219 protein-coding genes, 6 tRNA genes and 1 other RNA gene (2 of these 226 cut by a window edge) are annotated in these 227,805 nt (G+C 58.2%); 128 read left to right on the top strand and 98 right to left on the bottom strand.

The annotated features are described in order from the left end of the window. The 5 genes from GRI41_RS02655 to pyrE form a co-directional block, all read right to left on the bottom strand. Positions 1 to 926: the 5' portion of an AI-2E family transporter gene (locus tag GRI41_RS02655; RefSeq protein ID WP_160603173.1), read on the bottom strand. The gene continues 166 nt to the left of window position 1, outside the view; only the first 926 of its 1,092 coding nucleotides appear in the window; it begins with the start codon at positions 924 to 926; its stop codon lies beyond the left edge, outside the window. After that, positions 923 to 1,789, bottom strand: coding sequence for a signal peptidase I (lepB, locus tag GRI41_RS02660; RefSeq protein WP_328600502.1), 867 nt, complete (start codon positions 1,787 to 1,789; stop codon positions 923 to 925). The genes GRI41_RS02655 and lepB overlap by 4 nt, the downstream gene beginning before the upstream one ends. A gap of 37 nt (positions 1,790 to 1,826) precedes the next feature. Continuing rightward, a complete protein-coding gene (gene acpS / locus GRI41_RS02665) occupies positions 1,827 to 2,228 on the bottom strand; it encodes a holo-ACP synthase (protein ID WP_160603175.1) in 402 nt (133 codons plus the stop codon). Positions 2,229 to 2,470: 242 nt separating this feature from the next. Next, complete coding sequence (locus tag GRI41_RS02670) at positions 2,471 to 3,211, bottom strand: pyridoxine 5'-phosphate synthase (protein WP_160603177.1); 741 nt, start codon at positions 3,209 to 3,211, stop codon at positions 2,471 to 2,473. Next, positions 3,211 to 3,789 carry an orotate phosphoribosyltransferase gene (pyrE, locus tag GRI41_RS02675; RefSeq protein WP_160603179.1) on the bottom strand — a complete coding sequence of 193 codons (579 nt, stop codon included), beginning with the start codon at positions 3,787 to 3,789 and terminating at the stop codon, positions 3,211 to 3,213. Before pyrE ends, GRI41_RS02670 begins: the two co-directional genes overlap by 1 nt. A 195-nt stretch (positions 3,790 to 3,984) precedes the next feature. On the opposite strand from pyrE, the gene coxB reads away from it, so the two are divergent. The 8 genes from coxB (at position 3,985) to GRI41_RS02710 (ending at position 10,426) form a co-directional block, all read left to right on the top strand. Then, complete coding sequence (coxB, locus tag GRI41_RS02680; protein WP_160603181.1) at positions 3,985 to 5,010, top strand: cytochrome c oxidase subunit II; 1,026 nt, start codon at positions 3,985 to 3,987, stop codon at positions 5,008 to 5,010. Positions 5,011 to 5,047: 37 nt separating this feature from the next. Next, positions 5,048 to 6,742 carry a cytochrome c oxidase subunit I gene (gene ctaD, locus GRI41_RS02685; RefSeq protein WP_160603183.1) on the top strand — a complete coding sequence of 565 codons (1,695 nt, stop codon included), beginning with the start codon at positions 5,048 to 5,050 and terminating at the stop codon, positions 6,740 to 6,742. Positions 6,743 to 6,852: 110 nt separating this feature from the next. After that, the gene (locus GRI41_RS02690; RefSeq protein ID WP_160603185.1) at positions 6,853 to 7,779 is read left to right on the top strand and encodes a heme o synthase; all 927 of its coding nucleotides are present in this window, start codon (positions 6,853 to 6,855) and stop codon (positions 7,777 to 7,779) included. Beyond that, positions 7,776 to 7,907: a hypothetical protein gene (locus tag GRI41_RS14370; protein ID WP_268893199.1), complete on the top strand. Its 132-nt coding sequence runs from the start codon at positions 7,776 to 7,778 to the stop codon at positions 7,905 to 7,907. Before GRI41_RS02690 ends, GRI41_RS14370 begins: the two co-directional genes overlap by 4 nt. 2 nt (positions 7,908 to 7,909) lie before the next feature. Next, entirely contained in the window at positions 7,910 to 8,494 is a 585-nt protein-coding gene (locus GRI41_RS02695) for a cytochrome c oxidase assembly protein (protein WP_160603187.1), read from the top strand. A gap of 80 nt (positions 8,495 to 8,574) precedes the next feature. Then, positions 8,575 to 9,462 carry a cytochrome c oxidase subunit 3 gene (locus tag GRI41_RS02700; RefSeq protein WP_160603189.1) on the top strand — a complete coding sequence of 296 codons (888 nt, stop codon included), beginning with the start codon at positions 8,575 to 8,577 and terminating at the stop codon, positions 9,460 to 9,462. 11 nt (positions 9,463 to 9,473) lie between these two features. After that, positions 9,474 to 9,857 carry a DUF983 domain-containing protein gene (locus GRI41_RS02705; RefSeq protein WP_160603191.1) on the top strand — a complete coding sequence of 128 codons (384 nt, stop codon included), beginning with the start codon at positions 9,474 to 9,476 and terminating at the stop codon, positions 9,855 to 9,857. Then, complete coding sequence (locus tag GRI41_RS02710; protein ID WP_160603193.1) at positions 9,854 to 10,426, top strand: SURF1 family cytochrome oxidase biogenesis protein; 573 nt, start codon at positions 9,854 to 9,856, stop codon at positions 10,424 to 10,426. Before GRI41_RS02705 ends, GRI41_RS02710 begins: the two co-directional genes overlap by 4 nt. A 2-nt stretch (positions 10,427 to 10,428) precedes the next feature. On the opposite strand, the gene GRI41_RS02715 is transcribed toward GRI41_RS02710, so the two are convergent. Beyond that, positions 10,429 to 10,923, bottom strand: a complete 495-nt coding sequence (locus tag GRI41_RS02715) for an SRPBCC domain-containing protein (RefSeq protein ID WP_160603195.1) — start codon at positions 10,921 to 10,923, stop codon at positions 10,429 to 10,431. 49 nt (positions 10,924 to 10,972) lie between these two features. Between GRI41_RS02715 and GRI41_RS02720 the strand changes: the two genes are divergently transcribed. The 9 genes from GRI41_RS02720 (at position 10,973) to GRI41_RS02760 (ending at position 16,566) form a co-directional block, all read left to right on the top strand. Then, a complete protein-coding gene (locus tag GRI41_RS02720; RefSeq protein ID WP_160603197.1) occupies positions 10,973 to 11,323 on the top strand; it encodes an ArsR/SmtB family transcription factor in 351 nt (116 codons plus the stop codon). Between the two features lie 48 nt (positions 11,324 to 11,371). Continuing rightward, positions 11,372 to 12,784, top strand: a complete 1,413-nt coding sequence (thrC, locus tag GRI41_RS02725; RefSeq protein ID WP_160603199.1) for a threonine synthase — start codon at positions 11,372 to 11,374, stop codon at positions 12,782 to 12,784. Continuing rightward, positions 12,784 to 13,674 carry a class I SAM-dependent methyltransferase gene (locus tag GRI41_RS02730; RefSeq protein WP_160603201.1) on the top strand — a complete coding sequence of 297 codons (891 nt, stop codon included), beginning with the start codon at positions 12,784 to 12,786 and terminating at the stop codon, positions 13,672 to 13,674. The genes thrC and GRI41_RS02730 overlap by 1 nt, the downstream gene beginning before the upstream one ends. A gap of 8 nt (positions 13,675 to 13,682) precedes the next feature. Beyond that, positions 13,683 to 14,054: a dihydroneopterin aldolase gene (locus GRI41_RS02735; protein WP_160603203.1), complete on the top strand. Its 372-nt coding sequence runs from the start codon at positions 13,683 to 13,685 to the stop codon at positions 14,052 to 14,054. Between the two features lie 5 nt (positions 14,055 to 14,059). Next, positions 14,060 to 14,377 carry a Rossmann fold domain-containing protein gene (locus GRI41_RS02740; protein ID WP_160603205.1) on the top strand — a complete coding sequence of 106 codons (318 nt, stop codon included), beginning with the start codon at positions 14,060 to 14,062 and terminating at the stop codon, positions 14,375 to 14,377. Next, complete coding sequence (gene moaA, locus GRI41_RS02745) at positions 14,370 to 15,374, top strand: GTP 3',8-cyclase MoaA (RefSeq protein ID WP_160603207.1); 1,005 nt, start codon at positions 14,370 to 14,372, stop codon at positions 15,372 to 15,374. The genes GRI41_RS02740 and moaA overlap by 8 nt, the downstream gene beginning before the upstream one ends. Before the next feature lies 1 nt (position 15,375). Continuing rightward, positions 15,376 to 15,618 (top strand): MoaD/ThiS family protein, encoded by a 243-nt coding sequence (locus GRI41_RS02750; RefSeq protein WP_160603209.1) that lies wholly within the window; start codon positions 15,376 to 15,378, stop codon positions 15,616 to 15,618. Between the two features lie 3 nt (positions 15,619 to 15,621). Further along, a complete protein-coding gene (locus GRI41_RS02755; RefSeq protein WP_160603211.1) occupies positions 15,622 to 16,065 on the top strand; it encodes a molybdenum cofactor biosynthesis protein MoaE in 444 nt (147 codons plus the stop codon). Positions 16,066 to 16,143: 78 nt separating this feature from the next. Next, positions 16,144 to 16,566 (top strand): hypothetical protein, encoded by a 423-nt coding sequence (locus GRI41_RS02760; RefSeq protein WP_160603213.1) that lies wholly within the window; start codon positions 16,144 to 16,146, stop codon positions 16,564 to 16,566. On the opposite strand, the gene GRI41_RS02765 is transcribed toward GRI41_RS02760, so the two are convergent. Then, positions 16,567 to 17,208, bottom strand: a complete 642-nt coding sequence (locus GRI41_RS02765; RefSeq protein ID WP_235901033.1) for a Crp/Fnr family transcriptional regulator — start codon at positions 17,206 to 17,208, stop codon at positions 16,567 to 16,569. 50 nt (positions 17,209 to 17,258) lie between these two features. Further along, on the bottom strand, positions 17,259 to 17,762 hold the full coding sequence (locus tag GRI41_RS02770) for a hypothetical protein (protein WP_160603217.1): 504 nt from the start codon (positions 17,760 to 17,762) through the stop codon (positions 17,259 to 17,261). A 226-nt stretch (positions 17,763 to 17,988) separates the two neighbouring features. Here GRI41_RS02770 and rplU point away from each other — a divergent pair, with 226 nt between their 5' ends. The 3 genes from rplU to GRI41_RS02785 all read left to right on the top strand — a co-directional run bounded on the left by rplU (position 17,989) and on the right by GRI41_RS02785 (position 19,520). After that, the gene (gene rplU, locus GRI41_RS02775) at positions 17,989 to 18,474 is read left to right on the top strand and encodes a 50S ribosomal protein L21 (RefSeq protein WP_160603219.1); all 486 of its coding nucleotides are present in this window, start codon (positions 17,989 to 17,991) and stop codon (positions 18,472 to 18,474) included. A 36-nt stretch (positions 18,475 to 18,510) separates the two neighbouring features. After that, positions 18,511 to 18,780 carry a 50S ribosomal protein L27 gene (rpmA, locus tag GRI41_RS02780; protein ID WP_160603221.1) on the top strand — a complete coding sequence of 90 codons (270 nt, stop codon included), beginning with the start codon at positions 18,511 to 18,513 and terminating at the stop codon, positions 18,778 to 18,780. A 212-nt stretch (positions 18,781 to 18,992) separates the two neighbouring features. Continuing rightward, positions 18,993 to 19,520, top strand: a complete 528-nt coding sequence (locus GRI41_RS02785) for a GNAT family N-acetyltransferase (protein ID WP_160603223.1) — start codon at positions 18,993 to 18,995, stop codon at positions 19,518 to 19,520. A 47-nt stretch (positions 19,521 to 19,567) separates the two neighbouring features. Here GRI41_RS02785 and GRI41_RS02790 read toward each other — a convergent pair whose 3' ends face one another. Continuing rightward, positions 19,568 to 20,446 (bottom strand): metal-dependent hydrolase, encoded by an 879-nt coding sequence (locus GRI41_RS02790; RefSeq protein WP_328600503.1) that lies wholly within the window; start codon positions 20,444 to 20,446, stop codon positions 19,568 to 19,570. Positions 20,447 to 20,626: 180 nt separating this feature from the next. On the opposite strand from GRI41_RS02790, the gene GRI41_RS02795 reads away from it, so the two are divergent. Both GRI41_RS02795 and GRI41_RS02800 read left to right on the top strand, forming a co-directional pair. After that, a complete protein-coding gene (locus GRI41_RS02795) occupies positions 20,627 to 21,343 on the top strand; it encodes a thermonuclease family protein (protein WP_160603227.1) in 717 nt (238 codons plus the stop codon). A 152-nt stretch (positions 21,344 to 21,495) separates the two neighbouring features. Further along, the gene (locus GRI41_RS02800) at positions 21,496 to 22,104 is read left to right on the top strand and encodes a TetR/AcrR family transcriptional regulator (RefSeq protein WP_160603229.1); all 609 of its coding nucleotides are present in this window, start codon (positions 21,496 to 21,498) and stop codon (positions 22,102 to 22,104) included. A gap of 40 nt (positions 22,105 to 22,144) precedes the next feature. Here GRI41_RS02800 and ygfZ read toward each other — a convergent pair whose 3' ends face one another. Further along, on the bottom strand, positions 22,145 to 22,876 hold the full coding sequence (gene ygfZ, locus GRI41_RS02805) for a CAF17-like 4Fe-4S cluster assembly/insertion protein YgfZ (protein WP_160603231.1): 732 nt from the start codon (positions 22,874 to 22,876) through the stop codon (positions 22,145 to 22,147). Positions 22,877 to 23,097: 221 nt separating this feature from the next. On the opposite strand from ygfZ, the gene pyrC reads away from it, so the two are divergent. Continuing rightward, positions 23,098 to 24,129, top strand: a complete 1,032-nt coding sequence (gene pyrC, locus GRI41_RS02810; RefSeq protein ID WP_160603233.1) for a dihydroorotase — start codon at positions 23,098 to 23,100, stop codon at positions 24,127 to 24,129. Between the two features lie 4 nt (positions 24,130 to 24,133). Here the strand turns inward: pyrC and rarD are convergent, their stop codons facing one another. Further along, positions 24,134 to 25,042 (bottom strand): EamA family transporter RarD, encoded by a 909-nt coding sequence (rarD, locus tag GRI41_RS02815; protein WP_160603235.1) that lies wholly within the window; start codon positions 25,040 to 25,042, stop codon positions 24,134 to 24,136. A 189-nt stretch (positions 25,043 to 25,231) separates the two neighbouring features. Here rarD and GRI41_RS02820 point away from each other — a divergent pair, with 189 nt between their 5' ends. Both GRI41_RS02820 and GRI41_RS02825 read left to right on the top strand, forming a co-directional pair. Further along, positions 25,232 to 25,696 (top strand): glycine zipper 2TM domain-containing protein, encoded by a 465-nt coding sequence (locus GRI41_RS02820; RefSeq protein ID WP_160603237.1) that lies wholly within the window; start codon positions 25,232 to 25,234, stop codon positions 25,694 to 25,696. Between the two features lie 256 nt (positions 25,697 to 25,952). Beyond that, positions 25,953 to 26,669: a hypothetical protein gene (locus GRI41_RS02825; RefSeq protein ID WP_160603239.1), complete on the top strand. Its 717-nt coding sequence runs from the start codon at positions 25,953 to 25,955 to the stop codon at positions 26,667 to 26,669. Position 26,670: 1 nt separating this feature from the next. Here the strand turns inward: GRI41_RS02825 and astD are convergent, their stop codons facing one another. Continuing rightward, a complete protein-coding gene (astD, locus tag GRI41_RS02830; protein WP_160603241.1) occupies positions 26,671 to 28,086 on the bottom strand; it encodes a succinylglutamate-semialdehyde dehydrogenase in 1,416 nt (471 codons plus the stop codon). Positions 28,087 to 28,270: 184 nt separating this feature from the next. Continuing rightward, positions 28,271 to 29,671 (bottom strand): protein adenylyltransferase SelO family protein, encoded by a 1,401-nt coding sequence (locus tag GRI41_RS02835; protein WP_160603243.1) that lies wholly within the window; start codon positions 29,669 to 29,671, stop codon positions 28,271 to 28,273. A 73-nt stretch (positions 29,672 to 29,744) separates the two neighbouring features. Between GRI41_RS02835 and GRI41_RS02840 the strand changes: the two genes are divergently transcribed. The 5 genes from GRI41_RS02840 to GRI41_RS02860 all read left to right on the top strand — a co-directional run bounded on the left by GRI41_RS02840 (position 29,745) and on the right by GRI41_RS02860 (position 35,574). Next, a complete protein-coding gene (locus GRI41_RS02840) occupies positions 29,745 to 30,617 on the top strand; it encodes an alpha/beta fold hydrolase (protein ID WP_160603245.1) in 873 nt (290 codons plus the stop codon). Continuing rightward, entirely contained in the window at positions 30,614 to 31,777 is a 1,164-nt protein-coding gene (locus GRI41_RS02845) for a glycosyltransferase (RefSeq protein WP_160603247.1), read from the top strand. Before GRI41_RS02840 ends, GRI41_RS02845 begins: the two co-directional genes overlap by 4 nt. Before the next feature lie 137 nt (positions 31,778 to 31,914). Continuing rightward, entirely contained in the window at positions 31,915 to 32,706 is a 792-nt protein-coding gene (locus tag GRI41_RS02850) for a tetratricopeptide repeat protein (RefSeq protein WP_160603249.1), read from the top strand. Positions 32,707 to 32,754: 48 nt separating this feature from the next. Next, entirely contained in the window at positions 32,755 to 34,104 is a 1,350-nt protein-coding gene (locus tag GRI41_RS02855) for an outer membrane protein assembly factor BamB family protein (RefSeq protein ID WP_160603251.1), read from the top strand. A gap of 96 nt (positions 34,105 to 34,200) precedes the next feature. Next, complete coding sequence (locus tag GRI41_RS02860; protein WP_160603253.1) at positions 34,201 to 35,574, top strand: methyltransferase family protein; 1,374 nt, start codon at positions 34,201 to 34,203, stop codon at positions 35,572 to 35,574. Here the strand turns inward: GRI41_RS02860 and GRI41_RS02865 are convergent, their stop codons facing one another. The 3 genes from GRI41_RS02865 to GRI41_RS02875 are packed head-to-tail and all read right to left on the bottom strand — an operon-like array spanning position 35,575 to position 38,082. Beyond that, a complete protein-coding gene (locus GRI41_RS02865) occupies positions 35,575 to 35,874 on the bottom strand; it encodes a putative quinol monooxygenase (RefSeq protein WP_160603255.1) in 300 nt (99 codons plus the stop codon). It abuts the gene before it with no gap. Positions 35,875 to 35,901: 27 nt separating this feature from the next. Further along, entirely contained in the window at positions 35,902 to 37,272 is a 1,371-nt protein-coding gene (locus GRI41_RS02870; RefSeq protein ID WP_160603257.1) for a glutamate--cysteine ligase, read from the bottom strand. A gap of 45 nt (positions 37,273 to 37,317) precedes the next feature. Continuing rightward, positions 37,318 to 38,082 (bottom strand): 16S rRNA (uracil(1498)-N(3))-methyltransferase, encoded by a 765-nt coding sequence (locus GRI41_RS02875; RefSeq protein ID WP_160603259.1) that lies wholly within the window; start codon positions 38,080 to 38,082, stop codon positions 37,318 to 37,320. Positions 38,083 to 38,120: 38 nt separating this feature from the next. Between GRI41_RS02875 and ubiA the strand changes: the two genes are divergently transcribed. Continuing rightward, positions 38,121 to 39,041: a 4-hydroxybenzoate octaprenyltransferase gene (ubiA, locus tag GRI41_RS02880; protein WP_160603261.1), complete on the top strand. Its 921-nt coding sequence runs from the start codon at positions 38,121 to 38,123 to the stop codon at positions 39,039 to 39,041. Between the two features lie 32 nt (positions 39,042 to 39,073). Here the strand turns inward: ubiA and GRI41_RS02885 are convergent, their stop codons facing one another. Beyond that, a complete protein-coding gene (locus tag GRI41_RS02885) occupies positions 39,074 to 39,475 on the bottom strand; it encodes a VOC family protein (RefSeq protein ID WP_160603263.1) in 402 nt (133 codons plus the stop codon). A 128-nt stretch (positions 39,476 to 39,603) separates the two neighbouring features. Between GRI41_RS02885 and soxR the strand changes: the two genes are divergently transcribed. Next, entirely contained in the window at positions 39,604 to 40,056 is a 453-nt protein-coding gene (soxR, locus tag GRI41_RS02890; RefSeq protein ID WP_202388641.1) for a redox-sensitive transcriptional activator SoxR, read from the top strand. On the opposite strand, the gene GRI41_RS02895 is transcribed toward soxR, so the two are convergent. Together GRI41_RS02895 and GRI41_RS02900 are read right to left on the bottom strand one after the other, a co-directional pair. Beyond that, positions 40,053 to 40,583 carry a SixA phosphatase family protein gene (locus tag GRI41_RS02895; RefSeq protein ID WP_160603267.1) on the bottom strand — a complete coding sequence of 177 codons (531 nt, stop codon included), beginning with the start codon at positions 40,581 to 40,583 and terminating at the stop codon, positions 40,053 to 40,055. The genes soxR and GRI41_RS02895 overlap by 4 nt on opposite strands. A gap of 13 nt (positions 40,584 to 40,596) precedes the next feature. Beyond that, complete coding sequence (locus GRI41_RS02900; protein WP_160603269.1) at positions 40,597 to 43,371, bottom strand: ATP-dependent DNA helicase; 2,775 nt, start codon at positions 43,369 to 43,371, stop codon at positions 40,597 to 40,599. 119 nt (positions 43,372 to 43,490) lie between these two features. Between GRI41_RS02900 and GRI41_RS02905 the strand changes: the two genes are divergently transcribed. The 3 genes from GRI41_RS02905 (at position 43,491) to GRI41_RS02915 (ending at position 47,035) form a co-directional block, all read left to right on the top strand. Next, positions 43,491 to 43,895, top strand: coding sequence for a nuclear transport factor 2 family protein (locus GRI41_RS02905; RefSeq protein ID WP_160603271.1), 405 nt, complete (start codon positions 43,491 to 43,493; stop codon positions 43,893 to 43,895). Positions 43,896 to 44,183: 288 nt separating this feature from the next. Beyond that, positions 44,184 to 45,296: a hypothetical protein gene (locus tag GRI41_RS02910; protein WP_160603273.1), complete on the top strand. Its 1,113-nt coding sequence runs from the start codon at positions 44,184 to 44,186 to the stop codon at positions 45,294 to 45,296. A gap of 125 nt (positions 45,297 to 45,421) precedes the next feature. Then, entirely contained in the window at positions 45,422 to 47,035 is a 1,614-nt protein-coding gene (locus GRI41_RS02915) for a lysine--tRNA ligase (protein ID WP_160603275.1), read from the top strand. Here the strand turns inward: GRI41_RS02915 and GRI41_RS02920 are convergent. The 6 genes from GRI41_RS02920 to ettA form a co-directional block, all read right to left on the bottom strand. Then, positions 47,007 to 47,717 carry a prolyl hydroxylase family protein gene (locus GRI41_RS02920; RefSeq protein WP_160603276.1) on the bottom strand — a complete coding sequence of 237 codons (711 nt, stop codon included), beginning with the start codon at positions 47,715 to 47,717 and terminating at the stop codon, positions 47,007 to 47,009. The two genes, GRI41_RS02915 and GRI41_RS02920, sit on opposite strands and share 29 nt — an antisense overlap. Before the next feature lie 172 nt (positions 47,718 to 47,889). Continuing rightward, a complete protein-coding gene (locus tag GRI41_RS02925; protein ID WP_235901034.1) occupies positions 47,890 to 48,855 on the bottom strand; it encodes an RcnB family protein in 966 nt (321 codons plus the stop codon). 163 nt (positions 48,856 to 49,018) lie between these two features. Next, on the bottom strand, positions 49,019 to 49,447 hold the full coding sequence (locus tag GRI41_RS02930; RefSeq protein WP_160603278.1) for a response regulator: 429 nt from the start codon (positions 49,445 to 49,447) through the stop codon (positions 49,019 to 49,021). Between the two features lie 113 nt (positions 49,448 to 49,560). Continuing rightward, positions 49,561 to 49,836 (bottom strand): hypothetical protein, encoded by a 276-nt coding sequence (locus tag GRI41_RS02935; RefSeq protein WP_202388642.1) that lies wholly within the window; start codon positions 49,834 to 49,836, stop codon positions 49,561 to 49,563. Positions 49,837 to 50,156: 320 nt separating this feature from the next. Further along, positions 50,157 to 50,702: a DUF2846 domain-containing protein gene (locus tag GRI41_RS02940; protein WP_160603280.1), complete on the bottom strand. Its 546-nt coding sequence runs from the start codon at positions 50,700 to 50,702 to the stop codon at positions 50,157 to 50,159. 213 nt (positions 50,703 to 50,915) lie between these two features. Continuing rightward, a complete protein-coding gene (gene ettA, locus GRI41_RS02945; protein WP_160603282.1) occupies positions 50,916 to 52,592 on the bottom strand; it encodes an energy-dependent translational throttle protein EttA in 1,677 nt (558 codons plus the stop codon). Positions 52,593 to 52,807: 215 nt separating this feature from the next. On the opposite strand from ettA, the gene GRI41_RS02950 reads away from it, so the two are divergent. Then, on the top strand, positions 52,808 to 53,272 hold the full coding sequence (locus tag GRI41_RS02950; protein WP_160603284.1) for a D-Ala-D-Ala carboxypeptidase family metallohydrolase: 465 nt from the start codon (positions 52,808 to 52,810) through the stop codon (positions 53,270 to 53,272). A 58-nt stretch (positions 53,273 to 53,330) separates the two neighbouring features. Next, positions 53,331 to 54,713, top strand: a complete 1,383-nt coding sequence (locus GRI41_RS02955) for a M28 family peptidase (protein WP_160603286.1) — start codon at positions 53,331 to 53,333, stop codon at positions 54,711 to 54,713. A gap of 75 nt (positions 54,714 to 54,788) precedes the next feature. Here GRI41_RS02955 and GRI41_RS02960 read toward each other — a convergent pair whose 3' ends face one another. After that, on the bottom strand, positions 54,789 to 55,343 hold the full coding sequence (locus tag GRI41_RS02960) for a hypothetical protein (RefSeq protein WP_160603288.1): 555 nt from the start codon (positions 55,341 to 55,343) through the stop codon (positions 54,789 to 54,791). A gap of 105 nt (positions 55,344 to 55,448) precedes the next feature. Then, positions 55,449 to 56,291 carry a class II aldolase/adducin family protein gene (locus GRI41_RS02965; protein WP_160603290.1) on the bottom strand — a complete coding sequence of 281 codons (843 nt, stop codon included), beginning with the start codon at positions 56,289 to 56,291 and terminating at the stop codon, positions 55,449 to 55,451. A gap of 251 nt (positions 56,292 to 56,542) precedes the next feature. Here GRI41_RS02965 and GRI41_RS02970 point away from each other — a divergent pair, with 251 nt between their 5' ends. From GRI41_RS02970 to GRI41_RS02980, 3 genes are read left to right on the top strand one after another with little or no spacing between them, the layout of a single operon-like run. Continuing rightward, complete coding sequence (locus GRI41_RS02970) at positions 56,543 to 57,199, top strand: ImuA family protein (RefSeq protein WP_160603292.1); 657 nt, start codon at positions 56,543 to 56,545, stop codon at positions 57,197 to 57,199. Further along, complete coding sequence (locus GRI41_RS02975; RefSeq protein WP_202388643.1) at positions 57,108 to 58,667, top strand: Y-family DNA polymerase; 1,560 nt, start codon at positions 57,108 to 57,110, stop codon at positions 58,665 to 58,667. The genes GRI41_RS02970 and GRI41_RS02975 overlap by 92 nt, the downstream gene beginning before the upstream one ends. After that, positions 58,660 to 62,010, top strand: a complete 3,351-nt coding sequence (locus GRI41_RS02980) for an error-prone DNA polymerase (protein WP_160603294.1) — start codon at positions 58,660 to 58,662, stop codon at positions 62,008 to 62,010. The genes GRI41_RS02975 and GRI41_RS02980 overlap by 8 nt, the downstream gene beginning before the upstream one ends. A gap of 32 nt (positions 62,011 to 62,042) precedes the next feature. Here the strand turns inward: GRI41_RS02980 and GRI41_RS02985 are convergent. The 4 genes from GRI41_RS02985 to GRI41_RS03000 all read right to left on the bottom strand — a co-directional run bounded on the left by GRI41_RS02985 (position 62,043) and on the right by GRI41_RS03000 (position 65,123). Then, positions 62,043 to 62,119 (bottom strand) — tRNA-Pro (locus tag GRI41_RS02985). Between the two features lie 53 nt (positions 62,120 to 62,172). Next, positions 62,173 to 62,246, bottom strand: a tRNA-Ile gene (locus GRI41_RS02990). A 106-nt stretch (positions 62,247 to 62,352) separates the two neighbouring features. Continuing rightward, positions 62,353 to 63,342 (bottom strand): polysaccharide deacetylase family protein, encoded by a 990-nt coding sequence (locus GRI41_RS02995; protein WP_160603296.1) that lies wholly within the window; start codon positions 63,340 to 63,342, stop codon positions 62,353 to 62,355. Positions 63,343 to 63,395: 53 nt separating this feature from the next. Continuing rightward, positions 63,396 to 65,123, bottom strand: a complete 1,728-nt coding sequence (locus GRI41_RS03000; RefSeq protein ID WP_160603298.1) for a sensor histidine kinase — start codon at positions 65,121 to 65,123, stop codon at positions 63,396 to 63,398. Between the two features lie 238 nt (positions 65,124 to 65,361). Here GRI41_RS03000 and GRI41_RS03005 point away from each other — a divergent pair, with 238 nt between their 5' ends. Together GRI41_RS03005 and GRI41_RS03010 are read left to right on the top strand one after the other, a co-directional pair. After that, positions 65,362 to 65,826, top strand: coding sequence for an Lrp/AsnC family transcriptional regulator (locus tag GRI41_RS03005; protein WP_160603300.1), 465 nt, complete (start codon positions 65,362 to 65,364; stop codon positions 65,824 to 65,826). Positions 65,827 to 65,930: 104 nt separating this feature from the next. Next, the gene (locus GRI41_RS03010) at positions 65,931 to 66,380 is read left to right on the top strand and encodes a hypothetical protein (RefSeq protein ID WP_160603302.1); all 450 of its coding nucleotides are present in this window, start codon (positions 65,931 to 65,933) and stop codon (positions 66,378 to 66,380) included. Between the two features lie 25 nt (positions 66,381 to 66,405). Here the strand turns inward: GRI41_RS03010 and accC are convergent, their stop codons facing one another. The 3 genes from accC to aroQ all read right to left on the bottom strand — a co-directional run bounded on the left by accC (position 66,406) and on the right by aroQ (position 68,787). Next, entirely contained in the window at positions 66,406 to 67,755 is a 1,350-nt protein-coding gene (gene accC, locus GRI41_RS03015) for an acetyl-CoA carboxylase biotin carboxylase subunit (RefSeq protein ID WP_160603304.1), read from the bottom strand. Continuing rightward, on the bottom strand, positions 67,755 to 68,252 hold the full coding sequence (gene accB / locus GRI41_RS03020) for an acetyl-CoA carboxylase biotin carboxyl carrier protein (RefSeq protein WP_235901036.1): 498 nt from the start codon (positions 68,250 to 68,252) through the stop codon (positions 67,755 to 67,757). The genes accC and accB overlap by 1 nt, the downstream gene beginning before the upstream one ends. A 100-nt stretch (positions 68,253 to 68,352) precedes the next feature. Then, a complete protein-coding gene (gene aroQ, locus GRI41_RS03025) occupies positions 68,353 to 68,787 on the bottom strand; it encodes a type II 3-dehydroquinate dehydratase (RefSeq protein WP_160603306.1) in 435 nt (144 codons plus the stop codon). 159 nt (positions 68,788 to 68,946) lie between these two features. On the opposite strand from aroQ, the gene GRI41_RS03030 reads away from it, so the two are divergent. Both GRI41_RS03030 and GRI41_RS03035 read left to right on the top strand, forming a co-directional pair. After that, positions 68,947 to 70,173, top strand: coding sequence for a hypothetical protein (locus GRI41_RS03030; RefSeq protein ID WP_160603308.1), 1,227 nt, complete (start codon positions 68,947 to 68,949; stop codon positions 70,171 to 70,173). A 183-nt stretch (positions 70,174 to 70,356) separates the two neighbouring features. Further along, complete coding sequence (locus GRI41_RS03035) at positions 70,357 to 72,258, top strand: putative bifunctional diguanylate cyclase/phosphodiesterase (RefSeq protein WP_160603310.1); 1,902 nt, start codon at positions 70,357 to 70,359, stop codon at positions 72,256 to 72,258. Positions 72,259 to 72,307: 49 nt separating this feature from the next. On the opposite strand, the gene GRI41_RS03040 is transcribed toward GRI41_RS03035, so the two are convergent. The 4 genes from GRI41_RS03040 to GRI41_RS03055 form a co-directional block, all read right to left on the bottom strand. Then, the gene (locus GRI41_RS03040; RefSeq protein ID WP_160603312.1) at positions 72,308 to 72,721 is read right to left on the bottom strand and encodes a holin family protein; all 414 of its coding nucleotides are present in this window, start codon (positions 72,719 to 72,721) and stop codon (positions 72,308 to 72,310) included. A 104-nt stretch (positions 72,722 to 72,825) separates the two neighbouring features. Beyond that, a complete protein-coding gene (locus GRI41_RS03045) occupies positions 72,826 to 73,431 on the bottom strand; it encodes an SOS response-associated peptidase (RefSeq protein ID WP_160603313.1) in 606 nt (201 codons plus the stop codon). Positions 73,432 to 73,448: 17 nt separating this feature from the next. Beyond that, entirely contained in the window at positions 73,449 to 74,327 is an 879-nt protein-coding gene (locus GRI41_RS03050; RefSeq protein WP_160603314.1) for an HpcH/HpaI aldolase/citrate lyase family protein, read from the bottom strand. Between the two features lie 97 nt (positions 74,328 to 74,424). Beyond that, positions 74,425 to 74,501, bottom strand: a tRNA-Pro gene (locus GRI41_RS03055). Positions 74,502 to 74,708: 207 nt separating this feature from the next. Here GRI41_RS03055 and yajC point away from each other — a divergent pair. The 3 genes from yajC to secF are packed head-to-tail and all read left to right on the top strand — an operon-like array spanning position 74,709 to position 77,669. Continuing rightward, entirely contained in the window at positions 74,709 to 75,032 is a 324-nt protein-coding gene (yajC, locus tag GRI41_RS03060) for a preprotein translocase subunit YajC (protein WP_160603315.1), read from the top strand. Positions 75,033 to 75,074: 42 nt separating this feature from the next. Next, entirely contained in the window at positions 75,075 to 76,673 is a 1,599-nt protein-coding gene (gene secD, locus GRI41_RS03065; protein ID WP_160603316.1) for a protein translocase subunit SecD, read from the top strand. A 15-nt stretch (positions 76,674 to 76,688) separates the two neighbouring features. Continuing rightward, positions 76,689 to 77,669: a protein translocase subunit SecF gene (gene secF, locus GRI41_RS03070; RefSeq protein WP_160603317.1), complete on the top strand. Its 981-nt coding sequence runs from the start codon at positions 76,689 to 76,691 to the stop codon at positions 77,667 to 77,669. Positions 77,670 to 77,693: 24 nt separating this feature from the next. On the opposite strand, the gene GRI41_RS03075 is transcribed toward secF, so the two are convergent. Further along, positions 77,694 to 78,884, bottom strand: a complete 1,191-nt coding sequence (locus GRI41_RS03075) for a glycosyltransferase (protein ID WP_160603318.1) — start codon at positions 78,882 to 78,884, stop codon at positions 77,694 to 77,696. After that, positions 78,881 to 79,453, bottom strand: coding sequence for a helix-turn-helix domain-containing protein (locus GRI41_RS03080; RefSeq protein ID WP_160603319.1), 573 nt, complete (start codon positions 79,451 to 79,453; stop codon positions 78,881 to 78,883). Before GRI41_RS03080 ends, GRI41_RS03075 begins: the two co-directional genes overlap by 4 nt. Before the next feature lie 99 nt (positions 79,454 to 79,552). Here GRI41_RS03080 and GRI41_RS03085 point away from each other — a divergent pair, with 99 nt between their 5' ends. Together GRI41_RS03085 and GRI41_RS03090 are read left to right on the top strand one after the other, a co-directional pair. Beyond that, a complete protein-coding gene (locus tag GRI41_RS03085; RefSeq protein ID WP_160603320.1) occupies positions 79,553 to 80,029 on the top strand; it encodes a DUF6456 domain-containing protein in 477 nt (158 codons plus the stop codon). A gap of 73 nt (positions 80,030 to 80,102) precedes the next feature. After that, positions 80,103 to 80,627 carry an SRPBCC family protein gene (locus GRI41_RS03090; protein ID WP_160603321.1) on the top strand — a complete coding sequence of 175 codons (525 nt, stop codon included), beginning with the start codon at positions 80,103 to 80,105 and terminating at the stop codon, positions 80,625 to 80,627. On the opposite strand, the gene GRI41_RS03095 is transcribed toward GRI41_RS03090, so the two are convergent. From GRI41_RS03095 to GRI41_RS03105, 3 genes are all read right to left on the bottom strand, one after another. Further along, positions 80,624 to 81,196: a uracil-DNA glycosylase family protein gene (locus tag GRI41_RS03095; protein ID WP_160603322.1), complete on the bottom strand. Its 573-nt coding sequence runs from the start codon at positions 81,194 to 81,196 to the stop codon at positions 80,624 to 80,626. The two genes, GRI41_RS03090 and GRI41_RS03095, sit on opposite strands and share 4 nt — an antisense overlap. Then, positions 81,193 to 83,004, bottom strand: coding sequence for an ABC-F family ATP-binding cassette domain-containing protein (locus tag GRI41_RS03100; RefSeq protein ID WP_160603323.1), 1,812 nt, complete (start codon positions 83,002 to 83,004; stop codon positions 81,193 to 81,195). The genes GRI41_RS03095 and GRI41_RS03100 overlap by 4 nt, the downstream gene beginning before the upstream one ends. 67 nt (positions 83,005 to 83,071) lie before the next feature. Continuing rightward, a complete protein-coding gene (locus GRI41_RS03105) occupies positions 83,072 to 84,634 on the bottom strand; it encodes an amidohydrolase family protein (protein ID WP_160603324.1) in 1,563 nt (520 codons plus the stop codon). Positions 84,635 to 84,749: 115 nt separating this feature from the next. On the opposite strand from GRI41_RS03105, the gene GRI41_RS03110 reads away from it, so the two are divergent. The 5 genes from GRI41_RS03110 (at position 84,750) to GRI41_RS03130 (ending at position 88,871) form a co-directional block, all read left to right on the top strand. Next, a complete protein-coding gene (locus GRI41_RS03110) occupies positions 84,750 to 85,463 on the top strand; it encodes an SIMPL domain-containing protein (protein ID WP_160603325.1) in 714 nt (237 codons plus the stop codon). A gap of 77 nt (positions 85,464 to 85,540) precedes the next feature. Next, on the top strand, positions 85,541 to 85,846 hold the full coding sequence (locus tag GRI41_RS03115) for a PepSY domain-containing protein (RefSeq protein ID WP_160603326.1): 306 nt from the start codon (positions 85,541 to 85,543) through the stop codon (positions 85,844 to 85,846). Positions 85,847 to 85,950: 104 nt separating this feature from the next. Next, positions 85,951 to 86,631, top strand: coding sequence for a response regulator transcription factor (locus GRI41_RS03120; protein ID WP_160603327.1), 681 nt, complete (start codon positions 85,951 to 85,953; stop codon positions 86,629 to 86,631). Between the two features lie 46 nt (positions 86,632 to 86,677). Next, positions 86,678 to 88,060: a sensor histidine kinase gene (locus tag GRI41_RS03125; protein WP_235901134.1), complete on the top strand. Its 1,383-nt coding sequence runs from the start codon at positions 86,678 to 86,680 to the stop codon at positions 88,058 to 88,060. Positions 88,061 to 88,118: 58 nt separating this feature from the next. After that, positions 88,119 to 88,871 carry a peptidase gene (locus tag GRI41_RS03130; protein WP_160603328.1) on the top strand — a complete coding sequence of 251 codons (753 nt, stop codon included), beginning with the start codon at positions 88,119 to 88,121 and terminating at the stop codon, positions 88,869 to 88,871. 8 nt (positions 88,872 to 88,879) lie between these two features. Here GRI41_RS03130 and GRI41_RS03135 read toward each other — a convergent pair whose 3' ends face one another. Next, on the bottom strand, positions 88,880 to 89,185 hold the full coding sequence (locus tag GRI41_RS03135; protein ID WP_160603329.1) for a chorismate mutase: 306 nt from the start codon (positions 89,183 to 89,185) through the stop codon (positions 88,880 to 88,882). Between the two features lie 87 nt (positions 89,186 to 89,272). Here GRI41_RS03135 and GRI41_RS03140 point away from each other — a divergent pair, with 87 nt between their 5' ends. From GRI41_RS03140 to GRI41_RS03150, 3 genes are read left to right on the top strand one after another with little or no spacing between them, the layout of a single operon-like run. Beyond that, complete coding sequence (locus GRI41_RS03140) at positions 89,273 to 90,283, top strand: polyprenyl synthetase family protein (RefSeq protein WP_160603330.1); 1,011 nt, start codon at positions 89,273 to 89,275, stop codon at positions 90,281 to 90,283. Positions 90,284 to 90,323: 40 nt separating this feature from the next. Then, positions 90,324 to 92,753 carry an ATP-dependent helicase HrpB gene (gene hrpB / locus GRI41_RS03145; protein ID WP_160603331.1) on the top strand — a complete coding sequence of 810 codons (2,430 nt, stop codon included), beginning with the start codon at positions 90,324 to 90,326 and terminating at the stop codon, positions 92,751 to 92,753. Between the two features lie 14 nt (positions 92,754 to 92,767). Further along, positions 92,768 to 93,046, top strand: coding sequence for an ETC complex I subunit (locus GRI41_RS03150; RefSeq protein ID WP_160603332.1), 279 nt, complete (start codon positions 92,768 to 92,770; stop codon positions 93,044 to 93,046). 3 nt (positions 93,047 to 93,049) lie between these two features. Here the strand turns inward: GRI41_RS03150 and GRI41_RS03155 are convergent, their stop codons facing one another. After that, on the bottom strand, positions 93,050 to 93,691 hold the full coding sequence (locus tag GRI41_RS03155; protein WP_160603333.1) for a hypothetical protein: 642 nt from the start codon (positions 93,689 to 93,691) through the stop codon (positions 93,050 to 93,052). Between the two features lie 174 nt (positions 93,692 to 93,865). On the opposite strand from GRI41_RS03155, the gene ffs reads away from it, so the two are divergent. Further along, positions 93,866 to 93,960: signal recognition particle sRNA small type (gene ffs / locus GRI41_RS03160), an RNA gene on the top strand. A gap of 1 nt (position 93,961) precedes the next feature. On the opposite strand, the gene GRI41_RS03165 is transcribed toward ffs, so the two are convergent. Beyond that, complete coding sequence (locus GRI41_RS03165) at positions 93,962 to 94,303, bottom strand: hypothetical protein (RefSeq protein ID WP_160603334.1); 342 nt, start codon at positions 94,301 to 94,303, stop codon at positions 93,962 to 93,964. A gap of 171 nt (positions 94,304 to 94,474) precedes the next feature. Here GRI41_RS03165 and GRI41_RS03170 point away from each other — a divergent pair, with 171 nt between their 5' ends. The 7 genes from GRI41_RS03170 (at position 94,475) to GRI41_RS03200 (ending at position 101,569) form a co-directional block, all read left to right on the top strand. Next, positions 94,475 to 96,280, top strand: a complete 1,806-nt coding sequence (locus GRI41_RS03170) for a DNA polymerase III subunit gamma/tau (RefSeq protein WP_160603335.1) — start codon at positions 94,475 to 94,477, stop codon at positions 96,278 to 96,280. Further along, positions 96,277 to 96,618: a YbaB/EbfC family nucleoid-associated protein gene (locus GRI41_RS03175; protein WP_160603336.1), complete on the top strand. Its 342-nt coding sequence runs from the start codon at positions 96,277 to 96,279 to the stop codon at positions 96,616 to 96,618. Before GRI41_RS03170 ends, GRI41_RS03175 begins: the two co-directional genes overlap by 4 nt. A gap of 94 nt (positions 96,619 to 96,712) precedes the next feature. After that, positions 96,713 to 97,285, top strand: a complete 573-nt coding sequence (locus tag GRI41_RS03180; RefSeq protein WP_160603337.1) for a Csu type fimbrial protein — start codon at positions 96,713 to 96,715, stop codon at positions 97,283 to 97,285. Positions 97,286 to 97,434: 149 nt separating this feature from the next. After that, positions 97,435 to 97,911 carry a Csu type fimbrial protein gene (locus tag GRI41_RS03185; RefSeq protein ID WP_160603338.1) on the top strand — a complete coding sequence of 159 codons (477 nt, stop codon included), beginning with the start codon at positions 97,435 to 97,437 and terminating at the stop codon, positions 97,909 to 97,911. 140 nt (positions 97,912 to 98,051) lie between these two features. Further along, positions 98,052 to 98,546: a Csu type fimbrial protein gene (locus tag GRI41_RS03190; protein ID WP_160603339.1), complete on the top strand. Its 495-nt coding sequence runs from the start codon at positions 98,052 to 98,054 to the stop codon at positions 98,544 to 98,546. A 128-nt stretch (positions 98,547 to 98,674) separates the two neighbouring features. Next, positions 98,675 to 101,065 carry an endopeptidase La gene (gene lon / locus GRI41_RS03195; RefSeq protein ID WP_160603340.1) on the top strand — a complete coding sequence of 797 codons (2,391 nt, stop codon included), beginning with the start codon at positions 98,675 to 98,677 and terminating at the stop codon, positions 101,063 to 101,065. A gap of 231 nt (positions 101,066 to 101,296) precedes the next feature. After that, on the top strand, positions 101,297 to 101,569 hold the full coding sequence (locus tag GRI41_RS03200; RefSeq protein ID WP_160603341.1) for an HU family DNA-binding protein: 273 nt from the start codon (positions 101,297 to 101,299) through the stop codon (positions 101,567 to 101,569). A gap of 114 nt (positions 101,570 to 101,683) precedes the next feature. Here GRI41_RS03200 and GRI41_RS03205 read toward each other — a convergent pair whose 3' ends face one another. Together GRI41_RS03205 and rlmB are read right to left on the bottom strand one after the other, a co-directional pair. Next, the gene (locus tag GRI41_RS03205) at positions 101,684 to 102,739 is read right to left on the bottom strand and encodes a hypothetical protein (protein WP_160603342.1); all 1,056 of its coding nucleotides are present in this window, start codon (positions 102,737 to 102,739) and stop codon (positions 101,684 to 101,686) included. Between the two features lie 21 nt (positions 102,740 to 102,760). Next, positions 102,761 to 103,555, bottom strand: coding sequence for a 23S rRNA (guanosine(2251)-2'-O)-methyltransferase RlmB (gene rlmB, locus GRI41_RS03210; RefSeq protein WP_160603343.1), 795 nt, complete (start codon positions 103,553 to 103,555; stop codon positions 102,761 to 102,763). A gap of 176 nt (positions 103,556 to 103,731) precedes the next feature. Between rlmB and GRI41_RS03215 the strand changes: the two genes are divergently transcribed. The 5 genes from GRI41_RS03215 to GRI41_RS03235 all read left to right on the top strand — a co-directional run bounded on the left by GRI41_RS03215 (position 103,732) and on the right by GRI41_RS03235 (position 109,634). Further along, positions 103,732 to 103,817: transfer RNA gene (locus tag GRI41_RS03215), tRNA-Tyr, on the top strand. A gap of 348 nt (positions 103,818 to 104,165) precedes the next feature. After that, positions 104,166 to 106,715, top strand: coding sequence for a TonB-dependent receptor (locus GRI41_RS03220; RefSeq protein ID WP_160603344.1), 2,550 nt, complete (start codon positions 104,166 to 104,168; stop codon positions 106,713 to 106,715). Positions 106,716 to 106,826: 111 nt separating this feature from the next. Then, complete coding sequence (locus GRI41_RS03225; RefSeq protein ID WP_160603345.1) at positions 106,827 to 107,957, top strand: beta-ketoacyl-ACP synthase III; 1,131 nt, start codon at positions 106,827 to 106,829, stop codon at positions 107,955 to 107,957. 118 nt (positions 107,958 to 108,075) lie between these two features. After that, positions 108,076 to 108,828, top strand: a complete 753-nt coding sequence (locus tag GRI41_RS03230; RefSeq protein WP_160603346.1) for a phosphatidylserine decarboxylase — start codon at positions 108,076 to 108,078, stop codon at positions 108,826 to 108,828. Beyond that, positions 108,825 to 109,634, top strand: a complete 810-nt coding sequence (locus GRI41_RS03235; protein WP_160603347.1) for a CDP-alcohol phosphatidyltransferase family protein — start codon at positions 108,825 to 108,827, stop codon at positions 109,632 to 109,634. The genes GRI41_RS03230 and GRI41_RS03235 overlap by 4 nt, the downstream gene beginning before the upstream one ends. On the opposite strand, the gene GRI41_RS03240 is transcribed toward GRI41_RS03235, so the two are convergent. Beyond that, positions 109,606 to 109,938: a hypothetical protein gene (locus tag GRI41_RS03240; protein ID WP_160603348.1), complete on the bottom strand. Its 333-nt coding sequence runs from the start codon at positions 109,936 to 109,938 to the stop codon at positions 109,606 to 109,608. The two genes, GRI41_RS03235 and GRI41_RS03240, sit on opposite strands and share 29 nt — an antisense overlap. 261 nt (positions 109,939 to 110,199) lie before the next feature. On the opposite strand from GRI41_RS03240, the gene rpsB reads away from it, so the two are divergent. After that, complete coding sequence (gene rpsB, locus GRI41_RS03245; protein ID WP_160603349.1) at positions 110,200 to 110,943, top strand: 30S ribosomal protein S2; 744 nt, start codon at positions 110,200 to 110,202, stop codon at positions 110,941 to 110,943. A gap of 125 nt (positions 110,944 to 111,068) precedes the next feature. After that, complete coding sequence (gene tsf / locus GRI41_RS03250; RefSeq protein ID WP_160603350.1) at positions 111,069 to 111,995, top strand: translation elongation factor Ts; 927 nt, start codon at positions 111,069 to 111,071, stop codon at positions 111,993 to 111,995. Positions 111,996 to 112,373: 378 nt separating this feature from the next. On the opposite strand, the gene GRI41_RS03255 is transcribed toward tsf, so the two are convergent. Then, on the bottom strand, positions 112,374 to 113,198 hold the full coding sequence (locus tag GRI41_RS03255; RefSeq protein WP_235901037.1) for a metallophosphoesterase: 825 nt from the start codon (positions 113,196 to 113,198) through the stop codon (positions 112,374 to 112,376). A 114-nt stretch (positions 113,199 to 113,312) separates the two neighbouring features. Between GRI41_RS03255 and pyrH the strand changes: the two genes are divergently transcribed. The 10 genes from pyrH (at position 113,313) to rpmE (ending at position 123,146) form a co-directional block, all read left to right on the top strand. After that, positions 113,313 to 114,041 (top strand): UMP kinase, encoded by a 729-nt coding sequence (pyrH, locus tag GRI41_RS03260; protein WP_160603351.1) that lies wholly within the window; start codon positions 113,313 to 113,315, stop codon positions 114,039 to 114,041. Positions 114,042 to 114,058: 17 nt separating this feature from the next. Next, positions 114,059 to 114,616 (top strand): ribosome recycling factor, encoded by a 558-nt coding sequence (gene frr / locus GRI41_RS03265; RefSeq protein WP_160603352.1) that lies wholly within the window; start codon positions 114,059 to 114,061, stop codon positions 114,614 to 114,616. A 136-nt stretch (positions 114,617 to 114,752) separates the two neighbouring features. After that, the gene (gene uppS, locus GRI41_RS03270; protein ID WP_160603353.1) at positions 114,753 to 115,436 is read left to right on the top strand and encodes a polyprenyl diphosphate synthase; all 684 of its coding nucleotides are present in this window, start codon (positions 114,753 to 114,755) and stop codon (positions 115,434 to 115,436) included. After that, complete coding sequence (locus GRI41_RS03275; protein ID WP_235901038.1) at positions 115,423 to 116,130, top strand: phosphatidate cytidylyltransferase; 708 nt, start codon at positions 115,423 to 115,425, stop codon at positions 116,128 to 116,130. Before uppS ends, GRI41_RS03275 begins: the two co-directional genes overlap by 14 nt. A gap of 1 nt (position 116,131) precedes the next feature. Next, positions 116,132 to 117,283 (top strand): 1-deoxy-D-xylulose-5-phosphate reductoisomerase, encoded by a 1,152-nt coding sequence (gene dxr, locus GRI41_RS03280; RefSeq protein ID WP_160603354.1) that lies wholly within the window; start codon positions 116,132 to 116,134, stop codon positions 117,281 to 117,283. Between the two features lies 1 nt (position 117,284). Next, a complete protein-coding gene (gene rseP, locus GRI41_RS03285; RefSeq protein WP_328600504.1) occupies positions 117,285 to 118,415 on the top strand; it encodes an RIP metalloprotease RseP in 1,131 nt (376 codons plus the stop codon). Positions 118,416 to 118,588: 173 nt separating this feature from the next. Continuing rightward, on the top strand, positions 118,589 to 121,270 hold the full coding sequence (gene bamA / locus GRI41_RS03290; protein ID WP_160603355.1) for an outer membrane protein assembly factor BamA: 2,682 nt from the start codon (positions 118,589 to 118,591) through the stop codon (positions 121,268 to 121,270). Beyond that, a complete protein-coding gene (locus GRI41_RS03295) occupies positions 121,270 to 121,977 on the top strand; it encodes an OmpH family outer membrane protein (RefSeq protein WP_160603356.1) in 708 nt (235 codons plus the stop codon). The genes bamA and GRI41_RS03295 overlap by 1 nt, the downstream gene beginning before the upstream one ends. 24 nt (positions 121,978 to 122,001) lie before the next feature. After that, the gene (gene fabZ / locus GRI41_RS03300; protein ID WP_160603357.1) at positions 122,002 to 122,481 is read left to right on the top strand and encodes a 3-hydroxyacyl-ACP dehydratase FabZ; all 480 of its coding nucleotides are present in this window, start codon (positions 122,002 to 122,004) and stop codon (positions 122,479 to 122,481) included. A gap of 437 nt (positions 122,482 to 122,918) precedes the next feature. Next, positions 122,919 to 123,146 carry a 50S ribosomal protein L31 gene (gene rpmE / locus GRI41_RS03305; protein ID WP_160603358.1) on the top strand — a complete coding sequence of 76 codons (228 nt, stop codon included), beginning with the start codon at positions 122,919 to 122,921 and terminating at the stop codon, positions 123,144 to 123,146. Between the two features lie 51 nt (positions 123,147 to 123,197). Here the strand turns inward: rpmE and GRI41_RS03310 are convergent, their stop codons facing one another. Continuing rightward, positions 123,198 to 123,740 carry an MOSC domain-containing protein gene (locus tag GRI41_RS03310; protein ID WP_407985506.1) on the bottom strand — a complete coding sequence of 181 codons (543 nt, stop codon included), beginning with the start codon at positions 123,738 to 123,740 and terminating at the stop codon, positions 123,198 to 123,200. Beyond that, positions 123,737 to 124,369: a prolyl hydroxylase family protein gene (locus GRI41_RS03315; RefSeq protein ID WP_160603359.1), complete on the bottom strand. Its 633-nt coding sequence runs from the start codon at positions 124,367 to 124,369 to the stop codon at positions 123,737 to 123,739. Before GRI41_RS03315 ends, GRI41_RS03310 begins: the two co-directional genes overlap by 4 nt. A gap of 207 nt (positions 124,370 to 124,576) precedes the next feature. Here GRI41_RS03315 and GRI41_RS03320 point away from each other — a divergent pair. From GRI41_RS03320 to GRI41_RS03360, 10 genes are all read left to right on the top strand, one after another. Then, positions 124,577 to 124,653 (top strand) — tRNA-His (locus GRI41_RS03320). Between the two features lie 82 nt (positions 124,654 to 124,735). After that, positions 124,736 to 125,800 carry a Leu/Phe/Val dehydrogenase gene (locus GRI41_RS03325; RefSeq protein WP_160603360.1) on the top strand — a complete coding sequence of 355 codons (1,065 nt, stop codon included), beginning with the start codon at positions 124,736 to 124,738 and terminating at the stop codon, positions 125,798 to 125,800. A gap of 53 nt (positions 125,801 to 125,853) precedes the next feature. Further along, positions 125,854 to 126,576, top strand: coding sequence for a heme ABC transporter permease CcmC (gene ccmC / locus GRI41_RS03330; protein ID WP_160603361.1), 723 nt, complete (start codon positions 125,854 to 125,856; stop codon positions 126,574 to 126,576). Further along, entirely contained in the window at positions 126,576 to 126,716 is a 141-nt protein-coding gene (locus GRI41_RS14220) for a hypothetical protein (protein ID WP_202388644.1), read from the top strand. The genes ccmC and GRI41_RS14220 overlap by 1 nt, the downstream gene beginning before the upstream one ends. Continuing rightward, a complete protein-coding gene (gene ccmE, locus GRI41_RS03335; protein ID WP_160603362.1) occupies positions 126,713 to 127,180 on the top strand; it encodes a cytochrome c maturation protein CcmE in 468 nt (155 codons plus the stop codon). Before GRI41_RS14220 ends, ccmE begins: the two co-directional genes overlap by 4 nt. Beyond that, a complete protein-coding gene (locus GRI41_RS03340) occupies positions 127,177 to 129,123 on the top strand; it encodes a heme lyase CcmF/NrfE family subunit (RefSeq protein ID WP_160603363.1) in 1,947 nt (648 codons plus the stop codon). Before ccmE ends, GRI41_RS03340 begins: the two co-directional genes overlap by 4 nt. Then, positions 129,120 to 129,650, top strand: a complete 531-nt coding sequence (locus tag GRI41_RS03345; protein ID WP_160603364.1) for a DsbE family thiol:disulfide interchange protein — start codon at positions 129,120 to 129,122, stop codon at positions 129,648 to 129,650. The genes GRI41_RS03340 and GRI41_RS03345 overlap by 4 nt, the downstream gene beginning before the upstream one ends. A 101-nt stretch (positions 129,651 to 129,751) precedes the next feature. After that, on the top strand, positions 129,752 to 130,144 hold the full coding sequence (locus tag GRI41_RS03350) for a cytochrome c-type biogenesis protein (RefSeq protein WP_235901135.1): 393 nt from the start codon (positions 129,752 to 129,754) through the stop codon (positions 130,142 to 130,144). Then, positions 130,141 to 130,791, top strand: coding sequence for a tetratricopeptide repeat protein (locus tag GRI41_RS03355; protein ID WP_160603366.1), 651 nt, complete (start codon positions 130,141 to 130,143; stop codon positions 130,789 to 130,791). Before GRI41_RS03350 ends, GRI41_RS03355 begins: the two co-directional genes overlap by 4 nt. A gap of 117 nt (positions 130,792 to 130,908) precedes the next feature. Next, positions 130,909 to 132,834: a potassium transporter Kup gene (locus GRI41_RS03360; RefSeq protein WP_160603367.1), complete on the top strand. Its 1,926-nt coding sequence runs from the start codon at positions 130,909 to 130,911 to the stop codon at positions 132,832 to 132,834. A gap of 95 nt (positions 132,835 to 132,929) precedes the next feature. Here GRI41_RS03360 and GRI41_RS03365 read toward each other — a convergent pair whose 3' ends face one another. The 5 genes from GRI41_RS03365 to GRI41_RS03385 all read right to left on the bottom strand — a co-directional run bounded on the left by GRI41_RS03365 (position 132,930) and on the right by GRI41_RS03385 (position 138,268). Next, positions 132,930 to 133,586 carry an inner membrane-spanning protein YciB gene (locus GRI41_RS03365; RefSeq protein WP_160603368.1) on the bottom strand — a complete coding sequence of 219 codons (657 nt, stop codon included), beginning with the start codon at positions 133,584 to 133,586 and terminating at the stop codon, positions 132,930 to 132,932. Then, positions 133,586 to 134,509: a signal recognition particle-docking protein FtsY gene (gene ftsY, locus GRI41_RS03370; protein WP_160603369.1), complete on the bottom strand. Its 924-nt coding sequence runs from the start codon at positions 134,507 to 134,509 to the stop codon at positions 133,586 to 133,588. Before ftsY ends, GRI41_RS03365 begins: the two co-directional genes overlap by 1 nt. Further along, entirely contained in the window at positions 134,506 to 135,690 is a 1,185-nt protein-coding gene (locus tag GRI41_RS03375; RefSeq protein WP_160603370.1) for a MiaB/RimO family radical SAM methylthiotransferase, read from the bottom strand. The genes ftsY and GRI41_RS03375 overlap by 4 nt, the downstream gene beginning before the upstream one ends. Then, entirely contained in the window at positions 135,687 to 136,493 is an 807-nt protein-coding gene (gene dapF / locus GRI41_RS03380) for a diaminopimelate epimerase (RefSeq protein WP_160603371.1), read from the bottom strand. The genes GRI41_RS03375 and dapF overlap by 4 nt, the downstream gene beginning before the upstream one ends. A 104-nt stretch (positions 136,494 to 136,597) precedes the next feature. Continuing rightward, complete coding sequence (locus GRI41_RS03385; protein ID WP_160603372.1) at positions 136,598 to 138,268, bottom strand: putative bifunctional diguanylate cyclase/phosphodiesterase; 1,671 nt, start codon at positions 138,266 to 138,268, stop codon at positions 136,598 to 136,600. A 170-nt stretch (positions 138,269 to 138,438) separates the two neighbouring features. Here GRI41_RS03385 and GRI41_RS03390 point away from each other — a divergent pair, with 170 nt between their 5' ends. Beyond that, positions 138,439 to 138,849, top strand: coding sequence for an EVE domain-containing protein (locus GRI41_RS03390; protein WP_160603373.1), 411 nt, complete (start codon positions 138,439 to 138,441; stop codon positions 138,847 to 138,849). 118 nt (positions 138,850 to 138,967) lie between these two features. Continuing rightward, a complete protein-coding gene (locus GRI41_RS03395; RefSeq protein ID WP_160603374.1) occupies positions 138,968 to 139,159 on the top strand; it encodes a hypothetical protein in 192 nt (63 codons plus the stop codon). A gap of 9 nt (positions 139,160 to 139,168) precedes the next feature. Here the strand turns inward: GRI41_RS03395 and GRI41_RS03400 are convergent, their stop codons facing one another. Beyond that, positions 139,169 to 140,500: an MFS transporter gene (locus GRI41_RS03400; RefSeq protein WP_160603375.1), complete on the bottom strand. Its 1,332-nt coding sequence runs from the start codon at positions 140,498 to 140,500 to the stop codon at positions 139,169 to 139,171. 143 nt (positions 140,501 to 140,643) lie between these two features. On the opposite strand from GRI41_RS03400, the gene pgsA reads away from it, so the two are divergent. After that, complete coding sequence (gene pgsA, locus GRI41_RS03405) at positions 140,644 to 141,252, top strand: CDP-diacylglycerol--glycerol-3-phosphate 3-phosphatidyltransferase (RefSeq protein WP_160603376.1); 609 nt, start codon at positions 140,644 to 140,646, stop codon at positions 141,250 to 141,252. A 13-nt stretch (positions 141,253 to 141,265) separates the two neighbouring features. On the opposite strand, the gene GRI41_RS03410 is transcribed toward pgsA, so the two are convergent. The 4 genes from GRI41_RS03410 to GRI41_RS03425 form a co-directional block, all read right to left on the bottom strand. Then, complete coding sequence (locus GRI41_RS03410) at positions 141,266 to 141,628, bottom strand: PilZ domain-containing protein (RefSeq protein ID WP_160603377.1); 363 nt, start codon at positions 141,626 to 141,628, stop codon at positions 141,266 to 141,268. Positions 141,629 to 141,738: 110 nt separating this feature from the next. Further along, entirely contained in the window at positions 141,739 to 142,635 is an 897-nt protein-coding gene (locus GRI41_RS03415; RefSeq protein WP_160603378.1) for a hydrogen peroxide-inducible genes activator, read from the bottom strand. After that, positions 142,635 to 143,864, bottom strand: a complete 1,230-nt coding sequence (rnd, locus tag GRI41_RS03420) for a ribonuclease D (protein WP_160603379.1) — start codon at positions 143,862 to 143,864, stop codon at positions 142,635 to 142,637. Before rnd ends, GRI41_RS03415 begins: the two co-directional genes overlap by 1 nt. A 165-nt stretch (positions 143,865 to 144,029) precedes the next feature. Then, positions 144,030 to 144,473, bottom strand: coding sequence for a hypothetical protein (locus GRI41_RS03425; protein ID WP_160603380.1), 444 nt, complete (start codon positions 144,471 to 144,473; stop codon positions 144,030 to 144,032). Positions 144,474 to 144,642: 169 nt separating this feature from the next. Between GRI41_RS03425 and aspS the strand changes: the two genes are divergently transcribed. The 8 genes from aspS (at position 144,643) to GRI41_RS03465 (ending at position 152,673) form a co-directional block, all read left to right on the top strand. Next, positions 144,643 to 146,436: an aspartate--tRNA ligase gene (gene aspS, locus GRI41_RS03430; protein ID WP_160604599.1), complete on the top strand. Its 1,794-nt coding sequence runs from the start codon at positions 144,643 to 144,645 to the stop codon at positions 146,434 to 146,436. Positions 146,437 to 146,571: 135 nt separating this feature from the next. Then, positions 146,572 to 147,450, top strand: coding sequence for a tetratricopeptide repeat protein (locus GRI41_RS03435; RefSeq protein ID WP_160603381.1), 879 nt, complete (start codon positions 146,572 to 146,574; stop codon positions 147,448 to 147,450). Between the two features lie 88 nt (positions 147,451 to 147,538). Continuing rightward, positions 147,539 to 147,775, top strand: coding sequence for an acyl carrier protein (locus tag GRI41_RS03440; RefSeq protein WP_160603382.1), 237 nt, complete (start codon positions 147,539 to 147,541; stop codon positions 147,773 to 147,775). A 143-nt stretch (positions 147,776 to 147,918) separates the two neighbouring features. Next, positions 147,919 to 149,178: a beta-ketoacyl-ACP synthase II gene (gene fabF / locus GRI41_RS03445; protein WP_160603383.1), complete on the top strand. Its 1,260-nt coding sequence runs from the start codon at positions 147,919 to 147,921 to the stop codon at positions 149,176 to 149,178. Positions 149,179 to 149,180: 2 nt separating this feature from the next. Further along, positions 149,181 to 150,152 (top strand): endolytic transglycosylase MltG, encoded by a 972-nt coding sequence (gene mltG, locus GRI41_RS03450; protein WP_160603384.1) that lies wholly within the window; start codon positions 149,181 to 149,183, stop codon positions 150,150 to 150,152. 51 nt (positions 150,153 to 150,203) lie between these two features. Further along, positions 150,204 to 150,671 (top strand): 2'-5' RNA ligase family protein, encoded by a 468-nt coding sequence (locus GRI41_RS03455; RefSeq protein ID WP_328600538.1) that lies wholly within the window; start codon positions 150,204 to 150,206, stop codon positions 150,669 to 150,671. 114 nt (positions 150,672 to 150,785) lie between these two features. Beyond that, positions 150,786 to 150,862 (top strand) — tRNA-Met (locus GRI41_RS03460). A 191-nt stretch (positions 150,863 to 151,053) separates the two neighbouring features. Continuing rightward, a complete protein-coding gene (locus GRI41_RS03465) occupies positions 151,054 to 152,673 on the top strand; it encodes a carboxylesterase/lipase family protein (RefSeq protein WP_235901039.1) in 1,620 nt (539 codons plus the stop codon). Positions 152,674 to 152,695: 22 nt separating this feature from the next. Here GRI41_RS03465 and GRI41_RS03470 read toward each other — a convergent pair whose 3' ends face one another. The 5 genes from GRI41_RS03470 to GRI41_RS03490 are packed head-to-tail and all read right to left on the bottom strand — an operon-like array spanning position 152,696 to position 156,556. Continuing rightward, positions 152,696 to 153,082, bottom strand: coding sequence for a VOC family protein (locus GRI41_RS03470; protein WP_160603385.1), 387 nt, complete (start codon positions 153,080 to 153,082; stop codon positions 152,696 to 152,698). 8 nt (positions 153,083 to 153,090) lie between these two features. Then, on the bottom strand, positions 153,091 to 153,903 hold the full coding sequence (locus tag GRI41_RS03475) for an SDR family NAD(P)-dependent oxidoreductase (protein ID WP_160603386.1): 813 nt from the start codon (positions 153,901 to 153,903) through the stop codon (positions 153,091 to 153,093). Beyond that, complete coding sequence (locus tag GRI41_RS03480) at positions 153,900 to 154,664, bottom strand: SDR family NAD(P)-dependent oxidoreductase (protein ID WP_160603387.1); 765 nt, start codon at positions 154,662 to 154,664, stop codon at positions 153,900 to 153,902. The genes GRI41_RS03475 and GRI41_RS03480 overlap by 4 nt, the downstream gene beginning before the upstream one ends. A 21-nt stretch (positions 154,665 to 154,685) precedes the next feature. Next, positions 154,686 to 155,726, bottom strand: a complete 1,041-nt coding sequence (locus GRI41_RS03485; RefSeq protein WP_407985507.1) for a phosphotransferase family protein — start codon at positions 155,724 to 155,726, stop codon at positions 154,686 to 154,688. Next, positions 155,723 to 156,556, bottom strand: a complete 834-nt coding sequence (locus GRI41_RS03490; RefSeq protein ID WP_328600539.1) for an acyl-CoA thioesterase — start codon at positions 156,554 to 156,556, stop codon at positions 155,723 to 155,725. The genes GRI41_RS03485 and GRI41_RS03490 overlap by 4 nt, the downstream gene beginning before the upstream one ends. Positions 156,557 to 156,828: 272 nt before the next feature. On the opposite strand from GRI41_RS03490, the gene GRI41_RS03495 reads away from it, so the two are divergent. After that, positions 156,829 to 158,007, top strand: a complete 1,179-nt coding sequence (locus GRI41_RS03495; protein WP_328600505.1) for an amidohydrolase family protein — start codon at positions 156,829 to 156,831, stop codon at positions 158,005 to 158,007. Between the two features lie 112 nt (positions 158,008 to 158,119). Then, on the top strand, positions 158,120 to 158,710 hold the full coding sequence (locus GRI41_RS03500; RefSeq protein ID WP_160603388.1) for a TetR/AcrR family transcriptional regulator: 591 nt from the start codon (positions 158,120 to 158,122) through the stop codon (positions 158,708 to 158,710). Here GRI41_RS03500 and GRI41_RS03505 read toward each other — a convergent pair. After that, positions 158,707 to 159,549, bottom strand: a complete 843-nt coding sequence (locus GRI41_RS03505) for a TetR/AcrR family transcriptional regulator (RefSeq protein ID WP_160603389.1) — start codon at positions 159,547 to 159,549, stop codon at positions 158,707 to 158,709. The genes GRI41_RS03500 and GRI41_RS03505 overlap by 4 nt on opposite strands. A gap of 159 nt (positions 159,550 to 159,708) precedes the next feature. Between GRI41_RS03505 and GRI41_RS03510 the strand changes: the two genes are divergently transcribed. The 3 genes from GRI41_RS03510 (at position 159,709) to GRI41_RS03520 (ending at position 165,852) form a co-directional block, all read left to right on the top strand. After that, the gene (locus tag GRI41_RS03510; RefSeq protein ID WP_235901041.1) at positions 159,709 to 161,109 is read left to right on the top strand and encodes a carboxylesterase/lipase family protein; all 1,401 of its coding nucleotides are present in this window, start codon (positions 159,709 to 159,711) and stop codon (positions 161,107 to 161,109) included. A gap of 46 nt (positions 161,110 to 161,155) precedes the next feature. After that, complete coding sequence (locus tag GRI41_RS03515; protein ID WP_160603390.1) at positions 161,156 to 164,125, top strand: TonB-dependent receptor domain-containing protein; 2,970 nt, start codon at positions 161,156 to 161,158, stop codon at positions 164,123 to 164,125. A 191-nt stretch (positions 164,126 to 164,316) separates the two neighbouring features. Continuing rightward, positions 164,317 to 165,852: a carboxylesterase/lipase family protein gene (locus GRI41_RS03520; RefSeq protein ID WP_328600506.1), complete on the top strand. Its 1,536-nt coding sequence runs from the start codon at positions 164,317 to 164,319 to the stop codon at positions 165,850 to 165,852. Positions 165,853 to 165,954: 102 nt separating this feature from the next. Here the strand turns inward: GRI41_RS03520 and GRI41_RS03525 are convergent, their stop codons facing one another. From GRI41_RS03525 to GRI41_RS03540, 4 genes are all read right to left on the bottom strand, one after another. After that, positions 165,955 to 168,960 carry a TonB-dependent receptor domain-containing protein gene (locus GRI41_RS03525; RefSeq protein WP_160603392.1) on the bottom strand — a complete coding sequence of 1,002 codons (3,006 nt, stop codon included), beginning with the start codon at positions 168,958 to 168,960 and terminating at the stop codon, positions 165,955 to 165,957. Positions 168,961 to 169,292: 332 nt separating this feature from the next. Continuing rightward, positions 169,293 to 170,585 (bottom strand): spinster family MFS transporter, encoded by a 1,293-nt coding sequence (locus GRI41_RS03530; RefSeq protein ID WP_160603393.1) that lies wholly within the window; start codon positions 170,583 to 170,585, stop codon positions 169,293 to 169,295. 64 nt (positions 170,586 to 170,649) lie between these two features. Continuing rightward, entirely contained in the window at positions 170,650 to 172,686 is a 2,037-nt protein-coding gene (locus tag GRI41_RS03535) for a 3-hydroxyacyl-CoA dehydrogenase NAD-binding domain-containing protein (protein ID WP_160603394.1), read from the bottom strand. A 15-nt stretch (positions 172,687 to 172,701) separates the two neighbouring features. Beyond that, positions 172,702 to 173,934: a serine hydrolase domain-containing protein gene (locus GRI41_RS03540; protein ID WP_160603395.1), complete on the bottom strand. Its 1,233-nt coding sequence runs from the start codon at positions 173,932 to 173,934 to the stop codon at positions 172,702 to 172,704. A 197-nt stretch (positions 173,935 to 174,131) separates the two neighbouring features. On the opposite strand from GRI41_RS03540, the gene GRI41_RS03545 reads away from it, so the two are divergent. The 3 genes from GRI41_RS03545 to GRI41_RS03555 all read left to right on the top strand — a co-directional run bounded on the left by GRI41_RS03545 (position 174,132) and on the right by GRI41_RS03555 (position 178,362). Further along, the gene (locus GRI41_RS03545) at positions 174,132 to 175,310 is read left to right on the top strand and encodes an acetyl-CoA C-acyltransferase (RefSeq protein WP_160603396.1); all 1,179 of its coding nucleotides are present in this window, start codon (positions 174,132 to 174,134) and stop codon (positions 175,308 to 175,310) included. Continuing rightward, positions 175,310 to 177,061: a class I adenylate-forming enzyme family protein gene (locus GRI41_RS03550; RefSeq protein ID WP_160603397.1), complete on the top strand. Its 1,752-nt coding sequence runs from the start codon at positions 175,310 to 175,312 to the stop codon at positions 177,059 to 177,061. The genes GRI41_RS03545 and GRI41_RS03550 overlap by 1 nt, the downstream gene beginning before the upstream one ends. A gap of 68 nt (positions 177,062 to 177,129) precedes the next feature. After that, entirely contained in the window at positions 177,130 to 178,362 is a 1,233-nt protein-coding gene (locus GRI41_RS03555) for a TetR/AcrR family transcriptional regulator (RefSeq protein WP_160603398.1), read from the top strand. Positions 178,363 to 178,367: 5 nt separating this feature from the next. On the opposite strand, the gene GRI41_RS03560 is transcribed toward GRI41_RS03555, so the two are convergent. From GRI41_RS03560 to GRI41_RS03600, 9 genes are all read right to left on the bottom strand, one after another. Continuing rightward, the gene (locus GRI41_RS03560) at positions 178,368 to 179,675 is read right to left on the bottom strand and encodes an MFS transporter (protein ID WP_160603399.1); all 1,308 of its coding nucleotides are present in this window, start codon (positions 179,673 to 179,675) and stop codon (positions 178,368 to 178,370) included. A gap of 4 nt (positions 179,676 to 179,679) precedes the next feature. Next, the gene (locus tag GRI41_RS03565; protein WP_160603400.1) at positions 179,680 to 180,750 is read right to left on the bottom strand and encodes an acyl-CoA dehydrogenase family protein; all 1,071 of its coding nucleotides are present in this window, start codon (positions 180,748 to 180,750) and stop codon (positions 179,680 to 179,682) included. Between the two features lie 19 nt (positions 180,751 to 180,769). Further along, the gene (locus GRI41_RS03570; protein ID WP_160603401.1) at positions 180,770 to 181,981 is read right to left on the bottom strand and encodes an acyl-CoA dehydrogenase family protein; all 1,212 of its coding nucleotides are present in this window, start codon (positions 181,979 to 181,981) and stop codon (positions 180,770 to 180,772) included. A gap of 24 nt (positions 181,982 to 182,005) precedes the next feature. Next, positions 182,006 to 183,502, bottom strand: a complete 1,497-nt coding sequence (locus GRI41_RS03575; RefSeq protein ID WP_160603402.1) for an MFS transporter — start codon at positions 183,500 to 183,502, stop codon at positions 182,006 to 182,008. A gap of 7 nt (positions 183,503 to 183,509) precedes the next feature. Continuing rightward, positions 183,510 to 184,970 (bottom strand): MFS transporter, encoded by a 1,461-nt coding sequence (locus GRI41_RS03580; protein ID WP_160603403.1) that lies wholly within the window; start codon positions 184,968 to 184,970, stop codon positions 183,510 to 183,512. Positions 184,971 to 184,990: 20 nt separating this feature from the next. Further along, complete coding sequence (locus GRI41_RS03585; protein WP_235901042.1) at positions 184,991 to 186,325, bottom strand: acyl-CoA dehydrogenase family protein; 1,335 nt, start codon at positions 186,323 to 186,325, stop codon at positions 184,991 to 184,993. 209 nt (positions 186,326 to 186,534) lie between these two features. Continuing rightward, positions 186,535 to 187,866, bottom strand: a complete 1,332-nt coding sequence (locus tag GRI41_RS03590) for a DUF1552 domain-containing protein (RefSeq protein WP_160603404.1) — start codon at positions 187,864 to 187,866, stop codon at positions 186,535 to 186,537. Then, positions 187,863 to 189,572, bottom strand: coding sequence for a DUF1588 domain-containing protein (locus tag GRI41_RS03595; RefSeq protein ID WP_160603405.1), 1,710 nt, complete (start codon positions 189,570 to 189,572; stop codon positions 187,863 to 187,865). The genes GRI41_RS03590 and GRI41_RS03595 overlap by 4 nt, the downstream gene beginning before the upstream one ends. Further along, positions 189,572 to 190,786 (bottom strand): hypothetical protein, encoded by a 1,215-nt coding sequence (locus GRI41_RS03600; RefSeq protein ID WP_160603406.1) that lies wholly within the window; start codon positions 190,784 to 190,786, stop codon positions 189,572 to 189,574. The genes GRI41_RS03595 and GRI41_RS03600 overlap by 1 nt, the downstream gene beginning before the upstream one ends. 128 nt (positions 190,787 to 190,914) lie before the next feature. Here GRI41_RS03600 and GRI41_RS03605 point away from each other — a divergent pair, with 128 nt between their 5' ends. Together GRI41_RS03605 and GRI41_RS03610 are read left to right on the top strand one after the other, a co-directional pair. Beyond that, on the top strand, positions 190,915 to 191,496 hold the full coding sequence (locus GRI41_RS03605) for a TetR/AcrR family transcriptional regulator (protein ID WP_160603407.1): 582 nt from the start codon (positions 190,915 to 190,917) through the stop codon (positions 191,494 to 191,496). Further along, positions 191,493 to 192,782, top strand: coding sequence for a cytochrome c (locus tag GRI41_RS03610; protein WP_160603408.1), 1,290 nt, complete (start codon positions 191,493 to 191,495; stop codon positions 192,780 to 192,782). Before GRI41_RS03605 ends, GRI41_RS03610 begins: the two co-directional genes overlap by 4 nt. Before the next feature lie 16 nt (positions 192,783 to 192,798). Here GRI41_RS03610 and GRI41_RS03615 read toward each other — a convergent pair whose 3' ends face one another. From GRI41_RS03615 to GRI41_RS03625, 3 genes are read right to left on the bottom strand one after another with little or no spacing between them, the layout of a single operon-like run. Further along, positions 192,799 to 193,590, bottom strand: a complete 792-nt coding sequence (locus GRI41_RS03615) for an SDR family NAD(P)-dependent oxidoreductase (RefSeq protein WP_160603409.1) — start codon at positions 193,588 to 193,590, stop codon at positions 192,799 to 192,801. Positions 193,591 to 193,613: 23 nt separating this feature from the next. Continuing rightward, entirely contained in the window at positions 193,614 to 194,771 is a 1,158-nt protein-coding gene (locus GRI41_RS03620; RefSeq protein WP_160603410.1) for a hypothetical protein, read from the bottom strand. Next, positions 194,768 to 195,328, bottom strand: coding sequence for a UGSC family (seleno)protein (locus tag GRI41_RS03625; protein WP_160603411.1), 561 nt, complete (start codon positions 195,326 to 195,328; stop codon positions 194,768 to 194,770). The genes GRI41_RS03620 and GRI41_RS03625 overlap by 4 nt, the downstream gene beginning before the upstream one ends. Positions 195,329 to 195,443: 115 nt before the next feature. On the opposite strand from GRI41_RS03625, the gene GRI41_RS03630 reads away from it, so the two are divergent. The 5 genes from GRI41_RS03630 (at position 195,444) to GRI41_RS03650 (ending at position 201,969) form a co-directional block, all read left to right on the top strand. Then, positions 195,444 to 196,322, top strand: a complete 879-nt coding sequence (locus tag GRI41_RS03630) for a LysR family transcriptional regulator (RefSeq protein WP_160603412.1) — start codon at positions 195,444 to 195,446, stop codon at positions 196,320 to 196,322. A gap of 196 nt (positions 196,323 to 196,518) precedes the next feature. Next, complete coding sequence (locus GRI41_RS03635) at positions 196,519 to 198,606, top strand: PKD domain-containing protein (protein WP_202388646.1); 2,088 nt, start codon at positions 196,519 to 196,521, stop codon at positions 198,604 to 198,606. A 15-nt stretch (positions 198,607 to 198,621) separates the two neighbouring features. Next, positions 198,622 to 200,316, top strand: coding sequence for a thiamine pyrophosphate-binding protein (locus GRI41_RS03640; protein WP_160603413.1), 1,695 nt, complete (start codon positions 198,622 to 198,624; stop codon positions 200,314 to 200,316). Positions 200,317 to 200,341: 25 nt separating this feature from the next. After that, positions 200,342 to 201,187, top strand: a complete 846-nt coding sequence (locus GRI41_RS03645; RefSeq protein ID WP_160603414.1) for an SDR family NAD(P)-dependent oxidoreductase — start codon at positions 200,342 to 200,344, stop codon at positions 201,185 to 201,187. After that, a complete protein-coding gene (locus GRI41_RS03650) occupies positions 201,184 to 201,969 on the top strand; it encodes a hypothetical protein (RefSeq protein ID WP_160603415.1) in 786 nt (261 codons plus the stop codon). The genes GRI41_RS03645 and GRI41_RS03650 overlap by 4 nt, the downstream gene beginning before the upstream one ends. 29 nt (positions 201,970 to 201,998) lie before the next feature. On the opposite strand, the gene GRI41_RS03655 is transcribed toward GRI41_RS03650, so the two are convergent. From GRI41_RS03655 to GRI41_RS03695, 9 genes are all read right to left on the bottom strand, one after another. Then, complete coding sequence (locus GRI41_RS03655) at positions 201,999 to 203,240, bottom strand: MFS transporter (protein ID WP_160603416.1); 1,242 nt, start codon at positions 203,238 to 203,240, stop codon at positions 201,999 to 202,001. Between the two features lie 33 nt (positions 203,241 to 203,273). Continuing rightward, the gene (locus GRI41_RS03660) at positions 203,274 to 203,840 is read right to left on the bottom strand and encodes a nuclear transport factor 2 family protein (RefSeq protein WP_160603417.1); all 567 of its coding nucleotides are present in this window, start codon (positions 203,838 to 203,840) and stop codon (positions 203,274 to 203,276) included. Then, entirely contained in the window at positions 203,830 to 204,726 is an 897-nt protein-coding gene (locus tag GRI41_RS03665) for an SDR family NAD(P)-dependent oxidoreductase (protein WP_160603418.1), read from the bottom strand. The genes GRI41_RS03660 and GRI41_RS03665 overlap by 11 nt, the downstream gene beginning before the upstream one ends. Then, positions 204,723 to 205,253 carry a nuclear transport factor 2 family protein gene (locus GRI41_RS03670; RefSeq protein ID WP_160603419.1) on the bottom strand — a complete coding sequence of 177 codons (531 nt, stop codon included), beginning with the start codon at positions 205,251 to 205,253 and terminating at the stop codon, positions 204,723 to 204,725. The genes GRI41_RS03665 and GRI41_RS03670 overlap by 4 nt, the downstream gene beginning before the upstream one ends. A 1-nt stretch (position 205,254) precedes the next feature. Next, complete coding sequence (locus GRI41_RS03675) at positions 205,255 to 206,040, bottom strand: enoyl-CoA hydratase/isomerase family protein (RefSeq protein WP_328600507.1); 786 nt, start codon at positions 206,038 to 206,040, stop codon at positions 205,255 to 205,257. Between the two features lie 22 nt (positions 206,041 to 206,062). Then, on the bottom strand, positions 206,063 to 206,851 hold the full coding sequence (locus tag GRI41_RS03680) for an SDR family oxidoreductase (RefSeq protein ID WP_160603421.1): 789 nt from the start codon (positions 206,849 to 206,851) through the stop codon (positions 206,063 to 206,065). A gap of 61 nt (positions 206,852 to 206,912) precedes the next feature. Further along, positions 206,913 to 208,622 (bottom strand): FAD-binding protein, encoded by a 1,710-nt coding sequence (locus GRI41_RS03685; RefSeq protein WP_160603422.1) that lies wholly within the window; start codon positions 208,620 to 208,622, stop codon positions 206,913 to 206,915. A gap of 18 nt (positions 208,623 to 208,640) precedes the next feature. Beyond that, on the bottom strand, positions 208,641 to 210,131 hold the full coding sequence (locus GRI41_RS03690; protein ID WP_160603423.1) for a class I adenylate-forming enzyme family protein: 1,491 nt from the start codon (positions 210,129 to 210,131) through the stop codon (positions 208,641 to 208,643). Next, on the bottom strand, positions 210,128 to 211,783 hold the full coding sequence (locus GRI41_RS03695; RefSeq protein ID WP_160603424.1) for an aromatic ring-hydroxylating oxygenase subunit alpha: 1,656 nt from the start codon (positions 211,781 to 211,783) through the stop codon (positions 210,128 to 210,130). Before GRI41_RS03695 ends, GRI41_RS03690 begins: the two co-directional genes overlap by 4 nt. 290 nt (positions 211,784 to 212,073) lie before the next feature. On the opposite strand from GRI41_RS03695, the gene GRI41_RS03700 reads away from it, so the two are divergent. From GRI41_RS03700 to GRI41_RS03710, 3 genes are read left to right on the top strand one after another with little or no spacing between them, the layout of a single operon-like run. Beyond that, entirely contained in the window at positions 212,074 to 213,342 is a 1,269-nt protein-coding gene (locus GRI41_RS03700; RefSeq protein WP_160603425.1) for a hypothetical protein, read from the top strand. A gap of 17 nt (positions 213,343 to 213,359) precedes the next feature. After that, on the top strand, positions 213,360 to 213,704 hold the full coding sequence (locus GRI41_RS03705; RefSeq protein WP_160603426.1) for a nuclear transport factor 2 family protein: 345 nt from the start codon (positions 213,360 to 213,362) through the stop codon (positions 213,702 to 213,704). Then, a complete protein-coding gene (locus GRI41_RS03710) occupies positions 213,701 to 214,465 on the top strand; it encodes a class II aldolase/adducin family protein (protein WP_268893188.1) in 765 nt (254 codons plus the stop codon). The genes GRI41_RS03705 and GRI41_RS03710 overlap by 4 nt, the downstream gene beginning before the upstream one ends. 11 nt (positions 214,466 to 214,476) lie before the next feature. Here the strand turns inward: GRI41_RS03710 and GRI41_RS03715 are convergent, their stop codons facing one another. Continuing rightward, positions 214,477 to 215,394: an NAD(P)-binding domain-containing protein gene (locus GRI41_RS03715; protein WP_268893176.1), complete on the bottom strand. Its 918-nt coding sequence runs from the start codon at positions 215,392 to 215,394 to the stop codon at positions 214,477 to 214,479. Between the two features lie 54 nt (positions 215,395 to 215,448). Further along, positions 215,449 to 217,368, bottom strand: coding sequence for a DUF3604 domain-containing protein (locus GRI41_RS03720; RefSeq protein ID WP_202388647.1), 1,920 nt, complete (start codon positions 217,366 to 217,368; stop codon positions 215,449 to 215,451). Positions 217,369 to 217,485: 117 nt separating this feature from the next. Here GRI41_RS03720 and GRI41_RS03725 point away from each other — a divergent pair, with 117 nt between their 5' ends. The 3 genes from GRI41_RS03725 to GRI41_RS03735 are packed head-to-tail and all read left to right on the top strand — an operon-like array spanning position 217,486 to position 221,073. Then, the gene (locus GRI41_RS03725) at positions 217,486 to 218,670 is read left to right on the top strand and encodes an acyl-CoA dehydrogenase family protein (protein WP_235901043.1); all 1,185 of its coding nucleotides are present in this window, start codon (positions 217,486 to 217,488) and stop codon (positions 218,668 to 218,670) included. Beyond that, entirely contained in the window at positions 218,670 to 219,587 is a 918-nt protein-coding gene (locus tag GRI41_RS03730) for an acyl-CoA dehydrogenase family protein (RefSeq protein WP_160603429.1), read from the top strand. Before GRI41_RS03725 ends, GRI41_RS03730 begins: the two co-directional genes overlap by 1 nt. A 43-nt stretch (positions 219,588 to 219,630) precedes the next feature. Continuing rightward, on the top strand, positions 219,631 to 221,073 hold the full coding sequence (locus tag GRI41_RS03735; RefSeq protein WP_160604610.1) for an NAD-dependent succinate-semialdehyde dehydrogenase: 1,443 nt from the start codon (positions 219,631 to 219,633) through the stop codon (positions 221,071 to 221,073). A gap of 18 nt (positions 221,074 to 221,091) precedes the next feature. On the opposite strand, the gene GRI41_RS03740 is transcribed toward GRI41_RS03735, so the two are convergent. Together GRI41_RS03740 and GRI41_RS03745 are read right to left on the bottom strand one after the other, a co-directional pair. Next, entirely contained in the window at positions 221,092 to 222,369 is a 1,278-nt protein-coding gene (locus GRI41_RS03740) for an MFS transporter (RefSeq protein ID WP_235901044.1), read from the bottom strand. Continuing rightward, positions 222,356 to 223,489, bottom strand: a complete 1,134-nt coding sequence (locus GRI41_RS03745) for a CaiB/BaiF CoA transferase family protein (RefSeq protein ID WP_268893177.1) — start codon at positions 223,487 to 223,489, stop codon at positions 222,356 to 222,358. The genes GRI41_RS03740 and GRI41_RS03745 overlap by 14 nt, the downstream gene beginning before the upstream one ends. 166 nt (positions 223,490 to 223,655) lie before the next feature. Between GRI41_RS03745 and GRI41_RS03750 the strand changes: the two genes are divergently transcribed. The 4 genes from GRI41_RS03750 (at position 223,656) to GRI41_RS03765 (ending at position 227,763) form a co-directional block, all read left to right on the top strand. After that, complete coding sequence (locus tag GRI41_RS03750) at positions 223,656 to 224,822, top strand: acyl-CoA dehydrogenase family protein (RefSeq protein WP_160603430.1); 1,167 nt, start codon at positions 223,656 to 223,658, stop codon at positions 224,820 to 224,822. A 14-nt stretch (positions 224,823 to 224,836) separates the two neighbouring features. Then, on the top strand, positions 224,837 to 225,721 hold the full coding sequence (locus tag GRI41_RS03755; RefSeq protein ID WP_160603431.1) for an HpcH/HpaI aldolase/citrate lyase family protein: 885 nt from the start codon (positions 224,837 to 224,839) through the stop codon (positions 225,719 to 225,721). 68 nt (positions 225,722 to 225,789) lie between these two features. After that, the gene (locus GRI41_RS03760; RefSeq protein ID WP_160604613.1) at positions 225,790 to 226,992 is read left to right on the top strand and encodes an acetyl-CoA hydrolase/transferase family protein; all 1,203 of its coding nucleotides are present in this window, start codon (positions 225,790 to 225,792) and stop codon (positions 226,990 to 226,992) included. Between the two features lie 3 nt (positions 226,993 to 226,995). Continuing rightward, a complete protein-coding gene (locus GRI41_RS03765; protein ID WP_160603432.1) occupies positions 226,996 to 227,763 on the top strand; it encodes an enoyl-CoA hydratase/isomerase family protein in 768 nt (255 codons plus the stop codon). A 25-nt stretch (positions 227,764 to 227,788) separates the two neighbouring features. On the opposite strand, the gene GRI41_RS03770 is transcribed toward GRI41_RS03765, so the two are convergent. Further along, a protein-coding gene (locus GRI41_RS03770) for an SDR family NAD(P)-dependent oxidoreductase (protein ID WP_160603433.1) crosses the window boundary here: on the bottom strand, positions 227,789 to 227,805 show its 3' end. Its footprint extends 898 nt past the window's final position; only the last 17 of its 915 coding nucleotides appear in the window; the start codon falls outside the window, past its right edge; it ends in the stop codon at positions 227,789 to 227,791.

Here is a 227,805-nt window from a genome sequence, read left to right on the forward strand (position 1 = left end):
GGCGCGAGATCGACGGTTTTCTTGGCGATCATGGGAATGAGAACATAGCCGTCAAAGGTCTGCACAAGGAAATAGACGAAAATTGTGTAGAGCCCCATGTCGGTTCCGCCGGAGAAGCCGACCAGCACCATCAGCACCCCGGCCAGAAGCGCCCCGAGATTGGGAATGAAGGCCAGCAAGCCGGTGATAATGCCCAGCAGCGCAGCCATGGGCACACCGTACCATGCGAGCAGCGCCCAGGTGAAAACCCCTTCGAAAACCATGCCGATCACACGCCCAGCCATCAGGCGGCGCATGGTCTTGCCCATTTGCGATGCGGTTTCGAAGAAGTCGGCCCGCCGGTGTGCGGGGAGCATCCAGGCCACGCCGCGTTCGTAAATCCGTGGTTCAAAAGCGAGATAAATGCCGATGATCGTGATCAGGACAATCGTGGTGAACCCGCCAAGGATCCCCCCGATCGCGCGCGTCACCGTACCCACGCCGGACATCACATTGGTCGCAACGTCCTGAAAATCGGGTGCGTCGACTTTAAACCCCTGATCGCTGACCCATTCGATCGCCAGCGCGGCCTGCTGCTGGACAATCGCGGGCAATTGCGCGGCCTCTCGTGAAATTTGTGATCCGGCAAAGGCGACGAGCCAATAGAGAAACGCCAATGCGCTCAGCAGCACGATGATCACGCGCCAGGTGCGCGGGATAGGCAGCACGCTGCCGAGCAGACGTGCCCCGCCGTCGATCAGCGAAGCCGCCACCAGAGCACCGAAGACAATCAGCAGCGGCTGCGCGATGTAAATCGCTAGCATCGCCGTGCCGATCACCGCCGTCCAGACGAAAGCTTTCTTGGCTTCAAGGCGCAGCGCAGGGTCCGCAATGCGCGACGGACTGGTCCCGATCGGTTCGTTCAGCGAATCCTTCTTGTCGCTCACTCGGCTTCTGCTCCATCTGCAACCGGAGGACGCAGAGTGGTCCAAGCGCGTTTGCTACGCAAGGATGACCACCAGCTCGCCGGGTTCCACTTGGTGCTGCCGTCGAGCGAAAATGTAATAAATTCAGCGCGGCCGCCCACATTTTCCAGCGGAACCGGGCCGCCAAGGCCTTGCTCGCCAATTGATGCCCTGCTGTCCGCCGAATGGTCGCGATTGTCGCCCATCATGAACACGTGGCCTTCGGGCACGGTGATCTCGGCAAAATTATCAAGCGGCTGGTTTCGCTTGTCATCGATAATCAGATAGCTTGCCCCGTTGGGAAGCGTTTCGCGCATGGTGGGCACTTCAAACACTTCGCGACCATCGGGAAGTTTGGTGCGGTATTGTTCGAAATACCAGAGACAGTGGGTGCCGTCGCACAATTGTTCCGGATCAATCGGCAGTGCCATATTGGGCTCAACCTGTTGCGGGACGGGGGTGCCGTTGAGGATAATCTGACCGTTGACCACGGCAATCGTATCGCCGGGAAGCGCGACCACGCGTTTGATGTAATCGGTGCCCGCATTCGGCGGAACGGCGATAACAATGTCGCCATATTCGGGCGTATCGGCCCAGACCCGTGTTTTGCCGCGCGGCAAGATGTGAAAGGATGCCGATACCCACGACCAACCATAGGGGTATTTGCTGACCACCAAACGGTCACCGACCATCAGGTTCGGCAACATAGATGTGCTGGGGATATAAAAAGGTTTGGCGACAAGGCTGTGAAACGCCAGCACGGCGAGCAGCATCAATCCCAGCCCGCGTATTTCGCTGAGCCAGTTGATCTTTTCCTTGTCGTCTTTGGATTCTGTGTCTGTCACGCTGTTTCGTTGTTTTAAAAGTGGGGGACCGCCGCGATTATCTGGGCACGGCCTCGATAATCACGAAGGCCTGCGCCCATGGATGATCGTCAGTGAGGGTAAGATGAATAACCGCCTCATGGCCGTCTGGCGTCAATTCGGCAAGCCGCGCGGCCGCTCCATTGGTAAGCGCGAGCGTGGGCGCGCCCGATTTCGCATTCACCACGCCGATATCCTTCATATAGACGCCGCGGTAGAATCCGGTGCCGACCGCCTTGGAGAAGGCCTCCTTGGCGGCAAAGCGCTTCGCGTATGTGCCAGCGCGGGTGAAAGGACGCTTAGCGGCCTTGGCACGCTCGATCTCGGTAAAGCTGCGCTTTTCGAACCGTTCGCCATGACGGTCGAGAACGCCCTGAATGCGTTCGATATTGCAAAGGTCCGATCCGAGGCCGATGATCATAAAAAACTACTCCTCATCGACTGCGTCCGACAACAGACCAACTAGCCACTGCTTGAACAAATAGATGGCCATTGCGGTAGCGAAAAACCCACCTAGAAATTTCAGCACGGAGACCATCTCACCTCTGTTCCAACCGGAGGTTGAGAGGTGGAGACCGACTAATAGCAAAAAGAAAAACGAAAATAGAATTAGAAGAACATTTAAGCACCCTGAAAATCGGTCAAAGGATTCCCGACTTCCAATCACCGCGCTTCATCCATCAGTTCGCGCATCTTGCGCACGGCGTTTTCTAGCCCGACAAAAATCGCCTCGCCCATCAGATAATGCCCGATATTGAGTTCGGCCAATTGCGGGATCGCGGCAATCGGTTGGACATTCTCGTATGTCAGCCCATGCCCGGCATGCGGTTCGATTCCGTTTTTCGCAGCCAGCGCGGCCATATCGGAAATGCGTTTGAGTTCGGATGCCATCAGGTCGCGGTCACCGTCGAGATGCGCGTGGGCATATTCGCCGGTATGGAATTCGACCACCGGCGCGCCGAGCCGCAGCGCCGCGTCGAGCTGCCGCTCTTCCGCTTCAATAAACAGGCTGACCCGGATCCCGGCATCGGTCAGCCGGGCGACGATGGGCGCGATCCGGTTGTGCTGGCCCGCAGCATCCAGCCCGCCTTCAGTGGTCCGCTCTTCGCGTTTTTCGGGCACGATGCATGCCGCATGCGGTTTGTGGCGCAGCGCAATTTCGAGCATTTCGTCGGTCGCGGCCATTTCCAGATTGAGCGGAAGGTTGGTCGCATCCTGGATACGCTTCAGATCATCGTCGCGAATATGCCGCCGGTCTTCGCGCAAATGCGCAGTGATTCCGTCGCCGCCGACCGCAGCGACAATCTCTGCCGCGCGCACGGGATCGGGATGATCGCCGCCGCGCGCATTGCGGATTGTCGCGACGTGATCAATATTGACGCCGAGGCGCAGCGGGGTTGGCATTATTTCCGGCTTCCTGGCTTGGTCACAGGAATCGCGGCCAGTTCTGCAGGTACTTCATCGTCGGCATAAGTGGGGAAGGTGATCTCGACCAAGGCATGATAGGGTACGTCAAAACTGGCTTCGCCGCCGGTCCGGTTGACGACAGAGACCAGCGCAAGCACCTCTCCGCCTGCTTCTTCCACAGCTTTCATCGCTTCTTTTGAAGAAAGGCCAGTGGTGACGACATCTTCCACAACGATCACCTTTGCGCCCGGTTCGATGGCGAATCCGCGGCGCAGGCCAAAGGTGCCCTCCGGACGTTCGAGGAACATCGCGTCTTTGCTCAGCGCGCGGCCCATTTCATGGCCGATAATAATGCCGCCCATCGCTGGCGAAATTACCACGTCCACCGCCTCGCGAATGGCGCGTGGGAGCTTGGCGGCAAGCGCCGATGCGAGTCGGCCAGCGCGCATCGGGTCCATCAACACCCGCGCACATTGCAAATAATGGCCACTATGGCGGCCGGAAGAGAGCATAAAGTGGCCTTCGAGCAACGCTTCGCTGGCTCTGAATTCGGAGAGAACTTCGTCTTCTGTCATGGTGATTTAACGGTAATCCTGCGGTTGGTTGCCGGTTTGACAACATGGCTTGCGTATTTTTCTCCTAGAAGCGCTTGAGACAGCGGGCAAGCATGCGTATAGGCGCGGCTGAATGGTCCCCATATCTGCTGGATAGGGGGATGGGCGGGGCGGCATCTTGCGGCTCTGTGCAATTAAGACAGAAAGCGGAGACGCATGAATTTCGGTGACTGGCCCAAGGCGGCTCTTCGGATTGTAACAACTCTGTGGGCGGCAGCCCTGCTGGCTCTCGCCCCGCAAGTGGCGCTGGCTCAGGATGAAGCTGCTGACGCGCCCGTTGCTGCAGCAGAAACGACGGAAACTGAAGCGGCAGAGGCTCCGGCTTACACCCCGCTTGGCCCCGAACATATCAAAGGTGTTCCCGAAGCGGGCGGCATCGATTTCCAGCCGCAATATACCGATGACGGTCAGTTCGCCTATAAGATGCACACCTATCTGCTGGTGCCGGTAATCACCGTTATCAGCCTGTTTGTTCTTGCGCTGCTTCTGTGGGTCGTTGTCCGTTATCGCCGGAAAGCGAATCCCGAACCGTCGAAAACCACGCACAACACTTTCATCGAAGTTGTCTGGACGCTGGTTCCGGTCCTGATTCTGGTGGGAATTGCAATTCCGTCGATCACACTGCTGGCGCGCCAGTTCGAAACCGCACCTGAAGATGCGGTAACGATCAAGGCGACCGGTTATCAGTGGTACTGGGGTTACAGCTATCCGGATTACGGCGAATTCGAAGTGATTTCGAACATGCTTTCCGATGAAGATGCAGACGCCAATGGCGAACCTCGCAATCTGGCGGTGGATAACCGGATGGTTGTTCCGGCAAATACACCGATCCGTTTGCAGACGACATCGGCAGACGTGATTCACGCATTTGCTGTTCCCTCTCTGTGGTTCAAGATTGACGCTGTGCCCGGCCGCCTGAACGAGCGTCTGCTGACGATCAACGAGCCAGGCATTTATTACGGCCAATGTTCCGAACTTTGCGGCATCAAGCACGGCTTTATGCCAATCGCCGTAGAGGCCCTTCCGCGCGAACAGTTTGAAGCGTGGATTGTCTCGAAAGGCGGGACCATTGGCGGGGCCGACGCGGCCGCTGAAGACGCGCAATCGGCTGCAGACGCCGCTGCTGCAGGCGATGCTGCTGGTGCGGTGGAAGCCGAAACCGCAGAAGCCGCTGCTGAATAAGCCCGAACGAATTTCAAAGAAGGTTTAGAGAAACACCATGGCAGACACAGCCGCAACCAACCCCGGTCACGATGACCATGCTGATCACAAGCCCGGATTCTTCGCGCGTTGGTTCATGTCGACCAACCACAAGGATATCGGCACACTCTATCTGATCTTCGCCATTATGGCGGGTGTCATTGGTGGTGTGATTTCCGGCGTAATGCGGATGGAGCTTGCGGCTCCGGGTATTCAATATCTGGGTTGGTGGGTCGATATGCTCGGCGGTGAAGCCAGCCTCGATGCCAATCTGCATATGTGGAACGTTTTCATCACTGCCCACGGCCTGATCATGGTTTTCTTCATGGTTATGCCGGCGATGATTGGCGGTTTTGGTAACTGGTTCGTGCCGCTGATGATCGGTGCACCCGATATGGCGTTCCCGCGGATGAACAACATCTCGTTCTGGCTCACCGTGGCCGGTTTCCTGAGCCTGATGTTCTCGATGTTTGTGCCGGGCGGTCCTTCGGGCCTTGGTGCCGGCGTGGGTTGGACGGTCTATGCGCCGCTTTCGACCGGATATTCGCCGGGGCCAGCGGTCGATTTCGCGATCTTCTCGCTTCACTTGGCCGGCGCAGGTTCGATCCTGGGTGCGACCAACTTCATCACCACCATTTTCAACATGCGCGCGCCGGGTATGACCCTGCACAAAATGCCGCTGTTTGTCTGGTCGGTTTTGGTCACTGCGTTCCTGCTGTTGCTCGCGCTTCCTGTGCTTGCCGCGGCGATCACCATGCTGCTGACCGATCGCAACTTTGAAACGACATTCTTCAACCCAGCCGGTGGCGGTGATCCGGTGCTGTATCAGCACTTGTTCTGGTTCTTCGGCCACCCAGAAGTTTACATCATGATCCTGCCCGGCTTCGGCATGATCAGCCAGATCGTGGCGACCTTCAGCCGCAAGCCGGTGTTCGGTTACCTCGGCATGGCCTATGCGATGGTCGCGATTGGTGTGGTCGGCTTCGTCGTCTGGGCACACCACATGTACACCGTGGGTATGGACGTGAATACGAAGATGTATTTCACGGCGGCCACGATGGTCATCGCGGTTCCGACCGGCGTGAAAATCTTCAGCTGGATCGCAACCATGTGGGGCGGTTCGCTTGAATTCAAATCGCCGCTCGTATGGTCGCTGGGCTTCATCTTCCTGTTCACCGTTGGCGGTGTAACCGGTGTGGTGCTGGCCAATGGCGGCGTCGACGACAATCTGCACGACACATATTATGTGGTCGCTCACTTCCACTACGTATTGTCGATGGGTGCGGTGTTCTCGCTCTTCGCGGGCTTCTATTACTGGTTCCCGAAAATGAGCGGCCGGATGCACAGCGAATTTCTGGCGCACCTGCATTTCTGGGTGTTCTTCATCGGCGTGAACATCATCTTCTTCCCGCAGCACTTCCTGGGCATCCAGGGCATGCCGCGCCGTATCCCGGATTATAACCCTGCGTTCGAGTACTGGAACCACATCTCCTCGATCGGATATATGGTGATGGCGATCTCGATTGTGATCTTCTTCGTCAATCTGATCTACTCGTTCACGGTGGGCAAGAAGGCCGCTGACAATCCATGGGGCGAAGGCGCGACCACGCTCGAATGGACATTGTCCTCGCCTCCGCCTTACCACCAGTTCGAAACACTGCCGGTGATCGAAGATCATCACGATTATCACGATCACCGTCCTGCAAGCGCATAAGCGCTGAAGGCTTCCGGCAGCGGAAGCGCGACTATCACGATGGGGAGGGGCGTATCGGAAACGGTGCGCCCTCCCTTTATGAGGAACGACCGCGACAGCGCATTGAGCCGATGACCGTATCGACCACCTCTTCGGGGCAGACCCTACCGGCGGACTGGCGCGACTTTTTTGCGCTGACCAAGCCGCGAGTGATGACCTTGGTGATTTTCACCGGGCTGTGCGGCCTGCTGGCGGCCCCCGGATCGATCCATCCGGTGATCGGATTTACCGCGATTTTCTGCATCGCGATTGGTGCGGGCGGGGCGGCCGCGCTCAACCAATGGTGGGAAGCGGATCTCGACGCAGGGATGAAGCGCACAGCCGCACGCCCGCTGCCAGCCGGAAGGCTCGTGCGCGAGGATGCACGCAATTTCGGCATTTTGCTCTCGGCGGCATCGGTCGGTGTGATGGGGCTCGGCGTGGGGTGGCTCGCGGCCGGAATCCTGGCTGTTTCAATTGTCTATTACGCGGTTGTCTACACAATCTGGCTCAAACCGCGCACGCCGCAGAACATCGTAATTGGCGGCGGGGCCGGGGCATTTCCGCCGATGATCGGGTGGATTGCCGTGACCGGTGACATCACCGCGATGCCGGTGCTTCTGTTCGCGATTATCTTCTTCTGGACACCGCCGCATTTCTGGGCGCTGGCGCTGTTTGTGCAGAGTGACTATGCCAAGGTCGGCATCCCGATGATGCCGGTGGTAAAAGGCGAAGCCTCCACTCGCAGACAGATACTCGCTTACTCGATCCTGCTGCTCCCGCTGGCTGCCGCGCCTTGGTTCATCGGCGGAACCGCAGCGATTTACGGAATTTCCGCATTGGTGCTTTCCGCGCTATTCCTCGCGCTGTCGCTGCCGGTCGCGTTTCGCCGGTCGCAGCCTGATGACACGATGAAGCCGGAAAAACGGCTCTTCGCCTTTAGTATCGTCTATCTCTTCGCGCTGTTCGCAGCGCTCGTTGCAGACCGTGTCGCTTTCTATCAAGGATGGATATCATGACCCTGACTCCCGAAGAACAAGCCGAAATCCAGCGCCGTCAAAAGAGCCGCAATCTGGCTGTTGGCGGGGTGCTGCTGTTTTTTGTCGTTCTGTTTTACGCGATCACGATTGTTCGCATGGGTGATTGACGATGACCGGCATCGCGCTTGAGCAGAAAAATCTGAAGACCGGCCTGTTCGCTTTTGCGGGCGCGCTTGCCATGCTCGGCATGGGCTATGCAGCGGTGCCGCTATATGATCTGTTCTGCCGGGTGACCGGGTTTGGCGGAACCACCCAGCAAGCGACCGAAGCGGACGCCGATCTGGCCGAACGGATGGCCCTGTCGGCAGGCGGAAAGTCCATTTCCATTCGCTTCGACGCGTCGATCGCACGCGACGTGCCGTGGACATTCACACCCGAAAGATCGACCGAAACCGTGCAGATCGGGCAGCGCGATTTGGCATTCTATATCGCCCGTAACGACAGCAAAGTCCCGATCACCGGCACCGCGACTTTCAATGTGGAACCCGAACAGGCAGGCATCTATTTCAACAAGATCCAGTGTTTCTGTTTCACCGAACAAACGCTTCAACCAGGTGAGGAAGTGCGCATGCCGGTGCTGTTCTATGTCGATCCCGCGATCATGCAGGACGAGAACACCAAGGATATTGAACAGATCACCCTGAGCTACACCTTCCACAAATCAGAGAATAGCGCGGAGAAACCCGCTTCGTAACACTGGACCTTGGGTGCATGGGCGACTAAGGGCAGTGACTAGATTTCAGACTAACCAGTTCCGACAGGACGAGAATTTTCATGGCTGGCACTAAGAACCACGATTACCACATTCTGGAACCCGATATTTGGCCGCTGATCGGCGCCTTTGCAGCGCTGACGTTTACCAGCGGTATGGTGCTCTACATGCACGAAATGGCCAATGCGCATCTTGTGCTGGGCCTTGGCATTGCGGGCCTGATCGCAACCTTCTTTAGCTGGTTCGCCAATATCGTTCGTGAAGCTGAGGGCGGCGATCATACGCCTGTCGTGCAGCTGCATATGCGCTACGGAATGATCCTGTTTATCGCTTCCGAAGTGATGTTCTTTGTCGGCTGGTTCTGGAGCTGGTTCGACTTTTCGCTGTTCCCGCAACCGATCCAGCTGGTCGAACAGACCGCAGCGGACGGGACCGTTTCGACCGTCACCCAAAGCCTGTTTGGTCAGGAAGGTGCGGCGGCGATTACGCAGTGGCCGCCAAAAGGCCTCGAAGTTCTCAACGCGTTCGACCTTCCGCTGCTCAACACGCTGATCCTGCTGTGTTCGGGTACCACGGTTACCTGGGCGCACCACTCGCTGATTCACGGTGATCGCGATGGCCTGAAAAAAGGCCTTTGGGCGACGATCCTGCTGGGCCTCGTGTTCACTGCTGTTCAGGCATATGAATACAGCCACGCATCCTTCGGCTTTGGCGGAAACACCTATAGCTCGGCCTTCTACATGGCGACCGGTTTCCACGGCTTCCACGTATTGATTGGCACGATCTTCCTGATTGTTTGCCTGTTCCGTACTTACAAAGGACACTTCACCCCGCGCCAGCACTTCGGCTTCGAAGCTGCGGCATGGTATTGGCACTTTGTCGACGTGGTGTGGTTGTTCCTGTTCGTTGCCGTTTACGTCTGGGGCGGCTGGGGCGCCGAGATCCACTAACGGGCGGAATAATGACCGGGGAAACTCCCAACAGCAAAGGGCAGCCTTCCATAGGACGGGCTGCCCTTTTCGGTTTGTGTCCGCGCTGCGGAGAGCCGACCCTGTTTGACGGGATTGCACAATTCGCCCCCAAATGCGGATCGTGCGATCTCAACTATTCCGCTTTCAATGTGGGGGACGGGCCGGCCGGGTTCCTGACATTGATAATCGGCGCGGTGGTTGTCGGCCTTGCGCTTTGGCTGGAAGTCAAAGTCGCCCCGCCGTTCTGGGTTCACGCGGTCATCTGGATTCCGGTGGTGGTTGGTTTGGTCTTCTATGGCTTACGCGCGGCCAAGGCGGCGCTGCTTTATGCCGAGTTCAACAGCGAAGCGGGCGAATCGAGGAACAAGCAATGAGCCTGCGCTCCATCCCTTTGATCCCGACCATTCTTGTTGTGGCTTGCGCCGCGATCATGGTTGCGCTGGGTTTCTGGCAACTCGGACGGGCAGACGAGAAAGAGCTGCTGCTCGCGCGGTACAAAGGCGTGCCGGAGAATGCGGAACCAATTGCCTACCCGGAAAATGACGAGGCGCTGGAGCAGGGATTGTATCGCCCGACTTCGGCCAATTGCACCGAGGTTGTTGGCACACGATCAACTGCGGGCACCAACCGCGTGGGTGCGAAGGGCTGGGCGCATATTGCGCAGTGCCAGCTCGATAGCGGGTTCGAGGCGGATATTGCCCTGGGCTGGTCGCGCAATCCCGATGCACCGGAATGGAGCGGCGGAGAAGTCACCGGCACGCTTGCGCCAGGCGGAAAAATCGTCGCCTCCCCGCCGCTGGCCGATCTCGGTCCGTTGGCAAAACCCGATCCGGAAGATCTGCCCAACAATCACATGGCCTATGCGGTGCAATGGTTCCTGTTCGCGCTAACTGCGTTGGTTATCTATGGCCTGGCGCTGAGATACCGGTCGCGAAAAGAATAGGCTCAGGCCTTGTACATCCCCTCGCGCAAATTGATGCCGTGCTCGATCCACGCTTTCATACAGCAGAGCATTTGCGACCAGCCCTGGCAATTGCCGTAGGAACCGCGCCGCGCGGCATCGCTGTCGCGCCAGCCTTCTTCTGCAATCTCTACCATCGTCCCGCCTTCCACTGATTTGAAAGTCATCGTTACGGTGGTGTTGTAATCAGCTTCCGCACCGGAATCATGATCCTCTGCGCCATCGACATTGGGCGGGTCGCTTTCATAGGCGGGCCATTGCAGGACGATCCGTTCGTTTTCGACGACCTCGATAATCTCGACATCGAACGCGCCGGGATAGTCGTGGAATTCCCATTGCATGGTAGCGCCCGTTTCCATTTTGCCTTGCGCGCCGCCGGTAGTGAAATATCCGGACAGCTGATCCGGATCGACAACCGCCTTGAACACTTCGTCTACCGGGCGGGAGATGCGCGTCGCCACTCTGAACTTGATTTCCATTGGTCGCTCCTGGCTTGATTCTCGCGATAATATGTTATAAAAATATAACATGTCAAACGAGGATCAAATCGATCTAATTTTCAAAGCGCTTGCCAATCCGGTGAGGCGGGCGATCTGTGACGAGCTGAAATTGCGGCCTCTCACCACCAAACAAATTTGCATGGGTTTTCCCGATCTGGATCGGACAACGGTGATGCAGCATTTGAAAGTACTGGAAAGCGCCGGATTGTTGATCCCCGTGCGCAAGGGGAGGGAGCGTTTCAACTATCTGGACGCCATGCCGATAGAACGGATTCACCAACGCTGGATCGGTCCGCATGCGGCCGCTGCGACCTCTGCACTGGCGCGCCTGAAGCGCGACTTGGAAGAGGGGGCAAAGGATAAGCTTAGCGCGAGTTAGTTGCGCTCGCTTGCCCTGCTTGTTGTGCGGCGCTAACCGCACCCTACGATGCAGTATATCTCAACTCGCGGAAGCGCTCCTGCGCTCGATTTCGAAGGCGTAACACTGGCCGGGCTTGCCAGCGATGGCGGGCTGTATGTTCCGCAAGAATGGCCGCGCTTTACCGAGGCGGAAATTGCCGGGCTCGCGGGCCTTCTCTATCCCGAACTCGCCGCGCGGATCATGACGCCTTTTGTCGGCAGCGCGCTATCGGCCGACGAACTGCGCGAATTATGCACCGCCGCCTATGGCCGATTTGCGCATGACGCGGTCACCCCGCTGAAGCAGTTTGATGAACAGCAATGGCTGCTGGAACTGTTTCACGGCCCGACACTCGCATTCAAGGATGTCGCTTTGCAATTGCTTGGGCGGCTGTTCGAAACCTTCCTCTCGCGAAGGGAAGCGCATCTCACGATTGTCGGCGCGACCAGCGGAGACACGGGCTCTGCAGCGATTGACGCGGTGGCCGGGCGCGACAAGATCGATATCTTTATGCTCCACCCCAAAGGCCGGGTGAGCGATGTGCAGCGCCGCCAGATGACGACGGTGCTTGCTCCCAACGTTCACAACATCGCGATCGACGGCAGTTTTGACGATGCGCAGGCATCGGTAAAACGGATGTTCAATGATCCGGCGATGGCATCGTCCAAAGGCGGGCGCTTCCGTATTGGCGCGGTCAATTCGATCAATTGGGCGCGGCTGATGGCCCAGGTCGTCTATTATTTCGCCGCTGCCCTGCAATTGGGCGCCCCGCATCGCAAAGTCGCATTTTCGGTTCCGACGGGCAATTTCGGCGATGTATTTGCAGGCTATGTCGCGGCCCGGATGGGTCTGCCGATCGAGCGATTGATCGTGGCAACCAATGTGAATGATATCCTCCACCGCGCGCTTGCGAACGGGGATTATTCGGCGGGTACGGTGACGCCGACCGCTGCTCCGTCGATGGATATCCAGGTCAGTTCCAATTTTGAACGTTTGCTGTTCGATTGCGGCGGACGCGATGGCGCGACCATGGCCAAGCAGATGCACGGGTTCGAAACGACCAAGGCCATGCAGCTAACCAATGCGCAGCGCGAAGGCGCAGCCGGATTGTTCACCAGCGCCCGTGCCGATGCCGATGACATGGCCCGTGCGATGCGCTGGGCGAGCGAAGCGGCGGGCGATATTATCGATCCGCATACCGCGATCGGGCTTCACGCCGCGCGCCAATCGGGCATCGCCGCCGATATTCCCGTTGTCACTTTGGCGACCGCGCATCCCGCAAAATTTCCCGACGCAGTCGAGCGGGCGACCGGCACCCGCCCGAGCCTGCCGCCACGCGTCGGTGACCTGTTTGCCCGCGAAGAACGGTTTGACGAATTGTCCGGCGATTACGATGCGCTTGCCGCTTATGTCGCAGAGCGGGCCACCGAGTCGGACTGATGGCGGAACTACGCGAAGCGCCGCTGTTGCTTCCCGGATCGTCGTGGGACGATTACGGGCTGGTCGATAGCGGCGACGGACGCAAGCTGGAACGGTATGGGGATTACCGTTTCATCCGCCCCGAACCGCAGGCCATGTGGCAACCGCGCCATGGCAATTGGGATTCGCATGGCGAATTCGTGCCGGGATCCGATGAAGATGGCGGCGGGCGCTGGCAATTCGACAAGCCGGTCCCGCGCGAAGGCTGGCCGCTCACATGGCGCGATGTCGGTTTCACCGCGCAATGCACGCCATTCCGGCATTTGGGCTTCTTCCCCGACATGGCGCCGGTATGGGATTGGATGCTTGAGCAGTTGGACGGGAAATCCGATGCAGAGACGCTCAACCTGTTCGGCTATACCGGGGTGGGATCGCTCGCATTGTCGGGGACGGGACGGGTCACCCATGTCGATGCTTCGAAGAAATCGGTCGCCCAAGCTCGGGAGAACGCCGCGCTTGCCGGGCTGGAGGATCGCCCGGTCCGCTGGCTGGTCGATGACGCAGCAAAATTCACCGCACGCGAAGTACGCCGCGGACGCCGCTATGACGGTATCATCCTGGATCCGCCCAAGTTTGGCCGCGGCCCTAAGGGGGAAACCTGGCGTATCGAACAGGGATTGCCCGATCTGGTTTCCGATTGCCGCGAACTGCTCGATCAAGACAGCAGGTTTCTGTTCCTCACGGTCTATGCAGTGCGCATGTCTAGCCTCGCTCTGGCCGGGCTGCTCGCAGAAATGTTTGGCGACATGCCCGGTTTGATCGAACATGGCGATCTGGCGGTACGCGAGGAAGGCGAAGCAGGGCGCTTGCTGCCCACGGCAATCTTCGCGCGTTGGTCCAATCGGAGTTAAAGACACTTATGGCCGATTCGCTGATCCTTGAAGTTGCCGATCTGGAGCATGATGTCCTGACCGGCATTTACTCGGAAGAAACGGGCAAACCGCAGCCGCTGCGCATTACCATCCAGGCGAAGCTCAAAGTCGCTGATCGTTATGATCCGGATACGCCGCTGGAAGCCAGCAAGAACTATATGGACCTCAAATTCGCGGCGACCGAAGCATTGCCCGAAGGCGTTCATTTCAAACTGATCGAAGCGCTGGCAGATCACATTTGCGAAACGCTGCTGGTGCAGGATGACCGGATCGAAGCGGTGACGGTAAAGATCGTCAAACTGGCTATCGCCGAAGCCAATGAGAAAATCGGCATCACCTTGACTCGCGAGCGGCGCTGACAGCCATGCAAGCGGTTTTGGCGATCGACACTTTGCCAGACACGGCGCTGGAAGCCGCCGCCGGATTTACCGCACAACACCTTCCCGCCATTCGCGAGCATTTGGGGCGGGGGGAGGATTTGGTCGTGGTGCTGCCACAAGCCGGCTATGACCACGCGGATTGGCGGCGCGCGGCGGTGCGCGATCTGGCGCGGGCATATGCACCGGTCCGGGTGAATTTCATCACTGCGGCGGCGCAAAACGCCGTCGATGCCTCGGTCGAATATCTCGCCGAGGCCCCCGGCGTGACCGGTCAATATCTGCCCCTGAACGCCGATGGATAATCCCGCGCCACTGGTTGACGGTTTTAACCGGCGCGTTTCCTACCTCCGGCTGTCGGTCACCGATCGCTGCGATTTGCGCTGCACCTATTGCATGCCCGAACGGATGACATTTCTGCCCCGCGCTGAAATTCTGACGCTCGAAGAACTTTACGGTCTGGCGCGCGGGTTTATGGAGCGCGGGATCACCAAAATCCGCCTGACCGGCGGTGAGCCTCTGGTTCGGCGCGATGTGATCTCATTTGTGAAGACGCTGGGCCGGCATGTCGGGAGCGAGCTCGACGAATTGACGCTAACCACCAATGCGACGCAGCTTGCCCAGCATGCGCAGGCGATTGCCGATGCAGGCGTGAAGCGCATCAATATCTCGCTCGACACGCTTGATCCCGAAACATTCCAGCGCCTTACCCGCCGCGCCGCATTGCCCATGGTTCTGGCCGGAATCGACGCGGCGCAGAAGGCGGGCTTGCGCGTAAAGCTCAATTGCGTTGCGCTCAAAGGGATCAATGATCGCGAAATCCCGCATATGATTGCCTGGGCGCACAAGCGCGGCTGCGAGCTCACCTTGATCGAGACCATGCCGCTTGGCGAAGTAGATCAGGACCGCGCCGATCACTATCTGCCGCTGCCTGCAGTTATGGATGATCTGGACGAACGCTGGACGCTGGTGCCATCAACGCACACGACCGGCGGCCCGGCGCGATATTTCGATATTGCGGAAACCGGCGGGCGGCTTGGTATGATTACTCCGCTAACCAACAATTTCTGCGCCGGCTGCAACCGGGTGCGCGTAACTGCCACGGGTCAGCTTTATCCCTGTCTCGGCGGGGGCGAATGTGTTGATTTGCGCAGGGCGATGCGATCGGGTGATCCGCAGGGCAATCTCGCCGCCGCGCTGGACACTGCGATGCGGATCAAGCCCGAACGCCATCATTTCCGCATAGAAGAGGCCGGGGCAAAGCCTGCCCAGCCGCGCCACATGTCGATGACAGGGGGGTGAAATGACCGCGCGTATTCTATTCCTGGGCCCGTTGGCTGACCTGGCAGGGGCCGCTGAAATGCAGGCGCAAACCCCGCTCGATTGGGCTGGCCTGCTCTCGCTGGTCAACGCAGAAACAAAGGCCGAATTGCAAAATGAACGCATCAATGTCGCTTGCGGTGGCAAGGTTTTGGCGGTGAAATCCGAACTGATGGCGCAAGACGGTGACGAGGTCGCCTTGCTCCCGCCGGTAAGCGGTGGCTGATTAATGCGCGATATCCGCCTGCTGACCAATCCGTTTGTACCCGGCATGCTGATTGGTCCATTCGCCAATGCCAACCCCGGACTGGGCGGAATTTGCACTTTTGTAGGCGAAGTGCGCGGGGAGGGCGGCGTCGAGGCGCTGGAGCTGACCCATTACGAGCCGCTGACGCTACCCGGAATGGAAGAACTGGCGGACACGGCCTGCGCGCGCTTCGGTTTGATGGGGCTGCTGATGGTCCACCGGATAGGCAAACTGCGTTGCGGAGAACCGATCGTCTGTGTGTCTGCTGCGGCCAAACACCGGCGCGGGGCTATCGACGCGGTCGATTTTTGCATGGATCACCTCAAGAGCGCGGCATGGTTCTGGAAGCGCGAAAAGCGGGCTGACGGGTGGCACTGGATCGAGCCGCGCGATCAGGACCACGCCGATTTGGCGCGGTGGAAATAATTTTCGCAAATTTGATCGAGATCAAAGCGCAAAGCGGGCTTCGGGTTCAAACATGTCTCCAACACCAAGGAGACTGTCATGTCCAAGCATATTTCCCGCCAGATCATTGCCGAACGCGCAATCGTAAAAACCGGATTGGAAACCGTTCCGGAAGCTGACCGCAGCTTCAATTTGCCAACCGGCCTCTACATCACAACCGCTGGCCTGTATTTCGCGTTTCTGGCGATCATGGCCGTGGGGTTCTCGTCTCCCGGGCTGATTGTTCCGATGGGGATCTTCGTGATCTTCCTGACCGCATTCTTTGGCCTTGCAGCGCTGTTCGTAAAAATTGACCCGGCTGCAAAATCGAAAATCATCCGCTGGAGCCAGCTGCGTTCGCAGGGAATCGATACTTACACCGGGCGCCTCTCGATGAAGGACACAATCATCCAGATGCTGATCCTTCCGGTGCTGATCGTAATGTGGGGGCTGGCGGTCACATTAATCGCTGCGCTGGTCTGATCAGGGGAGCAGATCACTCGCAAGCTGCAGCCGCGCGGGGTCGACCAGTTCGATCCCGCGCGTTCCTCTTTTTGCAATTAAACCGCCGCGTTCGAGCTTGGTCAGCTGGCGGCTGACCGTTTCGATCGTCAGGCCGAGCAGATTGGCAATCTCTCCGCGCGACAGCGGCAGATCGAACACGGTTGCCGGATGGCATGGGGAATCGCTCGCCGCTTGCGCCAGGGACAGGATCAGCGCGGTGACTTTCTCAGACGCGCTGTTCTTTCCGGTCAAAGCGAGCAGCGCCCGCGATGCGTGAAGATCTTCCTGCGCGCGCCGGAACAGCGCCTGAGTGAGAGCAGGATGGCGATCGAGCGCCCGCTCCATTGCCGATCGCGCGAAGACGCACAGATCGCAATCGGACAGGGCGACCACATCATAATCGGCAAAGGGGCGGAAAAGCTCTCCGATAAAACCGGCGGGGTGGATGAGCGCCAGAATCCGCTCTGTCCCGTCATGATCGGTGGATGTCACTTTCATCGCGCCGGACAGCAAAGTCGCACAGGCAGCGTCGCTGTCCCCTGCGCGGAAGAGCGTTTCGCCTTTTGAGAGCTGCACGCTGCGACCGGCGGCAGCGAGCGTGGAGCGTTCTTCTTCAGACAAGACTGCGCAAGCCGCCCGATCGCGCACCGGGCACGTGGCGCAGGCCAGGCTCATCGCCCGAAATTGCCCCGCAATTCGGCCAGCACCCGATCCTCTTCGCGGACATAACCGATCACTTCGTCTCGGGCTGCGGCGACCGCTTGCCGTTGTTCGAAAGCGAGTGTGGCATCGACATAAAGCAGGTCGAGATCGCCCAACGCCACAGCGGTTACGCTGCGCAGTGAATCGAGATCGGCCATCGCAACCTGCGCGGCGGCCCAGGAATCGCTGGTCACCGCAGCACCCACACCCGATGCCACCGTGCGGCGCGCACGAGGTGCGGCGGCCATAAAGGCGCGGTGGCTATTTGCTGATTCGGCGCGAATCTGATCAAGTTGCCCCGCGATTTCCGCGCGAAGCGGCGCCGGTTCAAGCGGTTCGGGCGCTTCGAAGAATCCACTGACCCGTTCGGCATCACGAATCGCGAGCGAGGGATAGGTTTTTCCCGAGGAAGCGCAGCCAGCGAGTATGGTGCAGCTGAGCAGGACCGATAGAGTGAGCGTGCCGTTTCGCATTGCGCCCCCTTTAGCACGGAGGAATAGGCTTGCCAGCCCGAAGCGCGAAGTTGCGGCGAACCGCTAAGCGCAGATTGGCAAAAAACCCGGCGCAAAACGTTGACTTGCGCAGGTCATTCGCTTATCGGCTCCCTTCTTTCCGGCGAACTGCCTTTCCGGCGGTTCATTGGGTGCGCCGTTTTTACGATGAAAGCGGCACTACAGATAAATTGAAAGTGATACGACCATGTTCGCAGTAGTGCGCACTGGCGGCAAACAATACCGGGTTGCTGCTGGAGACAAGATCGCCGTTGAAAAGCTGGCTGGCGAAGCCGGTGACACCGTAACTCTGGGCGACGTTTTGCTCGCCGGTGAAGGCGATTCGATCGCCGACGCTTCGAAAGTGTCGGTTTCGGCTGAAATCATCGCGCAAGCGAAGAGCCAGAAGGTCGTTGTCTTCAAGAAGCGCCGTCGCCATAATTACCGCCGCAAGGCAGGCCACCGTCAGCAGATGACTCTGCTGCGGATCACCGATGTTGGCTCTGGCGCGAAGAAGGCATCGGCCAAAAAAGCTGACGAGCCGAAGAAAGCTGCTCCAAAGAAGGAAGCTGCAAAAAAGGCACCAGCCAAAAAAGCAGCTCCGAAGAAAGAAGCCGCTGCCAAGAAAGCACCAGCTAAGAAAGCCGCCCCTAAAAAGGCAGCTGCCAAGAAGAAACCAGCCGCTAAGAAATAAGCGCGGTCAGATCAGATTTTCGAAGAGTAAGAGACAATGGCACATAAAAAAGCAGGCGGTTCAACCAACAACGGTCGCGACTCAGCAGGTCGGCGCCTTGGTGTGAAGAAATTCGGCAGCCAGGAAGTGATTCCGGGCAACATTATCGTGCGCCAGCGCGGCACCAAGTTCTATCCTGGTGCCAATGTCGGCATGGGCAAGGACCACACTCTATTCGCCCTTCAAGGCGGCCGAGTGCGCTTCCACGGCGGCAAACAGGGACGCAAATATGTGTCCGTGGATATGGTAGCCGAAGCCGCAGAATAACCGGATGATTCATTGACGGGATCATCCACACAGGATGGTCCGTCGAGCAATCGGCAAACTCCAGAGGGAGATCGGCCCATCCTTTAAATAGGGGGCCGGTCTCCCTCTTGTCGTTTCTCCCTCTGGAACCAGCGAAAAGTGATTTCGCTGCAACGGGACTGTCATGCGCGCGGCCTAAGCGGCCCAGCGTGGGGCTTTGAGGAGAATACGTCATGTTCCATCGCACACAAAGGCTGTTCCTGCGGCCTGCCTGGCCAGAAGACTGGGAAGCGATCTATCGCGGCATTTGCGACGAAGGCGTGGTGCGCAATCTGGCGCGAGCGCCATGGCCCTATGAGCCCGAGCATGCGCGCGACTGGGCAAAACGGCCGCTTGATCCCTCCAGCCCGACATGGCTTATCACTTTGGCTGATAGTGGCGAGCTGGTGGGCTGCATCGGCATCGACCCGCATGATGGCGAGGTTGAAGTCGGCTATTGGATAGCGCGCGCGCATTGGGCGAAGGGTTTCGCCACCGAAGCCGGGCAAGCGGTGCTGGAAATCGCGCGAATGATGGGACATGCGCGGCTTGTGGCGAGCCACTATGTCGACAATCCTGCATCGGGCCGGGTGCTTAGAAAGCTGGGCTTCCTGCCGACGGGCAAGACCGAAAACCGCATGTCGATGGGGCGCGGCGAAAAGGTCCAGGCAACCGCCTATGTGCTCAATCTGGACACTACAGAATCATTGCGGGCGGCCTGACAGGGCCGCCCGCTTTGGTTTCGGATGATGCCGAGCCTTATTCGGCCCTATTCGGCGGGCATCAGAGCGTCGCTGAATTCGCCTTCATAGATCTTGATCAATTCGCGATCATCGTGGTCCCACGGGTGGAAACCCGGTTTGAAGTAAGCGAGCCATGCTGGGAAAATCCGGCGCACAACCCCGGGTGATACGGTCAGATATTTGAACAGACCCCAATGCGCTTTCCAGCCGGTGATCCCGTCTTGCGCCAACAGGTTGATCGAATCGACCCAGCGGTTCTTGAAGAAGCGGCCGGTAACCGAAACCATCACCAGGCTGCGCACTTTCCAGGCCTTCCAGCCGGACCAATCCTTGGTCGCGTGCTTCCACGTGTCATAGGCCACGCCCTTATGCTCGATCTCTTCGACCGCATGCCAGCGCCACATATCGCGCACTTCGGGATCGGCATTTTCGAAATGCTTGGGGTTGGCGAGGAATTCATGCGCCATCATCGCGGTGTAATGTTCCAGCGCCATCGTCACCGCCAGATTGGCAATTGCCGGACGGTCCTTGGTCAGCAGCAGCATCTCTTCCACGCGCTTGTCGATCGCCTTGATATCGTAACCGGCATTTTCGGCAAGCTTGTTGAACGCAATATGCTCGCGCGTGTGGTTGATTTCCTGCTTCACGAAGGCGCGGATTTCTGCGGCCAGCTTGGCATCGGCGCCGTCACGATGGGCTTTGACGGCTTCGATGAAGAAGGCTTCGCCGCGCGGGAAAGTGGCCGACAGCGCATTGTGCCATGCGGTTCCGAATGCATCACCCGCCCACCAGCGGTTGGGCTTGTTCTCACGGTTAAAGCGTTCGTCGCGAACGACAATGTCCAGATCCGAAGGGGTGGGGTTGGACGTCCGGGAATCAAGATCGATTTTTGCAGGCGCGTTCACGAAAAGCTCCATCTACTTACTAACATCAGTGTCAGTAAGCGTTACTTACATTGATGTCAATAGGCTTTGGGCATGCGAATGGCAGGTGCTGCGCTGCCTGTTGCTGCCAACACCGGACCGCCTCGCACACTGATTGGTAAGGATTTGCGCCCACAACGAAAGCCAGTGGTGGGAGCGTGCATGAAACAGTTTCTAGGATTGATGGCTTTCCTGGCCGCCATGTTCGGGGCGCCGCAAATGCTGGCTGCCCAGGTCGTTTCCGGCAAGGCTACCGTGATCGACGGCGATACTCTCGACCTGACGGGAACGCGCGTCCGCCTGATGGGGATTGACGCGCCAGAAGCCGGGCAGACTTGCAAACGAGAGGATGCCGAATGGCAATGCGGAAAAGAAGCCACCGACTTCCTGAAGTTAATTCTCCAGAACAATGAAGTCGAGTGCCGGACTACCGGAAGGGACACCTATGCCCGATTGCTCGCCTTTTGCTCTAGTGGCGGGCATGATCTGGGTTTGGGCCTTGTCGGGGCGGGACTGGCTGTTGTGTCGAACGACGGGCCCGAAGAATACAAGCTGGCACAGGAAATCAGGATTACCCACAAGATAGGCATCTGGGGTTCCGAATTTCAGACACCAGCGGAATGGCGGGCAAGCCATCCCGAGCTGTTCAAACCCGCGCAAGAGCAGCAAAAACCGCAACAGGCGAAAAGACAGCGTCCAACGCCAGAGCGGGTTTACCGGAACGAATTTGGCTGCGCTATCAAGGGAAACCGGAATCGCCGTGGCCAGTGGATCTATCACCTGCCGGGCCGGCCATATTACGATCAAACCCGCCCCGAAGAACTGTTCTGCACCGAATCGCAAGCACGCCGCGCCGGTTACCGCAGGTCGAAAGCCTAGCTCGAGCCTGGGCTGTCTAACAAACGAGATGGCCTGACAGGGCTTCGAAATTCTCGCGGATGACGTGCAGCCTGACTTGTCGGGCGCATTCCCCCGTTCTAGGTCATTGCTAGCTGCCGGTTTCAGGCAGAATCAACCAGGCACAGGTGTCAATGGCAACGCGCAAAAGACTGAGTCCCGAAGAATCGCGAAGCACTGCTTTGGATGCGGCCAGGGCGCTGCTGATCGAAACCGGGCCGCAATCGGTCACGTTGAAAGCGGTTTCGGCGCGCGTGGGGCGCACGCATGCCAATCTGCTGCATCATTTCGGTTCGGCTTCGGGGCTGCAACGGGCGCTCGCTGCGCATCTGGCACAGACCGTGTGCGAGACGATCAAGGATGCGGTCCGGGCGAGCAGGGCAGGGCTGGGCAGCCCGCGTGAAGTGGTTGATCTGGCGTTTGACGCGTTTGACAAGGAAGGCGCTGGCGGCCTTGCCAGCTGGATGCTGCTGACCGGCAACGAAGATGCGCTGGACCCGATTATCGAGACTATTCACGAACTGGTCGATGAAATCGCGCCCGAAGAGGCAGAGGACCACCGCGGCGTGATGGCGATGCATGAAAACACGCTGACTTTGGTGCTGCTGGCATTGGGTGATGCGCTGATGGGCAAGGCGCTGTCGCGCGCGCTCAATCTGCCCGAAAGCGCTGCGCGCGATCGCGCAGAGGCACTGCTGACCGATTCAATCGCGTCGATCGCTCCAGAGCAATGCTGCGATTGAGCATGCCGGGTTTGGCGCCAAGTCGCTCAAACTGACGAGATCACTTGGATATGGTTCCCATCCAATCGGGAACAAGCTCTGCCGGAATATCCGCCACGCGCAGATGATCGACTGCCAATCCCAGCTCCGGATAGGCAGCCTTCTGCCGCTTTTCCTCGGATTGTTCGAGCGGGACCACGACCAGCCGCCGGTTGACCTTCTGCCGCCAATTCATCCGCGCGGTGTTTTCCTGACCGATATAGCATCCCTTGTCGAAGCTGACGCCGTTGAGTTCGACCGCATTGGTTTCCAGCCAGAGAATGTCGGCCAGCTCTGCGCTGCCTTCGGGCACGCCCAGCGCCAGACGGTGCGCGCGCCATTCACTGTCAGCCGCATCATCGGCTTCACCAGCCGGGCCGATCCAACGTTGGCCCAATTCGGCAAGGCGCGGATCGGGCGTTCCGCCAACCCCCAGCTTGGGCTGCCAATAGACGGCCGCCCCATCATCGCGCGCGATCTCTATCTTTCTGCGCAACCGGTAAAGCGATAGCCGTTTGACCAAGGCATCAGCTTGCTCGGCCTCGCAATCGAGAAGCAATTCGCCGTCATCGCCCCTCCACACCAAAAAATCGAACATCGCCTTGCCCTGCGCGCTGAGCAGCGCGGCATAGGCCGGCAGTTCTCCGGCAATATCGTTGGTGACGAGGCCCTGGAGGAAATCGGCCACATTCTCCGCTTCGTCCTGCGGAGTAAGGCGGATGATGGCGCGATCAAAAAGGCGGGTGTTGGGCATGGAGTGAAAGTGGCCATTTGCCCGGGTAAATCAAGAGCAGGGCGGCAGTCGGGCCTGTCCTACTCTGCGCAGATATGCCAAGGGTCGGCTCATGAGCGAACCACAATCCCGACCGAACGCGCTGCCGATGCAGAGTGAGCCCGGCATGTTGGGAATGGGCCGTTTTCTCAATCAGGACTGTGGTCCATGTGGTCCATGTCTCAAGGAAACTTGCTAGAAACATGAACGAAATCACCATCCGCCGCCCCGATGACTGGCACCTGCACTTCCGCGATGGCGACATTATGCGCGGCGTTGTTCCCTACACAGCGCGGCAATTTGCAAGGGCGATTGTGATGCCCAACCTGTCACCGCCAGTAACCGATGTTGCGGGCGCAGCGGCCTATCGGGAACGGATTCTCGCGGCATTGCCTGCCGGTTCGGACTTTACCCCGCTGATGACCTGTTACCTCACCGATGAAAGCGACGCAGACGAGATCGCGCGCGGGTTTGAGCAAGGCGTATTTACCGCGGCGAAACTCTATCCCGCCAACGCCACCACCAATTCAGCACATGGTGTCAGCGACATTCTCAAACTCACCTCCGTGCTGGAACGGATGCAGCAAGTCGGCATGCCGCTGCTGATCCATGGCGAAGTGACCGATCACGATGTCGACATTTTCGACCGGGAGAAAGTGTTTATTGAGCGCACCATGCGCAAGCTTGTGGAAGACTATCCCGGTCTGAAAATCGTGTTTGAACATATCACCACCGCGGATGCCGCCACTTTCGTCCGCGATGCCGGGCCGAATGTTGCGGCCACGGTGACCCCGCAGCATTTGCACATCAATCGCAACGCGATGCTGGTTGGCGGGATTAGGCCGCATGCTTATTGCCTGCCTGTTGCCAAGCGCGAGACGCACCGGTTGGCGCTCCGCAAAGCGGTTACATCAGGATCGCGGAAGTTCTTCCTCGGCACCGACAGCGCACCGCACGCCAAAGAAGCCAAGGAAACCGATTGCGGCTGCGCGGGAATCTTCAATGCGCCTTACGCGCTGGAAAGCTATCTGGCGGTATTTGAAGAGGAGGGCGCGCTCGACAAATTCGAAGCATTTGCAGCCGAGAACGGCCCCGATTTCTACGGCCTGCCGCGCAATGAAGGGACCATCACTTTGCGCAAATCGGGCGCAGACGTGCCCGCGACTTTGGATGCCAACGGGACGACGATCGTTCCGTTCCATGCTGGCGAAACGCTCGGCTGGACTTTGGATTAGGCTGTCAGATTTTGGCTGGAACGGGCTTTTTCCGGCGTGACCACAAATCCCAGACAAACAGCGCCAGCGCGATCCAGATCAAGATGAAACAGGCGAGCTGGACCGGCTTGAGCTCTTCCTTGAACACGAACAGGCCCAACAGAAACACCAGCGTCGGGGCGAGGAACTGGATGAAGCCAAGCGAGGAATAGTCCATTCGCCTCGCGGCCACCGCAAACAGCAGCAAAGGAACCGCAGTAACCACGCCGCCCAGCATGATATAGACGCTGAGCGTCACATCTTTGGTAAAAGCAGATCCCTGCGGCAATCCGGCATAGTAAAACGCGATTGCGGCAGCGGGCAGCAGGAGAATGGTCGATTCAATCGTCAAGCCGGACAGCGAACCCACCGCGACCTGCTTGCGTAGTAAGCCATAGGTGCCGAAACTGATGGCCAGCGTCAGGCTGATCCACAATGTGGTCACCGCGCCCGCCGCCAGAGTGGCGACACCCGATGCCGCAAAGCCCACCGCGATCCATTGGCGGCGGCTCAGCTTCTCTCCCAACAGCAGCGTGCCAAGCAAAACATTGAACAGAGGATTGATGTAATATCCCAGACTGCCGGCATAGACATATCCGTTCTGGATCGCCCAGATATAGGCGAGCCAGTTGACCGCGATCAGCATCGAGGAAGCGAGCAAAGTGAGCATGGTCTTCCGGCAGCGCAAGGCTGCGGCCACTTCGCCAAATTGCTTTCGGAAGGCCACGATGATGAGACATAGCGGCAGCGTCCAGATGATCCGCCAGCCAACGAATTCAAACGGCGGGACCGAATTGACCAGAATCAGATAGAGCGGAAGCAGCCCCCACATTGTGTAGGCAGCCACGGCGGCGGGAAGGCCGGATGGCGTTGGTTTGGGGTCCTGATCGCTCATGGATGGCCCATAGAGTCCGTAGATCGGGCTCGCAAGCAACGTTTCATCCGCTGCAAAGGCTCGGTTCGTCGGGAATTTGCTATTCTGACGCACGCGTTGCACGCCGTTCATAAAAAGCGCCATATTTATGAACTCAGCGGACGAATCGACTCCTCCCTTCGCCCGTTCAATTACGTGAAGGAAAGAACTATGACGCTGAAAACATTCAAAACCGCCGCAATTGCAATTGCTGTCCCCTGCCTTGCAATTGCCACTCCCGGCACCGCAGCTTCTGCTGCCGAATTCGCCGCTCCTGCGGCCCCGGCACCGCAATTTGCGACATTCCAGACCGAAACGGTTGCCGCACATAAACGCGGGCGTGGCCATAACCGTAAACACGCCCGTGGTCATTATGGTGACCAGCACCGCGGTGACTATGGCTATCGCGGAGAGGCTGTCCGTCGTGACACGCGGATCTGGCGCGGCCGCGACGGGCGCTATTACTGCCGCAAGGAAGACGGGACCACCGGTTTGCTGATTGGCGCAGCAGTTGGCGGCTTGGTCGGCAACGAGCTTGCCGGAAACGGTGACCGCACGCTGGGCACAATCCTGGGCGTAGCTGGCGGTGCAATTCTGGGCCGCGCGATTGATCGCAGCAATTCGCGCTGCCGCTAAACTTCCATTTCTACGCTTCAGCTGTTCCCACCGGCAGCTGCAGCGCGGTTCAGCGAGCCGTGTAGGGCGCCTGGCACTCCTCTTCGAGAGTCAGGCGCCCATTCTGTGCCCGTCAAGTTTCCCTAATAGGGACACCCAGAATTTTAACTCTGTTACGCAATTTTTCGTTAACTCTAACAGGCGAGAGCCGATCCGATAGTTTGGGCGCACCTGCCGGGTTTATGGCAGTATGCCCGGTATTATTCGGAGGTCCGCAATGCCAAATCGTTTTTGTCTGACTACGGCTCTCGTGCCTCTATTGGCGATTGCTGCATGTAGTGACGGAGCCAATGACGGGCAGGGCGGAGAGCCGGACCCGGCGACCGAGCAAGCTCTCAACGACCAGATTATGGTCGATCCCGATCTGGCCAACCAGAACGAGGGCAACGCCGCGCTCACTGGCGGAACGGATCAATCGATTCCTCCCGAAAATATGACTCCAGCGGCGATCCAGGACGCGCGCGATCAGGCTTTTGCTCTGGTTGGCGGTAGTGACGGATTGAAAGACCTGCCCGAGGCGCAAAACGTGGAAGGGAACCGGACAGAGGCAGAAATGCTCACCGCCACAACCCGCGCTGCGGCTTTTGCGGGCAATACAAACTGTGTTGAAAACGCCAAATATTCAGCGTCTTGGGCGGCAAACCTTCCAACGGTTTTCCCAGTCTATCCGCGCGGTAGCACCAAGGAAGCCGCCGGTACCAACATGGGCGGGTGTTCTCTTAGGACAGTGACGTTCCTGTCACCGGTCCCGCTTGAGGAGGTACTGGCGTTCTATTTCAGCCGGGCCACCACGGCCGGATATTCGACGCAGCATGTGGTTCAGGATGGGGACAACGTCCTCAGCGGAACCAAGGGCAAGGCATCCTATGTCATTTACGGGCGCCAGCTTCCCTCGGGCCTCACCGAAGTGGATCTCATCACTTCGGGGCACTAAATCAGCTTTGCGACAAGCCGACACCGATCGTCGCTCTCGGCTGGTCCATTTCGGTACTGGCAACCGGATAGGCACAGTAATCTGCCGCGTAATAGGCCGCAGGGCGATGATTGCCCGACAGACCCAGGCCTCCGAATGGTGCCTTTGACGATGCGCCGTTGGTCGGGCGGTTCCAATTGACAATGCCCGCACGGACATTCGCCCAGAAACGATTGTAATCTTGCGGGCTCCCGCCGATCAGCGATGCCGACAGGCCGAAGCGCGTGCGGTTTGCCTCTGCAATCGCGGCGTCAAAATCATTGACCTTGATGACTTGCAGCAATGGCCCGAACAATTCGACATCGGGCCGGTCTGCCATTGCGGTGGTGTCAATAATCGCCGGTGACAGGAATGGCAGATCATCATTGGGCCGCGTCATGTGGCGAATGGCCTTTCCGCCATTGGACAGGAAATAGAGGAAACTCTCGACCAGCTGGTCGGCCGCGGCATTGTCGATAACCGGCCCCATAAAGGGCGCCGGATCGGCAAAGGGTTCGCCCACAATGATCCGGCTGACAAGCGATTTAAGCTCGTCCATGATCGGATCATACATACTGTCTTTGATGATCAACCGGCGCGCCGCCGTGCATCGCTGGCCCGCAGAGGTGAAGGCAGATTGCACGATCAGGGCTGCGGCATCGGTGATTTTCGGCGTGTCGATGACCACGATGGGGTTGTTGCCGCCCATTTCCAGTGCGACGATCTTGCCCGGGTTGTTCGCCAGCTTCTTATTAATGGCGATGCCTGCCTGCGCCGATCCGGTGAACAAAACGCCATCAATCCCGCGATGCGCGACCAGTTCTTTCCCCTCTTCGGGGCCGCCAACAAAGAACTGCGCGACAGCCGCTGATATGCCGGCCTTGTTGAAGCATTCCATCAACAATTGACCAACCGCTGGCGTTTTCTCGCTCGGTTTGAAAATCACGACATTGCCGGCAATCAGCGCGGGAACAATGTGCCCGTTGGGCAAATGCGCAGGGAAATTATAGGGGCCGAGCACAACCATCACGCCATGCGGCTTGTGCCGGACCGCTGATGTTCCCTGCAACGCGCTGTCGAGCTTCTTCTGCCCGGTGCGTTCTGCATAGGCGTTGACCGAGATATCGACCTTGTTGATCACCGCCTCAACTTCGGTCCGGGCTTCCCACAAGGGCTTGCCGGTTTCCTTGGCGATAAGCTCTGCCATCGGGTCGGAAACCTTGCGAACTTCGTTGGCAAAGCGGCGGCAAAGCTCGATTCGGGTGGCCAATGGCTGCGCAGCCCATGCCGGCCAGGCACGCCGCGCGCGGTCAACCGCTTCGTCCACATTTCCGGCTTTACCCCGCCAAAGCTCTTCGCCCGTGGCGGGTTGGAAAGAAATGATCTCTGTCTGCGACACGCGGATATAACTTTCGTCTGTGGATTCGGGACAGCATCCCAAATCGAGCTGGATAGGCGAACCTGGTGAACTGCGGCTTTTAGCTTCTGGTGCCCCAAGGTCAATTTAATGCCGGTTGGTTAGCGATTGGTAGATAAAAGTCCAATTTCAAACGGAAAGCGCGATCATAGGACAGGGCTCTCAATTACGGGCGATGACCCAGCGGTTCGGGCGGTTCACCATATGCCTCGGCGACGATCCGCAGCATTGCGATCTTGTCCTGCAGCGGTTGCCAGTCGTCGCGCTGATCAATCGCGGACCACAGCGTTTCAACCTCGTCGATCAGCATCGATTGCGGCGATCCCTCGTGCCAATAGGGATGGTCGCTTTGCATCGCTGCATATCCTTGCAGAGCATCCGCCAATTCGCCTTCAGCGCCGCGGCCGCCGCGATGCTTGTAGAAAAACGCATCGGGCTGTTCGCCGCTTTCGCGCATCGTCTTCTCGCAGATGGCGACCAGCTGTGCATCGCGGTCTTCGCTCATTTGCCCGACGCCCAGCCGCCAGCACCACCGACGGGCAATCGCCTTCATATAGAGCGGGCCGAAGCGCTCCATTGCTGCAATCAGCGGCGGCGCATCGGCAAGCAGGCGCAATGCAACTGCCAACTGGCCGCAATTCCAATGCAGCGCTTCCGGCTGGCGGCCAAAGGCATAGAGGCCATTGTGATCGAAATAGGCGGCGGTGAAGCCAGGGTCCCATTTGGGCAGCCAGCGCCACGGGCCATAATCGAAACTCTCGCCCGAAATGTTCATATTGTCGGTATTGAGCACACCATGAACAAATCCCGCGACCATCCAACTGGCCGCGAGATCGGCCAACCGTTCGACGACCTGGTGCATCAGTTGCACAGCCGGCTCATCGCGGCCCGGGGCGTCGTCCGGTGGCGGCGGGCCGGGGAAATGTTCCAGACAATAGGCAACAAGCTGTGCCATATGCTCCGGTTCTTCGATTGCGAGAAGCCGCTGGAACGTTCCGATCCTGATATGCCCATGGCTCAATCTGACCATGACCGATGATCGGGTGGGGGATGGTTCGTCACCTCGGGTCAGCGCTTCGCCGGTTTCGACAATCGAAAAGGTCTTTGACGTGTTAACGCCCAGCGCCTCGAGAAATTCTGTCGCAAGTATTTCGCGGACGCCGCCCTTCAGCGTGAGCCGTCCGTCTCCTGCGCGGCTGTAAGGCGTCTGGCCGGAGCCTTTGGTCCCAAGGTCGAGCAATCGCCCATCGGACCCGCGCATTTGCGCAAACAGGAAACCCCGTCCGTCGCCGATCTCCGGATTGTACTGCCGGAACTGGTGGCCATGATATCGCAGCGCGAGCGGCTGCGGGAGATTGTCTTTCAACGGCTTGAAACGTCCGAAATGGCCAATCCATTCGGCATCGCTCAAGCCGGCCAAACCAATGGTGGCCGCATGCCTGTTATTGCGGAAACGTATTTGCGTTTCGGGAAAGTCAGCCGCTGAGACGGGATCGCCAAGCCAGTCCTTCAATCCATCTATGGCTGTGTCCGGGCGATAGTTCGCATCTTGCGGTTCTGCCGTCATCGCGCGATAGTGGGGCGGCGCGCTTCGCTTCGCAAGGCGTAACGGATCAGCTTTGGGGAATAACCGCAAAACTATGGAAAAAGCGTATGTTGACCGCTTCTGGAATAGTCCGGACGGCCTAAAGCTTCATTTTCGGGATTATCCCGCGCGCGATACCGAGGGAGAAGGCCGCATTCCCGTGCTGTGTATGCATGGGCTTACCCGCAACGCGCGCGATTTTGCGGCACTGGCAGAACATATTTCCGCTTCGCGCCGCGTCATCGTTCCGGAAATGCGCGGGCGAGGCGACAGCGAATATGCAAGGGATTCGGCGACTTACAATCCGGTTACCTATGTCGGAGATGTTCTGGCCTTGCTCGCGCAGGAAGAGATTTCCCGGTTTGCCGCCATCGGCACGTCTTTGGGCGGGCTGATGACGATGCTCATGGCGGCGACCGATGAAAGCAAAATCGCCGCGGTCGTGCTCAACGATGTCGGGCCGGTTGTTGATCCGGAAGGGATCGAACGAATCCGCGAATATGTCGGGCAAGGGCGCAGCTATCCCTCATGGATGCACGCGGCCCGCGCATTGCAGGATCTTCACGCGTCCTCCTTCCCCAAATTTACCGTCGATGATTGGCTCAACATGGCCAAAAGCGGGATGGTGGTTCAGCAGAACGGGCGGATCGGGTTTGATTATGACATGACCATCGCCGAACCGTTCCAGCAAGATGAAGGCGCTGCACCGCCCGATTTGTGGCCCGCTTTTGAGGCTTTGGCGGGCCGGCCGATGTTGATTGTGCGCGGTGCGATGTCAGACCTTTTGACGAGTGAAACGCTTGCCGAAATGCAAAAGCGCATCCCGCAAGCACAATCGGTTACGATAGCCGATATCGGGCACGCGCCAACGCTGGACGAGCTGGAGGCAGTTGCAGCAATTGATCAATTGCTGGCGCAGGTGCCATGACCAGAAATGCGGGCGCCAAGAAGCAGACGCGGCCACGGATTCTCCATCTTCACTCAACCTTTGCAGCCGGCGGGAAAGAAATTCGCTGCGCGCAATTGATCAACGCATTCGGGAACAAGGTCGAACACGAAATCGTCTCGGCTGTACCAGAAAGCATGGAAGCTCGGGCGCTGATTTCCGGCAAACTTCCAGTAACTTATCCCGATGACTTTCCGTCGCTTCAAGGAAAGCCACTGCCGCCGCGCTTGCTGCGGATTGCCAAAGCGATGAAGCCCTATGATCTGGTTCTGACTTACAATTGGGGGGCGATGGATGCGGTGATGGCGCATACGTTGTTCGGCGATGCATTGAAGCTGCCGCCGCTGATCCACCATGAGGATGGCTTTAACGAGGACGAACAAGAAAAGCTCAAAGCCAAGCGCAACTGGTTTCGCCGGCTGGCTCTGGGCAAAACTTCTGCCTTGGTGGTTCCGTCTGAACAGCTTGAGGAAATCGCGCTCGAGGTGTGGTACCAGCCGATGACCCGGGTGAAGCGGATTTCCAACGGGATCGAAACGCGGGCCTTTGCCAAGAAACCCAAACCCGATGCATTGACCGGACTGGTCAAGCAGGCAGGAGAAAAATGGGTCGGAACGCTGGCCGGCATGCGCGAGGTCAAGAATTTACCAAGATTGGTGCGCGCATTTGCCGGCCTTCCCGATGACTGGCGCCTGGTGATCGTCGGAGAAGGACCTGAACGCCAAGCGATCGAGCAAGAAGCAATCCGGCTTGGGATCAGCGATCGGGTCCATTTGCCCGGCTTCGCCGCCAATCCCGCGCGCTATGTCGGGCTGTTCGACATATTTGCGCTGTCTTCTGATACCGAACAATTCCCGATCTCCGTAGTCGAAGCGATGGCTGCGGGTTTGCCGGTGGCATCGACCAAGGTCGGCGACGTTGCGGAAATGGTCAGCGAGGCAAACGTGCGCTTCATCACTGACAAGGCGAACGCTGCTGAGTTGGCCAGTGCGTTGCAGGCGCTGGCGGAAGATCCGGCGCTGCGGAAATCGGTGGGCGAAGCAAACCGTGTCAAAGCGCTGGAAGAGTATGATCAGAAAGTCATGATCGACAGCTATCGGCGGCTCTACAGCTCGGCCATGGGGCAGGTGATTGCGCGATAGGGCGTGAATGCGGGGGAAACCCGCTTCACCTTCGGTTCACGCTGCGGGGGACACAGATCAATCTTGAATTGCATCGCCGCGCCCATCGGCTAAAGACGGCGAAACCTTAACAGTTAAGCAGATTGGATGCGCCACAAGTGGCCCTGACACCTTCAAACACACCAGAAAATTCCACCGACAAGCGCAAGGAACGCGCTGCTGCACAGGAAGACGTCCTGCTGCGCGAAGTCGACGAAGCGGTCCGTCAGGACGAGCTTTCCAGCTCCCTGGACAAATACGGCAAGCCGTTGCTGGCAATTGTGGTTCTTGGGCTGGCGGCTTTTGCTGCCTACCTGTTCATTTGGGTGCCGAGCCGCGAAGGTCCGCGCGAAGCACAGTCTGAAACGCTTGTCAGTGCTTTGGACCAGATCGAGGCGGGCAATATCCAGACCGGCTCTGCAACTCTGGATGGTTTGGCCGCAGAGGGTGAAGGCGGCGCCAAAACCGCCGCCATGATGCTGCAAGCCGGGATCGCCCAGCAACAGGGCAAGGCTGAAGAAGCGGCAAAGATTTTTGCGGCGGTGGCTGCTGATGAAGATGCGCCGCAGGCCTATCGCGATCTGGCGGTTATCCGCGAAATCACCGCCACTTTCGACACGCGCAAGCCGGAAGATATCGTCGCCCGGCTCAAGCCTTTGGCGGTTCCCGAAAATGCTTTTTATGGCAGCGCGGGCGAATTGCTCGCCATCGCCTATCTCGAACAAGGCAAGCGGCAAGAAGCCGGTGATCTGCTGGCGGCAATTTCCAAATCTGATGATGTTCCCGACAGTTTGCGTTCGCGGGCAAGGCAGATGGCCGGGCAGCTCGGCGTCGACGCCATCGAAGATGTTGACGAGGTGCTAGAGGAAAGCAGAATTGAATCTGCGCCCGGCGCGCCTCCAGCCCAGTGATTTTTGTCCAATAGACCCGACCGCAGCGACAAGCAGGATTTCGACCCTATGACCCGTAAATATCTTTCAAATATCGGCCGTATCGCTGCCGGAGCCGTGCTGCTTGGTAGCATTGCCGCCTGTAGCGGGGGCCTGTTCGGCGGCGGCGATTCCAAGACGACGCCGACATTGGGCGAGCGCAAGCCCGTTCTTTCACAGATCGAACGCGGCGCGACGGTCGATACCTCGCTATCCGGTGTTTCGGTGGTCCTTCCCCCTCCGGTAGCCAATACCGAATGGGCGCAAGCGGGCGGGAATGCCGCCAAGTCGAACGGCCACGTTGCGCTTGCCGAAAACCCGACGCAGGTCTGGACCGCGCAAATAGCCGGCTCGACCAACCGGCGGCGGCTGGCCGCATCGCCCGTAGTTGGCGGCGGAATGTTGATCGCTGTCGATACAGACGGCGTGGTTCATGCGTTTGATAGCCAGTCTGGCGCACGTCGCTGGCGGCACCAGATGCAAGTGGATGGCGATTTGCAGGGCTCTGCCTTTGGCGGGGGCGCAAGCTATGCCGCGGGTACGGTCTATGCCACCAACGGTATTGGCGAAGTTGCCGCTCTTGATGCGCAGACCGGTGCCGAAAAGTGGAAAGTGCAACCTGCAGGTCCGCTTCGCGGAGCACCGACAATCGCGTTTAATTCCGCCTATGTGATGACGCAGGATAACCAGATTTTTGCGCTGAGCATCACCGACGGTTCGATCCTGTGGCAGGAATCCGGGTCGAGCACTCAGGCTGGCGTGTTCGGGGTCGCCGCACCATCGGCGGGCCAAGGTTCGATTATCGCCGGCTACAGCTCGGGCGAATTGGCCGCATACCGTTATGAAAATGGCCGGACCTTGTGGGCGGATGCGCTTGCACGGACTTCGATTTCGACAAAAGTGGGCGCGCTGACCGATATCGATGCGGATCCGATCATCGACAATGGGCGCGTTTATGCGCTGGGCCAGGGCGGCCGGATGGCGGCTTACGAGCTGGTTACCGGGCAGCGTATCTGGGAAATCCGCGTGGCCGGAATCTCGACACCGGCGATCGCCGGTGAATGGATCTTTGCCCTGACCGATGACGCCCGCTTGCTCGCAATTGCGCGCGCCACCGGCAAAATCCGCTGGATCAGCCAATTGGCGCGTTTCGAGGATGAAGAGGACAAAGAGGGCCCGATCTTCTGGACTGGCCCGGTTCTGGCTGGAAACAGCCTGTGGGCCGCCAGCACCGATGGCCAGATTTATCGCATGAGCACGGGTGAGGGCTCTGCCGCTCTCTATCGTGATTTGAAAACGCCAGTATCGCTTGCGCCGATTGTGGCCAATTCGACGCTGTATGTGCTCGATGACAGCGGACGCATCCACGCTTATCGCTAAGGCCGACGTTAAGAAGTCCTGACAATCTGCTCCACCTCGGTACGCCTCGTCCAAGCGTTACGCGGGTCTTAACCCTTTCGCGCTATGCGGGCGGGAATGGATACGCACCACAATAATTCCGCGCCAGCGCGCGGGGCATCACTGCCAAAAAGCGACGTCTCTGCGGCAGTCGGCTTTGTTGGCCTGTTCGGGCTGTTTGCGTGGATCTTGTTCTGCCGCAATTATGGCGTGATTGCAGAGACTTTCGGCCTGTCCGGCCCAAGGGAGCCGATGTCGGGCCCCTATGCCGCATTGGCGGCATTGCTGTTCACAAGCGTGCCGATGGTGCTGTGGTCGGTCTGTGTCGACAAGGTTCATCGCCGGGCCTCAACCGGGATTGATTGGGACAATCCGCGCAAATCATCCGAAGTGCGAAGTGTCACGTTGACCAAGTTGACCGGCTTGTGGGCGACCTGGGTAATCATCGGCTTCTTCTATTGCGTCGCGCGGTGGTATTGGTCGGGCCAATATCTGTTTGCGATGCAGGTTATCGGCGCTGCGGCAATTCCGATGTTCATTCTATCGGTGCCCTATGTCCGGTGGCTGGATCGGGTGATGATCAATCCGCGCGATCATGCGTGGCATTTCGGCGCGATGCTGCTGGGCCGCGAGGCCTATGACCCCGAAGAGGTCAAGAAGCACTGGCGGGCGTGGATCATCAAGGGATTCTTCGGCGCATTCATGATTTCGATCCTCCCCGGCGGATTCGCCGCCGTGGTGACGGCGGACCTGACCGACATCATGAATGATCCGGTGCGTTTCGGCATTCTGATGATCGAACTGCTATTCGTGGTCGATGTGCAGATCGGGACGGTCGGCTATCTGGTCACCATGCGCCCACTCGACGCGCAAATCCGCAGCGGGAACCCGTTCCTGTCCGGCTGGCTTGCCGCGATGATCTGTTATCCGCCGCTGGTCTTTGCCTTCATGGGCGCCGACGGGATGATCGCTTATGAGGTCAACACGGCGGGATGGAGCCACTGGTTCGCCGGAAATGGCGTGGCGCTATATGCTTGGGCCTTCTGGCTTATATTCCTGACCGGAATTTACGCTTGGGCGACGATTGCATTCGGCATTCGCTTTTCCAATCTGACCTATCGCGGCGTTTTGACCAATGGTCCCTACCGCTTCACCCGGCATCCGGCCTATCTGTCAAAAAACCTGTTCTGGTGGTGCGCGACAATGCCATTCCTGGTGACCAGCCATTCGATGGTCGACGTTGTCCGCAACACGTTCTTCCTCGGCGTGGTCAGCGCGATTTACTATTGGCGCGCGAAGACCGAAGAGAAGCACTTGCTGCAGGAAGATCCGAAATACCGCGAGTATCACGCATGGATGGAAGAGAACGGGCTGCTCACCCGTCCACTATCGATTCTCAAGCGGCGACTGCGCCCGCGCGGACCGGTGCTGCATGCCGAACCGGCTGAATGATTAAAGTGGCGCGCTGCCGCTTACTTCATACATTGTCACTTCGCGCTCGGATATGTCGAGCGTCGCGGCGACGGCCATAAATTCGACCATATGTGCGGATTGGAAATGCGAGGAGAGCCGTTCTTTGTCATCCCATACCTCGCTGATGCGGATGACGCCGGGCTCGGTTAGATCTTCCGCGAAGTTGTATTCAATGCAGCCTTCTTCTGCGCGCGTGGCCTTGACAGTTTTGACGAGCGCTTCGCGGGCTCCATCGATCTGATCCACTGGCAGCTTTATTTTGCCGATAACGGTGATCATTGCGTTTCTCCCGCAGAAAGTTGCTGACTAGAAGCTGTATTTATAGACGCGTTTTATATCTCCGTTCCATTCGCCGTGAAATTTGTCGAGCAGGCGCTGTGCCGGGACTTTGCCGCTGGCGACAATCTCGTCGAGCGTTTCGAGGAAACCGGTTTCATTATCACCGCCGGTGTTTAGGCGGGCACGCGCAGACAGGCCACCACGCGCAATTGCGAGCACTTCTTTGCCGAGGTCCTGTAACGTCCCTCCGCCGGGGATGGCAGCGTCGAGGCCGAGCTTGGGAACGGTGTTCCGTAGCTCTTCACGCTCTTCCATCGTCCAGTGCTTGACCAAGTCCCAAGAGGCATCAAGCGCCGATTGGTCATACAGCAATCCCACCCAGAATGCGGGCAAGGCGCAAATCCGGCTCCACGGACCGCCATCCGCGCCGCGCATTTCGAGGAAGCTTTTCAACCGGACTTCTGGAAAGGCGGTGGAAAGGTGATCCCACCAATCGCCCTCGCGCGGTTTCTCACCGGGCAGAACGGCGAGCTCGCCTTTCAGGAAATCGCGGAAACTGTGCCCCGCAGCATCAATATATTTGCCATCGCGGAAGACGAAATACATCGGCACATCGAGCATGTAATCGACATAGCGTTCATAGCCGAAATCATCATCGAACACGAAAGGCAGCATGCCCGTGCGATGCGGGTCCGTGTCCGACCAGATATGGCTGCGATAGGAGAGGAAGCCATTGGGCTTGCCCTCGGTAAAAGGTGAATTCGCAAACAACGCTGTGGCAAGCGGTTGCAGCGCCAGGCTGGTGCGGAACTTCTTCGCCATATCCTGCTCTGACGAATAGTCGAGATTGACCTGGATGGTGCAGGTCCGCAGCATCATGTCGAGCCCGAGATTGCCGACTGTCGGCATATGCCGCAGCATAATTCCGTACCGCCCCTTGGGCATGATCGGCAGCTCTTCACGGGTCTTGTCAGGCCACATGCCAAGGCCCAGAAAACCGACGCCGCATTTTTCGCCGATGGCCTTTACCTGCTCCAAATGGCGGCCGGTTTCGGCGCAGGTTTCATGCAGGTTTTCCAGCGGCGCGCCGGAAAGTTCGAGCTGTCCCGCAGGCTCAAGGCTCACCGTGCCATCGGGGCCGCCCATCGCGATGACTTTGCCGTTTTCCTCTATCGGCTGCCAACCGAATTCGCGCAAAGCGAGCAGCAGGTCCTGAATGCCGCAGGGTTCCTCATGGGAAGGCGCGCGGAAATCTGCGGTTTTGTAGACCAGCTTTTCATGCTCGGTCCCGATCCGCCATTCATTCTTCGGCTTCTCGCCAGCTTGCATTGGTGCAACCAGCTGATCCCGGCTCTCAATCACCGGATCCTGCTTGGCTGAAGTGTCGCGCGTGCTCATGTCAGTTGCAATAGGCAACTGAAGGTCGCCTGACCAGAAAAATCATCAAGCATTGCTTTCCCCTTTGCGCCAGTCACCGGCGATACCCATCCACAACGAAACCGCCGCAATCGCCGCTGTTTCTCCGCGTAATATTCGCGGACCAAGGCTGATTGGTTTCACTTTGGGATGCGCCAACAATATTTTTCTCTCAGAATCGTCGAAACCGCCTTCGGGCCCGGTGAGCAGGCCCACAGGACCGGCTGTGTTCGCAAACACTTCGGCTGCATCTTGCCCGCCCATCTCGTCGGCGAAAAACAAAGTCCGGTCGCTCGGCCAATCGGCGATCTTGGCAGCGAATTTCTGGACATCGCACAGTTCGGGCAGGGCGGTGCGTGCGCATTGTTCGGCCGCCTCGATAATATTGGCCTGTGCCCGCGCTGGATTGAGCTTGTCCGCGACACAGCGATTGGTCACAATCGGCGCGATCCGCCGGACACCCAGCTCGGTGGCTTTCTCCAATACTAGATCGAAACGGTCTTTCTTCAGCAGAGCAGGGCAAAGCCAAAAATCGGGAACTTCCTCCCGATCGCGCAAATGATCGACGACTCGAAGCGCAACAGAGCGCTTGCCCGCTTCTTCGACGCGAGTGGACCATTCACCCGTCTGATTATCGCATAGAATCACCGCATAGCCGGCCGACACGCGCATCACTCTGGACAGATAGTGCGCTTGGCTGCCTTCCAGCGCTATCTGCGCTTCGGCTTCGATGCGCGTGTCGACAAACAATCGTGGTGCGCTGCGTGGAGGCCAGGCGGGGGTTGCGGGCATGGCTTTTCACTAGGCTGCACAAGCGGTAGGAGGCAAGCATGTCTGACCAGATCGTCCCCGATAGCGAGCGAAACAGCATCTCGGGCGGCTTTGTTGCGCGTCTGCCGCAATTGCCGCGCGATTTGGCCATGCTTGCCCGCTTTGATCGCCCGATTGGCTGGTGGCTGCTGTTTTGGCCCTGCGCATGGGGGCTGTGGCTTGCGGGGCAAGGTTTCCAATGGGCTTTGCTCGGTTGGTTTCTACTGGGTAGCATTGCGATGCGCGGGGCGGGATGCGTTTATAACGACATTGTTGATGCGGATCTCGACAAGCAGGTTGCACGCACCGCGGTTCGCCCGGTCGCCAGCGGGCGGATCAGCAAGAAGACCGCCTGGTTGTGGCTGGTTGCACTGAGCCTGGCAGGGTTGCACGTTCTGTTGCAGCTGCGTTGGCAGGCGAAGTTGATCGCGCTTGGCAGCCTGGCAATGGTGGCTGCTTATCCCTTCATGAAGCGGATCACATGGTGGCCGCAGGCCTGGTTAGGGCTGGTATTCACATGGGGTTTGCTGGTCGGCTGGTTCACCATTCGGTCGGACAATCTCGACGCACTTGCTGCACTATATGCGGGATCGGTGCTGTGGGTGATCGGGTACGACACGATCTATGCCTTGCAGGACCGCGAAGACGATGCGTTGGTCGGTATCCGATCCAGCGCGCTGCGGCTTGGCGAAAGCGTGAAGAGCGGCGTCGCAATATTTTATGGCGGTGCGATCGCATTGTGGGCGGCGGGTTTCTGGTTGCTCAGGGGCGATTGGGTTGCTTTGCTTACGCTGATCCCGGTCGCCGCCCACCTGCTCTGGCAGGTTACGACGCTGGACGCTGACGATCCCGCCAATCCTTTGGAGCGGTTTCGATCAAACCGCTGGGCGGGCGCGTTGATGGCTGCGGCGTGCTTTGTCGTTGGGAATGCCGGGGCCTAGCCGTTGCAAAAATAGGACGGCGGAGAAGTGGCTCATTCATAACTCACCACCTCGAATTCGATTCCGTCCCAGTCGAAAAAGTAGAAAGAGCGCGGGCCGGGATCGTAATCGCTGTCGCTGAACGGCTCGAGTCGGGCATCGAGCACAATGCCGCGTGCCTTGGCCAGATCATCGACCTGTAGCCCGACATGATTGAGCGGCGCGCTCTTTGCAAATTTGCCCTTGCTCAATGCCGCTTTGATGTCGTCATTGGTGTAAATCGCAAGATAGCCGGTCTCGCTTCCGACATGGATTGTGTATCCGTTGTTCATCGCCGCGCCTTCCCAGCGAATATGCCATCCGCAAAGCTGTTGGAGGAATGCGGCGCTACGCTGCGGATCGCTGACCGATATGTTCACATGTTCTATTGCGGCGATGCCTTTGGGGGATGCCATGGCGATTTTCTTTCATTGCCAATTGCGCGATTCGCGGCTGCACCTGGCGCCCGCGAATCAAGATGCTGACAATTCTGCAACCTCAAGCTAGGTTGAGGTCAAGGAAGGTTTTGCTGAGAGAAATCCATATGGCTAGATCGCTGACCGCAAAAGATTTTCTGCCGATTGGCGAATTGGCCCGGCGTACCGGATTGTCGGTTTCTGCCATACGATTCTACGAAGAGAAGGGGCTTGTGCAGTCGATCCGCACCGCTGGAAACCAGCGCCGGTTCCTCCGGTCGGACCTGCGTCGTCTCAGCTTTATCCTGATTGCGCAAAAGCTGGGCCTTGCTCTGTCGGAAATTGAGGAGGAACTGGCCAAACTGCCGCAAGGCCGCAATCCGACCGCGCGCGACTGGGGTAAGATAAGCACTTCGATCAGGAAGCAACTGGACGCGAAAATCGCTTTGTTGGAACGAACGCGCAGCCGGCTGGACGGATGTATCGGCTGTGGCTGCCTGAGCCTCAAGAAGTGCCAGCTTTACAACAAGAATGATGTTGCCGGTGAAGAGGGAGCGGGCCCCCGGCACGTATTGCGCTAGGCGGTTTCTGGCCCCAGCTGCGGATCAAGATCGCGCGGCCGCATGAAATGCACCAGTTTCCCGCAATCCTTTTTCAGATCAGCCCAATCGTCGATGTCGAGTTCAAACACGGCGAACGTCGCGGTTGGATATTTGGTGGCAGCGTCATCAAACATTGCATTTTCCGCTGATGGCGGGACCAGCGCATAAACCAGTTCCTGCAGGCCGGGATTGTGACCTGCGAGCAGTATGCTGTCTGCATCGCCGCCATATTCGTGCACCACTTCGAGGATGGTATCGACGCTGGCGAGATAGAGGCGTTTGTCAAATTGAGGATTTGCTTCGGGCAGGGCGGCTTCCACCGTGCGCTGTACGCGCTCGGCTGAGCTGGCAAGGACCATATCCCAAGCGATCCCGTGATCCACGATATGCCGACCGATCAGTTTCGCGCCCTTGCGCCCACGGTCATTCAGACCGCGATCAAAATCACGCGTGCCGATATCATCCCAATCGGATTTGGCGTGGCGGAGGAGGCCCAGAGTTTTCAAGAAAATCTCGTCTTCAAAACGGAATGCTATCCTCGTCCAGGGTGATTTCGGGCTCTGGCGGTGTTGCCTGCTTACCCGAGACACCTTCTGCCACGCGTTGTAAAGCTTCATCAAGTGTCAATCGTATGACAGGGGTGCCGCGCGGGAATGCACTGAGCAGGCGGCTGGGAAATGCGGCTGACAGGACCACGAAGTGTCCCTTGTCATCCTTGCTACGGATCAGCCGGCCGAAAGCCTGAGCCAGCCGCGCACGGATCATCCGGTCATCATAGGCGCCGCCGCCGCCTGCTGCCTCGTTAGCCGCCGCGCGGCGCGCGCGATGCAGGATGCTGGGTTTGGGCCATGGAACGCCTTCCATTACCACGCAGCGCAGCGACTCGCCGGGCACATCCACCCCGTCGCGCAAGGCATCGGTTCCAAGCAGCGACGCGCGCGGGTCATCGCGGAATATATCGACTAGGGTGCCTGTATCGATCGGATCGACATGCTGGGCAAATAGCGGCAATCCCCCGCGCGCCAGCCGGTCGGCTATCCGCCCGTGCACCGCGCGCAACCGTTTGATCGCGGTGAACAGGCCCAGCACTCCGCCGCCCGCGGCCTCGATCATCCGCGCATATCCGCCCGCCAGCGCCGGCAAATCGCCGCGTTTGATGTCGGTCACGATCAGCACTTCGGCATTGTTGCTGTAATCGAATGGGCTTTCGGCGGAGGAGAGTTGCGGCTCGACTTCTATGTGCGGTGCTCCGCTGGCAGCCACGGCGCTGTCCCAGTCATCGCCATTGGCACCGCGGTCGGTAAGCGTTGCAGAGGTCAGCATCACGCCATGCGAAGGCTCCAGAACCACTTTGGCAAAGGGCTTCATCGGGTCCAGCCACCGGCGATGGATACCGATATCAAACTCGCGCGCCTCGCTGCGTTCGACGGACAGCCAGTCGACAAATTCGGGATCGCCCGGGCCGCCCATCCGGTCCAGCAGCGATTCCCACGCCGCCAGCATATCGATCCGCCATGCCATTGAATGCCGCGCGCCTTCAATCCGCGCGCGGCCTTGGCCGTCGAGCCAATCCGGCGCGTCCTCGATAATTGCCTCGAGCCGGACTGCGAGTTTGACCAGCGGATGACGAATGGCGGCGAGCGCGCTTTGCGCTTCTCCGGCTAGCTCAACAAAATTGCCGGGGAGCTGCGCCGCCTCGGTCTCGATCCCGTAACCCGCCTCTTGTCCGCCGCTTTCATCGCGTGCGTAAGTCAGCGCACGCACTGCCGCGAGCAGGCTTTCCACGGGGCCCCACGGTTCGTTGTCATTCAGCCGCTGCACCCAGCCATCGGAGGGTAGTGCCTGCGCCGCCTCTACGGCCTCTTCCACGGCTTTCTCGCCCGCATCATCATAACTTGCGACATCGGCAAGACGCGCAGCCAGGCCGCGTCGCCGCCCCTTGGATTTGCGCTCCGGCCCGATGATCCAGCGGCGCAGTTCGATCGTCTCTTGCCCGGTTAGCGCGGCGGCAAATGTGGAGTCGGCGGCCTGCATCACGTGATGGCCTTCGTCAAAAATGATGCGCGATGGGCGCTGCGCATGATCGCGGCCTCTGGCTGCGTTGACCATCACCAAGGCATGGTTGGCGATCACCAGATCGGCTTGCGCAGAGGCACGCGTTGATCGTTCAATAAAGCACTTCCGGTAATGCGGGCAGCCAGCATAAACGCATTCGCCGCGCTGGTCGGTGAGGGCGGTGATCCCCCTTTTGCGAAACAGCGTGCCGAGCCAGCCGGGCAAATCCCCGCCGATCATATCGCCGTCACGCGTAAAGCTCGCCCAGCGTGCGACCAGTTGCGCAAGGATGGCCGGACGTCCGCCAAATCCGCCTTGCAGCGCGTCTTCAAGGTTGAGCAGGCAAAGGTAGTTTTCCCGTCCCTTGCGCACCACGACTGGCTGTGAACCATCGGCGCGCTTCTCCGGCCAGGCGCGGCGGCTTTCGGAGCGCAACTGGCGCTGCAGGTTCTTGGTAAAGGTTGAGACCCACACCGTTCCCCTTGCACCACTTGCCCAAAGCGAAGCGGGCGCGAGATAGCCCAATGTCTTGCCGATGCCGGTTCCGGCCTGCGCCAACAGCACATGCGGCTGATCCTGTTTGCCGCGCGGTGCGAAAACCTTGCCCGCCGCTTTCGCATAGTCGCGCTGGCCTTGCCGCCGCTCAGCGTCATCTCCGGTCAGATGATCGAGCTGCGCCTCAATCGCGCTTGAAGAAATTTCGATCTGTGCCGGCTGCGGCCGTTCCGCAACGTCTTCCCATTCTGGTAGCTTGGCGAACAGCCACCGTTCGGTGCGGTCGGGCTTGCGGATATGCGGCGCAAGAATCTGTGCCCATGGCCAGCGCAACTTGGTCAGCGATTGCAGGCTCGACCAAGCGCCATCGCGCTGCGCCCAATCCTCCGCTTCGCATTGTTCGAGAATAGCCCCGGCCGCCAATTGCAGCATGGCCGGAACGGCGTCATCGCTCTCTGGCTCTGCCAGCCCCAAGGCATCGGCCAGCCCCTTGGGCGTAGGCACACAGAACCGCGCGGGATAGACGAAAGCAAACAATTCCAGCAGATCCAGTCCGGAAAGATCTGGATAGCCCAAACGTGTTGCTATCAAGGGCGCATTGAGCATCAAGGCAGGCGTATCCGCCGCCGCCATGATCGCTTCCCCCTTGGAGAGTCCGCGCGTGTTGCCATTGGCATCGCGCAACCAGGTGCCGGCGTGCGAAGCGTGGAGCGCAGTTAGGGGGAGCGGCTGGGGCACCGCCATGCGTTAAAACGGATGCGGAACGCGGGGCAAGCGAAAGGCCAAAAAAGCTGGCGATTTGTGAGAAAACAAATTGTTAATCGCCAGAGGCTAGCATTGAAGACTGAATTTTGGAGGGATCAATGGATATTGCCCGGAAACTCGCATTGATGTTTGCTGCAGGCGTTTGCGCGGCAGCGCCCGCGATTGCCCAGCAAAATGCGTCGGCGGTCGTGGTGCAGGCGCATGTCGATGCCTATCGGGCGGGGGACATAGGCGCGTTCATGGATACGTTCGCCGACAACGCCGTCCTCACCTATGATGGCCAGCGCTTTGTTGGAAAAGCGCAAATCCGCCACGCATATTCCATGAACTTCCAACCCGGCGCGCCGAGCATTTACATCGCAGCCAGCGAAATGCGCGAAGGCCGTTTGGTCTTGTCCGAAGGCTATATATTGGCTGACGGGACCGATATTTGCTGCTCGCTGTCTTACTTTACGGTCAAGAACGGCAAGATCACGCGAATTGATACCTATTCGCCAAGTTAGCGGCGGCCCCGTTCGCGATCCTCATTCCGATCAAAGATTGGCCGCGAAATCGGAAAGAAAAGTGCTTTTGCGCCCCTCGGTTCACCGCAGCGGCAAACCGCATTGTCCGAAAATTGGATGGCAATAAGTTAAATAACTCAATGCTTTAACCCTTTTCTGTATGCCAGCTTAAGGGAACGTCTTTGTGTTTTCGCTGGTTGGTTTAGCACTATGACGAAAACACATTCTCTCGCTCATTGTGCCCCGCTTGCGATTGCAGCGAGCCTGGCGCTTGGTTCAACCCCGCTGATGGCTCAGGCGCAGCCCGAGGCTGCTCCGCCAGCCCCGGTTTCGCCGACACCGCCAGTCGCGCCTGCTCCCACCGAGCCGGTGATTTTGCAGTCTCCGCTGATCGGCAATCAACCTGCCACCACAGCTGACGCTCAACCAGCGCCGCAAACGCCGCGAGCGATCAGCGTTCCGATAGTCCAGTCAGTTCCCGCGCCAGCCGTTGAGGAAGCGGTTGCGGAACCAGCCGCTGAACCTACTGCGGTGGCTTCACCTGCTCCGGCACCAAGAGCGGCTGCAGCCCCGGCCCGTGTACGAGCTACCAGCCGTGAAACTGTGGCTCCTGCTTCCGTGGCACCTGCAGCAGACATCGAGCCGGTCGCAATGGGCGACAACAGTTCCGTGGCAATGACATCGGCTGACACCGCAACAGAGATGCAAGCGGTTCCAGCGCCGGTGGAGTTTGCTCCGCCAGCCGAGCCGATTGCAGCTGGCGATAGTCAGAACAACACTCTGATCGCGGCGGCGGTTGCCGGATTGATCCCGCTCGCCTTGGTCGTGTTCCTCTTCATGTGGATCCGCAGCGGTTCACGCGTCATCCGTGACGAAAAGATCGAAAAGAGGACGATGCTTGAAAAGTCTGCTCCGCCTAAGCCCCAGATGGCCCCTGCGGAACCCGTTGCCCTTGCCGCGACCACAGCAGCGGTAACGCCCAAAGCAACGCCAGCGCCAGCGGCGCCGGTTATCGAGCAAACAGTGGTGTTTCCCGATGACGACGTGAAAGATCATCAACCCGCTGCGCCCGCGGCCTATTCGCAAAGCGCGGACTATACCGAAGCGGCGGACGGGTTGGACGTACTCCCATCGGCAGGTGCAGCTGTCGCTCTTCCGAAGGATGCCCCTGAGGACTTCGATGAGCGCAGCGATCTACTGATGAAGATGATCGACGCCAAGCCTGACCGGGCCAACCCGTTCCGTTCGCCCAGGGCACGTCTGCGCCGGGCGCGTCTGATCCTCCAGTCGCTTGGCCGGAGCTTCAAGGCCGCGGCTCCGAGCATCGATTTGAGCCAGTATCCGAACAACTGGCCAGAGCTCAGCCGTCTGTACCGCAAGAACCAATATTCGCCGGCCTAGCGGGTCGCTATGGCTGACCGAAGGGTGGGGCGGCGCGCCGAGTGCCGTCCCATTTTCGTGCGTTCGAATTCAGGCAATGCCGTTCGCACTTGCAACAATGGCGCAAAACCGCAAAAGGCAGCGCCATGACTGACAGCACTTTGATCGAGACGGCGCGCAGCTCCAAGGCATGGCCTTTTCAAGAGGCACAGCGCCTGCTGAAGCGGTATCCTGACGGTATCAAGCCCGATGGATCACCGGTTTTGTTCGAGACCGGGTATGGCCCCTCTGGCCTGCCGCATATCGGCACTTTCCAGGAGGTGTTGCGCACTACCTTTGTGCGCCGCGCATTCGAAGCGATGACAGGCGGCGCGCCGACACGGCTGGTGGCCTTCAGCGACGATATGGACGGGCTGCGCAAGGTGCCGGACAACCTGCCGAACCAGGCAATGCTAACAGAGAATCTCAACAAGCCGCTCAGCCGCATTCCCGATCCGTTTGAGAAGTACGAAAGTTTCGCCGCGCACAACAACGCGATGCTGCGCGAATTTCTTGATCGCTTCGGCTTCGAGTATGAATTTGTCGCGGCTTCTGATCGCTACAACACCGGTGCGTTTGACGATGCGCTGGTCAATGTCTTGCGCAACAATCAGGCAATCCTCGACATTATGCTGCCGACATTGCGTGCCGAACGTGCAGCAACATATTCCCCGATCATGCCGATTTCGCCAACCACCGGCGCGGTACTACAGGTACCGGTAGAAGTCGTGGACGCCGATGCCGGTTTGATCCGCTTCACCGATGAAGATGGATCGGTGGTCGAACAATCCGCACTTGGCGGCCAATCGAAACTGCAATGGAAAGTTGATTTCGCCATGCGCTGGGTGGCGCAGGGTGTCGATTATGAAATGTATGGCAAGGATCTGACCGACACCGGGATCCAATCGGGCAAAATCGCCAAAGTTCTTGGCGGTCGCAAGCCGGACGGTCTGATCTACGAGCTGTTCCTCGACGAGAATGGAGAGAAGATTTCCAAATCGAAAGGTAACGGGCTGACCATCGAACAGTGGCTCGAATACGGGACCGAAGAAAGCCTCGGCTTCTATATCTTTCCCAATCCGAAAAGTGCCAAGCAATTGCATGTCGGCGTGATCCCGCGCGCAGTCGATGATTATTGGCAATTCCGCGAGCGTTTGGCCGAGCAGCCGCTCGACAAGCAGTTGGGCAATCCGGTGTGGCATTTGCTGCGCGCAAACGAGGCGCATGACGGGCCCGATGCGCCGGGGGCGGGCGACACAGTGCCGGTGACCTTCGGGCTGATGCTGAACCTTGCCAGCGTGCTGGGGACAGAAGCGACCGCCGAAAATGTTGCCGAATATCTCGACAACTACATTGGCGAGCCGGCTGATAGTCCGGAACTCGACCGGATGATCGATGCAGCCGTGGCATATACGCGCGATTTCATCGTGCCAACGCTCAACAAGCGTGCGCCGGCGGAGAACGAAGCGGCTGCGCTGCGTGCTTTGGATGAAGAGCTGGCTGCAGCTCCGGCGGATATTTCGGCAGAGGATTTGCAGACCAAAGTCTATGAGATCGGCAAACAGGAAACATACGGTTTCGAAAATCTGCGGGACTGGTTCAAGGCGCTCTACCAGACGCTATTGGGTAGCGATCAGGGGCCCCGCATGGGCAGTTTCTTCGCGCTATACGGCGTTGAAAATTCCCGCAAACTTATCGCCGACGCGCTCGATCGAACTTAGCTGCTGCCTTGTGGTTTAGTTTGCGCGTCCGGTACCATTTGGTCAGGACATATTTGACGCCAGCTTCCACTGGCGTGCCCGCGTGCATCATATCTTCGTTCAGTGTTCCATCGCGATTGGCATTGTTCCATAGCAGCAAAACGCCGGGCTGCGGGAATATTTTGAGGTCCAGATTCACGAAATGCGTTGCGCCGCCTTTCTGGACCGGATTGAGGAAAGTCATCGCGGTCCAACTGCGCTGTCCGCCGCGTTTGCGCTCGATCTTCCAATATTCCTGATCGGGATAGAAGAAGTCGTTATGCGGCTTGAACTGTTGGCCAACATGATAACGTTGGCCTTGGATCGCCTCGCCGGTTTCTGCTTTTAGACCGACCAGATCGTCCATTCTTTTTGAAAGCTCCGCGATAAACGGATCGTGGGGATTGAGATTGCCCGAGAAGGATGTGCGGAAGCCGGTGGAATAATCCTGGTCAAACAGCTCGCTTGGCTGCGCGATTACGTCGACCATCCCAAGCAGTTTCTGGCATTCGGCGCCCGAGAGGAAATGGCTAACCGCGTACATTTCGGCCTTGCCGCCGGTATCAATTGCCTCGGCCTTCGGATTGGCATCGAGCCGTTTGCGAACCGCGTCGCCGACTCGTTTCAGGGCGTCTTTATCGGGGGAAATCGGAGTTTTAGCCATGACGGGTTTCTAGCATTCAATTCCCGCGCTTCAAGGCGCTGGCTTGCTGCGACAAGTCAAAAGGTGCGCACGGCCTGCAAAGAACAACCCCCGCCAGCCCAAGCTGACGGGGGTATTCTTAGCCGAGCTTTCTGATCAGGCCCATGGGGCCCGACAGAATTACGGCGCTGGCTTACCAGAAGAAGTCGTAGATCACGTCGACAGTCTCTCCGGTGTAGATGTTCACCAAGAGCACGTCGTCATAATAGCGGACCCAGCGATAGGGGCCGTAGACTTCGGGCAAGCGGTAGGTCCAAGGATCGTTGATCCAGTATCGATTGCTGTAGAACAGGCTATCGAGGTAGAACCCGATGCTGATCCGGCGGTAATTATATCCGCGATAGGGTGAGTAATACCGGCCCAGCGAGTACAACCTGCGGTTAGACCGGCGGTAATTGTACCAGTTGTAGCGGTTGTTCTGGCGCCATTGGTTGCGGTTCCACCTGCGATAATCGCGGCGCGCTTCACGGCGGTCCCGACGGACGTCGCGGCGGGCATTGCGATACCCGTTGCGGTACCCATCACGCCGCGCATCACGATAAGTGCGGTTGCGGTCTACGCGGCGCTCCTGACGCCTGTCGGCCCGGCGATCTTGCCGGCGATCAACACGCCGATCAACACGGCGTTCCGTCCGGCGTTCGACGCGGCGGTCCTGACGACGATCAACGCGGCGATCCACACGGCGATCCACACGGCGCTCGGCGCGTTCGCGCGCTTGTGCTGGTGCAATTGCGGGGCCGCGAGCGCTCCGATCCTGGCGGCGGTCTACGCGGCGCTCTGTCCGTCGTTCCTGACGGCGCTCTGCACGTTGGTCAGGCGCGGCTCGCCTCTGTTCGCGAACTTCGCGTTGCGGGGTGCTGCGTGCACCGCGGCGATCAGCGTTGCGTTGGCGCGGCCGATCGGCTGCACGGCGGCCTCTGTTCTCACGCGCCTGATTGCGGTCCCCGCGATTTTGCAACGCCTGGTTGCCATCGCGGTCGCTGCGGTCTGCGCCTTGCGCTTGGGGTACCTCGACCGCCTTCGCGGGAAGAGCGATCAACGCCATCGCCATCGCAAGGGCCGATGCGCTTCCAGCACTCATCAGTTGTTTCATAGTCATACGGCTCTCCATAATAGATGCCGCGCCCACCTGCGGCCCTGTTGATGAATCGCCTTCTAGTTCAGCTTGGATGACCGAAAACTGAACAAAATGTAAAGGTGTTTGTTAATGTTGGCGGTTGCTTAGGTGAACGCCTTGGGGCGATCCCATTCAACCAAGCGCATCACACTGCGCCGATATTGCCCAATTTGGCGACCAGGCTTTCCTCGCAGAAAGGCTTGGTCACGAATTCATTGGCACCGGCCTGAACCGCCTGATGTACATCGACAGCCTGCGAATGGGTGGTGCAGAACACAACTTTGGGCTGCTGCCCGCCATTGAGCTGGCGAAGTTCGGTGAGGAATTCGATCCCCGTCATCACCGGCATGTCCCAATCGAGGATGATCAGATCGGGCATCGCGATTTTGCACTTCGCCAAGGCTTCTTCGCCATTCTCGGCCTCGTCGGTCAGGTAACCGCGCGGTTCGACGATCTTGCGCGTCACTTTGCGGATCATCCGTGAATCGTCGACGATCAGGCAATTTCGTGCGGGCGCTCGCTCGGCCACCAGATGCGGCACCGCGGCATCGGGACCCCTGCGGCCATAGCGCATAGGAGCGGCGGGAGCGGGGGTTTCCTGCGCGGGCGCTACAGCTGGCTCGGCAGCAGGAGCGGGCGCGGACGCTGCGTCTTGCTCTTTCTGCTCGGGCAGGTTCTGGCGTTTGATCAGATTGTGAATGGGACAACCTCCCCCTGGCCGGCCTGCCGTTTGGCGGCTGGCTGCGGAGCTTGCGCTTCGTCCTCGGTCTTGGTCACGTGGAGATACGGGACCCAGACATCGCCATATTCGGCCTTTTGATACCACAGGTCGAGGATGTCGTATGATGCCCAGAACCCGTTCGCATCTTTCAGCCGGACCCCTTCGCCAATCCGCGGAACGACGGAGAATTTGATTCTCTCCTGCGTTTGGGTGGTTTCGTTCTGAATCTCGACATCAATCACTGCGCGCGTCCTTTGACTTCGAACAAGTTTTTACATGCGATTGCTTGATGAATCGAAAACAAAACCTTGTGACGAAATTAACCATAAGCGCGATTCCCGGCGGCTTTCTGGGCGTTGCTGCGCGCCAAATCCGCTTGGCCTGCTGCCGCGCCCGGGGGAGACATGGACCACATGGACCACAGTCCAATGGGGAAATAATCGGCAGGCCCGCAGCGGCTGTCTTGCAGCGCACAGCACGCGTTTGACCGCGCGCAGGGAAGGTCGCGAAGAAAGCCATTCACACGCAATAGCGTGGCCCGGCGATGTAGGAAAATTGCGCGTTAGGCCGCGCTTTTCCACTCGACCATTTTCAGATTGCGGAACATCCCCTGTGCCTCGCGCGCGCCGCGAATTTCGGTGAAATCGGGGGTCCCCTGAACCATCCCCATATTGAGCTTCATATCGAACAAGATCACTTCGCCAGCCCCAAGGCTGAATGTGTGGCTTTCCGATTTTGACCCGCTGGACATTTTTGCGGTCACTTCATGCTGGCCCGGATCGACTTCGGCCATCAGGAAATATTTGCTGCGGATCTGGCTGTTCAGATCACCATTGACGGTGATGTTCATACCCTGCTGCCCGCCGACAAAGCCGTTGCGCATAATGTAAATCCGCGCCTTGCCCGCTGCGGGTGTCATCGCCTTGGCATCGGCAGTGACCTCCGCATCCGCCAGCGCGCCGCTCTGGTTACGCAACAGGATCACGGCGACAAAGATCACCACGGGTATGATCAACAGCATTCCCAGCATCGGCGACTGCATACCGATGATCAGCCCCCCGATTGCGGCAATGCCGAAAATCGCGATGTTCATGGGGGTCATCTTCATGGGCCGGAGTCCTTTGAAGGGCGGTGTTTCCGGAACTGTAACGTGTGGCTCTGCTTGTGCCAAATGCAACCACTCACCGTCATTCCCGCGAAAGCGGGAATCCAGAGCAACCAGTCACCAAGCCACCCTAGATTGTCCTTTGGACAGCTTCGCTTCCCCGCTATCGCGGGAATGACGGGATTGAAACAACAAACAACGAGGGAAGCAAAAGGCTTACCTAGTCAGCTTCTTGTACGCCAACCGTGTAGGCCGATCCGCCGCATCGCCAAGCCTGCGCCGCTTGTCTTCCTCATACGCCTCAAAGTTACCCTCAAACCACTCAACGTGGCTATCGCCTTCAAACGCCAGAATATGCGTTGCCAGGCGGTCGAGGAAGAAGCGGTCGTGCGAGATTACCACGGCGCAGCCTGCGAAGTTCTCAATCGCGTCTTCCAAAGCGCGCAATGTCTCGACGTCGAGGTCGTTGGTCGGTTCGTCGAGCAGCAGCACGTTGCCGCCTTGTTTGAGCATTTTTGCCATATGCACGCGGTTGCGTTCACCGCCCGACAGTTTGCCGACGACTTTCTGCTGGTCCGCGCCTTTGAAGTTGAACGCGCCCACGTAAGCACGCGTGCTCATGTCGTGGCCGTTGACTTTCATATAGTCGAGCTCGTCGCTGACTTCCTGCCACACATTGTTTTTCGGGTTCAGATCGTCGCGGCTTTGATCGACATAGCCCAGATGCACGGTTTCACCGATGTCGATGGTGCCGCTGTCGGGCTGTTCCTGACCGGTTATGATCTTGAACAAGGTCGATTTACCCGCGCCGTTGGGGCCGATCACGCCGACAATGCCGCCCGGGGGCAGCATGAAGGACAGGTCTTCGAACAGCAGCTTGTCGCCATAGGCTTTGGAAATGCCCTTGGCCTCGATCACTTTGCTGCCGAGGCGTTCGGGAACCTGGATAACAATCTGGGCCTTGCCCGGTTTGCGGTCCTGCTGGGCTTCCTGCAATTGTTCGAATTTGCGGATACGCGCTTTTGATTTGGTCTGGCGGCCCTTGGTTCCCTGACGGATCCATTCGAGCTCTTCATTGAGTGCTTTCTGGCGGCCAGCGTCTTCGCGATCTTCCTGCGCCAGACGCTTGGCTTTCTTCTCCAGATAGGTCGAGTAATTGCCTTCATAAGGATAGTAAGATCCGCGATCGAGCTCCAGAATCCACTCCACCACATTGTCGAGGAAGTAGCGATCGTGCGTGATCATAAGAACAGCGCCGGCATATTCCTTGAGGTGGTTTTCCAGCCATTCGACGCTTTCGGCATCGAGGTGGTTGGTCGGCTCGTCCAGCAACAGGATCGAAGGTTTCTGGATCAGCAAGCGGGTTAGCGCGATCCGGCGGCGCTCACCGCCCGAAAGATTGGCAACCGAGGCATCCGATGGCGGGCAACGCAGCGCTTCCATCGCGATTTCCAGCTGGTTGTCGAGCGTCCACCCGTCAACCGCGTCGATCTCTTCTTGCAAAGTGCCCATTTCGGCCATCAGATCGTCAAAATCATCACGGTCAGGATCACCCATCAGGCCGGTGATTTCGTTGAAACGGTCAACCTTGTCGGCAATATTGCGCGCGCCATCCTTGACGTTTTCGAGCACGGTTTTGCTCTCGTCCAGCTCGGGCTCCTGCGCCAGATAGCCAACGGTAATATTCTCGCCCGCCCAGGCCTCGCCGGTAATATCGGTATCGATCCCGGCCATGATCTTGATCAGGGTGGATTTACCCGCGCCGTTGGGGCCGACAATGCCGATTTTCGCGCCTTGATAGAATTGCAAATTGATGTTCGACAGAACCGGCTTTTTTGCACCGGGGAATGTCTTGGTCATGTTCTTCATGACATATGCGTATTGCGCGGCCATTTGGCGTGTCCTTCGAAGGTAGTATCTGATGTGAATGAGTTGGTGGTGCAGATAGGGGGTGATCGCCTGCGGGGCAAGTGAATCGAAAAGCCGTGCCTCAGGTCACAGCCATTGCCGCGCGGCAATGTTAAGCAAACCAATTAGTCGGGAACGTGCAAGAAAAATCTACGGCGACTATTTACAAGATTGAATAGAAGTCCACAATGCACCGAAGAATGGAGGGTTTGGTGACACAATTATCAGAAAATTTTAGCCTAGCCGAAATGGTCAGATCGCAAACGGCCAGTCGAAAGGGCATCCGCAACCGGCCCGGGGTCAATCAAACGGCGGCGCTCAAGCTCCTTTGCGAAAAAGTACTTCAGCCTGTTCGCGACCATTTCGGCAGGCCGGTGAATATCAGCAGCGGATACCGTTCTCCCAAGCTCAACCGCGCGATAGGTGGATCGGGCTCGAGCCAGCATTGTCTGGGCGAAGCCGCCGATTTCACCGTATCGGGCGTGAGCAATCTTGAAGTCTGCCAATGGATGGAAAAGAAGCTCAATTATGACCAGCTGATCTATGAATATGGCGAAGCGGGCTGGGTCCATTGCAGTTACAGCGCCACCCGCATGCGCAATATGGAATTGTCCGCCGTGCGGCGCAGCGGGCGGACCGTATATCTCAAAGGTCTGCGCGCTTAATAGGCTTTGCATGCGGCTTTGCTGGACTTAGCGGCCGCGCGCCGATAGCAGCAGCGGCATGACAAAATTTGCCAAACCCCTCGCTCTGGCGCTTGCTGCAAGCGCGCTTTCCTATCCCGCAATGGCCCAACAGGCCGGCTCGGTCCCGCTGGCTGATATGGCTGATGGCGCACTCGATCAGGACAAGATCGCGTGGGATTTCGTAGAGGGGATCACCACCGAAGTCGGCCCGCGGCAGGCAGGGACCGAAGCGGAAGCGCGCGGCCGTGCGTGGGCGGTCAAATGGCTCAAAGATCAGGGTTTCCAGAATGTCGCTGACGAGCCCTTTATGATGGATACCTGGGTTCCGGGCGATCTGCACAAGGCCGAAATCATCAGCCCGTTTCCGCAGCCTTTGGTGGTGCAGCCATTGGGCGGTAGCGCCTCTACCGGACCGGGCGGTATCGAAGCGGAAGTGGTCTATTTCGAAAATGTTGGTGATCTGGCCGCTGCGCCCGAGGGCAGCCTTGCGGGCAAGATCGCCTATATCAGCCATTCGATGACGCCAACGCAGGACGGTTCGCAATATGGTTTTGCGGGCCCGGCGCGCTGGGTTGGCGCAAGCATCGCCAAGAGCAAGGGCGCCGCCGCGACCGTGATCAAATCGGTCGGGACGGACAATCACCGCACCCCGCATGTCGGCGGCACGCAGGTGGTTGACGGCATGATTCCCGCCGGCGCCTTGTCGATCCCCGATGCACTCAATCTGGAACGGATGTTCGCCCGCGCGGGTGACCGCCCGATCACAATGAAACTGGTGCTAACCCCGCAAAAGCTCGGCATGACGCAAAGCGGCAATGTGGTGGGCGAAATTGTCGGGCGCGATCCGTCGTTGCCCCCGGTTTTGCTGGCTTGCCACCTCGACAGCTGGTGGAACGCACCGGGCGCTTTTGATGACGGGGCTGGCTGCGGCATTGCCGCGGCAGCTGCGCTACACGTGTCGCATACCGGCCAGCCGCTGCGCACCATCCGCGTGCTGATGGCGGGGGCAGAGGAAGTCGGCCTGCACGGCAGCGTCGCCTATTCCAAAGCGCATATCGATGAACCGATTGGCGTGGCTTTCGAAAGCGATTTCGGTGCCGACCGGATCTGGCGTTTCGAAAGCAATTTTGGAACGAGCAATCCCGATCTGCATGCGCTTCTCGCAAAATCGGTGGCGCGCTTTGGAGTGGCAAATTCCACTATCGTTGCGTCGGGCGGGGCGGATATCAATATCGCCCGCGACCAGAAAACCGCGATCATCGATCTACAACAGGATGGCTCGCGCTATTTCGATCTGCACCACACGCCTGACGATACGCTCGACAAGATCGATCCGGTGCAGTTGCGCCAGAATGTCGCTGTGTGGACGCAGGTGACCGGCATCCTCGCGAATTACGAAGGTTCGATCAAAGGCGAGTAAGCCTTCGACAGCGCTTGCCGCCGGCGCAAATCTGCCTGCTCGCTGCCCGCTCATCCGCAGGCAGCGAGCGCGCAATCAGATTACAAATGCAAGCAATGCAAAGGTTGCCGTGCCGAGCGCGGCGGCACCGATGGTCTTCTTGCGATATGCCGGAGCGAGCAGCCCAACGAGCAAACCGCCAAGAATGATGAAGAGCAAAGCCACCGCAGCAATCGTTTGGTAGATTTTGAACTTTTCCGGGCCGTGGCCCATATGCAGTTCCATCATCCGGTATTGCAGGCTCGGTTCGTGCAGCGTTGCACTCCACACGCCTTCTTCCTCTTCAAGCACGACGAAGTCGGTTGATGTCGGGCGCGTGGTGATGCTGCCCGGGCGCATCCGAAGATATTCGAAATCGGTTGGCAGATCATTGGCGGTCAGCACTTCGCGCACGGTGTCTTCGATCGTGTCGCTTTCCGCGTCAATCGTGATGCCTTCGGGCACGGTCAGCGCGGTCTCGACAGTTTCGCCCTTCGTACCGGAAAGGTAGTTGAAGCCTGTGATCGCCACCAAAATGAACATTGGCGCGAGGAACGACGCGAACAGCAAGTGCGCGAGGATCAGCAGATTGCGGGTTTTCGGTTTTACCATGAGTCAGTTCTATTCCAGTTTATGTTTCGGGCCGGTCTCTACCGGCGGAATCTGATATTGCAAGGCGTTTGCATTAAGGCTCAGGCTCCAGCGGCCCTCCAGCCATTAATAGTCATGCCCCGGATTGGTGCGCGCCAATTTGCGCATCAGGCCGGGCCAGACCAGATTGTCGCCCATACCCTTGGTGAAGGCGGGCAGGCCCTGCTGGTAAACGCGGTGGCCCATTTCTTCGCTTTCCTCATGCAGTTTGTCGGCGCTGCCAACCGATTGCGCGAGGATCTGCGTTTTGCAGGCGTTTTCGAGGAAATACATGCGCAGGAATGCGATGGCGCAGTTTTCGCCGACCGTCAGCGTGCCGTGATTGCGCAGGATCAGCAGGCTCTTGTCACCCATATCGGCGATCAGCCGCTCGCGCTCGTCCAGATCCAGCGCGATACCTTCATAATCGTGATAGGCGACATCATCATGCACCTGCATCGAGAATTGGGTGTAACGGCGCAGCCCCTCTTTCTGGACCGATACGGCAATACCGTATGGCGTGTGCACGTGAATCACGCAGCCGGCGTCTTCGCGCGCGCTATGCACCGCGCTGTGGATCGTAAATCCGGCGGGGTTTGTCATATAGGGCGTGTCTTGCTTGATATTCCCGTCGAGATCGATCTTGACCAGCGATGACGCGGTCATTTCGTCGAACATCACACCATAGGGATTGATCAGAAAGCGCTCTTCGCCGTCTTCGTCGGGCAGGCGGGCGGAGATATGGGTGAACACCAGATCGGTCCATGCGTGCATTGCGCACAGGCGATAGGTCGCGGCCAGATCGCAGCGGATCGCCCATTCGATATCGGAGACTTTGCCTTTCAGCGGCTCGACACTGCTGGGGTCGGGAATGTTGAAGCCGGGTTGGGCATGCAGCGCGGTTCCGGCGTCTTTGGTGACAGCATCCATGGGTGTTTCTCCTCTTTCGCGCGATGGCGCGATTCATTGGTTCTGATTCTTTTCGGCAACCATCATGCCAGATTTGGCGGCGAATGGAACTGCGTGCGGGTATTTTGGCAGGGCGGGCAGAATGCGCCCTGGCGGATTGGCCGTTGACTCTTCCGGCCCATGCTTCCTAATAAGAACATAAGCAGAACAAACTTACGGATGTGCGAGTCTTGGAGCCCGATGTTTCGCCAGTATCAAATGACAATTCCCCGGTGGATGATCGGCGAGCGGATTCGACTCCGCTGGCGGCGAAACCGCAGCTGGTCGAATTGTTTTCCGACTTTCGCGATGCCGGGGTGGCAGGCTTTGCTCTGGCGCAGGTTCCGCGCGGCGGGCGTATCCTGTGGGTGCAGGAACGGATGGCCGCGCTCGAAACGGGTAGGCCGTTCGGGCAGGGTTTCGGGCGTTTCGGCGGCGATCCGGAGCAATTGGTGCTCGCCTGTTCGCGCAATACGGGTGACCTCTTGTGGACGATGGAGGAAGGGCTGAGATGCACCTCTATTGCGGCCATTATCGGGGAAGTGTGGGGCGATCCCAAAGCGCTCGACTTTACCGCGACAAAGCGGCTGGCGATGCGCGCCGAGCGGCAGGGCGTGCATGTCTTCCTGATCCGTTTTCAGGGGCATCCCAACCTTTCCGCCGCACGGCAGCGATGGAATATCAGCTCGCTCCCTTCCGCGCCGCATCCCTACGATGGCAAAGCCCCCGGCATACCGCGCTGGCGGGCAGAGCTGTTCCGCGCACGCGGCGCGAAGCCGGGCATCTGGCAGGCCGAATATGACCGCGCGGCGCATCGTCTCGATCTGGTTCCCCTACTTTCCCATCCAGCGATGGCGGAGGAGGCAGCTCCGCAAGTACAAACAGGCTGAGCCTGCTGACCAGACACCGATGGTGCTGGCGCGCGAGGCGACGCATGGGCGCGTGGTCCATGATTGCAACGCCGCGGCTGTGGCAGCGGGCATCAGCAGAGGCAGCCGGATCACCGATATGCGCGCGATCCTGCCCGATCTGCGCGTGGAAGATGCCGCATGCGCCGCCGATGCGGCGGACCTTGCGATGCTGTCTTTCTGGGTGCGCCGTTGGTGCCCCTGGGCGCAAAGCGACGGCGCGGACGGTCTCTTGCTCGATTGTACCGGATCGGATCATCTGCATGGCGGCGAGGAAGCGATGCTGCGCGAGATGACGCGCGCCTTTGCGGCGATGGGGCTGACCGCAAGGCTGGCGATTGCCCCGACAATCGGCACCGCGTGGGCGCTGGCGCGGCATGGCGGGCACAAGCGCTTTATCTGCGAAGAAGCGGATGCGGCGCGTCATCTGGCACCTTTGCCGGTTCCCGCGCTGCGGCTTGACGGGGCAACGGTGCTGCTTCTCAAACGGTTGGGGCTGAAGAGCATCGGTGCGCTGATGGATGTTCCGCGAGAGGCGCTGATCCGCCGTTTCCGCCGTATCGAGGCGCCTTCTGCCAATCCGGTGCTGCGGCTCGATCAGGCTCTCGGGCGGCACAAGGAATTGCTCGTTTCCGAAGACATCGCTCCGCCGCTGCGCGCGCTGCGCAAACTGGCCGAACCGATCGGGCATCTCGATGGCCTGTCGCAGATATTGCGCGATCTGGCGGTTGATCTCTGCGCGTTGCTGGAGCGTGAGGGGCGCGGTGCGCGGGGGCTGGTTTTCACAGCCTACCGTGTCGATGGCGGGGTTTTGCAATGCGATGTGCGCACGGGCCGCGCCAATCGCGATCCGGCGCATCTGACCGCTCTGTTCGACGGGAAGCTTGACCGGTTTGATCCCGGTTTCGGGATCGAAGCCGCCGCGCTTGAGGCCGTCGACAGCGAAGTTTTGGCTGCGGCGCAGGACGACCTGACGGGTAAGACGCGCGATGATATGGCCTTTACGGGCCTGATCGACCGGCTGGTCGCGCGGCTGGGCATCGGCGCGGTGCTGAAGCCCGTGCGGCAAGGCAGCCATATCCCCGAACGCGGCGAATTATGGGCGCCGGCCGCTATCGAAAATGCGGGCAGCCTCTCTGCGGTGCAGCGCCGCACCACAACGCCGCTGCGGATGCTGCAGCGCCCCGAAGAAGCCGAAGTCATTCACGCGGTACCCGATGGCCCGCCCGCGCGTTTTCGCTGGCGCTACAAACTTCACGATGTCGCACGGAGCCAGGGACCGGAGCGGATCGCGCCCGAATGGTGGCGCGAAAATTCGCGCGCGCGGCTGCGCGATTATTACCATGTCGAAGACAGCGAAGGCCGCCGTTTCTGGCTTTACCGGGAAGGGCTGATGGATGACGGGAGAGGGGGCAACCCGCAATGGTTCGTCCACGGGCTTGATGCCTGATCCCTCGCTGACGCCTGACAGACCGACGATCATTGATGACGGGACTCGCCGCCGCCATCCGCCATCACCCTATGTCGAACTGGGGCTGGCCAGCTGTTATTCGTTTCTGCGCGGAGTGTCGGACGCGGTCGATTATGCGCAGAGCGCCTATGCGTTCGGCTATGATGCGTTGGGCATTGCTGACCGTAACAGCATGGCGGGGGTGGTGCGCCATTGGAGCGAGCTGCGCAATGTGCATCAACGCCCACTGACAGGGTGCCGTCTGGTCACGCTGGCAACCGGCGATCAACCGTCGCGCGAATTTCTGGCCTATCCCAAAACACGCGGTGCCTATGGCCGCCTCACGGCGATGCTGTCTGCGGCCAAAATGCGCACTGTCGACGGGGAGTGGCAGGCAAAGGGCGAATGTGACCTGACGCTGGAAATGATTGCGGACCATCTGGGCGGTTTTGATTCAGGAGTGGTACTGATCGCGCTGCCGCCGGCTAATCTGGATGCATTTGCTGCCGATTTGCCAGAGCTTGTGCGGATGTTGCCGAAAATGTCGCATCTCGCGGCAAGCTGGCTCTATCGCGGGGAAGAACGCGCACGGATCAACCGGCTCGATCTGCTGGCACGCCAACATGGTCTCAAGCTCGTTGCGACCAATGATGTGCTTTACCACGCGCCCGAGGCACGCCCCTTGGCCGATGTTATGGCCTGTATCCGCGAGGGGTGTCTGGTGCACGAAGCGGGCGCGCTGCTCGAACAGAATGCCGAGCGGCATTTGAAAACGCCCGGGGAGATGATCCGCCTGTTCGGTGACTGGCCGCATGCGATTTCCGAAACGCGCGCCATTGCCGACAGTATCGACTTTGATCTTGAAGAGCTGCGCTATGAATATCCGCGCGAAACGGTGCCCGAGGGAAAGTCCCCGCAAGCCTATCTGACGACGCTGGCTTGGGAAGGCGCGGACAGGCGTTATCCGGATGGCGTGCCGGAGAAAGTCTCCCGGCTTATCGAGCGCGAGCTTGAACTGATCGAGAAGCTCGACATTGCGCGCTATTTCCTGACCATCAAGGACATTGTCGATTATGCGCGCGGCGTCGATCCGCCGATCCTGTGCCAGGGGCGCGGTTCTGCGGCAAACAGCGTGGTGTGCTATTGCCTCGGCATTACCGCGGTCGATCCGGTGCAGGTCGAATTGCTGTTTGAACGTTTCATTTCCGAAGAACGCAAGGAACCGCCCGATATCGACGTCGATTTCGAGCATGAACGGCGCGAAGAGGTGATCCAGCATATTTACGAGAAATACGGCCGCGAAAGAGCGGGGCTGTGCGCCACTGTGGTCCATTATCGCCCGCGTTCGGCGATCCGCGAAGTGGGCAAGGTGATGGGATTGTCCGAAGATGTGACCAGCGCCATGGCCAAAACCGTCTGGGGCAGTTGGGGCTCCGAAGTGGATGAGGCGCGCGTGCAGGAACAAGCAGGCCTCGATCTCGCCGATCCGCATCTGCGCCGCACGATTGCATTGGCCGACCAGCTTATCGGAAAGCCGCGCCACTTGTCGCAGCATGTGGGCGGTTTCATTCTGACAGAGCGGCCGCTGACCGAAACTGTGCCGATCGGCAATGGCGCGATGGCGGACCGCAGCTTCATCGAATGGGACAAGGACGACATAGACGCGCTGGGCATTCTCAAAGTCGATGTGCTGGCGCTGGGCATGCTCACCTGCATCCGCAAATGCTTCGATCTGATAGAGGCGCATTGCGGCGAAAAGCACACGCTGGCGAGCGTGGAGCAGGAAGATCCCGCGGTCTACGCTATGCTGCAGAAGGGAGATTCTCTGGGCGTTTTCCAGGTCGAAAGCCGCGCGCAGATGAACATGCTCCCGCGGCTGAAGCCCAGGACATTTTATGATCTGGTCATCCAGGTTGCGATTGTGCGCCCGGGGCCGATCCAGGGGGATATGGTTCACCCCTATCTCAAACGGCGCAAGGGCAGGGAAGTGGCGGTCTATCCTTCGCCCGGCGCAGAGCATGGCCACCCCGATGAATTGAAGGACATCCTGATACGCACATTGGGCGTCCCGATCTTTCAGGAACAGGCGATGAAAATCGCCATGGTTGCGGCAAAATTCTCTCCGGTGGAGGCCAATCAGCTGCGCAAGGCGATGGCCACTTTCCGGTCGCGCGGAATGGTCTCGGCGCATAAGGAAAAGATGGTCGGGCGGATGATCCAGCGCGGCTATGATCCCGAATTTGCCGCGCGCTGTTTCAGCCAGATCGAAGGGTTTGGCGAATACGGCTTTCCCGAAAGCCACGCGGCCAGCTTTGCGCATCTTGTCTATGTTTCGAGCTGGATCAAACATTACCATCCGGCGGTGTTTGCCGCCGGTCTGCTCAATTCGCAGCCGATGGGGTTCTACGCCCCTGCGCAAATCGTCCGCGATGCGCGCGAGCACGGCGTTACGGTGCTGGCCCCCGATGTGAATTTCAGCGATTGGGATAGCACCGTCGAATGGCAGACCATCGACGGCAAACGGCAATTGATAGTGCGTTTGGGGCTGCGGCAAATCGATGGTCTGGCAAAGCTGGACGGGGCCAAGCTGCTTGATGCGCGCGGCGAACCCTATGGCGATGTCGAGGAATTGCGCACGCGCGCGAAGCTGGGCATGCGCCCGATCCAGTTACTGGCCGCGGCTGATGCTTTCCGTTCGATAGGCAAGGATCGCCGCGCGGCGCTGTGGGATTCGCGCGCGCTCAAAAATGCACCCGATCTGCCGCTTTTCACCTTTGCCGACACAAGAGACGAAGGGGCGGATATTCCCACTCTGCTGCCCGCCATGCCGCTCAGCGAGCATGTGGTTGCCGATTATCAAACAACGCGCCTCTCGCTCAAAGGCCATCCGCTATCGTTTCTGCGCAAGGATTACAGGCAGCGCGGCTTCACCCGGGCGATTGACCTTCGCCGCTGCAAGTTCGGGCAGCGTGTGTCTGTTTCGGGCGTTGTCCTGATCCGCCAGCGGCCCGGCAGCGCCAAAGGGGTGGTGTTTATCACGCTGGAAGATGAAACCGGGGTGATCAATCTGGTGGTATGGCCCGATGCGATGGAGGCCAATCGCAAAGTGATTATGGGCGCGCGGCTGATGTCGGTGACAGGAACAGTGCAAATGGATGAAGACGTGATCCATGTCGTCGCAAAACAGATGTCCGACGATACTGCGCGTCTATCCGATCTGTCCGATGATCTGCTCAAACCCGATGTGGCGCGGGCGGACCATGTGGTGAACCCGCTGCCATCCAACACCGGCCGCCACCCGCGCAATGTGCAGGTGATCCCGAAGTCACGGGATTTCCATTAGCGGGCGGAATGTATTGGACATTTGAAATATGATGGTCGGGGAGACAGGATTTGAACCTGCGACCCCCTGTACCCAAAACAGGTGCGCTACCAGGCTGCGCCACTCCCCGACGATCATATTTGCCGCCATCCGGCAAAGGACTTTGGCCGCGTTGGCATCCGGTGGGCCCGGAGGGACTCGAACCCCCGACCTAGCCGTTATGAGCGGCCAGCTCTAACCAACTGAGCTACAGGCCCTTAGGGATGCCCAAAGCAATACTGACTCGCGATTGCGAGACAGCGGCAAGCGCCTAGCTGCGGTGAGGGCGTGTTGCAAGCGGCAGTTTGCAGCAAATGCGAATTTTTATCCGATTTCGACCGATTGCATGATCTCTTTCACGCTTGTCGGCCGCACTCCGCGCATGTCGAGATAGGTATATATCCGCCGCCACCAATCATACAGATCGTCCAGATCATCCTCTGTATGCACGTAAGGCGTGTAGCCGGGGGCGAGAGACGGGCTGTGGAATGATAGCACCAGCAGGGGCAATTTGTCATCCACCGCAATATCGATCCCGCGCAGCGCCTCTTCGGCAGAAACGCCTTCGGGTGTCAGCGAAATCCGCTCCAGCATGCCCAGCTTGGATGCCAGGCCCAGCAATTTGGGAATGCGCGCAAATGCCGGGTACAGCATGCGCCCCTGCTTGCGCAGCATGCCCCAGTAAACGGTGGTCAGCGGCAGTTCGAGCAGCCTGCGTTCGGCGTCGATCCAATAGGGCTCAAGCGGATGCTTGCTGTAATCGGGCCCGCCGCCGGTGCTGTAATCGAAATTTGCGCGCACCGAACTGTCGATAGCCATGCCCGCCTGCTTCAGAATCCGGCTGGTCGATGGGCCCAGACCATAGCGCCCCGCACGGTATATCTGCGGGGCCACGCCGAAATTTTTCTCTATCTCGTCGCGCAGATTGAGGAACTTTTTCTCCTCCAGATCGGACGGCAGATTTCCTGCAAAGCTGTTATGCGTGTTGACCGTTTCTTCAAACGGAGGGTTCACCCAAGGGTGCAGTTGAACCCCCACTTCGGCTTTCCCCTGCGCCAGCGGTTCGCGCAATATCTCCATTGCCAATGGCGAGGTGGCGATGGGCCAGTCGATCAAATAGACCGGACTAACGCCGATCCCTTCGCAGAATTCCTGAAATTTGCGCAATCTGGGAACATGGTCGAGCCCGTGATTGCTGGCACTGAACGGGCCGGTCCAATCGAATTCTTCCTCGGTATCGACAGTGAGCAGGGATCGCTGACCAAAGCTTGGCGAAAATTGCGCTGCCGAACGCGCTGGCGGCGGTTCGATCATCGACCGTTCCAAGTGATTCCGCTCCCCTGCTGTGCACGCGGCGGTCTGTGTCGTTAGGCCGCGCTTCCTGATTTGGACTGGCTAGGTTCGGCCTCCGCCCCGGTCAATAGCGGCAGTGTCAGCAGCAACCAATCATCCACACGTGTCAGGTCGCCGCCTGCCGCGCGCGCCTCTGCCCGGGCCAGCCTAAGCGTGAATCCCGCGCCGAACATTCCCGCGCTGATTACGCTGGCAGACGGTTTGGCAGAAGCTGCAAACAAATCCGCTTCGGCGGCGAGCGAGGCAGGCAATTCGCTACACAGCCGCAGCGCCCCGCCATGCGGGGCAAGTTCGATAGTTATCTGTTCGCCCGCACCCGTTGCCCCGGCCAGACTGGCCAAGATACGCCAAGCCACCGCTTCTGCATCGGATTGCGCCAAGGCCACCTTGGCATCGCCATCAACGCCCAGCGTGAATGATGCGGTGCGCGGGGCGAGGACATTCTGCAATTGTCCGACCTGCTGTTCTACAATCGCGGCGAAATCGCATTGCCCGGGGTCGATATCGAGTGTGCCGGTTTCCAGCTTTGCCAGCCGGTCGAGTTCATCGAACCCGGCCAGCATCCGCGCGCTATCGCCTGCAATACCCGCGGCAAGCGCGCGATATTCATGCGGGGTCGGCCCGAAAAGTTGTTGCTGGATAACTTCGGAAAATCCCTGAATGGCGTTTACCGGCGTTCGCAGCTCATGCAGCAATTGCCGCAGGCGATCGGCTTCCTCGTTGCCGTTTTGCCGCGCTTCATCCTCGACGGCCCGCGGATTTCTGCGCAGCATGCCCGCATAGCCATAAAATCGCCCGTCGGGACGGGTGAATCGCGGCTGCGCGTCGATGATCCATTCGCCCGCAATCAACGGCCCGCCTTGGAGCGCGATTCTGGCAGTGCTGATCGGCTGGCGGAAACGCAAAGAGGTGCCGACAACGCTGCGATCGAGCATGGTACCGACCACCATCGGGGCAACCGCCCGGTCGGACCAGTTGATCCGGCCCTGTGCATCGGTGGTGAAAGCAAATCCGGTCAGCTCTGCCGGTGCTGCATCCGCGCTTTCACCCAGAGGGAGGCGCGGCGCGTCGGGCGATTCGCGCGGATCGCTGCGCGCTTTCTGGAAAGCCTCGATCCGCTTGACCAGCGCGCCGATGGCGGTGTCTTCGTCTCCGGCAGCTGGCTCGGGATCCAGACCATCATTGGCCGGCTCGGGAAGCCGCTTTTCGGTCTTCTCCGGGGCTGGGGGCGTGTCCGGCGTCGTGGTTTGACCCGATCCGTTGACGTTGGGGCGGGGCTCGGACTGGTCCGGTTCGGGAAGGCCGCGGTCCTGAATGCCCAGCCGGTCGAGCAAATCGACCGTTCCCCTGGGCAAGTTGCGTCGTAGCCGCAGGAAACCTCTGGCGCGAACGGGCAATCGCGGGATCAGCGCGGCCCAGTCATCCTCGCTCAGATCGGCGCGTGCCAAAGCAGCTGCGGCGACATCGGGCTCGTCCTCGGCCAGATGCGCGGCCAGCTCTGCGCTGCGGAACCGCAATGCGGGATCCTGGATCATCGCCACGCGATCGGCTTTGGGAATCGCTTCTCCCAGCGCGCCCAGGCGCAGCCATGCCGCCGCCAGCAGGCTTTCATCGCGTTCCCCTTCGCGCGGACGCGGCTTGCTGCCGAGCAGGTCGAGCAATTGCCGGAATTGGGTGCGCGCCGCACGGTCGCCCGCTGCGCGGTGGCGCAACACAGTGGAAAGGCGATCGTCAAAATGCATAGCGTTGGTTCAGTTCTCCGGCGGCGCAGGCGTGCGCGTGTGGGGCCGCAGAAACACTGTCAGCCAGCTTCGGGTCTAGACGATTCAATTCGCCAAGAAACAGGCGTGCGGGCGAACGTTGCAAAGCGGGACAATTGCTGTCAGAAACAATAATGTTAGTCGCGCACGCACTGCAACGCGGTATTCGTTACTTGTCCGCGCATATTTGCAAGTGTGAAGAACAATAGGGGCATCATTAATGGCCAATCTCGACGAAATTGACCGGCGCTTGCTTGCAGAATTGCAGAATGAAGGGCGGGTGACCAACGTGGATTTGGCGCAGCGAGTCGGTTTGACCGCACCCCCATGTCTGCGCCGCGTCCGCGCCTTGGAGGAAGAAGGCGTCATTCGCGGTTATCATGCAGAGCTTGACGCATCACGGCTCGGCTTCGCTATCACCGTTTTTGCGATGGTCAGCCTGAAAAGCCAGGCCGAAAGCGCGCTGCGCGAATTTGAAGATCATATGAATGACCTCCCCGAAGTGCGCGAGGTGCATATGCTCAATGGCGAGATTGATTTTATCCTGAAAATCGTAAGCAAGGATTTGCAGAGTTTTCAGGAATTCCTGACCAGCAAACTCACCCCCGCACCCAATGTGGACAGCGTGAAGACTTCGCTGACAATCCGGACGGCGAAGCACGAGCCGGGTGTGCCGTTGGAGTGAGCGGCCTAAGCGCTACTTCCGTATTCTTTGCGATTGTGCTCGCAGCAATCGCTCACCCTGTTTCCGCTTGCTCAATCGCACCGCCACCACCGCCGCCTCCACAATTGGAGTCAGAATCTGACGCAGAATATGCGGCGCGAGCGGAAGAATTTCGTCGCGATCAGGTGGCCGAGGAGCAAGCCCAGTATTTTGAGTTCCGTATCAACCGCGAGGATCGACTTTGGGCGACTTCAGAGCGTGTGTTCATTGCGCGGATGGTCAACACGAATAAGGATAAAGTCAGGGCTCGCGGGAGTTTTAAGATAACCGTGACGCTGCAGCCAACGCAGTGGCTTAAAGGTGAGGGGCCGAACACTCGATTCAAGCTGAAGCCTATCGACTACAATAGCTGTAACTATCCTGGGAACGGAGCCGCAATTCGTGGCGATATTGGCGAGTTGTTTCTCATCTTTGCCGACCCCGGCAGACTCGGCACACGGAGGGTGAAATACACCTTGCGACTAGAGGACGTTGTCAGTGACCAGAGCAAATCTGCGCTTGGGAAGCCGGACTAAAAATTTTTCTATAGAGCGTAGCCGCTCAACCCTCCCGCTTCGCCAGCCACTCTTCCAGCCATTTGATGCTGTAATCGCCGTTTAGGATATCGTCCTGCCGGATCAGTTCCTGATGCAGCGGGACCGAGTGTTTGACGCCTTCGATCACCATTTCTTCCAGCGCGCGGCGCAGGCGCATTATGCAGCCTTCGCGGTTGCGGCCATAGACGATCAGCTTGGCGATCATGCTGTCATAATGCGGCGGGATTTTATAGCCGGCATAGAGCCCGCTATCGACGCGGACATGCATGCCGCCCGCCGCGTGGTAGGATGTGACTTCGCCGGGTGAGGGCGCGAAAGTGAAGGGATCCTCCGCATTGATGCGGCATTCGATGGCGTGGCCGTTGAACTCGATCTCTTCCTGCTTGACCGACAGAGGCTTGCCATCGGCGATGCGGATCTGCTCGCGCACCAGATCGACGCCGGTGATCATTTCGGTCACCGGATGTTCAACCTGCAGGCGCGTATTCATCTCGATGAAGTAGAATTCGCCATCTTCCCACAGGAATTCGATCGTACCTGCGCCGCGATAGCCCATATCGGCCATCGCATTGGCGCAAATCTCACCCATACGGTTACGTTCTTTGTCTGAAAGAACCGGAGAGGGCGCCTCTTCGAAGACTTTCTGGTGGCGGCGCTGCAGCGAGCAATCGCGCTCTCCCAGATGGATAGCGTTGCCCTTGCCATCGCCGAACACCTGGAATTCGATATGGCGCGGATCGCCCAGATATTTCTCGAGATAGACGGTGGCGTCGCCGAATGCTGCTTTCGCTTCGTTGCCGGCGGCCTGCATCAGCGGTTCAAGCTGGTCCTCGCTTTCGCAAACTTTCATCCCGCGTCCGCCGCCGCCTGATGCGGCTTTGATGATTACCGGATAGCCTATGTCCTTGGCGATTTTCTTCGCTTCGTCGACATCGCTGATCGCGCCATCCGACCCGGGAACCAAGGGCAGGCCGAGTTCGCCCGCGGTACGCTTTGCCTCGACCTTGTCGCCCATCGTGCCGATATGTTCGGGCTTGGGGCCGATCCACGCGATATCGTGAGCCTCGACGATTTCGGCGAATTGCTGGTTCTCCGAAAGAAAACCGTAACCGGGATGCACCGCGTCGCATTGTGCGATTTCGGCTGCGGAAATAATCGCGGCGGTGTTGAGATAGCTGTCAGTCGCGGATGGCGGGCCAATACAGACCGCATGATCGGCAAGGCGCACATGCATCGCATCGGCATCCGCAGTCGAATGGACCGCCACCGTTTCAATACCCATTTCGTGCGCTGCGCGATGGATCCGCAGCGCGATTTCGCCGCGATTGGCAATCAGAATCCGGGAAATACCCATTAGCCGATTACTACCAATGGCTGGTCAAATTCGACCGGCTGGGCGTTTTCGACCAAAATGGCCTTGATGGTACCGGCTTTGTCTGCGGCGATCGGGTTCATCACTTTCATCGCTTCCACGATCAGCAATGTGTCGCCCTGGCTGACGGTGTCGCCAACTTTCACAAATGGTGCAGCGCCCGGTTCGGCGGAAAGATAGACCGTGCCGACCATCGGCGATTTCATCGCATCCGCCGTGTCTTCGGCTGGCGCGGCCTGTTCGGCAGCAGGGGCGGGAGCAGCAGCCGGCGCTGCAGGTGCCGGAGCGGCTGCAAAAGGCGCGGGTGCAACTGCCGCCACAACCCCGCCGCCGCGCGATACGCGGACTTTGCGTTCGCCGTCTTCCACTTCGATTTCGGTAAGCCCGGTTTCACCGAGCATTTCCGCCAGTTCGCGAACCAGCTTGGTATCCACAATCATGCCGGTCTTTTTCCCGGCAGTGCCCTTAGTCGCGGCCATATATGCCTCATATTGGAGTGATGCAGTATTGATTTATGCCTCTCGCCTATTCGCCATAATGCGTGAGGGCAAGCGTTGATTGCGCGCAAAATGGCCCGTGCTAAAGCCCCACCGCAGCGTCCAGCGCAACAACATATCCTTTTGCTCCAAGGCCTTGCACGGTCTTTTTCGCAGCCATTGCGACATAGGAGTGATGGCGAAATTCCTCGCGCTTGCCGGGGTCGGATATATGCACTTCGACCACCGGCGTGGTGATTGATCGGATCGCATCGAGCAGCGCAATCGAGGTGTGCGTGTAAGCCCCGGCATTGAGCAAAACCGCTTTCGCGCCCTCTGCCTGCGCTTCATGCAGCCAATCGACCAGATGCCCTTCGTGGTTGCTTTGCCGCATATCGATAGTCAGGCCCAATTCGCGCCCGCGATCTTCCAGCATGCCTGCAATATCATCGAGCGTTTCGGAGCCGTAGATCTCTGGCTCGCGCAGGCCAAGCAGATTGAGGTTGGGGCCATTGAGGACGTAAACGGTGTTGCTCATTCCACGCGCAGTAGCGATTTCGCTTTGGCAACGAAACCCGGCTTTGCCGCTTTGGCTCAGATATTCGCCATTGACGCCATGGCCCTGCGTCCAGGCCCAAATCCGCCAGCACAGACAAAGGCCCGAAAATTTGCTACTTTGAGGTCGAGGGAGAGTTTCATGCATGCCGACCAAAAATTTTTCGCAGCCGCGCTGGGTGCGGTGATTGCCGCTTGCCCGGCAATTGTTCTGTCCCAACCAACCGCACCGCCCGATCAGCCAGAGTCGCCTGACAGGGCCGCACAACGCGCGGCCGAGCTCGATTTCGTCAGACAGGCCAGCAAGCAATGGCAAGAACAGCAACCTTACGGCAAACTGGGAAAGGGTGACCCTTCCTTTCGTGCCCGCCGGGATGCCTACGAGAATGTGTTCAAGAAATTACACGAGGAGCGGGATGCCTATCTGGCCGAATTTGCAAACACCCGCGACGAGAAGACGAAGATGCGGCTGATAAAGCAGGCTTATGAAATCGCCCATGGCCTCAACAATACAATCAAGCCCGATATGATCAAACCTGACGGGACGGTCGTTTTTGGGAGTAAGTACGACGACTGGGATCCGGCCAGTGAAGTGACAAGCGGGCTCAAGCTCCTGAATGAGGAAATGACGCGTGAACTGGACGAATTGTTCAAGCTGATCAATGCGAACAAGCAGGCCGAGACAAGAGAAGCGCTAGACCGTGTTCGTCGGACCATGGCCAAGCTGAAGAGCCTCGATGCCAAACAGGCATTCACGGAAAAATACCTGTTCGGGAACGCCATGTTTATTGGCGACACGCGTTTCTACGCAGAGCAAATCAAATCGGCGCGGGATCGGAACAACAAGCTGCTCGATCTCTATGAAGACTACGAAAAGGCTTACGACAGAAAATGGCCCACAGACCCCCAGCCTGAAGAAAAGAACAATGGCACTTCGGCGTCCACCACAGACATATCGAACAGCGCATATCCCGGTCAGGCTGAAAAGTTCGCTTGGCTGCTTGGGACATGGGATTCCTACAGTCCGTGGGGTGATCAGACGCGTCCGACGGGTGGAACTCTCGTCTTTACGATTGGCACTGGCGGGAAAGTAGAAGGCCGGATCGGCAAGCTGAACGAACGGCAAAAAGAGCTGGGCTATTCTTCCGGCATGCTGGTCTATCGCGGCTTTTACGATGTCAGAAGCTATGGGTCTGACGGGACCACGCGCTTTGAATCATTCGATGGAGAATTTCTGCAGATTCACAATGAAAGTAGCGAATGGCGAGCGGAATCGATCGGGGTTCGCCAGAATGGCATCCTCTACCAGTCGCCTCCGGCCTATTCGCATTTGGGCGGGCCCTTCCGGAAGGCCGAAATCACAATCTAGATGCTGTGCGAGGCGCCTGTTGCTGGTAGGCACCAACTGTAGTGCGCTTGCAATTTACACCATTTTACAAAATTTTAGAAAGAGGCGTTAATAATTCTCCTCCAATGGGGCCGAAATATAAATTGGCCAAGACGAATTGGCGCGGGGAGAATTGTTGGATTGATGCGCCTCAACCTACCACAATTGAGTCGAAGCGACAGCACCGTCGTGACTTTGGCTTACCAGCCCATCATCATCGGTTACTTTGTAATTGTTGCGGCATATTACATGGTGATGACGCCGCTGCACCTATCCGTGCGCAGCGGTTCGTCACTGTTGCTGCTTGCTTCATTGTCTTTGCTTACCGCCATTGCATCTATCGCAGCATGGAAACTGGCCAGCAAGAAGCTCTCGATCGTCCAGTTTGAACTCCTTGTTGGGTCGATCAACCTGCTGATTATAAGCAATATTCTGGCAGCTCTATACGTTGACTATGATCAATCGAAGCTGGTGTATTTCATCATTATCGTGATGGTCTTCGCGCTGGCCAGCGCGAGCACCCGGCAAGCACTGTTTTCCATACTCGTCGCGTTGGCTTGCCTCTCCGTCCAGGTGGCGGTTTCTGATCCATCGGCCACCAAGATCTATGCGTTTGTCGGCTTCGCTGCTTCAATCGGTTCGGTGGCCATTGCCTATTATCTGCGCCGGGCCATCTGGCTTGCGCTGGACGCCAGCAACGAAGCTGAGGCAGCGCGCGAATATGCCGAGGACCGACTCGCCAAGGCGGTAGAAATCAACGAGACCATGCGTCTGCAATCGATGACGGATGATCTTACAGGCTTGCCCAACCGCAGGGGATTCTTCGCCAAACTGGTCGAAGGCAAATTGCTGGCCAGCCAGTCAGAACCGGTGCAGTTGATGCTGCTCGATCTGGACGGGTTCAAGGCGGTGAATGACAGCTATGGGCACAATATGGGCGATGAGCTGCTCAGATGCGTTTCGCGGCGTCTTGAAGAACACTGCCTCGACGATGGCTATGTCAGCCGTATCGGAGGCGACGAATTCAGCATTCTCCATTTTGGCGGCGATGACAGCAAAAGCCTGAAGGATTGGTGCGAAGCACTGCTCTCGCTGATCGCAGAGACCTATCTGATCGAAGATCGGCTAATCCAGATCAGCGGTTCGATCGGTTGCTGCGAAGTGGTCGCCGACGAAACGGACAACGAGTTGCTACAGAAAGCCGATTTCGCGCTTATCCACGCCAAGAAGAGCGGCAAGAACCGGCACGTTATTTTTGATGGCGAACATGCCGAAAGGGCGGAGCGGCATTTTCGCATCGAACGCGCTTTGCGCACGGCCGATTTTGACAAAGAAATCGATATTGTTTTCCAACCTCAATTCGATCTGGTCAGGCAAACCTATGTCGGGGCAGAAGCGCTGGCGCGTTGGTCCAACCCGCTGGTTGGCGAGATCGGTCCGGGGCAATTTATCAAGATTGCAGAGGAAACCGGTCTGATAGCGAATATCACCACAACCGTTCTGAAAAAGACGATCGAGGCAAGGAGGAAAGTGGATGTTGGTTTTCCGGTTTCGGTAAATCTGTCCGCCTATGATCTGAATTCCAATCAGACGACCAACGAAATTCTCGACTGTCTTGATCAGGGAAATGTCGCGCCAGAACATATCGAATTTGAGATTACCGAGACGGCCATGATGGCCGATGCCGATCGGGCAACTGCCAATCTCAATCGATTGGTCGACCGGGGACATTCGATTGCGCTCGACGACTTTGGTACGGGCTACTCCAACTTCAACTATTTGCGGACACTGCCGATCCACAAGCTGAAGGTGGATCGATCCTTCCTGGAAAACCAGGCGGATCCCATGACAGAGCGGGTCCTGCGCTCGCTCGTTGGCATGGTCAGAACGCTAGATGTGCCCTGTCTGATCGAAGGAGTGGAAGACCAGCTCGATCTAGTCCTGGCCCAGCGCGCGGGGATCAATCTGGTACAGGGGTTCTTGTTCGGTCGCCCGATGAGTATCGAAGCTCTACAAGCTGAAATAGTGCGGATGGAATCGTTCGAATCCCGAGCGAAAAGCGCCTAGCCATACCTAGCGCGGCGAATGCGGACCGCTCGCCGGTGTCAGCTGCCTGTTACCGGTCAACGCCTTTCACTTTGCCCCATTGGCGGGCGGCGGTGTAGCCGAGATAGCCTGTGCCAAACAAAGCGTAGAGCGAGTCGGGAAGGCCGGAGAGATAGGCGTTCATTCCAGCGCCGATGTCTTTTGCTGCGGAAGGATTGAAAGCCGCGAGTACGCCCATGGGCAGCGCCCACAGCAGCAGCACATACATCACATAAAGAAAGCTGGGGCGGGCGCGGCTGGTCCACGGGTCCTGCGAATTGGCTTCGGCGACAATCGCGGAAAGGCGCGCTTCGATTGACTGCAATTCCTGCGTGCCTTCAAGCTTGAGCAATTCCAGCTTCGCCTTCGCGCGGGCTTCCTTGTCCGGAATGATCTTGTCAATGATCGAGGTGATCGGGCCGATAAGCGAGTCAAGAATTGGCATGGTGCGCTCCGTGCAAGGGTGAGTCGCAACATGGCTAACCAAATTGGTTCATGTAGGAAAATTAATTTGCCAGTTTAGCGAGGGGAGCGCCGATACAGCGGGCTTCACTGGCGGCGGAACCATGGCTCTGGCGTGCGATCAATTGCCAACGCGCCCGCGAAGGGTTGGCATAGCGCCAACGCCTGTTCCGGCGGACCTTCCTGCCAAGTCGTGTAATTATCGGGATCGAGCAGCACCGGCATCCTGCTATGGACCTGCGCGGCATCGCCTGCTGCCTCGGTCATGACCATCGAATAGCAATCGCCCCATTCATCGCTGGCGCGCCAGATGCCGGCAACGGCAAACAATTCGGTATCGGGCAGGCTCAGCCATGTGCGTGTCATGCTGCCTTTCTGCCCTTCGGCCTCGCACCATGCGGATAAGGGGATTAAGCAGCGGCGCTCGGTAAAGCTTTGCCGCCACATATAACTGTCCAGCTTGTCGGTCCGCGCATTGTTGACCGGTTTGGGTTTGAGCGGTTTGCCCGTTTTCTTGCTTTTCAGCGTAAGCGGGAAACCCCAGACCATTGTCTGCAACCGCCCCTCGGCAATGACCGCCCCGGGATAGCCAGGATAGACCTCGTCGCGCATATTGGCCCCGGGGCTGAAGTCGGCATTGAACAGCCGCGCTACTTCTGACGCCGAATTGCTCATTTTATAGAGGTTGCACATTGTGCCGGGGCCTTTCGCTATTCGGCGCTGGCGAGCAAAGCGCGCGCGAGTTCCAGATGCGGCCGGTCCAGCATCGCGCCGTTCAGACCCACCGTTCCGGCCCCCGGATTGGCATCAAATGCGGCAATAATGGCGCGCGCTTCGCTCAGTTCTTCCGCGCTGGGCGTGAACGCTTCGTTGATAATCGGGACTTGCGCCGGGTGGATGGCCAGCATGCCGCGATAACCCTGGCTGCGCACCATCAGCGCCCGTTCGCGCAATCCGTCGAGATCGCGGAAATCGGACTGGATGGTTTCGATCGGCGCCACGCTAGCCGCCGCTGCCCCTAGGAGACACAGGCTGCGCGCCAGTTCGAATGTCGGCATATAAGCGCCGTTGGGCTGGAACTGAATGCGGGCGCCAAGTGCAGAGGACAAATCCTCTGCGCCCCAGCTCATCGCCACCAGACGCGGAGCGCCCGCGTAATCGCCGGTGTGGAACATCGCCTTGGCCGTTTCGGTTACCAATGCGGCCACTTTGGTGGAACCGGCCGCGATGCCGTTTTTCGCCTCATGCTCGGTCAGCATTTGGTCGAGCGTTTCTACGTCTCCACGCCCTTCGGCTTTGGGAAGGAGCAATCCGCCCGGCCTTGCGGGCATGATCGCAGCGAGATCGGCTGCGGTTTCGCCGCCCGACAGCGGATTGACGCGAACCCACAAACGTTCGCGGTCTTCGCGGCTGGAGAGAAAACCGGCTACCAGCTCGCGCGCTGCCCCCTTGTTTTCGGGCATCACCGAATCTTCGAGATCGAGCAGCACGATATCGGCGTCGCCGTCTGCGGCCTTGCCCATTTTCTTTTCGCTATCGCCGGGAGCAAATAGCCAGGATCGGGCCTTGAACGGGGCAGGGGTGGGCATTGCGAAACTCTCCTATCCGCGCGGGATTAGGATGCACGCAGGCCGTTCGCAATGGCCATGCTTCCTCAATTTGGGAGATTTTGGGTGTTTGAGCCACTGGTCGGGACGATAGGATTCGAACCTACGACCCCTACACCCCCAGTGTAGTGCGCTACCGGACTGCGCTACGTCCCGATCAGTGGAGGGGGGCCTATAAAGGCGGGGGTGATGTATGGCAACCACACTTGTGCCCCCATGGGTGCGAATTCGGCATGTTCGCGCGTTGCTCTGCCCTTGCAATGCTGCTAGCCGCTCCCACTTACTGCCGGGGACAGGGAGATACGGATTGTATCGGCCTCAAGTCCATACGGTTTCGGACTTTATTGAAGGTACATATTCGCGATGCTCGATTTTCTTTCCGCAGCGGCAGGCGCCAGTTCAGCACCGGGTTGGATCGAGTTCCTCCCGCTGGTTGGTATGGGCCTGATATTCTGGTTCCTGATCATCCGCCCGCAAATGAAGCGGCAGAAAGAGCATCAGGAAAAAATCGCTTCGATCAAGAAGAATGACAAAGTCGTGACCGCTGGCGGCCTGATCGGTAAAGTCGTCAAAGTCGATGACGACTATGCCGAAATCGAAATCGCCCAAGGCGTGCGCGTGAAAGCGGTCAAGGCCACCATCGGCGATATTGTCCCCAAGGCTGGCAACGCAGCGGCGAACGATTGATCTGGCGCTGAAGCGGACTGATACAGAAACAAGGCCCCGATAATGCTTGAATTTCCACTTTGGCGAAAGATTTGGCTCTGGGCCCTGACGCTGTTTGCGGTGCTGGCCGCGCTGCCCACCATTTTGTCGTCGGCCAATGTTCAATGGCCCGAAAGCCTGCCCGATCCGATGGTCAATCTCGGGCTCGACCTCGCAGGCGGTAGCCATATTCTTCTCGAAGCCGATCCAGCGCAAGTTGCCGAAACCCGGCTCGAAAACATGGAAGAGTCGGTCCGTTCTGCAATGAACAACGCGCAGCCGGCCATCCGGTTTGGCGATATGTCGACGCGCGACGGACAGTTGGCCTGGATGGTCGATAGCCCTGCCGATGTTGACCGTACGCGTGAAGAGATTCTGCCTTTGGTCAATGGCACCGGACTGGTTCAGGAATGGTCGTTGCAAGTGGTCGATGAAACCCGCTTTGTCTTGCGGCAAAGCGATGAAGGTGCGGAGCAAGCCGTTACCAACGCAATGGACAGCGCCACCGAAGTCGTCCGCAAGCGTATTGACGCATTGGGCACGCGCGAGCCGACTATTATCCGTCAAGGTGACACCCGGATCGTTGTCCAGGTACCTGGCCTGCAGGATGCCGATCAGCTCAAGGCGTTGCTCGGCCAGACCGCCAAGCTCGAATTCAAGCTGGTTGATCTGCAAGCCTTGCCTGCCAATGTCGCGGCGGGCGTTGCCCCTCCCGGAAGCCAGATTTTCCCCTTCGCCGAAGGGACCAATGAAGAGGGACAATTCCTCGCGGTCAAACGTCTGGGTGGCATCAAGGGTGACAATCTGACCGATGCCCGCCAATCGGTTGATCCGCAAACCAACGAGCCGGTTGTATCGATCCAGTTCGATCCCGAAGGCGGGCGGAGGTTTGCGACGCTGACCGAGCAGAACGTCAACAAGCCGTTCGCGATCATTCTCGATGGCAAAGTGCTGTCCGCGCCCAACATCAACGAGCCTATTCGTGGCGGCGCGGCGCAGATTTCGGGCAGCTTTACCGCTGACAGCGCAAACCAGTTGGCGATTTCGTTGCGCTCGGGCGCTTTGCCGGTCGATTTGACCGTGGTCGAAGAACGCTCGGTTGGCCCCGAACTGGGCGCAGAATCGATCCGTCTCGGCATGATCGCGATGTTGATCGGTTCTTTTGCAGTGATTGCCCTGATGGTCGCCAGCTATGGCCGTTTCGGCGTCTATGCCACCGCCGCGCTGGCCATAAACGTGCTGATGCTGCTGGGCATCATGGCCGTGCTCAATACTACGCTGACTTTGCCGGGTATCGCAGGCTTTGTCCTGACAGTGGGTGCGGCGGTTGACGCAAACGTGCTGATTAACGAACGAATACGCGAAGAACGAAAGCGAGGGCGACGTGTCATCGCGGCGGTCGAAAATGGCTACAAAGAAGCCAGCCGCGCGATCTATGACGCCAACATCACCAACTTCATTGCTGGTGTGTTGCTGTTCCTGTTCGGCTCCGGTCCGGTCCGCGGCTTTGCCGTGGTGCTGATTATCGGTCTGTTCACCAGCGTGTTCACCGCCGTTACCCTGACCCGCATGTGGGTTGCCGGCTGGCTGCGCAAAGCGCGCCCGCAAGACCTGAACGTTTAAGGGAGGAGACACACAATGCGACTTTTAAAACTCGTCCCTGATGATACCAACATCAAGTTCCTCAAATGGCGCATGCCCTTCTATGTGGTCAGCGTGTTGCTGATGATCGCCAGTTGGGGCCTGGTCCTGACGCAGGGCCTCAATTACGGCGTCGATTTTGCCGGCGGACAGGAAATTCGCGCGACTTTTGTCGGTGAAGAAACCGCCCCTGTTGTCGAATTGCGCGATACCGTGTCCGCGCTGGACGAAGTTGAAGATCCGGTGATCCAGCGTTTCGGTGATCCGAACCAGGTTTCGATCCGTGTGAAATTGCCGCCCGAAGCGGAAGGCGTTCCCGAATTTGCCGACAAGATGACGGTGGCGATCACCGACGCAATCAAGGCCGAACATCCCGATGTGCGGATTGACGGGGTCGATTCGGTATCGGGCAAAGTGTCGGGCGAGTTCCGCGAGAAAGCGGTCTATGCCCTGCTTGCGGCGATGCTGGCGATTGCGCTGTATATCTGGATCCGGTTTGAATGGCAGTTCGGCGTTGGTGCCTTGTTTGCGCTGGCGCATGACGTGTCGCTGACGTTGGGGTTCTTCGCGCTGTTCCAGCTCGAATTCAGCTTGCAAATCATTGCCGCCATTCTGGCGATTATCGGCTATTCGCTCAACGATACGATCGTGGTATATGACCGTATTCGAGAGAACTTGAAGAAATACCGCAAAATGCCGCTGCCCGAATTGCTCGATCTGTCGGTGAACGAGACATTGGCGCGGACGGTGATGACATCGTTGACGCTGCTCGTCGCGCTGGTCCCGCTGCTATTGTTCGGTCCGCCAAGCCTGTTCGGGCTGGTCGCGGCGATCACTCTGGGCCTGTTCGTGGGTACATACAGCTCGGTCTACATGGCTGCGCCGATCCTGATCTGGCTCGGTGTCAATTCGAACAGCTTCGTTCCCGAAGAAACAGTGGCCGACAAGCAGGAAAAACTGGCGCGCGGCGAAATGTAATCGCCGCGCATTTCTGCGCAGCAGTCAGGCTGTGATCAGCCGGTCGTAATATGCGGCTAGTTCTGCGGCATTGTTGGCCCAGCTAAACCGGCTTGCCACGGCCGCTACCGCTTGCTTGTCGGGCGGATTGCCAATCAGTGCCCGCATCGCGGCTGCGACAGCTTCAACCGTGCGTTCGGTGATAAAGCCCGCATCGGGGCCGGTCACCAATTCGCGAGCGCCGCCAGCGTCCGAAATGACAATAGGCGTCCCGCAGGCAAGCGCTTCCACCCAAGCATTGGCCAAGCCTTCGCTGGCGGAAGGCAGGACCATCGCGTTGGACGCAGACAATATCACCGGCAGCAAATCATGATCGACAGAGCCGAGAAAATGCACGCGGTCGGTCACGCGCAGGTCGTTTGCCAGATTCCGCAGGTGCCTCTCGTCCGGGCCGGTGCCAACCAGCAGCAGCCGGGCATCCGGCATGCTCGCCAATGCACCAATGGCAAGGTCTTGCCCCTTGCGCTCTATCAGCCCGCCGACCGACACGAAAAGCGGCTTTCCCTCGTGCAAATCGATCCCCAGCGTTTTGCCGAGATGGAGCCGCAAGCCGGTGTGATCGAGCGGGCGGAAGCGGTCGCGGTCAAGCCCGGTATAGTGCACGGTGATCTTGCTGTAGGGCATGCCGATATCGGCCATGTCGCGGGCCAGGGCTTGCGAAACTGCCAGCAAGCCAGTCGCCCTTTCTGCGGCTTCCAGCATCTGTTCACGCGCGAAGCCTCTGGTGCCCCAAAAGGATATGTCCGACCCGCGCGCCTTGATAGAGCACGGTAAGCCCAGCTCCCCGGCGATCCAGGCTGCCGCGGGACCATCGGGATAGAAGAATTGGGCATCGACAAGGTCAAACGGATTTTCCGCATGAAGTTGCTGCACCAGCGGCAGGATTTTGCGCGCGATAACGCTGGAATTGATGCGCGCGCCCACATTCGGGATCAGCGTGAATTTTGGCCGAAAAACGCAAACGCCATTTTCCTCTCCGTCAACAGCTGCTGCGGCCAAGGGTTTGTATTTGCCGAAAGCGATGGGGGGCACGCCAATCGGATTCACGACGGTGACATCCCAGTCGCCCCGTTTCGCCAGCGCTTCCAACTGGCGCGCGACAAATGTGCCAAAGCGCGGCGTATGCGCGTTGGGAAAGAGCGTGGCTATGGAAAGGACGCGTTTAGTGCGGGTCATAGCGGGCGGACCAGCATTTCCGCGACGGCGATCCATGCAGGCGCATCGACCACTTGTTGCTTCTGTCCCATGCCCGGCGGCAAGACACCGACCAATGTTCCCTGCCGGTCGATCAACCGCCCAAAGGCAAAGCGTCCGCCCGCGCGGGGGACCAGAACATCGCGATTGATCGCGCTTGCCGCATCATCTGGATCAAGTTTGCGCATCCACAATTGATCGCCCGCCCTGTATTCGCCCGCACTCGCATCTATCGCCAGCACCATCAATGGATCGCCGCCGCCGAGTTCGGTCGGAGCGATTGCTTCGGCGGGAGAGGACAAAGCCAGCGCGCCTTGCGGTGTCAGAGTGGCAACAATTCTGGGCTTTTCGTTCTGATCGGAACGAACCAGTGCCTCCGGATCGATGTCCAGTGCCCATGCAATCCGGTCCATCCATTTAATCGAGAGATTGCGCATTCCGGTTTCCAAACGCCCGATGGTCTGCGCGGTGGTGGGCGGATCGCACGCTTCGGCAAGCTGGGCCAGCGTCCATCCTTTAGCTTTGCGGATATCGCGGATACGGTTGATCACCAGATGCTCTCTCCGAGAGTTTCGAACCAAATAGGTTTTCACTTTCCTACAAGTAGTCCGTTTTGGCAAGAGGCGATTCGCTACAAAAGGGAGAATGCGATGCGCCGCCAGCTTATCGAATGCGAATTGACCAGCGAGGGTCCGAAACGGTCCGGGAAAACCCGCGCCAAGCGCCGCAGCGCAACGGTCAATCTGGCCGAATCTCCGCTGTCTTGGCTCCATTCGCGCGGCCATCTTGATGACAGGCTGTTCGATGCGGGGGAGAAATTGCGCGCCGACTACGAACGGGCGCAGCTGGGCGCGAATGTGACGATGCGGTGGGATGTGGTTCGGATCAGGGGGCAGGGCGGCGATGGCGGCTTGTCACCTACGGAGAGACAAATTGCGGCGAAAGCGCGGTTTGACGGGGCGATTGCCGAAGCTGGAAATGGATTGGCGGACATATTGTGGCGCGTGGTTTGCGGCTGCGAACCGCTTCCCGATGCAGAAAAAGCACTGTCATGGCCCGCCAGAAGCGGAAAGCTCGTGCTGAAACTTGCGCTCGACCGTGTCGCCGATTTCTATCGGATCAACTGAGATAGGCGCGTTTTACCATTCTCTAATCCAGCCCTGATAGATGGCCCGAACCAGTTATTGCGGAGCTGCATAAATGTTTGGACTGTTCAAAAAGAAACCAGCGCCCGAGGGGCCAGTAGAATTGGAAGCAAAATTCGATGTTGCATGTTCGGCCGAAGATTTCTTCGGATTGATTGATTTTGCCAGTCCGCGAAATGCAAAGGTCGAGTTGGGCCACACTATCGAGCAGGTCGGCAGCGACCAATTCGTGCTGGTGATGAGCTTTCTTCCCGATCTCGACTTCAAACTGACCGTAGAAGAATGCGTGCCACATCAACGCTACGCCTATCTCTCGCCGATGCCCGAGGGTGTCGGAGAGCTGCTGTGGACGCGCGAGAGTTTTGAGATCGAAGCAACCGGCGAGAACAGCTGCACGATAAAGGCGCGAACGGAGGGCGAATTTGCTCCGGGGCTGACGATGGATGAATACCAGTCCGAAGTCGCGATGCTGACACACGCGTGCCAGAACGCCTTTGCCAAACTCAAAATTCACGCGGAAGGCGGCGTCGGGGAAGTGCTCGCATATGAGCAACTGCAGGCTGCCGATCTAGCGGCTTAGTTAAAGCACTTCCAGACCTGCAATCTCAGCGCAGGCAGAACGTCTTTCTCGAACCACGGGTTCTTGCCCATCCAGATTCTGCTGCGCCATGCGGGGTGGGGCAGCGGCATGGCGGCAGGCAGGAAGTCTTCAAACTGCCGGACGCGCTCGGTCAGCGACATCTTGCGCGTATCTGGCAGGTAATAGGCCTGCGCATAGCTTCCCACGAGCAAAGTCAGGCGATCTTCGGGCAGAGCGGCAAGCACGCGATCATGCCACATTGGCGCGCATTCTTTGCGTGGCGGCTTGTCTCCGCCGCTGGCTTTGCCGGGATAGCAGAAACCCATCGGCACCAACGCTACACGGGCCGGATCGTAGAACTGCTCTTTGCTCAAACCGGTCCATTCGCGCAGCCGGTCTCCGCTGTCATCGTCCCACGGAATTCCGCTGGCATGTACTTTGGAGCCGGGGGCCTGTCCGATGATGAGAAGCCGCGCGGTGGAGGAAAACTGCACAACCGGGCGCACGCCATCGGTCAACTGCCCGGCGCAAACCGTGCAGGCAGCAATTTCGCGGTGAAGCGGGGTCATCCCTCGACGCGCTCGGCCAGTTCAAGCCAGCGTTCTTCTGCCGCATCTTTTTCCGCACGGGCGTTTTCGACACCTTTGCTGATATCGGCAAATTTCTGCGGGTCGGTTGTGTAGAGATCGGGATCGGACAGGATCGCTTCGCCTTTGCCGATGGCGGCCTCCAGCTCTTCGATGCGGGCCGGAAGCAATTCGTAATCGCGCTGTTCCTTATAGCCGAGCTTTGCCTTTTTCGGTGCGGGCGGAGATGCGGCTGCTGCTTTGGTTTGCGGCGCTTTGGAGGATTTGGTTTTGACCGGCGCGTTGCGCTTTGCCCGCTTCTTTTCCCAATCCTCGTAACCACCTGCCACAATGTCGACAAAACCGCTGCCATCGAGGCCCAGCGTCAGCGTCACCGTGCGGTCAAGAAAATCGCGATCGTGGCTGACAATCAAGACCGTGCCTTCGTAATCGGCAATCACTTCCTGCAGCAGATCGAGCGTTTCCAGATCGAGGTCGTTGGTCGGTTCGTCGAGCACGAGCAGGTTCGACTTGCGGGCAAATTCGCGCGCCAGCAGCAGGCGTGACCGTTCGCCGCCCGACATGGTCGCAACCTTGGTATCGACCAAGCCGGGATCGAACAGAAACTCCTTCAGATATCCCTGCACATGTTTGCGTGTCCCGCGAACATCGATCCAGTCGCTGCCCTCTGCAATAACATCGCGGACGGTCTTTTCTGGTGTGAGCAGCGCGCGTTGCTGGTCGATCATCACGCCGTTCAGCGTTTTCGCGACGGTGACCGTGCCTTCATCGGGTTCCAGCTCGCCCGTCAGCAATTTCAGAAGCGTTGTCTTTCCGGCCCCATTTGAACCGACAACACCGATCCGGTCGCCGCGTTGGATACGGAGCGAAAAATCGCGGATGATTTTGCGGTCGGCAAATGATTTGTGGACTTTCTCCGCAACGATGACCGACTTGCTCTTGTTCTCTTCATCAGCCGCCAGGCCAAGCTTCGCAGAGCCTTTGGGATCGATCATTGCCGCGCGCCTCGCGCGCATTTCCCACAATTTCTCGAGCCGGCCCTGGTTGCGTTTGCGCCGCGCGGTTACGCCGCGTTCGAGCCAGCGGGCTTCCATTTTCAACTTTGTGTCGAGCCGGTGCGCGTCGCGTGCTTCCTCTGCATAGACTTGTTCTTCCCAAGCCTCATAGCCGCCGAAGCCCACTTCCTTGCGGCGCAAGATCCCGCGATCGAGCCAGATCGTCGCATTGGTCAGCCGCTTCAGGAAAGTCCGGTCGTGACTGATGACGATGAAAGCACCCTTGTAACTTTCCAACCAGCCTTCCAGCCAGTCGATTGCCGCCAGATCGAGATGATTGGTCGGCTCGTCCATCAGCAACAGGTCAGGGTCCTGTGCCAAGGCCCGCGCGATCGCCGCGCGCCGCATTTCGCCGCCGCTCGCGCCTTTGGCGGCGGTGGTCATATCGATGCCAAGCTGTCCGGCAATCGCCTCAACTTCATAGGCTTCCGGGGGGTGCTCACCCGATAGAGCGAAATCCATCAGCGTTTCGAAGCCGGTGAAGTCGGGTTCCTGTTCCAGCACAACAATCCGCGTTCCGGGCTTGACCTTGCGCGTCCCGCGATCGGCCTCGACCTGGTCATTGATCATCCGGAACAGCGTAGTTTTCCCGGCCCCGTTTCTGCCAATCAGCGCGAGGCGATCGCGCGGGCCGACATGCAGATGAAGCCCATCCGTTTCGGGCGCGCCAAACAGCCACCGCCCGCCTTGTTGCAGGCCGAGACCTTCCCAGCTGAGGATTGGTGGCTGTGCCATAGGACGCGGCAGGTAGGCGCTAGCGCCCATGCTCGCAAGCCAAATCCCCGTGTCAGAGGGACGGGCGTTAGTCCGAACCAGTCCGTTTCTTTGCCGCGACCATTTGCTCGATATCTGCGAGCAATTGATGCGCGTCGTACACAATGCCGTCTTTGATCGTCCAGCGCACGCCGCCGACACGTTCGCGAACATTGGTTTCGCGGTTCAGCCGGACATGGCCGGTGCCATACAGCGTCTTGAAATTGGCGAGCGGATTTTCCGGAACGATGACCAGATCGGCAAGCTTGCCCACTTTGATCGTGCCGAAGGGGGCGGGGGTTCCTTTGGCATCGTAAATCTCATCCGCACCGTTCATTGTCGCGGCTTGGATCACCTCGAGCGGGGCAAAGCCTGCTTCCTGCAACATCTCAAATTCGCCAATATAGGCGAAGCCCCACGTCTGATAGATATAACCGGGGTCCGAGCCGACGGTGACGCGGCCGCCCTTGTTCTTGAACTCGTTGGTCAGCCGCATCCAAGGCGTATAAAATTTCCGCCATGCGACTTCATCGGCGGTGGACCAGTCATGATAATAGCTGCCGTGATTGGTCAGGCTCGGTTCGTAGAAATTCATCAGCGAGGGGAGCGTATACTTGTTGTGCCAATCGGCATTGCGTTCGCGCATCACGTCGCGGCTGGCGGAATAGATGTTGAATGTCGGGCTCAGCGTGACACCGCTTTCAACCAGATAATCGACATAGGCGTCCCATTCCTCGCTGCCTGGCTCGACGATCTGGTCGGCAAGCCGCGCGACCCATGCAAACCGCGATTGTTCGTCCAGATAATTGTAGTCCTCTGGATATTTTACCAGCGCGCCATCGCCCAGCAGCGATTCCATATGGCCGTAGAAATGGGTTACCCCGTCCAGCCCCAGTTCGACGGCATTGCGGGCATTGACCTGCGCAACACCGCGCTGGCCGAGATGGGCAACCGTGCCAAGACCCTGCGCATCGGCTTCATCGAGAGCTGCCTTCAGCACATCGGGTGACGCATTGTTAAAGAATTTGACCCCGTGGAATCCTGCACCCTTGGCCCAGCGCACCCATGCGCGCGCTTCTGCAGGCGTGGTGGGGTAAGCTTGTCCGTTGCCAGTGCCGAACACGCCATAGGGGAACAGGCGCGGGGCGACGATGGTATTGCTGGCGCTGCGCTGTTCATCGGAAAGCGCGCCGGGGCCAAAATGCAGCGGAACGCCGCGAACGCTGGTCACGCCATGCGCGAGCCAAAGTTTGTAGCCGTAAGAAGGTTGGGGCGCTTTGGACGGGTCGCCATTATGGCCGTGCACATCGACAAAGCCGGGCAAGATATACATTCCCTGCGCGTCGATCACACGTGTCGCGGCGTTGATGACCTCTTGCGAGGCGCCGCCGCGCGCAATCGCGCTGATCCGGTTGCCGTTGACCACAATGTCGACCGGGCCTTCTGGCGGAGCGCCCGTTCCGTCGATCATCGTAGCGCCGCGAATAACCAGAGTGGCAAAGGGCCCACCGCCTTCATCGGCCCCGCGGGAAGGGACCGGTTCCATCGCCGCCTGCGCGCTGGCAGCCGTTGCGGTGATAGTCAGAAGTGCGGCCAGAATTATTCGGAACATCGCGTCTCGCTCCTCATTGAGTAGCAAAGGGTTAGCCGCACCGATGCGAAGTGTGAAGTGGTTCACAGCGGTGAAAGCCTGGCATCCCTAAAACCGCCTTTAAAGGAGAATTTCTATGCTACGTTTTGCCATTCCGCTTTTGGCTGCCACCGCCATCGCGACCCCGCTCGCAGCGACAGAAGTACAGATTCAGTCTTCCGGCCCGGTGATTGAACTGACAATCAACGAACAGGTGAAAGCAGCGCCAGACATCGCCAATGTCAGCGCCGGTGTAACTTCCGATGCGAAAACTGCGGTGGAAGCAATGCAAATCAACGCCCGCGAAATGACGTCGGTAATCAACCGCATAAAGGCGCTGGGGATCGATGAAGAAGATATCCAGACAACCGGTGTAAACCTCAGCGCGCGTTATGATTATGACCGCACGAACCAGCGGCAGGTGTTCAGAGGGTATTCGGTGTCGAACCGGGTCAGCGTAAAACTGCGCGAAGTTGCGCGCACAGGGCCGGTGCTTGATGCCTTGGTGGCAGCGGGCGCGACCGATATTAGCGGGCCGAGCTTTTTGATCGATGATGATACGGCTGCCAAAGCGCAGGCCCGCGAAGCAGCAATGCAAACAGCGCGCGAGCGGGCGATGGAATATGCCGGTTGGGCCGGATATTCTGGCATTCGCTTGCTGGCGGTGAGCGAAACAGTCCAATCGAGCAGGCCAATGCTGATGGAAGCGCGGGTAGAGATGGCCGCAGAGCCGGCGGTATCGACCCCAATCCAGCCAGGAATGGTTTCAACTGGTGTGTCGGTCACGGTCAAATACGAGATGACAAATTAGAGTTTGTTCATTTTAACGGGCCGTAACCTGTCCATTCAGACCTTGTTCAATGCTTTCGGCTTAGGCACATAGCCACGATGAAACAGATTCTTGCCTCTACTCTCGCTGCGGCGCTGTTTGCCACTGGCATGGCTTCGGTGCCTGCCCATGCGCAATCGCGCACCGATCAGGAAGAAGCGCGCAAGGAAATGCGTGCGGGCAATGTGCTGTCGCTGCGCGAAATCGAACGGCGCGTTTTGCCGTCGATGCGCTGCGGCGAATATCTGGGGCCGGCATACGATTCGACCGCAATGGCCTATCGTCTGAAATTCATTTGCAATGGCAGGGTTCTGTTCGTTGACGTCGATGCGCGAACCGGACGGATTCTGCGGCGCAGCCGGTAAGGAATGAAGCTGGCGAGTTGACGCATTTGCCACAAAAGACCACTTAGCAAGAACACATGGCCGCGTGGTCAGATAAAGAGCAAAGTTCAGGGGACCCAAGCTTTATGCGCATCCTAATTGTCGAGGACGAACCCACACTCGGCCAGCAACTCAAATCGACACTCGAGCAAACCGGCTATGCGGTCGATCTTTCGACCGATGGTGAAGATGGTCACTTCCTTGGGTCGACCGAGGATTATGACGCGGTTATTCTCGATCTCGGCCTGCCCGAAATCGATGGCCTGACCGTGCTGGGCATGTGGCGCAAGGAAGGGCGCAAATTTCCCGTTCTGGTTCTGACCGCGCGCGATAGCTGGTCTGACAAAGTCGCCGGGCTTGATGCCGGTGCCGATGATTATCTGGCCAAACCGTTCCAGACCGAAGAACTGATCGCGCGCCTTCGGGCATTGATTCGCCGTGCGTCGGGCAACACCTCTTCGGAACTGACCGCTGGCGAAGTACGGCTGGATACGCGCTCTGGCCGCGTCACCTTGAAAGGCGAGCCGGTCAAACTGACTGCGCAGGAATACAAGCTGCTCAGCTATCTGATGCATCACAAAGGCAAGGTTGTTAGCCGGACCGAACTGATCGAACATATTTATGATCAGGATTTCGATCGCGATTCAAACACCATCGAAGTGTTTGTGACGCGTATCCGCAAGAAGCTGGGTGCCGAAGTGATCACCACGATCCGCGGCCTGGGCTACAGCCTCGACGATCCAGACGAAACGCCGCGAGCTTCCTAACATGAGCGCGTCCGAAACCGCAGAAGCGGAGAATGGGCGCGCGCAAATGGTGAAAGGCGGCGCGATATCGACGCTGCAAACGGGCAGCCTGTCCCAGCGGATGATGGTGATCGCGGCGGGCTGGATTCTGGTGTTGCTGCTGGCGGGCGGATTTGCGCTCGACCGTGTGCTTACCGATCTGGTCGAAGACAATCTGGACGAGCAGCTCGATTATTTGCTCACCGGAATGGTCGCTTCGGCAGAGGTTGGTCCAGATGGTGAGGTAAACACCTATCGCCCGCTTGGCGATCAGCGTTTTCTTGAACCGAATAGTGGCCTTTATTGGCAGATCAGCGGCGCGGGGCATGAGGACTGGCCTTCGCGCAGCCTTTGGGACCGGACTCTCAAGGTCAATCCGGAGCATATCGACAACGAAGTCCATTATTACGACAGCGACCAGTTCCCTACCGAGCGCCTGCGGATCGCTGAACGCACCCTGACTTTGCCAGACAGCGATACACGCTGGACATTCATCGTCGCCTCTGCGCGTGAGGATCTTGACGCACAGATTGGCCGCATTCGCGCCATTCTGGTGTGGTCCTTTGCGGTGCTCGGCCTCGGCCTGTTTGTGATGGCCGCTCTGCAGACATTTTACGGCCTGCGACCGTTGCGGCGCGTGCGCATGGCGATCCAGCGTATCCGGACAACGGGATCGAACCGGGTGACCGATCCACTGCCGCTGGAAGTCCAACCACTGGTGGAAGAGCTCAACCTGCTGCTCGAACATTCGGAGAAACAATCCGATGAAGCGCGCACCCATGCGGGTAATCTGGCGCATGCGCTTAAGACGCCGCTTACAGTTCTGATCAACGCCGCAACTGCGCGCGATCCGGGGCTTTCCAAACTGGTCCACCGCGAAACGCGGGTGATGCAGCGGCAAGTGGAACACCATCTCGCCAGAGCGCGGGCTATTGGACGCAAAGCGGCGGGGCTGAGCAGGGCAAAAGTGTGGCCGAGCGCCGAAGCCGTTTTGCGGGCCGTTACTCGCCTTTACGAAAGCACACGCTTCGACCTTGCCGGCAATCGCAACGCCGAACTTGCGATTGAACGCCAGGATCTTGACGAAATACTCGGCAATCTGATCGAGAATGCCGCAAAATATGGCGGGGGCAGTGTGTTCGTAACGATCGACGCCGAACAGCGGCCCAATCTGTGCACGATCTGGGTCGAAGATGACGGCATGGGCATTCCCGAAGAAAAGCGCGACGAGATATTTGATCGCGGTGCGCGGCTGGACACCGGAAAACCCGGGACCGGTCTGGGTCTGGCGATCGTCCGCGATGTGGCGGAAATCTATGGCGGTGATGTCGAGCTGGGCGAAAGCGAAGATCTGGGCGGCTTGCTGGTCAAATTGAGCTTGCCCCGCGCTGGGACATCGCCCGCAAATTAAGCCACGGTTCAATTTCGTTCAGATAAATCGCGAATCAGATTAACCAGGGGCAAGTGCAATGCGTGTTTCAGCTAAACAGATTTCGAGGTTGGTGATCGTGACCGGGGCTGCGGCGTCGCTTGGCGGCTGTTCGGCGTTTATGGGGTACGGGGCCGATGCGGGTTATTACGATCCCTATTACGACACTTATTATGATCAGCCTTACTATGGCGGCTATTTCGGCTGGTTCGAAGACTATTACTATCCCGGCGTAGGCTACATTGTTTACGACCGCCGGGGGAACCGCCACCAGTGGAACCAGCGCCAGCGCCGCTATTGGGAAGGCCGCCGCCGCGGACGCAGCCATCGCGAAAATTGGTCAGGCTATGAACGCGGTGACGATGGCACTTACCGTGACCGTCGCCGCGAGCGTAGAGATGGCGATGGCCGCCGTGGTCGGCGCGCAGATCGGGGCCAGAACGGCTCGGGCGATACCGGCGACCGGCGCGGTTTCGGGCTGAGCCCCGATCCCGATGTGCGCGGCGGTACAACAGATCGCAGGGCTCGCGATGGCACGCGTGGTGGCCGCCGCGGGGCTGTGGCACCCACAGGCAGATCGCCAGGAAATGGCTCTGCTTCGACCGGCGGGACGCGGCAGCCAGCAACAACTTCGCGGCCTGCGCCTACACCGCCACCTGTCGCACGCCCGGCGCGGGCTACTCCGCCGCCTGCTGCTGCCACGCCATCATCGCCACCGCCTCCGCGCGTTTCGCGCCCCGCTCGCCCCAGCAATCCGGGCCGTACAGCGGAGCCGCGCCGACAGGACGATTGATCGCGCGGTTACTGCTCGCGCGCTTTTTCGTGGTGGCGGATGACTTCCTTGATGATGAAGCGGAGAAATTTCTCCGAGAATTCCGGATCGAGCTGCGCCTCTTCAGCCAGTTTCCTTAGGCGCGCGATCTGGCGCGCCTCGCGATCTGGATCGGCCGGAGGCAACGTGACCTTGGCCTTATATTCGCCAACCGCCTGAGTGATCTGGAATCGTTCAGCCAGCATGTGAATCAGCGCTGCGTCGATATTGTCGATGCTGCGCCGGAATTTGGCGAGTTGCGGATCGGTGTCGCGATTTTCGTCAGAGTTGCTCATCGCGCACCGTCTATCACGCAATTTGCACGCTTTCCAAGCCGCTTCTCGCTTGCATTGGGCAGTCTCCACGGCCATGTGCGCATCATTATGTCTGCCGAGGTAGTTCCCCTTCCGCGCAAGCGCCCGACGCTTGATCCGATGCTGGCCCTGACCGCGCCCGGAATGAATTCGGTTAATGCGGTTATTCTTGACCGGATGCAGAGTGAAATTCCGTTGATCCCTGCGCTTGCCGGTCATCTCATTTCAGGCGGCGGAAAGCGGCTCCGTCCGATGCTGACTTTGGCTGGCGCAGAATTGGTCGGATATACCGGCAACAGGCATCACAAACTCGCCGCTGCGGTCGAATTTATCCATACCGCGACGCTGCTTCATGATGATGTGGTGGACGGGTCCGATCTGCGTCGGGGCAAAGCCGCAGCCAATATAATTTTCGGCAATCCTGCGACCGTACTGGTCGGCGATTATCTCTTCAGCCGCGCTTTCGAACTGATGACCGAAGATGGCAGCTTGAAAGTGCTGAAAATCCTGTCAGGTGCCAGCGCGATCATTGCAGAGGGCGAAGTCGATCAGCTGACCGCGCAGCGGCAGATCGAAACCAGCGAAGAACGCTATTTGAACATTATCGGGGCGAAGACAGCTGCTCTGTTTGCCGCTGCCAGCCGAATTTCGGCTGTTGTGGCCGAATGTGACGATGCGCAAGAGCGTGCTTTGGATGAATATGGCCGCAACCTGGGCGTGGCGTTCCAATTGGTTGACGATGCCATCGATTATGATTCCGAAGCGGCGGAAATGGGCAAGGATCAGGGCGACGATTTTCGCGAAGGCAAAATGACCTTGCCGGTTATCCTCGCTTATTCGCGCGGGACCGAAGCCGAACGCAAGTTCTGGAAAGCGGCAATATCGGGCACCCAATCGGACGATGCGGCTTTGCAAGAAGCGATCGCGCTGATTGCAAAATATGATGGGGTTGAAACCACGCGCGAACGTGCGCAGCATTTTGCCCATCGGGCGATCGACGCCATTTCTATCTTCCCCGACAGCACGGCGCGTCAGGCAATGGCCGAAGCGGCGCATTTTGCCGTCGCCAGGGGCTATTGAAGGCCTCGTTACGCAGCGGATTATGGGTTAGGGAAGGCTTGTGAACGAGCTTCCCATCCATGCAGTTCTGCCCGATCTGATAAGCGCGCTGCGCGAGCAGACCGGCGCTGTCCTGATTGCGCCACCGGGCGCGGGCAAGACCACTGCCGTTGCACCTGTATTGCTCGACCAGCCATGGTGCACGGGGCAGATAATCCTTCTCAGCCCCCGCCGCGTTGCAGCGCGCGCCGCGGCGGAGCGTATGGCGGACATGATGGGGGAGAAAGCCGGGGACACGGTCGGTTATCTCACGCGCATGGACAGCAGGCAGTCCGCCAAAACCCGCATTCTGGTGATGACCGAAGCGATATTCGTAAACCGGATTATCGAGGATGCCGAATTGAGCGGTGTAAGCGCGGTTCTGTTCGACGAAGCGCATGAACGGCATCTCGACAGCGAACTTGGCCTTGCGCTGGCGCTCGAAAGCCGTGCGATTCTGCGCGAAGATCTGCGCATCTGCATCATGTCCGCGACCATCGATGGCGAACGTTTTGCCGGATTGATCGGCGACAATGCGCCCGTGGTGGAAAGCGAAGGCAAAGCCTTTCCCTTGCGGATCGAATGGCTAGGTGCGCGCGCCGGACAGCGCATCGAGGACCAGATGGCCAGCGCGATCCTGACCGCGTGGAAGCAGGAAGAGGGCGACATCCTGGCCTTTCTACCCGGCGTCAGAGAGATTGAACGGGTGCATGAACGGCTTTCCGCAAAACTCGCAGGCACGCCAATCCTGCCGCTGCACGGGCAAGTGGATCCGGCCGGACAACGCGCCGCAATTCGCCGCAATCCCGACGGTTTGCGGCGTATCGTGCTGGCAACAGCAATTGCGGAAACCTCGCTCACGCTCAACGGCGTCAGCGTTGTGGTCGATAGCGGATTGGCGCGCCGGGCGGAGTTTGATCGCGCTGCGGGGACCACGCATCTTGTCACGATGCGCGCAAGCCAGGCGGCAGCGGCGCAAAGGGCCGGGCGCGCGGCGCGGCTGGGGCCCGGCATTGCATACAGATTGTGGGAAGAGGCCGGCCATCCGGGAAGGCCCAAATTTGACCCGCCGGAAATCGAAACCGCCGACCTTGCCCCATTGGTACTCTCGCTGGCCAAATGGGGCACGCCCGATCCGGCAACGCTTTGCTGGCTCGACACGCCGCCAGCAGCATCGATCGCATCCGCGCGCGACCGGCTGCAGAAACTTGGCGCGTTAGAGGATAGCGGTTCAATCAGCCCTTGGGGCAACCAGATTGCATCCTTGCCGATGGACCCGGTTTCTGCGGCAACCGTGCTGTTCGGTGCGGAGGTGAGCCAAGCCCTTCCTGCCGCCAAGCTTGCTTTGCTGTTGCAAGAGCGCGGGCTGGGCGGACGCGGGGAAGACTTGATACAGCGTCTGGCGCGATGGGACACGGACCGTTCGCCGCGCGCCAAGTCTGCGCGGAAGCTGGCCGAAGGGTGGTCGCGGCGCGCAGAGCGGCTGATTTCAGGTGCTGACTCTGATCCGATCAACCCAGCTCTTTTTCTGGCATTTGCCAAACCCGACAATGTTGCCCGGCGCCGCGATGGTTCGGGTGAAAACTGGATATCGGCTGGCGGGCGCGGATATTTTCTTGACCCAGCATCGCCGTTGGCCAGTGCCGAGTGGCTCATTATCGGTGATGCCCAAGGCCATGCCAAAGGCGCCAGAATTACAGCTGCGGCGCGGCTTGAGCCGGAGGATGTGGAAACATCGCTCCAATATCTGATCAAGCGCCAATCGACGCTGGAATGGAACGAGAAAGACGCACGCGTCGAAGCGCGGCAATTGCGCAAGATGGGTGCAATTACGATGGCGAGCGGACCCGATCCGTCACCCGATCCCGTGGCGGTGCAGACTTTGCTGATGGACACAGCGTTGAAACGGCTGGATGAATTGCTGCCCGCATCACTGGTCGCGCGGGCGAAGTTCGCGGGCATAGCATCGCTGGCCTTGGATCAGCTTCAAGCGTCAGCAGAGTTTTGGCTCGCTCCCTTGCTGGAGGGGCGACGCGATCTCAATATCTCTCCCGGCAAGCTGGCCGATGCTATTCTGGCGCAGCTGGATTGGAACGAGCGCCAGCAATTGGACAGGCTCGCGCCCCGTGAATTTCAGACCCCCGCCGGTACATCGCATCCAATCGATTATTCGGGGGAGGGTGCCCCTTCGGTCGATGTAAGAGTGCAGGCCCTGTTTGGCCTCGACCAGCATCCGCGGATCGGTTCTTCGCCTTTGCTGCTCAATCTTACCAGCCCCGCCGGGCGTCCGATTCAGGCAACGCGCGATCTTCCGGGTTTTTGGCGCGGCAGTTGGATGGACGTGTGCAAAGACATGAAGGGGCGCTATCCAAAGCATCGCTGGCCCGAACAGCCCTGGCTGGAAAAGCCCAGCCTAAAAACAAAGAACGCCTTTTCACGCGAGGAAAGCTGAACTAAGAGGCCGCCATGGCTGCACGTATCTATCAACGCCCGCAAAGCGCGATGCAATCGGGGAAGGCCCGGACCGACGAATGGGTTCTGGAGTTCGAACAGACCGAAGCTCGCAAAGCTGACCCGCTTATGGGTTGGACCGGCAGCGCGGACACGCAGGCGCAGGTGCAACTGAGCTTTGCGGACAAGGAATCGGCCAAAGCCTATGCCGACAAATACGGGATAGCGGCCCGCATTTATGCCACGCCGCCCAAGTCGCTTAAGATTCAGGCTTACGCCGACAATTTTCGGTAGTCGCTATTCGCTAATCGACAGGTCACCCGCTTCGTAGGCGGACCGGCAATCTGTCGCATCATGCAGAACATCTGCATCGAGCAACGGCGTTTCTGTCATTCCGGGGCCAAAAAAGCGCTTGTCGTCGCATTCGCCGTCATTCGCCCATTCGCTCTCGTCATCGCCCCAATCGATTGATGCCGCATCGGGGCGGGGGGTGTCGGTGCGTAGCTTGAGGTTGCCCGCTTCGAAAGCTGTCCGGCAGTCGGTCGCATCATGGCCTAAATCGGTTTCCAACAGGCGTGTCGCAGTCATACCGGCCCCTGCAAAGCGCCGGTCGTCGCATTCGCCGTCATTCGCCCATTCGCTTTCATCATCGCCCCAATCGATCGCTGATGAATCGATGCCCGGCTTGTCTCCGCGCAGCGAAAGCTTGCCGTCTTCATAGGCTGTCCGGCAGTCAGTGGCGTCACGACCGACATCGGTTTCCAGCAAAGTTGTTTCGGTCATGCCGGGGCCAACAAAGCGCTTGTCATCGCACTCGCCATCATTTGCCCACGCGCTGCTGTCGTCGCCGAAATCGATATCCTGAGAAAGCGCGGGGCGCGGAACAGCCAAGGATAGTGCAGCCAATCCCATTATGAGTGAGTTGTTCGCGATGCGCATTGCGGCCCCCTTTGATTCATGTCGCCAGCTTGGCTCTATCAGCTTTCCGGCAAATCGCCACCAAACGTAGGATGGCGAAGTCAAACCTGCCATGAACGGTGGGGCCCGGCATAAACTTCGGAATGCTGGCGGGAAATCATCTTGATTCTTGCCCGCCGCTTCCCCATATGCGCGCCGGGAGTCGGGTGGACGTTTGCGTTCGCCAACCTGGTCAGGTCCGGAAGGAAGCAGCCACAACGATTTGCGGCGGGTCGCCCGGCTCCTTTTCCACTATTTCAGGCTAAGCTCGCCCTTTTCATAGGCGGTGCGGCAATCGGTCGCATCGGATTTGATGTCTTCGTCAAGCAGCGGGGTGGAAGTCATCCCTTCGCCTACGAAGCGGGGATCATCGCATTCGCCATCATTGGCCCAATCGCCCCCATCGGTGCCGAAGTCGATTTCGCTGATGTCTTTCCGGGCGGTCTGCGCGGCGCCGGTTACGGGGGCTGAAGAATCGGGCGCCTGCGATTCACTCGATGCAGGCTCGCTCGCTGTTTCGGGAGAACACGCGCTTACCGACAAGGCGGCAAGCGCCGCTACGATTGCTTTTTGGACATTATTACGCGGTATCATCTCTTCTCCCCTCATTGATCGCATCGGGATAGGCTGGATGCCCGTCAATTGAAAGGGTGGCCGCATTCGCGCGCGCGTTCGGGCCAGCCGATGGACTGGCGGTGTTTTCCACTTCATTTGTTGCCCGGCAAGGCATGACAAGATGGTATTGAACGCCTAACCTGCCAGCACATGATCGATTCACCGGACAATCCAGAAACCGTTCCTTGGGACACGGATGAAAGCAGCGACAAGGAAGAGGCGCAGCCTACTGCCGCTGAGCTGGAGGATGCCGGGCAATCTGCAATGTTTGGCGATGCGCCTTCTGTCGAACCGGAAGAAAAGGCTAAGCCCGAACCAGGCAAGACTCAGGAACCGGCCCCATCAGATCAACCCTATCGCGTTCTCGCGCGGAAATACCGCCCGCAAACATTCTCTGAACTTATCGGACAGGAACCGATGGTTCAGACGCTGGCCAATGCAATCGCGCGCGACCGGCTGGCCCATGCATTCTTGATGACGGGCGTGCGCGGGGTGGGCAAAACATCAACCGCGCGCCTGATCGCCAAAGCGCTCAACTGCGTCGGGCCTGACGGAGAGGGCGGCCCCACTATTGACCCTTGCGGCCAATGCGAACCGTGTACGGCAATCGCCGAGGGGCGGCATATCGATGTAATCGAAATGGACGCCGCTTCGCATACCGGTGTCGACGACGTGCGCGAGATTATCGAGGCCGTGCGTTATGCGGCGGTTAGTGCGCGCTACAAGATCTATATTATCGACGAAGTTCACATGCTGTCGCGCAATGCCTTCAACGCGTTGCTCAAAACGCTGGAAGAACCGCCCGCTCATGTGAAATTCCTGTTTGCAACGACAGAGGTAGATAAGCTGCCGGTCACCGTGCTCAGCCGGACCCAGCGTTTCGATCTACGCCGCATCCCCGCCGCATTGCTGCAATCGCATTTCGGCAAGATCTGCGGTCTGGAAAATGTCGAGGCTGAAGACGAAGCGCTGGCGATGATAGCAGGTGCCGCTGAAGGTTCTGTGCGCGATGGTCTTTCCATTCTCGATCAGGCGATTGCCCATGCCGATCTTGGCGGGGAAGGGCAGGTCACTGCGGCGCGGGTCCAGGATATGCTCGGGCTTTCTGATAAAAGCGCGCAGCGAAAACTGCTGGGGCATCTGCTTGCAGGCGATGCCAAAGCGATGCTGGCCGCGATGGATGAACAATATGCGCTGGGCGTTGAACCGCTTGCGTTGATGCGCGGCCAGATGGATTTGGTCCACCGGATTACCGTGGCGCAGGTGAGCGGTGGAGAAGCTGATGCACCGACCAGTGAAGAACGCGATGCGCTTAAAGATTGGGCCGAGCGTTTGTCACCGGGGCAGCTTCACCGCCTTTGGCAATTGCTGCTCAAAGGGCATGACGAAGTCCGGCAAGCGCCCGATCCGCTGGTATCGGCGCAAATGGCCATGCTCAGAGCGCTTCATGCGAATGACTTCCCCGATCCGGGCAAGCTGGCAAAGAAGCTGGAACATTTGGCTGAAACCGGCGGCGCCGCGCCAGCAAATTCCGGAGCAGGCGAAGCCGCGCAGGGCCCCTCGGCTGATCTGGACTGGAAACAGGTGGTCGACAGCGTACAGGCCAATGGAAACCACCTCGCGGCCAGCATTATGATGATGCAAGTCCGGGTCGTGTCGCTCGAAGAAGGGTCCTTGCGGTTTTCTCGCGACAGCCGGTTCCAGGATGATATCGCCCCGCAATTGCGCGACGCGCTGATGGGCGCGACCGGACGGCGCTGGGTGGTGGAGGAATGTCAGGAAGAGGGGGAGCCGACCCTGCTTGAACGCGAAGAAGCCGCGCAGCAGCATGCGATGGACGAACTTCGCAAGCACCCCCTGGTAGAAGCAACATTTGCAGCCTTTCCCGATGCGGAAATGGTCGAAGAAGATACGGCTCGCCCCCGGGGCCGGAACAATTGGAGTAAGCGCGCATGAAATCGATGGAAGAAATGATCCAGGCTGCCCAAAAGGCTGCGGAAACCATCCAGACCCAAATGAACGACGTTCAGGCCAAACTCGATGCGATCGAGGTGGTCGGTGAAGCAGGCGGCGGTCTGGTCAAAGTGAAATGTTCCGCCAAGGGGCGGGTGCTGGGCGTGGCCATTGATGACAGCCTGATGAAGCCTGAAGAAAAGCACATGGTTGAAGATCTGGTGACCGCAGCGTTTAACGATGCGCGGGCCAAGGCTGACCGCGTTTCGGAAAAGGAAATGAAGGAAATACAGGGTGGAATGGGTCTTCCCCCCGGATTTGAATTTCCCGGCATGGGCTAAAAGCGGCGTTAAGGGTTGCTGGCAGTGTGTCCCAGAACCGTTCGGGGCGAAGGTCACGCGTGCGGCTGCGAACCTTCCTGCTAATCCGATGTGCATGGAAAATGCGCGCCTTAACCAAATTTTCACGCAACGCAGCGATAGCCATCGGCGGCTAGGAGGTCATCTGTTGAAAGGACGCATTATGCGCCCCTATCTCCCTGCCTGTTTCATATTGGCATTTTCGATTTTCTCTGTTCCGGCACTGGCCGAGAGCCGTTCTGCAACAATGCCGGTTTCTGCGGTGATACAGAATAACTGCATCGTCGCGGCGACTCCCATGGCCTTTACCGGCAAGACGGTTAACTCTCCCACTGCTGTCGATGGTTCGGCTCAAATCAACGTCACATGCACCGCGCCGACCGCTTTCAGTGTTGAAATGGACCGCGGAAGCAATGCCGCCGGCGAACAACGCCGGATGGTGAGTGCCGACGGATCCTATTTGGACTACACTATCTACTCCGACGCCTCGCGATCGAAAGAGTGGGGTACAAGTTCGGCAGCTGTTGCAGATGAGATGCAGGCGGCGACGAGCAAAAGTTACACCGCCTACGGTCGGATAAATACGGTAGATCTTGCAACGCCATCGGGTGTTTATCAGGACACAATCACGGTAACCGTCAATTTCTAGGCGAAAATCGATGGAGAATGCCCGGTTTGGTTAAGGAATTCGCCAATCGGTTAACCTGATCCTGTTACCTTATCGCAGTTCATGCGCTGCTATGGCGTAGGATGAACTGTAATTCGGGGCATTTTTTGAACTTTCGCAAAACATTAGGCATGCTGGGCTTTGCGGCCGGAGCGTTGATATCGAGCCCGGCTCTGGCCCAGGCAACCGATACAACTTTGCCTGTGTCCGGCGAAGTGGTGGATCGGTGCAATGTAACCGCGACACCCATGCACTTTCTCGTCGCCAATCCGGGCGCCAACACAAATGTAGACAGCACTGCAACCGTTCAAGTTCAGTGTACCAGTGTGACGCTTTTCTTCCTCGTTACCATGGACAATGGCGAAAATGCCTTGGGAACACAGCGACGTATGGTCGGTGCTGTTTCCGGCGACTATCTTGAGTATGATATCTACAAGAACGCCGCGCGGACTCAGCGTTGGGGACAGGGGTTTTTCGGCGGACAAGTCGGTTTCGTGTTGGTCGCCGGAAGCGCGAATTTTACGGCCTATGGCCGCATTCCCACGGTCAGCTCCTTCAATGCGGCTGATAGTTACAGCGACACCGTCGTAGTAACGGTACAATTCTGAAGCGAAGCGCCGGTAGTCCGTTCTACCACCGCAGCTGCGCGGTCCAGTGCAACATGGTTAATCATTTGATACCGTGTGGTTAACGCGAAATAAGGGATAAATCCCTAGCACGATCTCAAAGGAAACTTGGGGTCGCAATCTTGTATATTCGTACGGCATTCTGCGCGCTGGTGCTTCCGGTTGCGGCGTTTGGATCGGGCTCTGCATTCGCGCAACAAGCATCCGATATCGCCATGCCTGTTTCCGGAGAAGTGCGGTCCCGCTGCGATATCGTTGCCACACCGATGCGGTTCCAGATCGCCAATGTCGGCGCCAACAGCAGTTCTGACGCAACTGCGACCATCCATCTCCGATGTACCCAGCGCACGTTCTTCACCGTCACTATTGATTACGGCCAGAATGCCAACGGCACGCAGCGACGGATGATCAGCGGCGATGGCGATTTGCTGGCTTACGATGTTTACCGCAATGCGGCGCGAACCCGGCCATGGGGCCTGGGCAATCGCGGGGTTCGTTTCTATGCTTCGGGCGCTGCAGAGGGGACGTTCAACGTTTATGGCAGGATCCCGAATGTCAGCACGTTCAACGCAGCTGGCAGCTACCGCGATACTCTGACAGTTCAAATCGAGTTCTGAGCACGCCGCGATCGGGCTTCCACAGCTTCTTCAAATCCGGCGTTGCAGCATCGCCCTACGCTTCCCATATCATCCCTGTACAGAGTAGCGCTGACTGTTTCAGACGCACCCGGTTTACGGATATTGATATGAGCAATTTTCCCCTTCTTCCCTTGCGCGACATTGTTGTGTTCCCCGGAATGGTTGTTCCGCTGTTTGTCGGGCGCGACAAGTCGGTTGCAGCGCTTGAAGTCGCGATGGAAGGCAGCAAGGACATATTCCTGCTGGCCCAACTCGATCCGGCTTGCGATGATCCGCAAACCGATGACCTATACGATGTCGGCGTTGTCGCGCAGGTGCTGCAGCTCTTGAAGCTGCCCGATGGCACTGTGCGCGTATTGGTAGAAGGCACCTCGCGCGCAAAGCTCAATGAACTGCGCGAAGTGGGCGAGCATGTGGTCGCCGATGTTGATCTGCAGGAACCGGTGACGGCGTCTGGCAGCGAAGTGACTGCAATGATGCGCACGGTCACCGAACAGTTCGGTGAATATGCCAAGCTGAACAAGAAGCTGGGCGAAGATGCCGGCAACGATATCGGCGAAATCGACGATGCAGGCGCTTTGTCTGACGCTATCGCTGCTGCGATCAACACAAAGGTTTCCGACAAGCAGGCGCTGCTGACCGAGGGTGATCCCTTGCGCCGGTTGGAAATGGTTCTGTCCTTTATGGAGGGCGAGCTTTCTGTCCTGCAGGTAGAACGCAAGATCCGCGGGCGGGTTAAGCGCCAGATGGAAAAGACCCAGCGCGAATATTATCTCAACGAACAGATGAAGGCGATCCAGAGCGAGCTTGGCGGCGAAGCAGAGGAAGCCAACGAACTGGCCGAACTTGCCGAGAAGATTGAGAAGCTCAAACTCTCCAAAGAAGCCAAGACCAAAGCCAATAGCGAGCTCAAAAAGCTCAAAGGCATGCAGCCGATGAGCGCCGAGGCGACCGTGGTTCGCAACTATCTCGACATTCTGTTGGGTTTGCCTTGGGGCAAGAAAAGCAAGCTCAAGAAGGATCTCGGTAAAGCGCAGGAAATCCTCGATGCGGACCATTACGCGCTTGAAAAGGTCAAGGACCGGATCATCGAATATCTCGCGGTGCAGGCCCGCACCAACAAGCTGAAAGGCCCGATCCTGTGCCTTGTTGGCCCTCCGGGCGTCGGTAAGACCAGCCTCGGCAAGAGCATCGCGCGTGCAACCGGCCGGGAATTTGTCCGGCAATCGCTGGGCGGTGTACGCGATGAAGCGGAAATTCGCGGTCACCGGCGAACATATATTGGCTCCCTGCCGGGCAAGATCGTGACAAACCTAAAAAAGGCTGGCACGAGCAATCCGCTGTTCTTGCTCGACGAGATTGACAAGCTGGGTCAGGATTTCCGCGGAGATCCGGCATCGGCTTTGCTCGAGGTGCTGGACCCCGAACAGAACAACAAGTTCCAGGACCATTATCTCGAGCTCGATCTCGACCTTTCGGACATCATGTTTGTCACCACGGCGAACACGCTCAATCTGCCGCAACCATTGCTCGACCGAATGGAGATCATTCGCCTCGAAGGTTACACCGAGGATGAAAAGGTCGAGATTGCCCAGCGCCATTTGATCACCAAACAAATCGATGCGCATGGTTTGAAAGACGGTGAGTTCGAGCTGACCGAAGCCGGCCTTCGCGATCTCATCCGGTTCTACACGCGCGAAGCTGGTGTCCGGACGCTGGAGCGCGAGATTGCCCGTTTGGCGCGCAAGAGCCTGCGCAAGATTCTCGAAGGCGAAGTTACCAGCGTTGTCGTGACCCCCGACAATCTGGGAGACTTTGCGGGTGTGCGCAAATTCAAGCACGGCATGTCTGATGAGGAGGCGCAAGTCGGCGCCGTTACCGGACTGGCCTGGACCGAAGTCGGCGGCGAATTGCTGACGATCGAGAGCGTGACCACACCCGGCAAAGGTGAAGTCAAAACCACCGGCAAGCTGGGCGAAGTGATGAACGAGTCCATCTCTGCCGCCTTCAGTTTTGTGAAAGCGAGGGCGCCCGCTTACGGCATCAAGCCATCGATCTTCCAGCGCAAGAATATCCATATCCACTTGCCCGAAGGCGCGGTGCCCAAAGATGGTCCGAGCGCCGGAATCGGGATGGTCACGTCAATCGTTTCGACGCTGTCAGGCATCGCGGTTCGTCCCGATGTTGCGATGACCGGCGAAGTGACTTTGCGCGGACGGGTCTTGCCGATTGGCGGTTTGAAAGAGAAATTGCTGGCGGCGCTGCGGGGCGGAATCAAAACGGTTCTGATCCCGGAAGACAATGTCAAAGACCTCACCGAAATTCCGGAAAACGTCAAAGAGGGGCTGGAGATTATTCCGGTCGGGCATGTCGATCAGGTTCTCGAAACGGCGCTGGTTGCTGAACTGACACCTATCGAATGGACAGAGGCAGATGATCTGGCGAGCCAGCCAGCCGCTGCTGCATCAGGCGAAACCGTTTCCCGTACCGCGCATTAAATTGTGCAGCGCAGCGACTCGGGGCTTGGCCTTTTGGCCAGCCCCGGCGCAAAGCGGGGCGATCGCTTGTTGGACCTTCGATTTGCCGCAAATAATCCGCTTTTGAATGGATTCTCGGCAATCTGGTGCGGATTGCCTTTGACAGCAGCACCAAAAATCCCTTCTATCCCCGCCATTCGCGAAGACGATTCATGATCTTCGCCGCACCAGACTTTTTGGGGGTTTCACAGAATGAACAAGCACGAACTGATCAATGCAGTTTCCGATGTTAGCGGTCTTTCGAAAAGCGACGCAGCAAGCGCGGTCGAAGGCGTTTTCGACACTATCGTAAAGGCGCTTTCAAACGGCGACGAAGTTCGCATGGTCGGTTTTGGTACGTTTTCTGTAGCAAAGCGTAAGGCATCCACCGGCCGCAATCCGCGTACCGGAGAACCAATGACAATCAAGGCTTCTAACCAGCCCAAGTTCAAAGCGGGCAAAGGCTTGAAAGACGCGGTCAACTGATCGCTGACCCGAAGCGGGTTTGAACCGACCCGATAGAAAAAGCCCCGCTTGCTTTCACCGCAAGCGGGGCTTTTCTGTGTCTGGAGAAATTTTCCGGTCTGGTACTTGAGCAGACTATTGCGCCAGCTTGATCAGGGCAGAGGGCGGGGCACGGTCGATGCTCCCACTGTTGATCTGCCAAACCAATGCTCGGCCGCTCGCCGTGTCGCGATACCCTTCGTCGGTATTGTTCGCCAAGATTTCGCCATCGGTGGTAATGGTGAAAGTGCCATTGGTGGTTTTGAAGATTTCCGCGAGATCAGGATCGCGCGAATTGCGGCTTCGTTCCAGACCGGCAATCATAAGCCAGCTCATCGAGCCACCGCCAGCGCCGCCCGGATTGGTGCCCGCACCGAAACCTGGCGCATCGACCCGCACGGTTTTTGCGTCGCGCCGATAGACATAGAGGAAGGGTTGGCCCGCGCTCATGCCTTCCATCGTCGGAAAGGTGAAATCATGATCGATCCGACTGGCGATCGAAAAATCAACTTTGAACAACCCTTCGCCAAGATACTCGACGCTGTTCCAGCCATGCTGGCGTTCCAGCCGTTCGGCGATTAGCTGGCCGGCATCAGGATCATTGGGGTCGATCCCGCCGAATACGGCCTGCATCTGTTTGGCTTCGCGGCTCCTGCGTTCGCGGCTGCGGGCCTGCCGCTCTTCAAACTGCTTACGCCTTTCGGCCAGTTCCTCTTCGCTACACTCGCGGGCGGCACTTGCCGAAACGGGGCGGGTGGGAACCAAGACGACCGGCGGTGGCGGAGAAGAATCCTTTGCTTCCTCCGCAGCTACTTCGACCGCGACTTCAGCTGCTTCTTCGGCAGGGCTTTCCTCCATGGCTTCGGCAACAGCTTCCGCTGCCGGATCGGCAGTCGTCGGCTCGTCGCCCCAGCAGGTTTGCGAATCCGGATTCCAAACTGAAGTGCTGTTGCCACCTCTGGACATCTCCATCAGCTGCGTCATGCCGAGAAGCCGGATCTCGCCATCATAGGAGTAGGTGAAAGACCCGTCGGACCGCAGATCAAGCTTGGCGTCAAACTTGCCGGGAATCATGAAGCAGCTTGTCAGCAGTAGAGAGCCCAATGCTGCCATGAAAGCGGCGGCTGTGCGCCGGGTGAGCGGGAGGTTCATAGGGCTTCCTTCGTTCAGGACTTAACTGCTGCGCGTGGCGATAGCATAGAGCGCGATAGCTGTCGCATTGGAGACATTCAGGCTTTCGATAGAGCTGCTGATCGGCAATTTGGCCAATGCATCGCAATGGCCCGCAATATTGTGGCGCATGCCATCGCCTTCTGCCCCCATCACCAGCGCAACCGGCGTATCGGGCATCGCCTCTGCCAATGTTGCGTCCGCTTCGCCCGCCATGCCGATCCGCCAATATCCGGCCTCTGCAATCTGTTCTAGCGCGCGCGCCAGATTGACGACGCGAACCCACGCGACCGTTTCCAGCGCGCCCGAAGCGGATTTGGCAACCACGCCCGATTCTGGCGGAGCATGCCGGTCCTGTGTGACAATCGCTGCTGCGTCAAATGCGGCGGCGGATCTCAAAATTGCGCCGACATTGTGCGGGTCGGTAACCTGGTCGAGCACGACAACGGGTCTGCCATCGGCAATCACCAACACGTCTTCCAGATGGACATCTTCCAACGGCGCGCATTCGAGGACCAGCCCTTGATGCGGCGTATCTTTGGTTACGAGGCGCGCCAAATCGGGTGCCTGTGCGTATTCCACCGGAAAGTTATCGGGCAATTCGCCATCGAGCGAATCTATCCCCTCGCGGGTTGCCCACAATTTGTGATGCTTGCGTTCGGGATTTTTCAGCGCGGCCTCGACCGCGTGCTTGCCCCAGAAGCGCACTTGTCCGCTGCTGGCACGCCCGCTGCCGCGTCCGCCCTGCATCCGGCCAGCACGGCCTCTCAATGCGCGTTTTCCGCCGCCTTTGGCCATTATACTTCCCTAAACAGATAACCGGATTGCTCGCCGGATTATAATTGATTTCGGCGCCATGCCAGCAGGCCCATTGACAGGCAAGCGCAGCTTCGCCATTGGGGCGCCTCTCGGCAGGTAACGCATGCGATTGCGACAACCAGCACGGCGGGAATTCTCGCCCAAGGCAAGCCAGTGGACAGGTGGCCGAGTGGTTAAAGGCAGCAGACTGTAAATCTGCCCGCGCAAGCGTACATAGGTTCGAATCCTATCCTGTCCACCACTTGCCCTAAGCCTTTCCAATAGTGCGGTATTGCCATAGTCGGCAAAGACGAACATGAAGAGAATTTGCGCAAGCTCGCGTCTGCCGGTGGTGACTAACCGCTGAAACGGTCCGCCACTTTTCCAGATTCCTTGTGCCGCTCTGACGGTTTGCTCCACGATGCCGTCTCGCCACACTGATGCAAATTGGCCACTAGGTTGCAATGTTGCGCAAAGAATTGGCGGGATTGCGTTGTATGTCGCAACTCGGTCGTGCAATTATCTGAAATTACATTGAGCGTCGGCTCAGTGTGACAGAATTTTACGTGAAAAGTGCCCAAAATAGGGTGCGCTATAAAAAGGGAATGGGATGAGAAAAGCTCTTCTGAGTTCGACGGCGTTCGTGATGGCAATGGGCATGGCAGGAACCGCCCAAGCACAGGAAAACACGGACGACACTGAAGTAAATGATGATGATATCATCATCGTGACCGCAACCCGCCGGGCACAGGATGTTCAAGACATTCCTATTGCTGTTACCGCGGTCAGCCCGGTCCAGCTTGAACGCCAGGGCGTGGTCAACGTTCAGGAAATCACCCAGGTCTCACCAAGTTTTTCGACTTCGAACGCCCAGACTTCATCCGGCTCGGTCGTGCTGCGTATCCGCGGTGTCGGTACAACATCGAACAATGTCGGCTTTGAAAGCGCTGTCGGTATCTTCATCGACGGTGCATACCAATCGCGCCCCGGTGTCGCTCTTTCCGAATTTGTCGATGTAGAGCGTGTCGAGGTTCTTCGCGGCCCGCAAGGTACTTTGTTCGGCCGGAACACATCTGCTGGCGCGCTGAACATCACCAACAAGCGACCCGATCTTTCCGAATTTGGCGGTTTCGTCAACGGCACCTATGGCAACCGCGATCTGTTCAGCGTTCAAGGCGCAGTAAACGTCCCACTTGTTCAGGACACCGTTGCGATGCGCCTGACTGGCGCTTATCGCCAGCGTGACGGCTTTGTTAAAGTCATCGATGCTGCAGGCAATCGTTTGGGTGAAACCAACGGTGCAGATCAGTATCTGATCCGCGGCCAGATTGGCTGGGAAACCGACAGCGGCATCAAGGGCCGCGTGATCGCTGATTATGCTCAGAGCGATGCACCATTTGGTGCTGCGGTCGAAGTGCTGCAGTCACCGGTTGAAACGGCTGGTCTGTTCGGCCTGGTTGGCTTGGGCGCGACCGGCGGCATGGCTGTACCGGGCACCACAACGAACCGCTTCGATCAGTCTGCTGCAGAAGCGTCGGTCGACAATCTGACGTCGACCGCCAATTTCGTACCGAGCACCCATTCGGATCAATGGGGTCTGACAGGTGAAATCGAGATTCCGATCGGTGACAGTGCAGACCTGATCTATATCGGGTCCTACCGTGAATATAGCTCGGAAGAATCTTACGATTCAGACTTCTCCGGCATTGACGTGTTCAATGTCCTTCCGGGTGGCGGCACCGACATTGAGACAATGACTCACGAGCTTCGCGTTCAGGGCGAAGCTTTCGATGGCGCTCTGGATTGGTTGATCGGTGGTTATTATTCGACCGAAGACATTAATCAGCAGGTCAATTTCGGGCTTGGCGAAGATTATGGTGAACTGATCGGTGCACTGTTCTTCGCACCAACTGGCGGCGCCTTTGGTGCGAACCCGCTGACCTTCCTAACGGACAGCAACTTCTTCCCGAACTCGCCGCTGAACGTTCCAGGCGGGATTGATCCTGCGGGGACGCTGAACACCAATCTGTATACTCAGAACAGCAAAAGCTGGTCGATCTTTACGCACAACACCTTCAACATCACCGACAGGTTCAGTGCGACGATTGGTCTTCGCTATTCGGATGAAACCAAGGACGGTTCTTTCGCGCAGGGCGCAAATAACAATGCGCTGTGTCCGGCCATTTTGGGGACAATCGCTGCGGGCAACGTTCCTGCACCGCTGATCAACAATGTGTTCGGTACAGGTTGTTTTGCCTTTACCGCGCCAGCCGATCTTCCGGCGGCAGCAGTATTCCCGCTGCCACGATCTTTCAGCGATACGTTTGACGATAACGAGCTGATCTACACCGGTAAGCTTAGCTATGCATTTGCCGCTCCGGTAAATATCTATGCAAGCTTCACCCACGGTTACAAATCAGGTGGTTTCAACCTCGATTCAACTGGTGCAGCCGGTGGTGCGGACCCGCGCTTCCTGTCTGAAACGGTGGATGCCTATGAAATCGGTGTGAAAGCCAAGCTGATCGACAATGCTGTAACATTGAATGTTGCTGCCTTCCGCGAGGAATTCCAGAACTTCCAGGTTCTCGAATTCACCGGTGCTCAGTTCACCACATTCAACGTTCCAAAAGCGAATTCGACCGGCCTTGAGATCGAGACTGTCATTCGTCCTAGCGACAACCTGACCGTCAATGGCGGCGTGACTTACACCAAGGCACGCTATCCGCTCGATTGTGCTGGTACGCAAACTGCCCCGAACGTTCTGGCGCTATGCGGCAACTCGCTGACCAACGCGCCAGAAATTGTGGCGATTATGGGCGCATCTTACGAGAAGGATCTGGGCAATTACCTTGATTTCTTCATCAACGGGCAAATCCGTTTCGAAGATGATCGTCGCACGTCGACACAGGCGTTTGATCCATCGGATCTTACCAACCCAGTGCTTGTTCCTTTCGATATTCAGGACAGCAATACCAAGATCAACCTTCGCGCCGGTATCGGTGCGCAGGATGATAGCTGGGCGATCGAGGTCTTCGGCACCAACATCACCAACCAGGTCACACGCGGTGTTACATTCAACACCGTGCTGCGGTCCGGTTCGCGTTCGGCCTTCCCGCAAGAGCCACGCAGCTATGGTGTGACGCTTCGCACCAAATTCTAATCGACTTGCTCGACGAATACCGGAAGGGCCGCTTGCATCGCGCAGGCGGCCCTTTCATTTTGTGTATGTTGAATCTTGCCGCAATGCGCGCCGAAGTTTAGTCAGGCGGGCATGAATGCATCCAATCACCCCGTAATCTCTTCCACCGGGCTGTTCACGCCTGCGGAGAGTATTTCCAACGAAGAGCTGGTCAAAAGCTTCAACGCCTATGTCGCCAAATTCAATGCCGATAACGCTGCCGCAATCGAATCCGGCGAAGTAGAGCGTCTGGAGCCAAGTTCGGTCGAATTTATCGAAAAGGCCAGCGGCATTAAAGCGCGCCATGTTATGGCCAAGGCGCCTGTGCTCGACATTGAAACCATGGCCCCGCGCTGGCCCGAACGCAGCAATGAAGAGCTGTCCATGATGGCGGAAATTGGCGTTGCGGCGGCAAAGCAGGCGCTCGATCGTGCAGGGCGCGATGTAAAGGATGTCGATGCGGTATTGTGCGCGGCCTCCAATATGGAGCGCGGCTATCCCGCTATGGCGATTGAAATCCAGCAAGCGCTGGGTATCGATGGTTTCGGCTTCGATATGAATGTCGCGTGTTCCTCTGCAACATTCGGTATCCAAACCGCCGCAGACTATGTCCGCGCGGGCAATGCGCGATCGGTCCTTGTGGTCAGCCCGGAAATAACCAGCGGACATCTGAATTGGCGCGACCGCGACAGCCATTTCATCTTTGGCGATGTTGCCACCGCGGTTCTGGTCGAGGATGTATCGATCGCCCCCGCAGAACATTGGGACATTCTGGGCACAAAGCTCAAAACCGTATTCTCCAACAATATCCGCAACAATTTCGGATTCCTCAACCGCGCCAGCCCCGAAGGAGTAGGTGCGGCGGACAAGCTGTTTGTGCAGGAAGGGCGCAAGGTCTTCAAAGAGGTTGTACCGATGGTCGCCCAGATGATCGTGGACGAAGCCAAGCGGATCGAAATTGATCCCACGAAATTGCGGCGGATGTGGCTGCATCAGGCCAATACCGGAATGAACCGGCTGATCGCGCATAAGGTCTTGGGGCACGAGGCGAACGAAGATGAAAGCCCGACGGTGCTTGATACCTATGGCAACACGTCGAGCGCCGGTTCGATCATAGCATTTCACCGGCACAGCGAAGATTTGAAGCCGGGCGATACTGGCCTGATCTGCAGTTTCGGGGCGGGCTATTCCGCCGGAACCGTGTTTGTCAGGAAAGTCGCCTGAGAGGTTTGCCCCTTACATCGTTGAAAATGCTCGCCTTCATTTGCGTTGGTTAACAGGTGGTGCGGCGAATGGCTTGGGGTCTCTTGTTCCCTCCACGCCAAAACACTAGGTGTTTGTGATGGCAGGTGAGATTTTCGACAACAAAGGCAGCGGGGAAGCTGACTGGCAATGGCCGTCAATCCATCCTGAAGGTAGAAAGTTTGGCGTGATCGCTGCTGGCATCGCGCTGGTCACGATATTCCTGCTTGATCTTGAGCTGATAGGTTGGCCGCTTCTGGCTTTCGCAGGCGGGATTTTTGCGTTCTTCCGCGATCCGGACAGAGTCGTACCGCAAGATCCCCATGCGATCATTGCACCTGCAGATGGCATGGTTTCGCTCATTTCTGTCGTCGAACCGCCTGCCGAGCTGGTTGGCGATGACGGCAGCGGCCAGATCGGTCTGCCTCCAGGTCCAGTCACCCGGATTTCGATTTTTTTGAGCGTGTTTGACGTTCATATCAACCGCACACCGATCGGCGGCACAGTCAAACGCCTCATCTATATGCCCGGCAAATTCATGAGCGCGGAACTTGATAAGGCGAGCGAGGAGAATGAGCGGCAGCACATTCTGGTCGAGCGAAGCGATGGCGTGATGATCGGGTTTACGCAAATCGCCGGAATGATAGCGCGCCGGATTATTCCGTTCGTAAAGCCGGGCGATATGATTGCCGCGGGGCAGAGGGTCGGCCTGATCCGTTTCGGAAGCCGCGTTGATGTCTATTTGCCCGCTGGAACCGAACCGAAAGTTCTGCTTGGCCAAAAGACTGTCGCTGGGGAAACGATTTTGGCAGAGTTGGGCGATCAAAAGCTGCTCGAAGGTATTTCACAATGAGCAATGAACCCCCGCGCGTCGGCCCCAAATCGGCTGAAGATGAACCTCTGCAAACCACTCGTGTGAAGAGGGGGATCGCCCTTCGCTCCGTAGTGCCCAACGCAATTACTGCGGCGGCGCTGTGTTCGGGCCTCACAGGCATAAAATTCGCGATCGCAGGCAATTGGTCATTGGCCGTATTTGCAATTATTCTCGCCGGAGTGCTTGATGGGATCGATGGGCGTGTCGCGCGATTGCTCAAGGGGCAATCGCGCTTCGGTGCGGAACTCGACAGTCTGGCAGATTCGCTGTCCTTCGGCATGGCGCCGGCAATCATTTTCTATCTCTGGACGTTGCAGGACCTTCCGCGACTTGGCTGGTTCGCCGCATTGGCATTCGCAATCTGTTGTGCGCTACGTCTGGCGCGTTTCAATGCGCAGATCGATACGGACGATCAACCGCACAAGTCGGCCGGTTTCCTGACCGGCATTCCTGCGCCGGTGGGGGCGGGGCTGGCCTTTCTTCCATTCTATCTGTGGATGGCGACCGGGCTGGAGGAGTTTCGTTTGCCCTGGGCAAATGCGGCATGGATGGTGGTTATTGCGTTTCTTATGATTTCCAACATCGCCACGTTAAGCTGGAGATCGCTCAAACCGCGCCGCCAATTCCGCCTGGCATTTATCGCGTTTATCGGCTTGCTCTTCGCAGCGATGCTGGTTGAACCCTGGTGGACAATCGCTGTGATCTCTGTCGGCTATCTCGCGCTGATGCCGCTCGGCCTGTTCCGGTATGGCCGCGTTAAGCGGCAACGGGCAGCGGAGCTATAGGGAAGGCCTGCACCGCAACCTGCTTCTTCGCTTCCACCGGAAAAGCAACAATTCTTGGCTTCGGTGCGGCTGGCACTGCCTTTTCATCAGCACGGTCAAGCTGTGTCGCTGCGCTTAGGCGCCTGAACGCACGGGCCCCGCGCAGGATGCTATCGCCAAGCGATATAGCAACCGCGATGACCGCAATGACGAACAGGGCAACCAGCGAGAACGTGATCATTGTACTTACCTCATCTTTTACACAGGGCCTTGTGGGTATCCTGTGGATAAATTGACTACGATTGGAGAACGGCTTTGGTTCCATTCTTAATCCGTCGACCTATGATGTTCACGATATGTTCCGAAATGTCAAGAGCCAATTTACCTCGGTGGAGGCTTGAAATGTAATTTCTGGCTGGATTTTACGCTTTTACCTCGTTAGAGGGCCGCATCCGCAAACAGGGCGGTCGAATCACGACCTTTCTGGAATGCGGAAATTCACATGGAAAGCACACATACCGGTGCTGGCGAGGGATCTCCTCAACAGTTCCAGTTTTCCAGAGGTATAACCGGAAGGAATTCTACTATGGCGGCACCTACCGTCACAATGCAGCAATTGATCGAGGCCGGCGCGCATTTCGGCCACCAGACTCACCGTTGGAACCCACGCATGAAGCCGTATATTTTCGGCGCGCGCAATGGTGTTCACATCATCGACCTGTCGCAGACTGTTCCGCTTTTCGCCCGCGCGCTGGACTTTGTTGAGTCCACTGTGCGCAGTGGCGGCAAGGTTCTGTTCGTTGGCACCAAGCGCCAGGCGCAAGAGCCTATCGCAGAGGCCGCAAAACGTTCGGGCCAGCATTTCGTCAACCACCGTTGGCTGGGCGGCATGCTGACCAATTGGAAAACCATCAGCCAGTCGATCAAGCGCCTCAAGACGCTTGAAGAGCAGCTGTCGGGTGAAACTTCGGGTCTGACCAAGAAAGAGGTTCTCCAACTGACACGCGAGCGTGACAAGCTGGAACTCTCGCTTGGCGGTATCCGCGACATGAACGGCATCCCCGATGTCATGTTCGTGATCGATGCCAACAAGGAAGATCTGGCGATCAAGGAAGCCAACGTATTGGGCATTCCGGTTGTCGGCATTCTCGATACCAATGTCGATCCTTCGGGCATCGCATTCCCGGTTCCTGCCAATGACGACGCAAGCCGCGCGGTACGCATGTATTGCGACGCGATTGCCGAAGCGGCGATCTCGGGCCGCGGCGGTGCGGTTGCAGACTCGGGCGCCGACGTTGGTGCGATGGCTGAGCCTCCGGTCGAAGCCTAAGCCGAAGATCACCCTATCAGCGTCACATTCTTGTAATTGACGCGAACTAGCGCGCCGGAGGCCCCGAATTCGGGCCGGTCCCCAAAGAGCGGGTCCGGCAGCGCATATTTTGAAAGGACAAAGCAATGGCTGGAATTTCAGTCGCTGACGTAAAAACCCTGCGTGAGAAAACCGGCGCAGGCATGATGGACGCCAAAAAGGCGCTGACCGAAGCTGGCGGCGATATCGAAGCTGCGGTTGACGCTCTGCGCGCCAAAGGCCTCGCCACCGCACAGAAGAAATCGAGCCGCACCGCTGCGGAAGGCCTCGTCGGCGTTGCCGTCGAAGGCACAAAAGGCGTTGCCGTCGAAGTAAACTCGGAAACAGACTTCGTTGCAAAGAACGACCAGTTCCAGGACTTCGTGCGCAGCACCACATCGGTTGCATTGGGCGTGGATGGTGACGATGTCGAAGCGCTGAAAGCAGCGGCTTACCCATCGGGCGGTACCGTGGGCGACAAGCTGACCGACAATATCGCCACCATTGGTGAAAACCAGCAGGTTCGCCGGATGAAGACCGTTTCGGTCGCAAACGGCGTTGTCGTTCCTTACGTCCATAATGCTGCGGCTGACGGCCTCGGCAAAATCGGCGTGTTGGTTGCTCTCGAAAGCGAAGCAGGCGCAGACGTTCTCGAGCCTCTGGGCAAGCAGCTAGCGATGCACATCGCGGCGGCATTCCCGCAGGCACTCGACGCTGACGGTCTCGATGCTGACATGCTCGATCGCGAACGCGCGATTGCTGCGGAAAAAGCAGCCGAAAGCGGCAAGCCTGAGAACGTGCAGGAAAAAATGGTCGAAGGCGCGGTGAAGAAATTCGCCAAAGAAAACGCGCTTCTCAGCCAGCTATTCGTGATGGACAACAAAACCCCGGTGGCTGACGTTGTTGCCAAAGCTGGCAAAGACGCCGGTTCGGAAATCGTCCTGAAAGACTATGTCCGCTTCCAGCTCGGTGAAGGCATCGAGAAGGAAGAAAGCGACTTCGCAGCAGAGGTTGCTGCGGCTGTGGGCGGGTAAGACGCCTATTTCCCCTACCTTGAGGGAGGGGCTAGGGGTGGGTGTTCGACGTAAAATACAAGCGCCGTACACCCCCACCCAACCTCCCCCTCAAGGGGGAGGAGAACTAGGCAAATTAAACGGTCAGGGTTACACTGTAACTCTGGCCGTTTTTTTATGTGCGTGATTTTCAAAAGTATTTTGCGAAAATCAGGGTGACACTTTTTCCATTCGAAAATTTTGATGACTTGCGACGCAGATTTTCGCGGAGGTTGTTGACGCGGTGCGTAATGAGCTGAGCGTGCTCTGACGAGCATACCTGCCATCGTGTTGGATTCGGTTTTCAAGGAGCCAGACGCGAAGTTAGCAAGCTTGTGGCGTGTAGGAAAATCAAGGCTTCTACCGGCCAACCTCTATCACCCAAATCTCCGGCTTTGAAAACAGCCGCACAGGCAACAGGCTCGTCCCCAATCCCGCGCCGACAATCACGCTGTTGCCGTTTTCATCCACTCGCCCGCAGGCATAGCGTTCGCCATGGTCGGACATGGTTGCGGGTGCGCCGCCCCATGGGTAGCGGATTTGGCCGCAATGGGTGTGGCCTGCGAGCATAAGGCCGAAATTCGCGGGCATATCGGGGAAGGGGTCGGGGCTGTGGCTCAGGATAATGCGCCCGCCAGAGAGTGGCTCCATCGCAGCCAGCGTTGCCGGCAAATCGGCCCGGCCGGTATAGTCATCGTCAATTCCGCCAACCACCAGTGGGCCGAATTGTGCGGCCTCGTTCTCCAGCACGCGGAAGCCGGCATTCTCCAGCCCGGCACGAATTGCCTCCATATCGAACCAGTGATCGTGGTTCCCCGGCACGGCGATTTTGATGATGCTGCCATCCAGCCCCTTCAGCGGCGCGGTTGCTTCCGCCGCCGTGTAAATATGCGTGGCGCTGCGTTTCTCGCTCACCAGATCACCGGCGATCATCACATAATCGGGTGCCAGCGCATTGATCTGCTCGACGATACCTTCAAACCGGCTGGGCGGCATATCCGGACCGGCAACATGCACGTCAGAAATCAGCGCCATGGTGACCGGCGCCGCATCCACCGGATAGCCTGCCAGTGACACTTCGGTTCGCTGGACAATCGGCGTCGCCATCGTGTCGCTATAGGCTTTCGCGCCCAAAGCGGCGGCAAGCGCAAACAGAGCCAGCGCGATCCAATATCTCTTTCTCAAAAGCCGGTTTCCATTGGTTGCGCGTATCCCTTTATTTGCAATGGCCCTTTGCGCGTTTTGGCGCGTGCGTATAAGGAGCGTTGCAACCTCAATTCATTCGGATTCTTCTGAGCTATGCCCGATCCTGCGCCCACACCCAAATACAACCGCGTTCTTCTGAAACTCTCGGGCGAGGTGTTGATGGGGGATCAGGATTACGGGATTGATCCCGAATATGTCGCGCGGCTGGCAGAGGAGGTGAAAGCGGCCAAGGATACCGGGCTTGAGATTTGCCTGGTTATCGGCGGCGGCAATATCTTTCGCGGGGTCGCGGGCGCGGCGCGCGGGCTGGACCGGACCACCGGCGATTATATGGGCATGCTCGCCACGGTGATGAATGCGCTGGCGATGCAGAATGCGCTGGAGCAAGCGGGCGTGCCCACGCGGGTGCAATCGGCCATTCCTATGTCTTCGGTGTGCGAGCCTTACATTCGCCGCCGTGCAGAGCGGCATCTGGAGAAGGGCCGGATCGTGATTTTCGCGGCGGGCACGGGCAATCCGTTCTTCACCACCGATACCGGCGCGGCCTTGCGCGCGGCAGAGATGAACTGCGATGCGCTGCTCAAAGGGACCAGCGTCGATGGCGTTTATGACAGCGATCCGAAGCAGAACGCCGATGCCAAGCGCTTCGATGAAATCAGCTATAGCCGCGTGCTCAATGACAATTTGAAAGTGATGGACGCCACCGCGGTGGCGCTGTGCCGTGAAAACAGCATTCCCATTGTGGTCTTCTCGATTAGAGAGAAGGGCAATGTGGTCAAAGTGCTCGACGGCACGGCGGTCCAGACCACTGTAAAAGCTTAAGGGAGAGGAAGCCCAAAATGGCAAAATACGACAAATCAGACATCGAGCGCCGGATGAAAGGCGCGGTGGAATCGCTCAAGGGCGATCTTGCCGGTCTGCGCACGGGCCGCGCCAATGTGACGCTGCTCGATCCGGTGGTGTGCGACGTCTATGGCGCGATGATGCCGCTCAACCAGGTGGCCACCGTGTCTGCGCCCGAACCGCGCATGCTGACCGTGCAGGTATGGGATAAATCGAACATGGCTGCGGTGGAGAAGGGCATTGCCCACGCAAACCTTGGCCTCAACCCGATGATCGACGGGCAGACTTTGCGTCTGCCAATGCCCGATCTGACCGAAGAACGCCGCCGGGAATTGGCCAAGCTGGCGGGCAAATATGCCGAGAACGGCAAAATCGCGATCCGCAATGTCCGCCGAGACGGGATGGAAGCGCTCAAAGACGACGAGAAGAAGAAAGAAATCTCCGAGGATGAGCGCAAGCGGCACGAGGAAGATGTGCAGAAGCTGACCGATCAATTCGTCGGCGAATGCGACACCATGGCCGAGGCCAAAGAAAAAGAAATTATGACGCAGTGAGGAAACTCCTCACACCGCTCTCTTCTTCCGCTCACCCTGAGCCAGTGGCGCTGCTCGCCGTCTTCGACTCCGAAGGGGTGCACTTACTTGAAGAAAGGGCAGGGCTTCGACAGGCTCAGCCCGATCGGTATTTTTAATGTCTAGCCAGCCCAACACCGCCAAACACGTTGCCATTATCATGGATGGCAATGGCCGCTGGGCGAAGCGCAAGCATTTGCCTCGCGCGATGGGGCACCGGCAGGGTGTCGAGGCCGTGCGCAAGCTGGTGCGCAGTGTCGAGCCGATGGGGATCGATTGCCTGACGCTCTATGCGTTTTCTTCGGAAAACTGGAAACGGCCCGAAGATGAAGTCGGCGATCTGATGAATCTGCTGCGCAAATTCATCAAATCCGATCTGCCCGAATTCATCGCCAATGACGTGCGGCTGAAAATCATCGGCGATTGGAAGGGGTTGGCGCCCGACATTGTCGCGCAGCTTGAAGATGCGTTGGAACAGACTTCCAAAGGCTCGCGCATTCTCGCGGTGGCGCTCAATTATGGTTCGCAGGATGAAATCGTCCGCGCTGCGCGGCGCGCTGCCGATGAAGGCGAAGTAACCGCCGATGCCATCGAACGCCATCTCGACACCGCCGATCTGCCGCCGCTCGACCTGCTGATCCGCACCAGCGGAGAGGTGCGTTTGTCGAACTTCCTGTTGTGGCAATGTGCCTACGCCGAAATGGCCTTTGTCGATGTTCTGTGGCCCGATTTCACACCGGAGCATTTGCAGCAAGCGCTAGACGAATTCGCCGACCGGGAGAGACGCTTTGGCGGACGGTGAGGCGACGAAGAAGCCCAAGTCCGACCTGCCGGTGAGGGTGGCGTCGGCGCTTGTGATGCTGGCGATTGCGCTGACGGCGTTGTGGATGGGCGGACGTGTACTCGATGCGTTTCTGGCGCTGGTCGTGCTGGTGACATTCGCGGAATATTGCGCGTTGATTTTCAAGATCACGCAAAAGCCGCTCAATCGCCTTCTCGCGGTGATATTTGGCGTCGGCTATATCGGCTATGCCGGTTACGCGCTGATCGCAGCAGACTCGTATTACCTCATCGCCGCGCTTGGTGCGGTGATTTTCACCGATGTCTTTGCCTATTTCTTCGGCCGCGGGATTGGCGGCCCGAAGATCGCACCCAGAATTTCCCCTTCGAAAACATGGGCAGGGCTGGTCGGCGGGATAATCGGCGCGGCGCTGTGGCTGGGCGCATGGGTTTCGACGTTTCATTACACCAGCGGTTACACGAGTTGGGCGGACTTCTGGGAGGCGACATCCGAAGACTCGCTTGGCGCGGCGGCCATCGGCATCATCCTGGCGGTTGCCGCACAATCGGGCGATTTCTTCGAAAGCTGGCTCAAACGCAAAGCCGGGGTGAAAGACAGTTCGAACCTGATCCCCGGACATGGCGGCGTTTTCGACCGCGTGGACGGGGTGATCCCCGTTGCCTTTATCGTCGGCTTGCTTTCGGGTGTCGCCTGATATGCGCAGCATCTCCATCCTCGGCGCAACTGGCTCTGTGGGCGCATCAACCCTCGACCTGATCCGGCGGGATCGGGATAAGTGGCGGGTGGTTGCGCTCACGGCGAATTGTAGCGCGGTGGATCTGGCAAAGCTGGCCATAGAATTTGATGCGGAGGTTGCAGTGGTGGGCGATGATGCCTGCCTCGGTGATCTGCGTGAGGCTCTTGCGGGCACCTCCATCAAGTCGGCTGGCGGCAAGCAGGCCTTGTGCGATGCAGCCGCACGCCCGGTCGATATCACCGTCGCGGCGATTGTCGGCTGTGCAGGGTTGGGGCCAGTCATGGCCGCGATAGAGCAGGGCGGGACCATCGCACTTGCGAATAAGGAAGCGCTGGTCTCGGCTGGCGATGTGATGACCGCTGCGGTCGCCAAACATGGCGCGACCCTGCTGCCCGTCGATTCCGAGCACAATGCGATTTTCCAGTGCTTGGCTGGCAACGACATTGCCGAGGTGAGCTGGATCACTCTGACCGCCAGCGGCGGGCCGTTCCGCGAATGGTCGCAGGCGCAGCTGGAGGCAGCGGCGCCCGAACAGGCCGTCGCGCACCCCAATTGGGATATGGGCGCGAAGATCAGCGTCGATTCAGCGACGATGATGAACAAGGGCCTCGAATTTATCGAGGCGCATCATCTGTTTCCGGTCGGGCTGGACCGTCTGCGCATCGTGGTTCACCCGCAAAGCGTCATTCATTCGATGGTCGAATATCGCGACGGATCTACGCTCGCGCAGCTGGGCCCGTCGGATATGAAAGTGCCGATTGCGTCCTGCCTTGCCTGGCCTAAGCGGATGGAAACCGGCTGCAAGCCGCTGGATTTGCCCGCGATTGGCGAACTGACCTTCTTTGCGCCCGATGAAACCCGCTTTCCCGCGACCAAGCTGGCGCGCGAGGCGGTGCATGTGGGCGGTGCGGCCCCGGCTACTCTCAACGCTGCAAACGAAGTCGCAGTCGCCGCGTTTCTGGACGGTCAGATCGGGTTCACACGGATTGCGGCAATAGTGGCAGAAACGCTCAATCACGATATAGAGCCTGCGCCGCGCACATTGGATGATGTGCTTGCGGTTGATCGCGCCGCTCGCATCCGTGCGAGTGAATTGTTGGAGAACGCCTGAAGTGCTCGAATCTGTACCCATCTGGATGTGGATCGTCGGTTTTTTGCTCGTGCTCGGGCCGCTTATTACGATTCATGAGCTGGGCCACTATCTGGTTGGCCGCTGGTTCGGGGTGAAGGCAGAAGCGTTTTCGGTCGGCTTCGGCAAGGAATTGTGGGGCCGCACCGACAAACATGGGACGCGCTGGAAAATCGCCGCGCTGCCGGTTGGCGGCTATGTCCAGTTCAAAGGCGATATGAACCCGGCGAGCATTCCCGATGCAGAATCGCTGGAAGAACTTGCGCCGGAGGAAAAAGCCGGAAATTTCCATCACGCAGCCCTGTGGAAGCGCGCGCTGATCGTGTTTGCTGGGCCGGCCACCAACATACTGGTCGCGCTGGCGATCTTCATCGGCTTCAACATGATTTACGGCAAAGTCCTGCCCGCTGATCCGGAGCAGGAGAATGTCATCGGAGCCTTTGCCGAAGCGTCCTCTGCGCGCGAAGCGGGTATGCAGCTTGGCGACAAGATCATCGCGGTTAATGACGAAAAGCTGGAAGATTTCATGGATCTCCAGCGCAATATCTCGCTTTACCCGAACCAGACCGTCTCGATCACCTATTCGCGCGACGGTGTGGTTTCGACCATCCCGGTGAAGATCGGCAGCTTCCAGGAAAAGGACCAGTTCGGGAACGAATCGACAGTCGGGCGGATCGGCGTTTCAGCGGCGGCCCCCGAACGGGTTTTCGAACCGGTCGGGCTGGGCGAGGCTATCTCGCTTTCGGTTACCCAAAGCGTCGAGATTTTTGAAATGATCGTCACCGGACTGAAGCAGGTAATCGTCGGTGACCGCTCCGTTCGTGAGATGGGCAGTTTCATCAAAATCGCCAAATATTCGGGCGAGCAGCTCAGCCTCGGGGCGCCCGAATTCAGCTTTTTCATCGCATTGATCTCAATTAACTTGGCATTCATTAACCTGCTGCCAATCCCCGCGCTCGATGGCGGACATTTGGCATTCTATGCGGTTGAGGCGGTTCGGCGGAAGCCGGCCGGCCCGGTTGCAACCGAATGGGCATATCGGACGGGCGTGGCATTCGTATTGGTGCTGATGATATTTTTCACGATCAATGATGTCGTGGACCTGGCGATTTAGAGCGTTTTGCTCTGATCGGGACGAATACGCAGGGGAGTGGGTTTCGACACCGCTTGATCGGGGGCACAGCATCGGGCAGAGGGCGCGTAAGCGTGTCCTGGCCCTGCGGATCAGGCGGCGCCGAAGCATAATTTTTAATGGACGGGATACCCGTGTCTATGAATGGACGGAAAATGAGCGGCGACACAGAGATTAGAAACGGTCGCCGACTTGCGCTGGCTTTGCTGGGCGGAACGATGCTGGCGGGGATGCCTGCTGTGGCAATTGCACAGGACGAAAGCGGGCAGGCTGCGGATCAGCCCACACCGGCCCCTGCGCCGCAACCGGATACTATCCAGTCGATCGCCGTCACCGGCGCGCAGCGCCTCGAGCCGCAAACGATCCTCAGCTATATCCAGATGCGCCCCGGCCAGGAATATTCGCAGGCTGCGGCTGACCAGGCTTTGAAAGAGCTCTACGCGACCGAATTGTTCGCCACCGCCAGCATCCGCAACAATGGCGGCAATGTGATTATCGATCTGGTCGAAAACCCGGTCATCAACCGCATCATTCTGGAAGGCAACAAGCGCCTGAAGAATGACAAGATCGTGCCCGAGATCAAGCTGGCACCGCGGCAGATTTTCACCCGCTCCAAAGTGCGCGCGGACACCGCGCGTATTCTTGAACTTTACAAGCGGCAAGGCCGTTTCGCGGCGACGGTAGAGCCGAAGATTGTCGAGCTGAGCCAGAACCGCGTCGATGTGGTTTACGAGATTTCGGAAGGCCCCAAATCGAAGGTCCGCCAGATCAACATTATCGGCAATGAAGTGTTTTCCGACGGCGATCTGCGCGGTGAAATGGTCACCAAGCAATCGCGCTTCACGACCTTCTTCAGTTCCAACACCAGCTACGATCCCGACCGGCTGGCGTTTGACCAGCAGAAGCTGCGCCAGTTCTATCTGACCGAAGGCTACGCCGATTTCCGCGTTGTTTCGGCAGTGGCTGAACTTACGCCTGACAAAGAAGACTTCATCATCACCTATGTGGTGGAAGAGGGCGAGCGCTACAAATTCGGCGAAGTCAGCGTGGACAGCCAGATTCGCGATTTTGACAGCGATGCGATGAGCCAGAGCCTGCCCATGAAAGGCGGCGATTGGTACGATGCAAAAGCGGTTGAGGACACGGTTGAGCAGCTGACCGAACTGGCGGGCCGCTTTGGCTATGCATTTGCCGATGTTCGCCCGCAATTCAGGCGCAGCAAAGAAGATCTCACCATGAGCATCACCTTTGTCCTGAACGAAGCGCCGCGCGTCTATGTCGAGCGGGTCGATGTAAACGGCAACACCTTGACGCAAGACAAGGTTCTCCGCCGCGAATTTCGTGTGTCCGAAGGCGATGCGTTTAACTCGATTGGCGTGAAGCGTTCCACCAACCGGATCAAATCGCTGGGATTCTTCCAGGAGAATTTCGAAATCGAACAGGTCGATGGCAGCGCGCCCGACCGGATCGTTCTGGAAGCCAATGTCGAAGAAAACCCGACGGGTGAACTCCAGCTTTCGGCTGGTTTCTCTTCGATCGAGAGCTTTATTCTGGCGGCTTCGATCCGTCAGCGTAACTTCCGCGGTCGCGGCCAGACCGTTGGCGCCAGCGTCAACTATTCGCGCTTCTCGCGTTCTTTTAATCTGAGCTTCACCGAACCTTACGTGTTCGACCGGAATATCTCGACCGGGATCGATATTTACCGGCGCGATTTCAACAGCTTCAACTTCCGCGGCGGTGATCGCAACACGACCTTTGAACAGGCCACCACAGGTGCCTCTATCAGGGTTGGCGTTCCGCTGTCCGAATATATGTCGCTGGTCGGTAGCTATACCTTCAACTACGATGATATCTCTCTGGACGAGAACCAGTTCTTTGCCGATTTTGACGGTGACGGGGTGCGAACATGCGAACCGCTGCTCGCCGGCCGGTTCCTGTGTGATGCGATTGGTAAGCGGACAAGTTCAATCCTCGGCGCAACATTGGCGTTCGACAATCTCGACAGCCGTTTCCGCCCGACACGCGGCGAGAGCATTTCGCTTACGACCGAATTTGCCGGGCTGGGCGGGACAGAGCGTTATATCCGGCTTCGCAGCAGAGGTGCAAAATACTGGCCTGTGCTGGGGAACTTCATCTTCTCCGTTCAGGCCGAAGGCGGCTTTATCAAAGGTCTGAAGGACCGCGGGCCGGGCGTCGATGATGTCCGTTTGAACGACCGCTTCTTCCTGGGTGAACCGCAGTTCCGCGGGTTTGACATTCGCGGTGTCGGACCGCGCATCATCCGTACCCCTCTGGTCGATGACGATGCGGATCCATTGACGCCGCGTGTGCCGACCACCAACGAAGATCTGATCTCTGACGATGCGATCGGCGGCACCGGCTATTATCTGGGCCGCGCAGAGCTCGAGATTCCATTGGGCACTGGCGCACGCGAACTGGGTCTGCGGCCTTCGGTCTTCCTCGATGTGGGCGCATTGTTTGGTGTGGACACGCCGAATTTGCAGAACTTCCCCAACGGGGTGCAAGCGCGTGATGCGGACAGCAATTTGCTGTTCATCGAGAATGTCGATGACGGCAATGGCGGCGTAACGCCAACGCAGACAACCAATCCGATTGCGGCAGATTTGGTGACACCCAATACGCCGCTCATTCTGCCCAACAGCTTTATTTCCGAGACTTTCCTTGGTGACTCCGTAAGCCCGCGTGTTTCGATCGGGATCGGGGTGAACTGGAATTCGCCATTCGGGCCATTCCGGATCGATTTCGCCCATGTGTTGCGCAAGCAACCGGGCGACGACACCAAGAAATTCACGTTCAATGTAGGAACACAATTCTAATGAAGACTTTTCTCAAAACGCTCGCGGCGGCATCGCTCGCGACTGCCGCAATGTCAGCTGCACCCGCCACTGCGCAAGTCTCTGGCAAGATTGCTGTAATCAGCCCGACCGAAGTCGTGCTCAGCACCACTGCGCTGCAGAATGCGTACCAGCAGATCAACACCACTTACGCGACCCAGCGCACCACGCTTGCCGAGCGCACCCAGCAGTACCAAACGCTGTTGCAACAGCTCGACACGAACGGCGACGGTCAGCTTGACGAAGCCGAACAGCGGGCAGCATCGCAAAATGCCGCGCAGGTTCAGCAGGCGCAGCAGTTGGAGCAGGAAATTGCACAGCTGAGCAACCAGATCGAACGCGTGCGCATTTACGCGGTCGAGCAGGTTTTGACGCAGTACAATCCCGCGTTGCAGCAGGTCATCCAGCAACAACAGGTGCAGGTTGTTCTGAACCCCAATTCGGTCACCTATGCAGCACCAGACGCCAATATCGGCGATGAAGTTACCGCTATTATCAATACCACGCTTCCTGTTGCCAGCATCACTCCGCCACAGGATTGGCGTCCGCTGCGGGCATCGGTTGCGATGTTCCAGAACGTTCAGGAAGCTTTGCTGGCCGTGGCTCAGCAGCAGGCCGTTGCTGCGGCTGCGCAGCAACAGCAGCAACCAGCGCAACCCACGCAACCACCGGCGCCGACTGGCCGTTAATTCAGCAACCTTGGGGACGGGGCAATGAGTAGTGAATCAGGCGCCAAAGAGAATGATGGCGCCGCATATGACATCCAAAAAATACTCAAGGCCCTGCCTCACCGGTACCCGCTGCTTTTGGTGGACCGCGTCAAGTCGCTGGAATTAGGCGAGAAAATTCATGCGGTGAAGGCGGTGTCCTTCAACGAAGAGTTTTTTCAAGGCCATTTTCCGGGCGCACCGATCATGCCCGGCGTGCTCCAGATCGAGGCGATGGCGCAAGCCGCCGCGATCCTTGGCATAGAGACGCTGGAGCTGGCAGGAACCGGCAAGCTGGTGTTCTTTATGGGCATAGAGAACGCCAAATTCCGTTCGCCGGTAACGCCGGGCTGCCTGCTCGATATGCATGTCGAATTCGTCCAGAAACGCAGCCGCGTCTATAAGTTCAAAGGCGTGGCCAGCGTGGAAGGCAAAGTGACTTGCCAGGTCGAATTCACCGCGATGATCGCCGATCCGCCTAGCTGATTTGTTTTAGACCCTCAGTCGCCGGGCGGAACGCATCCGCGTTCCTTGGCTGTCCTCGCTAACGCTCGGGCGGGCCGCTTGGCCCTTTGGCTGCCGCGACCAAGGTCCAGACCAAATGTCGATGGCTTGGAATGTTCCGTATTGCGCTGATCCGGTCAGCGACTAGCTGACCGCAAGGCCGGAGTCGAAGCCGAAGGCCCAGACGGCCAAAGGCCACCTGTACGGCCGCCCGAGCTTATGCAAGGTAGCCAAGCTGGCCGGATGGCCAGCGCCCGGCGACTGAGGGACCAAACAAACAACTCTTCGGCGCTTGAGGCAAAACAAAGAATCCAGCGAGGTTGGTCTTGCTTTCCGAAGCAAGACCAACTAAGCGGCGCGCTTTCCGAACAACAGCGCGTCCGGTCGGAACCGGGCACAAGCTATAAAGGACATATGCCATGAAGGCCGAAGGACATCCCGATTACCACATGATCACGGTCAAAATGACCGATGGTACTGAGTTTCAGACGCGCTCTACCTGGGGCAGCGAAGGCGACACTCTGTCGCTTGAAATCGACCCGACAAGCCACCCCGCATGGACCGGTGGCCGTCAGCAAGTTCAAGAAGGCGGCCGCGTGGCCAAATTCAACCAGCGTTTCGGCGGTCTTTCGCTCAAGAAGAAATAAGCCTCGCAGGCATAAAAATAGAGAAGGGCGGTCCCGCGGGGCCGCCCTTTTCTATACGCGCTCCAATGGAATATGCCCGCGGCCTGTTGCTTCGACGCAAATGGCGTCGCCAGCGCGAATGACTCCATCGGCAACTACCACGCTCATTATCCCTGCTTTACGGATCAGTCCTTCAGGCGATTTCTCGACCATCTCGCCAAGCAGCCCGGTACGGAAATTCTCGATCTGCTTGCAAGGATTCCGAAGGCCGGTAACGCGCAGCACTGCGCTCTCACCGATATGCAGCAATGTATCGCGCGATAGGCCGAGCAGGTCGATCCCGCGCGTGGTAATATTCTCGCCTAGATCGCCGGATGCGATGTCATATCCCTTGCCGCGCAGCTCGTCGAACAATTCTGTGTGGATCAAATGAATTTGGCGCAGATTGGGCTGCATTGGATCGACCGCAACGCGCGAGAGGTGTTGCACTGTTTCGCCCGCGTGAGCGTCGCCCTCAACGCCAAGCCCAGCGCGGATGGTGATTTCCTCGACAACCTCTTTGGAAAAGCGATGCGTTCCATCTTTGGCGACTGCGATGACAGATGGCGCGATCACCCCCATTCCCTCTCGCGGTACCATTTGGTCAGGACATATTTCAGCCCCTTGCGCACTTTCATCCCGTGATGGAGCGTGTTGGGATTGACGCGGCCATCTGCCCGCCTGTTGTTCCAGCACAAAAGCTTGCCGGTTTCGGGCTTGAAAATCTTGTTGATCGCCTTGAAGCGCGTGCCGCCGCCAGCCTCGACCGGGTTGAGATAGACCATGAAAGTCCATGTCCGTTGGCCCGAAATGGTGCAATATCGGGCATAATCCTCGCCATCTGGCGCGAAATAATCGGTGTGCGGTTTGAACTCCTGCCCCACATCATAACGCTGGCCCTGCAACGGCTCGCCAAATTTGGGGTCGATGCCTGACAGGCCTTCGAGCAACGCCTCCATCTCCACCACGCAGGCAACTTCCGGCGCCAGATCGCAGGTTTCGCTGGTGCGGAAATATTGGTCGCCATTGTCGTCGGCAATGGTCGAAGGGCGGCGTTCTGCATCAATCCGCGCGATCAGCCGCTGGCACAGATCAGGGGGAACGAATCCGCGAAGCTGGTATATTTCGGCCTTTGGCGAGGGGACGCGTTGCACCCCGCTGCGCGATAGCAGCTTTTCCGCCCAAGATTCGCCCGTCCGATCCATCAAAAACAATGAACACCAGCGGGCAAGACTTCGCAAGGTGTGAAATAATCTTGCGTAAGAGCCGGGTTTTGACAGTTTTCGCTTCCCAAACTGCCAAACCTATGCAATTGGCTCGCGCCCGGTTCGGAAGCGGCTTGACCGCGCGGCGTGTGGGGCTAACAGGCCCGTCAGCACGGCTTTCTTTCGAAGAAGCGGGCTGGATATGTGGCGATCGTAGCTCAGTTGGTTAGAGCGCCGGTTTGTGGTACCGGAGGTCGGGGATTCGAGCTCCCTCGGTCGCCCCATTATCTTCCCGAAATTGCCGTCGAAACAACGCGCCCGATTCTGCGGCGCGGTAGCGTTCCCTAATGAGGCGGGGCTTTGACGATGACGGCGTTCTGGACCGAACCGGATTTTGACGATCACGAGCTTGTGCAGCTTGTCCATGACCGCGCATCGGGCCTGACCGCGATTATCGCGTTGCATTCCACGCATCTTGGCCCCGGCGCGGGCGGCACCCGTTTCTGGCACTATCCCGAACCGAAGGACGCGATCCGTGATGTTCTGCGCCTCAGCCGCGGGATGAGCTACAAGAACGCGATGGCCGGTCTGCCTATGGGCGGCGGCAAGGCGGTGATTCTGGCGGACAAGGATCCCAGCAAGACCCCCGAAATTCTCTCTGCCTTTGGCGATGCGGTTGATGCGCTGGATGGACGATATGTCACAGCCGAAGATGTCGGCATCAGCGAAGCGGATATGGTTGCGGTGTCACAGCGCACCCGGTTTGTCTCCGGCTTGCCCGTTTCGGGCGAAGATGCCGCAGGCGGCGATCCTGGCCCGTTTACCGCGATGGGTATCTATCACGGGATCAAGGCGGCCGTGCAGCACAAGCTGGGCAAGGATTCGGTCGAAAATGTGCATGTCGCGATTCAAGGAATTGGCAGCGTGGGCGGCGGCGTTGCGCGCCTGCTGGCGCATGACGGTGCAAAACTGACGCTGTCCGACATCAATGAAGATCGCGCCAAAGCGCTGGCGAGCGAGCTTGACGGTGAATTTGCCGCGCCCGACGCGATTATGGGCGTGCAGTGCGATGTGTTCAGCCCCAACGCGCTGGGCGCGATTCTGGATGATGAAGGCATTGCGCGGCTTGATGCGCCGATTGTCGCAGGCGGCGCGAACAACCAGCTTGCGCGGCAGGGGCACGGGCAGATGCTTGCCGATCGCGGCATTCTTTACGCGCCTGATTATGTGATCAATGCCGGCGGGATCATCAGCGTGGCGATGGAATATCTGTGCAAGAAAGACGGCACTCCCTGCGACATCAACGAGGTGCGCAAGCGGATCGCGCAGATCCCCGGCAGGCTCGAAGAAATCTGGCAGGAAAGCGACAGCTCCGGCGTGTCATCCGATGCCGTGGCGGACCGGATGGCGCAGAAGCTGATCGGTCGATAGCGCTTTCACTTGCGAGCAAGGTGACGGCCTGCCAAAGCTGAGGCTCAATTCTTATGCACGGCTTTGCGAATCCCAAACGTTTTCTGTCGCTGGCAAAGTGGCTGACTCCGCTCCTGATGGTGAGCGGGGGCATCCTCGCTTGCATCGCGGTGATCTGGGGCTTTTTCTATCTCCCTCCTGACAGGTTGATGGGCGATACCGTGCGGATCCTGATCATTCATGTGCCATCGGCATGGTTGGGCATGGGCGGCTGGACCGCGATTGCCATTTCCAGCCTCGTTTTCCTTGTCTGGCGGCATCCGCTTGCGAGTATCGCGGCAAGGGCCGCTGCGCTTCCCGGCGCGGTGTTCACCGCAATCTGTCTTGTAACCGGATCGCTCTGGGCGCGGCCAACATGGGGCACTTGGTGGGTGTGGGACGGGCGCGTAACCTCGATGCTGGTCCTGCTGTTCCTGTATTTCGGCTATATCGCGCTGGCCCAGGCAATTGACCGCGAAGGCGGTTCCAGCCGCATCACCGCGATTTTCGGACTGGTCGGGGCGATCAATATCCCGATCATCAATCGTTCGGTCGTATGGTGGCAATCGCTGCATCAGCCCCCCAGCATCACGATTGGCAAAAGCGCGATCGACAGCACCTTTCTGGTTCCGATGCTGATTTCCGTGCTGGGCTTCTCGCTGATTTTTGCAGGCGTTGTACTGGCGCGGATGCGCGCGCTGCTGGCCGATATGCAAACCGAGGCACGGCTGCGGCGCAAAGCGATGGAGAACGGGTGATGCGCGAAGGTCTCGATCAGATGGATTTCGTGATCGCAACCTATGCGATTGGCATTGTCGCGACGCTGGCGCTGGTCATTTGGAGTGTGATGGCCATGCGGCGCGCGGAAAAACGCCGCGAGCAGGCGAGACGCAAATGAGCGCGCTGAAACCCAAGCATCAGCGGTTGGTATTGTTGGCTATCGCGCTGGTCGCCATTATCGGGGCAGGGCTGCTCGCATCGTATGCGCTGCGCAACGAGGCGAGCTATTTCTACACTGCAGACCAGATCGCCGCCAATCCGCCCAAGCCGGGCGAGCTGATCCGGCTGGGCGGAATGGTTCAGGAAGGCTCGCTCTCCACGCTGGAAGACGGTGTGACCGTGGCTTTCACCGTGACCGATATGAAAAGCGCGACGGTGCCGGTTCGCTATACCGGCATTTTGCCCGATCTGTTTGTCGAAGGGTCGGGCGTAGTAGCCGACGGACGGATGGATGAAGGCGGCACTTTCATTGCCGAACAATTGCTTGCCAAGCATGACGAGAATTACGTCCCGCGCGAATTGCAGGATATGCAGCAGCATTCGGCCGACGAGACGCTCAAAACGCTGGAAACCTCCCAATGATTGCCGAACTCGGCCTGACCGCCTTGTGGCTGGCGGCTGCTTTATCGGTCTTGCAACTGGTGGCGGGCGCGCTGGCGCTGCGCGACGAAGGCGGGGAACTGGCAAAGCTGGTGCGCCCGGCGGCGATTTTGCAGGGCTTGTTGGCGGGTTTCGCCTTTTTGATGCTGCTTTATCTGTTTGCGGTCACCGATCTGTCGGTCAAGCTGGTCGAAACCAATTCGCATTCGGCCAAGCCGATGGTTTTCAAGCTGGCCGGGGCATGGGGCAATCATGAAGGCTCGATGCTGCTGTGGATCACGGTGATGGCGCTGGCGGGTGGTCTGATCGCGCTGGCGGAACGGCGTTTGCCCGAAAAAACGATGCTGGCAACGCTTGCGGCGCAGGCTTTTGTCGGGCTGGGTTTCTATGCATTTCTGCTGCTGAGCTCGAACCCGTTTGAGCGCCTGCCCATGCCCGCGCTGGAGGGCAGAGGCCTCAATCCCTTGCTGCAGGATATCGGCCTCGCATTCCACCCGCCGACTTTGTATTTCGGCTATGTCGGCCTTTCTGTCGCTTTCAGCTTTGCCGTCGGCGCGCTGGTAACGCGGCAGGTCAATCCCGTTTTCGCCCGCGCCATGCGGCCGTGGGTGCTGGGCGCGTGGATATTCCTGACGCTGGGGATCACGGCAGGCAGCTATTGGGCCTATTACGAGCTCGGCTGGGGCGGTTGGTGGTTCTGGGACCCGGTCGAAAATGCATCGCTTATGCCGTGGCTTGCCGCGACCGCTTTGCTCCATTCGGTCGGCGTTCTCGCCGCACGCGATGCATTGCGGACATGGACGATCATGCTCGGCGTGGTGGCATTTTCGATGTCGATGCTCGGCACGTTCCTTGTCCGGTCGGGCATTTTGACCAGCGTGCACGCTTTCGCCGTCGATCCGGAGCGCGGGACATTTATCCTGTTCTTGCTGGTGCTCTATATCGGCGGTGCATTGCTGTTGTTCGGGCTGCGCGCGGCCACAGTGGCGGAAGGCGAGCGTTTCCGCGTGACCAGCCGCGAGGGCGCCCTGGTAATCAACAATGTGATGCTCAGCGCGATCCTCGGGATTGTCCTGCTCGGCACGCTCTATCCGCTGCTGACCGAAGCGTTCGACGTGCGTGTCTCTGTCGGCCCTCCCTATTTCAATCCGGTGGGCGCGATTTTTACGATTCCGATGCTGCTGGTGATGTGCGTTGGCCCGCTGCTGCGCTGGCGCGGCGATAGTCTGGGCCGGATCAAGAATTCGCTGGCGATTGTCGCGGCGATCATGCTTGCGGTGCTGGCGCTGGTCGTGGTTCTGGGCTCTTACGGGATTTTGCCGGTGCTGGGGCTGAGCATTGCAATCGGGCTTGCGATCGCCAGCTTCCTGCCGCTCAGGGGCCGCAATCTGCTCCGCGTTCCGATTGCGACATGGGGCATGGTGGTCGCGCATTTCGGCCTGGCAGTGGCGCTGTTCGGAATGGCGAGCGAAACCGCCTTCTCCGAAGAAAAACTGGCCGCGGTGCCGGTTGGCGAAAGCGCGCAAGTCGGGCCGTGGACGGTGACGCTGGAAAATGTAGAGCCTGTGGCCGGACCCAACTGGACCGCGATCCAGGGGCGTTTTGCAGCGCGTTATGACGGCGGCGATGCGGTTATCCTGACCCCGCAAGCGCGCAATTTCTGGGCGCCGCCGCAAGAAACCACCGAAAGCACGCTGGCAACGCGGTGGAATGGCCAGCTTTACGCGGTGATCGGCAATCAGGCACCCGATGGCCGGTGGCAATTGCGGCTTTGGTGGAAACCCTTTGTGACTTTCATCTGGTATGGCGGGATATTGGTTGCGCTGGGCGGATTGCTGGCGCTGATTGGTAGGCTGAAGAGTGATTTGAAGCGCCGCTATGTCAAATCGCGTCTGGCCGATCGCGCTGCGGAGGTGGCCGCATGAACAAAGCATGGCTCTGGATCCCGCTTGGGCTATTCTTCGGATTTGCCGGATTGGCGGCCTATCAGCTGACCCAGCCGAAGGACGAATTCATCGCAAGTACCATGATCGGCAAGCCGGTGCCCGAATTCGATCTTCCCCCGGCGCATGCCGATCGGCCCGGATTGACGATTTCTGACCTGAAAGACGGCAAGCCGAAACTTCTCAATATCTGGGCGAGCTGGTGCCTTCCCTGCATTGCCGAGGCCGAGCATCTCGACAGGTTGAAGCGCGAGGGGGCTGATATTGTCGGCGTTGCAATCCGCGACCGTCCTGAAGATGTCGCGCGCTTCCTTGCGCAGCACGGCAATCCCTATTCCAAAATCGGCAAGGACGATCTGTCCAATTTGCAATTGAGCATAGGTTCGTCAGGCGTGCCGGAGACTTTCGTGGTCAATGGCGACGGTATCATTGTCTACCAGCATATCGGCGATGTCCGCGCGGAACATGTGCCGATGTTGCTGGAAAAACTGGCGGAGGCAGGAGGATGAACGGCCAAGCATATACAACCTCCCGTCATTCCCGCGAAAGCGGGAATCCAGTGTGGCGTATTGCTAGATCGCTCTGGATTCCCGCTTTCGCGGGAATGACGATGCTGGCCATCATGATTCTCGTTCCTGAACCACTGTCAGCCCAGCAATCGCTCCCCCCGGCACCGCTGGCTTACGAGCAGCTCGAAGATCCGGCGCAGGAACAGGCCGCGCAGGAGCTGATGGAGACGCTGCGCTGCCTCAAATGCCAAAGCCAGTCGATTGCCGATAGCGATGCGCCGATGGCGGGCGATATGCGCCATCAGGTGCGCAGCCGCATTGCTGCGGGCGAAGACCCGGAGGCGATCCGCGCGTGGCTGGTCGAACGCTATGGCGATTATGTCAGCTACGCCCCATCGGTTAGCGAAACCACCTGGCCGCTATTTGCGGTTCCCTTGCTGCTGATGTTGGTTGCCGGCGCGTTGATCTGGCGGCGCCTGAGGAAATCCGCATGAGCTGGCTGCCGATACTGATCCTCGCGCTAGCGGCGTTCGTGATTGCCGCATGGCTGCTGCACCTGCCCAAATCGGGCTGGGCGCTGTTTGGCGCGGCGCTGGTGTTCGGTCTTGCCGGCTATGCGCTGCAAGGATCGCCGGGATATGCGGGGGCTCCGACCGAAAACGCGCCGGTCGCGAGCGCCAATAGCGAAGCCATTGTCGAAGCGCGGCGTGATTTCTTCGGGCGTGACCGTGTTCCATCGCGCTGGGTGACGGTGGCCGACGGGTTCGCGCGCAACGGCCAGTTCGAGGATTCGGCCAATATGCTTCGCAATGCGGTTGACGAAAATCCCGATGATATCGAGGCATGGGTCGCGCTGGGCAATGCGCTGATCGAACACGCCAATGGATCGCTCACCCCCGCCGCGCTCTATGCCTTTGCCGAGGCGGAGAAAGTGCAGCCAGGCCATCCTGCACCGGCCTATTTCCTTGGCGTTGGGCTGCTGCGTTCGGGCAAACCGATGGAAACCCGCGCAATTTGGGCGGAATTGCTTGAAAATGCGCCAGAGGGGGCCGAATGGGCAGCGCCGTTGCAAGACCGCCTGACGCGGCTGGACGAGCTTCTGGCGCAAATGGGCGGGCCTGTTCCTGTGGTGGAACAGTGATCATCATGCGTGTTGCCCCTTACATTGGTTGCTGCTAGTTGCCGCCGCCTTTCGAGTGGTGATTGATTGCGCGCCAATTAGGGACGATCCTTAAGCGCAAGCGGGATACCGAATTTCATGGCAAAAGCCTCAACACATACCGTTCAGCCGCCTCCGGGCTCGCAGACTGGCCATAGCGCCTCGAAAGCGGCGCTCGCGGTGGGTGCTATCGGCATTGTGTTCGGCGATATCGGCACCAGTCCGCTTTATGCCTTCCGCGAAACTTTTGTTGGGCCGCACCCGCTTGCGCTGGATGCAGCGCATGTGCTGGGCGTGGTCAGCCTGATCTTCTGGTCAATGACGCTGGTCGTGGCGATCCAATATGTCACGATCCTGATGCGCGCGGACAATAAGGGGCAGGGCGGCTCGCTCGCGCTGGTTGCGCTTATTTCGCGCCATATCGGCCGGTCAAAATATGGCTGGATGGCAGTGCTTCTGGGCGTGTTTGCGACTTCGCTGTTTTACGGCGACAGCATGATTACGCCCGCAATTTCGGTGCTGTCCGCAGTTGAAGGCCTGACCGTGGTCGATCACCGGCTTGATAGATTCGTTATTCCGATTGCGCTGGTCCTGCTGATCTTCCTGTTTGTCCTGCAGAAGCGGGGCACTGCAAAGGTCGGCGCGCTGTTTGCGCCGGTGATGATCGTCTATTTCACCGTGATTGCCAGCATGGGCGCATGGCAGATTTTCCAGACCCCTGAAGTCCTGTGGGCGCTCAACCCCTATTACGCGGTGAATTTCTTCTTTCTCGACGGTTTTACCGCCTTTCTAGCGCTGGGATCGGTGGTGCTGGCGGTAACCGGTTCCGAGGCGCTTTATTCGGATATGGGGCATTTCGGGCGCGGTCCGATGCGTCTTTCGTGGTTCGGCTTTGTAATGCCATGCCTGCTGCTCAACTATTTCGGGCAGGGCGCGATGATTATCGGATTGCCCACCGATCAGGCGGCAGAGGCGATCCAGAGCCCGTTCTTTTTCCTCGCAAGCGAACAATGGCGTCTGCCGCTGGTGTTCCTCGCCACATTCGCCACTTTCATTGCCAGTCAGGCGGTGATTTCGGGTGCATTCTCGATCACCCATCAGGCGATGCAAATGGGCTATATTCCGCGCCTGTCGATCCGCCACACCAGCGAAACCGAAGGCGGCCAGATTTACATTCCGGTGGTCAACTGGGCGCTGATGATCGCGGTGATCATTCTGGTGCTGACGTTCCAGAACAGCTCCAACCTCGCGAGCGCATATGGCATCGCGGTAACCGGCGCGGTTACGATTGATACGCTGCTGATGGCGGTATTGCTGGTCGGGGTGTGGAAATGGAAATGGTGGTACGCCGCGCCGGTGGTGCTGCTGTTCCTGATCGTTGACGGGGCCTATTTCGCCGCGAACCTTGCCAAGGTACCCGATGGCGGCTGGTTCCCATTGGTGGTCGGCCTTGTCGCTTTCACCTTACTCACCACCTGGGCGCGCGGCCGCAAGCTGATGCGCGAACGGATGAGCGAAGTCTCGCTGCCGATGGAAATCTTCGCCAAATCGGCCAAGAACAGCGCAACCCGCGTTCCCGGAACCGCGATCTTCATGGCATCGGCCAAGGGCGGGGTTCCCTCTGCGCTGCTGCACAATATCAAGCACAACAAGGTGCTGCATGAGCGGGTGGTGATCCTGACCATCGAGATCGCCGAAATACCCTATGTCGATCCCAATGCGCGCTGCGAATATCACGATTTGGGCGACGGCTTCTTCCGCGCCGTGCTGCATTACGGCTTTATGGAAGAAACCAATGTGCCCGAAGGTCTGAAGAACATGGCCGTGTGCGGCGGCGAATTCGATATGATGCAGACCAGCTTCTTCCTGTCGCGGCAAACGCTGCTGCCGTCAGAGAAACCGGGGATGCCGATCTGGCGCGAGAAGATTTTTGCGTGGATGCTGCGCAATTCGGCGACTGCGATGGAATTCTTCCGTCTGCCGACCAACCGGGTTGTTGAGCTGGGCAGTCAGGTACGGATTTGATTAGCACGTCACCCCAGCGGAAGCTGGGGTCTCGGGTCTCCAGGTCGTACTTCGCTGCTTGAGATCCCAGCCTTCGCTGGGATGACGCGTTATGGCTATGCCGTTGGCGGCTCGTCCTTGATCACATCATCCTCCTCACCGACATTCAATCCGTGCTTCAACAGCATCGGAATTTGGCTGAATGTGAAGAGGAAGGTCAGCGGCATAAACACCCAGAATTTCGCCCAGAGCCAGCTTTCGAAACTTAGCTGCGCGCGCAGCACTTCATTGAGCGCGGCGAGGGCAAAGAAGAAGAACCCCCAATTGCGCGAAAGTTTGAGCCAGCCTTCGTTGCTCAGCCCTTCAAACGCGGCCTCTAGCAGCACTTTGAGCAGCGCTTTGCCTTTCCACCAATAGCCGATCAGCAAAGCGGCGCCGAATACCGAATAGATGATCGTCGGCTTCAACTGGACAAACACAGGATCGCCGAAAAAAATCGTCAGCGCGCCGAAGCCAACGATCAGGGCTGTCGAGAACATCAGCATCGGCGAAACTTTGCCCAGCCGGAATTTCGAGAACAGCAGCGCCGTGACCGCTGCAATCATAAAGGCTGCTGTGCCATAGATAATGGCGATAATCTCTCCGCCCGGAGAGGTCTCTTCGGGTGAGTAATATTTGTACACCGCGAGGAACACCAGCAACGGGCCATAATCGACCAGCACATTGAGCCAGCCGGACGAGCTGGGCTTAACCGGCGGTTTTTCGTCAGCCATCAGGCCACTCCTGCAATCACTTTGGCAACCAGATCGGGATCGAAAGGCCGCAAATCGTCTATCTTCTCACCCACGCCAATCGCGTGGATTGGCAAACCATATTGCTCGGCCGCGGCGACCAGAACGCCGCCGCGCGCGGTGCCATCGAGCTTGGTCATAATCAGGCCGGTAACGCCGGCGACTTCCTTGAATACGTCAATCTGGGCAAGCGCGTTTTGCCCGTTGGTCGCATCGAGCACGAGAACCACATCATGCGGCGCTTCGGGGTTGAGGCGGCCAAGCACTTTGCGAATTTTGGCAAGCTCATCCATCAATTCGCGCTTGTTCTGCAGGCGGCCCGCAGTATCGACCACCAAAGCGTCGATACCCTGTTCGGTTGCGGCTTTAACCCCATCAAACACGATGCTGGCCGGATCGCCGCCTTCTGGCCCGCGAATGATCGGCACGTCTATCCGCTCCGCCCAAGTCGCCAGCTGCCTGATCGCCGCGGCGCGAAACGTGTCGCCAGCGGCCAGCATGACACCGTAATCATCTTCCTGAAACCAATGCGCCAGCTTTGCGATTGTGGTGGTTTTGCCGCTGCCATTCACCCCGATCACCAACAAAACTTGCGGGCGGGGGAAAGCGGTGATTTCAATGGGAACAGCAACCGGGCGCAGGATCTCGGCAATCTCTTCCGCCACGGCTTCTTTCAGTTCGGTCTCGGTGATGTTGAGGCCGAATTTCTTCTCCGCCAGTTTGGCGCGAATGCGCGCAGCGGCAGACGGACCGAGATCCGACATGATCAGCGCGTCTTCGACATTGTCGAGCGTCGAGTCATCGAGCTTGGCAGTACCAACCACCTCGGTAAGATTGGTCGAAAGCCGCTCTGACGTTTTGCGGAACCCGCCAAACAGACGGTCTTTCCAGCTCATCTCGCTCATTGCAGCAAGCCCTTATCCAAAGCGGTTGGCGTGATGGTGAGAATGGTCCCCGGCGCAGTGCCTTGGGGAACCGCCACTCTCGCGAAATTGGGCGCATAGCCGGTTCCGTCGCGCTCTGCGAGGACCGTCAGCGGCTTACCCACTTGAGTTTCCAGCCATGCGTCGCGCCGCGCGGCAACATCGCTGCGAAGCTCAGCCGCGCGGTGCTTTATCACGCTACGGTCAAGCTGCGGCATGCGCGCCGCGGGCGTGTTGGGGCGGGGCGAATAGGGGAAGATATGGCCGTGGACGATATCGAGCTCTTTGATGATGGAACGGTTCTGGGCATGCATAGCCTCGTCTTCGGTCGGGAAACCGGCGATAAGGTCAGCCCCGATCGCGATGTTCGGCCGGCGCGCTTTCAATCGCTCGACCAGGGCCACTGCATCGTGCCGCAAATGGCGGCGCTTCATGCGTTTCAGCATCATATCGTGCCCATGCTGCAGCGAGAGATGGAGATGCGGCATCAGCCGCTGTTCCTGCGCAAACAGATCCTCCAGCAGTGGATCGATCTCTATCCCGTCGAGCGAAGACATGCGCAAACGGCGTAGCTGCGGAAAATTGTCGAGCACGGCCTGCACCATGGTGCCCATCGCAGGTGTGTCGGGCAGATCATGGCCCCAGGATGTGACATCGACGCCGGTCAGCACCACTTCGGGGGCGCCTTGCTGCAGATGTGTTTCGACCTGCGCCAGCACTTGCGCGACTGTCATCGACCGGCTTTTTCCGCGCCCCTGCGGGATCACGCAGAAAGTGCAGGCATGGTCGCAGCCATTTTGTACGGTGACGAAAGCGCGCGTCCGGCTGGGAACAGCAGGCGCGGTGTCGACCGGCACATTCCACGCACGCGGATCGAGCTTGGCGGTGTTGGCGATTAACCCATCGACTTCGGGCATGTTGCCGATTTGCTCGCGCTCGATATCGGCTGCGCAACCGGTTACCAGCAATCGCGCATCGGGGCGTGCCTTGCGCGCCTTGCGGATGGCTTGCCGCGTCTGCCGCACCGCTTCCATCGTTACCGCGCAGCTGTTGATCACCACGATGTCATCGTCACCGCCCAGCATCGCCTTGATCTGCTCGCTCTCCGATATGTTGAGGCGGCAACCAAGCGATATCACTTCGGCGTTTGCGGAACGGGTCATGCGTAGTCTGCCCATTCAAATGATCCGCGAAACGCCTCTGTCGCGGGGCCTTCCATCACAATCGTGCTACCTTCGGACCATTCGATCGTCAGCGCGCCGCCGGGCAAATTGACCGTCACAGGAGACGTCACCAGACCGCGTTTCAGCGCCGCAACAGCGGTGGCGCATGCGCCGGTGCCGCAGGCGCGGGTCAAACCTGCGCCGCGTTCCCACACGCGCAGATTGATGGCGCCATCGCGCACATCCGCAACATTGACATTGATCCGTTCGGGAAACAGCGGATCATGCTCGATTTCAGGGCCAAGCCGGTCGAGCGGCACTGCTTCGCAATCGGGCACGAAGAAAACCACATGCGGATTGCCGACATTGACCGCGGACGGATTGGCCAGCATTTCCCAGGAAACTGGCATCGCAGCGGTATCCATCGCATAGTCGAGCGGGATCGCGTCCCATTCGAAAGCTGGCTCGCCCATATCCACCCGCGCACCGCTATTGGTGGGCGACAAGGTAATAATACCGCCATCGGTTTCCACGCAGGCGCGTTCACCGTGCATCAAAGCCACCGCACGCGAAGCGTTGCCGCATGCTTCGACTTCGCTGCCATCGGAATTGAATATGCGCATGCGGAAATCAGCTGCATCGGATGTCTCGAGCAAGATCAACTGATCGCAGCCAATTCCCGTGCGCCGGTTGGCCAGCGCCGCGGCGGTTTGCTCGCTCAAATCGGGCAGTTGGGCCTCGCGCGCATCGAGAATGATAAAATCATTGCCGAGGCCGTGCATCTTGATGAAGGGAACACGCATCACCCAGCGCATTTATGCATCGCCGGGGCCAACGTCCAGTGGCGGTGTGGTATCTTGGGGTTTCGCGGCGGGCCGTTATGCCGGATCAGGCAGCGACAAAGACCTTACGCTCTGCTGCGCTTGCTTGTCTCTTCCGACTCTTCATGCGCGGTTTTTCCGGTATCTTCCTGCGCCGCTTCCGCCGGTACCACCAGCAAGCCTTTCGCCCGCAAACGCCTGCGCACGGCCTCTGAATCTTCGGGACGGCCATAATGGTATCCCTGACCCTTCATCGAGCCTTTGCCGCGCAAAGCTTCGAGTATTTTCGTGTCTTCGATCCCTTCGGCGGTGATGGGCATTTCAAGGCCATCGCCCAGCGAAATGATGGCATTGACGATCTTCTCGCTGGCGTTTTTCTCATTGAGCTCGCCAACGAAGCTGCGATCGATCTTCAGCCTGTCAAACGGCAAGGAACGCAATTGGGCGAGGCTGGCATAGCCGGTTCCGAAATCGTCCAGGCTGATATGCACGCCCTGGTTCTTCAGACTGGTGATCATCGAGCGCACCACGCCGATATTCTCGTGGATGCAGCTTTCGGTAATCTCGATTTCCAGCCGGCTTGGCGGGAAGCTGTGTTTGACCAGCAGTTTGAGCAATTTCTGCGAGAACCACGGGTCGCGAAGCTGGACCGGCGAGATATTGACCGACAATGACAGCTTGGGATCCCATTCCTTCGCGTCGACAAAGGCTTGCTCGATAAGCTGTTCGGACAGTGTTGCGATCAGCCCGATTTCTTCGGCAACCGGGATGAAAACGGTCGGATTGACTAGCCCCAGCTCGGGCGAATTCCACCGCGCGAGCATTTCGAAACCAACGATTTCGCCAGTGTCGATGTCCACCTGCTGTTCGTAATAGGGGACAAATTCACCCTTTGTGACGCCGCGGCGAATACCCGATTCCAGTTCGTTGCGGAAACGCAGTTCATTTTCCATCGAGGCTTCGAACCAGAAATACCGGTTCTTCCCTCGGCCTTTGGCGTGGTACATCGCAATGTCACCGCGGTGCATCAATTCTTCGCCGCCAAGCGTTTCCTTGTGCTTGGGCATGTCCTGCGCCGTAGTGGTGATCCCCACCGACATGGTGATTTCAATGGTGACGCCGTCGATTTCCTGCGGCTTTGCAACGCGCGAGATGAGCCGCGCGGCGAGTTGGTCCACGGTGTCGGGGGCGGCGTTATCAAACGAAAAAACGCAGGCAAATTCGTCACCGCCCAGTCGCGCGACAAGCCCGTCTTTGGGCATTACTTCGCGCATCCGGTCAGCAACATTCACCAACACCTGATCGCCGACCTTGTGCCCGTTGAGATCGTTGATCTGTTTGAAATTGTCGAGGTCAACCATCAGAAACGCCACGGCGCTGCGATCTGCGGAATTATCGGCGATCAGCGTGTTTGTGGCGGGCATGATGCTGCGCCGGTTAAGGCATCCGGTCAGCGGATCTGTTTCCGCCAGTGCCTGCGCCGTCTTCTCGGCTTGGCGGCGCTGCTCGATCTCGACGATCAATTCGCGGTACCGGCGCATACCGAAGATGATCAGCGCGATGTTGAGAAGCAGTGCGTTAATGATCAGATTGTTTGGTCCCTCGGCGCCGGACATCCAATTGCGGACAATTTGCGGTAAAACCGAACCGCCGGTTCCGATGAACATGAGGATGGCCGCAACCGCGATACCCAGCGCGACAACGTCACGCTCGATGCGTTGTTTCGCCTTGGTGATATGCGCGTTGTTGCTTGCCATAAGTGCACCAACCGGTGACGAACCGGAACTTCCCCTGTTTCGAGAGGATCACCGCTATGGCGGAGCTTGTTAAATAAGCCGTTAATTACACTTCTAAGCCAAGTGGCGCTTGCGCGGCTGGCGCGCTAGGGAACGGGCGGCTCACACCCAAGATATACCGGAGTTTCGCAATGGCCCGATATTGGCTGATGAAATCAGAACCCAACGTCTATGGCTGGGACGATCTGGTTGCAGAGGAGGAGGGCACGTGGGACGGGGTGCGCAATCACCGCGCCAAGAACAATCTCGCCGCCATGGAAGTTGGCGATCAGGTCTTCTTCTACCACTCGAATATCGGGCTGGAGATTGTCGGCATTGCGCAAGTGAGCGTTGCCGGAATTACCGATCCAACCGATCCGACCGGCAAATGGGCGGCGGTCAAAGTGGTTCCGAAGCAGAAACTCCCAAAGACTGTCACGCTCAAGCAGATCAAGGCCGATCCTGCGCTGTCGGAAACGGAACTGGTCAAGCTGATGCGCCTGTCGGTGAGCGAAGTGCGCCCTGCCGAATGGGATCATATCCTTAAAATGGCGGGGCTTTAGCGCCCGAACGGTTTCGCCGGTTAAGCGCGATGAATAACCGGAATGCTTAATGTCCCATCGTGCGACGGTCGCCAATCGGGCCGCGCGCGATGGTTAGCAATGCGTTAACAGCGGCGTCATGAGAAGGTCGCTTGTTCTTACAGATGAAACCGCTGGGCATCCATTCCTGGCTTCGCTTCCACCACATATCCGGTCGGGTGAACCAGCCGCCGCTGCCCGCCCGAAACTGCGACTGACGCGCGATGACATTCGCGGGTTTTTTGCGGCCTATATCGGCTGCTTTGTCGCGGCTTCGATCTTTATCAGCTGAAGCGCTGCTTCAGATCTCCATTTCGATTGGCGCGTCCGCTGCGTCCTGCTCTGCTTTGTAGAGCCGCTGCCCGAGCCAGGCGGACACCAGACACATTGCCGCGCTGAGCAATAGCTGCTCGGGTATCGACAGGCCGATCACATTGAGAAGCATTGCTGCGAGCGAACCGACCACCATTGCCCCCGAATTGACGATATTGTTGGCGGCGATTGTCCGCGCAGCCTGTTCGGGGGCCACGCGCGTCGTCAGGAAGGCGTAAAGCGGGACCACAAACATGCCCCCGGCCACGGCGATGCCCAGCAAACACAGCAGCAGGAATGTCGCCATCGGCCATGCCAGAAATTCGGCAACGCCAAGCAATTCGGTCGGCTGGTCGGCGGCCCACAGACGGGTCACGAAATAAAACGCGACAACGAACAGCCCCATTACGATCACCGAAACCGGCGCGTATTTTGCCGAAACCTTGCCTTTGAGCAGTTTGTTGATCGACACCGAACCAATCGCCACACCGATCGAGAAAGTCACCAGAAACAGGCTGGCGACGGCAGGTTCGGCCATGATGACATTCTTGGCCAGCGGAACAAACTGGATGAACAGCACCGCGCCAATAGTCCAGAAGAAGCTGATCGCCAGAATGGCATAGAATACCTCGCGGTTGTGCATCGTTTCGCTGATCAAGTTTTTCGAAGCGCGGATCAAATGCCAGTCCAGCTTGCTTTCGGCATTGCCCAGCGGCGGCGCGTCGGGGACCTGCCGGCTGACGAAATAACCGATAATGGCGGTGATGATGATGCCGGCAGCGGCATATTTAACATCGATCCACCCCGCCAGAATCGTGCCCGCTAGGATAGCGATATAAGTGCCCGCTTCGACCAGCCCGGTACCGGCCAGAACTTCATCCTTCTTCAGATGCTGCGGCAAAATTGCGTATTTGATCGGGCCAAGAAAGGTCGATTGTACACCCGTCAGAAACAGGGCCAGCATCAGTAAGGGGATCGCCACTTCGTTCACCGCGATGCCATTCCAGGCGAGATAAAGCCCCGCAGCGCCGATCAGCATCAGGATTATTTCGCAGGCCTTCACCGTGCGGATTATCGCGGCCTTGTCGCGCATATCGGCCAATTGTCCGGCCAGTGCCGACAAAACAAAGAACGGTAGAATGAAAAGGCCCGATGCGACCGCGCTAAAAATGCCTTCGGTGCTGGGCGAATTATACACCTGATACACGACGAACAGGACCATCGCGTTCTTGTAGAGATTGTCGTTGAAAGCATTGAACAATTGGGTGACGAACAAGGGGAGGAAACGCCTGCGGTGCAGAAGATGCGTCGTTGTTGTCATGAGTCCCCATCCCAAACTGCCCGGCGAAAAACCGGTTGCGGTTCAGGCTCTACCCGATTGAAAGCGTTGAACAAGGGGCAACAGGGGTGAACAAGGGCAATGAGAGCCTTTTGCCTCTCGCCAAGCTCGGCTAAGGCGGGGATATGTTGAGCTTGCCCAATATCCTGACCTTGTCGCGGATTGTCGCGGTGCCCTTGCTGGTGGCGCTGTTGTGGTGGCCTGACTGGCGGCTTGGCTATGGCCTTGCCTGGCTACTCTATGCGCTGATGGCCATTACCGACTATTTCGACGGCTATATTGCACGTGCAAGCGGCGCAGTGTCCAAACTGGGCAGCTTCCTCGATCCGATTGCCGACAAGATCATGGTTGCCGCGGTGATTCTGGTATTGACCGCACAGGGCTATTTGCGCGGTCCCTATGTTGGTGATTTGCACGTGATCGCCGGCTTGATCATTCTGATCAGGGAATTTGCGGTTTCCGGCCTGCGCGAATTTCTTGCGGAGGTAAAAGTGTCCGTGCCGGTTACCAAGCTGGCCAAGTGGAAAACCACCTTGCAGCTGCTTTCTCTGGGTGCGTTGATCTTTGGCGGTGCGGTCCACGGGCCCCCGCCGGTATTGCTGGAAGATGCAGCGCGGCCCTTGTCTGAACAATGGATACATTTGGTCGGCCTCGGCAGCCTGTGGGGCGCAGCGATTTTGACGCTGATTACCGGTTGGGATTATTTGCGCGTCGGCCTCAAGCATATGGATTGAGGCAAGGCAGATCTTATTCGATCATGCCCGCTGCAACCGGGCGGATATCCACCAGCGGAATACCAAAGCGATCGCGAGGGTCATTGCGATCAAAATCTTCCTCGTCGCTATATCCGAAATGCTCGACCATTTTCTGGTGCAGCGGCAGATCGAATTTGATCCCGGTATTCTTGCCCAAACGCCAGACGATACGGCCAGGGATGGTTGTTTTACCGGTTAGCGACAGTTCCACTTCCGCGCCTTCTTCGGCCGCGTCATCGCTGGTTTCGATCATGCAGCCGCCGCACGACAAGTTATAAAGCGATACGATGAGGTCTTTGCCGCCTATCCGGCATTCGATTTCCTGATCGGTTCTGAATCGGTTGTACGAACGCATAACCTGGCCCCTTTTTGTCCTAGCCGGATATACGTAGCGCGAAATTTACAAATAAAACGTGAATTGACGGGCGGGGCTTCCTCGGCGCGAACGCCATTGCGCAATTGTGTTTACCCGGTCCGCAGTTCTTCCGATAGCAACCGGAATTCTTCCTCGCGCGGCGAATTCTTGCGCCAGACGAGGGCGATTTCGCGGCTCGGATTGGTCGCTTTCAGCGGGCGGGCAATGACTTCGGTATCGTGCAAAATTCCCGCATCGATGGCCATTTGCGGAAGCATCGTCACACCCAATTCGTTGTCGACCATCTGCACCAGCGTGTGCAGGCTGGTTCCGATCATTGTTGCGCTGGAACTTAGCTCCGGGCGGTTGCACGCAGCCAAGGCGTGTTCTTTCAGGCAGTGACCGTCTTCGAGCAGCAACAACTGCCCTTCATCGATCATCGATGGCGGAATGCTCTCGGGCAGATCGCTCGGCTTGTCGCGCGGGAAAGCGACATAGAGCTTGTCGTCCGCAATATGTTCAAAATCCACTTCGCCGGTCGCAAAGGGAAGGGCCAGCAACACGCAATCCGCGCGCCCGTGATGCAATGACTCGATGGCGTCGGCGCTGGTTTCCTCGCGCAGATACAGTTTCAGGGCAGGGCGCTCTTTGCGCAAACGCGGCAATATGCGCGGGAGGAAGAAAGGCGCGATCGTGGGGATGACGCTCATCCGCAATTCGCCCGATAGCGGCTTGCCCGATGCTTGGACCAGAGCACTCAGTTCTTCGGCCTCGCGCAGCAGGCGATGCGCTTTGTCGACCACCGAATTGCCCAGCGGGGTGAATCTGACCACGCGGCGGCTGCGTTCGACCAATGTCACGCCGAGCAGCGTCTCAAGCTCGCGTATCCCGGCGGACAGCGTTGATTGCGACACAAAGCTGGCCTCGGCCGCGCGGCCGAAATGGCCATGCTCATGCAGCGCAACCAGATACTGCAGCTGCTTGATGGTGGGCAGATAGGTGCTCACTATTCTGCTGCGGCTGCCTGATCGTCTGCAGCGCCATTCGCCGCGTCCATCATACCGGCGTGCATATCGTCAATATGGCTCATCACCAGCTTGCCGTCTTTGACAGCAAATCCGGTTTTGCCTTCGACCAGTTCAAGAGCGTCTTTTCCGAACACTTCATAACGCCAGCCTTTGAGGATCGGCAGATCACGGACACCTGCGGCGAGCGCTTCCATCTCGTTTGATTTGGTCAATAGCCGGCTTGCCACGTCAAGCTCGCGGGCCCTGATCTTGAGCAACAGCTTGAGCAGATCGGCCACCAGCGCGCCTTCTTTGCCAAGCGGGGCGCCGCGCTTGTTTTTCGATGGCATTTCCTCGGCGGGCAGCGGTTCTGCGTCTTCCAGAACTTTCATCATCCGCTTGCCGATGTCATTTTCGCGCCAGGCATTGGACAGGCCGCGGACCTTGGCGAGATCGGACTGCTTCTTGGGCGGGTGCGATGCGATATCGGCCAATGTCTCGTCACGCATGATGCGGCCGCGCGGAATATCCTTGTGCTGCGCTTCGCCCTCACGCCACGCCGCCAGCGCTTTCAACCGCCCGAGAACCTGCGGATTGCGGCCCTGCGAACGGATGCGTTTCCACGACTGCCCGGGATCATTGCGATAATTTTCGGGGTCGGCGAGTTTCTCCATCTCCGCATTGAGCCATCCGCCGCGGCCGGTCTTGATCAGCTTCTTGAGCATTTTGGGGAAAATCTCGGACAGATATGTCACATCGCCGATGGCATATTCGATCTGCCGGTCTGTCAGCGGGCGCCGGCTCCAATCGGTGAAGCGTGCGCCCTTATCGACTGTCGTGCCGAGCCAGCTTTCGACCAGATTGGCATATCCGATCTGTTCGCTCTGGCTGATCGCCATCATCGCGATTTGCGTGTCGAAAATCGGATGCGGGGTTTTGCCGGTGAGGTTGTAGATAATCTCCACATCCTGCCCGCCCGCGTGGAAGATCTTGAGCACATCTTCATTATCGGTGAGCAATTCGAGCAGGCTGGAAAGGTCGATCCCATCGGCCAGCGGGTCAATCGCGGCGGCTTCTTTATCATTGGCGATTTGTACCAGGCACAGTTCGGGCCAATAGGTGTTCTCGCGCATAAATTCCGTGTCGACCGTGACGAATTCGGATTGGGCAAGGCGTGCGACCAGCGCATCGAGCGCTTCGGTCGTCGTAATCAGATCATGTATTTTCATCGTTTCTTTCAGTCAGTCAGTCGGGCGGAGTGCCGCCTCTCGCGCGTCCTGTTACGCTGCGCGCGAGTTGCAATAGCGAGAAAGAATGAACGATTGTAGACTCATGTTTACGCTACCCACATGTCAGATGCATGCGGGCAACACCGGCCAAAACGAGCGGCGCGGTCAGCCTTCGGTCGCGGCGCGGCACTGGTCAAGTTGCCGTGCGGCTTTGAGCGCCATTGCCTCGAAACCTTCATTGTCGAGAGTCTGCTCATATTCCGCTTCGACTTCACCGGCGATGACCTGCAATTCGTCATAATCCATATCAAGTGCGTCTTTCAGTTCGTCGGCGCGATTATCGTACCATTGCTTGACCTTGCTTGCTGAATCAGAGTTAGCGCGCATCTCTTCTTGCTCCACCGGATCGGATGCGGTTTCGGCGAGAGTATCGTAAACCTTGGCCGAACGATCCGCCGCGACCCAGCATGTGGCGGTTTCGCGCAATTGGGCCAACGGATCAGGCGTCGAAAGCGCCTCTTCGGGTTCTTCGGTGACAGTTCCCGAATCGTTGCACGCCGAAATGGTCAGGCTGGCGCTGATCGCCAGAAGAAGTGTCGATGGTCGCATGGGCTTACCTTCCGTTTGATGGGCCACGCATGCTTCAGCGCCAATCGAGGGTAAAACGGATCATTGATGGCAAAAGGGATGACGAAGCCTCCGCAAGTCGCTAGTGGACCCACGACCGGAGCGTTCGAGCGCTCTCCTCCATTATTCTGAGATACACTGAACCATGACCTTGCACGCCTATCGCACCCACAATTGTGCCGCCTTGACCAAGGCAAATGTCGGTGAAACCGTTCGTCTTTCGGGCTGGGTCCACCGCAAACGCGACCATGGCGGCGTTCTGTTCGTCGATTTGCGCGACCATTACGGCCTGACGCAGATTGTCGCGGACGAAGATTCGCCTGCTTTGCCAATTCTGGACGGGCTGCGTGTCGAGAGCGTGGTCACCATTGATGGTGAAGTGAAGGCGCGCGCTGGCGAAACGGTGAACGCCAATCTGCCAACCGGTGAGATCGAAGTTTTTGCGCGCGGCGTCGAAGTGCAATCGAAAGCCGATGAATTGCCGCTGCCGGTTGCAGGGGAGCAGGAATATCCGGAGGAAATCCGCCTGAAATACCGCTTCGTCGATCTGCGGCGCGAGACGATGCACAAGAACATCATGCTGCGCAGTCAGGTTATTGCATCGATCCGCCGGCGCATGACCGATCAGGGTTTCAACGAAATCCAGACGCCCATTCTGGCGGCTTCAAGCCCGGAGGGCGCGCGCGACTATCTGGTGCCAAGCCGTCTGCATCCGGGCAGCTTTTATGCGCTTCCGCAAGCTCCGCAGATGTTCAAACAGCTGCTGATGGTTGGCGGTTTTGATCGCTATTTCCAGATCGCGCCATGTTTTCGCGATGAAGATTTGCGCGCCGATCGCAGCCCCGAATTCTACCAGCTCGACTTGGAAATGAGCTTTGTGACGCAGGAAGACGTTTTCCAGGCGCTCGAACCTGTGCTCGCGGGCGTGTTTGAAGAATTTGCAGACGGAAAGAGCGTAACGCCAGCTGGTGAATTCCCTCGTATTCCATATAAGGAAGCGATGCTGAAATATGGCTCGGACAAGCCCGATTTGCGTAATCCGCTGCTGATTTCGGATGTCACCAGCCACTTTACCAAATCGGGCTTTGGCCTGTTCGAGAAGATTGTTGGCAGCGGCGGCGTGGTTCGCGTTGTGCCTGCGCCAAAAACCAACGAGAAAAGCCGTAAGTTCTTCGATGATATGAACAATTGGGCGCGCGGTGAAGGCTTTGCCGGGCTTGGTTATGTCACACGCAAAGGAGGCGAATTTGGCGGTCCGATTGCCAAAAACCATGGCCCTGATCTGATGGCAACGCTCTATGACGAGCTTGGACTTGGCGATGATGACGGCCTGTTCTTTGCTGCTGGCAAGGAGAAAGAGGCTGCCAAGCTGGCGGGCGCAGCGCGCACCCGTGTTGCCGAAGAACTCGACCTGATCGAGCAAGGCTGCTTCAAATTCTGCTGGATCGTCGATTTCCCGATGTTCGAATATGATGAAGAGCAGAAGAAGGTCGATTTCAGCCACAACCCGTTCTCGATGCCGCAAGGCGAGATGGAAGCGCTGGAAACGCAGGACCCGCTCGATATTCTGGCATGGCAATATGACATCGTCTGCAATGGCTATGAGCTGTCCAGCGGCGCAATCCGGAACCACAAGCCGGAAATCATGTACAAAGCCTTTGAAATCGCTGGCTATGATAATACGACCGTCGATAAGGAATTCGGCGGCATGATCGAGGCGTTCAAGCTGGGCGCACCGCCGCATGGTGGTTCGGCGCCGGGTATCGACCGGATCGTAATGCTACTCGCCGATGAGCCCAACATTCGCGAAGTCATCGCATTCCCGCTCAACCAGAAAGCGCAGGATCTGATGATGGGCGCGCCAAGCAAAGTATCGAATGCTCAGCTGCGCGATGTCCATATCCGCGTGGTCGAACCGCCCAAGCCAGCTGGTGAACAGGGTTGAATCAAACATTCAGCGGTGATTAAACGCCCCCCGTTCAGTCGTTAGGCTGAGTGAAATTGGGGGAGGGAAAACGTGAATCTTCGATTCTCGGCGAAATTGGCTTTTGTTTGCGGTTTAGCTTTGGGCGCAGGGGCAGTGGTCCCATCGGCTTCGGCAGAGACTTTGCCGGTCGCCGGGATTTATCCGGCGCAAAGCGATGCCGCCGCGGCGGTCAACACGATTGCGGTTGATAATTTTGGCGGTGACAAGGGTGCGTCGCTGAGTTTCGCGATCACCGACGCGCTGGAGGCTGCGGTGATTGAGGGCGAACCCTATTTCCGCCTTTATCCGACGCGTGGAGACGATGTGGATGCGGTCCTGCGCGGTGCCGCCGGGCTGGAAGTGGTTGAGACCGAACTCGAAGCCAAAAAGGTCACCAAATGCGAAGAACGCGATGATGATCGCAAATGCATCCGCGAAAAGGTGCGCTTCTACGACTGCTACGAGATTGCCGTCAGCGTCATGCCCGATGTGCGGCTGATCGCCAGAGACGGTGCTGAGCTGTATAGTATGCGGGACCGGGTAACCAACAAAGAACGCCATTGCACCGATGATTATTCGGCTCCGTCGGTCGATACGATGGCGCAAAATCTGGTCGAGCAATATGCGGGCCGTGTCCGCTATGCTTTCGCCCCTTTTCATCGCAACGAACAAATCCGCATTCTGGAAAGCCGCAAGGGGTTGAGCCGCGAAGACGGGCGTGCGTTCAGAAACGCTGTTCGGTTGACAAAGAGCGACATTCACGCGTCCTGCGAGGCGTTTTCCGCGCTTGAAGCGGCCAATCCGCAACATGTGTCAGTCCTGTTCAATGTGGGGCTGTGCGCCGAAGGGCAGGGTGAGCTGGAAACCGCAAAAGCCTATTACCGCAGGGCGCTGGAGGTTGAACCGGGCAAGGAATACCCCATATCGGGGCTGCGGCGGATTGCGGACCGGTATCGCGCTGATCGCCAGCTTGCCGCGCATTATGAAGAGTAGGGAATGCGAACGTATCCCTCTTGCCACAAGGCCCGCTGTTCACTAGGGCGACAGGAAAGTTTCTAACCCCCAAATCGAGAGGGAAAATATGTCCGATACTCCAGATCGCGTTTCTAAGATTGTTGTCGAGCACCTAGGTGTCGAAGCCGACAAGGTAACTCAGGAAGCGAGTTTCATCGATGATCTTGGCGCAGACAGCCTCGACATTGTCGAGCTGGTCATGGCGTTCGAAGAAGAATTCGGCGTGGAAATTCCAGACGATGCGGCTGAAAAGATCGCAACCGTCGGCGATGCTACGAAGTACATCGAAGAGCACAAGGGCTAAGCCCGGATCCCGCTACGCTCGCCCGATACCAGTCTAGCTGGGCTTGTCTTGCAGGCGGCTAGCGGGAAATTGACAGGCTCGACCCTTAGTAGGGCCGGGCCTGTTGTTTTTTTAAAGCCCGATTAGGTTCTTTGGAGAAGATAATGCGTCGTGTCGTCGTAACCGGACTTGGCCTAGTGACCCCGCTGGGGGCAGACGTCGAAACCTCTTGGGCGAATATCCTCGCCAGCAAGAGCGGTGCAGGACAGATCACCAAATTCGATACAGAAGGCCACAAATGCACCATCGCGTGCGAAGTGAAGCCCAAAGATCACGAATATGGCTTTGATCCCGACAAGCGCGTCGATCACAAGGTCCAGCGGCAGGTCGATCCTTTCATCGTATTCGGCATCGATGCGGCTGGGCAGGCGCTCGAGGATGCCGGACTTGAGGAAATGGATGAAGCAACGAGGTTTCGCGCCGGTTGCTCCATCGGTTCGGGTATCGGCGGCCTACCGGGTATCGAAAGCGAGTCGCTGGTGCTGCGCGATCGCGGGCCTGGGCGGGTCAGCCCGCATTTTGTCCACGGGCGGCTTATCAATCTGATTTCGGGCCAGGTTTCGATCAAATATGGCCTGATGGGCCCCAACCATGCGGTTGTAACTGCTTGTTCAACCGGCGCGCACTCGATTGGTGACGCGGCGCGGATGATCCGCGATGACGATGCCGATATCATGCTCGCCGGGGGCGCAGAGGCGACCATTTGCCCGATTGGCATTGCCGGTTTTGCTCAGGCGCGCGCGCTCAATATGAGCATGAATGACCGGCCTGAAGAGGCCAGCCGCCCCTATGACAAGGACCGCGACGGTTTTGTAATGGGCGAGGGCGCGGGTGTTGTCGTGCTCGAGGAATATGAGCACGCCAAGGCGCGCGGCGCGAAAATCTACGCCGAAGTGGTCGGCTATGGTCTGTCGGGCGATGCCCACCACGTAACCGCGCCGCATCCCGAAGGATCGGGGGCATACCGGTCGATGGAAATGGCATTGAAAAAGGCCGGTCTTACGCCTGCTGACATTGATTACATCAATGCGCATGGCACATCGACGATGGCTGATACGATTGAGCTGGGTTCGGTCAAACAGCTGTTTGGCGATGCTATTGGCGGCGTGTCGATGAGCTCGACCAAATCAGCCATTGGCCATTTGTTGGGCGGCGCAGGCGCGGTCGAGGCGATTTTCTGTATTCTGGCGCTGCGCGACCAGATTGTCCCGCCAACGCTCAATCTGCACAATCCTGACGAAGGCACCGATGGCGTCGATCTGGTGCCGCTGGTGGCGAAAAAACGCGAAGTCAAAGCCGTTCTGAACAACAGCTTCGGCTTTGGCGGTACCAACGCCAGCCTGGTGATGACGAAAGTCGATTGACGATGCGCCGGATAGGCCTGCTGCTCGTTGGTATTGCGGTTCTGCTCGGGGTTGCGGGGGCAGGGTGGCTTGCCGCCGGTTGGTACACCGCATCTTCGATAGACAAGGATTCGCGCTTCGTTGTGTCATCGGGGTCGACTTTGACCTCGGTTGCGCGCCAGCTGGAGGAAGGCGGCCATATTGCATCGGCCGATGCCTTCCTGCTGCGCGCGAAGATCCTGGGCGGCGGCGATCCGGTTCAGGCGGGTGAATTCATGCTGCCCGCGGGGATCAGCCCGGCGCGGATTCTGGAAACTTTCCAGACGGGGGATGTGATCCGCCGTTTTGTCACCATTCCGGAAGGTATGCCTTCGATTATGGTGCACGAACGGCTGATGGCAGAGCCATTGCTCACCGGCGAAATCCCCGTTCCCGAAGAAGGTTCAATCCTTCCCGACACCTATGATTTTGAGCGCGGGGAAGACCGCACGAAAGTGCTCGCCCGGATGCAGGTTGCGATGCGCAATTTCCTCGCCGAAGCATGGCCGAAGCGCAAATCGGACATAGCGGTGAATTCACCCGAAGACGCAGTTATTCTTGCTTCGATTGTCGAGAAAGAAACGGGTGTTTCTTCGGAAAGACAAATGGTTGCGGGGCTTTATTCGAACCGTGTAAAGCAGGGAATGCTGCTTCAGGCAGACCCGACCATCATCTATCCGATCACCCGGGGAAAACCGCTCGGCAGGCGCATCAGGCAGTCCGAAATCGCAGCGATCAACGATTATAATACCTACACGATGACCGGTCTGCCCAAGGGGCCGATTACCAATCCGGGGCGCGCTTCGATCGAAGCGGTGCTTGACCCGGCCAAAACCAGCGCGCTGTTCATGGTCGCCGATGGCAAAGGCGGACATGTTTTTGCCGATACTCTGGAAGAGCATAACGCCAATGTGGATCGCTGGTTTGCGCTGCGGCGCGAACGCGGCGAGATGTGATCGCGCATCGCCGATGCCCCGTTCATAATCACTGCAGAGCTGCCGCCCGATCTGGCAGGCTGGGCCACACGATTGCGCACACAGCATTTTCCGCCCGAACGGAACCATTTGTCTGCTCATGTCACGCTATTCCACGCTTTGCCGCTATCGGCTGGGTCAGAGATCAAAGCGGCGCTGGCGGCCGAAGCGGCGCAACATGCACCCGTTGAGGCGCAGCTTGAGGGGATAATGTCACTGGGGCGGGGGACCGCGCTGAAACTGACCAGCCCGGCCATGCTGGGCATCTGGCAAGATCTGGCAGACAGGTTCTTCGGGCTGCTTACCCCGCAAGACACCCACCGGCCGCGGCTTCATGTAACCATCCAGAACAAGGTCAGTCCGCAAGAAGCCAAAGCGCTGCAGGCAAAGCTTACCCCCACCATTGAACCGCGCGCTTTCCGCTTTGCCGGGCTATCGCTTCATATCTACAGAAATGGCCCGTGGGAGCATGTTCGGACCTATCCGTTCCGCGGGCGATAGGGACGAATGCACGGCGCGTTCGCCTTTGCTGTTGACCAAGTCACGAGGCAGCCCTAAATGCGCCGCCTGCGATGGCAATATACGCCTCGCTGCCTCACAACAGGCCTCGCATGGGGCGGAGTAGCTCAGCTGGTTAGAGCAGCGGAATCATAATCCGCGTGTCGGGGGTTCGAGTCCCTCCTCCGCTACCAGGCCGCATGACGGCCTTTCCGAAATTTCAGGCAACAGCGCTGCTACCTTTGGCGCCTTTCGCTGCGGGAATTCCGCGCGCTGTGTTCTGCGCGGCAGAATCGATGGCCATACCGAAAATTCTAAAACGTGGTATGCTCCCTCGACAATAGACGATTCGCTAAAAGCGAATTGCGCAGGGAGGAGATATCTGATGGCAAGCAGTTTCAATATGACGCGGCGCGGCGCGATCGGCGCGGGGGCGGCTTCGCTAATCGCGGCGAGCTCGGGATCGGCATTTGCTTCGGACCTGTTTCCGGTGGTCGAGACAACAAATGGTAAGCTGCGCGGGGCCAAACCTGCCGACGTCGCCAAATTTATCGGGGTTCGTTACGGCGCGCCCACCGGCGGGCGCAACCGCTTTATGCCGCCGCAACCGGTTGAGCCGTGGAGCGGCATCCGCGACGCGTTGCAATATTCCGATGTTACGCCGCAAGTGCCGGCGGATCGGCGCAGCCCCTATGCTGACCTTATCCAGTTCGACATTCAGCCCGCGGGTATCGGTGAAGATTGCCTTGCTCTGAATCTGTGGTCGCCAGACCTTTCGCCATCGGCAAAGCTGCCCGTCATTGTCACGCTGCACGGCGGCGGGTTCTATGGCGGGTCGGGCAACAATGTCGGCATGGACGGGGAATCGCAGGCCCGGCACGGAAAATGCGTCGTTATTGCGGTCAACCATCGGCTGGGTGCTTTCGGCTTCCTGCATCTGGCTGAGGCTGGCGGATCAGACTTCGCATCATCGGGAACGGTCGGAATGCAGGATCTTGTCGCTGCACTGCAATGGATACGCGACAATGTTGCGCAGTTTGGCGGCGATCCTGATCGGGTGCTTGTTTACGGCCAGTCCGGGGGCGGAGCGAAGACGAGCAGCCTTCTTGCAATGCCTTCCGCGAAAGGATTGATGCACCGCGCCGGCGTGATGAGCGGATCTGCCTTGCGCCTGATGCCCGAAGAGATCGCCAATCGCCGTGCAGCCGAACTGATGAAGGCGCTCGACATTACCGATGTTCGCAAATTGCAGGAACTGCCTTTCCTTGCCATTCTCGAGGCGCAAGCGGCTGCGGAGGCAGCGGCGCGAGCCAAAGGCGAAGCGCCCGGCAGTTTTGCTCCGGTGGTCGAGGGGAATATCATCCCGCGCCATCCATTCGACCCTGACGCGCCCGATATATCCGCCGATATTCCGATGATCGTTTCCACCGCTTTGGATGAGCGCGCTTACCGCATGCTCGATTTTGCGATGGATGATGCCGGATTGCTGGCCTTTGCGCGTGAGCGGGTTGGCGAAGACGCAGCCAAGGCGGTCGAGATGTACCGGAGCGAAGATCCCGATGCGAAACCGTTCCTGCTGGCCGCGCGGATGGACAGCGACCGGACTTTCAGACCCGGCGCATTCGCGATGGCGGAGCGAAAGGCAGCCAAGGGGGCTGCGCCGGTGTGGACATATCTATGGACATGGCCAAGCCCGGCGATGGGCGGAATATTCGGCGCTGTGCATGGTATCGACGTGGGCCCGGGGCTTCGTTCGCTGCGGTCCGGCTTGAACGGATCGGGACCGGATGCGCGCAAGATGGGCGCGCGAGCGGGGTCCATCTGGTCAACCTTCGCGGCGACAGGCAATCCCAACAACGATTTGCTGCCCGAATGGCCGGCTTACACGCAGGAACGGCGTGCCACATTGATCATGGATAGCGAGCCCGAAATCGTCGATGATCCCCGCCGCGAAATCCGCGAATTCTGGTCGAAATTTGCTGCGGGCGGGATGACCGCTGAATAGCAGGCCATTTGGCTTTTGCCGATTAGCCCATTTGCATCATTTCGATCTCGTGCCCCTCGGGTGTTTTCACGAAAGCAATGCGGGCTTTGCCAAAGTTCACAATCTCGCCGCGCGGACTGGCCCCGGCGGCGATGGCGCGTGCACGGTCGCTTTCAACGTCGCGGGAAATCAGGCCCACCGGCCCCCATCCATTTCCGATCTCGATCGCGCGGCCGTCTTTCCAGTGGAACAGCACGATGGTTGCAGATCCCTTCTTTCCGGCCATCATATGTTCGCGGAATTCGGGCGTATCGACCGTGTCGACATGCGTCATGTCAAAGCCTTTAGCGAAGAACCGTGTCATCGCGTCAATATCGCGCACGGTCAGCTTGACGAAGGTGAAAAGGGCGGGGTTTGTTTGTTCAGTCATTGTGGTCCTCAAGAGCTGGGGCGTTTGGGATCGCCCGGCGGGCGCGATGTCGGGTGCGAGCTGGAAAGGCCGCCATCAATGGCAAGTGCCTGTCCGTTGACGTAGCTTGCTTCTTCGCTGGCCAGGAACAGTGCGGCGGCTGCAATTTCGTGCGGCTCGCCGCCGCGCAGCATGGGATTGAGCTGACCGATCCGGTGTTCTTTGCCGGCGGCGCGCGCACCGTCATACATCGGCTTGGTCATGCCGGTTTCGGTCAGGCCGGGCAGCACTGCGTTGACGCGCACACCGGTACCGGCAAGCTGCTGCGCCGCGGTTTGCACCAGATTGATAACGCCAGCCTTGCTGGCAGAATATTGCGCGGGCCCGGCGCCCGAACGCAAACCGGCGACAGAGGCCGTGCACACGATGGCGCCGCCTCCCGATTCCTGAATGATGGGTGCGGCGTGTTTGACCGCGAGGAAGGGGCCGATCAGATTGACCCGCAATACTTCGGTCCAATCGTCGGGCGTTGCATCGAAGAAGCCGCCGCGGACGCCCCCGGTAATTCCGGCATTGGCGAACATGACATGCAGGCCGCCATAAGTGGCCTGTGCTGCTTTCACGAGAGCTTCGACATCGCTTTCGCTCCCCGCATCGCCCGCTATTGCGGTGGCGCGGCCGCCGGCTTCGTTGATCCTTCCTGCAACCTCATGGACCGCATCGGTGCGGTCGAACGCGATGACATTTGCCCCTTCTTTGGAGAAGAGCAGGGCGCTCGCTTTGCCGATGCCGGAAGCGGCACCTGTAATGATTGCAGTCTTGTTGTGCAGGCGGCCGGTCATATCGTCGATCCTCCGTCAACCACGACCATCTGGCCCGTGGTCCATTTTGCGGCTGGTGAAGCAAGATATACGGCGGCGCCTGCGATGTCGCCAGGCTCGCCAATTCTGCGCATTGGCAAGCGCGCTTCGGCGGCGGCGAGGGCTTTGGGGTTCTCCCACAAGGCGCGGGCGAAATCGGTTTTGACAAGGCCGGGCGCGATTGCGTTCACGCGAACACCATGCTGCCCGTTTTCGACCGCGTAATTTCGCACCAGCTGGAAATCTGCCGCTTTCGAAACATTATAAGCGCCAATCGTGGATGTTCCGCGAAGTCCGCCGATCGAACTGACTACGATGATCGCACCATCGCCCTTTTTGCGCATGTCGGGCAGGGCATGTTGGATCAACCAGTGGTTGGAGAGGATATTGTTGTCGAGCACTTTGCGGAATTGCTCGTCCTCGATCCCGTCCATCGAGCCGTAATAGGGGTTGGTCGCCGCGTTGCAGACGAGGATGTCGACCGGGCCGAGCGCTTCACGAGTGCGCTCAAAAAGGTCCGCGAGCTGAGCCTTGTCGGAAATGCTGGCCGCGATGGCGATTGCACTGCCATCGCCGTGTTCGGCGTTGATCGCCGCCGCGACTTCATCGCATACCTCTTGCTTGCGGCTGGAAATCACGACCCGCGCGCCTTGAGACGCCAGTTCCTCGGCAATGGCCTTCCCGATTCCTTTGCTCGATCCGGTTACGATGGCGACCTTTCCGGTCAGGTCAAAAAGCGACATTGGTCTCTCCCTCAAACAGTTCTATATTTTGGCGCGGTCAGCGAAAGCGCAGGCTTGCTGCGCCAGCGGGACGATGCGGGCCCCCGCGGCGGTGGCATTCGCGTTGGAAGCATTGCCATCGAGCGCGCGCTTGCGAATTCCCTGGATAATGCAAACCAACCGGAACAGGTTGTATGCGAAAAACCAATTGAGATCCGGGATGGAGCTGCGGCCGGTCAGCTTGCAATATTGTTCGGTCACGTCTTCAAGTGTCGGAATTCCGAGCTCGCGCAGATCCAATCCGTCCAATTGTGCGCCGCGCTCGCCGTGGGGCATGGCCCAGTTCATGGCGAGATAGGCGAAATCGGCCAGCGGATCGCCCAGCGTCGATAGCTCCCAATCGATAATCGCAAGTATTTCAGGCCGATCCGGCGCGTAGATCATATTGTCGATGCGGAAATCGCCATGGATAATCGACACCCGATCCTGCTGCGGCAATGTTGCGGGCAGCCATTCAATCAGGCGCTCCACTTCCGGAATTTCTTCGGTTTCCGATGCGCGATATTGTTTGGTCCAGCGGCCAACTTGGCGGGCAAAATAATTGCCCGGCGCACCAAAATCGCCCAGCCCGACGTCTTCGGGATCGATGGCATGCAAACTCGCCAGAGCATCAATCATCGCGCGATAAAGCGGGCTGCGCTCTTCAGGAGTGCATTCGGGCAAGGCGCCATTCCAGAACGTGCGACCGTCCACTTTCTCCATCAGGTAAAACGGCGCACCGATGACATCGCCGTCTTCGTACAAAGCAATCGGGCGCGCGACCGGCACAGCAGTAGGATGAAGCGCTTCGATGAGCCTGTGTTCCCGTTCGACCGCGTGAGCCGATGGGAGAAGCTTCCCGAACGGCTTTCTGCGAAGAACCATTTCGCCATCGGAAGTTTCGATGCGATAGGTCGGGTTCGACTGGCCGCCGGCAAACTTCTCGATTGCCGTCAGTTCGAGCGAACTTCCCAGAACGCTCCGCATCCAGGCTTCGAGCCTGGCGTGATCCAGATCGGCAAATTGTGTATCTGTTCCGGTCATGACGGTTCGCTTTCTGCCAGCACGCGATCGAGCGAACTTCCCAGCGGCCGCATCAGATTTTCCTGCGCTACCGTGGCCACAAGTTTGCCGTCGACGCTGAAGAAATGCCCCTGATTCAATCCGCGCGCATGTCCGGCCCACGGGCTACCGGTCGCGAACAGGTGCCACTGGTCAAAATCTGGCGTGTCGTGGAACCAGATTGCGTGGTCCAGGCTTGCCACTTGCGCTTTGTCCCCTCCCGGACGGACGCCATGGGGAAGCAGAGAGTTGCGCAGGAACATCATGTCGGACGCATAGGCGAGCAGGGCGCGCTGCATCTGGGGGCCAGCACCCGCTGCTTCGCGCATCCGCATCCACGAACCTGTCTGCGCCTCGCGTGCGCGGGTTCCGAACAGCGATCCGGGATCGAGCGGCACAATTTCTACCGGGCGATGTTGAAGGTGGTTGATCAGCGGTGAACTGGCGGCCTCTGTATTATGCGCCATCCAGCTTTTAAGAGAATTGCGGGCGGCCTCGACATCAAGATCAAACGGCGGATCGACAGCGTGCGCAAAACCGGGCTCCTGCCCGTGAAACGAAGCCGTCATGGCAAAGATCAGCGCCGCGCCTTGCCGCGCTTCTACTCTTCGCGTTGCGAAGCTGCGGCCTTCGGCGAGTGTTGTGACGGTGTATTCAACCGGCACAGAGGCCGCGCCGGCACGCAGGAAATGGGCGTGCACCGAATGGGCCAATCTCCCATCCTGTTCTTCTCCGCTGGCAGCCATCAGGGCCTGCGCGACGGCCTGCCCGCCGAACAGTCGTGGCCCGATGGCAGGCCCCGGTTCGCCCACCCATAGATTGGGCGTCTCTGCCCGCGGCGACAAAAGTTCCGTAAGATCGATTATTGTTCTCTCCCCTCGTAAAGAATCCATACTCGATATTCAGAATATGAAAAGTCCCTTATTTGTCAGGAGGTTTGGATCGCGCAGCGAAACAAGGCTGACGCGGGCGTGGGCCAACCTGGACCTTATCCGACTTGCGCCTTTGATGCTGCGAGCATTCGATGCATTGACAAACTAACAAATAGTTAGAATACATATCGCCAATTGAGAGGAGAATCATCGTGGTTTATACTAAAGGACGCATCGTGAATGATGCTGACGCGCACACAATGGAAACGCAGAACTGGCTCGCGCCTTATCTCGAGGGCGAATATAAAGAGCTGTATTCCGAAGTGTATTCCAAGCGCGAAGGCGGCGAACGCATCACACAAATGATCGATATGGCAAAGGCGCGCAAAACCGATCCGGAAGCGCGCGCAAAGGCGCTGGAAAATCCCATTGAAGGGGCCAAGGGCTGGCTCGGATATGGCGGATTCGACAAGGATGAGCGTGTAGAAGCGCTCGATTGGCTGGGATTTGAAAACCAGCTGGTTTTCCCGACCTTCGGGCTTGGTGCGATTACCAAGGCGGAAACCGATGATCAGCGTTACGCTGCTGCGCGCGCGCTCAATATGGCGCAGCAGGATTTCTGCGATGCCGATCCGCGCCTGCAATGCGTTGCATTCACGCCGCTCGATGATCCGGATCGCGCTTTGGAAGAAGCAAAATTCGCCATCGAGAAGGGCGCGGCAGCGGTGATGTTCTCTGCCGGCCCGGCTGGAGACAAAAGCCCGGGGCACGCCGCATTTGATCCGTTCTGGCAATATCTGCAGGATCGCCAAATCCCCTTCATGCTCCACATTGGCCCCGGCACGAAAGTTCAGCCGAGCAAGTTCAAGAATAACGGCCGCGAACGTGCGCCTGACCTCCATGGCGGCGGTGAAAACCTGCGTTTTCCGGACTTTCTTTGCCTGTGGTACGCGCCGCAGGAATTCCTCACCGCGATGGTCTATGACGGAGTGTTCCAGCGCTTCCCGGATTTGCGGGGCGGGGTGATCGAGAGTGGGGCGGGCTGGGTGCCCGAATTCCTGCGGATGCTTGACCACGGTTGGTATTCATTCAACCGCACCGATCCCTATCTGAAAGACATGGATCAGATGCCATCGGAATATATCAAGCGCGCGATCCGCTTTACACCCTTCCCCAACGAAGATGTAGGGCGCATGATCAAAGACAGTTCGCCCGAACTATACATGTTCTCCAGCGACTATCCGCATCCCGAAGGAACCAAGGATCCGCTTGGCAAATTCGAAACGTCTCTGGAAGGATTGGATGAGGGTGTGAAGGACATGTTCTTCCGGACCAACTATGACCATATGATGTTCCGTGAAAGCCAGGCGGTGGCGGAAGCAGCGGAGTAGGCCGCGCGCCAAAGCTGCTTCCGCTCAGATGGGGGCAGCTTTGGCCGTGCAGTCCTGACGCAGAACAGCCTTGCGGCTTGAAATTCACGCGAGCCGCGCCGATAGCGGCTTTATGGAAGCCCCGCGTGGAGAAAATGATCGCCGCGATCAGCTGCTGGCTGCGGCAGAAAGCCTCATTCTTGCGCAGAATTCACTCGCCATAACGCTCAACGATGTCGCGGATGAACTGGGGGTCAGCCGCAGCCTCATTTACGTCTATTTCGACAACTTTCCGCAGATAATCGACGCCCTGTTCGAGCGACGGATTCGCGAGGCGGGAATATTCATCGTCTCGCCGCAATATCGCGATTTGGCGTTTTCCGAACGTACGCTTGCGCTTTTCGACTTCTATCTGGAGCATCTAATCGAACAGGGCCCGTTGATGCTACTGGTTTTGCGGGAACGCAATCAGGACAGCCCGCTTGGCGAGATGAGCAAGCGCCATTTCCGCTCGATGCTCCGCTTGCTGTCTCGCGACATTGCGGACAATCTCGAACTGAGCGCAAGAGAGTCCTTCGTTCTGCTGGAGCTTCTCGCGTCTATTCCGGAATCGCTGGCGCGGTTGGCCCGCAGCGAAGAGCTCGACGCGGGCACGGCCCGCGCAACGACGCGGCGGCTGGTCAAAGCATCGATCGATGCGCTCGAAGTTCGCGAAGCGGGCTAGCTACCGGACAATTCGTCATCGCTGGCGACGCCCGCGAGGACAACTGACAGACACAGTTGCTCGACCGTCGCAAAGGGCGCCCGCTGTCCGGCGATGATCCCGCCGGCTTTCAATGACACAGCGGTCAGGGCAGCGGTTGATGCCCTTGCTGTCGCCATGTCCATGCGGCCCGTGCCGGTTAGCCGTTCCAGAATGGGCGCCCGGGCGGTGCGCGCTGTGGTGGCGCGTTTCTCTTGCAGGGCGGATTTCACTTCGGGGACCCGCAATAGCATCTGTAGCAAGGGGCCACGCTGTGCGGATTCGTGCAGATAACCGACGGTAGAAAGCACGATTTTCGTATGCCGGTCGCCACTACGCGAGATGCGTTTTTGCCGGCTGCTCTCCTGCTTGGAGATTTCCTCTTTGGCCATCGCGACCAGCAAATCCGAACGGCCGCCGAAGCAGTTGTGAACCTGCGTCTCACTGATGCCTGCGTCTTGCGCCAAACGGCGAATTGTCAGCGCGTTGAGGCCTTCATTGATCGCAATCGCGGTCGCCAATTCCATGAGCTGGCGCACCCGGCTTTCGGTATCGAGGCGCCGCCGCACACCGGGCGACTGCCGCGTCTGCCGCTTGCCGAAGGCAACGATTTCGCTGAGGCCGATAGGTGGAGGCGGCAGATCGGGCTGGCTGTCGCGCCGTTCGGCAGCGCGAGTCCAGTGCGATCGACCTGGTCGCGGGATGTTGAGCCGATCACAGATTTTCGCAAGCCCGTTGCCGGTCATACCAAAGCGTTCGGCGACTTTGCCGATCGGCTCTGACCATATCAGGTCGAAAAGTTTAGCCCGCGTCAATTCCATGGGAAAGCTCTTACCCATCCGCAGCACGCGCTGTCTACATCCGCTTGCGCCGTAGGTCTGGCGCTGGCCGATGACGATTCATACCGCATATTCTATTACCTTACTTGTTAGATCGTTAGAATCGGGATAGTGATGCAATCCGGAAGAGGAGGGTTGTTCATGAGTCGCAAAGCCATTGGAGCCATTTTTTCGTTTGCAGCGCTTGTGTTCGGGCAGCCATTGCTCGCGCAGATGCCGGCAAAGATCGATCCGGTGACTGTTGATGTCGAAGGCGGAACGCTATCCGGTTCCCGTGAAGACGGCGTACTTGTTTTTCGGGGTGTGCCCTACGCGGCCTCTCCGACAGGTGAGTTGCGCTGGCGCGCACCGCAGCCCGTTGTCCCTTGGACGGGGGAGCGTGCGGCAAGTGCGCATGATGCGCCATGTCCGCAACCGGGCGACCTTGACCCAACCGTTGCGAATTTCGGAGGAGTAAGCGGCGCCCAGTCAGAGGACTGCCTGTTTCTTACCATACACGCGCCCGAAAACGCGCAGAATGCCCCGGTACTGGTGTGGTATCATGGCGGGGCGTTCTTCCTCGGCGCGGGCCATCTGGGTTCCTACGATGGCACCGCGAATGCCAAGCAGGGCGTCATCACCGTCAGCGTGAATTACCGTCTCGGCGCATTGGCCAACTTTGTTCATCCCGCGCTCGCGGACAATCGCGGTGACGAACCGCAAGGCAATTATGCCCTGCAAGACAGCGTTGCCGTGCTCGAATGGGTGCGTGACAACATCGGGGCCTTCGGCGGAAATCCGGATAATGTTACGATTGCCGGGCAATCCGCGGGCGGAGGCATCGTCACCAACCTGCTATCTTTGCCGTCGGCCAAGGGCCTGTTTGACAAGGCCATCGTCCAATCCGGCAGCCTGTTGTTGCCCGATCGCGATCCGGCCGAGGCAACCCGCCTTGCCATCGAAGCGCTTGAGACAATCGGAGTTGGGGAAGATGCCACTGCTCAAGATCTAAGGGCGATATCCGCGCAGACCTTTGCCGCATCAGAGAAATTGCAACGCGGCTTCTTTTTTACCAGCGATCCAGGCTGGAAACCTGCCGCGACGATAGACGCCTTGCGGGCGGGGACCGAAATCGACGTGCCGCTGCTGGTGGGCTCTAACATGGGTGAAGGGGGCTTCCGCGCGGCACGCACCTTTGCATCTCTTGCCGGCGACAGCGGCGCTCCGGCATTTCTGTATCGCTTCGAACATGTTCCGGCTTTCCGGAAAGAAGAATGGACCAAGGGTCCGATCCATTCGGCAGAGCTCATGTTCGCCTTTGATTCGATCGACACGTCGAGTTGGGGCGGGAAGCGTGCCGATGACCGTGACCGTGCGATCGCCCGGCAGGTGAATTCCTGTTGGGTCGCTTTCGTAAAGCTACCGGCCGATACACGGACAATCGACTGCGCCGATGGCTTCGCATGGAAGCCTTACGTCGAGGGCGAAACTGCCCGTTTCACATCAGATGGATTTGAATTGGCGGACGGCCGGGAATTCCCGGACGGCCCCGCTCAGGATTGAAGAAACAGACCGGTCAAAAGACGGCTGCAAAAATGGGAGAAATAGGATGACTTTCAGGACACGTTACTTGTTGAGCTCGATGCTCGCCTTCCCGGCATTGGCTATCGGAGCATGCCCGGCAATGGCGCAGGATGCAGAAGACGGCGTCGCTGATGATGGCAATACGATCATCGTGACAGGCACCTATATCCGCGGTCAGACTGAAGACGGTTCACTGCCCGTTGAAGTGTACAGCACCGAAGAATTGAGCCAGCGGGGCATAGACAGCCCGCTCGAGCTGGTCCGCAGCTTGCCATCTGTTGGTACAACGCTGGGCGAGTCAAACCAGTATGCAGCCGGCGGCAGCCAAGGCGTGGGTTCGATCAACCTGCGCAATCTGGGCCGCGAACGGACGCTGGTGCTGATGAACGGACGGCGCTTCTTCAACGAGCCGGGGGACGGCGCATCGGATACCAACCTGATCCCGCTATTTGCTCTTGAACGTGTGGAGGTGCTCAAAGACGGCGCGTCAACAACCTATGGTTCTGATGCAATCGCCGGGGTCGCCAACTTCGTAACCCGCAAGAATTTTTCCGGTATCGAAGTCGGCGGCAACTATCAGTTTGTCGATGGCTCTGACGGCAATTGGCAGGCCAGCATCCTTGCCGGTCAAGACTTTGGCGATGCAAACATCATGGTTGGGTTCGGCTATCAGAAGCGGAGCGAACTCGACACTCTGGAGCGCAGCTTCACCCAGCGACCTTACGAAGTTAACCCATCGGGCTGGTCGTTCCTGTCCGATGCCGGCACCTACATTCCGAAGCTCGGCCCGATCACGCTTGGCCCTGCGGGGACTTCGCTTGGGCTGGGGGTCGACGGCCAGCTTGATGGTGCTTGCGAAGCCGTCGGCGGCCTCGCGGGCGTATTCCCGTCGGGTGCATCGAGCTTTCCGGTGTGCCGTTACACCTACATTCCCTTTGTGAACCTGATCGAGGAAGAAAACCGCTATCAGGCTTTCGCGCAACTGGATGTCGATCTGTCCGACAGTTTGCGGTTCGTCGCCGATGCGCTCTATTCGCATACGGATGTGCCGCAGCTGGGCTATTCGCCCAGCTATCCACCAACATCGGGCCCGCGCGGTCCGGGTACTGCGCAGGCATTCTTTGTGCCCCGGTCCAATCCGGGCTTCGATACGTTTCTTACGCAGACATTCCCGACCGGTTCGCCTGCTTTTTTCGCCAGCTACGCGAGCATACTGTTTAGCCGCCCATTTGCGCTGACGGGCAACCCGCTGGACGATCAAGGTTCGGGTGAGGGCGCCGCATTTAACGATGCATGGCGCGTTACTGCCGGTTTCGAGAAGGAATTCGGCGGGAACTTCAAGGGCGAGCTATACACCACCTATCTGCGCAGCGCCCGTGAAGCCTATTCCTTCGACATCATCGGCGACCGCCTCCAGCGCGCCTTGAACGGGCTGGGCGGGCCGAATTGTACCGGCACGACACCGGGTGCAAATGGATGCCTGTACTTCAACCCGTTCCTTAACTCGCGCCCCGGAAATCCGGCGCTTGGTCTCGATAATCCCAGCTATGTGCCGGGCAACGAGAACAATCCCGACGTGATCGAATGGTTCAGAGCCAGAAACGGCACGGCTGCGCGGGAAGAGCTGTTTGTAACCGATCTGGTTTTCAGCGGTGAATTCGAATTGGGTATTCCGGTCTCATACGCATTTGGTGGTCAGTACCGGAAAAGCACCTTTGTCACCCGTCCACTCAATGATTTCAGCGATCCGGATGCTTATCCGTGCGCGCTGGAGGGCGACACGAGCTGTCTTGATGATCCCAATGACAACAACTTCCCGACCGGTGCGTTCATCTTCCTTGGCCAATATCCTGCGGCCAACCTGTCGCAAGACGTATACGCCTTGTTCGCAGAGGTTCAGGCCGAACCGATTGAAGGATTGGAACTCAACGCGGCAATCCGGTTCGAAGATTACGGCGGCAGCGTGGGATCGACGATCAATCCGAAATTCACCGCGCGCTGGCAACTGACCGATTGGCTCGCCCTGCGCGGATCGATTGGTGACACTTTCCGCGGTCCGTTGCCGGGGGACCTGACCCCTGTCGGCGCAAGCGCGGTTGCAGGTATCGATGTTCTGGGCAACAACTTCAAGGCAACAGATTCAGGCGGCAACCCGAACCTGAAACCGGAAACGGCCCTTACTTACAATGTCGGCGCGATCATCCAGAGCAGTGGTTTCACGCTGACAGCGGACTTCTGGAACTATGAATTCGAAGGCCGGTTTACCGACCTTCCGATCCAGGCAATCGCGGCGCAAGTCGCACCCGGCGGAACCGATGGCCAGCAATCTGTAAACTGCGCCAGCCCGTTTACGCAGTTCGTAGTCTTCCAAGGCGGGGTGTGCGATGCCAACACGATTGGTCTCGATATCTCGCGTATCAGGACTCAAACGGTCAATGGCCCGGACACGACGCTGCGCGGTATCGATATTGGCATCAGCTACGGCACCGATCTGGGAACAGTAACACTGGATGTGGGGGCAAATGCGACTCACATTCTGGAGTACCAGTTCTCGGACTTCGTGTATGAAGGCCTGACTTTCAGCCAAGGCTATGACGCGGTCGGCTTTGCCAATTACAACCGCGCTCCGGGCACGGTCTCGCCATGGCGCGGCAATGCCTATGCATCGCTCGGCTTTGGTGCGGTCACTGCGACTTACAACTTCCAATACATTGATGGTGTGACGGACAACCGCTGCACCCCGGGTGTTGCATGCGCCAGCACTCCTGAATTCGGCGATACCGATTTCGGCCGCGAGGTGGGAAGTTATTCGCAGCACGACCTGCTGGTGTCCGCAGATATCGACACCGCCGGGGTCGATTTCACGATCACTGCTGGCATCGAGAATATCTTCGATACCGACCCGCCAGCGGCTCGTCTCGAATATGGCTATGATCCGTTTATCGGCAGCGCGCTGGGGCGGACATTCAAGCTTGGAACAAAGGTTCGCTTCTAACTCTCCCAGGGGCGAATGGGGTGGACGGCAATGACGGTCCGACCCTACAGTGAAAAGGGGGCCAGCATCCCTGTGACCGGGACGCTAGCCCCTTTTTCCAGATGGGATGATGGAGGATATCTGGCATGCGAATTTCGAAGAATTTGAGGGCCGTTGCAGCTATTGCCCTGCTCACCTCATCGGCGGCGGCAGTGGCCCAAACTGCAACGCCTGTGATCGAGACCGAAAATGGCAAAGTCCAAGGTCTTGAAGATGATGGGATCGATGCGTTTTTGGGCGTTCGATATGCGAAGCCGCCCATCGGCGATTTGCGCTTCAAACCTCCCGAGGCCGCTGACGATTGGACCGGCATCGCGGATGCGACCGGTATGGGCGCCCCGTGCATGCAGCTTTACACGGCCAGTGGCCCGAACGAGAGCGATCTGACCCGCGGGATCCAGGGCATTTTCCCAACCGCAACCGAAGCAAAAACCGACAATGAGGATTGCCTGTTCCTCAACGTCTGGACGCCAGCGGCGGGTGACGGGAAGAAACGACCGGTCATGGTCTGGTTCCATGGCGGCGGTTACGCCTATGGCTCGGGCGGTTGGCCGGCCTATAATGGCCGCAACCTCGCCGCCAAAGGCGACGTTGTGGTGGTAACTGTTAATCATCGCCTCAATGCATTTGGCTATCTCAATCTTGCCGAAAAATTCGGCGAAGAATTTGCCGCATCGGGCAATGTCGGCAATCTTGACCTTGTCCGCTCGCTAAAGTGGGTGCGCGATAATATCGCGGCCTTTGGCGGCGATCCGGCCAATGTCACTATCATGGGTGAAAGCGGGGGCGGCTCCAAAGTCAGCCACCTGATGGCGATGCCCTCAGCCGATGGTCTTTTCCATAAGGCAGTGATCCAGTCCGGTCCCGGTGTAAGCAGCGGCAAACCACAAGACGCCGCCGACTATGCAGGCAAGATCTTGGACCAAGCCGGCGTGGAAACGGTCGATGACCTTGTCACCGTTCGGGCTGACGAGATTGTCGATGCTGTCAGAAAGGCGACGCCGGCATCGGCGGGAATGGGGCGGGGGCCTCAATTCGGGCCAATCGCAGACGGCACTATCATCCCGCGCGACCCGTTTCTGCCCCGGGCACCCGAGCAATCTTCGGATATTCCGGTGCTGATCGGGTACAACAAGACTGAAATGACTTTGTTCGTCGCATCGCAGCCTTGGTTTGGCCGCATAGACGAAGCTGGCGTGACGGGCATGGCCGCGATGATGGGCGAGGACGCTGTCGCTGCCGTCGATGCATATCGGGCGATGTATCCCGAATACTCGCCAACGCACATCGCCAGCTTGGCCTTGGGAACCCGGTTTGTGCGCGGGACGTATCTGCTCGCCGATCAGCAAGCCCGCACGGCCAGTGCCCCGGTCTATGTGTATCGCCTGACCTGGGAGACACCGGTTGGCGGGGGCATTCTTCGCTCGCCGCACACGCTCGACATTCCTTTCATGTTTAACAACACCAAGGAAAGCGCGGCATTGGTCGGAACCGGGAAAGAAGCGGAAACAATGGGTGACATGATGAGCGATGCATGGCTCAGCTTTGCCAAAACCGGCACGCCGTCCAGCGATCTGCTGCCCGAATGGCAAGCTTATACGCCTGAAAGTCGCATGGTGATGGAACTCGACGTCAAGCCGCGCATGGTTGACGATCCTGAAAGGACCATCCGCCAAATCGGCCAGTAACCAGCGGTTTCATCGTGTTCCTGCAAGGACGCGATGAACATTCAAAGAAAAATGCCCGGCGCCTTTCGACGCCGGGCATTTTTTTTGAGGTAGGCTTCCAGATTAGAAGCGGACTTTGGCACCAAGCCGGAATGTCCGGCCAATCGCATTGCCAAGGAACGGGTTGTAGCCCAGTTCCAGACGGGCAATCGGTGGATCTTCGTCGAAGATGTTGCTCACCGAGCCTTGCAGCTGAACATCCAGGCCGTCGAATGGCAGGTCATAGAGGATGGTCAGATCGCTCTGCGTGAAGTCACCAGATTCGCGTGCGTAGAACGACTGCTGGGCCGTCCGCGGCACGGTTGCGAATGTTGGCGAGTCATACCGGTCATCATACACTCCGCTCGCATATCGGAAGGTGTAACGAGCGTTCAGCCCGCCAACATTGAAGTTGGCGTACAGGTTCGCTCTGAGATCGGAGATTGCAGGTGCAGTACGGTCAAAGTTGCCGAAGCCAACGGCGCCAAATGCGGGTTGGATTTCGACATTTTGCGCTGCGAAACTTTCGACATCATAGCTGAGGACCCAGGTGCCGTTGGTACCCAAGCGCAGCGTAGCATTGCTGCCGATGTCGAAGTCATAGCTGGCGTCGAAATCGATACCTGTGGTGGTGATCGGCGGGCCATTCACAAAGTTGGTGATGACGCGGCTGATATCGCCACCGACCGTTGTGCCCTGTACACAGCCGCCCTGGAAGACGATCTGCGAAGCCAGCGGACTGGAACAATCAGCCAGACCATTGGGTGTCGGTACGACCACGTTGGCAATCGCGTTTGAATCCTCGACCACGATCTGATCTTCGAACTCATAGCTCCAATAGTCGAGCGAAGCCCGGAACCCGCCGCTCTGGACAACAGCGCCCAGATTGTAGGTGAAAGCACTTTCAGGCGTCAGGTTCGGATTGCCGAGCACATCAACCGAAAGGAAACCGCCACCGGCAGCATCGATTGGCTGAAGCGCGGTAACCCGCGATTGGCTGACCTGGCCGGGCAGCGGTGCACGGAAGGTTGTGCCAACCGAACCGCGCAGGACCAGCCAGTCATTCGGCTCCCAGCGGAAGCTTGCTTTGGGATCGAGCGTCGAACCGATGGGATCGCCGTAATCCTCAAAGCGCAGTGCGAATGACATTTCGAAACGCGGTGAGAAAGGCACGAGCACTTCGCCAAACAGGGCGTAAACGTCCTGCTCGACTGCGATATCGCGTGCCTGACCAAGGAACGAGAACGGTCCTTGCTGGATTGTACAGCTGGTATCACCTGGAACCGCACAAGGGTTCAGCGCGAGGCTGTTCAATGCGTTGCGCGGCATGCTCTCGAAATTCGAAGAGCGGTATTGCGCACCGACACCAAATGCGAGCGCGCCACCACCGAAATCCGCGTCAGCCACTTCACCGCTGATCAGGAAATCTGCGATAAACTGCTTTTCGTTCTGCAGCGTTCCGGTGTCGCCATAGAGGTAATCGACAACGTCATCACGGTTGGCCAATGCGGCGTTGTAGTTGGGGTTGTCGATACCTTGCGCAGGATTGCGCTGCACCGAGTTGAAGAACGGATTGAAATAGTAACAGCTACCCTGACCAGGCGTACCCGTTGCAACATCGCAATCCGGCCCGCCGAGCCCATCAAGCGCCTGTTGGATACGCAGGGGCAGGACATCGGGAACCTTTGAACGCGACTTGGCATTCACATAGGTTCCCTGAAGCGACATGACCAAGTCTGGTGTCAGATCATATTCAAAGCCGGCAGAGATGCGGAAACTCTCGTTGATAGAGAAGCTCTCATCCTGACCGAACGGAGACCCTTCCGCCAGCGGATATCCGCCCAGCGAGAACGGACGGAATACCAGCGCTTGTGCACCTGTCACCGGCAGCGGAGCAGTGGTTGGATCGCCATCGGTATCGATCGAAGTCGGGAAGCCAACGCGCGCTGCGAAATCGGCAAATGCCGGGTTGGTGAACGGGATATAATACTGGAATGTCGCACCCGGACCGGCAAGGCCCTGCGTTGTTGGATAGGATGGTGACAGCGCTGTATCGATCCGGCTGTAAGCATAAAGCCCGTCAGCGTTGAAACGCAGCTTGTCGCTGAGATCCGCCGTTACCTGCAGGAAGCCCTGATAATAATCCTGATCTTCGACCAGATTGTTATAGTCAGTAAACTGATAGCCGCAGAAAATGCTGATCGGCAGACCGCCTACATCATCACAATCGGGATCCACGCCCCCGGGAACGCCAGCCAGCAATGTGCCGCGATACGAAGCTGCCCCAAGGCTTGCCGGTGCAGGTGTCTCGCGAACCGGCCCGGAAACACGCAGCGCCGGATACCATGCGTTGGTCACCGTGGTAGAGAAGCCCGATGGATTGGTGAAATAGTCTTGGTTGGAAATCTCACGGTCAACAGCCGCAAGCTTCGAACGGTGGCGATAGCCAAAGCCCGCCATGATGTTGACGTCTGGCGTGATGTTGTAACCGGCCAGGATGCTGGCCGTGTAATCACCATCGCTGTCCCTTACAAAGGTATGGTCGCCTTGGAGCTCGATACCTTCGAAATTGGTGCGGGTGATGAAGTTGGCAACGCCTGCAACAGCGTCAGAACCATAAGTCACCGCTGCACCGTCTTTCAGCAATTCGACCCTTTGAAGGGCGAACAGCGGAAGCAGGTTTGTGTCTGAAACGCCGTCACCCGGTGATACCAATGTGCGCCGGCCGTTGAGCAGAACCAGAGTTCTGGTTGCGCCAAGGTTACGCAAGTTGATTGTCCCGACCCCGCCGAGGCCTTGTGCTGCGGAAGAGAATTGGTTGGAATCGCCTAGGACGGCGCCAACCGAAGGAATGTCCTTGATGAAATCGAGCGGGTTGGTTTGACCCTCAGCGGCGAGTTCCTCGGTCGAAATAACGTCGACCGGAAGCGAACTGTCTTCCGGAGTCCCGCGAATGAGCGAACCCGTAATGACAATTTCTTCGTTTGGTTGCTCGGCCTGTTCGGCCTCCTGAGCAAAAGCAGGCGTCGTTGTGATGCCCGCCGCAAGCGCCATAAAGGCGCAGCTGCGTCGCAGCTGTAATTTCATCATTATACTCTCCTCTCCCAATGGGCCTCCCTCATTCGGGGACCGTACCCATTCGTCGAAAATGACGGATTGAGACTGATTATGTCAAGTTGCTTTTGTCATTTATTCAAATATTTCGCCAGTGTGTGACATGCATATCTTGGCGGAATAGGAGCAATCTCCCGCGATGAAGGGTGTTTTGTTGTGTAGTTTCCAGGCTATGCGCAACAAAAAACGGCCAGAAGTGCGGCTTCATACCGAGGTTTCAGATTGCAACTCTTTCGCCGACGAGCAGGTATGAGCCAGCCCGATTGGTGAGCGGGACTGATGGCGTTTCGGCAAGACGCTCGTTGCAGCTAGGCTTGGACGCGATTGCGCAGCGCGACTGATGCTCGCCAATAACAAAAGATCGCTAGTGGCGTGAACGACGCGATCACCAGCAGTGCGTATCGCAGCGACTGCTCGCCATATTGCGGGACGAGCATGTCCGATATCACGCCGACCATGGTCGGCCCGATTCCAAGGCCGATCAAATTGATGATGAGCAATGTCACCGCGGCCCAGACTGCGCGCATTTTCACCGGCGCCAATGTCTGGATCATCGCAAAGGTGGGGCCGAGATAGCAGGACTGGAAGAACAGCGCGACAAAGTACACGCCCACTGCCATCCAAGCGCTTTCGACCAAGTAGAACGCGATCAGGAAAGGCAGGGCAAGAGTCTTCAGCCCCGCAACCATCAAAGATTGTGCATGCATGCCGTATTTCTCTGACAGCCTGTTGGCCAGCCAGCCGCTGCCCAGTCCGCTCGCAACCCCGGCAATCGCGAGCAAAGGCGCGACAATATTGCCGATCTGCAAAGTGGACAATTCATAGGACCGGATCAGGTAGGCGGGGGTCCATCCCGTCAGCGCGTAACCGATCATTGAAGTGATCGTGACGGCCGCAACCAGCCACATGGCGGCACGATTGGACAGGATTGTTTGCAGGCCTTCCCACACAGACGGTTGGTCCTCGCTCTCGACTGCTCCGGGCTCTGCGCGTCTTTCGGGTTCGGTGGCAAACAGCTTCACAATCACCGCCAGCACCACGCCCGGCAAGCCAATGGCGATGAAGGCAGTGCGCCAGTCGAAGAAATAGGTCAGATTGCCGCCGAAAATCTGGCCTGCAGCAGCGCCCAGCGTCACGCCCAGGGAATAGATCGATAGCGCCAGCGCCCGCTTCTCCGCTGGATACATGTCTGCGATGATCGAATGGCTTGGCGGGCTGGAACCCGCTTCACCGATCCCGACGCCAATCCTTGCCAGCAGCAGATGGACGAAATTTTGCGCCAATCCGCAAACAGCAGTCATTGCGCTCCACAATGCGAGCGCGATGGAGATGATGTTGACCCGGTTCACCCGGTCGGCAAGCGCGGCAACCGGGATACCAAGAGTGGCGTAGAATATCGCGAAAGCGAAACCCGAAAGCAGACCAAGTTGGGTGTCGGTCAGCAGCAGATCGGCTTTGATGTCCTCCAGAAGGATCGCCAGGATCTGCCGATCCATATAGCTGAAAAAATACGTCGCGGTGAGCAGAAACAGCGTAGTTTTGCGCGCCCGATCTGAGATTTCAGACGGGTTTGTTGCGGGCGCGGCGGCCTCGGTCTGCATTGAATATTCTCCCAAAGGCGGCGCTCCTTATGCTGGAGCGCTCACCGTGACATCGTCTTGTGGATCAGTTGAAACCGTTGCCCGCTTCGGCCTTGCCGCGCAGGTAATCGGAGACCGGCAGGCCATGCTTTTCCAAACCGGCGATTACCGTGTCCAAGCCGATTTGCGATGCCCAGAACATCGGGCCACCGGTATAGAGCGGCCAGCCATAGCCGTTGATCCAGACGACATCGATGTCGCTGGCGCGCTGGGCCATGCCTTCCTCAAGGATCTTGGCTCCTTCATTGACCATGGGGTATAGAAGCCGCTCGCGAATTTCGTCTTTCGAAATCTCGCGCTGCTCGGTGCCTTCCTTGGTCGCGAAATCGGCGATGATCTGTTTTACTTCATCCGACGGAGTGCGATTGCGCGATTCGTCGTAATCGTAGAAACCCTTGCCGGCTTTCTGGCCGAAACGACCGGCGGTACACAAGGCCTCGCGCACGGTTGTGACCTTTTGCGGATCGCGGTGCCAGCCGATATCGATACCGGCGAGATCGCCCATCTGGAACGGCCCCATCGGGAAACCGAATTCGAGCAGGACGTCATCGACGTCCCAGTAATTCGCGCCTTCCATGATCAGCTGGTTGGCCTGTTGCTGGCGCGGAGAGAGCATACGGTTGCCGATAAAGCCCGGGCATACTCCCGAAACAGCGGCGATCTTACCGATCTTCTTGGCCAGCTTCATCGATGTGGCAAGAACATCATCGCGCGTCTTTTCCCCGCGCACCACTTCCAGCAGTTTCATGACGTTTGCCGGTGAGAAGAAGTGCAGGCCGATCACATGGCCGGGGCGCTGCGTGGCGGTCGCGATTTCGTCAATGTCGAGATAGCTGGTGTTCGAAGCCAGAATGGCGCCGTCCTTCACCACTTCGTCTAGCTTCGCGAAGACTTCCTTCTTCACGTCCATATTCTCGTACACGGCCTCGATCACGAGGTCGCAATCGGCGAGATCGCCGTAGTCGAGCGTCGGGGTCAGAATGCCCATCGCCTGTTCGACCTGCTCCATTGTCATGCGGCCGCGCTTTGCGGTGTTTTCGTAATTCTTGCGCATTACCCCTGTTCCGCGGTCCAGCGCATCCTGCTTCATTTCGAGGATCGTGACAGGGATCCCTGCAGAAAGGAAATTCATCGCGATGCCGCCGCCCATTGTGCCTGCACCGACGATGCCGACTTTATTGACCGGCAAGATCGGCGTGTCGGCTGGCACATCGTCGATCTTGTTGGCGGCGCGCTCGGCAAAGAAGTAATGGCGCATCGCTTGCGATTGCGATCCGGTCATCAGCGCTGTGAACAGCTCGCGCTCCTTCTTCACCCCATCTGCGTAAGACAGCTCACCTGCTGCCTTGACCGCTTTGATCGCCGCATTGGGCGCGTCAAACCCGCGCATCTTGCGCCCGTTCTTCGCGCGGAATTCGTCGAAGATATCGGGGTTCTTGATCCCGTCTTCATTGGCGGTGCCTTCGCTGGAGCGGGGAACGGGCTGTCCCACTTTGGACTTGGCGAAAGCGATTGCCTGTCCCGCCAGATCGTCTTCGTTCACAACGTCATCCAGCAGGCCGATATCCTTGGCCTTTTTCGCCGAAATGGGATTACCGATCGCGACGAGCGGAAGGGCGGCTTCCGCCCCGACAAGGCGCGGCAAACGCTGAGTCCCCGCAGCGCCGGGGATCAGGCCCAGCTTGACTTCCGGCAGACCGAGTTTGGCACTCGGCACCGCGAGACGATAATGGCATGCAAGCGCGACTTCGCAGCCGCCGCCAAGCGCGGTTCCGTGAATGGCCGCAACAACCGGCTTGTCGCTGGCTTCCAACCGGTCAAGCGCGTCGGGAAGGCTTGGTCCGACAGGCGGTTTGCCGAATTCGGTGATGTCGGCGCCGGCAAAGAAAGTGCGCCCGTCACAGCGGACAACAACCGCCTCCACGGCGTCGTCCGAAAGCGCTTCCTCAATTCCTTCGACAAGGCCCGCGCGAACAGCTTGGCCCAGCGCGTTCACCGGTGGATTATCAGAGATGATGACCAGAACATTATCATGGCGTTCGGTGCGAATGGGAGATGTCATGGAAGTCAGGCTCCTTCAGGAATAGCTTTTGGTGAGTGCCGAATAGATCATCGTCTTAAGCTGTCGGCGAATGGGGTAGGTGGAAGACGGATAAAGCTGCGTCATGAAAACCATCGTTATGCGTTCGACGGGGTCAACAAAGAACGCAGTCGAATAGGCGCCGCCCCAATAAAACTCGCCCATGCTGGCGGGCATCAAAGTGCGCGCGGGGTCAACCACGACAGCAAAGCCGAGGCCGAAGCCCGTGCCGGCATTGTTGGCCTCGCTAAACAGGCTCTGGCTCATCTCGGTCAGGTCGGCCCCACCTGGCAGATGGTTTGCGGTCATCAGATCCAGTGTCTTGGGTGCGATGATCTGTCCGCCTTCAAACTGTCCCTTGTTCAACAGCATGGTGCAGAAACGATTATAGTCAGAAGCTGTCGAGATGAGACCGCCGCCGCCGGAGTGAAATTTTGCGGTTTCGGAAAGCCGGCTTTCCGCCGCTTTGTCGATCAATTGCGGCCCATTGCCGGGTCGGTATCCATAGCAATCAGCGAGCCTGTCTTGCTTGGCTGGATCAAGATCAAAGCCGGTGTCCTGCATCCCGAGCGGTTCGAAAATATGCCGTTTGAAATACTTGCCCAGCTTCATGCCTGAAAGTCGCTCGACACAAATGCCAAGCACATCGGTGCTCACCGAATAATTCCAGCGCGAACCCGGCTCGAACTCAAGCGGAATGCGCGATAGGGTCTCGATATACTCATCCGACGAAATTGCACCGCGCGAAAGGTCCAGCTCGGCCTTGCGATAGGCGGCATCAATGCTCGACCGGTTCTGGAAACCGTAAGTCAGGCCCGACATGTGGGTCATCAAATCGACGAACCGCATCGGCCTGCCGCGCGCCATAGGTGCGAAGGGAACCGATCCGCCGCCACCTGCATAAGCGCCCAGATTCGCAAATTCCGGCAATACGCGAGAGACCGGATCGTCCAGCGCGACCTTGCATTGTTCAACCAGTTGCATGAACGCGATCGAAGTGACGGGTTTGGTCATGCTGGCGATGCGGAACAGCGCGTCTTCGCGCATGGGCGTGCCATCGTCACGCAAACTGCCGCCATGATAATAATATGCTGGCTTGCCATCGCGCGACACCAGCAGTTGGACGTTTTTCAACTTTGAATTGGCGAGATAGTTCTCATCCAGAAACTGTTCCAAGCGCCCGAGTCGATCCGCATCGAAACCCAGCGAAGCCGCGCCATTTACGTCCATCTAAATCCTCCCGAGGCATGGATGGTTGATCCATACCTTTTGTTTATTCGACTTCCACTACACAAAAATTTTACACTGATAAAGATCATACCCAAAATTCAAAAATGTTTCACATCCCTTGCTAGAGCGTGCAATCGCGGTTTAGATTGAAGCAAACGCCGATCAACGAATCGGTGAATGGGAAAGGAAATTCGAAGATGCGTGACGCCGTCATTGTGTCCACTGCCAGGACACCTCTTGCCAAATCGATCCGCGGGGCATTCAACAAAACTCACCCGGTCAGGTTGGGCGCCTGTTCTGTAGAAGCGGCGGTCGAGCGGGCCAAGCTGGACGGCGCAGAAATTGAAGACGTCGTGATCGGGGCGGCAAGCCAGGGCGGGGCACAAGGCTTCAATATGGGGCGCCAGATTGCGCTGCGTGCAGGGCTGCCGATTGATGTGGCCGGGATGACTATCGACCGTCAGTGTTCGAGCGGCCTCATGGCCATTGCGACTGCGGCCAAGCAGATCATTGTCGACCGGATGGATATCTGCGTCGCGGGCGGCGTCGAATCGATAACGGCCATCCGCAACAATGTCGGCAAGCCCGAACGCGACGAGGAACTGCTGAAGATGCACCCTGACATCTTCATGCCGATGATCGGAACCGCGGAAGTAGTGGCCAAACGTTATGGCATTTCGCGCGAGGAACAGGATGCCTATTCGCTCCAGTCGCAGCAGCGCACAGCGGCGGCGCAGCAGGCCGGGAAATTCGCTGATGAACTCATCGAAGTTTCGACCGTGATGGAGGTGAAAGACCGCGAGACCGGTGAGGTTTCCAGCAAAGAGGTCACCATCGACATGGACGACTGCAACCGGCCCGGCACCACCGCCGAAGGGCTGGCCAAACTCGATCCGGTTATGGGCGAAGGCTATTCAATCACCGCAGGCAATGCCAGCCAGCTTGCAGACGGTTCGTCGGCCAGTGTGCTGATGGAAGCAGAGATCGCAAAAGCACGCGGGCTTGAACCGTTGGGCCGATATGTCGGGATGGCGGTTGCCGGAACCAAGCCTGACGAAATGGGCATTGGGCCCGTATTCGCGATCCCCAAGCTGCTGAAGCGGTTTGATCTGTCGATCGACGACATCGGGCTGTGGGAATTGAACGAGGCTTTCGCGGTGCAGGTCCTCTATTGCCGCGACAAGCTGGGGCTTCCCGACGACAGGCTCAACGTAAACGGTGGCTCGATCTCTATCGGTCACCCATTCGGAATGACCGGCGCGCGCTGCGTCGGCCATGCTTTGCTAGAGGGGCGGCGGCGCGGCGTGAAATATGTCGTTGTCACCATGTGTGTCGGTGGCGGGATGGGCGCCGCTGGCCTGTTCGAGGTTCTGTAATGGCCAGCGCATCACAGACTGCGAATCTCGCATCGGCAATCGGCTGGACACCGCCTGAGGGCTGGCCTGCCATCAGCCGCGACAAATGCCGCGAAATCCTGACCGCCCCGGGCGAACGCTTCGAAATGGAAGAGGTCGACATCCGCGGGGTTACCTTGCGCACGTGGAAAAACGCCCCGCCAAATCTGCGCGCTATCGCACTCCTCGGCCAGTCGCACGGTCAGCGCGAATTCGTGATCTATGAAGATGATCGCGTCACTTACGATGCCTGGTTCAGGGCAGTCGCCACGCTCGCGCACGAGTTCAAATCGCGCGGAGTTGAGAAAGGTGACAGGGTCGCTTTGGCCATGCGCAATTTGCCGGAATGGCCGGTCGTCTTTTTCGCAGCGGTAACGGTCGGCGCGATCTGCGTGCCGCTAAACGCATGGTGGACGGGGCCGGAGCTTGCTTACGGCCTTGAAAATTCGGGCACGAAATTGCTGGTTTGCGATGAAGAGCGGTGGGAACGAATTGCGGAATATCGTGATCAGTGCCCAGCTCTGGAGACGGTGTTCGTTGCCCGAGCCGAGGCTGCGCACGAAGGCGTTGCAGCTCTTGAGTCGGTAATCGGACAGCCTCTGACCTATGCGGATTTGCCTTCGCGTGAATTGCCGGATGTCGATATCGCACCGGATGATGATGCAACGATATTCTACACCAGCGGCACCACGGGTAAGCCCAAGGGCGCACTCGGCACGCATCGCAACCTATGCACAAATATCCTGTCCAGCGGCTACAATGCCGGTTGTGCCGTCCTGCGGCGCGGCGAGACCATTCCTGAGCCTGTGCCGAAAACGGGCCTTACCGTTATCCCTCTGTTCCATGTAACCGCCTGTTCGGCGGGCCTGATGGGCAACATCGTGGCCGGCAACACGCTGGTGTTCATGCACAAATGGGATCCGGTCGAAGCATTCAAGATTATCGAGCGCGAGAAAGTCAATTCGACCGGCGGTGTTCCAACGATTGCGTGGCAATTGCTCGAACATCCCGAGCGCAAGAATTATGATCTCTCCAGCATCGAAGCGATTGCTTATGGCGGGGCGCCAGCTGCGCCCGAGCTGGTGCGCAAGATCCGTGAAGAGTTCGGCGCGCTGCCGGGAAATGGTTGGGGCATGACCGAAACCATGGCCACAGTGACCGGCCATTCTTCGGAAGACTATCTCAACCGCCCCGACAGCTGCGGCCCGCCAGTCGCGGTGGCCGATCTCAAGATCATGAGCGAGGATGGTTCGCGCGAGCTTCCTGTTGGGGAAATCGGTGAATTATGGGCGCGCGGACCGATGGTGGTGAAGGGTTATTGGAAGAACCCGGAAGCCACGAGCGAGACTTTCGTCGATGGCTGGGTCAAAACCGGCGATCTTGCGCGGCTCGATGAGGAAGGGTGGTGCTATATCGCCGATCGGGCGAAGGACATGATCATCCGCGGGGGCGAGAATATCTATTCCTCCGAGGTTGAGAATGTTCTTTATGATCATCCGGCGGTAACCGATGCTGCGCTTGTCGGTTTGCCGCATCAACAGCTCGGGGAAGAACCCGCGGCGGTGGTGCATCTGGCGCCTGGAACAGAGGCGAGCGAAGCCGAATTGCAGGAATGGGTCGCGGATCGCCTTGCGCGGTTCAAAGTGCCCGTCCGCATCGTATTTTCGAAAGAGACACTGCCGAGAAACGCAAACGGGAAAATACTCAAGAAGGAACTGGCAAGTTTCTTCTGAGGATAGATTTTCGCATTTTGTTGGCGGGGATGGCAACGTGATGTAGGTTCGCTGGATTGGGGAGACGGATGGCCACTAAATCCGACGTGACGACCAAATACGGCGAAAAGCGCAGCGCGATCGTTCACGCGGCTTCCGTGTTGATTAACGAGACGGGGGTGAAGGCAACCACCCTCACCAAAGTCGCGCGCGCGATCGGGCTGAATGCGACCAGCGTAACCTATTACTTCCCTCGCAAGGACGAGCTGATCGTCACGGTCTATGAAGAGACTATTGCGCTGATGAAAGCGACCGCCGAGGCAGCCTTGGCGGAAGACACGGTCGAAAAGCGGATAGCAAAGTTCGTTTCGTTGCACGTTGCCTTGCGCGAACGCATCCGCCGCGGCGAACGCGGCCTGATCACCGCGCTTTCGGAAATCCGCTCGCTCGATCAGGAATATCAGGATGATTTGCTGCTGAAATACCGCGCAGTCGTGAACGATGTGCGCGCCTTTTTTGGTGATCCCGATGCTGAGGCCACTCGCGCGCTTTTTTCGGCGCGCGCGCACATCCTGATCGAAGCCATATTGTGGTGGCCGGTCTGGTCCTTGCGCTATTCCTATCTCGATTTTCCGCGGGTCGAGAAGAAGATCGTCGAAATATTGTGCCACGGCATTCCTGCGAAGTCAGGTGATTGGGCACCGCTGGAGCTTGGCGAGGGGCCATGGCGGAGCAACAGCGATATGCCGGTCCAGCAGAATGACGAATTCCTGCGTGCGGCGACGTTGATGATTAACGAGCGCGGCTATCGCGGGGCTTCGGTCAACCGGATCGCCGAAGCGCTGAGTGTGACCAAGGGAAGCTTTTACCACCATCACGACGCGAAAGACGATCTGGTGATGGAGTGCTTCCAGCGGTCTTACGACCGTCTATCAAAAGTGCAGATGGCTGGACTGGAACTCGAAGGGTCATACTGGACACGGCTTTCGAGTGTTCTCAACGAACTGATTGATGTGCAGTTTTTCGACGCCATGCCCTTGCTCCGCACGACTGCGTTGCAGGCTCTTGATAGCGCGCACAAAACCGATGTTGTGATGCGATCAAACCGTTTGGCGCGGAGATTTGCCGGGTTCCTTATCGATGGCATTGTCGATGGTTCGGTCAAGCCGGTCGATCCGCTCGTTGCCAGCCAGATCATCATGTCGACGCTGAACGGCGCTTACGAAGCCCGCCGCTGGGCTGCGCGCTTCGATCAGCCGGAGACGGCGATCAAGACATATCTGTCAGTGCTGAGCAGGGGCATGCTGGCCGACCCTGATTGAGTCAATCAAGCGGGCCGGTTACGAGGTTCGCGGACCTTGAACAGCAGCAGCAACAGTGCTGCGATCAGCGCGCTCAGAACAATCGCGAATAGCGGCACGAAACCCTGCGCTGCGATAAGTATACCCGCCACAATTGGTCCGGCAGCGGCAATTGCGCCTTCCAGAGTGGTGACGAAAGCGAGGCGCATTGGCGTGTCCTCCGTTTGGCCGAATTCCAGCACCATGGTGGTTGATGCCAGCATCCAACCCGAGCCCCCGATGCCGAGGAGAACGAAGGCCGCGTAGACCGGGAGTTCGGTCTCACCGACCAAAAGCAGGCCCACCCCGGCAATCGAAGAGATCAGCGACAGAACATAGATGAGCTTGAAACCCCAGCGGTCTCCCATCGGCCCCCAAAGCACATTGGATATCGTGTCGGAACCGAGGAACAGGAAGCTTAGGCCGCCAATCAGTGCGCCGTCCAGCCCCAGCTGCATGCCCGCATAGACTGTCCAGAATGGCGCGCCTACGCGTGCCATGGTGGAGAAACACTGGACGACCAGAAACCACGCAAAATCGCGGTCCTGCAACAGCTCGGGAAACTGTTTGATCCGCTCCAGCATCGGCAATTGCGGGCGCGAGACAGGCGCTGCCGGTTCGCGGATCATTGTCTTCAGAACCACCAAGCCCGCGCTTGTTAGGATGAAGGCAAACAGAAACGTTGTTGCATAGCCGTTGCCGAGCCATTCGTCCGCGATCAGGTAATTGCCGGCGACCCAGGCGAGCACCGCCGCGATCAACCCGCCAGCGAAATTGCGGTACCCCTGCAGCCGCCCGCGCTGCCGGATGGGGATAAGCTTGCTCATCAGCATCTGGAAAGCGACCCGCTGCGCGCCGGTAAAAAAGCCGAGCAGCAGGAAACAGGCTAAGGTCGCGTAAAGAAGCGACTGACCGGTCAGGAAGAAACCGGCCAGTGCCAGCCCCAGGATCATCAGCCGCATCATTGATCCCACGCGGATGGCATAGGGAAGGATGTGGCTGCGGTGTTCTATTCGTGAACCGCTGGCAATTGGGCTGATCGTTGCGCCAAGCTGGAGCAGGGCGGCCCCCAGACCGACGGCTGCCGTGCTTCCGGTCAGAAGCAAGAGATAGGCGGGAATGATGGTCGGGGCGTAAATCAGGCGAAAACCCGTCATCCCCAACACACCATGAATGAAGTTGGCGCGGTAATTCGGCTTCAGATTTTCATCTACAAAACGCGCATGCTCCGCCAGCGCGCGGTGCTGCGCGCTGGCGGGCGTGTCCAAGCCGTCAGGATCTTCTAGCGAATCCAATCCCTCAATAATCGCTCAGCCTGGCGTAGCGGTCCTTCAGGAAACCGGTGCTGCCGAAGCTGGATTCCAGCACGCGCGCCCGTTTGAGGTAGAAGCCGACATCATATTCGTCGGTCATTCCGATACCGCCGTGCAATTGGATGCCTTCGCGGCTGAGCTGATGCAGCACCCGGTTGGCTTCCGCTTTGGCAATCGTCGCAGCCTGACTGGTGAGAAAGCCTGCGTCTATGGCCTGCAAGCCGCCTTCAACCGCAGATCGCATGAGCGCGAGATCGGCGAACAGATCGGCCATCCGGTGTTGCAATGCCTGAAAGGTCGACAGGACCTGACTGAATTGCACGCGCTGCTTCAAGTAATCGAGCGTGGTATCGAAAACCTGCTGCGCCATGCCCAGCATTTCGCAAGCCGTCAGAACGCGCGCACGGTCAAGAACCTGGTCGAGCAAATCGTCACCGCCGTCGGTCAGCTTGTCGGCTGCAGCGCCCGCAAATTCGACATCTGCGTGATTGCGCATGTCGGCAAGTTTGCGATCGTGCAGGGTAACGCCGTCACCCGATGGAACGAGATAGAGCCCGTCCTTTGCGGCCACGACAAACAGATGCGCGCCATGCGCCTCGTGCACGAACTTCTTGGTTCCCGAAATTGTGCCGCCTGACACGGTCGTTTCGATCTTGGAGGGCGCGTGACGGGGGCTTTCGTCCACCGCCAGCGTCGCTACGACTTCGCCCGATGCAATCTTTGGCAACCATTCTGCCTTCTGCGCGTCGCTGCCGCCCAAAACGATTGCCGATGCAGCAATTGTCGTTGCGATCAGCGGACTGGCGGTGAGCGTTTTGCCTAACTCTTCCACCACGAGGCCAGCGGAGAGCCAGCCGAAGTCGGAACCGCCATGCTCTTCAGGAATGATTATTCCGGCCCAGCCCATTTCCGCCATGGTCGCATAGACTGATGCGTCCCAAGCCTGCGGATCGCCCGAAGCGCGCACTTTGCGCCACTCGGTCACTGGGCTCTCATTGGTGGTCCATTCGCGCGCCATGTCGCGCAGCATTGTTTGTTCTTCGTTGAGAACTGCCATTTCTGATGCTCCCGCTTGTTTATTGGTGGTCGAGCATGCCGAGCACACGCTTGGCGATGATGTTGTTCTGGATTTCGGTTGAGCCACCATAAATCGTGGTCGCCTTGCCGAAGAGCCAGCCGCGAACGCCGGCAAGCTCAGCTTGGGTGAAGCCTTCGCCTTCCCAGCCGAGCCCCTGCAGCCCCATGATCTCGATGGTCAGTTCGGCCCGTTCCTGACCCAGCTTGGTGCCCACTTTCTTAAGGACAGAGCTGATCTCGGACACGCCGCCCTGCGCCTTGCTTTCCTGTGCAGCGCGCCGCGCGGTGAGGAGGAAAGCGTTCCAGCGGATTTCGAAATCGGCGATCCGGTCGCGCAAAACCGCGTCCGCGATCCGCCCGTCGCTGTCTGTCTCGACATAGCGTTTGGCGATGTCGGCAAGGCTTGCGCCCATCATCCGGGCCATGCTTCCGCCGCCGGACAGATTGGTGCGTTCATGCTGCAGCAGGCGTTTGCCGATGGTCCAGCCCTGGCCTTCTTCACCGACAAGGTTCTCCTTCGGCACTTTCACATCGTCGAAGAAGGTTTCGCAAAACGGGCTCATCCCGCTGATCATCTGGATTGGCCGGACTTCAACGCCCGGAGAATCCATGTCGATCAAAAGGAAGCTGATGCCCTTGTGCTTGTCCGACCGATCGGTGCGGACGAGGCAAAAGCATTTGTCCGCCCATTGGCCGCCGCTGGTCCAGGTCTTCTGGCCATTGACGAGATAATGATCGCCCTTGTCCTCAGCCATGGTCTGCAGGTTGGCGAGGTCGGAGCCTGCGTTCGGCTCACTATAGCCCTGACACCAGCGGATCTCCCCGCGGCAGATCGGCGGGATATGTTCGCGCTTCTGCTCCTCGCTGCCATATTCCAGCAGGGTCGGGCCGAACATCATAACGCCCATGCCGCCGATAGGATTGTGAGCCTTGGCCTTGGCAAGTTCTTCATTGAGGATCGCCGCGTGCTTGCGGGACAGCCCGCCACCGCCATATTCGGCGGGCCATGTCGGAGTGCCCCATCCGCGAGAGCCCATCGCTTCCCGCCATGATTTCTGCGCGGCGGTTTCGGTCGCGGGGCCTTCTACCGCTGCCAGCGCATTTCCTTTGGATTTGAGTTCATCAGGAAAGTTTTCGGCGATAAATTGCCGTACTTCCTGCCGGAATGTCTCCGGGTCGCTTGTGCGATCAATATCTTTCTGGCTTGCCATCGTGTTCTCCTTAAAGTCGTCAGGCTATGGCTTGATTGGATGTGGTTGGGTTTCTGGATCAGCGATGCCATCCGCGCCGTCGGCGGATGCGCGCTCTCGTTCCTCAAGTTCAGCGACGCTGGCTTGGTGGCTTTCCCGGTTGATGCGGTAAGCAAACAGAAAGCCAGCCCCACCGATATAAAGCACCACCAGCAACGGCACATAAGCCGCGGCAAGCGCACGCGGTAAGGCCGGATCGATTGTCGATGGATCAAGGCCCGGAACGATACCGACGAATGAAACCAGAATGCCGGCCGCAAACACGCCAAGGCCCGATGTGCTTTTCTGCATCAGCGTGTTGGCGGCGTAGAACAAACCTTCGCTGCGGCGCCCGGTTACAAGCTGGCTTTCCTCGACCACATCACCGACCATCGCATGGGTCAAAACGGCTGAGGAAACACCGCATAATTGGAAGATGGTCGAAAACAGGAAGATCGCCGGCACCAGCAGCGGATCGCCATTGTCGAAGAAGTTGCCCGTGAGGCGCAAAATATAGGGCGTGCTGGCGAAAACCACAGCAATCACAGCAAGGCCGAGCGCGGCATTGCGCTTGCCAAACTTGCGTGACGCCCACGGCGCGACAAACAACGCCAGAAACGCGCCGGTGAGCGAGTCAATCGTCAGCACCGCGAGCTGCGCCGAGTTCAAGCCCCACAGATATGTGCCAAAATAGATGTTCAGCGCAGAGGTCATCCCGACGGAGGTGTATTTGAGCGTACCGAAGGCCAAAATCGCCAGAAATCCGCGATGCGCGAAAGTGCTTTTCATCTGGCCAAGTGTTTTCAGCGGCCCCAATTTCTCGGGCTGCGGAGGCATCCGAAAATACTTTACCCGGTGTATCGTGCCGAGGCTGGAAATCAGGATTGCCGCGAACATGACCGCCGCACCGACAATCGCGAATGTCTCGTAGCCTGCCGGGTTTAACTGGCCGACCGGGTACTCATCTGTAGGTGCCAGGAACACAAGCAACGTAATGAACGCCATGCCAATCCCGCCGAGATAGGCGAAGAAATAGCGGTAGCTGGCGACCGATGTACGCTCGTCATAATCGCTGGTCAGTTCGGGGGCGAGGGCGCTGCTCGGGATCTCGAAGAATGTGATAAATGTCCGCACGCAGCAGCCGACGATCAAGATGTACCAGAATGTCTGCGCCTCGCTCATCCCGGCTGGCGGGAAGAACAGGAACAAAAGGCTGGCCGATGCCGGGACCGCGCTCAGAAACATGAACGGGTGACGGCGGCCCCATTTGGTGCGCAATGTATCGGACCATTGGCCGACGATGGGATCGGAAATCGCGTCAACGCAAAGGGCGACGAGAATGGCGAAAGACACCAGATCGGCGCGAATGCCGATCACCTGATTGTAATAGAGCAAAAGGAAGGACCGGAAGGCTACATCCTTGACCCCGTATCCGACAGAACCAAAGCCATAGAACAGCTTGGTTGGGATCCCCAGTTTGGGGGCTTGCGGGTCGGAAACCATCGGGCTCTTACCTGGCTGGCGAGCCAAACGCGCCATCGCGAATGACCTGCTCACGAGCTTGCGCTTCGCGCGACCGCAGCCGTTCGACATTCTCGCGATGTTTGGCCTCTGTGATAGGATAGAAGAACAGCAAGAGCGCCCCGACAATCCACAGTCCAGCCGATGCAGGAATGTAGTGGATCAGGAGGCTTTTCTCCATTCCGCGAGTGACCTCTGACACAGCCACCTGGGTAGGAAACTTCGACAGTTCGAGCACAATCCCGGCGACCAGAATGCCCAGCCCGGCCGAGCATTGCTGCATGAAACTGGAAGCGGCGAAGAATACGCCGGCAGTATGCTGGCCTGTCGTTACCGCGTGATCTTCCACCACATCGGCCAGCATTGATGATGTGTTGATCAGTGATATCGCAATCATCGCGCCATAGACCGCGCCGATGACAAACAACGTTGGCACCAGCATCGGGTCGCCGGGCTTAAAAAAGAGATCGAAATAGGTGAGGATGAGCGGCGAAAGGCCCAACGTTATTCCGCCAATCGCCATCGCCATCGATGTTCTTCGCTTGCCGAGCCAAGCCGAAAATTTGGGCGCGAGCGGTGCGGCGATAGTCGCCGCGACAAGGCTGTCAAAGGTTAGGAGCGCAAGCTGGTCGGCTTCCAGTTTGAATATGTAGGTGCCGAAATACAGCGTCGTCGCGGCATAGAGGCCGATGGCCGTATATTTCAGGACACCAAATCCGAAGATAGCCAAAAATCCCCGGTTTCCGAACGCAGCGAACATTTCCTTCAAGTGCGAGGGCGGGGTTGCCCCTTCGCCAATCTCGTCGCGCTGGCGCAGGTGCGGTACGCGCTTGAGCGTCCCGATACCGCACACAAGAATAGCCACCAGAATGAGTGCACCGCCAAGCCAGGCAAACTTCTCATATCCCGCCGGATTGAGCTGGCCGCGCTCATACTCGGGTGTGGCGACAAAAAATACGGCCAGCGAAAAGGCGGTAAAGCCAAAAGTCCCGACATAGCCGAACCAATAGCGCAATCCGAACAGCTTGGTGCGTTCGGCGTAATTCTCGGTCAGCTCGGGCGTCATTGCACTGGAAGGGATTTCGAAAGCGCTAATCGAAATTCGCGTCAACGAAGCGAGGGCGAAGATCCAGATACCCATCTGAAAGTCGGTCAGGCCCGTTGGAGGGAACCATGCCAGGACGAAGAAAAAGGCAGTGGGGAGGGCAGACCCCAATATGAAAGGATGCCGGCGGCCGATACGCGAGCGGGTCATATCGGACCAGCGCCCGATGAATGGGTCGGCAAAAGCGTCTACCAAGAGAGTAAGAGCAATCGCAGTCGATACGATTGCCGCCGGAACACCAAGGACCTGATTGTAGAACAGCAGCAGATAGGTGGAAAATGCAGCGTTCTTCACGCCATTCGCGACAGCGCCAAAGCCGTAGCTCAGGCGTTGGCCTCGGCTCATGGCCGGAATCGCCACGCGGCTTACTCCGCCGCCTCCACAATTTCCTCGACCGGGTCGTACATTTCCTTCGCGCGCGCACGGCGTTCGAGCAGCGAGTATTCGGGGAATATCGGGTCCGCGACATCGCGATAGGCGCGCAGGTGCTGTTTCGCGACAGTCACCTTATGCACTTCGGTCGGCCCATCGGCGATGCCCATCACCATTGACCCGATCAGGCTGCCGACAAAAGGCATCTCGTTCGAAACGCCCAGCGAACCGTGAATATGGATGCAGCGGTGCGCAATGTCGTGATAGACCTTGGGCATCAGCGCCTTGATCGCGGCGATGTCCTTGCGAACCTTGCGATAGTCCTGATATTTATCGATCATCCATGCGGTTTTGAGGACAAACAGCTTGAACTGTTCCAGCTCGATATAGCTATCGGCGATCTGCATCTGGACGGCCTGATAATCGGCGATGGTACCGGTCCGTGTCTTCCGGCTGACCGCGCGGCGGCTCATCGCGTCGAGCAAGCGCTTGCAATTGCCGACCGTGCGCATTGCATGGTGGACTCGGCCGCCGCCCAGCCGGGTCTGCGAAATCGCAAAGGCGCCGCCTTGCTTGCCCAGCAGATGATCGGCGGGGACGCGCACATCGGTATAACGGACGTAACTTTCCGAACCGTTGTCCTGGCCATAGACTCCGACATTGCGGACAATCTCCACGCCGGGCGTATCGACCGGAACAATGAACATGCTCATCCGCTCGTGACGCGGCGCATCGGGATCGGTCACCGCCATTACAATCAGGAAATCGGCCCATTTCCCGTTGGTCGAGAACCATTTCTCGCCATTGATCTTCCAGTGGTTTCCATCGATTTCGGCGCGGGTGACGAAATTGGTAGGGTCGGAGCCCCCTTGCGGCTCGGTCATGGAGAAGGCCGAAACGATCTCGTTATTGAGCAGCGGTTCCAGATACCGTGTTTTCTGTTCCGCTGTCCCGTAATGCGCAATAATCTCTGCATTTCCGGTATCCGGCGCCTGGCAACCGAACACGATCGGCGCGAATGTGGCTCCGCCGAGAATCTCGTTCATAAGGCCCAGCTTTACCTGACCATAGCCTTGTCCGCCGAGCTCGGGCCCGAGGTGACACGCCCACAGTCCTTTTTCCTTCACTTCCTCTTGAAGAGGCCGGACAAGTTCGTTTCTCTTGGGATTTTTTACGTCGTATGGGTGGATGCCCAGCAGGCCGAGAGGCTCGACTTTGTCGCGAACGAATTCGTCCATCCAATCGAGTTTTTCCTGAAATTCAGAATCGGTTTCGAAATCCCATGCCATCGCTATCTCTCTCCACATAGGCACCTTTTCGGCGCTCATCAGGTGAGCATACCGAGATTTCAGATATGAGCAAGAGAGGACTTTCTGCGCGCGCCAATTGGCGCATGCATCTTGGCCCGGCACATCGATCTATCGAAGCGCTGGGGTGCGAGACTGCCTGCGAATTCCGCAACAGATTATGCTCGGGCCGAAGGCGTACTTGTCTTCTTGAAAATGCGAACGAGCCGGGGAGGGGGGGCCCGGTTGCTTTAGGTCAGCAATTCATTGATCGTGCGGTTTGTTTCCATCGACAGATGGCCCCAGCGTTCAACCGGCACGCCCATCACTTGCTGAACGGTCAGGCCAACCCGTGAAATGGGATCGCCCCCTCCGGCCATGTGGAATCCGGTGCGAACTTTTCCGCCTGCATTGCCCGCAATCATCACCGGAATGCCTTCAACTGCATGCGATTTGGCGATTGAGCAGTCCGAATGGGCGAGTACCAGACAATTGTCGAGCAAGGTGCCGTCGCCCTCTGGAATCGCCGACAAAGCATCCAGAAAATCGCGCCAGCCGAGCATGCTTTGCGTAACGAACTGGCTGTGCTGTTTCTGATAGCCCAACTGGCGATCGTCTGGTTCCTCGTGAGTAAGCGTGTGGTGCGTAGTGGTTTCGCCGGGCAGTCGCAGATTCGATGTGGTGTCAGAGAAGAGCATATTGAAAACTCTTGTCTGGTTGCTCTGCAACGCGCGCGCTAACAGCCCTGCCATGAGGCGATGCGTCTTGAGGACGTCGCCAATTTCTGATCCGGCGCCTTGCGAATCCGGGGCATCGGGGCGGGAGAAATTTTCTACCGGGGCAGGCGGCTGAAGCTGTAGCTCAAGCTGCTGCTCGATTTGCCGGATCGAGGTAAAATATTCGTCTAGCCGATGTTTGTCTGCGGCCCCAACTTCGCGCATCAAACGCTGCCGATCTTCGGAAACAGCCGAAAGCACGCTTTTGCGTGTCATGACTTCTACATCCGGCTCGAACGTTCCCGAGTTGGGGTCGACAAATCCGGCGCCGAAAATCCGTTTGTAAAGTTCTGCAGGAGAAGTCTCGCTCGGGTTGGGGGAACCGGCGGAAAAATAGGAATAGGAATTTTCGAGACCGCAGCTGCTGATTTCGAGCGAACGAAAACGCGTTTCACCTCCGATAATCTGACTGATCAGAACATCGAGAGTGGGCGCTTTCACATTTGTGTCGGGCACGGGGATCCCCGTTCGCATCCCAAGGCAGCCTGTAATATGGGGTTTGTTGGCGACCCCATCGAGTTCGACATCAAATCCGCTAAGGATCGCCATCTTGTCCTTGTAAGGGGCAAGCGGTTCCAAATCCGCGGGGAGTGCAAAATTTGACCCCGTGGCGGAAGGTATCCATTTCTCCGGAATAAAGCCGCAGCCCCAGATCCATGTTCCAAACCGTGTCGGGATACGTTGTCCGGTCGCTGCAAGAGCCTGACCGTTATTGTCGAGCATGTAGTCCAGAAACGGGAGCGAAACGCCCACCGCCGCGCCGCCAACGGCACCGCGCAAAATTGTCCGCCGTGTAAGACTTTTCATTGCCCGTCTCCATTTGCGGCATTGTTTTTCGCCACGCGCCTTGCTGGCTGATCCATAGGACGGACCACAGCAAAGAAATTGTCGCTGGTTGCTATTCGCTCCATGAGCGATGGGACTTGATAATCGTCATCTGCAAACCCTTCGATCAACCAATCGAGATAGTAGCGTTCCTTCCAGGTGATATCCCTGCCGACAGCAGAGGTGTACATCCGCTGCGCAAGGCAACGCGGTGTTTCGGGATGGTTTCGCAATGCTTCTGCAAGATCGTTTGTCGACGCGAAGGCCTGACCGTCAAGATCGCCCGAAAGGTCGATCAAAGAGCCGTTTTCGTGAGTCCGGTGAGAACCTGCACCGTCATAGGCTTCGAGCGCAAAGCCAATCGGATCCATCACCTTGTGGCAGCCAGCACAGGATGGCTCGGTGGAGTGGATGTCCAACCGGTCGCGGGCGGTGACATTGGCCTTGTCGACATGTTCTTCGATCGCGGTGAAGTTCACGCTCGCCGGTGGGTCAGGTACTTCCTGGCACAGGAATATCTTGCGCATGGCATATCCGCGTAGCGTGGGAGAAGATCGGCCCGGATGCGAATGCAAGGCAAGAAATGCGACATGCGATTGAATGCCGGCGCGATTGGCGTCAGGCTGGAATCGGACGGCTTGCCAACCTTCCCGCTTGGGTATCGGGGTTTTGTATATCACCCCGAGCGATCGGGTAAGGAAAGTGTCGCGGAGCGTGAACAGATCGCGATAGTCACCGCGATTTTCCAGCAGGTGATCCTCGATTGTTTTCAGAGTTTGCTCTTGCGCTTCGCCAGCCACAACCGAGTTGAATGCCGGGTAGATTTGCGGGTCTTTGCTGGTCTCGCCGAAGTCATCAAATTCAAGCATGTCAGCAAAGAAACTGCGCACCGCCTCGGGATAACGCTCTGAATCCATCAGCCGCGAAACCTGGCGGCTTACTCCCCAGCTGCCGTCTAGACTGCCGCTCGCCGCCGCATCGAGCAGTTCGGCATCAGGCGGCGCATTTGTAAGAAAGAAGCTCAGCCGTTCGGCCTTTGAATAGGCGTCGAGTTCCACAATTGCGCCGTCATTCCCTGCCGCCACACGTTCGATGCGGAACAGGAAGTCTGGCGCGATCAGCATTGAGTACAGGCCCAGTTCGAGCCCGGCATAAAAGCTCCCCAATTGACCGGTGGCGCTTCGCGACAGCCCGACAAATCCGGAAAGTTCGTCCTGCGAAAGCGGGCGCCTGAACAACAACCGGCCCGTTTCGCCGAGGAATTTCTGCGCGCATGCGGCATCAAATTCGGTTTCGTTCTTTGGGCCGCAATCAAGGAAAGCGGCGCGGCGTTTCTTCGAAAGGACGCTGGCTGCGATGCCTCTGGCGCTTACTTCATACTGCTCGACAGCGAAGGGCGAGATACCGGCGGCTCCGGTGCCAACAGCAACAAGACCATGCGAACGGAATGGTCGTTCAAACCGTCCGGTGATCTCGGTTTCCGGGCCAAAAATATCGGCGATCGCATTGCGATATTGTTCCTCGGTCAATCTGCGCACCGTAGGCGGACCGCCCTCCGGGTCAGGTTCGTCGCTGCTGAAAAGCATGACAGCGGCAAACGCCAACATCAGGCCCATGATGGCAAACACCACAAATTGCCGCGCCGGTATGGGCATATTGGCCATCAAGGATGAAACGCGATTTGCCATTACTTGGTCTGCTTTGCGTTCTTGCCCGATTGCTCCACAACGAAAGCGGGGCGGGCTTCAAATTTGTATTGCGTAGAAATGCTGGTGAACTTTCCGCTCTTGTCCGGGTGACCATCGGCCAGTTTGTGCAAGGATTGCCACATGCCCTGGCAAGTATGGCCAAGAACCCGCGCTGCGCCATTGGCCGAGCCAACCCGCCGCGCCTCGTCCGAAGGCTTCCCTTCGGCGTCCTTCCCTGTGCGATAGCCGAACTGGAAGTCATAGAGCTCAACCACATCGGTATAGCCGGCCAAATAGCCATCCATCACGCCATCAGCTGACAATCTGGCGCGGATCCGCGCTTCGCGTAGAGGCCGTTCAAGATACATTCCGTTGACGACATAATGAAAGCGGACATCGACCGGTTCTGAAACAAGAACGCCATTCTCGATCCGACCGCTGGTCTGGCCGCGAAACCGGGGCTCGCGGTCGCGCGAATAGGTCCCATAATCCAGCGCTTCGCGCGAAGGGCTGAGCATCATTGGGTCGGCATTGGCGGAGATTGTGATATCGACGTCGCTGTCATTTTCCAGATCGTCAACGCCGCTCAGCGAGATCAATATACCCCATTCGCCGACATACATCCCCTCTTCAAACCCGCGCGAAGGGCCGTCTTGCTGGTAGGAACGGTTGCATCCGACAGCGCGCCAGAATTGGTTGTCCACGCCGGTGGTTCCGTCAGCGGCAGCGAAATCGAGCCGGCCGCTGGTAAGGTCTGACTTCGACCGGGAATTCTTGCCATCAAGGTCAATCCCGCCCGCTTGCGCTTTGGGATCCAGCATAATTTGGGTGTTAGGATCAAGAGGAGCGATTTCCGGGTTTACGCAGAAATTGCGGCCGTCCGGCGCGTTTGAAATTGCGCGTCCTCCTGCCTCGATCCGCTCGCCATAGGCTTCGTCCGTTTCGCCCGCACGCCGTTTGCCATTGGCGGTTTCCGAAAAGATTTCAGCCACGTTTTTTGAAGGACCATTTGGGCAGCTGTCGGTGCCAACCGCATCAGGCCCCAACGCATAAGCAAATTTCGTAACGATAAAGCTGGCGTTCCCATCGCGAATGAGACCGCCCGATTCGGCCGAAATCCTGTCATCCGGCCACCACCACCATGCCGCCATTCCCCCCGCCGCGATTGCAATCGCGGACAGCCATAGGCGGGATGATGCAGTTTTGTGCGCCATGTCGGAGAACCGGATAATCTATTTCTAACACCCCTGTTACTAACAGGGTTGCAAGAAACTGCAAGCCGCAATAGTAAGGGGCGCAATTTGGGGCGGCACACCGCCGTCTGATGTTGACAGGAATGCTTATGGCACGCCCGATTTCAGTCACTGACGAAGCCATTCTTCTGGCAGCCGACGAGGTCATGGCCGAACAGGGAATTCTGGATTTCTCTGTGTCGGAAGTTTCGCGCCGGGTGGGCTTGTCTCGCGCGGCTGTAACGCTGCGTTTTGATAGCCCGGCCGCACTAAAATGCGCGGTCTATGATCGGGCGACCAAACGCATGGCAGGGTATATTGCCAGCTGGGACATCACGCCCGGGGGGGAGGGTTTGCTGGAAATTGCGGGTCAGATCGGACGGCTGGTTGGCGGCAAGTCCAAGCTCGGCATGTTTATGATGCGTCTGAGTGAAAATATCGAAGATCCGGCAGCGCGCGAGATGGAGCTGGAACGCGGCCGCTTGGTCCGCGATGCGGTGGCCAAGGCAATGCCCGAGACTTCCGTCAATCGGGATGATGCTGTCAATGCATTCATGGCGCAGGTCACTGGTTCCTTGATTGCGTGGCGATCTTCGACGGAATCCGATGCAGAGGCATTTCTGGTCAGCAGAATCAAGGTCTGGCTCGCCCTGACGGGCATTTGCGTGGCGGAAGGGGCAGAAGGAGCGTGAGCAAGAAGGTTCGCTTTGCAAGGCCCAGCTGGCGCCGGATTGGCTTTGCCGCGTTGCTGCTCGCGGTGCTTGCCGGCGGGGTCGCTGCGTATTTCTTCTGCCCGCTGCCATATGATCGTGCCCCAGCGCTGGCATCTCTCGACGGGGATCCCGTTCGCGGAGAATATATTGCCACAATCGGGAACTGTGCGGCATGCCATACGGTGCCTGGCGGGGCGCCCTATGCCGGCGGCGTCAAGTTTGTCACTGATTTCGGGACGATTTACTCCACCAACATTACATCCGATGACGCAAACGGTATTGGTGGCTGGAGCTTTGCGGCTTTCCATCGCGCGTTGAAGCATGGCATCGGGGACGGGGGCGAACATCTCTATCCAGCGTTTCCCTACACCTCGTTCTCACGAATGACCGATGACGATATCGCTTCGTTATATCTCTATTTCCAGACTGTGGAGCCGGTGGCGGAAGGCAACCGCGAAAACGAGATGTCATTCCCGTTCGGCTATCGCGATTTGCTGCACTTCTGGAAACGAATGTTTCATTCGCCGCGGCCGTTCACGAACAGCCCTGCGCTTAGCAGTGAAGGCAATGAGGGGGCATATCTGGTCGAGGCTGTGGCGCATTGTGCGGAATGCCACACACCGCGCGGGATGTTGGGCAATGCGAACCGGAGCCGCATGTTTCAGGGCGGGACTTATGTCGATGCAACGCGGAGGGGAACTTACCGCCAATGGGCTGCAGTGGACCTGACTCCCGGCGCGCACGGCCTGCCGACATGGACCGAGCAGGACATGGACCAATATCTGGCGACCGGCATCAATCGCCATGCGGTTGTGCATGGACCGATGAACGAAGTGATTGAAGCGACCCGGCAATTGAAACCAGCCGACCGGAAAGCCATTTCACGCTATTTTTCGGAGTTAAAACCGAGCCCGACGCGGTGGGATTTGTCACTGCCGTCTTGGGGCGTTGACGATGGAGAGGTGGTCTACACTGTCCATTGCGGGACATGTCACCTTCCGGAAGGTGATGGCGATCCTACGTTGGGCGTTTCATTACAACAAAACCCCATCATCCAGGCCGAAGACCCCAGCTCTTTGATCAATGTCATACTCTACGGTCCCGATTTGCCGCCGCCACCGTTTTCGGTGGACCGGTCGCAGATGAAGCCGTTCGGACGCCGGCTTTCTGATGAAGATATTGCTGCCCTTGCGACTTATCTCAGAAGCAATTTCGGCAACAATGCGTCGTCGGTCTCTGCCTCGCAGGTTGTGCGTCAGCGATAGAACAAAGTACGGCTCGCTATCCTGCTAGCGGCGTGTTGAGGCCCAGATTCATCAAACCGCACACGGCGTAATTTTGGCCAGTGATGAACTTTCCTTCGTCAGATGCGAGCAAAGCAACAAGGTTGGCGATGTCCTCGGGCTCACCAAAATCGCCCAATCCAGTCGAGTCGACCAATTGCCGGAAGGCTAGATTGTCGCGCATTTCCGGCGGAATGTCCCGAATGGCATCGCTCTTTATCGGCCCGGGGGATACGCAATTGACGCGTACTCCGCGCGATGCGGTTTCCTTCGCCAATGCTTGGGTAAAGGCGATAACCGCACCTTTCGAAGCCGAATAGTCGACTTGGCTCGCAAGTCCGATCATCCCTGCAACCGAGCCAATATTGATAATTGCACCTTCTCCGCGTTCCTGCATGTGATTGATTACCGATCGGCAGGCGTAAAACACTCCCATCATGTTGGTATCGAGGACATGCCGCCAAGTTTCTTCCTCTGAATCGCAGAACAGGCTCATTTTACCGCGGGCGCTGCCGCCAGCATTGTTGACGAGGATGTCGACCCTTCCAAACGTGTTGATTGTCTGTTCGACCGTTTGCTTCACGCTGCCAAAATCAGTCACGTCGGTTTGCATAGCGATGGCTTCACCACCAGCTGCATTGATCGCTCCAGTGGCTTCCTCTGCCACATCCAATGTGGTCGCCGCAATTACGATGCGTGCGCCTTCCTTGGCGAGTTTTTCGGATATCGCTTTACCGATGCCGCGGCTGCCACCTGTGACGATCGCGACACGCCCGGTCAATTTGCCCATCTGCTTAGTTTCCAAACTGACCGCTACGCAGCTTGCGTAGCCTTTGCGTCGACCGTAGCCAGCGCACGGGTTTGTGCAAGCGAACTGCCAAAACTGTGCAGACCGAGAGCATGCAGCCCGCCAAGGCCACCAGCAACAAACAGGATGATGTCCTTGGGCTCCGGCGTCGCGTAGATAAAGCCGTCCTCGCGAATCCGGCCCTGTGCTTCGACTTGAACGCGGTGATGTTCCTGAAGCCAGTCACCGGGAAGCTTGGCGAATTTCCAGATTGCTTCCTGTACGTCTTCTATATTCGAAATCTCGCGCGCAATCAGATCGGCACAGATCGGATTAATCCCGATATACATTTCCGAATATTCCATCGCGGGGGAGAAGCAATTCGCAGCCGGGTAGGCGACCGATTTTCCGATCATCTCGATGAAGGCCATCGCGCCCGTCGAAGTGGTGTCGAGAATGTTCATAGTACCCATCGTGTTCATGGCCGTTACGGCATTGCCGCTCACGCCCCTACGTTCGGCAAGCGGCGCCCATGGGGAACGTTCTTCGAACTCACCCATCACGATACTTGCCAAACGTCCCGGAGAACCAAAGGTCGTCTGCGAAGTGACCCCTGCAACTTGTCCTGCAACATTGCGCATTACCAACCGGATCGCCCGGCCAATGGCGTTGGCCTGCGTTGCGACGCCGCCCGCGCAGCCATAGCTGCAGGGGATATCCAGTTCCTTGCGGATGGGCCCATTCACTACAAATGCCGGGTATACCGACGCGGTTGTTGCGTTGACGCCGTAAAGTTCGAAATCGGGCTGAGTCACACCTTCAAGTGCTGCAATAATCAGCTCGAGCGACTCTGGCCGTGCACCCGCCATGACGGCGTTCACCACGATCTTTTCAACCGTGCATTCTGTGCTGTCCGGCATCCGTCCGATAACTTTGTCAGGATATCTGTGGTTTTCGGAAAGAAATGCACGAACCCTGTTTTCGGTCGGTGGAACCAAAGGCAGGCCATCTCCCCATCCTTGCTCCAGCGAGAGGGAGGTGAAGGCCGAGATGTCATCATCGACTTCGACTCGGTCGCTGACCAGCCAGTCAATTTCGCATGCTTCTGGGCCGCAATCGTGGCTAACCAGCGTGTGCGGCACATTGGCAGGGCGACCGGATGGGCGGATCTTATGAATGGTCATGCCGCCGCCTTCTGCTCGCCAATGCTTGCGCCCATGACTTTGATCAACCCGTCAAAATACTCCTCCGCAACCGGATCGACTTCTGCGCGTGAAAGCTCATTGAGCGGGTAGGGGAGCACGTGCACCCGCATTCCCGATCGTCCACCACGCTCGGAAAGCTCGTGAGCAAATTCCTCAAAATTCTGGGTGGCGACGACTGTGGTTGGCAGCCCTGCATTTGCCGAAGCGATGGCATCGTGCACTGTCCAGCCCGTGCAGGAGCCGCAATTGGCGAGGCCAAAGATCGCGCAATCAAGCGTATCGAGCCATTCGACAAGCGAGCGCAGCTGTTCTTCGCCTTCCTCCCCTGACCGGTTGGTTGACCGCCAATAGGATACTTCGGCGCCGGCTGCGCGGAACTTTGCTTCCCAATTCTCGCTGATCCAGTCCCAGCAACGCCAAATCTGGTCGACGCGGATTCCAATCTTTTTGCCTGCAAGAGGGCCGGCATCGGGTCCGGGGCTGGCATTGTCGCTTTGCCGATTGGCTGTTGGATCGAGAACTTTGATGCTGCTCATGGTTTTGCCTTTCCCGTGACGGTTGATCGCGATGCGGAACGGCAGCCAATGTCTCTCGCTTCCCTTATGATGTCCAATGCATTATGTTGATTAAACTTATAAGTGCGAGGAATACATGATTGACCTGCGCAATCTGCGCCATCTTTCGGTTCTGGCAAGGCAGCTCAATTTCAGTCGCGCCGCCGAGGAGCTTGGCATAACCCAGCCGGCGCTTTCGCGTTCGATCCAGGCATTGGAGGACCGGCTCGGATTGCTGCTGTTCGATCGTGACCGCGGCAAAGTCTCGCTGACGCCGGCTGGCGCCAAATTGGCGGAAAGGGCGGGCTATCTGCTCAACGATATCGTGCATATCGAAAGAGAAGTCCGGGACGAGGCGCTGGGAGAGGCGGGGGCAATACGTTTCGGAATAGCGCCCATGCCAGCGCGGGCTCTTTTGGCACCGGTATTGACGGCGCGCATAGGATCAGCACCGCGAGTAGCAAATGGGGTGGTAGTGCGCGATGTCCCCGCGCTAAGGCGGCAATTGCTTGCCGGAGAAATCGAATTTTTCATTTCGCAGGAAATCGAATTCGAAGTCGGGCAAGAGATCAAATCTGCGCCGCTCGGCGAATTTCCCTTCAGCGCTATCATCCGATCTGGGCACCCTTTGTGCGGCGATCCAAAGACGACCGAGCGCTTCCCGTTGCTCCGGTCGAGTTGGGCGGGAATGCCTGTACCGCAGGCAATCAAGGCAAGTGTTTTTGAAACGCCCAATGTGGTCGAAGACTTTGCCGCTTTGGCTGAAATGGTCCAGCACACAGATGCGATCTGGCTATCATCCGCCTATTCCATCCAGCCTTTGATCAAGGCCGGTACTCTGGTCGAACATTATCCCTCGCGCCGTAGGATCGCGATCAACACCTATTCGCTAAGGCGCCGCAGCCAAACCGCTTTGGCTAAGGGTGTGTTGGCGGAATTTCATGCGGCGATGAAGTCGATCATAGCTGCACAGTAGAGGGCATCGGCTGCCCTCGATGCGATCCCCTCCAAGTGATCGAAATCGTTGCATCGCGCTCGCGATATCGGCGTGGCTGACCTGTTCGAAAGCGGCCGGGAGCGACATGAAGGGCGCAGGCCTAATCCAATGGTGAGCTATCTTGCGCATTTTTGCCCGGACACAATCAACCAGGTTTTTCCTGATCGCACTCGCCGTGATACCCCTTGAATCCTGCGCCAACCGTCAGCTTGATTCTGGATTTCCTGTTGAGCAGGCTCGTATCGCTGAACGTGGATATGTCGCCGAGGATATTGGGTTTTCCAAGCCGTTTATAGACCAACAGGAATGGCGCGATTCACCGGTGCGCCATTATTACGTGCATGGCGGCTTTGCCGGAACACAGACCCGCTTCTCTTACTATTTCCCACCCGAAGACGGTTTCGAAAATCGTTTCTTCCAGCACGCCACGCCAATCCCGCTGAGCGAAAATTTGGCGCAGCAGGTTGCGCCGGGCCCATACAACAAGATCGGGTTTTCGCTCTCCAGTGGAGCCTACTTTGTTGAAACGAACGGAGGCGGCAAAATTGATCTCGGGCAGGGGCCGCGCGGGATGCAGAACCCTGAAATCACCGCCTTCCGGGCCAATGCCGCCGCCGCACAGTTTTCGCGCTTTGTCGCGCAGCAATTCTATCAAACAAGCGATCGCCCTTTTGGCTATCTTTACGGGGGATCAGGCGGTGCATTTCGAACCATTGGCAGTCTGGAGCGGACTGAAGGTGTTTGGGACGGGGGCGTGCCCTATGTGAATGGGTCGACGCTGGCCATACCCAATATGTTTTCGGTGCGGATGCAGGCATTGCGGGTTTTGCGCGGCAAGTTTCCCCAAATCGTCGACGCAGTTGAACCGGGCGGGAACGGCAACCCCTATGCCGGCTTGACCGAACACGAGGCATCGGTCCTTCGCGAAGTCGAAAAAATGGGCTTTCCCATGGAAAGCTGGACCGGCTGGCAAGATATGGGCTTGCATGGCTTTGCTGCGCTCTATGGCGGCGTTGCGCAGGCTGATCCGACGTATTTCGCCGATTTCTGGGAAAAGCCGGGCTATCTGGGACATGACCGGCCCGAACTTTTCGTAAAGGACCGCGTGCAGCATGCCAGCAAGATAACGCATTTGCTCTCGGCATCCGACGCCGCGCGATTGGGTATCGGTGTCGACAGATTTGCGGAAGCCAATCGCGGCGGAGTCGACAACGCATTTCGTGAGGGCGCAGGGCAACATGTCGTCGGCATCAAGCTATCGGTGCCACCAGCGCCGGACTATTTCCTTGGCGGTGAATTGATCATCAAGAGCGGTGCGCTGGCGGGAAACCGACTGATGGTCGACAAGATTGTGGACGGGGTGGTCGTGTTTGGCGTGGCCGATCCGCGGAGCATCAGGCAGCTCAAAGTCGGTGACGAAGTTGTTGTCGACAATTCGAACTTCCTGGCGATGGAATCCTATCACCGGCATCAGGTTCCGCCCGAAGGCTTTCCCGTGTGGGATCAGTTTCGCGATAAAGAAGGTAACCCTGTCTATCCGCAGCGCCCGATGCTTATCGGCCCTTTGTTCGTCCGGAATACCGCGGGCAGCTTGTTGACAGGAAATGTCGGTAGCGAGAAGGTCATTCTCGCCGCTTCTTTATGGGATCGTGAAGCCATGCCTTGGCAGGCGGACTGGTACAGACGCCGCGTAGAGGCGCAATCAGGCGCCGATGCGGTTCGCCTTTATTACACTGACCACGCGGTGCACGGCGACGGCCCGGTCGTTGAAGATCCGTCGCGCATCGTTTCCTACGAAGGAACTCTGCAACAATCGCTGCGCTTGCTGGCAGCATGGGTGGAAGAAGACGTTCTACCACCAGAAAGCACACAATATCGCGTCGCAGACGGTCAGGTGATCGTACCCACAGCTGTGGAAGATAGAAAAGGGTTGCAACCGGTCGTGGCATTGACTGTCGGCGGGAACAAAAGCGTGACGATTGCTGCAGGCCAACAGGTCCGTCTGCATGGCGCATTTGGCATCCCACCTGCTAGTGGAAAGGTCTCCAGCGTAGAATTTGACTTCGACGGCGACGGGATATTCGATCCAATTGATCTGGCCGCGCAAGCGCAAGAAATTTCCGTGACACACCTCTACGATACGCCCGGAACTTATTTCGCCGGCTTGCGCGTGACCGCCCAGCCAGAAGCGGCGCTGGGAACCCCATACGCGCAATTGTCCAATATCGATCGCGTCAGGATCGTGGTCAAACAGGCGGAGTAGAGCAGGGAAGTTCCAATGACCGAACAATCACCAGTCTATCTGCGAGTTCTAGAGCTTCTGGAAATGGAAGGGATCAAAACGCTGTTCGGGATTCCCGATCCGGGGTTTGTCCATATGGCTGCAACTGCCGAGGGAAGGGGGTGGCAGGTCGTTGCTCCTCACCATGAACAGGCTGGTTGCTTCATGGCCGACGCGTGGGGCCGCATGACCGGCAAATCGGGCGTGGTTTTCGGAACAATGGGGCCGGGGGTGGCGAATCTCGCTGCTGCCGCGATCGTCGCTCATAAAGAAAACTCGCCGACTATTTTCCTTGCCGGAAATCGCGCGCGCGAGGCGGACCAACGCGTGAAACGCGGCCGCATCCAGTACATCTCGCAGCCAAAGCATTTCGAGGCGGCGATGAAGTACACAGGGGTAATCGAATACGCGCACCAGACGGATGACATTATCCGCGAGGCGATCCGCGTCGCCAATTCAGGCAAGCCCGGTCCAGTCTATGTCGAAATCCCGATGCATGTGCTGCACGAAACGCCCGATTGGGGGCCTCTTGACCCACCAGAGGATTACCGCCTCACTTCGCTTTCGGCCAGCGCCCCGATGATCGAAAAGGCTGCAGAGGCGATTGCAAAGGCGCATTCACCCATCATACTCGCTGGACACGGCATCTTCACTGCCAGAGCGCAATCTCAGGTTGCTGAACTGGCGCGTAAGCTTGGCTGCCCGCTCATCCAGACTTCGGGTGGGACCTCGTTTTTCCCGGGCGTCGAGGATCGGACTTTCGCCTATGGGTTCTCCCAACCGGCCATCGAAGCTGTCGAGCAAAGCGATCTTGTGCTCGCGATCGGTACCGAGCTTGGCGAACCCGTGCACTATGGCAAGCACCGGCACTGGGAAAGCGGGGACACAAACCGGAAATGGATTTATGTCGAACGCGATCCTCTCTCGATAGGCGTCAACCGCAAGATTGACGTCCCATTGGTGGGCGATCTGCGTGATATCGTGCCGCAATTATTGAACGCAGTCGAAGCGCGCGCCGATCACCCCAATCTTTCCGGCTGGATTGCATCGCAGGCGGACCATCGCGCCAAGCTCGCTGCCTCCGCACCCAATGACATGACGCCGGTCCACACAGCGAAACTGGTTGTCGAAGCGACCAGGCATTTTCCTGAAAACGGGATCATGGTTCGGGACGGCGGTTCGATTACGATCTTCACCTGGACCTATTCGCAAGCAACCCCGCATGATGTCGTTTGGAACCAGAATCTGGGTCATCTTGGCACCGGGCTTCCTTACGCCATCGGTGCGTGCTTGGCCGCGCCCGGCAGACCGGCGATGCTCATCACCGGAGACAGCTCATTTCTCTTTCACGTGTCCGAGCTCGAGACCGCTGTTCGGAAGAAACTGCCTATCATCGTCATCGTCAGCAGCGATTATGCCTGGGGGTTGGAGGTGGGCGTTTATCGCCGCACGCTAGGCGCGCAATCACCCGAAACCGAGGCTCATTGGGGCAAGAATGTCAGGTTCGATAAGCTTGCCGAGGCGCTCGGTGCTCGCGGTGAATTCGTCGAGGACGCAGCTGAAATCGGTCCTGCTATCGAGCGCGCGCTCGAAAGCGGCCAGCCGACTGTGATTCAGGTGCCGGTTGATCCCGATGTAAATGCAACCGAAGCGCCGAATTACGAGGAATACGCAACATGGGGAGCATATTGATGCCTACATTCAAGGGGGCGCGCAAATGACGGGTAAAGTGGCCGTTGTAACCGGTGCCAGTCGCGGGCTTGGACGCGGCATTGCTCGCGGGCTCGGATCCAAGGGCATGACAGTCTATCTGACGGGCCGCGATCACGCACAATTGCAAGACGCGGCGAGAGAGTTGGAGGAAGCCGGAGGGAAGGGCATTCCTGTTGCTTGCGACCATGCCGATGATGATCAGGTGGCGGCTCTATTCCGGCAAGTAGAATCCGAACAGGGCCGGCTGGATTTGCTGGTGAACAATGCCGCCGCGGTGCATCCTCAAGAACTGTCTAGGCCCGGCCCCTTCTGGGAAAAAGACCTCGGTCTGGCCCAGATGATCGATGTTGGTCTGCGCTCGAATTATGTCGCTGCCTATCATGCCGCGCCGCTTATGCTGAAAAGCGAGGCGGCGCTAGTTGCTAACATCTCGTTTTATGGTGCGTCAGGATATTTTCACGGTCCGGCCTATGGTGCGGCCAAGGCCGGCACCGACAAGATGACATTCGACATGGGCATCGACTTTGCCGAAACACCGGTTTCGGTCGTTTCGATCTGGCCCGGATTTATTCTGACCGACATGGTCAAAGCCATTCCGGAAGAGCAGTTTCCGCCTGAAATGAGAGCGATGTTGCCCGAATGGGAGCATCCCGAATTTACCGGTCTTGTGCTGGCGGCGATGTTGGAAGACCCGAATTTGAAATCGCTATCTGGGCGCACGGTCATCGGCGCACAGATGGGTGAAAAATACGGCGTTCAGGATATCGACGGAAAGCAGCCTCGAGACTGGACTGATCGAATGGGTGAACCGCTCAAATTCTACCTTCCGCCACAGGGGAAAACGTCATGATAGAATCGCTTCTTGTTGTTCTGACCAATGCCGCCGAAGGGCGCGATGCCGACTTCAACGATTGGTACACCAATATCCACGCGCGCGATACAATGCGCATGCGCGGCGTGTTCGGTCAGCAGCGCTTTGCTTTTTCGGATGAGCAGCTTCAGGACTATCCCGAAGGTTTCCCTTCGCAGTATCTCGCTCTCTACGAGGTGTTTGATCGCAAGTGGTTCACGCAGGAGCACATCGATCGGGCTGGAACGCCATTTATGATTGTCGAAGATTCGCTCGACATGAGCAGGCTAGATGATTTCTATTATTCCCCTCTCCAGTTTCGCGACAAAGCGCCACGTAGCTTTGAACGATGCGGTGTTGTGTTGGAGCAAATGCAGTCCATACCCGGCGAGGAGGAAGACCTGCGCGCGTGGTTCAACGACATGTACTTTTCGCAGCGCTTTGGCGAGGACGGGATTGTGACCGGGGCGTTCCTGTCGTTTGAGGAATATGGGCAGATGATGCCTTTCCCGCCGGCCCATAACCACATTGCCATTTGGCGGATCGAAGATCAGGCAGCCAGAAACAACTGGCGCAAATCCAATCCGCTCGCCGACTGCCCCCATATCGATCAAGGCACGTTGGCGATTTCTTGCTGGGACGTTTGTTCTGACCGGCTCATTCGCGATGATGTTCAATACCCCACCGCAGAAGCCCTGGCTCGCGAAGAGGCCGCGCGGGCGCGGATCGCACAGCAGGACTCTGTGATTAAAGCTGCGACAGGCCGCATTAAGTCGGGCTGATTCCCTGCAAGCAATAAAGAGCCAGCAGGCTATCGCTCCGGCGCGTCGGGATAGCGGCCTATCGACAGGAACAGCATAGAGGCAACTGCAAGCGCAGGCACGAGGCCCCACAAGACAGGGTCGTAACTTCCGGTGATGTCATAGACAGCATTGGCGACGATGGGTGAGACACCTGCGCCAAATCCGGTCAGGCCGCTGATCAGGCCGAAAAGCGTGCCGAAATTGCGTTTGTCGAAGTGGCGTGTAGCGAGATACGCGCACGCGTCATACTCCGCTCCACCAGCGACACCGAGCGAGAAACAGGCAGCCGAAGCAGCCAGCGCACTTTGGTCAAATGCGAGCAGAATGGACACAGCGATGATCGCGCCCAGACCGCACAGGATGGCGACATAGCGCGCATCCATCCGGTCGAGCAGCAAGCCGCCCAGCAACCGCCCGCAGATTGTCCCTACGCCAATCAAGCCGGCAATCTCAGCGGCACGGATCAGCTCGAACCCATCGGCCATCAATACCGGAACCGTATTGACCGCAAGCATTGTCACCGCCGCTGAATAGGTGAAAGCCGCGAGGGCCAGTTTGTTGAATTTGCACCGGAATAGTTCCTTTGGCGGAGCGCCGGAGACTGTCTCTGTCGCGGCCTTGCTCGCCTCTTTCTTATCCTCCGGAGAGGTTTTATCGAACAGCGCGAAGACAAAGGGATAAACCACCACGAAGCACAAAATGCCCAGCCCGACATAAACGCCGCGCCACCCGAATTCTTCAAGCAACCCTGCGGCAACGCGCGGAACAATTGCCGAAGTCAAACCGGTTCCGGAAAGGGTAATTGCCAAGGCCATGCCGCGGTTTTTGACAAATCGCATCGCAATGGCGGCCGTCCAAACCGTGGGGTAAACCAGGACCGTCGCAAAGGAGAGCAGCAGGTAGAGTGCGTACCAGCTAAGGATATTTGAGTTGGCCAAAGACAGCATTGCAATGGCACCGGAAAAAGCAGGGACGCCGATCAATGCAATTTTGCGCGGGCCGTAACGGTCCACCGCGCGGCCGCCGAATGGAGCCAGAAACAGCAATGCGGTGGAGGTGACAAGCGAAGCGGCTGATATTTCCGAACGGGTCCAGCCGAATTCCTCTTCCAGCGGAGCAATAACCACTCCGAGCGTGTAAACATACAGCGCGACCAGCATCATGCCGAGCACGCAGGGTATCAGGATCAGCCCGTAGCGGCGCCATTCCTCCTTATCGAATACCGGATTACCTTGCGCTGTTTCTTCCATCGGTTCCTGTCCCTGTTTTCTTATTATGTGCTTTTACACGCTGGCCGGGTTGGATTTGCTGCGGCGATTGACCAACGGCCTCTGATAGGACGGATCGGTGAGATCGCGCGATGGCAGGCCGTTCTTCTTGGCATCCTCAATATCCGAAAACGGCACGGGTATTTCCTGCGGCATGCAAGCCCACTCGATCAGGTTTGTGCGCAGGATGATACGCCAGCTTTCGCCCCGCTTCTCCAGACGATCGACATAACGGCCACCTGCCAAGACGAGCGTTTCATCGCGGTTCCGCGCCACAAACTGGTAATAGGTCTCGCAATGGGCGCTATCGCCATCGACCTCGATATTGGATTGGAACAACGCATGCTGGGTGAGCGACTGTCCTTCTTCGTGCATCGGAACTGCCCAATCCCAGCAATCGGCAGGTGAACCGACAAACGGGCCCGCTGCTATCGTTGCGTCGTCCCAGAAAGCTGCAAGGAACGCATCGCGGTCAAACCGGTCCATTCCCTTGCTGAAGGTTTCCAGAGCTTCGCGGATTTGCTGTTTTGCAAGCAGTGCATCGATGGCGTTGCCGCGTGCATCGTCAGAGTTAGCGCCCATGATAATTGTTCTCCCGGATTGGTCCCCAAAGCGGGCCACCACGCTTCTCTCTCGCGCTTTCGATACGGCTGCCGTCGATATCGGTTACGCCGTATTCGTCACCGATTTCGGCGGTAATGTAGGTTCCGCCGGAACGGTCCATAATTGCCGGATCTTGTGCCAGCGCGGCAATGACGCGTCCGGGATGCTCCACGCTGCTTCCCTTTTGCCCGGCCACAGAATTGGTCATCTTGTCGGCCATCTTGGCAAGATTGTCGCGGGCCTTTTCGGTCAGTGTCAGACCTTGCCAAAGTGAAATGGTCGCCACGTCATAGGGCTCAAGTTCGATGGCCATATCGCGGGCGATCCGATCGACCGTAGACTTCGTCGCACTGAACAAAACGCCATATGTGTAGGTCACGCCGGTATAGCCGCTGATCATCACGATCAGGCCCGATTTCTGCTTAGCCATCATCCGCGCGGCATGCCACGAACAAACATAGTAGGACCGCATTCCGACGTCCCACATTTCAAGATTGGACAGCGGTTTTTCGAAGAATGGCTTGGGTTCCAGGAGATCGTCCGACAATTGGGTTGCCGAGTTGACCAATATGTCGAGCCGCCCTTGTTCTCTTTCAATCTGCTCGAACAGCTCCGCCACTGCCTGATCGTCATTGTGATCGCATGCAACTGCGATGCCGCTTCCGCCGCTCTCGCGCCCGCGCGCGTCGCATTCAGCGGCAGTCCCGCCGACAGTTCCGGGGAGGTAGTAGTCGCCCTCTTTCACGGTTCGTCCGGTGACATAGACACAAGCGCCCTGTTCCGCGAGGACGAGCGCGATGCCTTTGCCGATACCCCGGCTTGCGCCGGTTACCAGCGCCACTTCTCCGTGAAGCGGCCCGCTCACCCTTTTCGGTCCCCGAAGAATTTCTCGCTGTGATCGCCCACTGCGCGGCCCGAAAAATGGTCAGCGGTCAACGGCATCCCCATCAGGCCTTGCGACCAGTCGATCGCGTCACCCCATTCGGTTGACCAATCATACAGCATCGTCCGCGAAGCCAATCGCCATTCCCCGTCGCGCTTTTCAAACAGGTCGAGATATCGTGCTCCAATACAAGTGTCTTGATCGCCTTCACCCATATCCACGCGGTGATAAGAGACGAGGTGGGTTTCGGCTTTGGCGGTGTTGCCCGACAATTCGATATAGCTTTGGCCGAGAATATGCTGGGTGTTCTTGATCGCATCCGCGCCAGGCACGACCCAAGCCAGATACTCGTCAAAGCTCCCGCCCTGAACACCATAGTCATAGGTGGCGTCAGGCCACCAACTTGCCTGCAGCAGATCCGCATTTCGGCGGTCTTCGCCGCGCGCGATCCGCTCGATGCAATGCCGGATTGCTGTGCGATCGACGAGTTCTGTCAATGAAGAGTCCATTTCAACGCTCCCCTTCTGCACTTTCCATAAAGGCGGGCGCCGTGACGGAGGCCAAAGCCTCGTGCGCGAGCCCGCTACCTAGGCCGTTCATCATGCGGCAGCGCAGATCGTGAACCAATACCTGGCGCGTGTAGCGCAGAACAGGCAAGGGCAATTGGGCAAGCTGTGTGGCCAATTCGCGCGCGCGCGGAAGCAGCCCGTCTGCGGCAAGAACTTCACCCACCACACCAAGCTGTTTGGCTTCCTCTGCGGCAATGCGTTCGCCTGTCAGCAGGAAATAGCGCCCGCGATTGGGGCCAAGCAGCATTGGCCAGATCACATGCACTCCGTCACCGGGGACAGTGCGGCCCGGGACATGCGCAAAGTCCGCGAATTCCGCGTGCTCAGCAGCCAGAACAATGTCTGACAGCACCAGCAATTCCGCGTGAATGAATGCCGGACCGTTGACCGCACCAATTACGGGTACGGGGATGGCGAGCAGGTTGTTGAGAAGGCCAACGCCTTCCTCATAGATGCGCGGCCACATCTTTGCCTGCCCTTCTTGCGACATGTCATCCATATCGAAATTGGTAATGAAGCTGTCGCCAGTTCCGGTCAGAATAACCACTCGGTTCTCAGGGTCGCGCGCCACGTCCAAAAACGCGTCGGGCAAGTCTGCGTGCAGGCTTTTCCCGGTAGTGCCCCATTTTGGCGGCCCTCCCTTGGTGTGCATCGCGAGTTCGATCACACCGTCATTGCGAGTGATGTTGATGCTGCCATATTTGTCTTTGTAGTCTTCCAGTTTCACCGCTGGCCTCCTCCATTGTGTCCTAGGATCGCATGATCCACCCGCCATCGACGTTGATTGTCTGGCCGGTAATCCATTTGCCCGCGTCCGAGCAAAGCAAGAGCAAAGTCCCGACGAGCTCGTCCGGCTGGCCCTGCGCCTTGGTTGCAACGACATTTTCAAGAAACTGCAGGAAGGGCGAGCCATCCGGGGCCAGCATCTTGCCTGCATCGGAGGCAACATTGCCCGGTGCAATCGCATTGCACGTGATGTTGTCCTTGCCAAACTGTTTGGCGAGCGACGTGGTGAGGCCCACCAATGCGAGCTTGGTCACGCCGTAAAGGCCGCTTGCCGGAAATGCTCCGCCCGATGTCTGATTGACGATTGCCCCGCCACCGCGCTCGCGCATCGAGGGCACAACTGCGCGGCTGCAAAGCAATGCGCCATCGAGGTTGACGGAAAAGGCTTTACGCCACTCCTCCATCCCGACAGTTTCTAGGCTGTCATAGCTGATATCCACCATCAAGGCGGCATTGTTGACGAGGATGTCGACACCGCCAAACGCTTCCGTGGCAGCGGCGGCCATGGCTTTGGTGGAAGCTTCCTCCGCGACATCCACCGCAACCGCGATTGCTGATCCGCCAGATGATGTGATTTCGTCGGCCACCGCATTTGCGCCTTCAAGATTGAGGTCGGCGACCACCACTGAAGCCCCGGCAGAAGCCAATCCTTTGGCGTAGGCCCGGCCGATCGAATTGCCGCGTCCGCCAGCGCCGGTGACGACCGCCACTTTGCCGCCCAGGCTGAATTGTTCGAGAGAGAATTCGGTCATTGGATGGTCCTTTGAAACGGTAATATTGGCGAGTGGGTGAGGGAGGTCGATGCTCCCCGCGTCAGATCAGTGCAGCTGAACCCCCATTGCCCCTGATGGCTTCGGCTGCGCGCATCCCGGAAAATACACAGTCACCCAGCGACAGCCCGCTGACATAGTAGTGCGAGCAAATTCCAACTGCGGTGCGCCCGGCGGCGTAAAGGCCGCCAATCGGCGCACCGTCGGTGTTGCTAACCTGTCCGGTTTCCTCTTCGACAACCAGACCGCCCATGGTCAGGGCAGGGATGGGCGAGACCTTGAGCGATCCCCCAATGTCGGTCGCATAAAACGGGCCGCTTTCGATTTTGCGGCGATATTTCTCCGACTTTCCAAGCGGATCGGGTTCGCCTCGCTCGATATATCCATTGTATTCGGCAATTGTCGCTTCAAGCTCGCTGGCCGGTACATCCAGCAATTCCGCCAGAGCGGGAAGGGTCGGGGCGCTCACTGTGTAATCCTTGAGCGTCGCGCGGAACTGGATTTTCTGGAACAGCATCTTTTTCATGCTGCCAATTTCTTCAACCACAAGCTGCTGCAGTGGCTCGTCGAGGATCATCCATCCGCGCCCACCAGCTTTGCCGAAAACGGCTTCACCGGTGCGCGCTCCGTAATATTCTTCTCCGACAAGGCGCTTGCCGTCGGGGCCGATGGCACAACTCTTCACCCAGTTTTCCGGCTGGTACAGAAACTTCCATGCTGAAATGCGATCCAGGTGGTCGGTCTTCGCGCCAACGCTCATGCCTAGTTTGATACCCGATCCGTCGTCAGCAATGGTGCCGAGCGGGTGTGATTTAAGATAATCGGGCGCGGTCTTCGCCATCATTTCGCGATTATAGGTGAAACCACCAGCAGACAGCACGACACCTTTGCGGACGCGAATACGTTTTGTTTCAACGTGTTCCTGCTCAGCCTTTATGATCGTGCCGTAAATTTTGCCCGTCAGACCCAGCGTTGCGGCGATGATATTGTTGGCCAGCCCCCATGCTTTGCCATGCTTCCACGAAGCAAAACCGGGTTTGATCTGTTTGAGCTCCACCCCGATGACATTGCCATTTGCATCGGCGATCAGACGTGTCGCGCGGGCTTGCCGCAGCACCTTTGCATTTGCCGCACGATCAAGTGACGCGAGCAATGGCGGCAACAGATATTCGCCGGATAGCTTGGTTGGTTCGCCGCCCTCGGGCGGTTTTGCCCTATGGCCACGCGGCGCAGGGGTCGCGCGTTCGCGGCCCGGCACAGTCAATTCATTGCCCGAATAATAGAGCGAGTGCGAATTGGGGTAAGACGTCTTTTCATCCGTTGCCGGACCGCCGAACCGCGCGCCGTATTTCTCGAGCCAATCCTGAAAATGAGCGCTCGCTTTGGCAAAGCGGCTGACCGTTTCGGGCGAAACAATGTCGCCGGTTTCGAAAGAAAGATATCGCGCCATGTTGTCCGGGGCATCCTCGACCCCAGCTTCGCGCTGCGCTTTGGTCCCGCCGCCCATGTAGATCACGCCGCCCGACAGTTTGCTGGCTCCACCGCCCGGGCCGCGGTCGATTGCGATCACCGAAAGGTCCGGATCCTCGGCAGCGCGCAAGGCAGCGCAAACCCCGGCCATTCCCACCCCGACAACGAGAACATCGCATTCATCATCCCAGGATGCTGCATCTGGATCAGCAACAATATCAGCCGGTTCAACGCGGGTCGAGGTGGGGGTCAGGTCTTCAATAAATGTGTGGTCAGGTTTCAAATGGTCTCTCCAGCCGGTCTATTCTGATGCGACATCGTCGAACAAAGCGGTCAGGGCGGGTCTATCGACCTTGAACGAAAGTGTTTTCGGAAGGGCATCGACAAACCGCCAATGCACTGGAATATGTGTCGCCATCACATGCTCGCGCAGATGTGTCTCGATGTCTTGCGCGCTCGGTGCATCCTGATCCGGCTTGAACTGGATCGCTGCGCCGGGGACTTCACCCAGACGGCGGTCTTTAACCGCGACCACGCCTGCCGCAGAAATTGCCGGGTGAAGGATCAAGGCGCGCTCGATAGTTTCCGGCAACACTTTGAACCCGCCACGCATGATCGCCCCATCCGCGCGCCCGCGATGGAACAGGAAGCCGTCTTCATCGATGACAGCCAGATCCGACGTACGAATCCAGTCCGAACCTATACGAGGCGAAACCACTTCCAGCAGACCTTCGCTTCCCGCGGGTAATTCTTTTTCTGTTTCCGGGTCGATCACACGCAGCTGTGCCCCACCTATCGGGCGCCCGACGGTTCCCATTTTCGAAGTTCCGAATTCCTCGACATCTTTCAGACTCATCGAAGTGACCGGCCCGCCAAATTCGGTGGCGCCGTAAGAAATCAGGATTGGAATTCCATATTGCTTTTCAAAGGCGCTTTGCACTGTCGGATCCAGTGGCGCAGCGCCGCTGCCGATCGCCATCAATCCTGCGAGTTCCTCTTTGGGCACACCTGCATCGATAACCATTTGGACACCCGCTGGCGGGAGGCCGGCGATTTTCGGCTTGTAAGTAGCGAGATACTCGCGCCACTTGTCGAGGTTGAACCGGTCATGCAGAACCGCGCGGCTGCCACGCAAAACGGTGGGTATCGTCGAATAGATACCCGAGATGTTGCCAATCGGCATATACAGCAGCAGCGGCGGCTGGCTGGCCGGATCGGCCGCTTGCTGATTGCCGCTTGTGCCACCAGCCAACAGACCGGCGATCATCGCATATTCAACCGGGAATTGCTTTGGCGGGCCGGTGGTTCCGCTGGTGAGAATTTCGACCTTGGGGCGATCTGCAGGTGAAAATTTTCCCTGATGATCGAACTTTTCGAGGCCTTCGACCAGATTTGCATCCAGATCTTCCAAAGCGATGCCAACACGCCCCGCCGCGCGCATTTCTTCTTCAAGCTCGGCGGAAAATTCCTCAACACCAGCAATGACTATGCCCGAATTGAGTTTTGCGACATTCTTGGCAATCGCCGCCGGAGATTGAAACGCATAGACCATTCGTACGGTCCGTCCCTGCGCCAGCAATTTGATCAGAGCCGCGATAGCCCATGGCCGGTTGCGTGGTATGAAAGTTACGGGCGCATCATCCGGTGCACCGCTCTGGCTGATCAGTGTTGCTACACCGTTTGCAACGGTGCGCAGTTCACCCCAGTCAAACCAGCGGCCTTCAAATTCGATAACTTGCGATCCGCCGGGGCGGGCAAGGGCTTCTTCACAAAGGGAAGAAAGCTCGTTCATTCGCCTTCCTCAAGGCCGAGCAGTTTTTCATATTTGTCGTGCCATGCCCGGATGATGGATTCCTGATAGGCGGAATAGATGACGCGGGGCGGGTTTTTGGTCCGCAGCCCCTGATAGACCTGCGTAACATTTGCACTGTCCTGATCCAGAATACGCGCCAAAGTCCCCATCTCTTCCGCATCGACCCAGTGCTGATCCGGATCCAGCATCTTCATCGGGGCAGCAGGCGGCTTCGGTTTGTCCTTCGGCCACGGCGCGAGCAGCATAATGTCGGCAATGCATTCGTCATGCCGGTCACCATTGGGCCGGAAGCGATAGACGATCCGCGCCATACCGCCCCATGGATGGAAATTGGGGAACAGATTGTTGAAGCTCTGCTCCACCAATTCGTGATCCGAATATTCGTCGACTTCATCGCCGATCAATCCGCGCAAATATTGCCCCATCATGTCGGCAACCATGCGGAACGTTTCGAGCGTGCGTTCTTTGGGAACGACAATGCCCCGCTGCACGCTGGAGCCTGGTGCGCTGGCATGTCCAAGCCGGCTCCAATTGCCAAAGACATCATATCGCGTTTCAGCCAGATCACCGCCTGAAAGCAGCAATTGCGGGTGCGTGGCGACCGAATGGTAAGCTTCGAGGAAAGCTTCCATCATCAACTTCCAGTTGGTTTTCACGACCTTCGCGACGTGGACCATTTTGAAACGGTCCTCGAGCCGAAGCTTCTCGTAATGCGCGAGCATGTCCGGCCCGGCATATTCCTCGAAAGAGATCGCATCATCGTCGGGATTGATGAAAACGAACCCGCCCCATCGCGCGGTCTTCAGTTCGGTCAGGCCGCCGACCTCTTGCCGTACTTTGGGAAAATCCCATTCGCAGGTCAGGTCATGCAGTTTGCCGTCAATGCCGAAACTCCACCCGTGGAATGGGCAGCGGAAACCCTCGGCGCGTTTGCCGTTATGTTCGCAAATTCGCCGGCCGCGATGCGGGCATGCATTGACGAATGCCTTGATCTCATCCTCGGCGCTGCGGGTGACGATATATTCGAGATGCGCGATCTTGTAGAGAACGTGGTCACCAACTTCGGGAATATCATCTTCCCGGCAAGCCATCTGCCAGCTCTTCTTCCACAAATGCTCGACTTCGAGATCGTGGAATTTCTTGGTCGTAAACCTGTCGACATGGACCTGCTTCGGCCCTCCTGGATAGGGCGCTTCCTTCTTGTAAACTTCGGGCAAAAGATCCGGCTTGCGTTCGTTCTCAATGAAGAATTGCTGGGGAATATAGGCAGAAGAACGCATTCCTTCTTCGGTCTTCACACCGGGATCGGCTTTGTAAGGCGCGATGATTTTCGGGCGTTGTTGCTTGTCTTTGTCCGCGCCCCCGCGAGCGAGATTTTCCTTGAACATGGCATTGGCGAGTTCGGGAGTCGGCGGCAGGACATTCCAGAAAATGTCTTTTGATTCGTCCATAACCGGACCGCCGATATAGCGCAGCATATGGGGGTCAGCCTGGGTCAGATCGCCTTCCACATATTCGCCGTCCCACTTGAAAAGCCCGGCTTTGCCTGCCTGCTTGTCTTCAACGCGGACCATGCCATCTTCGAGCTCTTGATAGATCGCCCCGGTAAAAGGATGGGGTTCGCAGCGCATCTGCCTCTCCTGTTGATTCACGTCGGCCATTGGCACGAAGTCCATGACCGGCAATTTTCCGATCAAAGAAGAGCCTGTGTTGAGGCCGCACGCAAGCCAATTCCACGCCCAAGCGCGAGAGAACGCGGCGGCGATATGCTGCGGTCGTGCACGAGCGCCACGCCAAGCAAATCGCCCCGGCGAATTGCGCGCCCTGATGCTTGCGACGCCGTATGGAACGGTGCAATCAGCATGGCTCGATAGGGAGCAAGAGATTGCATGTGTGGCCAGCCTTTGCGTTTTTTCTCGCCGTGGCGGGCGCACCGGGCGCGGCGTTGGCCAACGAGCCCAATCAGGAGACCGGACAGGACATGAGCAACGAGCAAGCGGAAAATGACACGCAACCCCTTACGCTGGAGGATTGGTCCGCATTCATTGAAAATGTCCGTGCTTTGCCGCAGCAAATGTTGGAAAAGCTGCCCGAGGACCAGCGCAGTGATCCCCGCATACAGGAAGAAGTCACCCGATTGGCTTTCCAGTCGCTCATTTCGGTTGGACTCGACACTCTCGGTGGGGATCCCGATTTCCCGCAATTTCTGCCAACCATTTCTGAAGTGATGAACGTTGGTCAACCCAACGCTGATACCATCTACCGTGCAGCGCGTATCGCGCCTGATGGCACATACCGGCTGACCGGACTGCGCGGGTCGCTTAATCAGGCGGTGGTCAGCCAGGTCGTTCCGCGAAACGCGGAAACCGGCAAAGGGCGCGCGCATCTGGACCTGAACGAGATCTCTGTCGATGCTGATGGCCGCTTCGATGTATTGATTAGCGCAAGCAAGCCGGAAGGGTTTGCGGGAGATTGGTGGGAATTGCGGCCTGCCGCGAACCGCCTTCTGGTGCGTTTGGTAAGTTCAAATTGGGCAGAAGAACGGTCGCCAACACTATCGCTTGAAAGGCTCGATTTGCCCATGGGGCAGGGGCGCGAGGAAGCGGGAGCATTTGCGCAAAAACTCAAGGCTGCTCCGGTTGCCATGGATTTCCTTGGCGGGATGTTTGTAGATCGCGTGCAGGCGCTAGCGGAAGAGGGATTTGTCCATCGTTTCAAGCCCTTTGACATCACCTCTGCAGGTGGGTTGCAGGGGCAATTTTACTACGAAACAGTCTATCAGCTGGAAGACGATGAAGCGCTCGTTATCGAGACCGAAATCCCCCTTGAGTGCCCCTATCGCTCGTTGATCCTGACCAATCATCTGTATCAAACGACCAATTGGTACAACAACCACTCCAGCCTCAACGGCGATCAATCACCTCCCGACAGCGATGGCAAATGGCGGGTTGTGGTCAGCAATGTTGATCCGGGGGTCCGTAACTGGCTGGACCCCGCTGGGTTCAAGCGCGGTATCATCCAAGGGCGCTGGACCAATTGCAGCGATACACCGGTTCCGCAAATCGAGCTGGTAAAGCTTGCGGAACTTGATGCGCACCTTCCTGGCGACGTCGCTCGTGTCACCGCCGAAGAACGCGATGCAATTATCCGTAATCGGCGCGCTGCGCAGCTGCAGCGGCCGCATTGGTAAAAGGAAACGCAACTGAAATGACCGCTGAAAATCTCGCTCGCGCCTATTATCGGCGGATCAATGCTAAAGATCTCGATGGGTTGCTAAGCCTGTTTGACGATAATGCTGTTTTCAACCTGCCCGATGGCCGGGTCGTCGAAGGAAAGGATGCATTGCGCGGTATGTACGAGCATGTGTTCGCCGCCGGTGGCCCTCAGCCCCAGCCGGTAAAGATTGTGGCTACCGCGACCGATGCAGCCGCGGAAGTGGAGGTCACTCTCGCCAATGGGGAAGTCCTCCACATGGCCAGCTTCTTTTCGATGGGCGTCGGAGAAACCTTTGCAAGCGTAGGCGTCTATCAAAGAGGGCGCCGCGAGTCCTGAGTCGATCCAAGGCAGGAGGTGACATGCAAGATTGCGAGATCCAGATACGCCGCGAACTTGCCGCTGCTTATCGCCTGATCGCCCATTTCGGGTGGGATGATCATGTGGCCACGCATCTGTCGGCGCGATTGCCCGACGGTTCGTTCCTTATCAACCAGTTTGGCCAGCTGTTTGACGAAGTCACCGCGGCCAATCTCGTTCGGGTTTCGATGCAGGGTGAAGTAATTTCGCCCGCGGAATCGGTACTGAACCCTGCAGGTTTCAATATCCACGCAGGGATTTACGATGCGCGGGCCGACACCGGAAGCGTGATGCACCTGCACACGCATGCGGGGGTGGCTGTCTCTGCCCTTGAAGACGGGCTTTTGCCGCTCAGTCAAACGGCGATGATCATCTTGCCCGATGTCGCCTATCATGAATTTGAAGGCATTGCCGACCGCGAGCAGGAGCGCGAAAGTCTGGCACGGGACCTTGGCACAAAAAACCTGCTGATCCTGCGCAACCATGGCACGCTAAGCGTGGGGGAAACAATAGCCGACGCGTTCTACCGGCTCTACTGCCTCGAATGGAGCTGCATTACTCAAATGAGCACGCTGTCGGCAGGGCGATCGGTACATCTGCCCGATCCCGTTGCTGCTGCCGAGGTCGGGAATGCAATCGATTGGTCCAACCCAAAGCGGTTTTCGGTTCGCGCCTTCTGGCCCGCGATGCTGCGCAAGGCCTATCGGATCGACAGCACTTTTGACGATCTGACCGGCTGAAACCGAACGATCTATTTTCCTGCCAACTCGCTCGCTGCTTGGTCCATGCGCCGGAGCAGAACATGACAGGCGTTTTGCAAAGCCGACATTGCGGGGTCCTCTGCGGCGACCAGATCGCGCGACAAATAGACATCTTTAGCCAAGAGGTCGCGCAGGTCTGCGACCCCTTCCGCAGTCGAATTTTCACGCCAGCCGACCATGCCGGGGACGACTTGAAGTGCAAAACTTTGCGCAGATCCGCGTTGCAATGCCTCGCGCAATTGCTCGCGATCAAAGTCAAGCGCTACGCCAATATCGAGGATCGAAGCGGCAAGGCCATAATTGGCGATACAGGCGAGATTGTTGAGCAGCTTTCCTTGAAGGCCGCGGCCGACAGGGCCGAGATGCGAAATCGTGCCAATCGCTTCCAGCCATTCACGAGCGCGCGCAATTGTTTCGTCATCGCCGCCCACGAACAAGGACAGTTTTCCCTCAAGCGCATAGTGATGCCCGCCAGATACACCGACATCGATCACGCTGACCCCATAGGGCCGGGCAATTTCCTCTAGCTCTTGGGCCAGTCCGGGCGCGACGGTGGATGTAATGATGAAAATGCCGCCATCGCCTTGCGCTTCGAAAATCCGCCCATCGCCCGCAAGGTTTCGCAATTGATCATCAGTCCTGACACAAATGCCAACAAAGTCTTTACCCCGTGCGGCCTCGATCGGATCGGCTGCGCGCGCGGTTCCCTCTTCGTCAAAGGCCTCCAGAGTCGGGCCGTGAATATCGCAACCGGTTACCGCAAACCCCTGTCTGGCCAGACGGCGAGCGATGGGGTTGCCCATCAGGCCCAAGCCAATGAAACCGACACTTGTATTCGACATGTCCAACCTCTTCCTTGGCGGTTCAGGATCGCCATACTTGTTTGCCTTAACGGCATAGACTTTCAAAGCGGGGCCTCAAGCGCCTCTGCCCAAATATCGGTGTGGCGGTTTGCCCGCCAATCAGGAACCAGTTGGCCGGTACCAGATTGGGGAGCTATAAGCGCGTTCTTGCAAGAATTCCGGCGCGCCGGTGGCGATTGGCACATTATAAAATGCGGCGTCGTAAGTCGTCCAGCGCGGTGTCGGTATCTCGAGAACGCGCACATAGTAGAATGCGGGCTGGTTGGGGTCGAATTCCGGATCGCGCCACCAAGTCATTAATTCGGGATCGCCGATCGAATTGCTATATCTTGCATTGGCCACATCGACGGTATTTCCCACCGGCTCGATGCCACCGTTCTTATCGGGTTTTCGGCTATCGGATAGCGCCACGTCAAACAGCTTCTCGCGCGGCGTTCCGGAATTGTCGATCCAACCTTTGACGATCTGGATCCGGTCCAGATTGGCGGCATCAGGGTCTTTGATGGCGTGAAGAAAGAAGACCGGGCTTTCACCGCTGCCGCCGTCCGCCAATTCGCTTCCCATTGGAACGCCCCGTTCATATCCGATCCTGGCGTAATCAGCGTAGTTCAGTTCTTCCTTGGTAAAGTCCCACCCGCCAAAAAAGCGCAGGCGAATACGCGTTCCCGTGGTGGCATAAACTTCGCGCCTTTTGAGCGCATCGAACAATGCTTCGCGCGTGTTTTCCGGTGCCCAGATTGCGGTCAGGCCGGACGCGCCCAGCTGCCAATTATTCTGCGGTTGGCCCGCCGATTTGTCGCGCATTCGATCAGGGGAAGGACCGCCATTGGCGAATTTTCCGAAGAAATTGTCTTCCGCAGTTGTTGCCAAGCCTGTGTGGCTATCGCTGCCGCCAATCATGCCAAACTGGAACGGGTTGGCGCCAAGCTCCTGCTCCAGCTTCAAGCCATCAATCAACGCTTGCCGCGCATACTCATATCGCAGCATCCAAGGCTCTTTGGCGGTTGAGCCTGCAACATTGTATCGATCCCAAGTCTCGAAATCAGCGAAAGGGTCGTCGGGTGACAGCGATGGGTGGGTTTCGCCATCACCTTTGACTTGGGTCGCCTCGTAAACGGGCTCCCAGCGCTGGCGCTGTTCGGCGTAGCGTGCGTCAATCGCTTGGCCGCTTACGGTCTTGGGAGAAAACATCCGGCCATTTGAAACATTGCCGTTGTGCGCGATGGCCAAGCCTTGGCCGCCGCTGGCCTCATAGCTCTCAAGCGCTTGCCAAAGGTCTTCCGGATCGTTGCCGAGCGCCGCGTTGAAAGGCAGCGTTTTCCCGGCCTGATCAGCACCATCGCGGTAGAGAACAACGCGGTGCAAATTGTCTCCTTTGATCATGCCGGTCCACTCATATCCGATCACCGTCGTGAAATGACCCGGGCGATTATATTGGTCAGCGATCCTGGCGGATTTTGCCCATTCGTCGCGCACAAATTTCTCGGGAAGTTCCGGCATCGGGCCATTGGCACGTATCACCGAGCCAAACGCGGCGCGAAGCCCCTTTTCAGCCGCTATCGATTGAACCGAGCGCCAGCGTTGCTCCAGTTCGGTTCCGGCAAGCGCGGGATGACCGGCATCGAGCCCGGGATAAAGTCCATAGTTCTCGGCGTGGTCTGTCACAGCCAGAAAGTCGAGCGGGCGCTTGAGGCGTGCGGGCATGCCGCTGTCGGTCTGCACGGTTTGTCCCATCGCAAAGCGGTATGCATCGGCCTGTGAGGTGGCCACCGTTCCCTGCAAGTAAGCGTCAGTGGAAATGTTGGTGTGGAGATGAAGGTCTCCGAAATAGACATTGTTGGTACGGGGCGCCCGCAATGGCGGCGAATATTGCCTTTCGCCTGCCGCCTTGGGAAGAAGCGATGCCGGTTCTCCGGTTTGTGCCTTGCCGAGAGGTACGGCTACAGCGACGCCATATGTGAGCAAGGCCAGCGAAGCGGTGCAGAACAGAGTTTTTGTAGATCCGACGAGCCGAGTCACTTCCGGGTCTCCCTATGCTTTGCGCCCCTGATACCACAGATTCCTGATCGAAAGAGCGGGGCGCCATAGTATCACCGTGGCGTTGTCTGGCTTTGTGCTCTTTATTCGATTGCGCGTATGCCTAAGAGTGAGAGAGGCATTCAACGCGAGGCTTCGATGGATTTCAAATGGACTGACGAAGAGCAGGCATTCCGAGAGCGGTTGTTGGCTTTTCTGGAGAAAACTCTTCCAGATGATTGGGAGCGGTTTTCACAGCACGGCCCGGCCTCACCGGAACTGACCCGTTACGCAGAGGAATTCTGCGGCAAGCTGGCCGATGAGAAACTGCTAACCCCGCATTGGGCCAAGGAAATCGGGGGCGAGGGTCTCGACCCCTGGCATCAGACAATCCTCGCCGAAGTAATGTGGATAGCCGGCGAACCGCGCGGCGGCCAGTACATGAATGTCAACTGGATCGGCCCCACATTGATGAAATACGGCTCTGCGCTGCAGCAGGAGCAATATCTGCCCGAAATCGTCGAGGGCAAGGCACTGTGGTGTCAGGGATTTTCAGAGCCTGGTTCGGGCTCTGATCTGGCGTCGCTACGTACCCGCGCCGAGCTTGTTGGCGAAGAATATGTCGTCAATGGCCAGAAGATCTGGACGAGCTATGCGGGCCTCGCCGGAACCTGTTTTCTGCTCTGCCGCACCAGCGATGATCGAAAGCGTGGGATCACGATCCTGCTTATCCCGATGGACACGCCCGGCATTACGGTCCGGCAAATCCCCTCGCTGATCGGCGAAGGCGATATTCACGAGGTTTTCTTCGATGATGTTCGCGTGCCCGCTTCGGCAAGGCTGGGTGACGAAGGTCAGGCATGGGAAATTATCGGCTATTCACTGACCAATGAACGCTTGGGAATTCCGCGCTATAGCCTGGCGCGCGCGGCTCTCGACAGGGCGGTATCGATCCTCGAGGATGCAGGCGATTTTGATGATCCCGGCGTCCGCATCGAAGCCGGGCATGCCGCAGCTCTGTGCGAGGCATCGCGGATGGCAAGCTACGCGATCGTCAGCAAACGCGCGCAAGGCGAGAAGATCGGGGCGGAAGCCTCTTCGGCGCGCTTCGCAACGATCATGGCGGAACGCCGCGTGGCAGAATTCGTATCGGAATATCTGCCGGAAGCGCTCTGCGATGCGCATCCCTATCTCAAAATGCACCACCAGCGCGGAATTGTTGCCGGGATCGCCGCCGGAGCTGCTGAAATCCAGCTCAATATCATCGCCAGCGATGTTCTGGGCCTGCCAAGGGAGCCGCGCTGATGCATCTCGATTTTACTGACGACCAGCGCGCAATTCTTGATGCGCTTGATAGCCTTGCCAAACCTTTCGAAAGCGCGCCGATCCACGATGCGCCGCTGGCTGCGACCAGCGCTGAACTGAATTCGGCGATTGTCGAAGGGGGATTTCTCGATGTTGCGCAAGATCCCGATCTGGGAACTACCACCGCAGCGATTGTGATCGAGAGGCTCGCGCGGCTTCCTTTTGCCGTGGAGGCCGGGGCGAGTGCAATGTTCCGCCCGCTGCTGAGCGATCCTTCCTCGCAACCGGTCTGTCTGGTTGACGAGCGACACCTTGCACGCCCGGTCCGTTTTCTTGGCGAAGGCGCAACTATCATTGTTGTTGGAGATTCCGTGCGCAAATTTGGCGCGGAAGCGGGTGTAGTGCACAGCGAGCCAGAGGCGCTTTTTGCCTATCCGATGGCCATGTTGAGCGGCGTTCCTGACGATGCGGAAAAGCTCAATATTCCGGTGGGTGAGGCCAAAGTTCGCTGGCAAGTTGCGATTGCCGCCGAAATTGCCGGATTGCTCGCCGCAGCTTTGAAAAGCACGTGTGAGCATACGACTGATCGAAACCAGTTTGGGCGGCCGCTGGCGACATTTCAGGCGCTACGTCACCGCCTGGCTGAGGCGCAGGTGCGCACCAACGGGGTCTACTGGCTGGCAATGAAAGCTGCCTCTACGCTCGATCCCGCTGACGCGGCAATGGCTGCGCTTCACGCACAGGAATCGGCGAAGAACTGTGTCTATGATTTCCATCAATTTCTGGGCGCGATGGGCATGACGCTGGAGCATCCGCTGCATCTCTGGACCTATCGACTTAAGGCATTGATTGGTGAACTCGGTGGGCGGGGAGCGCAGGCGCAGTGTGTCGCTGACAAACTTTGGCCGGCGCGGTAATCCGATCCCCGGCGCGCGGTATTGCAGGAATATGACAGACACTATGGATGCCACCGACTTTATAAGAGATAAATGCCTGATTGATGGCAAGTGGATCGGCGCAGACGATGGATCGTCGTTCGAAGTCACCAACCCTGCCACAAGTGAAGTCCTGACCTCGGTTCCCAAGATGGGTGCAGCAGAGACCGATCGTGCAATCGAAGCGGCGCGCAAAGCGCTGCCAGCATGGAGCAGTCTCGCCGCCGGAGAACGCGCGCAAATGTTGCGCAGGCTGTTTGATTTGATGATCGAGCACAAGGACGCGCTTGGCCGGTTGTTGACGCTAGAGCAGGGGAAGCCGCTTTCCGAAGGGGTGGGTGAAATTTCCTACTCGGCCAGCTTCATTGAATGGTTCGCCGAAGAATCCAAGCGGGCGTATGGTGAGGTGATCCCAGGCCATGCCGTTGATCGCCGAATTGTTACGCTGCGCCAGCCGATCGGGGTGGTCGGAGCCATCACGCCATGGAATTTCCCTTCGGCAATGATTGGCCGAAAACTTGGCCCTGCACTGGCGGCGGGTTGCACAGTTGTGCTGAAACCCGCATCGCAAACGCCGCTTTCCGCGCTCGCCATCGGGGTTCTTGCGGAAAGAGCGGGCATTCCTGCGGGAGTGATTAACATCGTCACTGGCAGCGCGTCTGCAATTGGAGGAGCACTGACCGCTAGCCCCGTTGTTCGCAAGATCAGCTTTACCGGATCGACCGAGGTCGGGCGCGAGTTGATGCGCCAGAGCGCCGATACGATCAAGAAGCTCTCGCTCGAGCTCGGCGGAAACGCGCCGTTTATCGTGTTTGATGATGCGGATGTCGATGCGGCGGTTGAAGGGGCGTTGGTTTCAAAGTTTCGTAATGGCGGGCAGACTTGTGTGTGCACCAACCGCTTTTATATCCAACAGGGGGTTTACGCGGAATTCGCCGAGAAATTGGCCGAACGCGTCGGGCAGATGCAGCTGGGGGACGGCACCGCAGAAGGGACCCAGATCGGGCCGCTTATCGACGACGCAGCGGTCGAAAAGGTTGAAGAACATTTAGCGGACGCAACCGGATCGGGCGCGAAAATACTAACTGGCGGGCGTCGCAGCGATTTGGGGCGGACATGGTTTGAACCCACTGTGCTTGTCGATGTTGATCAGTCCATGCTGGTTTCGCGCGAGGAAACATTCGGGCCATTGGCGGCTCTCATACCCTTTGCGAATGAATCAGAAGCGATTGCCATGGCGAACGATACCGAATTCGGGCTTGCCAGCTATTTTTACGCCAGCGATCTTGGCCGTGTCTGGCGCGTAGCGGAAGCGCTCGAAAGCGGAATAGTCGGCATCAATACCGGTCTGATTTCCACCGAAGTTGCCCCTTTTGGCGGGGTAAAGCAATCGGGCCTCGGCCGCGAAGGTTCGCGACACGGTCTGGATGATTATATGGAAATCAAGTATTTGTGCATGGGCATCTAAACCATCAGGCCCCGTTGCCTATTTTTCCGCACCGAATGCCGGGCGGGGTAACGTCGCCAGACAGATAACACTTACCGCCATGCAGCCGATCGAGATCCAGAAGAATTGGTCGTAATTGCCGGTATTGTCGAAGATGCTTGAGGCATAGAGCGGACCGGTTGCGGTTCCAATCGAGAGTGCAACGAGCAGACCACCGTAAAGCGCACCAAAGGCTTTGAGGCCGAAGTGCCGCGTTGCCAGATAAACGATCACGTCCACTTCAGCGCCCACCGTCAACCCGATCAGTGCGGCCGATAGAAACGCCGCATCGGTCCCAAGATAAAGAAAGCTGATGCAGGCAAGAATGGGTAAGCAGAATATCGCTGCACCCACATAATTTCCGGGCAAGCGATCCAACAGGAAACCTGTTCCAAGCCGGCCAATAATGGCGAAGATTCCGATCCAGAAGGCGAGGGCGCCTGCCTGCGTCGGCTCCATTCCGCTGTCGGTTTGTATCGGGATGAAGTTCACCACCAGCGCCAGAGCTACAAATGTGAAAAGCACACTGGCTACCAGCAAACGGACATAGACCGTGCTTTTCAGGCCTTCCAGAAACGAGAACCCGGTTGCCTGGCCGGGCGTAGCAGCGGCGGCGATTTCTTCGCCTTCGTGCGCTTGGGCCTTTACGTCGCGTGCGCCGCGGAAAAACAGAATAATGACCGGGAGGGCAATTGCAGCCCAGATCGCCCCTTGGAATATCATCGCTTGTTGCCAGCCATAGGCGGCAATCAATGTGGTCCCGAGCCACGGAAACAGCGCCTGGGCAGTCGATGCGCCGCACAGGGTTATCGCAAACGCCAGACCGCGCGATGCCTCGAACCTGGTGGCAACCGCGGCCGTCCAGATGGTGGCCTGCACGGGAAGGGTGGCGAAGGCCAGAACGGCCCAGAGCAGATACCAGTTCCACTCGTCACCGGTGGCGGCAAAGCCGATCAGCGCGAAGGCGCCGGACAGTAGGGCAACCCCGGCAATGCCGATGGGCCTTGGACCTACACGGTCGACCAGCATGCCGATAGGCACGGCAAACAGGCCCGAAATCAATGTCGCAATGGTAATTCCGAAAGTGACGGTCGTGCGCGGCCAATCGAACGCCTCACTGATCGGTACAACGAACGGGCCAAGGCCGTAAATATGGATGACGCTGGTCGCATAGCCAAGCGCTGCTGCGATGGGGAGTGTCCAGTATTTTCCCCATTCCGATCTTGCCCCGATTGCCGTCATTCTCTCTCCCTTCGTGCCGTCCTTACTGACGATCATCTGTTTTATATTCGGCGTTATGTTCGCCCAAATGCGGGGTAGGCCCCGCTACTTTGCCCGGTGTGCGGGAAAACCAGGTTGGAACGCCCGGATAGCGGATGGTTCCTTCTTTGCTTTCTACATTTTCGAAGAAGCCTATCGCATTAAGATGAGGGTCGTCGAACAGATCGTCAGTCGATTTCACCCGCGCGCAGGGTATCTGGAGAGGCTCGAGGAAATCGAGCCATTCCTGTGTCGTGCGTTCAGCGAATGTCTCCCCTAACAAGCCATAAATTCGGTCGATATGCTTGGCGCGTTTTTTGAGAGTATCGAATTCTTCGCTTTGCCATGCGGGTTGCAGCGACTTCATGAACGCATCCCAATGTTTGTCGTTATAAATGAGCGCGGCGACGTAGCCGTCCCGTGTCTTGTAGGGACGGCGGTTGGGAGAGACGGCCCGGTGATAATGGGCCGGGCCCAGCGGAGGATCGAACAGCTTGCCACTCGCATGTTCGACCAGCATGAAACTGCTCATCGCTTCGAACATTCCGATTTCGACTTCCTGCCCTTCGCCCGTCCGCGCGCGATGAAACAGAGCAGCCAATGTGGCATACAGGGCGTGAAGCCCGGCGACTTTGTCCGCCATGATCGTCGCCGCGAAACCTGGCTCCCCGTTCATCAGCCCCTGCACGTGCGGAATGCCGCACTCAGCCTGAATGGTGTCATCATAGGCAGGCTTGTCTCCGTCTGGCCCACGTCGGGAATAGCCATAGCAATTGGTATAGATGATATCGGGCTTGATCGCGCTGACCGACGGATAGTCGAAGCCCAGCTTTGCAATTGCCTTACCGCGCATGGAATGGATGAACACGTCGGCGTCGGCGATCAGATTTTTGAGTACCTCGCAATGCGCAGGATCACGCAAATCGAGTTCGATGCTCTTCTTGCCGCGATTGATATTGGTGAACACCCCGCCAAGGTCTTCGCTCGGCCCCGCATTGATGAAACGCGTTGCATCGCCGCCGGGCGGTTCGATTTTGATCACGTCTGCGCCGAGGTCAGCAAGGATCTGGGTCGCATAGGGCCCGAATACCATGCTTGTCAGATCGACGACGCGTACATCTTTGAGTGGTCCAGCCAATTCGACCTCATAGGTTGGTTGTTGTTGCCAGCCAACGGCTAGAACATGAGCGTAACAATTCCAATGCGATTGAACTTCGCCACACCGATATCGTGTTGCGCGCCGATTGTGGGCCTTTTAAGCCGCTGCTACCGCAAGCCACCCAAACCAATGAGGTGCGCGTGCAGTGGATTACGCCTTGAACGAAGAACAGCAAGAGCTACGCGAGGCGGTCTTAAGGCTGTGCAGCGATTTCACCGATGAATATTGGCTGGATCGCGATGAAAGCGGTGAATTCCCCTTTGAATTCCACCGGACTCTGGCCGAAGCAGGCTGGCTAGGCATTGCGATGCCGGAATCGGTTGGGGGTTCGGGACTGGGCATAACCGAAGCCGCGATCATGATGCAGGCGGTTGCGGAATCCGGCGGCGGAATGACGGCCGCATCGAGCATTCATGGCCCCGTTTTCAGTCTGGAGCCAATTGCCCGCTTCGGCACGGAAGAGCAGCAACAACGCATGATCCCGCCGGTCCTCTCCGGCGAGGAGAAGATGTGCTTCGGTGTGACCGAACCCAATGTCGGTCTCGACACCACCAGGCTCAAGACGTTGGCCGTTCGCGAAGAGGGCGGGTATCGCGTCAACGGTGAAAAGATCTGGATCACCAATGCGCATGTCGCCGACAAGATTATGCTGCTCGCGCGTACGACACCGCTAGAGGACGTAGAGAAGAAAACGCAGGGCCTATCCCTGTTCTATACCAGTCTCGACAAGTCCAAGGTGGAAACCCGCCTGATCCCTAAAATGGGACGACACGCAGTCGGGTCGAACATGCTGTTCATCAATGATCTTTGGATCCCCGAGGAAGACAGGATTGGCGCCGAAGGTGACGGGTTCAAGATCATCCTTCAAGGCCTGAATCCGGAGCGGATTCTCCTTGGAGCCGAAGCGGTTGGGCTGGGCAGGGTGGCGATCAAACGCGCTGCGCAATATGCGCGGGAGCGGGTGGTTTTCGATCGCCCGATCGGAATGAATCAGGGCATCCAGCACCCGCTCGCCAAATGTTGGGCGCAGGTTGAAGCGGCCAATCTCATGGTCATGCAAGGGGCGGCCAAATTCGATGCGAACGAGGAATGCGGAGTAGAGGCGAATGCGGGCAAATACCTTGCTGCTGAAGCCGGATTTGAAGCCTGTCACACCGCCATGCTAACGCTTGGCGGGATGGGTTATGCGAAGGAATATCACCTTGAACGCTATCTGCGCGAAGTGCTGATTCCGCGAACTGCCCCAATCAGTCCGCATATGATCCTCAACTACCTCGCCGAGCGCGTGCTCGAGCTGCCTAAATCATACTGAGGGAGCCAGATCTGATGCCGCAGGACCAATCCTTGCCAATGCGCTCCTGGCTGTTTTCGCCGGGCGACAGCGAAAAGAAGATGACCAAGGCCGCACAAGGCGCTGCCGATATCGTGATCTTCGATCTGGAAGATGCCGTTGCAACCGAGAACAAGCCGATGGCTCGCCAGATGGTGCATGATTTTCTCGTGTCGCACGCACAAGAGCGGCAACGTCTTTGGGTGCGGGTCAATCCGCTCGATGGGCCTTACACGCTAGGCGATCTTGCTGCGATAATGCCGGGAAAGCCGGGCGGGATCATGCTGCCCAAAGTGTATGGCCGGCAGGATGCAGAGGCTCTCGATCATTATTTGTCCGCGCTCGAAGTTGCCAATGGCATAGAAGAAGGCACAACGCCGGTGATCGTGCTTGTTACCGAAACGTCTGAAAGCATGTTTCACGCAGGCGATTTCAAGGGCGTGCGCCGATTGATCGCAATGACATGGGGCGCCGAAGACCTTGCGGACTCGATCGGTGCAAGCTCCAACGTCAATGAGGACGGAAGCTATTCGTTCACTTATGAATTGGCGCGCAGCATGTGTTTGCTCGGCGCTTCGAAAGCCGGAGTGGCGCCGATAGAGACTATTCAGGGCGATTTTCGCGATCTGGAAAAGCTGCGCAAACGGGCGGGAATGGTGCGGCGGGATGGCTATCGCGGGATGTTGGCGATCCACCCTGCGCAAGTCGATGTCATCAATGATGCGTTTACACCGACCGCGGAAGAGATTGCCGAAGCCCGCGAGATTGTGGCTGTTTTTGAAGCAAATCCAGGCGTGGGTACGATCGGGTACAAGGGTGGAATGCTTGATCGCCCGCATCTGTCGCGAGCCCGGCAATTGCTTGCTCAGGTAGAGGAATAGTGGCTCAATCCATAGCCATCGAGCAGCTTGATCTCTCCGCAATTCTGAAGCCCGGCGATGCCATCGTCATGGGGCAGGCTTGCGGCGAGCCGACCAGCTTGCTCGAAGCGCTCATCGAACAGGGCAGCACGATTCCCGATCTAAAGCTGTTTATCGCGACCAGCTTTTCCGGCCTTTTCGATGAAAATTGCATAGATAGTTTTTCGCTGAGCAGCATGGGGGCAATCGGATTGCTCCGCAAGATGACAAAGCTGGGCGCTTTGAAAGTAATTCCGGTCCATGTCAGCCAGGTTGCCCCGCTCATCAGCGCAGGGGTAATCCCGTGCGATGTCGCTATGGTCCAGCTTAGTCCGGCGAATGCGAATGGCAATCACAGCTACGGCTTGATAAGCGACTATACCGGTGCGGCTATTGAGAAAGCGCGTATCGTCATTGCCGAGATAAATCAACAAGTACCGTTCACTTTCGGAGAAACTGTCTCGGCATCGGCGATCGACATTGCGGTTGAAGCAGATCGGGCTCCGGTAGAAGTTTCGCCAGCCAATATCGGCGAGATTGACAAACAGATTGCGGCATTTTGTGCCGACTACATTGGTGATGGCTGCGTGCTCCAGACCGGGGTGGGCGCGGTTCCCGATGCCATTTTGCGGCAACTCCATGACCGCAAAGATCTGGGCGTTCATTCGGGAATGTTGGGTGATGGGCTGGTTGATCTGGCCGAAGCCGGTGTGCTCACAAACGCGCGCAAGGAAGTCGACGTGGGTGTGTCCATCAACGGTGCGCTGATTGGGACAAGGCGTCTGTATGACTGGGCCCACGAAAATCCGTCAATCCGGATGTGTGCAACCAGCTACACGCATGACGCCGCCGTTCTTTCGCGTCTATCCCGGCTTGTTACGATCAACTCCGCAATCGAAATCGATTTGACCGGTCAGGTAAATGCAGAACAATCAGGTCCTGCCTATCTGGGCGGCACGGGCGGTTCGGTTGATTTTGTCCGGGCAGGGGCGCGTTCTCCGGGCGGTGCTTCGATCATTGCGCTGGCTTCAACCGCGAAACAGGGATCGATCAGCAAGATCGTTCCGGCATTGTCGGGCCCGGTCACCACGGCCAGGTCCGAGGTAGATGTCATTGTAACCGAATATGGCGCGGCCGAGCTCAAGGGAAAAACTTTGGCGGAACGCGCTGACCAACTAATCGCGATTGCGCATCCGGACTATCGCGATGGCCTTGACCGAGCAGCGCACGAAATTCGCAAGAGAGGATTTTGAGACATGAGCGATGCTGTCCTGTTCGAAGCCCGCAATGACGGGATTGCTGTTCTGACAATCAACCGGCCGGACCAGCGCAATTGCCTGAGCAAGGAAGTGCGCGATGCGCTGCGTGAAAAGTGGGAGATGTTCAAGGCCGACGATAGCCTTCGTGTGGGGATCCTGACGGGTAGTGGGGAAAAGGCTTTTTGTGCCGGAGGTGATCTCAAGGAAATGGTCGAGCGCAAGTTGCGGGTTCCGCCGCGCGACATGTTTCCGGTCCCCTATGAAAATATGCGGTTGAGCAAACCGACAATCGCGGCGGTCAACGGTATCGCATTTGCCGGCGGATGGATGATCGCGCAAGCGTGCGATCTGTGTGTTGCCAGTTCAGCAGCCAAATTCGCAATTACCGAGGTTAAAGTGGGCCGTGGGTCACCATGGGCATCGCCGCTGATCCATATGATCCCGCAGCGGATCATGATGGAGATCATTCTTACCGGGAAGCCGATCTCTGCGCAGCGGGCTTACGAAATCGGCTTGGTCAACCGGCTGGCCGATCCCGAATCTCTCATGGATTGCGCGTTGGAACTGGCGCGTGAAGTGATCGAAGGCGCCCCTCTGTCGGTAGAAGCGGGGCGTAACACCGTCATGCTGGCGACAGAGATGGGGCGGGCAGAGGCGCTTGATGCCGCATGGGAGGCTCACGAAGAGGCTTACAACAGCGATGATGCACAAGAAGGCCCGCTGGCGTTCTCACAAAAGCGAAAACCTGTCTGGAAAGGCGAATAATTCTGTCTGCCTGGCTGCGCTGGATCTATTCGCCTTTATGCG

The sequence above is a fragment of the Pontixanthobacter aquaemixtae genome (assembly GCF_009827395.1).
Classification (GTDB): domain Bacteria; phylum Pseudomonadota; class Alphaproteobacteria; order Sphingomonadales; family Sphingomonadaceae; genus Pontixanthobacter; species Pontixanthobacter aquaemixtae.

Bases quoted from the DNA above. Each gene is read 5' to 3' on its own strand.
- GRI41_RS02825 (WP_160603239.1), top strand. From the start codon at position 25,953: ATGCCAAATCGTTTTTGTCTGACTACGGCTCTCGTGCCTCTATTGGCG.
- fabF (WP_160603383.1), top strand. From the start codon at position 147,919: ATGCGTCGTGTCGTCGTAACCGGACTTGGCCTAGTGACCCCGCTGGGG.
- GRI41_RS03115 (WP_160603326.1), top strand. From the start codon at position 85,541: ATGAAACAGATTCTTGCCTCTACTCTCGCTGCGGCGCTGTTTGCCACT.
- ettA (WP_160603282.1), bottom strand. From the start codon at position 52,592: ATGGCCGCGCAATACGCATATGTCATGAAGAACATGACCAAGACATTC.
- GRI41_RS03135 (WP_160603329.1), bottom strand. From the start codon at position 89,185: ATGAGCAACTCTGACGAAAATCGCGACACCGATCCGCAACTCGCCAAA.
- GRI41_RS02785 (WP_160603223.1), top strand. From the start codon at position 18,993: ATGTTCCATCGCACACAAAGGCTGTTCCTGCGGCCTGCCTGGCCAGAA.
- accB (WP_235901036.1), bottom strand. From the start codon at position 68,252: ATGGCCGCGACTAAGGGCACTGCCGGGAAAAAGACCGGCATGATTGTG.
- GRI41_RS03735 (WP_160604610.1), top strand. From the start codon at position 219,631: ATGGATGCCACCGACTTTATAAGAGATAAATGCCTGATTGATGGCAAG.
- ccmE (WP_160603362.1), top strand. From the start codon at position 126,713: ATGAGCGCGCTGAAACCCAAGCATCAGCGGTTGGTATTGTTGGCTATC.
- GRI41_RS03525 (WP_160603392.1), bottom strand. From the start codon at position 168,960: ATGATGAAATTACAGCTGCGACGCAGCTGCGCCTTTATGGCGCTTGCG.
- GRI41_RS03755 (WP_160603431.1), top strand. From the start codon at position 224,837: ATGCCGCAGGACCAATCCTTGCCAATGCGCTCCTGGCTGTTTTCGCCG.
- GRI41_RS03220 (WP_160603344.1), top strand. From the start codon at position 104,166: ATGAGAAAAGCTCTTCTGAGTTCGACGGCGTTCGTGATGGCAATGGGC.
- GRI41_RS03765 (WP_160603432.1), top strand. From the start codon at position 226,996: ATGAGCGATGCTGTCCTGTTCGAAGCCCGCAATGACGGGATTGCTGTT.
- rarD (WP_160603235.1), bottom strand. From the start codon at position 25,042: ATGAGCGATCAGGACCCCAAACCAACGCCATCCGGCCTTCCCGCCGCC.
- GRI41_RS03090 (WP_160603321.1), top strand. From the start codon at position 80,103: ATGTTTGGACTGTTCAAAAAGAAACCAGCGCCCGAGGGGCCAGTAGAA.
- GRI41_RS03640 (WP_160603413.1), top strand. From the start codon at position 198,622: ATGACCGAACAATCACCAGTCTATCTGCGAGTTCTAGAGCTTCTGGAA.
- GRI41_RS03240 (WP_160603348.1), bottom strand. From the start codon at position 109,938: ATGGAACCAAAGCCGTTCTCCAATCGTAGTCAATTTATCCACAGGATA.
- GRI41_RS03225 (WP_160603345.1), top strand. From the start codon at position 106,827: ATGAATGCATCCAATCACCCCGTAATCTCTTCCACCGGGCTGTTCACG.
- GRI41_RS02870 (WP_160603257.1), bottom strand. From the start codon at position 37,272: ATGAGCACGCGCGACACTTCAGCCAAGCAGGATCCGGTGATTGAGAGC.
- GRI41_RS03570 (WP_160603401.1), bottom strand. From the start codon at position 181,981: ATGGCAAGCCAGAAAGATATTGATCGCACAAGCGACCCGGAGACATTC.
- GRI41_RS03390 (WP_160603373.1), top strand. From the start codon at position 138,439: ATGGCCCGATATTGGCTGATGAAATCAGAACCCAACGTCTATGGCTGG.
- GRI41_RS03680 (WP_160603421.1), bottom strand. From the start codon at position 206,851: ATGACCGAATTCTCTCTCGAACAATTCAGCCTGGGCGGCAAAGTGGCG.
- rpsB (WP_160603349.1), top strand. From the start codon at position 110,200: ATGGCGGCACCTACCGTCACAATGCAGCAATTGATCGAGGCCGGCGCG.
- yajC (WP_160603315.1), top strand. From the start codon at position 74,709: ATGCTCGATTTTCTTTCCGCAGCGGCAGGCGCCAGTTCAGCACCGGGT.
- GRI41_RS02690 (WP_160603185.1), top strand. From the start codon at position 6,853: ATGACCGTATCGACCACCTCTTCGGGGCAGACCCTACCGGCGGACTGG.
- GRI41_RS03110 (WP_160603325.1), top strand. From the start codon at position 84,750: ATGCTACGTTTTGCCATTCCGCTTTTGGCTGCCACCGCCATCGCGACC.
- GRI41_RS03180 (WP_160603337.1), top strand. From the start codon at position 96,713: ATGGAAAATGCGCGCCTTAACCAAATTTTCACGCAACGCAGCGATAGC.
- ftsY (WP_160603369.1), bottom strand. From the start codon at position 134,509: ATGAGCGAGATGAGCTGGAAAGACCGTCTGTTTGGCGGGTTCCGCAAA.
- GRI41_RS03375 (WP_160603370.1), bottom strand. From the start codon at position 135,690: ATGACCCGTTCCGCAAACGCCGAAGTGATATCGCTTGGTTGCCGCCTC.
- GRI41_RS03410 (WP_160603377.1), bottom strand. From the start codon at position 141,628: ATGCGTTCGTACAACCGATTCAGAACCGATCAGGAAATCGAATGCCGG.
- GRI41_RS03650 (WP_160603415.1), top strand. From the start codon at position 201,184: ATGATAGAATCGCTTCTTGTTGTTCTGACCAATGCCGCCGAAGGGCGC.
- GRI41_RS03165 (WP_160603334.1), bottom strand. From the start codon at position 94,303: ATGATACCGCGTAATAATGTCCAAAAAGCAATCGTAGCGGCGCTTGCC.
- coxB (WP_160603181.1), top strand. From the start codon at position 3,985: ATGAATTTCGGTGACTGGCCCAAGGCGGCTCTTCGGATTGTAACAACT.
- GRI41_RS03515 (WP_160603390.1), top strand. From the start codon at position 161,156: ATGACTTTCAGGACACGTTACTTGTTGAGCTCGATGCTCGCCTTCCCG.
- GRI41_RS03075 (WP_160603318.1), bottom strand. From the start codon at position 78,884: ATGACCCGCACTAAACGCGTCCTTTCCATAGCCACGCTCTTTCCCAAC.
- GRI41_RS03585 (WP_235901042.1), bottom strand. From the start codon at position 186,325: ATGAGCGCCGAAAAGGTGCCTATGTGGAGAGAGATAGCGATGGCATGG.
- GRI41_RS03670 (WP_160603419.1), bottom strand. From the start codon at position 205,253: ATGGACTCTTCATTGACAGAACTCGTCGATCGCACAGCAATCCGGCAT.
- GRI41_RS03660 (WP_160603417.1), bottom strand. From the start codon at position 203,840: ATGGGCGCTAACTCTGACGATGCACGCGGCAACGCCATCGATGCACTG.
- GRI41_RS03760 (WP_160604613.1), top strand. From the start codon at position 225,790: ATGGGGCAGGCTTGCGGCGAGCCGACCAGCTTGCTCGAAGCGCTCATC.
- GRI41_RS02920 (WP_160603276.1), bottom strand. From the start codon at position 47,717: ATGGCTAAAACTCCGATTTCCCCCGATAAAGACGCCCTGAAACGAGTC.
- rpmE (WP_160603358.1), top strand. From the start codon at position 122,919: ATGAAGGCCGAAGGACATCCCGATTACCACATGATCACGGTCAAAATG.
- GRI41_RS03505 (WP_160603389.1), bottom strand. From the start codon at position 159,549: ATGGAATTGACGCGGGCTAAACTTTTCGACCTGATATGGTCAGAGCCG.
- GRI41_RS03140 (WP_160603330.1), top strand. From the start codon at position 89,273: ATGTCTGCCGAGGTAGTTCCCCTTCCGCGCAAGCGCCCGACGCTTGAT.
- GRI41_RS02700 (WP_160603189.1), top strand. From the start codon at position 8,575: ATGGCTGGCACTAAGAACCACGATTACCACATTCTGGAACCCGATATT.
- GRI41_RS03510 (WP_235901041.1), top strand. From the start codon at position 159,709: ATGAGTCGCAAAGCCATTGGAGCCATTTTTTCGTTTGCAGCGCTTGTG.
- GRI41_RS02910 (WP_160603273.1), top strand. From the start codon at position 44,184: ATGGCTCAGGCGCAGCCCGAGGCTGCTCCGCCAGCCCCGGTTTCGCCG.
- GRI41_RS02915 (WP_160603275.1), top strand. From the start codon at position 45,422: ATGACTGACAGCACTTTGATCGAGACGGCGCGCAGCTCCAAGGCATGG.
- GRI41_RS03360 (WP_160603367.1), top strand. From the start codon at position 130,909: ATGGCAAAAGCCTCAACACATACCGTTCAGCCGCCTCCGGGCTCGCAG.
- GRI41_RS03550 (WP_160603397.1), top strand. From the start codon at position 175,310: ATGGCCAGCGCATCACAGACTGCGAATCTCGCATCGGCAATCGGCTGG.
- dxr (WP_160603354.1), top strand. From the start codon at position 116,132: ATGCGCAGCATCTCCATCCTCGGCGCAACTGGCTCTGTGGGCGCATCA.
- GRI41_RS02885 (WP_160603263.1), bottom strand. From the start codon at position 39,475: ATGGCATCCCCCAAAGGCATCGCCGCAATAGAACATGTGAACATATCG.
- GRI41_RS03350 (WP_235901135.1), top strand. From the start codon at position 129,752: ATGCTGGCCATCATGATTCTCGTTCCTGAACCACTGTCAGCCCAGCAA.
- GRI41_RS02715 (WP_160603195.1), bottom strand. From the start codon at position 10,923: ATGGAAATCAAGTTCAGAGTGGCGACGCGCATCTCCCGCCCGGTAGAC.
- GRI41_RS02695 (WP_160603187.1), top strand. From the start codon at position 7,910: ATGACCGGCATCGCGCTTGAGCAGAAAAATCTGAAGACCGGCCTGTTC.
- GRI41_RS02995 (WP_160603296.1), bottom strand. From the start codon at position 63,342: ATGATCGAACCGCCGCCAGCGCGTTCGGCAGCGCAATTTTCGCCAAGC.
- GRI41_RS03500 (WP_160603388.1), top strand. From the start codon at position 158,120: ATGGAAGCCCCGCGTGGAGAAAATGATCGCCGCGATCAGCTGCTGGCT.
- GRI41_RS03645 (WP_160603414.1), top strand. From the start codon at position 200,342: ATGACGGGTAAAGTGGCCGTTGTAACCGGTGCCAGTCGCGGGCTTGGA.
- GRI41_RS03555 (WP_160603398.1), top strand. From the start codon at position 177,130: ATGGCCACTAAATCCGACGTGACGACCAAATACGGCGAAAAGCGCAGC.
- GRI41_RS03100 (WP_160603323.1), bottom strand. From the start codon at position 83,004: ATGGCACAGCCACCAATCCTCAGCTGGGAAGGTCTCGGCCTGCAACAA.
- GRI41_RS02835 (WP_160603243.1), bottom strand. From the start codon at position 29,671: ATGACGGCAGAACCGCAAGATGCGAACTATCGCCCGGACACAGCCATA.
- GRI41_RS02875 (WP_160603259.1), bottom strand. From the start codon at position 38,082: ATGCCCGCAACCCCCGCCTGGCCTCCACGCAGCGCACCACGATTGTTT.
- pyrH (WP_160603351.1), top strand. From the start codon at position 113,313: ATGCCCGATCCTGCGCCCACACCCAAATACAACCGCGTTCTTCTGAAA.
- GRI41_RS03530 (WP_160603393.1), bottom strand. From the start codon at position 170,585: ATGCAGACCGAGGCCGCCGCGCCCGCAACAAACCCGTCTGAAATCTCA.
- dapF (WP_160603371.1), bottom strand. From the start codon at position 136,493: ATGCGTGTTCCCTTCATCAAGATGCACGGCCTCGGCAATGATTTTATC.
- GRI41_RS03150 (WP_160603332.1), top strand. From the start codon at position 92,768: ATGGCTGCACGTATCTATCAACGCCCGCAAAGCGCGATGCAATCGGGG.
- tsf (WP_160603350.1), top strand. From the start codon at position 111,069: ATGGCTGGAATTTCAGTCGCTGACGTAAAAACCCTGCGTGAGAAAACC.
- GRI41_RS03595 (WP_160603405.1), bottom strand. From the start codon at position 189,572: ATGGCAAATCGCGTTTCATCCTTGATGGCCAATATGCCCATACCGGCG.
- GRI41_RS02710 (WP_160603193.1), top strand. From the start codon at position 9,854: ATGAGCCTGCGCTCCATCCCTTTGATCCCGACCATTCTTGTTGTGGCT.
- GRI41_RS02820 (WP_160603237.1), top strand. From the start codon at position 25,232: ATGACGCTGAAAACATTCAAAACCGCCGCAATTGCAATTGCTGTCCCC.
- GRI41_RS02755 (WP_160603211.1), top strand. From the start codon at position 15,622: ATGCGCGATATCCGCCTGCTGACCAATCCGTTTGTACCCGGCATGCTG.
- rnd (WP_160603379.1), bottom strand. From the start codon at position 143,864: ATGAAAATACATGATCTGATTACGACGACCGAAGCGCTCGATGCGCTG.
- GRI41_RS14370 (WP_268893199.1), top strand. From the start codon at position 7,776: ATGACCCTGACTCCCGAAGAACAAGCCGAAATCCAGCGCCGTCAAAAG.
- GRI41_RS03620 (WP_160603410.1), bottom strand. From the start codon at position 194,771: ATGACCATTCATAAGATCCGCCCATCCGGTCGCCCTGCCAATGTGCCG.
- GRI41_RS02735 (WP_160603203.1), top strand. From the start codon at position 13,683: ATGGCCGATTCGCTGATCCTTGAAGTTGCCGATCTGGAGCATGATGTC.
- rlmB (WP_160603343.1), bottom strand. From the start codon at position 103,555: ATGGCCAAAGGCGGCGGAAAACGCGCATTGAGAGGCCGTGCTGGCCGG.
- mltG (WP_160603384.1), top strand. From the start codon at position 149,181: ATGCGCCGGATAGGCCTGCTGCTCGTTGGTATTGCGGTTCTGCTCGGG.
- rplU (WP_160603219.1), top strand. From the start codon at position 17,989: ATGTTCGCAGTAGTGCGCACTGGCGGCAAACAATACCGGGTTGCTGCT.
- GRI41_RS02955 (WP_160603286.1), top strand. From the start codon at position 53,331: ATGACAAAATTTGCCAAACCCCTCGCTCTGGCGCTTGCTGCAAGCGCG.
- GRI41_RS03170 (WP_160603335.1), top strand. From the start codon at position 94,475: ATGATCGATTCACCGGACAATCCAGAAACCGTTCCTTGGGACACGGAT.
- GRI41_RS02720 (WP_160603197.1), top strand. From the start codon at position 10,973: ATGTCAAACGAGGATCAAATCGATCTAATTTTCAAAGCGCTTGCCAAT.
- GRI41_RS03355 (WP_160603366.1), top strand. From the start codon at position 130,141: ATGAGCTGGCTGCCGATACTGATCCTCGCGCTAGCGGCGTTCGTGATT.
- GRI41_RS03315 (WP_160603359.1), bottom strand. From the start codon at position 124,369: ATGGATCGGACGGGCGAATCTTGGGCGGAAAAGCTGCTATCGCGCAGC.
- lon (WP_160603340.1), top strand. From the start codon at position 98,675: ATGAGCAATTTTCCCCTTCTTCCCTTGCGCGACATTGTTGTGTTCCCC.
- GRI41_RS02855 (WP_160603251.1), top strand. From the start codon at position 32,755: ATGACCCGTAAATATCTTTCAAATATCGGCCGTATCGCTGCCGGAGCC.
- GRI41_RS02840 (WP_160603245.1), top strand. From the start codon at position 29,745: ATGGAAAAAGCGTATGTTGACCGCTTCTGGAATAGTCCGGACGGCCTA.
- fabZ (WP_160603357.1), top strand. From the start codon at position 122,002: ATGAGTAGTGAATCAGGCGCCAAAGAGAATGATGGCGCCGCATATGAC.
- GRI41_RS03130 (WP_160603328.1), top strand. From the start codon at position 88,119: ATGCGTGTTTCAGCTAAACAGATTTCGAGGTTGGTGATCGTGACCGGG.
- GRI41_RS03325 (WP_160603360.1), top strand. From the start codon at position 124,736: ATGACGGCGTTCTGGACCGAACCGGATTTTGACGATCACGAGCTTGTG.
- GRI41_RS03185 (WP_160603338.1), top strand. From the start codon at position 97,435: ATGCTGGGCTTTGCGGCCGGAGCGTTGATATCGAGCCCGGCTCTGGCC.
- GRI41_RS02740 (WP_160603205.1), top strand. From the start codon at position 14,060: ATGCAAGCGGTTTTGGCGATCGACACTTTGCCAGACACGGCGCTGGAA.
- pgsA (WP_160603376.1), top strand. From the start codon at position 140,644: ATGTTGAGCTTGCCCAATATCCTGACCTTGTCGCGGATTGTCGCGGTG.
- GRI41_RS03125 (WP_235901134.1), top strand. From the start codon at position 86,678: ATGGTGAAAGGCGGCGCGATATCGACGCTGCAAACGGGCAGCCTGTCC.
- secD (WP_160603316.1), top strand. From the start codon at position 75,075: ATGCTTGAATTTCCACTTTGGCGAAAGATTTGGCTCTGGGCCCTGACG.
- GRI41_RS03200 (WP_160603341.1), top strand. From the start codon at position 101,297: ATGAACAAGCACGAACTGATCAATGCAGTTTCCGATGTTAGCGGTCTT.
- GRI41_RS03590 (WP_160603404.1), bottom strand. From the start codon at position 187,866: ATGAAAAGTCTTACACGGCGGACAATTTTGCGCGGTGCCGTTGGCGGC.
- uppS (WP_160603353.1), top strand. From the start codon at position 114,753: ATGTCTAGCCAGCCCAACACCGCCAAACACGTTGCCATTATCATGGAT.
- GRI41_RS03600 (WP_160603406.1), bottom strand. From the start codon at position 190,786: ATGGCGCACAAAACTGCATCATCCCGCCTATGGCTGTCCGCGATTGCA.
- GRI41_RS02960 (WP_160603288.1), bottom strand. From the start codon at position 55,343: ATGGTAAAACCGAAAACCCGCAATCTGCTGATCCTCGCGCACTTGCTG.
- GRI41_RS03470 (WP_160603385.1), bottom strand. From the start codon at position 153,082: ATGACTGAACAAACAAACCCCGCCCTTTTCACCTTCGTCAAGCTGACC.
- GRI41_RS03050 (WP_160603314.1), bottom strand. From the start codon at position 74,327: ATGCCCACCCCTGCCCCGTTCAAGGCCCGATCCTGGCTATTTGCTCCC.
- GRI41_RS02925 (WP_235901034.1), bottom strand. From the start codon at position 48,855: ATGACTATGAAACAACTGATGAGTGCTGGAAGCGCATCGGCCCTTGCG.
- GRI41_RS03230 (WP_160603346.1), top strand. From the start codon at position 108,076: ATGGCAGGTGAGATTTTCGACAACAAAGGCAGCGGGGAAGCTGACTGG.
- GRI41_RS03740 (WP_235901044.1), bottom strand. From the start codon at position 222,369: ATGATCGTCAGTAAGGACGGCACGAAGGGAGAGAGAATGACGGCAATC.
- GRI41_RS14220 (WP_202388644.1), top strand. From the start codon at position 126,576: ATGCGCGAAGGTCTCGATCAGATGGATTTCGTGATCGCAACCTATGCG.
- GRI41_RS03465 (WP_235901039.1), top strand. From the start codon at position 151,054: ATGGCAAGCAGTTTCAATATGACGCGGCGCGGCGCGATCGGCGCGGGG.
- soxR (WP_202388641.1), top strand. From the start codon at position 39,604: ATGGCTAGATCGCTGACCGCAAAAGATTTTCTGCCGATTGGCGAATTG.
- GRI41_RS03695 (WP_160603424.1), bottom strand. From the start codon at position 211,783: ATGCGCTGCGAACCCCATCCTTTTACCGGGGCGATCTATCAAGAGCTC.
- GRI41_RS03040 (WP_160603312.1), bottom strand. From the start codon at position 72,721: ATGCCAATTCTTGACTCGCTTATCGGCCCGATCACCTCGATCATTGAC.
- GRI41_RS03440 (WP_160603382.1), top strand. From the start codon at position 147,539: ATGTCCGATACTCCAGATCGCGTTTCTAAGATTGTTGTCGAGCACCTA.
- GRI41_RS02845 (WP_160603247.1), top strand. From the start codon at position 30,614: ATGACCAGAAATGCGGGCGCCAAGAAGCAGACGCGGCCACGGATTCTC.
- GRI41_RS03000 (WP_160603298.1), bottom strand. From the start codon at position 65,123: ATGCATTTTGACGATCGCCTTTCCACTGTGTTGCGCCACCGCGCAGCG.
- bamA (WP_160603355.1), top strand. From the start codon at position 118,589: ATGAGCGGCGACACAGAGATTAGAAACGGTCGCCGACTTGCGCTGGCT.
- GRI41_RS03485 (WP_407985507.1), bottom strand. From the start codon at position 155,726: ATGACCGGAACAGATACACAATTTGCCGATCTGGATCACGCCAGGCTC.
- GRI41_RS03425 (WP_160603380.1), bottom strand. From the start codon at position 144,473: ATGCGACCATCGACACTTCTTCTGGCGATCAGCGCCAGCCTGACCATT.
- ctaD (WP_160603183.1), top strand. From the start codon at position 5,048: ATGGCAGACACAGCCGCAACCAACCCCGGTCACGATGACCATGCTGAT.
- GRI41_RS02860 (WP_160603253.1), top strand. From the start codon at position 34,201: ATGGATACGCACCACAATAATTCCGCGCCAGCGCGCGGGGCATCACTG.
- GRI41_RS03340 (WP_160603363.1), top strand. From the start codon at position 127,177: ATGATTGCCGAACTCGGCCTGACCGCCTTGTGGCTGGCGGCTGCTTTA.
- GRI41_RS02940 (WP_160603280.1), bottom strand. From the start codon at position 50,702: ATGAAGATGACCCCCATGAACATCGCGATTTTCGGCATTGCCGCAATC.
- GRI41_RS03395 (WP_160603374.1), top strand. From the start codon at position 138,968: ATGAGAAGGTCGCTTGTTCTTACAGATGAAACCGCTGGGCATCCATTC.
- GRI41_RS02900 (WP_160603269.1), bottom strand. From the start codon at position 43,371: ATGGCGGTGCCCCAGCCGCTCCCCCTAACTGCGCTCCACGCTTCGCAC.
- GRI41_RS03095 (WP_160603322.1), bottom strand. From the start codon at position 81,196: ATGACCCCGCTTCACCGCGAAATTGCTGCCTGCACGGTTTGCGCCGGG.
- secF (WP_160603317.1), top strand. From the start codon at position 76,689: ATGCGACTTTTAAAACTCGTCCCTGATGATACCAACATCAAGTTCCTC.
- moaA (WP_160603207.1), top strand. From the start codon at position 14,370: ATGGATAATCCCGCGCCACTGGTTGACGGTTTTAACCGGCGCGTTTCC.
- GRI41_RS03580 (WP_160603403.1), bottom strand. From the start codon at position 184,970: ATGAGCCGAGGCCAACGCCTGAGCTACGGCTTTGGCGCTGTCGCGAAT.
- GRI41_RS03295 (WP_160603356.1), top strand. From the start codon at position 121,270: ATGAAGACTTTTCTCAAAACGCTCGCGGCGGCATCGCTCGCGACTGCC.
- GRI41_RS03705 (WP_160603426.1), top strand. From the start codon at position 213,360: ATGACCGCTGAAAATCTCGCTCGCGCCTATTATCGGCGGATCAATGCT.
- GRI41_RS03085 (WP_160603320.1), top strand. From the start codon at position 79,553: ATGCGCCGCCAGCTTATCGAATGCGAATTGACCAGCGAGGGTCCGAAA.
- GRI41_RS03400 (WP_160603375.1), bottom strand. From the start codon at position 140,500: ATGACAACAACGACGCATCTTCTGCACCGCAGGCGTTTCCTCCCCTTG.
- GRI41_RS03690 (WP_160603423.1), bottom strand. From the start codon at position 210,131: ATGAACGAGCTTTCTTCCCTTTGTGAAGAAGCCCTTGCCCGCCCCGGC.
- GRI41_RS02770 (WP_160603217.1), bottom strand. From the start codon at position 17,762: ATGCGAAACGGCACGCTCACTCTATCGGTCCTGCTCAGCTGCACCATA.
- GRI41_RS03475 (WP_160603386.1), bottom strand. From the start codon at position 153,903: ATGACCGGCCGCCTGCACAACAAGACTGCAATCATTACAGGTGCCGCT.
- GRI41_RS02730 (WP_160603201.1), top strand. From the start codon at position 12,784: ATGGCGGAACTACGCGAAGCGCCGCTGTTGCTTCCCGGATCGTCGTGG.
- GRI41_RS02950 (WP_160603284.1), top strand. From the start codon at position 52,808: ATGGAGGGTTTGGTGACACAATTATCAGAAAATTTTAGCCTAGCCGAA.
- GRI41_RS02865 (WP_160603255.1), bottom strand. From the start codon at position 35,874: ATGATCACCGTTATCGGCAAAATAAAGCTGCCAGTGGATCAGATCGAT.
- GRI41_RS02670 (WP_160603177.1), bottom strand. From the start codon at position 3,211: ATGCCAACCCCGCTGCGCCTCGGCGTCAATATTGATCACGTCGCGACA.
- GRI41_RS03615 (WP_160603409.1), bottom strand. From the start codon at position 193,590: ATGGGCAAATTGACCGGGCGTGTCGCGATCGTCACAGGTGGCAGCCGC.
- GRI41_RS02975 (WP_202388643.1), top strand. From the start codon at position 57,108: ATGACCGCGCGGCGCATCGTCTCGATCTGGTTCCCCTACTTTCCCATC.
- GRI41_RS02965 (WP_160603290.1), bottom strand. From the start codon at position 56,291: ATGGATGCTGTCACCAAAGACGCCGGAACCGCGCTGCATGCCCAACCC.
- GRI41_RS03105 (WP_160603324.1), bottom strand. From the start codon at position 84,634: ATGTTCCGAATAATTCTGGCCGCACTTCTGACTATCACCGCAACGGCT.
- GRI41_RS03385 (WP_160603372.1), bottom strand. From the start codon at position 138,268: ATGGCAAGCAACAACGCGCATATCACCAAGGCGAAACAACGCATCGAG.
- GRI41_RS03365 (WP_160603368.1), bottom strand. From the start codon at position 133,586: ATGGCTGACGAAAAACCGCCGGTTAAGCCCAGCTCGTCCGGCTGGCTC.
- GRI41_RS03120 (WP_160603327.1), top strand. From the start codon at position 85,951: ATGCGCATCCTAATTGTCGAGGACGAACCCACACTCGGCCAGCAACTC.
- GRI41_RS03725 (WP_235901043.1), top strand. From the start codon at position 217,486: ATGCCTAAGAGTGAGAGAGGCATTCAACGCGAGGCTTCGATGGATTTC.
- GRI41_RS02760 (WP_160603213.1), top strand. From the start codon at position 16,144: ATGTCCAAGCATATTTCCCGCCAGATCATTGCCGAACGCGCAATCGTA.
- GRI41_RS02905 (WP_160603271.1), top strand. From the start codon at position 43,491: ATGGATATTGCCCGGAAACTCGCATTGATGTTTGCTGCAGGCGTTTGC.
- GRI41_RS02705 (WP_160603191.1), top strand. From the start codon at position 9,474: ATGACCGGGGAAACTCCCAACAGCAAAGGGCAGCCTTCCATAGGACGG.
- pyrE (WP_160603179.1), bottom strand. From the start codon at position 3,789: ATGACAGAAGACGAAGTTCTCTCCGAATTCAGAGCCAGCGAAGCGTTG.
- GRI41_RS03005 (WP_160603300.1), top strand. From the start codon at position 65,362: ATGGCCAATCTCGACGAAATTGACCGGCGCTTGCTTGCAGAATTGCAG.
- GRI41_RS03730 (WP_160603429.1), top strand. From the start codon at position 218,670: ATGCATCTCGATTTTACTGACGACCAGCGCGCAATTCTTGATGCGCTT.
- GRI41_RS02750 (WP_160603209.1), top strand. From the start codon at position 15,376: ATGACCGCGCGTATTCTATTCCTGGGCCCGTTGGCTGACCTGGCAGGG.
- ygfZ (WP_160603231.1), bottom strand. From the start codon at position 22,876: ATGCCCAACACCCGCCTTTTTGATCGCGCCATCATCCGCCTTACTCCG.
- GRI41_RS02800 (WP_160603229.1), top strand. From the start codon at position 21,496: ATGGCAACGCGCAAAAGACTGAGTCCCGAAGAATCGCGAAGCACTGCT.
- GRI41_RS03175 (WP_160603336.1), top strand. From the start codon at position 96,277: ATGAAATCGATGGAAGAAATGATCCAGGCTGCCCAAAAGGCTGCGGAA.
- GRI41_RS03625 (WP_160603411.1), bottom strand. From the start codon at position 195,328: ATGAGCAGCATCAAAGTTCTCGATCCAACAGCCAATCGGCAAAGCGAC.
- acpS (WP_160603175.1), bottom strand. From the start codon at position 2,228: ATGATCATCGGCCTCGGATCGGACCTTTGCAATATCGAACGCATTCAG.
- GRI41_RS03205 (WP_160603342.1), bottom strand. From the start codon at position 102,739: ATGAACCTCCCGCTCACCCGGCGCACAGCCGCCGCTTTCATGGCAGCA.
- GRI41_RS03480 (WP_160603387.1), bottom strand. From the start codon at position 154,664: ATGTCGCTTTTTGACCTGACCGGAAAGGTCGCCATCGTAACCGGATCG.
- GRI41_RS03605 (WP_160603407.1), top strand. From the start codon at position 190,915: ATGGCACGCCCGATTTCAGTCACTGACGAAGCCATTCTTCTGGCAGCC.
- GRI41_RS02795 (WP_160603227.1), top strand. From the start codon at position 20,627: ATGAAACAGTTTCTAGGATTGATGGCTTTCCTGGCCGCCATGTTCGGG.
- GRI41_RS02930 (WP_160603278.1), bottom strand. From the start codon at position 49,447: ATGCGCTATGGCCGCAGGGGTCCCGATGCCGCGGTGCCGCATCTGGTG.
- ccmC (WP_160603361.1), top strand. From the start codon at position 125,854: ATGCACGGCTTTGCGAATCCCAAACGTTTTCTGTCGCTGGCAAAGTGG.
- GRI41_RS03575 (WP_160603402.1), bottom strand. From the start codon at position 183,502: ATGGTTTCCGACCCGCAAGCCCCCAAACTGGGGATCCCAACCAAGCTG.
- GRI41_RS03235 (WP_160603347.1), top strand. From the start codon at position 108,825: ATGAGCAATGAACCCCCGCGCGTCGGCCCCAAATCGGCTGAAGATGAA.
- GRI41_RS03345 (WP_160603364.1), top strand. From the start codon at position 129,120: ATGAACAAAGCATGGCTCTGGATCCCGCTTGGGCTATTCTTCGGATTT.
- accC (WP_160603304.1), bottom strand. From the start codon at position 67,755: ATGGGTATTTCCCGGATTCTGATTGCCAATCGCGGCGAAATCGCGCTG.
- pyrC (WP_160603233.1), top strand. From the start codon at position 23,098: ATGAACGAAATCACCATCCGCCGCCCCGATGACTGGCACCTGCACTTC.
- GRI41_RS03155 (WP_160603333.1), bottom strand. From the start codon at position 93,691: ATGCGCATCGCGAACAACTCACTCATAATGGGATTGGCTGCACTATCC.
- GRI41_RS03535 (WP_160603394.1), bottom strand. From the start codon at position 172,686: ATGACATCTCCCATTCGCACCGAACGCCATGATAATGTTCTGGTCATC.
- rpmA (WP_160603221.1), top strand. From the start codon at position 18,511: ATGGCACATAAAAAAGCAGGCGGTTCAACCAACAACGGTCGCGACTCA.
- aroQ (WP_160603306.1), bottom strand. From the start codon at position 68,787: ATGAGCAACACCGTTTACGTCCTCAATGGCCCCAACCTCAATCTGCTT.
- GRI41_RS03030 (WP_160603308.1), top strand. From the start codon at position 68,947: ATGCATGCCGACCAAAAATTTTTCGCAGCCGCGCTGGGTGCGGTGATT.
- GRI41_RS03545 (WP_160603396.1), top strand. From the start codon at position 174,132: ATGCGTGACGCCGTCATTGTGTCCACTGCCAGGACACCTCTTGCCAAA.
- GRI41_RS02980 (WP_160603294.1), top strand. From the start codon at position 58,660: ATGCCTGATCCCTCGCTGACGCCTGACAGACCGACGATCATTGATGAC.
- GRI41_RS03630 (WP_160603412.1), top strand. From the start codon at position 195,444: ATGATTGACCTGCGCAATCTGCGCCATCTTTCGGTTCTGGCAAGGCAG.
- GRI41_RS03565 (WP_160603400.1), bottom strand. From the start codon at position 180,750: ATGGCAGTTCTCAACGAAGAACAAACAATGCTGCGCGACATGGCGCGC.
- GRI41_RS03045 (WP_160603313.1), bottom strand. From the start codon at position 73,431: ATGTGCAACCTCTATAAAATGAGCAATTCGGCGTCAGAAGTAGCGCGG.
- ubiA (WP_160603261.1), top strand. From the start codon at position 38,121: ATGTCTGACCAGATCGTCCCCGATAGCGAGCGAAACAGCATCTCGGGC.
- GRI41_RS03655 (WP_160603416.1), bottom strand. From the start codon at position 203,240: ATGGAAGAAACAGCGCAAGGTAATCCGGTATTCGATAAGGAGGAATGG.
- GRI41_RS03540 (WP_160603395.1), bottom strand. From the start codon at position 173,934: ATGGACGTAAATGGCGCGGCTTCGCTGGGTTTCGATGCGGATCGACTC.
- thrC (WP_160603199.1), top strand. From the start codon at position 11,372: ATGCAGTATATCTCAACTCGCGGAAGCGCTCCTGCGCTCGATTTCGAA.
- frr (WP_160603352.1), top strand. From the start codon at position 114,059: ATGGCAAAATACGACAAATCAGACATCGAGCGCCGGATGAAAGGCGCG.